211 protein-coding genes, 6 tRNA genes and 1 pseudogene (1 of these 218 cut by a window edge) are annotated in these 224,656 nt (G+C 65.7%); 133 read left to right on the top strand and 85 right to left on the bottom strand.

Translation table 11 applies throughout. From position 1 onward, the window contains the following. From JQX08_RS04305 to JQX08_RS04295, 3 genes are all read left to right on the top strand, one after another. Nucleotides 1–351, top strand: the end of a protein-coding gene (locus JQX08_RS04305) for an NUDIX hydrolase (RefSeq protein ID WP_204914999.1). 441 nt of this gene lie to the left of the window's left edge; 351 of the gene's 792 nt are visible here — the last part of the coding sequence; its start codon lies off the left edge, out of view; its stop codon occupies nt 349–351. 93 nt (nt 352–444) lie between these two features. Then, nucleotides 445–1,254, top strand: coding sequence for an SDR family oxidoreductase (locus JQX08_RS04300; RefSeq protein WP_204914997.1), 810 nt, complete (start codon nt 445–447; stop codon nt 1,252–1,254). Nucleotides 1,255–1,401: 147 nt separating this feature from the next. Next, nucleotides 1,402–2,778, top strand: coding sequence for a choice-of-anchor Q domain-containing protein (locus tag JQX08_RS04295; protein ID WP_204914996.1), 1,377 nt, complete (start codon nt 1,402–1,404; stop codon nt 2,776–2,778). A gap of 56 nt (nt 2,779–2,834) precedes the next feature. Here the strand turns inward: JQX08_RS04295 and JQX08_RS04290 are convergent, their stop codons facing one another. The 8 genes from JQX08_RS04290 to JQX08_RS04255 all read right to left on the bottom strand — a co-directional run bounded on the left by JQX08_RS04290 (nt 2,835) and on the right by JQX08_RS04255 (nt 11,781). Then, on the bottom strand, nt 2,835–3,308 hold the full coding sequence (locus JQX08_RS04290) for an ester cyclase (RefSeq protein ID WP_204914994.1): 474 nt from the start codon (nt 3,306–3,308) through the stop codon (nt 2,835–2,837). A 163-nt stretch (nt 3,309–3,471) separates the two neighbouring features. Beyond that, nucleotides 3,472–4,896, bottom strand: a complete 1,425-nt coding sequence (locus tag JQX08_RS04285; RefSeq protein WP_204914992.1) for a gamma-aminobutyraldehyde dehydrogenase — start codon at nt 4,894–4,896, stop codon at nt 3,472–3,474. A 227-nt stretch (nt 4,897–5,123) separates the two neighbouring features. Next, nucleotides 5,124–5,948 carry an ABC transporter permease gene (locus JQX08_RS04280; RefSeq protein ID WP_204914990.1) on the bottom strand — a complete coding sequence of 275 codons (825 nt, stop codon included), beginning with the start codon at nt 5,946–5,948 and terminating at the stop codon, nt 5,124–5,126. Next, a complete protein-coding gene (locus JQX08_RS04275; protein ID WP_204914988.1) occupies nt 5,938–6,888 on the bottom strand; it encodes an ABC transporter permease in 951 nt (316 codons plus the stop codon). The genes JQX08_RS04280 and JQX08_RS04275 overlap by 11 nt, the downstream gene beginning before the upstream one ends. 1 nt (nt 6,889) lies before the next feature. Then, nucleotides 6,890–7,927: an ABC transporter ATP-binding protein gene (locus tag JQX08_RS04270; protein ID WP_204914986.1), complete on the bottom strand. Its 1,038-nt coding sequence runs from the start codon at nt 7,925–7,927 to the stop codon at nt 6,890–6,892. A 123-nt stretch (nt 7,928–8,050) separates the two neighbouring features. After that, complete coding sequence (gene ydcS / locus JQX08_RS04265; RefSeq protein WP_204914984.1) at nt 8,051–9,211, bottom strand: putative ABC transporter substrate-binding protein YdcS; 1,161 nt, start codon at nt 9,209–9,211, stop codon at nt 8,051–8,053. A gap of 72 nt (nt 9,212–9,283) precedes the next feature. Continuing rightward, nucleotides 9,284–10,741, bottom strand: coding sequence for a gamma-aminobutyraldehyde dehydrogenase (locus JQX08_RS04260; RefSeq protein WP_204914982.1), 1,458 nt, complete (start codon nt 10,739–10,741; stop codon nt 9,284–9,286). Nucleotides 10,742–10,869: 128 nt separating this feature from the next. After that, nucleotides 10,870–11,781 carry a LysR family transcriptional regulator gene (locus JQX08_RS04255; RefSeq protein ID WP_204914980.1) on the bottom strand — a complete coding sequence of 304 codons (912 nt, stop codon included), beginning with the start codon at nt 11,779–11,781 and terminating at the stop codon, nt 10,870–10,872. Between the two features lie 159 nt (nt 11,782–11,940). On the opposite strand from JQX08_RS04255, the gene JQX08_RS04250 reads away from it, so the two are divergent. From JQX08_RS04250 to JQX08_RS04200, 11 genes are all read left to right on the top strand, one after another. Continuing rightward, the gene (locus tag JQX08_RS04250) at nt 11,941–12,624 is read left to right on the top strand and encodes a tellurite resistance TerB family protein (protein WP_204914978.1); all 684 of its coding nucleotides are present in this window, start codon (nt 11,941–11,943) and stop codon (nt 12,622–12,624) included. A gap of 78 nt (nt 12,625–12,702) precedes the next feature. After that, the gene (locus JQX08_RS04245) at nt 12,703–14,367 is read left to right on the top strand and encodes a GMC family oxidoreductase (protein WP_204914976.1); all 1,665 of its coding nucleotides are present in this window, start codon (nt 12,703–12,705) and stop codon (nt 14,365–14,367) included. Nucleotides 14,368–14,452: 85 nt separating this feature from the next. Continuing rightward, nucleotides 14,453–15,232, top strand: a complete 780-nt coding sequence (locus JQX08_RS04240) for a tellurite resistance TerB family protein (protein ID WP_204914974.1) — start codon at nt 14,453–14,455, stop codon at nt 15,230–15,232. After that, nucleotides 15,219–16,208, top strand: a complete 990-nt coding sequence (locus JQX08_RS04235; RefSeq protein WP_204914972.1) for an autotransporter outer membrane beta-barrel domain-containing protein — start codon at nt 15,219–15,221, stop codon at nt 16,206–16,208. The genes JQX08_RS04240 and JQX08_RS04235 overlap by 14 nt, the downstream gene beginning before the upstream one ends. A gap of 95 nt (nt 16,209–16,303) precedes the next feature. Next, a protein-coding gene (gene prfB, locus JQX08_RS04230; RefSeq protein ID WP_204914970.1) for a peptide chain release factor 2 occupies nt 16,304–17,399 on the top strand; the annotation gives its coding sequence in 2 pieces (ribosomal slippage) (nt 16,304–16,375 and nt 16,377–17,399; 1,095 coding nt in all). 137 nt (nt 17,400–17,536) lie between these two features. Beyond that, entirely contained in the window at nt 17,537–19,039 is a 1,503-nt protein-coding gene (gene lysS / locus JQX08_RS04225; protein ID WP_204914969.1) for a lysine--tRNA ligase, read from the top strand. 120 nt (nt 19,040–19,159) lie between these two features. Then, nucleotides 19,160–19,870 (top strand): TetR/AcrR family transcriptional regulator, encoded by a 711-nt coding sequence (locus JQX08_RS04220; RefSeq protein ID WP_204914967.1) that lies wholly within the window; start codon nt 19,160–19,162, stop codon nt 19,868–19,870. Between the two features lie 188 nt (nt 19,871–20,058). Then, a complete protein-coding gene (locus JQX08_RS04215; protein WP_204914965.1) occupies nt 20,059–20,610 on the top strand; it encodes a hypothetical protein in 552 nt (183 codons plus the stop codon). A 21-nt stretch (nt 20,611–20,631) separates the two neighbouring features. Beyond that, nucleotides 20,632–21,921 carry a flavohemoglobin expression-modulating QEGLA motif protein gene (locus JQX08_RS04210; protein WP_204914963.1) on the top strand — a complete coding sequence of 430 codons (1,290 nt, stop codon included), beginning with the start codon at nt 20,632–20,634 and terminating at the stop codon, nt 21,919–21,921. A 51-nt stretch (nt 21,922–21,972) separates the two neighbouring features. Further along, nucleotides 21,973–22,851: an alpha/beta hydrolase gene (locus tag JQX08_RS04205; protein WP_204915330.1), complete on the top strand. Its 879-nt coding sequence runs from the start codon at nt 21,973–21,975 to the stop codon at nt 22,849–22,851. Further along, nucleotides 22,848–23,174, top strand: coding sequence for a PA3694 family proteiin (locus JQX08_RS04200; RefSeq protein ID WP_204914961.1), 327 nt, complete (start codon nt 22,848–22,850; stop codon nt 23,172–23,174). Before JQX08_RS04205 ends, JQX08_RS04200 begins: the two co-directional genes overlap by 4 nt. Nucleotides 23,175–23,208: 34 nt before the next feature. Here the strand turns inward: JQX08_RS04200 and lptF are convergent, their stop codons facing one another. The 3 genes from lptF to JQX08_RS04185 all read right to left on the bottom strand — a co-directional run bounded on the left by lptF (nt 23,209) and on the right by JQX08_RS04185 (nt 25,130). Next, nucleotides 23,209–23,994 (bottom strand): lipotoxin F family OmpA-related lipoprotein LptF, encoded by a 786-nt coding sequence (gene lptF / locus JQX08_RS04195; RefSeq protein WP_204914959.1) that lies wholly within the window; start codon nt 23,992–23,994, stop codon nt 23,209–23,211. Nucleotides 23,995–24,026: 32 nt separating this feature from the next. Beyond that, nucleotides 24,027–24,479 (bottom strand): DUF4398 domain-containing protein, encoded by a 453-nt coding sequence (locus tag JQX08_RS04190; protein WP_204914957.1) that lies wholly within the window; start codon nt 24,477–24,479, stop codon nt 24,027–24,029. Between the two features lie 306 nt (nt 24,480–24,785). Further along, on the bottom strand, nt 24,786–25,130 hold the full coding sequence (locus JQX08_RS04185; RefSeq protein ID WP_204914955.1) for a pilin assembly protein: 345 nt from the start codon (nt 25,128–25,130) through the stop codon (nt 24,786–24,788). A gap of 219 nt (nt 25,131–25,349) precedes the next feature. On the opposite strand from JQX08_RS04185, the gene ppc reads away from it, so the two are divergent. The 7 genes from ppc to JQX08_RS04150 all read left to right on the top strand — a co-directional run bounded on the left by ppc (nt 25,350) and on the right by JQX08_RS04150 (nt 32,455). Beyond that, the gene (gene ppc / locus JQX08_RS04180) at nt 25,350–27,986 is read left to right on the top strand and encodes a phosphoenolpyruvate carboxylase (protein ID WP_204914952.1); all 2,637 of its coding nucleotides are present in this window, start codon (nt 25,350–25,352) and stop codon (nt 27,984–27,986) included. A gap of 155 nt (nt 27,987–28,141) precedes the next feature. Continuing rightward, on the top strand, nt 28,142–28,789 hold the full coding sequence (gene adk / locus JQX08_RS04175; RefSeq protein ID WP_204914949.1) for an adenylate kinase: 648 nt from the start codon (nt 28,142–28,144) through the stop codon (nt 28,787–28,789). An 85-nt stretch (nt 28,790–28,874) separates the two neighbouring features. After that, entirely contained in the window at nt 28,875–29,552 is a 678-nt protein-coding gene (tsaB, locus tag JQX08_RS04170; protein ID WP_204914948.1) for a tRNA (adenosine(37)-N6)-threonylcarbamoyltransferase complex dimerization subunit type 1 TsaB, read from the top strand. Between the two features lie 104 nt (nt 29,553–29,656). After that, nucleotides 29,657–29,968, top strand: coding sequence for a hypothetical protein (locus JQX08_RS04165; protein ID WP_204914946.1), 312 nt, complete (start codon nt 29,657–29,659; stop codon nt 29,966–29,968). A gap of 11 nt (nt 29,969–29,979) precedes the next feature. Beyond that, a complete protein-coding gene (locus JQX08_RS04160; RefSeq protein WP_204914944.1) occupies nt 29,980–30,837 on the top strand; it encodes a DUF72 domain-containing protein in 858 nt (285 codons plus the stop codon). An 81-nt stretch (nt 30,838–30,918) separates the two neighbouring features. Continuing rightward, nucleotides 30,919–31,608 carry an extensin family protein gene (locus tag JQX08_RS04155; RefSeq protein ID WP_204914942.1) on the top strand — a complete coding sequence of 230 codons (690 nt, stop codon included), beginning with the start codon at nt 30,919–30,921 and terminating at the stop codon, nt 31,606–31,608. A gap of 67 nt (nt 31,609–31,675) precedes the next feature. Further along, nucleotides 31,676–32,455 carry a class I SAM-dependent methyltransferase gene (locus tag JQX08_RS04150; RefSeq protein ID WP_204915329.1) on the top strand — a complete coding sequence of 260 codons (780 nt, stop codon included), beginning with the start codon at nt 31,676–31,678 and terminating at the stop codon, nt 32,453–32,455. A 28-nt stretch (nt 32,456–32,483) separates the two neighbouring features. Here JQX08_RS04150 and JQX08_RS04145 read toward each other — a convergent pair whose 3' ends face one another. After that, on the bottom strand, nt 32,484–33,119 hold the full coding sequence (locus JQX08_RS04145) for a TetR/AcrR family transcriptional regulator (protein WP_204914940.1): 636 nt from the start codon (nt 33,117–33,119) through the stop codon (nt 32,484–32,486). 104 nt (nt 33,120–33,223) lie between these two features. Here JQX08_RS04145 and JQX08_RS04140 point away from each other — a divergent pair, with 104 nt between their 5' ends. From JQX08_RS04140 to JQX08_RS04115, 6 genes are all read left to right on the top strand, one after another. Continuing rightward, the gene (locus JQX08_RS04140) at nt 33,224–34,327 is read left to right on the top strand and encodes an efflux RND transporter periplasmic adaptor subunit (RefSeq protein WP_204914938.1); all 1,104 of its coding nucleotides are present in this window, start codon (nt 33,224–33,226) and stop codon (nt 34,325–34,327) included. Between the two features lie 6 nt (nt 34,328–34,333). Beyond that, complete coding sequence (locus tag JQX08_RS04135; RefSeq protein WP_204914936.1) at nt 34,334–37,399, top strand: efflux RND transporter permease subunit; 3,066 nt, start codon at nt 34,334–34,336, stop codon at nt 37,397–37,399. A gap of 158 nt (nt 37,400–37,557) precedes the next feature. Then, complete coding sequence (wecB, locus tag JQX08_RS04130; protein ID WP_204914934.1) at nt 37,558–38,709, top strand: non-hydrolyzing UDP-N-acetylglucosamine 2-epimerase; 1,152 nt, start codon at nt 37,558–37,560, stop codon at nt 38,707–38,709. Continuing rightward, the gene (nfrB, locus tag JQX08_RS04125; RefSeq protein WP_204914932.1) at nt 38,706–40,880 is read left to right on the top strand and encodes a cyclic di-3',5'-guanylate-activated glycosyltransferase NfrB; all 2,175 of its coding nucleotides are present in this window, start codon (nt 38,706–38,708) and stop codon (nt 40,878–40,880) included. The genes wecB and nfrB overlap by 4 nt, the downstream gene beginning before the upstream one ends. After that, nucleotides 40,877–44,044 carry an NfrA family protein gene (locus JQX08_RS04120; RefSeq protein WP_204914930.1) on the top strand — a complete coding sequence of 1,056 codons (3,168 nt, stop codon included), beginning with the start codon at nt 40,877–40,879 and terminating at the stop codon, nt 44,042–44,044. The genes nfrB and JQX08_RS04120 overlap by 4 nt, the downstream gene beginning before the upstream one ends. Further along, the gene (locus JQX08_RS04115) at nt 44,044–44,883 is read left to right on the top strand and encodes a DUF4434 family protein (protein WP_204914928.1); all 840 of its coding nucleotides are present in this window, start codon (nt 44,044–44,046) and stop codon (nt 44,881–44,883) included. Before JQX08_RS04120 ends, JQX08_RS04115 begins: the two co-directional genes overlap by 1 nt. Nucleotides 44,884–44,976: 93 nt before the next feature. On the opposite strand, the gene JQX08_RS04110 is transcribed toward JQX08_RS04115, so the two are convergent. Together JQX08_RS04110 and JQX08_RS04105 are read right to left on the bottom strand one after the other, a co-directional pair. Continuing rightward, a complete protein-coding gene (locus JQX08_RS04110) occupies nt 44,977–46,752 on the bottom strand; it encodes an AMP-dependent synthetase/ligase (protein ID WP_204914926.1) in 1,776 nt (591 codons plus the stop codon). A 182-nt stretch (nt 46,753–46,934) separates the two neighbouring features. Then, a complete protein-coding gene (locus JQX08_RS04105; RefSeq protein WP_204914924.1) occupies nt 46,935–47,768 on the bottom strand; it encodes a crotonase/enoyl-CoA hydratase family protein in 834 nt (277 codons plus the stop codon). A gap of 102 nt (nt 47,769–47,870) precedes the next feature. Here JQX08_RS04105 and JQX08_RS04100 point away from each other — a divergent pair, with 102 nt between their 5' ends. The 7 genes from JQX08_RS04100 to JQX08_RS04070 all read left to right on the top strand — a co-directional run bounded on the left by JQX08_RS04100 (nt 47,871) and on the right by JQX08_RS04070 (nt 54,456). Further along, the gene (locus tag JQX08_RS04100) at nt 47,871–48,464 is read left to right on the top strand and encodes a TetR/AcrR family transcriptional regulator (protein WP_204914922.1); all 594 of its coding nucleotides are present in this window, start codon (nt 47,871–47,873) and stop codon (nt 48,462–48,464) included. A 31-nt stretch (nt 48,465–48,495) separates the two neighbouring features. Continuing rightward, nucleotides 48,496–49,650: an aromatic ring-hydroxylating oxygenase subunit alpha gene (locus JQX08_RS04095; RefSeq protein ID WP_204914920.1), complete on the top strand. Its 1,155-nt coding sequence runs from the start codon at nt 48,496–48,498 to the stop codon at nt 49,648–49,650. A gap of 58 nt (nt 49,651–49,708) precedes the next feature. After that, nucleotides 49,709–50,179 (top strand): RNA methyltransferase, encoded by a 471-nt coding sequence (locus tag JQX08_RS04090; protein WP_204914918.1) that lies wholly within the window; start codon nt 49,709–49,711, stop codon nt 50,177–50,179. Nucleotides 50,180–50,356: 177 nt separating this feature from the next. Beyond that, nucleotides 50,357–51,010, top strand: a complete 654-nt coding sequence (locus JQX08_RS04085; protein WP_204914916.1) for a 7-cyano-7-deazaguanine/7-aminomethyl-7-deazaguanine transporter — start codon at nt 50,357–50,359, stop codon at nt 51,008–51,010. 215 nt (nt 51,011–51,225) lie between these two features. Continuing rightward, a complete protein-coding gene (locus JQX08_RS04080; RefSeq protein ID WP_204914914.1) occupies nt 51,226–52,290 on the top strand; it encodes an extracellular solute-binding protein in 1,065 nt (354 codons plus the stop codon). A gap of 18 nt (nt 52,291–52,308) precedes the next feature. Next, nucleotides 52,309–53,091, top strand: coding sequence for an MBL fold metallo-hydrolase (locus JQX08_RS04075; RefSeq protein WP_346727574.1), 783 nt, complete (start codon nt 52,309–52,311; stop codon nt 53,089–53,091). 279 nt (nt 53,092–53,370) lie between these two features. Then, nucleotides 53,371–54,456 (top strand): HPP family protein, encoded by a 1,086-nt coding sequence (locus JQX08_RS04070; RefSeq protein ID WP_346727573.1) that lies wholly within the window; start codon nt 53,371–53,373, stop codon nt 54,454–54,456. Nucleotides 54,457–54,481: 25 nt separating this feature from the next. On the opposite strand, the gene JQX08_RS04065 is transcribed toward JQX08_RS04070, so the two are convergent. The 3 genes from JQX08_RS04065 to plsB all read right to left on the bottom strand — a co-directional run bounded on the left by JQX08_RS04065 (nt 54,482) and on the right by plsB (nt 58,675). Then, entirely contained in the window at nt 54,482–55,345 is an 864-nt protein-coding gene (locus tag JQX08_RS04065) for a LysR family transcriptional regulator (RefSeq protein WP_204914910.1), read from the bottom strand. A gap of 7 nt (nt 55,346–55,352) precedes the next feature. Then, nucleotides 55,353–56,030: a DUF4197 domain-containing protein gene (locus JQX08_RS04060; protein WP_204914908.1), complete on the bottom strand. Its 678-nt coding sequence runs from the start codon at nt 56,028–56,030 to the stop codon at nt 55,353–55,355. Between the two features lie 161 nt (nt 56,031–56,191). Continuing rightward, nucleotides 56,192–58,675 (bottom strand): glycerol-3-phosphate 1-O-acyltransferase PlsB, encoded by a 2,484-nt coding sequence (gene plsB / locus JQX08_RS04055; RefSeq protein ID WP_204914906.1) that lies wholly within the window; start codon nt 58,673–58,675, stop codon nt 56,192–56,194. A 162-nt stretch (nt 58,676–58,837) separates the two neighbouring features. Between plsB and JQX08_RS04050 the strand changes: the two genes are divergently transcribed. The 6 genes from JQX08_RS04050 to JQX08_RS04025 all read left to right on the top strand — a co-directional run bounded on the left by JQX08_RS04050 (nt 58,838) and on the right by JQX08_RS04025 (nt 64,441). Continuing rightward, nucleotides 58,838–59,293 carry a YMGG-like glycine zipper-containing protein gene (locus JQX08_RS04050; protein ID WP_204914904.1) on the top strand — a complete coding sequence of 152 codons (456 nt, stop codon included), beginning with the start codon at nt 58,838–58,840 and terminating at the stop codon, nt 59,291–59,293. Nucleotides 59,294–59,528: 235 nt separating this feature from the next. Next, complete coding sequence (locus JQX08_RS04045; protein ID WP_204914902.1) at nt 59,529–60,452, top strand: ABC transporter ATP-binding protein; 924 nt, start codon at nt 59,529–59,531, stop codon at nt 60,450–60,452. Beyond that, nucleotides 60,449–61,180, top strand: coding sequence for an ABC transporter permease subunit (locus tag JQX08_RS04040; RefSeq protein WP_204914900.1), 732 nt, complete (start codon nt 60,449–60,451; stop codon nt 61,178–61,180). The genes JQX08_RS04045 and JQX08_RS04040 overlap by 4 nt, the downstream gene beginning before the upstream one ends. Before the next feature lie 10 nt (nt 61,181–61,190). Next, nucleotides 61,191–63,029 (top strand): GldG family protein, encoded by a 1,839-nt coding sequence (locus JQX08_RS04035; protein ID WP_204914899.1) that lies wholly within the window; start codon nt 61,191–61,193, stop codon nt 63,027–63,029. A gap of 10 nt (nt 63,030–63,039) precedes the next feature. Further along, nucleotides 63,040–64,020, top strand: a complete 981-nt coding sequence (locus JQX08_RS04030; RefSeq protein ID WP_204914897.1) for a DUF4340 domain-containing protein — start codon at nt 63,040–63,042, stop codon at nt 64,018–64,020. Between the two features lie 211 nt (nt 64,021–64,231). Continuing rightward, nucleotides 64,232–64,441 carry a cold shock domain-containing protein gene (locus tag JQX08_RS04025; protein WP_204914895.1) on the top strand — a complete coding sequence of 70 codons (210 nt, stop codon included), beginning with the start codon at nt 64,232–64,234 and terminating at the stop codon, nt 64,439–64,441. 62 nt (nt 64,442–64,503) lie between these two features. Here JQX08_RS04025 and JQX08_RS04020 read toward each other — a convergent pair whose 3' ends face one another. From JQX08_RS04020 to JQX08_RS04005, 4 genes are all read right to left on the bottom strand, one after another. Beyond that, complete coding sequence (locus tag JQX08_RS04020; protein WP_204914893.1) at nt 64,504–64,887, bottom strand: hypothetical protein; 384 nt, start codon at nt 64,885–64,887, stop codon at nt 64,504–64,506. Nucleotides 64,888–64,903: 16 nt separating this feature from the next. Then, a complete protein-coding gene (locus tag JQX08_RS04015) occupies nt 64,904–65,707 on the bottom strand; it encodes a putative RNA methyltransferase (RefSeq protein ID WP_204914891.1) in 804 nt (267 codons plus the stop codon). After that, nucleotides 65,707–66,846 carry a succinyl-diaminopimelate desuccinylase gene (dapE, locus tag JQX08_RS04010; protein ID WP_204914889.1) on the bottom strand — a complete coding sequence of 380 codons (1,140 nt, stop codon included), beginning with the start codon at nt 66,844–66,846 and terminating at the stop codon, nt 65,707–65,709. Before dapE ends, JQX08_RS04015 begins: the two co-directional genes overlap by 1 nt. A gap of 97 nt (nt 66,847–66,943) precedes the next feature. Continuing rightward, complete coding sequence (locus JQX08_RS04005) at nt 66,944–69,538, bottom strand: glycosyltransferase (RefSeq protein ID WP_204914887.1); 2,595 nt, start codon at nt 69,536–69,538, stop codon at nt 66,944–66,946. 255 nt (nt 69,539–69,793) lie between these two features. Here JQX08_RS04005 and tcdA point away from each other — a divergent pair, with 255 nt between their 5' ends. Then, nucleotides 69,794–70,597, top strand: a complete 804-nt coding sequence (gene tcdA / locus JQX08_RS04000) for a tRNA cyclic N6-threonylcarbamoyladenosine(37) synthase TcdA (RefSeq protein ID WP_204914885.1) — start codon at nt 69,794–69,796, stop codon at nt 70,595–70,597. 32 nt (nt 70,598–70,629) lie between these two features. On the opposite strand, the gene JQX08_RS03995 is transcribed toward tcdA, so the two are convergent. The 7 genes from JQX08_RS03995 to map form a co-directional block, all read right to left on the bottom strand. Next, the gene (locus tag JQX08_RS03995; RefSeq protein ID WP_204914883.1) at nt 70,630–71,043 is read right to left on the bottom strand and encodes a SufE family protein; all 414 of its coding nucleotides are present in this window, start codon (nt 71,041–71,043) and stop codon (nt 70,630–70,632) included. Further along, the gene (locus JQX08_RS03990) at nt 71,040–72,245 is read right to left on the bottom strand and encodes an aminotransferase class V-fold PLP-dependent enzyme (RefSeq protein ID WP_204914881.1); all 1,206 of its coding nucleotides are present in this window, start codon (nt 72,243–72,245) and stop codon (nt 71,040–71,042) included. The genes JQX08_RS03995 and JQX08_RS03990 overlap by 4 nt, the downstream gene beginning before the upstream one ends. Nucleotides 72,246–72,338: 93 nt before the next feature. Then, entirely contained in the window at nt 72,339–73,373 is a 1,035-nt protein-coding gene (dapD, locus tag JQX08_RS03985; RefSeq protein WP_204914879.1) for a 2,3,4,5-tetrahydropyridine-2,6-dicarboxylate N-succinyltransferase, read from the bottom strand. Between the two features lie 49 nt (nt 73,374–73,422). After that, nucleotides 73,423–73,770, bottom strand: coding sequence for an ArsC family reductase (locus JQX08_RS03980; protein WP_204914877.1), 348 nt, complete (start codon nt 73,768–73,770; stop codon nt 73,423–73,425). Nucleotides 73,771–73,772: 2 nt separating this feature from the next. After that, a complete protein-coding gene (gene dapC / locus JQX08_RS03975; protein WP_204914876.1) occupies nt 73,773–74,969 on the bottom strand; it encodes a succinyldiaminopimelate transaminase in 1,197 nt (398 codons plus the stop codon). A gap of 52 nt (nt 74,970–75,021) precedes the next feature. Then, nucleotides 75,022–77,724 carry a [protein-PII] uridylyltransferase gene (locus JQX08_RS03970; protein WP_204914875.1) on the bottom strand — a complete coding sequence of 901 codons (2,703 nt, stop codon included), beginning with the start codon at nt 77,722–77,724 and terminating at the stop codon, nt 75,022–75,024. 33 nt (nt 77,725–77,757) lie between these two features. Continuing rightward, complete coding sequence (gene map, locus JQX08_RS03965) at nt 77,758–78,543, bottom strand: type I methionyl aminopeptidase (RefSeq protein ID WP_204914874.1); 786 nt, start codon at nt 78,541–78,543, stop codon at nt 77,758–77,760. A 263-nt stretch (nt 78,544–78,806) separates the two neighbouring features. On the opposite strand from map, the gene rpsB reads away from it, so the two are divergent. From rpsB to ispD, 24 genes are all read left to right on the top strand, one after another. Beyond that, nucleotides 78,807–79,547 (top strand): 30S ribosomal protein S2, encoded by a 741-nt coding sequence (gene rpsB / locus JQX08_RS03960; protein ID WP_204914873.1) that lies wholly within the window; start codon nt 78,807–78,809, stop codon nt 79,545–79,547. Between the two features lie 122 nt (nt 79,548–79,669). Continuing rightward, nucleotides 79,670–80,533: a translation elongation factor Ts gene (gene tsf, locus JQX08_RS03955; protein ID WP_204914872.1), complete on the top strand. Its 864-nt coding sequence runs from the start codon at nt 79,670–79,672 to the stop codon at nt 80,531–80,533. Between the two features lie 175 nt (nt 80,534–80,708). Beyond that, nucleotides 80,709–81,452, top strand: a complete 744-nt coding sequence (gene pyrH, locus JQX08_RS03950) for a UMP kinase (RefSeq protein WP_204914871.1) — start codon at nt 80,709–80,711, stop codon at nt 81,450–81,452. Further along, entirely contained in the window at nt 81,449–82,006 is a 558-nt protein-coding gene (gene frr / locus JQX08_RS03945) for a ribosome recycling factor (protein ID WP_204914870.1), read from the top strand. Before pyrH ends, frr begins: the two co-directional genes overlap by 4 nt. A 15-nt stretch (nt 82,007–82,021) precedes the next feature. Next, a complete protein-coding gene (gene uppS / locus JQX08_RS03940; RefSeq protein WP_204914869.1) occupies nt 82,022–82,783 on the top strand; it encodes a polyprenyl diphosphate synthase in 762 nt (253 codons plus the stop codon). Beyond that, nucleotides 82,777–83,604, top strand: coding sequence for a phosphatidate cytidylyltransferase (locus JQX08_RS03935; protein ID WP_204914868.1), 828 nt, complete (start codon nt 82,777–82,779; stop codon nt 83,602–83,604). The genes uppS and JQX08_RS03935 overlap by 7 nt, the downstream gene beginning before the upstream one ends. Continuing rightward, the gene (ispC, locus tag JQX08_RS03930) at nt 83,601–84,791 is read left to right on the top strand and encodes a 1-deoxy-D-xylulose-5-phosphate reductoisomerase (RefSeq protein ID WP_204914867.1); all 1,191 of its coding nucleotides are present in this window, start codon (nt 83,601–83,603) and stop codon (nt 84,789–84,791) included. Before JQX08_RS03935 ends, ispC begins: the two co-directional genes overlap by 4 nt. Before the next feature lie 15 nt (nt 84,792–84,806). Beyond that, nucleotides 84,807–86,159: a sigma E protease regulator RseP gene (gene rseP, locus JQX08_RS03925; protein ID WP_204914866.1), complete on the top strand. Its 1,353-nt coding sequence runs from the start codon at nt 84,807–84,809 to the stop codon at nt 86,157–86,159. Between the two features lie 74 nt (nt 86,160–86,233). Then, nucleotides 86,234–88,642 (top strand): outer membrane protein assembly factor BamA, encoded by a 2,409-nt coding sequence (gene bamA / locus JQX08_RS03920; protein WP_204914865.1) that lies wholly within the window; start codon nt 86,234–86,236, stop codon nt 88,640–88,642. A gap of 38 nt (nt 88,643–88,680) precedes the next feature. Continuing rightward, the gene (locus JQX08_RS03915) at nt 88,681–89,184 is read left to right on the top strand and encodes an OmpH family outer membrane protein (protein WP_204914864.1); all 504 of its coding nucleotides are present in this window, start codon (nt 88,681–88,683) and stop codon (nt 89,182–89,184) included. Nucleotides 89,185–89,186: 2 nt separating this feature from the next. Further along, a complete protein-coding gene (gene lpxD, locus JQX08_RS03910; protein WP_239481957.1) occupies nt 89,187–90,248 on the top strand; it encodes a UDP-3-O-(3-hydroxymyristoyl)glucosamine N-acyltransferase in 1,062 nt (353 codons plus the stop codon). 48 nt (nt 90,249–90,296) lie between these two features. Then, the gene (fabZ, locus tag JQX08_RS03905; RefSeq protein WP_204914863.1) at nt 90,297–90,740 is read left to right on the top strand and encodes a 3-hydroxyacyl-ACP dehydratase FabZ; all 444 of its coding nucleotides are present in this window, start codon (nt 90,297–90,299) and stop codon (nt 90,738–90,740) included. Further along, entirely contained in the window at nt 90,737–91,513 is a 777-nt protein-coding gene (gene lpxA / locus JQX08_RS03900) for an acyl-ACP--UDP-N-acetylglucosamine O-acyltransferase (protein WP_204914862.1), read from the top strand. Before fabZ ends, lpxA begins: the two co-directional genes overlap by 4 nt. Before the next feature lie 4 nt (nt 91,514–91,517). After that, nucleotides 91,518–92,651: a lipid-A-disaccharide synthase gene (lpxB, locus tag JQX08_RS03895; protein WP_204914861.1), complete on the top strand. Its 1,134-nt coding sequence runs from the start codon at nt 91,518–91,520 to the stop codon at nt 92,649–92,651. Continuing rightward, nucleotides 92,651–93,253: a ribonuclease HII gene (gene rnhB, locus JQX08_RS03890; RefSeq protein WP_204914859.1), complete on the top strand. Its 603-nt coding sequence runs from the start codon at nt 92,651–92,653 to the stop codon at nt 93,251–93,253. Before lpxB ends, rnhB begins: the two co-directional genes overlap by 1 nt. Nucleotides 93,254–93,419: 166 nt before the next feature. Then, nucleotides 93,420–94,835, top strand: coding sequence for an amino acid carrier protein (locus tag JQX08_RS03885; protein WP_204914858.1), 1,416 nt, complete (start codon nt 93,420–93,422; stop codon nt 94,833–94,835). Nucleotides 94,836–94,903: 68 nt separating this feature from the next. Further along, nucleotides 94,904–98,428, top strand: a complete 3,525-nt coding sequence (gene dnaE, locus JQX08_RS03880) for a DNA polymerase III subunit alpha (protein WP_204914856.1) — start codon at nt 94,904–94,906, stop codon at nt 98,426–98,428. Between the two features lie 168 nt (nt 98,429–98,596). Then, nucleotides 98,597–99,547 (top strand): acetyl-CoA carboxylase carboxyltransferase subunit alpha, encoded by a 951-nt coding sequence (locus JQX08_RS03875; protein ID WP_204914854.1) that lies wholly within the window; start codon nt 98,597–98,599, stop codon nt 99,545–99,547. A gap of 60 nt (nt 99,548–99,607) precedes the next feature. Then, nucleotides 99,608–100,924, top strand: a complete 1,317-nt coding sequence (gene tilS / locus JQX08_RS03870) for a tRNA lysidine(34) synthetase TilS (protein WP_204914852.1) — start codon at nt 99,608–99,610, stop codon at nt 100,922–100,924. A 160-nt stretch (nt 100,925–101,084) separates the two neighbouring features. Beyond that, nucleotides 101,085–102,716: a CTP synthase gene (pyrG, locus tag JQX08_RS03865; protein WP_204914850.1), complete on the top strand. Its 1,632-nt coding sequence runs from the start codon at nt 101,085–101,087 to the stop codon at nt 102,714–102,716. Between the two features lie 4 nt (nt 102,717–102,720). Next, nucleotides 102,721–103,566 (top strand): 3-deoxy-8-phosphooctulonate synthase, encoded by an 846-nt coding sequence (kdsA, locus tag JQX08_RS03860; protein WP_204914848.1) that lies wholly within the window; start codon nt 102,721–102,723, stop codon nt 103,564–103,566. A gap of 112 nt (nt 103,567–103,678) precedes the next feature. Then, nucleotides 103,679–104,968, top strand: a complete 1,290-nt coding sequence (gene eno / locus JQX08_RS03855) for a phosphopyruvate hydratase (protein WP_204914846.1) — start codon at nt 103,679–103,681, stop codon at nt 104,966–104,968. Nucleotides 104,969–105,027: 59 nt separating this feature from the next. Beyond that, nucleotides 105,028–105,306, top strand: a complete 279-nt coding sequence (ftsB, locus tag JQX08_RS03850) for a cell division protein FtsB (RefSeq protein ID WP_430472498.1) — start codon at nt 105,028–105,030, stop codon at nt 105,304–105,306. After that, nucleotides 105,303–106,013, top strand: a complete 711-nt coding sequence (ispD, locus tag JQX08_RS03845) for a 2-C-methyl-D-erythritol 4-phosphate cytidylyltransferase (RefSeq protein ID WP_204914844.1) — start codon at nt 105,303–105,305, stop codon at nt 106,011–106,013. Before ftsB ends, ispD begins: the two co-directional genes overlap by 4 nt. A 4-nt stretch (nt 106,014–106,017) precedes the next feature. Here ispD and JQX08_RS03840 read toward each other — a convergent pair whose 3' ends face one another. Then, entirely contained in the window at nt 106,018–106,905 is an 888-nt protein-coding gene (locus tag JQX08_RS03840; protein ID WP_204914842.1) for a LysR family transcriptional regulator, read from the bottom strand. Nucleotides 106,906–107,014: 109 nt separating this feature from the next. On the opposite strand from JQX08_RS03840, the gene JQX08_RS03835 reads away from it, so the two are divergent. The 8 genes from JQX08_RS03835 to rpoS all read left to right on the top strand — a co-directional run bounded on the left by JQX08_RS03835 (nt 107,015) and on the right by rpoS (nt 114,130). Further along, nucleotides 107,015–108,127, top strand: coding sequence for an S-(hydroxymethyl)glutathione dehydrogenase/class III alcohol dehydrogenase (locus JQX08_RS03835; protein ID WP_204914840.1), 1,113 nt, complete (start codon nt 107,015–107,017; stop codon nt 108,125–108,127). A gap of 53 nt (nt 108,128–108,180) precedes the next feature. Beyond that, nucleotides 108,181–109,023 (top strand): S-formylglutathione hydrolase, encoded by an 843-nt coding sequence (gene fghA, locus JQX08_RS03830; RefSeq protein WP_204914839.1) that lies wholly within the window; start codon nt 108,181–108,183, stop codon nt 109,021–109,023. A gap of 63 nt (nt 109,024–109,086) precedes the next feature. Further along, entirely contained in the window at nt 109,087–109,560 is a 474-nt protein-coding gene (gene ispF / locus JQX08_RS03825; protein WP_204914837.1) for a 2-C-methyl-D-erythritol 2,4-cyclodiphosphate synthase, read from the top strand. Beyond that, complete coding sequence (truD, locus tag JQX08_RS03820; protein ID WP_204914835.1) at nt 109,557–110,615, top strand: tRNA pseudouridine(13) synthase TruD; 1,059 nt, start codon at nt 109,557–109,559, stop codon at nt 110,613–110,615. The genes ispF and truD overlap by 4 nt, the downstream gene beginning before the upstream one ends. Continuing rightward, nucleotides 110,603–111,352, top strand: a complete 750-nt coding sequence (gene surE, locus JQX08_RS03815) for a 5'/3'-nucleotidase SurE (RefSeq protein WP_204914833.1) — start codon at nt 110,603–110,605, stop codon at nt 111,350–111,352. Before truD ends, surE begins: the two co-directional genes overlap by 13 nt. Next, the gene (locus JQX08_RS03810) at nt 111,352–112,023 is read left to right on the top strand and encodes a protein-L-isoaspartate(D-aspartate) O-methyltransferase (RefSeq protein WP_430472497.1); all 672 of its coding nucleotides are present in this window, start codon (nt 111,352–111,354) and stop codon (nt 112,021–112,023) included. Before surE ends, JQX08_RS03810 begins: the two co-directional genes overlap by 1 nt. A 179-nt stretch (nt 112,024–112,202) precedes the next feature. Continuing rightward, nucleotides 112,203–113,024, top strand: coding sequence for a peptidoglycan DD-metalloendopeptidase family protein (locus JQX08_RS03805; RefSeq protein WP_204914831.1), 822 nt, complete (start codon nt 112,203–112,205; stop codon nt 113,022–113,024). A gap of 101 nt (nt 113,025–113,125) precedes the next feature. After that, nucleotides 113,126–114,130, top strand: a complete 1,005-nt coding sequence (gene rpoS, locus JQX08_RS03800; RefSeq protein ID WP_204914830.1) for an RNA polymerase sigma factor RpoS — start codon at nt 113,126–113,128, stop codon at nt 114,128–114,130. Nucleotides 114,131–114,564: 434 nt separating this feature from the next. On the opposite strand, the gene fdxA is transcribed toward rpoS, so the two are convergent. Next, entirely contained in the window at nt 114,565–114,888 is a 324-nt protein-coding gene (gene fdxA, locus JQX08_RS03795) for a ferredoxin FdxA (protein WP_204914827.1), read from the bottom strand. A gap of 139 nt (nt 114,889–115,027) precedes the next feature. Continuing rightward, nucleotides 115,028–117,607, bottom strand: a complete 2,580-nt coding sequence (mutS, locus tag JQX08_RS03790; protein ID WP_204914825.1) for a DNA mismatch repair protein MutS — start codon at nt 117,605–117,607, stop codon at nt 115,028–115,030. Between the two features lie 163 nt (nt 117,608–117,770). On the opposite strand from mutS, the gene JQX08_RS03785 reads away from it, so the two are divergent. The 3 genes from JQX08_RS03785 (at nt 117,771) to recX (ending at nt 119,890) form a co-directional block, all read left to right on the top strand. Continuing rightward, a complete protein-coding gene (locus JQX08_RS03785; protein WP_204914823.1) occupies nt 117,771–118,271 on the top strand; it encodes a nicotinamide-nucleotide amidohydrolase family protein in 501 nt (166 codons plus the stop codon). Nucleotides 118,272–118,358: 87 nt separating this feature from the next. Continuing rightward, nucleotides 118,359–119,414 (top strand): recombinase RecA, encoded by a 1,056-nt coding sequence (gene recA, locus JQX08_RS03780; protein WP_204914822.1) that lies wholly within the window; start codon nt 118,359–118,361, stop codon nt 119,412–119,414. 8 nt (nt 119,415–119,422) lie between these two features. Continuing rightward, the gene (gene recX / locus JQX08_RS03775; RefSeq protein WP_204914820.1) at nt 119,423–119,890 is read left to right on the top strand and encodes a recombination regulator RecX; all 468 of its coding nucleotides are present in this window, start codon (nt 119,423–119,425) and stop codon (nt 119,888–119,890) included. Between the two features lie 30 nt (nt 119,891–119,920). Here recX and JQX08_RS03770 read toward each other — a convergent pair whose 3' ends face one another. Beyond that, nucleotides 119,921–120,991: an LOG family protein gene (locus JQX08_RS03770; protein ID WP_204914819.1), complete on the bottom strand. Its 1,071-nt coding sequence runs from the start codon at nt 120,989–120,991 to the stop codon at nt 119,921–119,923. A 226-nt stretch (nt 120,992–121,217) separates the two neighbouring features. Then, nucleotides 121,218–121,622, bottom strand: coding sequence for a quorum-sensing-regulated virulence factor family protein (locus JQX08_RS03765; RefSeq protein WP_204914818.1), 405 nt, complete (start codon nt 121,620–121,622; stop codon nt 121,218–121,220). 330 nt (nt 121,623–121,952) lie between these two features. On the opposite strand from JQX08_RS03765, the gene JQX08_RS03760 reads away from it, so the two are divergent. Both JQX08_RS03760 and JQX08_RS03755 read left to right on the top strand, forming a co-directional pair. Continuing rightward, on the top strand, nt 121,953–123,647 hold the full coding sequence (locus JQX08_RS03760) for an OmpP1/FadL family transporter (RefSeq protein WP_204914817.1): 1,695 nt from the start codon (nt 121,953–121,955) through the stop codon (nt 123,645–123,647). Nucleotides 123,648–123,733: 86 nt separating this feature from the next. After that, entirely contained in the window at nt 123,734–124,474 is a 741-nt protein-coding gene (locus JQX08_RS03755) for a tRNA-uridine aminocarboxypropyltransferase (RefSeq protein WP_204914816.1), read from the top strand. Between the two features lie 10 nt (nt 124,475–124,484). Here the strand turns inward: JQX08_RS03755 and JQX08_RS03750 are convergent, their stop codons facing one another. Further along, nucleotides 124,485–125,378: a DMT family transporter gene (locus tag JQX08_RS03750; RefSeq protein ID WP_204914815.1), complete on the bottom strand. Its 894-nt coding sequence runs from the start codon at nt 125,376–125,378 to the stop codon at nt 124,485–124,487. Nucleotides 125,379–125,502: 124 nt separating this feature from the next. Here JQX08_RS03750 and erdR point away from each other — a divergent pair, with 124 nt between their 5' ends. Together erdR and JQX08_RS03740 are read left to right on the top strand one after the other, a co-directional pair. Further along, complete coding sequence (gene erdR, locus JQX08_RS03745) at nt 125,503–126,153, top strand: response regulator transcription factor ErdR (RefSeq protein WP_204914814.1); 651 nt, start codon at nt 125,503–125,505, stop codon at nt 126,151–126,153. A 76-nt stretch (nt 126,154–126,229) separates the two neighbouring features. Further along, nucleotides 126,230–126,595 carry a diacylglycerol kinase gene (locus tag JQX08_RS03740; protein WP_204914813.1) on the top strand — a complete coding sequence of 122 codons (366 nt, stop codon included), beginning with the start codon at nt 126,230–126,232 and terminating at the stop codon, nt 126,593–126,595. Nucleotide 126,596: 1 nt separating this feature from the next. On the opposite strand, the gene JQX08_RS03735 is transcribed toward JQX08_RS03740, so the two are convergent. Beyond that, nucleotides 126,597–127,523: a LysR family transcriptional regulator gene (locus JQX08_RS03735; protein WP_204914811.1), complete on the bottom strand. Its 927-nt coding sequence runs from the start codon at nt 127,521–127,523 to the stop codon at nt 126,597–126,599. 118 nt (nt 127,524–127,641) lie between these two features. Between JQX08_RS03735 and fpr the strand changes: the two genes are divergently transcribed. Continuing rightward, on the top strand, nt 127,642–128,421 hold the full coding sequence (gene fpr / locus JQX08_RS03730) for a ferredoxin-NADP reductase (RefSeq protein WP_204914810.1): 780 nt from the start codon (nt 127,642–127,644) through the stop codon (nt 128,419–128,421). 59 nt (nt 128,422–128,480) lie between these two features. On the opposite strand, the gene JQX08_RS03725 is transcribed toward fpr, so the two are convergent. Beyond that, nucleotides 128,481–128,894, bottom strand: coding sequence for a VOC family protein (locus JQX08_RS03725; protein ID WP_204914809.1), 414 nt, complete (start codon nt 128,892–128,894; stop codon nt 128,481–128,483). Nucleotides 128,895–128,952: 58 nt separating this feature from the next. On the opposite strand from JQX08_RS03725, the gene JQX08_RS03720 reads away from it, so the two are divergent. Beyond that, the gene (locus JQX08_RS03720) at nt 128,953–129,255 is read left to right on the top strand and encodes an antibiotic biosynthesis monooxygenase (RefSeq protein ID WP_204914808.1); all 303 of its coding nucleotides are present in this window, start codon (nt 128,953–128,955) and stop codon (nt 129,253–129,255) included. 3 nt (nt 129,256–129,258) lie between these two features. On the opposite strand, the gene tsaA is transcribed toward JQX08_RS03720, so the two are convergent. The 9 genes from tsaA to rimO form a co-directional block, all read right to left on the bottom strand. After that, entirely contained in the window at nt 129,259–129,951 is a 693-nt protein-coding gene (tsaA, locus tag JQX08_RS03715) for a tRNA (N6-threonylcarbamoyladenosine(37)-N6)-methyltransferase TrmO (RefSeq protein ID WP_204914807.1), read from the bottom strand. 112 nt (nt 129,952–130,063) lie between these two features. Further along, on the bottom strand, nt 130,064–130,834 hold the full coding sequence (locus JQX08_RS03710; protein WP_204914806.1) for an SDR family oxidoreductase: 771 nt from the start codon (nt 130,832–130,834) through the stop codon (nt 130,064–130,066). A gap of 111 nt (nt 130,835–130,945) precedes the next feature. Beyond that, nucleotides 130,946–131,407, bottom strand: coding sequence for a YehS family protein (locus JQX08_RS03705; protein ID WP_204914805.1), 462 nt, complete (start codon nt 131,405–131,407; stop codon nt 130,946–130,948). Between the two features lie 58 nt (nt 131,408–131,465). Then, entirely contained in the window at nt 131,466–132,173 is a 708-nt protein-coding gene (locus JQX08_RS03700; RefSeq protein ID WP_204914804.1) for an rRNA pseudouridine synthase, read from the bottom strand. 98 nt (nt 132,174–132,271) lie between these two features. Beyond that, a complete protein-coding gene (locus JQX08_RS03695; protein WP_204914802.1) occupies nt 132,272–132,667 on the bottom strand; it encodes a YciI family protein in 396 nt (131 codons plus the stop codon). 73 nt (nt 132,668–132,740) lie between these two features. Continuing rightward, entirely contained in the window at nt 132,741–133,238 is a 498-nt protein-coding gene (locus JQX08_RS03690; RefSeq protein ID WP_204914801.1) for a thioesterase family protein, read from the bottom strand. A gap of 140 nt (nt 133,239–133,378) precedes the next feature. Further along, complete coding sequence (locus tag JQX08_RS03685; RefSeq protein WP_204914800.1) at nt 133,379–133,810, bottom strand: VOC family protein; 432 nt, start codon at nt 133,808–133,810, stop codon at nt 133,379–133,381. Nucleotides 133,811–133,954: 144 nt separating this feature from the next. Next, on the bottom strand, nt 133,955–134,554 hold the full coding sequence (locus tag JQX08_RS03680; RefSeq protein ID WP_204914799.1) for an HD domain-containing protein: 600 nt from the start codon (nt 134,552–134,554) through the stop codon (nt 133,955–133,957). Nucleotides 134,555–134,802: 248 nt separating this feature from the next. Further along, a complete protein-coding gene (gene rimO / locus JQX08_RS03675; protein ID WP_204914798.1) occupies nt 134,803–136,128 on the bottom strand; it encodes a 30S ribosomal protein S12 methylthiotransferase RimO in 1,326 nt (441 codons plus the stop codon). A 234-nt stretch (nt 136,129–136,362) separates the two neighbouring features. Between rimO and JQX08_RS03670 the strand changes: the two genes are divergently transcribed. Next, the gene (locus tag JQX08_RS03670; protein ID WP_204914797.1) at nt 136,363–138,267 is read left to right on the top strand and encodes a potassium transporter Kup; all 1,905 of its coding nucleotides are present in this window, start codon (nt 136,363–136,365) and stop codon (nt 138,265–138,267) included. A 111-nt stretch (nt 138,268–138,378) separates the two neighbouring features. Here JQX08_RS03670 and JQX08_RS03665 read toward each other — a convergent pair whose 3' ends face one another. The 5 genes from JQX08_RS03665 to JQX08_RS03645 all read right to left on the bottom strand — a co-directional run bounded on the left by JQX08_RS03665 (nt 138,379) and on the right by JQX08_RS03645 (nt 143,397). After that, complete coding sequence (locus tag JQX08_RS03665; RefSeq protein WP_204914796.1) at nt 138,379–138,927, bottom strand: cytochrome b; 549 nt, start codon at nt 138,925–138,927, stop codon at nt 138,379–138,381. Between the two features lie 85 nt (nt 138,928–139,012). Further along, on the bottom strand, nt 139,013–140,281 hold the full coding sequence (locus tag JQX08_RS03660) for a virulence factor family protein (protein ID WP_204914795.1): 1,269 nt from the start codon (nt 140,279–140,281) through the stop codon (nt 139,013–139,015). Next, nucleotides 140,281–142,923: a bifunctional lysylphosphatidylglycerol flippase/synthetase MprF gene (gene mprF, locus JQX08_RS03655; RefSeq protein ID WP_204914790.1), complete on the bottom strand. Its 2,643-nt coding sequence runs from the start codon at nt 142,921–142,923 to the stop codon at nt 140,281–140,283. Before mprF ends, JQX08_RS03660 begins: the two co-directional genes overlap by 1 nt. Nucleotides 142,924–143,126: 203 nt before the next feature. Beyond that, nucleotides 143,127–143,203: transfer RNA gene (locus tag JQX08_RS03650), tRNA-Met, on the bottom strand. A gap of 117 nt (nt 143,204–143,320) precedes the next feature. Next, nucleotides 143,321–143,397 (bottom strand) — tRNA-Met (locus tag JQX08_RS03645). Nucleotides 143,398–143,581: 184 nt separating this feature from the next. On the opposite strand from JQX08_RS03645, the gene dinB reads away from it, so the two are divergent. Further along, complete coding sequence (gene dinB, locus JQX08_RS03640) at nt 143,582–144,637, top strand: DNA polymerase IV (RefSeq protein ID WP_204914789.1); 1,056 nt, start codon at nt 143,582–143,584, stop codon at nt 144,635–144,637. Nucleotides 144,638–144,662: 25 nt separating this feature from the next. On the opposite strand, the gene JQX08_RS03635 is transcribed toward dinB, so the two are convergent. The 4 genes from JQX08_RS03635 to JQX08_RS03620 are packed head-to-tail and all read right to left on the bottom strand — an operon-like array spanning nt 144,663 to nt 149,295. Next, nucleotides 144,663–145,067 carry an META domain-containing protein gene (locus JQX08_RS03635; protein WP_204914788.1) on the bottom strand — a complete coding sequence of 135 codons (405 nt, stop codon included), beginning with the start codon at nt 145,065–145,067 and terminating at the stop codon, nt 144,663–144,665. Beyond that, on the bottom strand, nt 145,064–145,501 hold the full coding sequence (locus JQX08_RS03630) for a hypothetical protein (protein WP_204914786.1): 438 nt from the start codon (nt 145,499–145,501) through the stop codon (nt 145,064–145,066). The genes JQX08_RS03635 and JQX08_RS03630 overlap by 4 nt, the downstream gene beginning before the upstream one ends. Nucleotides 145,502–145,539: 38 nt before the next feature. Beyond that, the gene (locus tag JQX08_RS03625; protein WP_204914785.1) at nt 145,540–146,538 is read right to left on the bottom strand and encodes a 2-hydroxyacid dehydrogenase; all 999 of its coding nucleotides are present in this window, start codon (nt 146,536–146,538) and stop codon (nt 145,540–145,542) included. Nucleotides 146,539–146,547: 9 nt separating this feature from the next. Then, nucleotides 146,548–149,295, bottom strand: a complete 2,748-nt coding sequence (locus tag JQX08_RS03620) for a response regulator (protein ID WP_204914783.1) — start codon at nt 149,293–149,295, stop codon at nt 146,548–146,550. A gap of 115 nt (nt 149,296–149,410) precedes the next feature. Between JQX08_RS03620 and JQX08_RS03615 the strand changes: the two genes are divergently transcribed. Together JQX08_RS03615 and JQX08_RS03610 are read left to right on the top strand one after the other, a co-directional pair. Continuing rightward, nucleotides 149,411–150,124: a response regulator transcription factor gene (locus JQX08_RS03615; RefSeq protein WP_204914781.1), complete on the top strand. Its 714-nt coding sequence runs from the start codon at nt 149,411–149,413 to the stop codon at nt 150,122–150,124. Beyond that, nucleotides 150,121–151,521, top strand: a complete 1,401-nt coding sequence (locus tag JQX08_RS03610) for a histidine kinase sensor domain-containing protein (protein WP_204914779.1) — start codon at nt 150,121–150,123, stop codon at nt 151,519–151,521. The genes JQX08_RS03615 and JQX08_RS03610 overlap by 4 nt, the downstream gene beginning before the upstream one ends. On the opposite strand, the gene JQX08_RS03605 is transcribed toward JQX08_RS03610, so the two are convergent. Together JQX08_RS03605 and JQX08_RS03600 are read right to left on the bottom strand one after the other, a co-directional pair. Next, complete coding sequence (locus JQX08_RS03605) at nt 151,518–152,306, bottom strand: tetratricopeptide repeat protein (protein WP_204914777.1); 789 nt, start codon at nt 152,304–152,306, stop codon at nt 151,518–151,520. The genes JQX08_RS03610 and JQX08_RS03605 overlap by 4 nt on opposite strands. A 2-nt stretch (nt 152,307–152,308) precedes the next feature. Beyond that, nucleotides 152,309–152,989: a Fe2+-dependent dioxygenase gene (locus JQX08_RS03600; RefSeq protein ID WP_204914776.1), complete on the bottom strand. Its 681-nt coding sequence runs from the start codon at nt 152,987–152,989 to the stop codon at nt 152,309–152,311. A 155-nt stretch (nt 152,990–153,144) separates the two neighbouring features. On the opposite strand from JQX08_RS03600, the gene JQX08_RS03595 reads away from it, so the two are divergent. The 6 genes from JQX08_RS03595 (at nt 153,145) to JQX08_RS03570 (ending at nt 161,847) form a co-directional block, all read left to right on the top strand. After that, nucleotides 153,145–155,487: a TonB-dependent siderophore receptor gene (locus tag JQX08_RS03595; RefSeq protein WP_204914774.1), complete on the top strand. Its 2,343-nt coding sequence runs from the start codon at nt 153,145–153,147 to the stop codon at nt 155,485–155,487. A gap of 185 nt (nt 155,488–155,672) precedes the next feature. Further along, nucleotides 155,673–156,575 (top strand): cysteine synthase CysM, encoded by a 903-nt coding sequence (cysM, locus tag JQX08_RS03590; RefSeq protein ID WP_204914772.1) that lies wholly within the window; start codon nt 155,673–155,675, stop codon nt 156,573–156,575. 2 nt (nt 156,576–156,577) lie between these two features. After that, nucleotides 156,578–157,933, top strand: a complete 1,356-nt coding sequence (rlmD, locus tag JQX08_RS03585; protein ID WP_204914771.1) for a 23S rRNA (uracil(1939)-C(5))-methyltransferase RlmD — start codon at nt 156,578–156,580, stop codon at nt 157,931–157,933. Between the two features lie 80 nt (nt 157,934–158,013). Continuing rightward, nucleotides 158,014–160,260 carry a GTP diphosphokinase gene (gene relA, locus JQX08_RS03580; RefSeq protein WP_204914769.1) on the top strand — a complete coding sequence of 749 codons (2,247 nt, stop codon included), beginning with the start codon at nt 158,014–158,016 and terminating at the stop codon, nt 160,258–160,260. Between the two features lie 7 nt (nt 160,261–160,267). Further along, on the top strand, nt 160,268–161,101 hold the full coding sequence (gene mazG / locus JQX08_RS03575) for a nucleoside triphosphate pyrophosphohydrolase (RefSeq protein WP_204914768.1): 834 nt from the start codon (nt 160,268–160,270) through the stop codon (nt 161,099–161,101). A 206-nt stretch (nt 161,102–161,307) separates the two neighbouring features. Beyond that, nucleotides 161,308–161,847 (top strand): DUF2058 domain-containing protein, encoded by a 540-nt coding sequence (locus JQX08_RS03570; protein WP_204914767.1) that lies wholly within the window; start codon nt 161,308–161,310, stop codon nt 161,845–161,847. A gap of 57 nt (nt 161,848–161,904) precedes the next feature. Here the strand turns inward: JQX08_RS03570 and JQX08_RS03565 are convergent, their stop codons facing one another. Genes JQX08_RS03565 through purM form a run of 3 tightly spaced genes read right to left on the bottom strand, consistent with a single transcriptional unit; the run spans nt 161,905 to nt 164,335 of the window. Further along, a complete protein-coding gene (locus JQX08_RS03565) occupies nt 161,905–162,618 on the bottom strand; it encodes a DUF3108 domain-containing protein (protein WP_204914766.1) in 714 nt (237 codons plus the stop codon). Between the two features lie 8 nt (nt 162,619–162,626). Continuing rightward, nucleotides 162,627–163,277, bottom strand: a complete 651-nt coding sequence (gene purN, locus JQX08_RS03560) for a phosphoribosylglycinamide formyltransferase (protein ID WP_204914765.1) — start codon at nt 163,275–163,277, stop codon at nt 162,627–162,629. Beyond that, a complete protein-coding gene (gene purM / locus JQX08_RS03555; protein ID WP_204914764.1) occupies nt 163,277–164,335 on the bottom strand; it encodes a phosphoribosylformylglycinamidine cyclo-ligase in 1,059 nt (352 codons plus the stop codon). Before purM ends, purN begins: the two co-directional genes overlap by 1 nt. Before the next feature lie 253 nt (nt 164,336–164,588). On the opposite strand from purM, the gene JQX08_RS03550 reads away from it, so the two are divergent. Then, nucleotides 164,589–165,644 carry a DUF2066 domain-containing protein gene (locus tag JQX08_RS03550; protein WP_204914763.1) on the top strand — a complete coding sequence of 352 codons (1,056 nt, stop codon included), beginning with the start codon at nt 164,589–164,591 and terminating at the stop codon, nt 165,642–165,644. 90 nt (nt 165,645–165,734) lie between these two features. Beyond that, nucleotides 165,735–166,439: a DnaA regulatory inactivator Hda gene (hda, locus tag JQX08_RS03545; protein ID WP_204914761.1), complete on the top strand. Its 705-nt coding sequence runs from the start codon at nt 165,735–165,737 to the stop codon at nt 166,437–166,439. A gap of 39 nt (nt 166,440–166,478) precedes the next feature. On the opposite strand, the gene JQX08_RS03540 is transcribed toward hda, so the two are convergent. Genes JQX08_RS03540 through arsC form a run of 3 tightly spaced genes read right to left on the bottom strand, consistent with a single transcriptional unit; the run spans nt 166,479 to nt 167,834 of the window. Then, nucleotides 166,479–166,886 carry a DUF2069 domain-containing protein gene (locus tag JQX08_RS03540; protein ID WP_204914759.1) on the bottom strand — a complete coding sequence of 136 codons (408 nt, stop codon included), beginning with the start codon at nt 166,884–166,886 and terminating at the stop codon, nt 166,479–166,481. Then, a complete protein-coding gene (gene wrbA, locus JQX08_RS03535; RefSeq protein ID WP_204914757.1) occupies nt 166,879–167,484 on the bottom strand; it encodes an NAD(P)H:quinone oxidoreductase in 606 nt (201 codons plus the stop codon). Before wrbA ends, JQX08_RS03540 begins: the two co-directional genes overlap by 8 nt. Continuing rightward, nucleotides 167,481–167,834, bottom strand: a complete 354-nt coding sequence (arsC, locus tag JQX08_RS03530; RefSeq protein ID WP_204914755.1) for an arsenate reductase (glutaredoxin) — start codon at nt 167,832–167,834, stop codon at nt 167,481–167,483. Before arsC ends, wrbA begins: the two co-directional genes overlap by 4 nt. 217 nt (nt 167,835–168,051) lie before the next feature. On the opposite strand from arsC, the gene JQX08_RS03525 reads away from it, so the two are divergent. Together JQX08_RS03525 and JQX08_RS03520 are read left to right on the top strand one after the other, a co-directional pair. Then, the gene (locus tag JQX08_RS03525; protein ID WP_204914753.1) at nt 168,052–169,305 is read left to right on the top strand and encodes a YihY family inner membrane protein; all 1,254 of its coding nucleotides are present in this window, start codon (nt 168,052–168,054) and stop codon (nt 169,303–169,305) included. 143 nt (nt 169,306–169,448) lie between these two features. Beyond that, entirely contained in the window at nt 169,449–169,643 is a 195-nt protein-coding gene (locus JQX08_RS03520) for a hypothetical protein (RefSeq protein WP_204914751.1), read from the top strand. Between the two features lie 9 nt (nt 169,644–169,652). On the opposite strand, the gene JQX08_RS03515 is transcribed toward JQX08_RS03520, so the two are convergent. Then, nucleotides 169,653–170,045, bottom strand: a complete 393-nt coding sequence (locus tag JQX08_RS03515) for a hypothetical protein (protein ID WP_204914750.1) — start codon at nt 170,043–170,045, stop codon at nt 169,653–169,655. A gap of 115 nt (nt 170,046–170,160) precedes the next feature. Further along, nucleotides 170,161–171,567: a PilZ domain-containing protein gene (locus tag JQX08_RS03510; RefSeq protein ID WP_204914748.1), complete on the bottom strand. Its 1,407-nt coding sequence runs from the start codon at nt 171,565–171,567 to the stop codon at nt 170,161–170,163. 69 nt (nt 171,568–171,636) lie between these two features. On the opposite strand from JQX08_RS03510, the gene JQX08_RS03505 reads away from it, so the two are divergent. Both JQX08_RS03505 and JQX08_RS03500 read left to right on the top strand, forming a co-directional pair. Continuing rightward, entirely contained in the window at nt 171,637–172,080 is a 444-nt protein-coding gene (locus JQX08_RS03505) for a TlpA disulfide reductase family protein (protein WP_239481956.1), read from the top strand. Nucleotides 172,081–172,094: 14 nt separating this feature from the next. Further along, entirely contained in the window at nt 172,095–172,370 is a 276-nt protein-coding gene (locus tag JQX08_RS03500) for an acylphosphatase (protein WP_204914743.1), read from the top strand. A gap of 12 nt (nt 172,371–172,382) precedes the next feature. Here the strand turns inward: JQX08_RS03500 and JQX08_RS03495 are convergent, their stop codons facing one another. The 3 genes from JQX08_RS03495 to JQX08_RS03485 all read right to left on the bottom strand — a co-directional run bounded on the left by JQX08_RS03495 (nt 172,383) and on the right by JQX08_RS03485 (nt 176,499). Beyond that, complete coding sequence (locus JQX08_RS03495) at nt 172,383–173,336, bottom strand: hypothetical protein (RefSeq protein ID WP_204914742.1); 954 nt, start codon at nt 173,334–173,336, stop codon at nt 172,383–172,385. Between the two features lie 13 nt (nt 173,337–173,349). Beyond that, a complete protein-coding gene (locus tag JQX08_RS03490; RefSeq protein WP_204914740.1) occupies nt 173,350–175,065 on the bottom strand; it encodes a proline--tRNA ligase in 1,716 nt (571 codons plus the stop codon). 168 nt (nt 175,066–175,233) lie between these two features. Next, nucleotides 175,234–176,499 carry an OprD family porin gene (locus JQX08_RS03485; protein WP_204914738.1) on the bottom strand — a complete coding sequence of 422 codons (1,266 nt, stop codon included), beginning with the start codon at nt 176,497–176,499 and terminating at the stop codon, nt 175,234–175,236. Nucleotides 176,500–177,120: 621 nt separating this feature from the next. On the opposite strand from JQX08_RS03485, the gene JQX08_RS03480 reads away from it, so the two are divergent. Next, a complete protein-coding gene (locus JQX08_RS03480) occupies nt 177,121–177,546 on the top strand; it encodes an HIT family protein (RefSeq protein ID WP_204914736.1) in 426 nt (141 codons plus the stop codon). A gap of 6 nt (nt 177,547–177,552) precedes the next feature. Then, nucleotides 177,553–177,759: a SlyX family protein gene (locus tag JQX08_RS03475; protein ID WP_204914734.1), complete on the top strand. Its 207-nt coding sequence runs from the start codon at nt 177,553–177,555 to the stop codon at nt 177,757–177,759. Nucleotides 177,760–177,827: 68 nt separating this feature from the next. On the opposite strand, the gene JQX08_RS22340 is transcribed toward JQX08_RS03475, so the two are convergent. The 3 genes from JQX08_RS22340 to JQX08_RS03460 all read right to left on the bottom strand — a co-directional run bounded on the left by JQX08_RS22340 (nt 177,828) and on the right by JQX08_RS03460 (nt 180,253). Next, the gene (locus tag JQX08_RS22340) at nt 177,828–178,430 is read right to left on the bottom strand and encodes a cold-shock protein (RefSeq protein WP_204914732.1); all 603 of its coding nucleotides are present in this window, start codon (nt 178,428–178,430) and stop codon (nt 177,828–177,830) included. 175 nt (nt 178,431–178,605) lie between these two features. Next, nucleotides 178,606–179,673 (bottom strand): GGDEF domain-containing protein, encoded by a 1,068-nt coding sequence (locus JQX08_RS03465; RefSeq protein WP_204914730.1) that lies wholly within the window; start codon nt 179,671–179,673, stop codon nt 178,606–178,608. A 109-nt stretch (nt 179,674–179,782) separates the two neighbouring features. Beyond that, nucleotides 179,783–180,253: a Dps family protein gene (locus tag JQX08_RS03460; protein ID WP_204914728.1), complete on the bottom strand. Its 471-nt coding sequence runs from the start codon at nt 180,251–180,253 to the stop codon at nt 179,783–179,785. 303 nt (nt 180,254–180,556) lie between these two features. On the opposite strand from JQX08_RS03460, the gene JQX08_RS03455 reads away from it, so the two are divergent. The 16 genes from JQX08_RS03455 (at nt 180,557) to nadA (ending at nt 193,279) form a co-directional block, all read left to right on the top strand. Next, nucleotides 180,557–180,820 carry an FmdB family zinc ribbon protein gene (locus JQX08_RS03455; protein ID WP_204914727.1) on the top strand — a complete coding sequence of 88 codons (264 nt, stop codon included), beginning with the start codon at nt 180,557–180,559 and terminating at the stop codon, nt 180,818–180,820. A 46-nt stretch (nt 180,821–180,866) separates the two neighbouring features. Beyond that, nucleotides 180,867–182,642 carry an aspartate--tRNA ligase gene (gene aspS / locus JQX08_RS03450; protein ID WP_204914726.1) on the top strand — a complete coding sequence of 592 codons (1,776 nt, stop codon included), beginning with the start codon at nt 180,867–180,869 and terminating at the stop codon, nt 182,640–182,642. A 61-nt stretch (nt 182,643–182,703) separates the two neighbouring features. After that, nucleotides 182,704–183,450 carry a YebC/PmpR family DNA-binding transcriptional regulator gene (locus tag JQX08_RS03445; protein WP_204914725.1) on the top strand — a complete coding sequence of 249 codons (747 nt, stop codon included), beginning with the start codon at nt 182,704–182,706 and terminating at the stop codon, nt 183,448–183,450. Nucleotides 183,451–183,608: 158 nt separating this feature from the next. Next, nucleotides 183,609–184,133 carry a crossover junction endodeoxyribonuclease RuvC gene (ruvC, locus tag JQX08_RS03440; protein WP_204914724.1) on the top strand — a complete coding sequence of 175 codons (525 nt, stop codon included), beginning with the start codon at nt 183,609–183,611 and terminating at the stop codon, nt 184,131–184,133. Between the two features lie 14 nt (nt 184,134–184,147). Then, complete coding sequence (gene ruvA / locus JQX08_RS03435) at nt 184,148–184,753, top strand: Holliday junction branch migration protein RuvA (protein WP_204915324.1); 606 nt, start codon at nt 184,148–184,150, stop codon at nt 184,751–184,753. A 20-nt stretch (nt 184,754–184,773) separates the two neighbouring features. Then, the gene (gene ruvB / locus JQX08_RS03430; protein ID WP_204914723.1) at nt 184,774–185,820 is read left to right on the top strand and encodes a Holliday junction branch migration DNA helicase RuvB; all 1,047 of its coding nucleotides are present in this window, start codon (nt 184,774–184,776) and stop codon (nt 185,818–185,820) included. A 102-nt stretch (nt 185,821–185,922) separates the two neighbouring features. Further along, on the top strand, nt 185,923–186,369 hold the full coding sequence (ybgC, locus tag JQX08_RS03425; protein WP_204914722.1) for a tol-pal system-associated acyl-CoA thioesterase: 447 nt from the start codon (nt 185,923–185,925) through the stop codon (nt 186,367–186,369). 2 nt (nt 186,370–186,371) lie between these two features. Beyond that, the gene (gene tolQ, locus JQX08_RS03420) at nt 186,372–187,067 is read left to right on the top strand and encodes a protein TolQ (RefSeq protein WP_204914721.1); all 696 of its coding nucleotides are present in this window, start codon (nt 186,372–186,374) and stop codon (nt 187,065–187,067) included. Nucleotides 187,068–187,078: 11 nt separating this feature from the next. After that, nucleotides 187,079–187,537: a protein TolR gene (tolR, locus tag JQX08_RS03415; RefSeq protein WP_204914719.1), complete on the top strand. Its 459-nt coding sequence runs from the start codon at nt 187,079–187,081 to the stop codon at nt 187,535–187,537. Then, nucleotides 187,534–188,499, top strand: coding sequence for a cell envelope integrity protein TolA (tolA, locus tag JQX08_RS03410; protein ID WP_204915323.1), 966 nt, complete (start codon nt 187,534–187,536; stop codon nt 188,497–188,499). The genes tolR and tolA overlap by 4 nt, the downstream gene beginning before the upstream one ends. Beyond that, a complete protein-coding gene (gene tolB, locus JQX08_RS03405; protein ID WP_204914717.1) occupies nt 188,496–189,794 on the top strand; it encodes a Tol-Pal system beta propeller repeat protein TolB in 1,299 nt (432 codons plus the stop codon). Before tolA ends, tolB begins: the two co-directional genes overlap by 4 nt. Nucleotides 189,795–189,849: 55 nt before the next feature. Further along, nucleotides 189,850–190,347 carry a peptidoglycan-associated lipoprotein Pal gene (pal, locus tag JQX08_RS03400; protein WP_204914716.1) on the top strand — a complete coding sequence of 166 codons (498 nt, stop codon included), beginning with the start codon at nt 189,850–189,852 and terminating at the stop codon, nt 190,345–190,347. A gap of 6 nt (nt 190,348–190,353) precedes the next feature. Beyond that, entirely contained in the window at nt 190,354–191,169 is an 816-nt protein-coding gene (ybgF, locus tag JQX08_RS03395; protein WP_204914715.1) for a tol-pal system protein YbgF, read from the top strand. Nucleotides 191,170–191,314: 145 nt separating this feature from the next. Further along, complete coding sequence (gene queC / locus JQX08_RS03390) at nt 191,315–191,989, top strand: 7-cyano-7-deazaguanine synthase QueC (protein ID WP_204914714.1); 675 nt, start codon at nt 191,315–191,317, stop codon at nt 191,987–191,989. Between the two features lie 56 nt (nt 191,990–192,045). Continuing rightward, nucleotides 192,046–192,121 (top strand) — tRNA-Lys (locus JQX08_RS03385). A 99-nt stretch (nt 192,122–192,220) separates the two neighbouring features. Then, nucleotides 192,221–193,279: a quinolinate synthase NadA gene (nadA, locus tag JQX08_RS03380; protein WP_204914709.1), complete on the top strand. Its 1,059-nt coding sequence runs from the start codon at nt 192,221–192,223 to the stop codon at nt 193,277–193,279. A gap of 60 nt (nt 193,280–193,339) precedes the next feature. Here the strand turns inward: nadA and JQX08_RS03375 are convergent, their stop codons facing one another. Next, nucleotides 193,340–194,773 carry a M48 family metalloprotease gene (locus JQX08_RS03375; protein WP_204914707.1) on the bottom strand — a complete coding sequence of 478 codons (1,434 nt, stop codon included), beginning with the start codon at nt 194,771–194,773 and terminating at the stop codon, nt 193,340–193,342. A gap of 99 nt (nt 194,774–194,872) precedes the next feature. Here JQX08_RS03375 and JQX08_RS03370 point away from each other — a divergent pair, with 99 nt between their 5' ends. Next, on the top strand, nt 194,873–195,124 hold the full coding sequence (locus JQX08_RS03370; protein ID WP_204914706.1) for a sulfurtransferase TusA family protein: 252 nt from the start codon (nt 194,873–194,875) through the stop codon (nt 195,122–195,124). A gap of 25 nt (nt 195,125–195,149) precedes the next feature. Further along, the gene (locus JQX08_RS03365) at nt 195,150–196,229 is read left to right on the top strand and encodes an AI-2E family transporter (RefSeq protein ID WP_204914704.1); all 1,080 of its coding nucleotides are present in this window, start codon (nt 195,150–195,152) and stop codon (nt 196,227–196,229) included. A gap of 40 nt (nt 196,230–196,269) precedes the next feature. On the opposite strand, the gene JQX08_RS03360 is transcribed toward JQX08_RS03365, so the two are convergent. Further along, nucleotides 196,270–196,743, bottom strand: coding sequence for a peroxiredoxin (locus JQX08_RS03360; protein ID WP_204914702.1), 474 nt, complete (start codon nt 196,741–196,743; stop codon nt 196,270–196,272). 17 nt (nt 196,744–196,760) lie between these two features. Next, a complete protein-coding gene (locus tag JQX08_RS03355) occupies nt 196,761–197,321 on the bottom strand; it encodes a glycine cleavage system transcriptional repressor (protein ID WP_204914700.1) in 561 nt (186 codons plus the stop codon). A gap of 168 nt (nt 197,322–197,489) precedes the next feature. Between JQX08_RS03355 and dapA the strand changes: the two genes are divergently transcribed. The 4 genes from dapA to JQX08_RS03335 all read left to right on the top strand — a co-directional run bounded on the left by dapA (nt 197,490) and on the right by JQX08_RS03335 (nt 200,705). Further along, nucleotides 197,490–198,368, top strand: coding sequence for a 4-hydroxy-tetrahydrodipicolinate synthase (gene dapA / locus JQX08_RS03350; RefSeq protein ID WP_204914698.1), 879 nt, complete (start codon nt 197,490–197,492; stop codon nt 198,366–198,368). A 19-nt stretch (nt 198,369–198,387) separates the two neighbouring features. Then, nucleotides 198,388–199,509, top strand: a complete 1,122-nt coding sequence (gene bamC, locus JQX08_RS03345; protein WP_204914696.1) for an NlpB/DapX family lipoprotein — start codon at nt 198,388–198,390, stop codon at nt 199,507–199,509. Nucleotides 199,510–199,606: 97 nt separating this feature from the next. Beyond that, complete coding sequence (locus tag JQX08_RS03340; protein ID WP_204914695.1) at nt 199,607–200,476, top strand: phosphoribosylaminoimidazolesuccinocarboxamide synthase; 870 nt, start codon at nt 199,607–199,609, stop codon at nt 200,474–200,476. Between the two features lie 139 nt (nt 200,477–200,615). Then, nucleotides 200,616–200,705 (top strand) — tRNA-Ser (locus JQX08_RS03335). A 65-nt stretch (nt 200,706–200,770) separates the two neighbouring features. On the opposite strand, the gene JQX08_RS03330 is transcribed toward JQX08_RS03335, so the two are convergent. From JQX08_RS03330 to JQX08_RS03320, 3 genes are all read right to left on the bottom strand, one after another. Beyond that, nucleotides 200,771–201,949 (bottom strand): acetyl-CoA C-acetyltransferase, encoded by a 1,179-nt coding sequence (locus JQX08_RS03330; RefSeq protein ID WP_204914694.1) that lies wholly within the window; start codon nt 201,947–201,949, stop codon nt 200,771–200,773. Nucleotides 201,950–202,034: 85 nt separating this feature from the next. After that, a complete protein-coding gene (locus JQX08_RS03325; RefSeq protein ID WP_204914693.1) occupies nt 202,035–202,691 on the bottom strand; it encodes a CoA transferase subunit B in 657 nt (218 codons plus the stop codon). Nucleotides 202,692–202,720: 29 nt separating this feature from the next. Then, on the bottom strand, nt 202,721–203,419 hold the full coding sequence (locus JQX08_RS03320; protein ID WP_204914692.1) for a CoA transferase subunit A: 699 nt from the start codon (nt 203,417–203,419) through the stop codon (nt 202,721–202,723). A gap of 119 nt (nt 203,420–203,538) precedes the next feature. Between JQX08_RS03320 and JQX08_RS03315 the strand changes: the two genes are divergently transcribed. Continuing rightward, nucleotides 203,539–204,429 carry a LysR family transcriptional regulator gene (locus JQX08_RS03315; protein ID WP_204914691.1) on the top strand — a complete coding sequence of 297 codons (891 nt, stop codon included), beginning with the start codon at nt 203,539–203,541 and terminating at the stop codon, nt 204,427–204,429. A gap of 13 nt (nt 204,430–204,442) precedes the next feature. Here JQX08_RS03315 and JQX08_RS03310 read toward each other — a convergent pair whose 3' ends face one another. The 3 genes and pseudogenes from JQX08_RS03310 to JQX08_RS22335 form a co-directional block, all read right to left on the bottom strand. Beyond that, nucleotides 204,443–205,216 (bottom strand): ABC transporter ATP-binding protein, encoded by a 774-nt coding sequence (locus JQX08_RS03310; protein WP_204915322.1) that lies wholly within the window; start codon nt 205,214–205,216, stop codon nt 204,443–204,445. 54 nt (nt 205,217–205,270) lie between these two features. Further along, nucleotides 205,271–205,759: pseudogene (locus JQX08_RS03305) on the bottom strand (PaaI family thioesterase); the annotation flags it as partial. 119 nt (nt 205,760–205,878) lie between these two features. Further along, nucleotides 205,879–206,010, bottom strand: coding sequence for a hypothetical protein (locus JQX08_RS22335; RefSeq protein WP_283246501.1), 132 nt, complete (start codon nt 206,008–206,010; stop codon nt 205,879–205,881). A gap of 516 nt (nt 206,011–206,526) precedes the next feature. Between JQX08_RS22335 and JQX08_RS03300 the strand changes: the two genes are divergently transcribed. Beyond that, entirely contained in the window at nt 206,527–208,005 is a 1,479-nt protein-coding gene (locus JQX08_RS03300) for a DNA recombination protein RmuC (RefSeq protein ID WP_430472496.1), read from the top strand. Nucleotides 208,006–208,103: 98 nt separating this feature from the next. Here the strand turns inward: JQX08_RS03300 and JQX08_RS03295 are convergent, their stop codons facing one another. Both JQX08_RS03295 and JQX08_RS03290 read right to left on the bottom strand, forming a co-directional pair. Next, nucleotides 208,104–208,991, bottom strand: a complete 888-nt coding sequence (locus JQX08_RS03295) for a metal-dependent hydrolase (RefSeq protein ID WP_204914689.1) — start codon at nt 208,989–208,991, stop codon at nt 208,104–208,106. Beyond that, complete coding sequence (locus JQX08_RS03290) at nt 208,988–209,920, bottom strand: alpha/beta fold hydrolase (RefSeq protein ID WP_204914688.1); 933 nt, start codon at nt 209,918–209,920, stop codon at nt 208,988–208,990. Before JQX08_RS03290 ends, JQX08_RS03295 begins: the two co-directional genes overlap by 4 nt. A gap of 234 nt (nt 209,921–210,154) precedes the next feature. On the opposite strand from JQX08_RS03290, the gene JQX08_RS03285 reads away from it, so the two are divergent. Next, nucleotides 210,155–210,967 carry a MerR family transcriptional regulator gene (locus JQX08_RS03285; protein WP_204914687.1) on the top strand — a complete coding sequence of 271 codons (813 nt, stop codon included), beginning with the start codon at nt 210,155–210,157 and terminating at the stop codon, nt 210,965–210,967. Here the strand turns inward: JQX08_RS03285 and JQX08_RS03280 are convergent. Together JQX08_RS03280 and JQX08_RS03275 are read right to left on the bottom strand one after the other, a co-directional pair. Then, a complete protein-coding gene (locus tag JQX08_RS03280) occupies nt 210,913–212,139 on the bottom strand; it encodes a GGDEF domain-containing protein (RefSeq protein ID WP_204914686.1) in 1,227 nt (408 codons plus the stop codon). The genes JQX08_RS03285 and JQX08_RS03280 overlap by 55 nt on opposite strands. A gap of 128 nt (nt 212,140–212,267) precedes the next feature. Then, nucleotides 212,268–215,744, bottom strand: a complete 3,477-nt coding sequence (locus JQX08_RS03275; RefSeq protein ID WP_204914685.1) for a hybrid sensor histidine kinase/response regulator — start codon at nt 215,742–215,744, stop codon at nt 212,268–212,270. A 234-nt stretch (nt 215,745–215,978) separates the two neighbouring features. Between JQX08_RS03275 and JQX08_RS03270 the strand changes: the two genes are divergently transcribed. The 6 genes from JQX08_RS03270 (at nt 215,979) to JQX08_RS03245 (ending at nt 222,806) form a co-directional block, all read left to right on the top strand. Then, a complete protein-coding gene (locus JQX08_RS03270) occupies nt 215,979–216,548 on the top strand; it encodes a GNAT family N-acetyltransferase (RefSeq protein ID WP_204914684.1) in 570 nt (189 codons plus the stop codon). Nucleotides 216,549–216,550: 2 nt separating this feature from the next. Beyond that, nucleotides 216,551–217,378 (top strand): helix-turn-helix transcriptional regulator, encoded by an 828-nt coding sequence (locus tag JQX08_RS03265; protein WP_204914683.1) that lies wholly within the window; start codon nt 216,551–216,553, stop codon nt 217,376–217,378. Between the two features lie 96 nt (nt 217,379–217,474). Further along, nucleotides 217,475–218,188 carry an AzlC family ABC transporter permease gene (locus JQX08_RS03260; RefSeq protein WP_204914681.1) on the top strand — a complete coding sequence of 238 codons (714 nt, stop codon included), beginning with the start codon at nt 217,475–217,477 and terminating at the stop codon, nt 218,186–218,188. Then, nucleotides 218,188–218,517 carry an AzlD domain-containing protein gene (locus tag JQX08_RS03255; protein WP_204914679.1) on the top strand — a complete coding sequence of 110 codons (330 nt, stop codon included), beginning with the start codon at nt 218,188–218,190 and terminating at the stop codon, nt 218,515–218,517. Before JQX08_RS03260 ends, JQX08_RS03255 begins: the two co-directional genes overlap by 1 nt. Before the next feature lie 132 nt (nt 218,518–218,649). Continuing rightward, the gene (locus tag JQX08_RS03250) at nt 218,650–220,767 is read left to right on the top strand and encodes a TonB-dependent receptor family protein (RefSeq protein WP_430472495.1); all 2,118 of its coding nucleotides are present in this window, start codon (nt 218,650–218,652) and stop codon (nt 220,765–220,767) included. Between the two features lie 164 nt (nt 220,768–220,931). Next, nucleotides 220,932–222,806: an MFS transporter gene (locus JQX08_RS03245; protein WP_204914676.1), complete on the top strand. Its 1,875-nt coding sequence runs from the start codon at nt 220,932–220,934 to the stop codon at nt 222,804–222,806. A gap of 48 nt (nt 222,807–222,854) precedes the next feature. Here JQX08_RS03245 and sugE read toward each other — a convergent pair whose 3' ends face one another. Continuing rightward, nucleotides 222,855–223,169, bottom strand: coding sequence for a quaternary ammonium compound efflux SMR transporter SugE (gene sugE, locus JQX08_RS03240; RefSeq protein ID WP_204914675.1), 315 nt, complete (start codon nt 223,167–223,169; stop codon nt 222,855–222,857). 124 nt (nt 223,170–223,293) lie between these two features. Beyond that, nucleotides 223,294–224,214 carry a recombination-associated protein RdgC gene (gene rdgC, locus JQX08_RS03235; protein WP_204914674.1) on the bottom strand — a complete coding sequence of 307 codons (921 nt, stop codon included), beginning with the start codon at nt 224,212–224,214 and terminating at the stop codon, nt 223,294–223,296. A 161-nt stretch (nt 224,215–224,375) separates the two neighbouring features. Here rdgC and JQX08_RS03230 point away from each other — a divergent pair. Both JQX08_RS03230 and JQX08_RS03225 read left to right on the top strand, forming a co-directional pair. Then, nucleotides 224,376–224,451: transfer RNA gene (locus JQX08_RS03230), tRNA-Val, on the top strand. Nucleotides 224,452–224,471: 20 nt separating this feature from the next. Beyond that, nucleotides 224,472–224,548 (top strand) — tRNA-Asp (locus JQX08_RS03225). The last annotated feature ends 108 nt before the right edge of the window (nt 224,549–224,656 follow it).

The following is a 224,656-nucleotide window of genomic DNA, read 5'->3' as shown; positions in this document are numbered from 1 at the left end:
ATCACCCCGGATTTCGTGCCGAAGCGCTTCGACACCTGGTTCTTCGCCGCGCTGGCGCCGGCCGACCAGCTGGCCCTGCACGACGGTTCGGAGTCGGTCGCCTCGCTGTGGGTGGCGCCGCAGCAGGCGCTCAGCGATGCCGCGGCGGGGCGGCACACCCTGGTGTTCGCCACCGAGCAGAACCTGCGCCTGCTCGCCGAGGCCGACAGCGCGGCGCAGGTGCTGGCGGTGGCCCGCCAGCGGCGCATCGTCGCCGTGCAGCCGTGGCTGGAGGACGTCGACGGCGTGCGCCACCTGCGTATTCCGGCGGACGCCGGCTACGCACCGCAGGCGAGCTGGCGGCTGGGTTGAGTTCAGCCGATTTTGATCCTTTCGATCTACAGGCTTCACTGATAGAGGGCGGCACACTGGCTGCCTCGTCACTGCGCTGAGAGAGGATTTCCCATGGACGCGTTCAAGGATCGGGTACTGGCCGGCAAGGTGGCGTTCGTCGCCGGCGGCTCGAGTGGAATCAACCTCGGCATCGCCGAGTATTTCTCCCACCACGGCGCGCGCGTGGCGTTGCTCAGCCGCAGCCAGGACAAGCTCGACCTGGCGGTCGCCGGCATCCAGGCCGCCGGCGGCGAGGCGCTGGGCATTGCCGCCGACGTGCGCGACTACGCCGCGGTCGAGGCCGCCATTGCCCAGGTGCAGCGCCAGTGGGGCAATCTCGACGTGGTGGTCTCGGGCGCCGCCGGCAACTTCGTCGCCGCCGCGAAGGACATGTCGGCCAACGCCTTCAAGACCGTGGTCGACATCGACCTGCTCGGCACCTTCAACGTGCTGCGTGCGTCCTACGCCTACCTGAATAAACCCGGCGCCTCGCTGATCTCCATCACCGCGCCGCAGGCGGTCAAGCCGCGGGTCTACCAAGCGCATGTGTGCGCCGCGAAGGCCGGTATCAACATGCTCACCCAGTGCCTGGCGATGGAGTGGGGCGTCGACGGCATCCGCGTCAACGCCATCTCGCCGGGGCCGATCAGCGGCACCGAGGGCATGGCGCGACTGGCGCCGACGCCGGAGGCCGAGCACGCGGTGAAGGCGCACCTGGCGCTGCGCGACTACGGCGAGAAGCGCGATATCGCCGACCTGGCGCTGTTCCTCGCCTCGGACAATTCACGCTACATCACCGGCACCATCATCGACTGCGACGGTGGCAGCAAGCTCGGTGACGCCGACCTGCCGCCGCTGCCGCCGCTGCCGCCACGCGGCTGAGCGCGACCGGACGAACGGCGGAAAAACGCCTTGAACCGCCCGGCCTAGCACCAGTCCACTACGAAGATCGCCGGCCCGGCCGGCGATGGTCGCGGAAGGATGTCGGCTGTCTCCCGCTTCAGCCCGCTCTGAACGAGGGACAGCGCCATGCGCACCGCCTCTTCGCACCACCTGCTGCGCTTCCTCCTGCTCGCCCTGTGCGGCGCCCTGTTGCTGGTGCTGGCCGACCGCGCCGGCGCCCGCGATTTCCGGGTCACCCGCGCCGACGACCAGTCCGATGGCGTCTGCAACAGCCAGTGCACCCTGCGCGACGCGGTGATCAGCGCCAACCGCCTGGGCGGCAGCAACCGCATCCTGCTCGCCGCCGGCACCTACACGCTGCAGTTGCCGCCCCCGGGCGGCGAGGACGGGCAGATCTTCGACGAGGACCAGAACGCCAATGGTGACCTCGACATCACCGCCGGCAGCCTCAGCCTGATCGGCGTCGGGACGGCTCAGACGCTGATCGACGGCGGCGGCATCGACCGCATCCTCGAAGTGCTCGGCGGCGCCAGCCTGACCGTGCAGGACCTGACCCTGCGCAACGGCCGTACCTCCACCAACGGCGGCGCCATCGAGAACCTCGGCAGCCTGCTGGTGCGCCGCGTGCTGTTGCAGGACAACCTGGCCTTCGACTCGTTTGGCCGCGGCGAGGGCGGGGCGATCGCCAACAACGGCACGCTCGAGGTGTACAACTCGACGTTCGAGCGCAACCGCGCCGACTTCGGCGACTCGGGGCATGCCTGGGGCGGGGCGATCTTCAATTCGGGCACGCTGCTGGTGCGTGACAGCCTGTTCCGCAACAACATCACCAACGGCGACGACGTGGTCGCCCTCGGCGGGGCGATCTTCAACACCGGCAACGCCGACGTGGCGCGCTGCGCCTTCTTGCTGCACCGCTCGGACGGCCCGGGCATCGTCATCCGCAACGACGGCAACGGCGTGTTCAAGCTGACCAACGTGACGATTTCCGGCAAGAACGCCATCGGCGAGCGCGACAACGATTCCGTGGTCGCCAACGGTTCGTACTTCCCGATGTTCGGCGGCACGCCGAGCATGACCCTGATCAACGTCACCATCGCCGACAACCTGGCGCTCGGCGTGCTCAACTACGGCAACCTGCTGGTGCGCAACAGCCTGATCGCCGGCAATGGCAACGAGTCGATCGGCGTCAGCAACTGCCTGAACGGCCCCGGCGCCACCTACCAGGCGCGCGGCCTGCTGCTCGGCACCGACACCGGCAACTGCACGGCGGACATCCTCACCAACGATGCGGAAACCTTCACCAAGGTGCTCTACCCACTGGCCGACAACAACTCGACCCTGCCGACCCATGCCTTGCGCCCGGCCAGTCCGGCGGTCGACAGCGGCGTGGGTTCCTGCACCAGCCATGATCAGCGCGGCTCCATGCGTCCGCGCGACGGCAACAACGACGGCGTGGCGGCCTGCGACCTCGGTGCCTACGAGCGGCCGGCCAAGCGTTGAGGGGCGGGTTGTCGCGGCCCGCAGCCGCGACAACTTCCGTTAACCGCGAGGGTGGCTTACCAGCCGAGCTGCTTGTTGAAACCGAGGGCGTCGTAGTAGTCGCCCTGGTAGCTGATCTTGCCGTTCTTGATGCGCACGAAGCTGACGCCCTCGAACTTCAGCGGCTTGCCGGTGGCCTTGGTCTCGGCGCTCCAGTCGCCGCTGTTGGTGCCGGCGAACTCCCACTGGAAGGCGATGCCGTCGGCGCTGACGATCGGCTCGCTGGTCATCTTCCAGGTCAGGTCCGGCACCGCGCCGATGAACACCTTGATCACGTTGTCGCGGGCGGCCGCCTTGCCGTTCTGCGGGGTGCCGACGGTGGCGTCGAAATACACCGCGTCGTCGGCCAGGAAGCTGGCGGCCTTGTCGACGTCGTGGGCGTTCCAGGCGGCCATGTAGCCGTCGACGATGGCTTTGGCGTCGGCCGCCTGGGCCAGGCCGGCGAAGGCGCAGAGCAGGATGAAGCTGAGATTACGCACGGTGTTACGCATCGCTTGTTCTCCTGATGATTGAGATCGGTACCGCATTGGCGCAGGACGTTGTAGGAGCGACTTCAGTCGCGATGGCGCGATGCGACAGCACCGAGCCCAGGCCGGGCCTTATGGCCCGGATCGCGAATGAATTCGCTCCTACGCACGACTTCGGGGTTATTGCTCAGTGCTTGATCATCACGTGGCGGATCGCCGTGTAATCCTCCAGGCCGTACATCGACAGGTCCTTGCCGTAGCCGGACAGCTTCATGCCGCCGTGCGGCATCTCGCTGACCAGCATGAAGTGCGTGTTGACCCAGGTGCAGCCGTACTGCAGGCGCGCCGACAGGCGATGGGCGCGGCCGACGTCGCCGGTCCACACCGAGGAGGCCAGGCCGTAGTCGGAGTCGTTGGCCCAGGTCAGTGCCTGTTCCTCGTCATCGAAGCGGGTCACCGAGACCACCGGGGCGAACACCTCGCGGCGGACGATCTCGTCATCCTGCTGGGCGCCGGCCAGCACCGTCGGCTCGAAGAAGAAACCGGCGCCGCTGCCGGCGTTGCCGCCGGTGACCACCTCGATGTGCGACTGCGCCTTGGCGCGTTCGACGAAGCCGGCCACGCGGTCGCGGTGCTGCTGGGTGATCAGCGGGCCGAGCTCGGTGCTCGGGTCGTCCTGCAGGCCGGACTTGAGGCTGCCGACCGCGGCGCCGAGTTCGGCGACGAACTTCTCGTAGATGCCTTTCTGCGCGTAGATGCGGCAGGCGGCGGTGCAGTCCTGCCCGGCGTTGTAGAAGCCGAAGGTGCGGATGCCCTCGACCGCAGCTTCCAGGTCGGCGTCGTCGAAGATGATCACCGGCGCCTTGCCGCCGAGCTCCATGTGCGTGCGCTTCACGCTCGCCGCGGTGCTGGAGATGATGTGCGAGCCGGTCGCCACCGAGCCGGTCAGCGAGACCATGCGCACCTTGCTGTGGGTGACCAGCGGGTTGCCGACGCTGGCGCCGCGACCGAAGACGATGTTGACCACCCCGGCGGGGAACAGCTCGGCGAGGAATTCGGCGAGTTTCAGCGCGCTCAGCGGGGTCTGCTCGGACGGCTTGAGCACCACGGTGTTGCCGGCGGCCAGGGCCGGGGCGAGCTTCCAGGCGGCCATCATCAGCGGGTAGTTCCACGGCGCGATGGAGGCGACCACGCCAATCGGGTCGCGGCGGATCATCGAGGTGTGGCCGGGCAGGTACTCGCCGGCGGCGGAACCGGTCAGGCAGCGGCTGGCGCCGGCGAAGTAGCGGAACACGTCGGCGATCGCCGGGATCTCGTCGTTCAGCGCCGCGGCGTAGGGTTTGCCGCAGTTCTGCGACTCGAGCTTGGCCAGCTCCTCACCGTGCGCCTCAATCTTGTCGGCCAGGCGCAGCAACAGCATGGCGCGGTCCTTCGGCGCGGTCTGCGCCCAGGCCGGGAAGGCCGCCTCGGCGGCGCGCACCGCGGCATCCACCTGCGCTTCGCTGGCCTCGGGAATCTGGATCAGCGCCGCGCCCAGTGCCGGGTTGAGCACCGGTTGCGCGGGGCCTTCACCGGCGACCAGTTGGCCATTGATCAGCAGTTTGGTTTGCATGGCGGGACCTCGTGTTGACGTGTGATGGGTGAGAGGGGGAGGGCTCAGCCCCTCACCCCAGCCCTCTCCCGGAGGGAGAGGGGGTTGATCCGTACGGGGCGCCAGCGACGGCGCCCGAATGAGCGTCCGTAGGATGGATGGGACCGCCCAGATTGAGCTGGGCGAAACCCACGCGTCGCCGATGGGTATCGCTGCGCTCAACCCATCCTACGGTTCTGGCATTGCACTCACTTGCCGCTCCCGGCCACGCCCTCGCCACCCTTGGTCAGGTAGTAGGCGCCGAGGATCGGCAGCATGGTCACCAGCATCACCAGCATGGCCACCACGTTGGTCACCGGCACGTCGCGCGGGCGCGACAGCTGGTTGAGCAGCCACAACGGCAGGGTGCGTTCGTGGCCGGCGGTGAAGGTGGTGACGATGATCTCGTCGAACGACAGGGCGAACGCCAGCATGCCGCCGGCCAGCAGCGCCGAGCCGAGGTTGGGCAGGATGATGTAGCGGAAGGTCTGCCAGCCGTCGGCGCCGAGGTCCATGCTCGCTTCGATCAGGCTGTAGCTGGTGCGGCGGAAGCGGGCGATGACGTTGTTGTAGACGATCACCACGCAGAAGGTCGCGTGGCCGATGACGATGGTCAGCACCCCCGGTTCGATGCCGAGGGTCTTGAACGCTGAGAGCAGGGCGATGCCGGTGATGATGCCGGGCAGGGCGATCGGCAGGATCAGCATCAGCGAGATGCTCTCCTTGCCGAAGAAGTCGCGGCGGTACAGCGCGGCGGCAGCCAGAGTGCCGAGGACCATGGCGATCAGCGTGGCCAGGCAGGCGATCTGCACCGACAGCTCGATGGCCTCGAGCACGTCGGCGCGGGCGAAGGCGACGCTGAACCAGTGCAGGGTGAAGCCCTGCGGCGGGAAGCTGAATGCCGCGTCTTCGGTGTTGAAGGCATAGACGAAGATGATCAGGATCGGGAAGTGCAGGAACACCAGCCCACCCCAGGCCGCCAGCTTGAGGCCCCAGGAAGCGCGCTCCCCCTGATTGTCAGCATTAGAGTGCATCGAAGGCCCCCAGTCGTTTGACGATGGACAGGTAGATGGCGATCAGCACGATCGGCACCAGGGTGAAGGCGGCGGCCATCGGCATGTTGCCGATCGAGCCCTGCTGGGAATACACCATGCTGCCGATGAAGAAGCCGGGCGGACCGATCAGCTGCGGCACGATGAAGTCGCCCAAGGTCAGCGAAAACGTGAAGATCGAGCCGGCGGCGATGCCCGGAATCGACAGCGGCAGAATCACCTGGGTGAAGGTCTGCCGCGGCTTGGCGCCGAGGTCCGCCGAGGCCTGCAGCAGTGACGGCGGCAGGCGCTCCAGCGAGGCCTGGATCGGCAGGATCATGAACGGCAGCCAGATGTAGACGAACACCAGGAAGCGCCCGAGGTGCGAGGTCGACAGGGTGCTGCCGCCGACCCCGGGAATACCGAGGATGAACTGCAGCAGCGGCATCAGGCCGAGGCTGTCGACGAACCACTGCGCCACCCCGCCCTTGGCCAGCAGCAGCGTCCAGGCGTAGGCCTTGACGATGTAGCTGGCCCACATCGGCAGCATCACCGCGATGTAGAAGAACGCCTTGGTCTTGCCGGTGGTGTAGCGCGCCATGTAGTAGGCGATCGGGAAGGCGAGGATGGCGCTGGCGATCGACACCGCCACGGCCATGGTCAGGGTACGCAGGATGATGTCGAAGTTGGCGGCCTGGAACAGCGCGGCGAAGTTGGCCAGCGTCAGGTCCGGGGTCACCGCCATGGTGAAGTCGTCGAAGGTGTAGAAGCCCTGCCAGAGCAGGGTCAGCAGCGAGCCGAGGTAGATCGCGCCGAACCACAGCAGCGGCGGAATCAGCAGCAGCGCCAGGTACAGGTTGGGCTTGCGATACAGCAGGCTGGACAGACGGCGCAGCGGGCCGCCGGTCAGGCTGTCGGCGCTGGCGAGCGAGGTGGACGACATGTCAGGCGCCCTCGGCCGGCGTGTCGCGCAGCGCCACCATGGCTTCGCGCGGCCAGTGGGCGATCACCTGCTGGCCGGTCTCGAACTGGTTGGCGCTGCCGTGCTGCCACTGGTTGTTGGCCTGGCTGACGGCGAGGGTCTGGCCGTTGTCCAGGCGAATCTCGTAGCGGGTCGCGGCGCCCTGGTACTGGATGTCGTGGAGCAGGCCGGCGATTTGCACGTGGTCGCCCTGCGCGCCATCGCCGAAGCGGATGTGCTCGGGGCGGATCGAGAACGGCGCGCTGCTGCCGGCGATGCGCTGCGCCAGCTCGCCGCGCAGCACGTTGGAGGTGCCGACGAACTCGGCGACGAAGGCGGTGGCCGGCTGCATGTACAGATTGCGCGGGGTGTCGACCTGCTCGATGCGGCCCTTGTTGAACACCGCCACGCGGTCGGACATCGACAGCGCCTCGGTCTGGTCGTGGGTGACGAAGATGAAGGTGATGCCCAGTTGGCGCTGCAGCTTCTTCAGCTCGCTCTGCATCTGCTCGCGCAGCTTGAGGTCGAGGGCGCCGAGCGGTTCGTCGAGCAGCAGCACCCGTGGCCGGTTGACCAGCGCCCGGGCCAGGGCCACGCGCTGGCGCTGACCGCCGGACAGCTGTGCCGGCTTGCGCTCGCCGTAGCCACCGAGGGCGACCATGGCCAGCGCTTCCTCGGCGCGCTGGTGGCGTTCGTCCTTGCCGACGCCCTTGACCTTTAGGCCATAGGCGACGTTGTCGCGCACGTTCATGTGCGGGAACAGTGCGTAATCCTGGAATACGGTGTTGACGTCGCGCTGGTAGGGCGCGAGGCCGACGGCTTCGGCGCCGTGGATGCGGATCGAGCCGGCGCTGGGCTGCTCGAAGCCGGCGATCAGGCGCAGGCAGGTGGTCTTGCCCGAGCCGGACGGGCCGAGCATGGAAAAGAACTCACCGTCCTCGATGGCCAGCGACACCCGGTCGACGGCTTTCACGTCGCCAAAGACGCGGGATACCTCGGTGAATTCAACGGCGATGGTCATGTGGAGCTCCGGAAGAACAGTGTGCGGCGGATTGCGTCGGTGGCTGGCGCGTGTTCCCTCGCCCTCTCCCCAGTGGGAGAGGAGAGGGGAGGGAAGGCCCGCGCCGGTTCGCCCGGGTGAGCGTCAGCGCCCGCCCATGATGGCGATGAAGTCCTGCGTCCAGCGGCTGTACGGCACACAGGTGCCCTGGCTCGCGCACTTGGCCTGCGGGGTTTTCCAGAAGGCGATGCGGTCGAACTGTTCGTAGCCGTTGGTGGCGCAGCCGGCCGCGCCGAGCAGCTCGCTGGCCTTGCAGCCCGTCGGCACCGCCGGCACCGAGCCGAACCAGGCGGCCAGGTCGCCCTGCACCTTGGGTTGCAGCGACCAGTCCATCCACTTGTAGGCGCAGTTCGGGTGCTTGGCGTCGGTGTGCAGCATGGTGGTGTCGGCCCAGCCGGTGGCCCCTTCTTTCGGGAACACGGTGGCGATCGGCTGACCTTCGGCCTTCAGTGCGTTGGCCTGGTACGGCCAGGCGCTGGACGCGGCGACGCCTTCGTTCTTGAAGTCGCTCATCTGCACCGTGGTGTCGTGCCAGTAGCGGTGGATCAGGCCGTGCTGCTTGCGCAGCAGGTCGAGCACCGCGGCGTACTGTTTCTCGTTGAGTTCGTAGGGGTCGGTGATGCCCAGGTCAGGCTGGGTGGTCTTCAGGTACAGCGCAGCGTCAGCGACGTAGATCGGCCCGTCATAGGCCTGCACGCGGCCCTTGTTGGGCTTGCCGTCCGGCAGGTTCTGCGCGTCGAACACCACGCTCCAGCTGTCCGGCGCGCTGGGGAACACCTTGGTGTTGTACATCAGCAGGTTCGGCCCCCACTGGTAGGGCGTGCCGTAGGTCTTGCCGTCGACGGTGTACCAGGCGCCGCCCTGCAGGCGCGGGTCGATGGTTTTCCAGTTGGGGATCAAGTCGGGGTTGATCGGCTGCACGCGCTTGCCGTAGATCAGGCGCAGCGACGCGTCGCCGGAGGCGGTGACCAGGTCGTAGCCGCCCTTGGTCATCAGGCTGACCATCTCGTCGGAGGTGGCGGCGGTCTTGACGTTGACCTTGCAGCCGCTGTCCTTCTCGAACTGGGTGACCCAGTCGTAGTTCTTGTCGGTTTCGCCGCGTTCGATGTAGCCGGGCCAGGCGACGATATCCAGGCGACCTTCGCCGGCGCCCACGGCCTTCAGGGGTTCAGCGGCCTGCAGGCCGGCACTGGCAAACAGGCCGGTGGCGAGCGCGCCTAGCAATGCGGTTCTGTGCGCGAACATGGAATTTCCCTCTTCTTTGAGTTGTGGTCGGGGCAGTCAACGTCGTGGTGCTACATCTACTTCTTGTATTGATTAAAGCTCGTTGGCGTGGCGAGCCATGATGTGGCGCACCACGCTGTAGTCCTGCAGCGAATCGCTGGACAGGTCCTTGCCGTAGCCGGAGCGCTTGAGACCGCCGTGCGGCATCTCGCTGACCAGCATGAAATGGCTGTTGATCCAGGTGCAGCCGTACTGCAGGCGCGCGGCGACCTGCATGGCCTTGTCGAGGTTCTGCGTCCACACCGAGGAGGCCAGGCCGTATTCCGAGTCGTTGGCCCAGTCCAGTGCCTGCACCACGCTGTCGCAGCGGGTCACCGTGACCACCGGGCCGAACACCTCGCGTTGGACGATCTCGTCGCTCTGCCGGCAGCCGGCGAGAAGGGTCGGCTGGTAATAGAAGCCCGGCCCGGAATGCACCGCGGCACCGGTGACCCGCTCGATGTGCGGCTGGCCGAGGGCGCGTTCGACGAAGCTGGCCACGCGGTCGCGCTGGCGCTGGCTGATCAGCGGGCCGATCTCGTTGTCGGCGTCGCGCTTGCGGGCGAAGCGCAGGCTGGCCACCGCGTCACCCAGTTCGGCGACCAGGCGATCATGGATGCCTTTTTCGGCGTAGATGCGGCAGGCGGCGGTGCAGTCCTGGCCGGCGTTGTAGTAGCCGTAGCTGCGCACGCCCTCGACCACCGCGGCGAGGTCGGCGTCGTTGCAGACGATCACCGGCGCCTTGCCGCCGAGTTCCAGGTGGGTGCGTTTGAGGGTGCGCGCGGCGGCCTGGAGGATCTTCTGACCGGTGACGATATCGCCGGTCAGCGACACCATGCGCACCTTGGCGTGGCCGACCAGGTGGCTGCCGACCCCGTCACCGCCGCCGCAGAGGATGTTCACCACGCCGGCCGGCAGCAGGTCGGCGAACACCGGGGCGAGGGCGAGGATCGACAGCGGGGTGTGCTCGGACGGCTTGAACACCAGGGTGTTGCCGGCGGCCAGGGCCGGGGCGATCTTCCACGCGGCCATCATCAGCGGGTAGTTCCACGGCGCGATCGAGGCGACCACGCCGACCGGGTCGCGGCGCACCATGCTGGTGTAGCCGGGCAGGTATTCGCCGGCCAACTGGCCGGTCTGGCAGCGCACCGCGCCGGCGAAGAAGCGGAACACGTCGATGGTCGCCGTCAGGTCGTCCTGGCGCGCCAGGTGCAGCGGCTTGCCGCAATTCAGGGCTTCCAGGGCGGCGAGCTGGTCGGCGCGCTGGGCGATGGCATCGGCAATCGCCAGCAGGCGGTCGGCGCGCTGAGCCGGGGTGGTGCGCGACCAGGCCGGGAAGGCGCGGTGCGAGGCGAGGATGGCGCTTTCGATCTGTTCGGCGGAGGCCTCGGCGACCTGGGTCAGGGCTTCGCCGCTGGCCGGGTTGAGGATGGTTTCCGCGGCGCCGGCACCGCTCAGTAGCTGGCCGTCGATCAGCAGGTCGGTTGCGAATTGCAGTGCGGTGCCATCCATCCTGGAGCTCTCACGCAGAGGTGGGCGGTCGGCGGGCCGCAAGGCCGCGGGGCAGGCCGCTGGAGTTCCTGAAGACTAGAGGCGGGTCTGGAGGTCGACAAATTCTAAATTCTGAATGTGCCGTTCGATTAAATAGATGGTCTGCGTCCGTTCGGCTGTTCGCGCGCCACGGTGAGGAACGGGTCGACCAGCGCCGGCCGCGCCGTGCCACGGCGCCAGGCCAGGCCGACGTCGAGGGTCTGGGTCAGGTCGACCAGCGCGCGCGCCTCGATGATGTCGCCCTCCAGCGACCACGGCCGGTAGGTCATGTCCGGCTGGATCGACACGCCGAGCCCGGCCGCAACCAGGCTGCGCACCGCCTCGGTGGAGCCGGTGCGCAGGGTCACCTGCGGTTGCAGGCCGGCGCCGGTCCAGATGCGCTGGGCGTTGAGGCCCATCTCGTCGACGTTGAGCTGGATCAGCGGTTCGCCGGCGACGTCCGCCAGGGCGATGCTGTCCAGTTCCAGCAGTGGGTGCTGCGCCGGCAGCCACAGGCGGTGCGGCGAGTGGGTGAGCACCTCGGTCTGCAGCGCGTGGCGGTCCTCGAGGTTGGAGAGGATCAGCACGCCGACGTCGATCTCGCCGCTGATCAGCAGGTGCTCGATGTACGGCCGCTCGTCCTCCATCACGCGCAGCTCGACGTTCGGGTAGGCGCGCTGGAAGCGGGTCAGCAGGTCGGCCAGGTAGTAGCCGGCGACCAGGCTGGTCACCCCGATGGTCAACTGGCCGGCGACCTGGTCGGTGCTCTGCTGCAGGCTGCGCTTGGCGTTGTCGACAGTGGCGAGGATCAGGTGCGCCTGGCGCAGGAACTGGTGGCCCTGGTGGGTCAGGCTCATGCCCTTGGCGTGGCGGTTGAACAGGCTGACGCCGATGTCCCCTTCGAGCTGCTGGATCGCCAGGGTCAGGCTCGACTGCGAGATGAACACCGCTTGGGCGGCCGCCGAGATCGAACCGCTTTCGGCCACGGCGATGAAGTGGCGGATCTGGCGCAGGGTCATCATGGGTGCGGTTCTTTAGAAGGTGGTTAGAAGGTTTCGTTTTTATAGAACGAAATGCGACCCAGCCGCCACCGCAATATCCGGAAGCACTCTCGACCGGCACCTCGGGGCGTTGCCCGGCTAGAGTCGGGAACGACTTTTCGGCGATCCCAGGAGCGCGACATGAATACCCGAGGCCTGCTCGATCAACTGCTCAAATCCGGCCAGGAGCTGCTGCAGAACAATGCCACCGGCCAGTCCGGCAAGAGCGCCGGCAATCCGCTCGGCGGCTTGCTCGGCGGTGCGGCGGGCGGCGCGCTGGGCGCCGGCGCCATCGGCCTGTTGCTGGGCAGCAAGAAGGCCCGCAAGGTCGGCGGCCAGGTGCTCACCTACGGCGGCCTGGCGGCACTCGGCGTGGTCGCCTACAAGGCCTACAGCAACTGGCAGCAGCAACAGGCCGGCCAGGTGCAGGCGCCGCCGCGCACCGTCGACCGTCTACCGGCGCCGGAAGCCGAGATTCACAGCCACGCGATCCTTCGCGCGCTGGTGGCGGCGGCCAAGGCCGACGGTCACATCGATGATCGCGAACGCCAGTTGATCGACGGCGAAGTGCTCAAGCTGACCCCCGACCGCGAGCTGCAGCGCTGGATCGACAGCGAGCTGCACAAGCCGCTCGACCCGGCGGAAGTCGCGCGCGCCGCACAGACCCCGGAGATGGCTGCGGAGATGTACCTGGCCAGCCTGCTGATGGTCGATCAGGAGCACTTCATGGAGCGCGCGTACCTCGACGAACTGGCGCGCCAGCTGGACCTCGCGCCGGCGCTGAAGACCGAACTGGAGCAGCAGGCCCGACAATCGTTGGGCTGAGGTGCGCGGCGGTTTCGTTGCGCGGCCGGCGGGGTTAGGCTCTGGCGAGCATAACTATAAGAACCGCGCGAGGTGGCCATGCCCGAAACTGCTGCTGACTACGACTACCTGATCGTGGGCGCCGGCCCTGCCGGCTGCCTGCTGGCCAACCGGCTCTCCGCCGACCCGGCCAACCGCGTGCTGCTGCTCGAAGCCGGCGGCCCGGACAACTACCCGTGGATTCACATTCCGGTCGGCTACCTCTATTGCATCGGCAATCCGCGCACCGACTGGTGTTTCGACACCGAGGCGGTGCCCGGTCTGCACGGCCGCGCGCTGAAGTACCCGCGCGGCCGGGTGCTCGGCGGCAGCTCGTCGATCAACGGGATGATCTACATGCGCGGCCAGGCCGGCGACTACGACGGCTGGGCCGCGGCCGGCAACCCGGGCTGGGCCTGGCGGGACCTGCTGCCGCTGTTTCGCCGCATGGAAGACCACTACGCCGGCGACAGCGAGCTGCACGGCGCCGGCGGCGAATGGCGGGTCGAGCGCCAGCGGCTGTCCTGGGCGATCCTCGATGCGTTCCGCGACGCCGCGGCGCAGAGCGGGATTCCCAGCGTCGAAGACTTCAACGGCGGCGACAACGCCGGCTGCGGCTACTTCCAGGTCAACCAGCAGCGCGGCGTGCGCTGGAACGCCTCGAAAGCCTTCCTGCGACCGATCATGGGCCGCACCAACCTCACCGTGCTGACCGGCGTCGAGGCGCAGCGCCTGCTGCTCGAGGACGGTCGCGCCGCCGGCCTGCTGGTTGACTGGCAGGGCGCGCGCCGCGAGCTGCGCGCCCGTCGCGAAGTGATTCTGTGTGCCGGCTCGATCGGCTCGCCGACCCTGCTGCAGCGCTCCGGGATCGGCCCGCGCGCGCTGCTCGAGCGCCTCGGCATCGGCGTGCGGCACGCCCTGCCGGGCGTGGGTGGCAACCTGCAGGACCACCTGCAACTGCGCATGATCTACCGGATCAGCGGCGCGCCGACCTTGAACCATATCGCCAACAGCCTGTGGGGCAAGCTGGGCATGGGCGCCGAGTATCTGCTGCGGCGCAGCGGCCCGCTGTCGATGGCGCCCAGTCAGCTCGGCGCCTTCGCCAAGTCCGACCCCGGCCAGGCCCGCGCCAACCTGCAGTACCACGTGCAGCCGCTGTCGCTGGAGCGCTTCGGCGAGCCGCTGCACCGCTTCCCGGCGTTCACCGCGTCGGTCTGTGACCTGCGCCCGCACAGCCGCGGCAGCGTGACCATCCGCTCCGCCGAGGCGCGCGACAAGCCGCTGATCCAGCCCAACTACCTGAGCGACCCACGCGACCTGCAGGTCGCCGCCGACGCCATCCGCCTGACCCGGCGCATCGTCACCGCGCCGGCGCTGGCGCGCTTCCAGCCGCAGGAGTTCAAGCCGGGGCCGGATTACCAGAGCGAGGCCGACCTGCAGCGCGCCGCCGGCGAGATCGGCACCACCATCTTTCACCCCGCAGGCACCTGCCGCATGGGCACTGACGGGGACGCGGTGGTCGACAGCCGCCTGCGCGTGCACGGCATCCTCGGCCTGCGCATCGCCGATGCGTCGATCATGCCGAGCCTGACCTCCGGCAACAGCTGCTCACCGGTGCTGGTGATCGCCGAGAGGGCCGCGCAGATGATCCTCGCCGATGCGGCCCGGCGTGCCGAACTGAGCGCCGTCGAGCAGCCGCACGCGGCGCCGGCCGGCACCGCGTGACCGTCCGGCAGTAGCCCCCGGCAGAGCGTCATCGCGGGACTATCGTTTCTAGCCTGACTGCACAATCAGGCGGGAGGTGGACGTGATGAATACCAGCGACTTGCTGGAACAACTGCTCGGTGCCGGGCTTGCCCAGCAGGGTGGCGCGGGGCGCAGCGGTGCGCGCGCCGGCGGTGGGCTCGACGAAATGCTCGGCGGCATGCTGGGCGGCGGTGGTGCTTCCGCCGGCGGCGGTCTGGGCGGGCTGGGTAGCCTGCTCGGCGGGGCGTCGGGCGGCGGTGGGCAGGGCGGCCTGGGTGGTTTGGGCGGCCTGCTCGGTGGCCTGCTCGGTGGCGGCGGTGCGCCGCAGGGCGGGCAGGCGCGGGGTGGCGGCGGGATTGGCTACGGTGGCCTGGCGACCATCGGCATGCTGGCGTTCCAGGCGTTCCAGGCCTGGCAATCCCAGCAGGCGCAGCAGACCTCGGCGCAGGCGGCGCTGCAGCCGCAGACCGTCGATCAGCTCGCCGGCCCGGAAGTCGAGGCGCACAGCCATGCGATACTCCGCGCGCTGATCGCCGCCTCCAAGGCTGATGGGCGCATCGACGAGCAGGAGAAGAAATTGATCTACGCCGAGATCGGCAAGCTGACCCAGGACGCCGAGCTGCAGGACTGGCTGGACCAGGAAGTGCAGCGCCCGCTCGATCCCGCCGAGGTCGCCGAGGCGGCGCAGACTCCGGAAATGGCCGCGGAAATGTACCTGGCCAGCGCGCTGCTGATCGGCAGCCAGCAGGGCGGCGAGCGCGACTACCTGGATCAGCTGGCCTACCAGATGCGCCTCGATCCGCAATTGCAGGCGCACTTGGAAGCGCAGATTGGCCAACGCTAGACCCTGCTGGTGCGCGGCGCTGGCGCTGATCGGCGGCCTGCTCGGCTCGTCGGCCGGCGCCACCCAGGAAGGCGAGCTGGCCGCCTCCAGCCAGAGCCTGTTGCTGGATGACAGCCGCTTCGTGCGCGAAGCGGCGCTGGACCGTCTGCAGCAGATCCGCTTCGCCTTCCGCGAACCGAAGGCCGAAGCCGACGAGCAGCCGGTGTGGCTGCGCGGCTACGGCCATCGCGGCTCGCTGGACGGCGAGGGGCCGGCAGGGCGGGTGGAAGAACAGGGCGGCGGAGCGTTCGTCGGTCTCGATCGGGCGTTCGGCGACACCTGGGTGGCCGGCGTGTTGGCCGGCTACTCGCAGCTCGATGTCGATCTGGACGGCGCGGCCGCGGATGTCGACATCGACAGCTACCACCTCGGCGCCTACGCCGCGATGCGCTACTACAACCAGCTCGGCCTCAAACTCGGCGCGGCGTTCAGCGATGACCGCCTGGACAGCCGCAGCGGTGATGACGATGGACGACGCTGGCAGGCCTTCGCCGAGGGCGTCTACGCCATGGACTTCGAAACCGCGACCCTGGAGGCCTTCGCCAACCTGGCCTACGTCGCGCTGCACAGCGATGGCCTCGACGGCGCTGCCTGGGTGGTCGACAGCGAAGAGCGCCAGGTGACCTTCTCGACCCTCGGCTGGCGCTACGCCACGCGCTTCGACCTGAGCGCCGAGCAACGCCTGATCGCCCGCGCCAGCCTGGGCTGGCGGCATGCCTTCGGTGACACCGAGGCGCGCACCGACGGCGTGCTGCTGGCGGACGGCAGCCGCTTCCACAGTCGCGGCGTGGCGCTCAGCGAGGACAGCCTGCGCCTCGACCTCGGCGCCGACTACGGGGTGACCCCGACCAGCTACATCGGCCTGTTCTACCTCGGTCAGTACGCCGACGCTGCGCGCGACAACGGCTTGAGTGCCCGCCTGAGCCTGCGTTTCTGAGCGGGACAGCCGCCAGACGGCCTGCTGCGGGGGGCGGGCAACTGGGGTATACTCCGCGGCTTTTCACAAGTTCCGCCTGCGAGTGCTGCCCTGCCATGGAAATCAACCCGATCCTCAACAGCATCAAGGACCTGTCCGAGCGCACCCTGACTATTCGGGGGTATCTTTGACTACGATCAAAAGCATGATCGTCTAGTCGAAGTAAACCGCGAGCTCGAAGACCCGAACGTCTGGAATAATCCGGAATATGCGCAGAACCTGGGCCGCGAACGCGCTCAGCTGGCGCTGATCGTCGAAACCCTGGATGACCTGCACGGCAGCCTCGCCGACTCCCGCGACCTGCTCGACATGGCCGTGGAAGAGAACGACGAAGGTGCGGTGGACGACGTCGCCAGCGAAGTCGAACGGCTGCGCGTTATCCTCGAGAAGCTGGAATTCCGCCGCATGTTCAGCGGCGAGATGGACCCCAACAACGCCTACCTGGACATCCAGGCCGGCTCTGGCGGCACCGAGGCCCAGGACTGGGCCAACATGCTGTTGCGCATGTACCTGCGCTGGGCCGACAAGCGCGGCTTCAGTGCCGAGATCGTCGAGCTGTCCGAGGGCGAAGTCGCCGGCATCAAGGGCGCCACCGTGCACATCAAGGGCGAATACGCCTTCGGCTGGCTGCGCACCGAGATCGGCGTACACCGCCTGGTGCGCAAGAGCCCGTTCGACTCCGGCAACCGTCGTCACACCTCGTTCACCGCGGTGTTCGTGTCGCCGGAAATCGACGACAACATCGAGATCGAGATCAACCCGGCCGACCTGCGCATCGACACCTACCGCTCCTCCGGCGCGGGCGGTCAGCACGTCAACACCACTGACTCGGCGGTGCGGATCACCCACGTGCCGACCAACACCGTGGTGGCGTGCCAGAACGAACGCTCCCAGCACGCCAACAAGGACACCGCCATGAAGATGCTGCGGGCCCGGTTGTACGAGCAGGAGATGCAGAAACGCAACGCCGCCTCGCAGGCGCTGGAAGACACCAAGTCGGACATCGGCTGGGGCCACCAGATTCGCTCCTACGTGCTCGACCAGTCTCGGATCAAGGACCTGCGCACCGGCGTCGAGCGCAGCGACTGCGACAAGGTGCTGGACGGCGATCTCGACGAGTACCTCGAGGCGAGCCTGAAGCAGGGGCTGTAACGCCGACCTGCTGTGACACCCTCTCCCCTGGGAGAGGGCGGGGGTGAGGGGCTAGTGCCCGCCCCCTCACCCTACGCGGGCCGCCCTGACCTTGTTCCGGCGGCGTAGCGACGAACCAATGACGGAAACCGATGACCATGAGCGACCAACAACTCGACCAGCAAGACCTGCAGCAGGAAGAAAACAAGCTGATTGCCCAGCGCAAGGAAAAGCTTGCTGCCGCCCGCGAACAGGGCAATGCCTTCCCGAACGACTATCGCCGCGACAACTATTGCGCGGACCTGCAGAAGCAGTACGTCGACAAGAGCAAGGAAGAGCTGGAAGCCGCAGCGATTCCGGTCAAGGTCGCCGGGCGCATCATGCTTAACCGCGGGTCGTTCATGGTGATCCAGGACATGACCGGGCGCATCCAGGTCTACGTCAACCGCAAGACCCTCTCGGAAGAAACCCTGGCCGCGGTGAAAACCTGGGACATGGGCGACATCATCGCCGCCGAAGGCACCCTGGCGCGTTCCGGCAAGGGCGACCTGTACGTCGAGATGACCAATGTGCGCCTGCTGACCAAGTCGCTGCGCCCGCTGCCGGACAAGCACCACGGCCTCACCGACACCGAGCAGCGCTACCGTCAGCGCTACGTCGACCTGATCGTCAACGAAGAAGTGCGTCAGACCTTCCGTGTGCGTTCGCAGGTGATCGCCCACATCCGCCAGTTCCTCATGCAGCGCGACTTCCTCGAAGTGGAAACGCCGATGCTGCAGACCATCCCCGGCGGTGCAGCGGCCAAGCCGTTCGAGACCCACCACAACGCGCTGGACATGGCGATGTTCCTGCGCATCGCGCCGGAGCTGTACCTCAAGCGTCTGGTGGTCGGTGGCTTCGAGAAGGTATTCGAGATCAACCGCAACTTCCGTAACGAAGGCGTTTCGACCCGGCACAACCCTGAGTTCACCATGCTCGAGTTCTACCAGGCCTACGCCGACTACGAAGACAACATGGACCTGACCGAGGAGCTGTTCCGCGAGCTGGCCCAGCTGGTCCTCGGCAGCACCGACGTGCCCTATCAGGGCAAGGTGTTCCACTTCGGCGAGCCGTTCGTGCGCCTGTCGGTGTTCGACTCGATCCTCAAGTACAACCCGGAAATCAGTGCCGCCGACCTGCAGGACATCGACAAGGCCCGCGAGATCGCCAAGAAGGCCGGCGCCAAGGTGCTCGGCTTCGAAGGCCTGGGCAAACTCCAGGTGATGATTTTCGAGGAGCTGGTCGAGCACAAGCTGGAGCAGCCGCACTTCATCACCCGCTATCCGTTCGAAGTCTCGCCGCTGGCCCGCCGCAGCGACGACGATCCGAGCGTCACCGACCGCTTCGAGCTGTTCATCGGCGGCCGCGAGATCGCCAACGCTTACTCCGAGTTGAACGACGCGGAAGACCAGGCCGACCGCTTCATGCAGCAGGTGGCCGACAAGGACGCCGGTGACGACGAGGCCATGCATTACGACGCCGACTTCGTCCGCGCCCTGGAATACGGCATGCCGCCGACCGCTGGTGAAGGCATCGGTATCGACCGCCTTGTGATGTTGCTGACCGACTCGCCGTCTATCAGGGACGTCATCCTGTTCCCGCACATGCGTCCGCAGGCCTGAGGCCGCACGTAAAAGCCGCCTTCGGGCGGCTTTTTGTTTTGCCAAGGTCGCATTGATTCCGCGTGGGAACCTTCCACAATTGATCTCAGGAATTTTCAACTGAGGGACATACCTATCGTGATGCCAAGCCCCGTTCCCGAGCGTGCCACTACCGTCGCCAGCGCGGTTGCCGAAAGTGTCCAGTACCAGGGTCGCAAGGCCAGCCGCCAAGGCAGCGAGCAGCGCCGTCAGGCGATTCTCGATGCCGCCATGCGCATCATCGTCCGCGAGGGCGTGCGCGCGGTGCGCCACCGTGCGGTGGCCGCCGAAGCCGAGGTGCCGCTGTCGGCGACCACCTACTACTTCAAGGACATCAACGACCTGATCACCGACACCTTCGCTCAATTCGTCGAGCGCAGTGCCGAGGCCATGGGGCATTTCTGGTCGTCCACCGAAGGCTTGCTGCTCGACAAGGTCGGCCTTCTCGATGGCGGCGCCGATGCGCGCCGCACGCTCGCCGACGAGATCGCCGCGCTGGCGGTGGAGTATGTGCGCCACCAGTTGCTCACCCGTCGCGAACACCTGCTCGCCGAACAGGCCTTCCAGCAGGAAGCGCTGCTCAATCCGCGCCTGCACGGACTGGTGCGTTCGCACCGGCAAATCCTCCAGCACGGCGTCACGCATTTCTTCGAAGTGCTCGGTTCTAGACAGCCTGAGCAGGATGCCAAGGTCTTGACCGGTATCATCGAGCGGATGGAATATCAGGGCCTGATCGATGGGGTCGATCACCTCGACGACGAGGACATGCTGGCGATCCTCAAACGCTACATGTACCTGGTCCTCGGCCTCTGATCTGCCTTTGAACCCCGCTGTCGCGGGGTTTTCACATTAATGGACTAAGCTGCGTCGCCCCGCCCGGGGCTGCGCGGGTGGGGAGCTGCGGTGCAACCTTTGCTAGGGTTATCAGATCGGGCGCGTCAGACCCGGCGTGCCGTCGTGCCAACACCGCAGTCGACCCTGACCTCCACAAGGAGCGCGTAATGAAAGCCTGGCGTTGGCTGTTCGCCTTGTCCTTCCTGCTGTTGAACGGTTGCCTGGTCACCCTCAAAGACCCGATTCCGGCCAATGAGGCGGCACCGATTCCGCTGCTCGGCGAATGGACCCGCAAGAACGAGTGGGGCGAGCAGCAGTACCTGGAAGTCAGCCGTGCCGGCTCGAATGTCTACAAGGCGGTGACCTACGTCAGCAGCCCGGACGACGTCGAGAGCCTCAAGGAATACGGTTTCACCGTGGCCCACCATGGCAATCGCTGGTACCTCTCGGTCGGCCTGCCGAAGAACCTGGGCGCCAACTTCGCCCTGGCCGGCTTCGAGCTGAACAAGGACAACGAACTGGTGCTGTACAACCTCGACGTCGATCGCATCCACCAGGAGATGGACGAAGGTGTGCTCAAGGGCAGCACCTTCGAGACACCGGAGGGCGATGGCGCGCTGCTCAGCAGCCCGCTGGAGCAGGTGTTCGCCTACCTGGACGACCCGGCCAACTCCGATGTGTTCATCGAGGTGGCGCGGTTCCAGCGCAGCGGCCAGTGAGCCCGGTAGCGAGGCAGGACGATGAATAACCACACCGTGTTCGACGAATACCAACTGACCATTCGCGCGCTGTCCGACCGCATCGTCGAGGCGCAGGCGCCGATCCGCGTGCTGGATGCGGTGAAGTGGGAAGAGAGCATCCGCCTGGAGTTCCTCAAGCACAAAGGCAAGCAGGCGCCGGCGGTTGATCGCGCTTACTACGACGGACGTCCGCTGTCGTTCGACGCTTCGGCGAAGAAACTCGAATTCCAGAACATCGAGCGCGACATCACCCGCCAGCTCGGCCAGTTCAACCCGGTCGGGCAGATCATGCGGCGCATGTGCAAGGAGTACCGCATGGTGATCCGCATGCTCGAAGCGCGCGGCACCGCGGATTTCGGCCTGATTTCCCAGGAGCTCTACGGCGCGGCGTCCGACGCCTTCCACGCCGGTGATCCGACCCTCGCCGACCTCGGCCTGATGCTTTCCGACTACCTGAACAACATCGCCGCGCGCGGTGACCTGGAGGACGAGCCGAAGACGCTCACCGCCAAGGAAGCCGTGGGCATGCTGCAAAGCCGGCTCAGCGCGGTGTTCGGCGACGACACTATCCGCGTCTTCGAGTCCGACGGCATCGTCGCCGACGCGGCAGCCGGCGCCGACTACATCAAGGTGCGCGCCGATGCGCTGTTCAACGAGCGCGACGTGCGCGCGCTGGAAGTGCACGAAGGTCTGGTGCATGTCGGCACCACGTTGAACGGCCTCAATCAGCCGATCTGCACCTTCCTGGCCAAGGGGCCACCGTCCTCGACGGTGACCCAGGAAGGCCTGGCGATCCTCATGGAGGTGATCGCCTTCGCCTCGTACCCGACGCGCCTGCGCAAGCTAACCAACCGCACCCGCGCCATCCACATGGCCGAGGAGGGCGCCGACTTCATGCAGGTGTTCCAGTTCTACCGCGAGCAGGGCTACGGCATGGCCGAAAGCTATGGCAGCGCCAGCCGGGTGTTCCGCGGCTCGACGCCGAACGGCCTGCCGTTCACCAAGGATCTGTCGTACCTGAAGGGCTTCATCCTCATCTACAACTACATCCAGCTCGCGGTGCGCAAAGGCAAGCTGGAGCAGATTCCGCTGCTGTTCTGCGGCAAGACCACCCTGGAAGACATGCGCACCCTGCGCCAGCTGGTCGACGAGGGGCTGGTCAGCCCGCCGACCTACCTGCCGCCGCAGTTCCGCGATCTGAACGCCTTGTCGGCCTGGATGTGCTTCTCCAACTTCCTCAACCACCTGAGCCTGGACCGGATCGAGGCGGACTACGCCAATATCCTCTGACGGCGCGAGGCGGACTATGGAGCAGGGGAGCGAGGCATGATCGGGCACGCGTTGCGCACCCTGGCGCTCCTGTTGAACTTCGGCCTGGCTGGCTGCAGCTCGCTGCTGTTCTACCCGGAACATGGCCTGCCGTTCACCCCGGAGCGCGCCAAGCTCGCCTATCGCGACGTCGAACTCACCGCTGCCGATGGCACGCGCCTGCACGCCTGGTGGCTGCCGGCCAAGCCGGGAGTGGCGGTCAAGGGCACCGTACTGCACCTGCATGGCAACGGCGGCAACATCGCCACCCACCTCGGCGGCAGCTGGTGGCTGCCGGCCCAGGGCTATCAGGTGCTGCTGCTCGACTACCGCGGCTACGGCCTGTCGGCTGGCAAGCCGGCGCTGCCCGAGCTGTACCAGGACATCGATGCGGCGTTCAGCTGGCTCGCCTGGGCGCCGGAGACCCAGGGCCAGCCGCTGGTGCTGCTCGGCCAGAGCATCGGCGGCGCGTTGGCGGTGCATTACCTGGCACAGCATCCGCAGCGCTATCACGCGCTCAAGGCGTTGGTGCTCGATGGCGCGCCAGCCAGTTACCGCGATGTGGCCCAGTTCGCCCTCTCCAATGCCTGGCTGACCTGGCCGCTGCAGGTGCCGTTGAGCTGGCTGGTTCCCGACGGCGTCAGCGCGATTCACGCCATCGGCCGCCTGCAGGGCGTGCCGCTGCTGATCTACCAGAGCATCGACGATCCGGTCGTGCCTCTTTCCAACGGCGTGCGCTTGTATCAAGCTGCGCGCCCGCCGCGGGTGTTCCAGCCGACCCGTGGTGATCATGTGCAGACGTTCGCCGAGCCGGTATGGCGCGAAGTGATGCAGCGCTTTCTCGATGATCCACACGGTTTCACCGGGTTGCGCCGACTGGCTGAAGTCCCCAATCCCGAGAACCCGCAATGACCGCAGAACGCAACGCCATTCCCCTGATCCTCACCGCCATCGGCAGTGTCGTGCTGACAGTGGGCGCGCTCTGGTACTACGGCTACCTGCACTTCGCCAAGCCCGAGGATTCGCGCCTGCTCGCCGAGTTCACCATGCTCAAGACCGTCGCCGGCGAAGACATTCGCCTGTCGCTGGAGCCGGCGAAGCAGGTCGCGCAGTGCGTGGATGGCGTGTTGGTGCTGTTCGATACCGAGCAGAAGGGCCTGGCCGGCGTGCTGGTCGACGAGCGCAAGCACGCGGTGCGTTGCGCCGGCGAGCAGACTCCGCAAGTCACCCAGTAAGCCGACGCGGCCCCGGCCGGGGCCGCGCCGCGACTCAGTAGCGACTCAGCGTGCCGCGCGGTGCAACCGGGTTGGCATCGTTGGAGATGGTGACCTCCACCCGGCGGTTCATCGCCCGCCCGGAGGTGTCGCCGTTGCTCGCCACCGGGTATTCCTGGCCATAGCCCTGGGCGACGATGCGCTCGGGCGCCACGCCCATCTTCACCAGCGCCATGCGCACCGAGTTGGCGCGCCGCTCCGACAGGCTCTGGTTGTGGTCGGCGGTGCCGGTGCTGTCGGTGTAACCCTCGATGATCACTTTGCGCTCGGGGTTTTCCTGCAGGAAGCCCGACAGCTTGGCGACGTTGGCCACGCCGTTGGGCTTGAGCTCGGCGCGGTCGACGTCGAATAGCACGTCACCGAAGGTCACCAGCGTGCCGCGCGTGGTCTGCTTCGCCTGCAGCTCCATCTGCAGCTTGCGGATCTGCTGGTCACGCGCATCCAGGCGCGCCTCGGCCCGTTGCGCCGAGGTCTGCTCCAGCTGCTGCTCGGCGCTGCGCAGGACGATGGTCTGCTTGGCCACCTCGACGCGCTGGTTGGTCAGGTAGGCGAGCTGATCGACCTGGCGCTGCTCGCCATTCTTCTCGGCGGCTTCCGCGCGGCCGAGCATGTCGCTGGCGTCCTTGGTTTCCAGGGCGGCGAGCTTGCTTGCCTGCGGGTCGGCCTGCAGTGCCGAGTAATTGCTGCGCGCCTGCTCCAGGTTGACGTTGGGCTGCGACGAACAGGCCGCAAGCCCGACGCTCAGGGCCAGCAGGGCGGGAATCATCAGTTGAGTTCGCATAATGGTCATCCTTTATCGGTTGGCGAGCGGCCTCACAAGCGCGGCGCGGCGGGCACCACAGGCGCTGCCGGGGCGGCGGGCTGGGTGCTGCGCAGGCTTTCTTCGCGCAGGTCCTGCACCCCTTGCTGCGCTTCGTTCAAGGCCTTCTGCGCCTTGGCCGCCTGGGCCTTGCGCTCGGCGACGCGGGCATCCCACTCGGCCTGTTCGGCCAGCAGGCGGGCTTCCTCGAACTGCTTGTCGGTTACTTGCAGCTCGGCGGCCTTGAGCTTGTCCTGCGCGGCGCGCATCTCCACGGCGGCGTATTCGGTGCCGCCGGCGCTGACTGCGTCGTTCACCGCTGACTGGGTGACGGCCATCTGTTCGGTGGGCGGGTTGCCCGCGCAGCCCGCAAGCAGGCCGCTACCGAGGATCAGGGCGGCCAGCGAGAGGCCGCGCAGGGTCGAAGGGTTCTTGCCGGTGTTGGTAATCATGGCGTTCAACTCCATTGCTGATTTTCCTGGGAACTACCGGGGTCCATGACGGACAACGCCTGCGCCCGGCCGTGGCCGGCAATGGCCAACGGCTAGCGCATGGCTTGCTTGTGTGAGTCGCGGAGTTTTCCAATCGTTCAGCAAAATTTGCCGCGGATCGCCGAGGAACGCGCTTCTACGCCGGAAATGGCTACAGACATGAACGAAGTGACTGGCGCAGCAGTCTTAGCGGCCGGCGGCGCGAGCAGGCCGGCGAGGGGCGGGAGTCACGCGCCGGTCCGCCCGGCACGCAGGCGCCGGGGCAGGACCGTGGAGTGGCGCTCAGTGGGTGGTGGCGTCCTGCTGCTTGGTGAGCTGGTGCAGGTACTTGCGCGACAGGGCGAGGAAACGCGGTGTCGGGCCGATGTCCTCGTACAGCGGGTCGCCCATCTCGTCGGTGGCGACCACCTGGCTGCCTTTCACGTAGGGGAGGCTGGTTTCCAGCTCTTCGAGCGCCGAGGACACCAGTTCGCTGAGCAGTTCATCGACATTGCGCTTGGGGTACATCTCCGACAGTGCGGCGAGGCGCGCGGCGGATTCCAGGTCGAGATGCACCTGGTACGAGCTGCGTGTCAGGCGCCCCTTGGCGTTCTGCTCCCAATGGCCAATCAGTTCGCGGATTTTCATAGCAACCTCTTCCTTCGGCCCATGTGTGGGCTCGTGATGAGCAAGTCTCCGTTCCTTCCGAACGGTGGCCTGTCCTTGTGGGACCTGCCTGTATTCAGCCTAGTTCGCCATGCCTCGCGCGGCGGCCATTCTGTCGCGCGCTTGTAAGAACTTGGCGCGCTGGGCCACTCTAAAACGGGACCCCGCCCGGGGCATGCGGTCAGCGGTCGGAGAAAATGCATGACGGAGATCGATGCGCGCCTGCGCGAAGAGGTGCACCTGCTCGGCGAATTGCTCGGCGAGACCATTCGTGCCCAGCACGGCGAAGTCTTTCTCGCCAAGATTGAGCGCATCCGCAAGGGCGCTAAGACCGCCCGGCGCGGCTCGGCGGCCGGTGCCGAGCAGCTCGCCAGCACCCTCGACGGTCTCGCCGAGGACGAGCTGCTGCCGGTAGCGCGGGCCTTCAACCAGTTCCTCAACCTGGCCAACATCGCCGAGCAGTACCACCACATCCGCCGGCGCCGCCCGGACGAGGCGGTGCCCTTCGAGTCGCGGGTGCTGCCCGAGCTGCTGGAGCGCCTGCTCGCCGACGGGCACGCCCCCGAGGCGCTGGCCCGCCAGTTGGGCCGCCTGGACATCGAACTGGTGCTCACCGCGCACCCGACCGAGGTGGCTCGGCGCACCCTGATCCAGAAGTACGACGCGATCGCCGCGCAGCTCGCCGCGCTGGACCACGCCGACCTCAGCCCGGCCGAGCGCGAGCGGGTCCGTGAACGCCTGCAGCGGCTGATCGCCGAGGCTTGGCACACCGAAGAAATTCGCCGTAGCCGGCCGACCCCGGTGGACGAGGCCAAGTGGGGCTTCGCAGTAATCGAGCATTCGCTGTGGCAGGCGGTGCCGAACTTCCTGCGCAGTGTCGACGCCGCCCTGCAGGCCGCCAGCGGCCTGCGCCTGCCGCTGCAGGCGGCGCCGGTACGCTTCGCCTCGTGGATGGGCGGCGACCGCGACGGCAACCCCAATGTCACCGCGCGGGTGACCCGCGAGGTGCTGCTGCTGGCGCGCTGGATGGCCGCCGACCTGTACCTGCGCGACGTCGACGAACTGGCGGCGGCGCTGTCGATGCAGGAGGCCAGCGAGGAGCTGCGCGTGGTGGTCGGCGTGCATCCGGAACCGTACCGCGCGCTGCTCAAGCAGTTGCGCGAGCGCCTGCGCGCCACCCGCGCCTGGGCCCACGCGGCGCTGGACGCTGAGGTAGCGCCAGGCGCCGAGGTGCTCAGCGACAACCGCGAGCTGCTCGAGCCGCTGGAGCTCTGCTACCACTCGCTGCATGCCTGCGGCATGGGCATGATCGCCGACGGCGCGCTGCTCGACTGCCTGCGCCGCGCGGCAACCTTCGGCCTGTTCCTGGCGCGCCTGGACATCCGTCAGGACGCCGCCCGGCACGCCGCCGCGCTCAGCGAAATCACCGATTACCTGGGGCTCGGCGATTACGCCGAGTGGGACGAGGACACCCGCATCGCCTTTCTGCTGCGCGAGCTGGACAACCGCCGGCCGCTACTGCCGGCGCATTTCCGCACCTCGGCAGACACCGCCGAGGTGCTCGCCACCTGCCGCGTGGTGGCTGCGGCGCCGGCTGCGGCGCTGGGTTCCTACGTGATCTCCATGGCCGGCGCGCCGTCCGACGTGCTCGCCGTGCAGTTGCTGCTCAAGGAAGCCGGCCTGCAGCGGCCGATCCGTGTGGTGCCGCTGTTCGAGACGCTCGACGACCTCGACAACGCCGGCCCGGCGATCGACCGGCTGCTCGGCCTGCCTGGCTACCGCGCACGCCTGCACGGTCCGCAGGAGGTGATGATCGGCTATTCCGACTCGGCCAAGGACGCCGGCACCACGGCCTCGGCCTGGGCGCAGTACCGCGCCCAGGAAGCGCTGGTCGACATCTGCCGCAGCCATCAGGTCGAGCTGCTGCTGTTCCACGGTCGCGGCGGCACGGTCGGTCGCGGCGGCGGCCCGGCGCACGCGGCGATCCTCTCGCAGCCGCCGGGCTCGGTGGCCGGGCGCTTCCGTACCACCGAGCAGGGCGAGATGATCCGTTTCAAGTTCGGCCTGCCGCACCTCGCCGAGCAGAACCTCAAGCTGTACCTCGCCGCCGTACTGGAGGCGACCCTGCTGCCACCGCCGGCGCCGGCGCCGGAGTGGCGCGCGCTGATGGACCGTCTGGCCAGCGATGGCGTGCAGGGTTATCGCGCCGTGGTGCGCGAGCATCCGCAGTTCGTCGCCTACTTCCGCCAGGCCACCCCGGAGCAGGAGCTGGCGCGCCTGCCACTCGGCAGCCGGCCGGCCAAGCGCGGGCAGGGCGGGGTGGAGAGCCTGCGGGCTATCCCCTGGATCTTCGCCTGGACCCAGACGCGCCTGATGCTGCCGGCCTGGCTGGGCTGGGAGCGGGCGCTCGGCAATGCCCTGCAGCGCGGCGAGCAGGCGCTGCTGGCGCAGATGCGCGAGGACTGGCCGTTCTTCCGCACGCGCATCGACATGCTGGAGATGGTCCTCACCAAAGCCGACGCGGAAATCGCCGTCCTCTATGACCTGCGCCTGGTCGAAAAGGACCTGCAACCGCTGGGTGCACATTTGCGCGACCTATTGTCGCAGGCCTGCTCGGTGGTGCTGGGTCTGACCGGGCAAACGCAGTTGCTCGCGCACAGTCCCGAGACCCTCGAATCGATCAGCGTGCGCAACACCTACCTGGACCCGCTGCACCTGCTCCAGGTGGAGCTTCTGGCCCGTTCTAGACAGTCTGCAAGCCCATCTGACGGCCCCTTGGAACAGGCCCTGCTGGTCAGCGTGGCGGGCATTGCCGCGGGGTTGCGCAACACCGGCTGAGGGGCCCGCCCCACCGACTTTAGGTGGCTTGTGTGGCTAGGGGGCGCTGTGTATCTTGATCAGCCTTTTGCCACGCCAGGCGTGGCCAATAACTATTTTGAGATGGGCCCCATGAGGCGCGTCCGACCGAATAATTACTCTTGAGGAGCACATCAATGCGCGTAATTCTGTTGGGGGCTCCCGGCGCCGGGAAAGGCACTCAGGCTGGCTTCATCACCCAGAAGTTCGGCATCCCGCAAATCTCCACCGGCGACATGCTGCGCGCCGCGGTCAAGGCCGGCACCGAGCTGGGCCTGAAAGCCAAGAGCGTGATGGAGAGCGGTGGTCTGGTCTCCGATGACCTGATCATCAATCTGGTCAAAGAGCGCATCGCCCAAGCGGACTGCGCCAATGGCTTCCTGTTCGACGGCTTCCCGCGCACCATTCCGCAGGCCGAAGCGCTGAAGCAGGCCGGCGTGACCATCGATCACGTGGTCGAGATCGCTGTGGACGACGAGGAAATCGTCGGTCGCATCGCCGGTCGTCGTGTGCACCCGGCTTCCGGCCGCGTCTACCACACCGAGCACAACCCGCCGAAAGTTGCCGGCAAGGACGACGTCACCGGCGAGGAGCTGATCCAGCGCGACGACGACAAGGAAGAGACCGTGCGTCACCGCCTGTCGGTCTACCACTCGCAAACCAAGCCGCTGGTCGATTTCTACCAGCAGCTGGCCGCCAGCGAAGGCACCCCGAAGTACAGCGCCATCGCCGGCGTCGGTTCGGTGGAAGCGATTACCGGCAAGGTCCTGGCTGCGCTCAGCTAAGCCGCGTCTTGCTCGATGTCCAACGGCCCGCTTGCGGGCCGTTGGCGTTTATAATGCCCGCCCGTTTTTCCGCCTGGATCGCCCGATGACCACTCTGCTGGCCCTGGATACCGCCACCGAAGCCTGCTCCGTCGCCCTGCTGCACGACGGTCGCGTGCTCAGTCACTACGAGGTGATCCCGCGCCTGCACGCCCAGCGTCTGCTGCCGATGGTGCAAACCCTGCTGGCCGAGGCGGGCGTGGCGCTGTCAGCGCTCGACGCCATCGCCTTCGGTCGCGGTCCGGGGGCCTTCACCGGGGTGCGCATCGCCATCGGCGTGGTGCAGGGCCTGGCCTTCGGCCTCGACCGCCCGGTGCTGCCGGTGTCCAACCTGGCTGCGCTGGCCCAGCGCGTGCTGCGCGAGCGCGGCGTGCAGCAGGCCGCGGCGGCCATAGACGCGCGCATGGACGAGGTGTACTGGGGTTGCTACCGCGCCGAGCAGGGCGAAATGCGCCTGGCCGGCCTCGAAGCGGTGTTGCCGCCGGAACGTGCCGCCTTGCCGCGCGATGCCAGCGGCGAGTGGTTCGGCGTCGGCACCGGTTGGGGCACCTTCGCCGACCGCCTGCCGGTCGCCGTGAGCGGCCAGGACGGCAGTCTGCTGCCGCATGCCGAGGATGTTCTCAGCCTGGCAAGCTTCGCCTGGGCACGCGGCGAGGCGCTGCCGGCCGACCAGGCGCAGCCGGTGTACCTGCGCGATCAGGTGGCGACGCCCAAGGCCGGCTGACCGTCAGTCGCTTCGCCAGATGATTGCCTTGCATCAATACGCTGAGTAGATTGTCGAGCGATTATCATCGCAGTGTCGTTTCAGACTGGTTGCCCAGGTCCCCCATGCGCATCAATGGTTATTCCTCCTCCTATCCGCTGGATCGCAGCGCCCGCCCGGGCACCGCGGTCGTGCCGTATCAGGATGTGCAGAAGGATGCTGAATTGCGCCGTGAAGCCCCGGCGCGCGTGCCCACGCAGCCGAGCCAGGCCGGCCAGCTCGATGAGGACCGCCTGCCGGTCGCCGCGCAGCCGATCACCTATCAGCGTGGCTTGAGCAACCAGGCCGCCCAGGCGCTGGCGAGCTACTCGAACACCGCCAGCTATTCCTACGACGCCGACGCCGCGGAAGTGCTCGGTCTCGACCTCTACGCCTGATCCACACCTCCGTGTTGCCCTATTACCTCGGTTGCCCGTCGTGGAACGAGCCGGCCTGGCGCGGCAGTTTCTATCCCCCCGACCTGCGCCCCGCCGACAGCCTCGAGCACTACGTGCGGGTGTTCAACGCCGTGGAGGGCAACACCACCTTCTATGCACGGCCCTCGGCCGCCACCGTGCAGCGCTGGGCGACGCTGATGCCGGCGGCGTTCCGCTTCTGCGCCAAGCTGCCGCGCGACATCAGCCATGCCGCCGACCTGCGTGAGCAGCTGGATGCCACCCAGACCTTCCTCGACCTGCTCGCGCCGCTCGGTACGCGGGTCGCGCCGCTGTGGCTGCAACTGCCGGCGAGCTTCGGCCCGGCACGGCTGGGCGAGCTGGCAGTGTGGCTGGACGCAGTGGCACCGCGCGGGGTGGCCGTCGAGGTCCGCCATCCGGCGTTCTTTGCCAAGGGCGAGGAGGAGCGGGCGCTGAATCGCCTGTTGCACGGCTGCGAGGTCGAGCGCATCTGCCTGGATGCTCGGGCGCTGTTCAGCTGCACCTCGGCTGATCCGGCGGTGTTGCATGCCCAGGCGAAGAAGCCGCGCCTGCCGATTCGCCCCACTGCCTTCAGTACCAGCCCGCAACTGCGCTTCATCGGTGGCCCCGATCTGGAGGCCAACCAGGCGTTTCTCGTTCCCTGGCTGGACAAGGTCGCCGCCTGGATCGAGCAGGGTCTGAGCCCCTACGTGTTCCTGCACACGCCCGACAATCACCTGGCGGCGGCGCAAGCCCGGCGTTTCCACGACGCGCTCAGTACCCGGCTACCCGGTTTGCCGGCGCTGGCGTGGCCGGCGCAAGAGCCATTGGCGCAACTCGGCCTGCTCTAGCGCGGTCTGTATTGCGTACCCGGGCGCTTTTCCGGCCTTCACCCATCCCGTTTCGCGCCCACCCAGACCGACGAGGCCGCCGTGCGCCGATTGCTAGGTTGGTTGCTGCTTCTGCTCCTTGTCGGCGTCCCGCTGGCGATCCATCAGCACTGGCTGAAGCTGCCATCGCGCTGGGACCCCTGGGCGCCCCTGGATGTCCGCGACCCGCGCAACCTGCTGACCAGTTTCAAACTGATGCGTCTACAGGCCGATCCGGCGTTGTGTCGCCAGGCGCTGGCCAGTTCGTCGCTGCGCTTCACCGAGCTGCCGGATAGCCAGCCGAGCGCCGGCTGTCCGCTGCAGAACAGCGTGCGCATCACTGCCGCCGGCGTCGCTCTGAGCAGCAGCTTCGTCGCCACCTGCAAGCTCGCGGTGGCCTTCGCGCTGTTCGAGCACCACGGTCTGCAGCCGGCCGCGCAGCAGGTGTTCGGGCAGCCGGTGGTGCGCATCGAGCACCTTGGCAGCTTCGCCTGTCGCAACGTCGGCAACAGCCAGCGGCGCAGCCAGCATGCCTCGGCCAATGCGCTGGATATCGCCGGCTTCCGGCTGCGCGACGGCCGGCGCATCAGTCTGGCCCGCGACTGGCGCGGCACTGACCGCGAGGCACTGTTCCTGCGCCAGGTGCGTGACGCCGCCTGCGGACACTTCAACACCACCCTCAGCCCGGACTACAACGCCGCGCACCGCGACCATTTCCACCTCGACATGGGCCTGATGCGCATGTGCCGCTAGCGCGCGGCGAGAAGCGCGGCGCGCGCTCTGGCAGAATGCCGGGCTGATGCAACGGGAATGGATCGGCATGAGCGACGAGCAGCAACAGGTCAGGGTACGGGTCGAGGCGCTGGCGCCGGGGTTTGCCGCGCAGGCGGCGGAGTGGGCGGCGCGTCTTGGCCTGCCGCTGGCCGGTGAGGCGGAGTTCGCCCTGCAGCTGGGTGACGCCGGCCTGCAGCTAGTTGACCTCGGCCCGCAGGCACCGGGCCCGGTACGTGTCGACCTGGTCGAAGGCGCGGCCGCGCACCGGCGCAAGTTCGGCGGCGGCAGTGGGCAGATGATCGCCAAGGCGGTCGGTGTGCAGGGCGGCATCCGCCCACGGGTGCTGGACGCCACCGCCGGCCTGGGTCGCGACGCCTTCGTGCTGGCCAGCCTGGGCTGCAGCATGACCCTGATCGAGCGGCAGCCGCTGGTCGCCGCCTTGCTCGAGGACGGCCTGGCGCGTGCGCAGGGGGACTTCGAGGTGGCGCCGATCATCGCGCGCATGCGTCTGCTGACCGGCAACGCCATCGCGCTGATGAGCGAGTGGCAGGGCGAGGCGCCGCAAGTGGTGTATCTCGATCCGATGTTTCCGCACCGCGACAAGAGCGCGCTGGTGAAAAAGGAGATGCGCCTGTTCCGCCCGCTGGTCGGCGACGACCTCGACGCCCCGGCGCTGCTCAAGGCCGCGCTGGGCCTGGCCAGCCACCGGGTGGTGGTGAAACGGCCACGCAAGGCGCCGATCATCGAAGGTGCCAAGCCCAGCTACAGCCTGGAAGGCAAGTCCAGCCGTTACGACATATATCCGCTGAAGAAGCTCGAGGCCTGAGGCGCCCCGGGCTGCTAATCAGGCCGCGTCAGGGCCGAAAGGCACGCACGAACAGCGCCACCACTTCGCGCACGTGCGCTTCGGCGTCCGGCTCGGCCAGCGGCTCGCCGCAACCGCACATCAGGCGGAAGTTGTGGCCGCCCTTGATCAGGCAGAAGAAGTGCTCGGCGGCGTTCAGCGGGTTGTCGATGGCCAGCAGGCCGCCGCGCTGCACCTGATCGAGCAGGTGGGTCATCTCGTCGAGCACGCGCTGTGGCCCGGCGGAGAAGAAGATGTCCGCCAGCTTGGGGTCCTGGGCGGCCGACGCGATCATCACCCGGTGCAGCTCGATCGATTCACGGCTGCTGATCAGCGCGTGGAAACCGCGGCCGATGTTGAACAGCACGGTTTCGATCGGCACGTCGTCGGTCAGCTCGAACAGCAGTTCGGGCAGTTGCTCCTCGCACTTGGCCTTCACCGCGGCGGAGAACAGCGTCTCCTTGTCGGTGAAGTGGCTGTACACGGTGAGCTTGGAGACCCCGGCCTCGGCGGCGATCGCGTCCATGCTGCTGCCGTCGTAGCCGTTGCGCAGGAACAGGGTTTTCGCCGCTTCGAGGATCGCCAGGCGCTTGGCCGGGTCCTTCGGGCGACCGGGGCCGCTTGTAGGCAATAACTTGTCAGACATTTCGCAAAATTTTCCCGCTGGTAATACTGGACTGGGTAGTTCGGTATTTTTACTATACCAGCCAGTATAAGTATTCCAATTCTTCTCGCGGAAGGTCAGTCACCATGTTGCGCCACGCCTTGCCTCGCATCCTGCCGTTAACCCTCGCCGTGCTACTGGCCGCCTGCGGCAACGGTGAACAGGCCCAAACTTCCATTCGTCCGGCCATGGTCGTGCAGCCGCAACCGGCCGCCGATTCGGTCGAAGCCTACCCGGGCGAAGTGCGCGCGCGGCTCGAGTCGGAGCTGGCCTTCCGCATCGGCGGCAAGATCAGCAAGCGCCTGGTCGACAGCGGCGCACGGGTGAAGAAGGACCAGGCCCTGGCCGAACTCGATCCCGAGGATGTGCGTCTGCAACTGGAGGCGGCGCGTGCCCAGGTCGGTGCCGCGGAGGCCAACCTCAAGCTGGTCCGCGCCGAGCGTGATCGCTACCAGACCCTGCTGCAGCGCCAGATGATCAGCCGGTCGCAGTACGACACGGTGGAAAACCAGTACCGCGCCGGCGAAGCGCGGGTGAAGCAGATTCGTGCCGAGTTCAACGTCGCCAACAACCAGGCCGGCTACGCCGTGCTGCGTTCGCAGGCCGACGGGGTGATCGCCAGTCGCCGCGTCGAGGTCGGTCAGGTGGTGGCCGCCGGGCAAACCGTGTTCACCCTGGCCGCCGACGGCGAGCGCGAAGTGCTGATCAGCCTGCCGGAGCAGTCCATCGACCGCTTCAAGATCGGTCAGACCGTCGCGGTGGAGCTCTGGTCGCAGCCGGACAAACGCTTCCCCGGGCGCATCCGCGAGCTGTCGCCGGCTGCCGATCCGCAGTCGCGCACCTATGCGGCGCGGGTCTCCTTCGCCGACGGCAAGGTGCCGGCCGAGCTCGGCCAGAGCGCGCGGGTATTCGTGCAGTTGAACGGTGAGGTGCCGCTCTCGGTGCCGCTTTCCGCGCTGACCGCGGAAGCCGGCGCACCCTATGTCTGGGTGGTCGATCCCAAGGATTCCACGGTCAAGCGCCGGCCAGTGCGCATTGGCGCCTATGGCGAAGACCGCGTGCCGGTGCTCGAAGGCCTGAGTGCCGACGATTGGGTGGTCGCCGCCGGCGTCCAGGTGTTGCGCGAAGGCCAGGCGGTGCACCCGGTGGACCGCTCCAACCGTACGGTGAAGCTGGTTGCCAAGGAGTAAGGCGCAGTGAATTTCAACCTATCCGCCTGGGCGCTGAAGAACCGTCAGATCGTCCTGTACATCATGTTGCTGCTCGGCATTGCCGGGGCGATCTCCTATACCAAGCTGGGGCAGAGCGAAGACCCGCCGTTCACGTTCAAGGCCATGGTGATCAACACCCGCTGGCCCGGCGCCACCGCCGAAGAGGTGTCGCGCCAGGTCACCGAGCGCATCGAAAAGAAGCTCATGGAGACCGGCGAGTACGACAAGATCATCTCGTTCTCGCGTCCCGGTGAATCGCAGGTCACCTTCCTGGCCCGCGACTCGATGCGCTCGGCGGAAATCCCCGAGCTCTGGTACCAGGTGCGCAAGAAGGTCGGCGATATTCGCCACACCTTGCCGCAGGGCATCCAGGGGCCGTTCTTCAACGACGAATTCGGCACCACCTTCGGCAACATCTACGCGCTGACCGGCGAGGGCTTCGACTACGCGGTGCTCAAGGACTACGCCGACCGCATCCAGCTGCAGCTGCAGCGGGTCAAGGACGTCGGCAAGGTCGAACTGCTCGGCCTGCAGGACGAGAAGATCTGGATCGAACTGTCCAACACCAAGCTGGCCACCCTCGGCCTGCCGCTGGCTGCCGTGCAGAAGGCGCTGGAGGAGCAGAACGCGGTGGCCGCCGCCGGCTTCTTCGAAACCGCCACCGACCGCGTGCAGCTGCGCGTTTCCGGCAAGTTCGACTCGGTGAAGGAAATCCGCGACTTCCCGATCCGCGTCGGCGACCGCACCTTCCGCATCGGCGATGTCGCCGAAGTGCGCCGTGGCTTCAACGATCCACCCGCGCCGCGCATGCGCTTCATGGGCGAGGACGCCATCGGCCTGGCCGTGTCGATGAAGTCGGGCGGCGACATCCTGGTCCTCGGCGAGGCGCTGGAGGGCGAGTTCGCCCGCCTGCAGGAAACCCTGCCGGCCGGCATGCAGCTGCGCAAGGTGTCCGACCAGCCGGCTGCGGTGAAGATGGGCGTCGGCGAGTTCGTCCGCGTGCTCACCGAGGCACTGATCATCGTCCTGCTGGTGAGCTTCTTCTCGCTCGGCCTGCGCACCGGTCTGGTGGTGGCGCTGTCGATCCCGCTGGTGCTGGCGATGACCTTCGCCGCCATGCACTACTTCGGCATCGGCCTGCACAAGATTTCCCTCGGCGCGCTGGTGCTGGCGCTGGGCCTGCTGGTCGACGACGCGATCATTGCCGTGGAGATGATGGCGATCAAGATGGAGCAGGGCTACGACCGACTCAAGGCGGCGAGCTACGCCTGGACCAGCACGGCCTTCCCGATGCTCACCGGCACGCTGATCACCGCCGCCGGCTTCCTGCCGATTGCCACCGCGCAGTCCGGCACCGGCGAGTACACCCGCTCGATCTTCGGCGTGGTGACCATCGCCCTGGTGGTCTCGTGGATCGCCGCGGTGGTGTTCGTGCCGTACCTCGGCGACCGCCTGCTGCCGGACCTGGCCAAGCGTCACGCGGCCAAGCATGGCGGCAGCGACAAGGGTCACGATCCCTACTCGACGCCGTTCTACAAGCGCGTGCGCGGTGTGGTGGAGTGGTGCGTGCGGCGGCGCAAGACGGTGATCCTGCTGACCGTGGCGGCGTTCATCGCCTCGATCGTGATGTTCCGCTTCGTGCCGCAGCAGTTCTTCCCGTCCTCCGGGCGCATGGAGCTGATGGTCGACCTCAAGCTCGGTGAAGGCTCGTCGCTAAGCAACACGGAGGCCGAGGTCAAGCGCCTCGAGCAGCTGCTCAAGGACCATCCGGGCATCGACAACTACGTGGCTTACGTCGGCAACGGCTCGCCGCGGTTCTACCTGCCGCTCGACCAGCAACTGCCGGCGGCCAGCTTCGCCCAGTTCGTGGTACTGGCGAAGAACATCGAGGCGCGCGAGGAAATCCGCACCTGGCTGATCAAGACCCTCAACGATGAGTTCCCCACCGTACGTTCGCGCATCTCGCGCCTGGAGAACGGCCCGCCGGTCGGCTATCCGGTGCAGTTCCGCGTCTCCGGCGAGCACATCGACGAGGTGCGCGCGCTGGCCCGCAAGGTCGCCGACAAGGTGCGCGAGAACCCGCACGTGGTGAACGTCCACCTCGACTGGCAGGAGCCGAGCAAGGTGGTGCGCCTGCACATCGACCAGGAGCGTGCGCGCGCCCTCGGGGTGAGCACCGCCGAGCTGTCGCGCTTCCTGCAGAGCTCGCTGACCGGTTCGCTGGTCAGTCAGTACCGCGAGGACAACGAGCTGATCGACATCATGCTGCGCGGCACCGTGCGTGAGCGCCAGGATCTGGCCCTGCTGCCGAGCCTGGCGGTGCCGACCAGCAGCGGCAAGAGCGTGCCGCTGTCGCAGCTCGCTACCCTCGAGTACGGCTTCGAGGAAGGCATTATCTGGCACCGCAACCGCCTGCCGACCGTCACCGTGCGCGGCGACATCTACGACAAGTCGCTGCCGGCCAGCCTGATCAAGGAGATCATGCCGACCCTCGACCCGATCCGTGCCGAACTGCCGTCCGGTTACCTGCTGGACGTCGGCGGCACCGTGGAAGACTCGGCGCGTGGGCAGAAGTCGGTGAACGCCGGGGTGCCGCTGTTCATCGTGGTGGTGCTGACCTTGCTGATGCTGCAGCTGAAGAGCTTCTCGCGCACCGCCATGGTGTTCCTAACCGCGCCGCTCGGGCTGATCGGTGTGACGCTGTTCCTGCTGGTGTTCCAGAAGCCGTTCGGTTTCGTGGCGATGCTCGGCACCATCGCCCTGGCCGGGATGATCATGCGCAACTCGGTGATCCTGGTTGACCAGATCGAGCAGGACATCGCCGCCGGCCTGGACCGCTGGCACGCGATCATCGAGGCCACCGTGCGGCGCTTCCGCCCCATCGTGCTGACCGCCCTGGCGGCGGTGCTGGCGATGATCCCGCTGTCGCGGAGCATCTTCTTCGGGCCGATGGCGGTGGCGATCATGGGCGGCCTGATCGTCGCAACGGCGCTGACCCTGCTGTTCCTGCCGGCGCTGTACGCCGCTTGGTTCCGGGTCAAGCGCGTCTAGCCTGCGGATTGCGGCACCCGATAACCCGGCCCTGGTGGCCGGGTTTTTTCATTTCCGCTGCTACGCTTTGAGTTGGGGGTGGTGCAGGCGACGAGCGGAACGATCGACGCAGCGGTCGGGTCTTCATCACTGAATCCCTCACGGAGGCAGTGGTTCCCATGACCTATCGCGTAATGATGGTATTCGGCACCCGGCCCGAAGCGATCAAGATGGCGCCATTGGCGCGCACGCTACGGCAGACCGAGGGGATCGAGCTGTACATCTGCGTTACCGGCCAGCACCGGGAAATGCTCCAGCAGGTGCTCGATGCCTTCGAACTCAGCATCGACCAGAACCTGCAGCTGATGACCGAAGGGCAGAGCCTCAACGGCCTGACCCAGCAGATGCTCAGTGCGCTGGACCAGGTCTACGCCGAACGCCAACCCGAAGTGGTACTGGTCCACGGCGACACCACCACCAGCTTCGTTGCTGCCCTGGCGGCGTTCCACCGACACATCCCGGTGGCGCATGTCGAGGCCGGGTTGCGCACCAACGACATCCAATCGCCGTGGCCCGAGGAAGCCAACCGCCACCTCACTGCGGTAATCGCCGAGCTGCACTTTCCGCCGACCCGTGCGGCGCGCGACAACCTGCTGCGTGAATGGGTGCCGCTTGAGCACATGGAGGTCACCGGCAATACGGTGATCGATGCGCTGCTGTGGATGCGCCAGCACCTTGAGGAGGTCAACTGGCAACCGCCGGCCGATTCGCCGCTCGCCGCGTTGCCGGCGGAGGGGCGCATGGTGCTGATCACCGGACACCGCCGGGAGAACTTCGGCAAGGGCTTCGAGCACATCTGCCAGGCCATCGCCGAGCTGGCCGACAAATACCCCGACGTGCAGTTCGTCTATCCGGTGCACCTCAATCCACAGGTCCAGCAGCCGGTGTATTCGCTGCTCGGCAGCCACCCCAACGTGCGCCTGATCCCGCCGCAGGACTATCCGTCGTTCGTCTGGCTGATGGCGCGGTCCTACCTGATCCTCACCGATTCGGGCGGCATTCAGGAGGAGGCGCCGTCGCTCGGCAAACCGGTGCTGGTGATGCGCAAGACCACCGAGCGGCCGTCGGCGGTCGCGGCCGGCACGGTGATGCTGGTCGGCACCGTGGTGCGGCGCATCGTCGAGGAGACCAGCCGCCTGCTCGATGACGCCGAGGCCTACGCGGCGATGACCCACATCAGCAATCCCTATGGCGATGGACATGCCAGCGAGCGCATCACCCACCGCCTGCTTGACTGGCTGCACGAGCGCAAGCACGGCGAGGGGCAATGAATTACGCGCTGGTCGATTACATCAGCTACCTGCTGTTCGGCCTCAAATGGCTGGCCCTCGGGCTGGCCTGGCTGATGCTGCTGCTCGGCCTGGATGACCTGTTCATCGACCTGGTGTACTGGGGCCGCCAGCTGATCCGCCGCTTTCGCGTCTATCGGCGTTATGATCGAGCCGACGAGGAGCGCCTGTTCAGCGTCGCCGAGAAGCCCCTGGCGATCATGGTGCCGGCCTGGCAGGAGGTCGGCGTGGTCGGCGAGATGGCGCGCCTGGCCGCGTCGACCCTGGACTACGAGAACTACCAGATCTTCGTCGGCACCTACCCGAACGATCCGGACACCCAGGCCGATGTCGATGCGGTGTGCCTGCATTACCCCAACGTGCACAAGATCGTCTGCGCGCGGCCGGGGCCGACCAGCAAGGCCGACTGCCTGAACAACGTGATCGACGCGATCCTGCGCTTCGAGGCCGAGGCGCGCATCCAGTTCGCCGGCTTCATCCTGCACGACGCCGAGGACGTCATCTCGCCGCTGGAATTGCGTCTGTTCAACTACCTGCTGCCGGCCAAGGACCTGATCCAGATTCCGGTCTATCCCTACGCGCCGGAGTGGTCGGGCTTCACCGCCGGCCACTATGTCGACGAGTTCGCCGAGAACCACGGCAAGGACGTGATCGTCCGCGAGGCGCTGACCGGCCAGGTGCCCAGCGCCGGGGTGGGTACCTGCTTCAGCCGCCGGGCGATCGCCGCCTTGCTGGAGGAGGGCGACGGCATTGCCTTCGACGTACAGAGCCTCACCGAGGACTACGACATCGGCTTTCGCCTCAAGGCCAAGGGCATGACCTGCATCTTCGCCCGCTACTCGGTGCGCGACCCGCAGCTGGCGCTCCAGGCGCCGTACCGCCTGGGCATGAACCGGCGCTTCGCCCAGGTGATCTGCGTGCGCGAGCACTTCCCGCGCACCTGGCAGCACGCCATCCGGCAGAAGTCGCGGTGGATCACCGGCATCGTCTTCCAGGGCACCAAGAACCTCGGCTGGAGCAAGCAGCTGGGGCTCAACTACTTCCTCTGGCGCGACCGACGCGGCCTGTTTGGCTATCTGGTGAGCTTCACCGTCAACCTGCTGTTCCTGGTGCTGCTCGCCATGTGGCTGATCACCTTGATCTTCCCCAACACCTGGCACTTTCCGTCTATTCTCGCGGACAGCCCGACCCTGAGCCTGCTGCTCGCCGCCAACGGCGTGCTGCTGCTCAATCGGCTGTTCCAGCGCTTCTGGTTCGTCACCCGCTTCTACGGCGTGGGCGAGGGCCTGCTGTCGGCGCCACGGATGATGTGGAGCAACTTCGTCAACTTCTTCGCCAACCTGCGCGCGCTCCGCCAGGTGCTGGAAATGGGTGATTCGCGGCGCGTGGCGTGGGACAAGACCACCCACGAATTCCCGCGCCTCGGCCAACCGCAGCGCACCCCGCTGGGTCAGCGCCTGCTGGCCCGCGGGCTGATCGATGAGGCGCAACTGCAGGCTGCGGTGACCAGCCCGGTGCGCCGCGCACTGGGCCGCGAGCTGTTGCTGCGCGGGCTGATCGACAGCCAACAATTGGCCGCAGCGCTGGCCGAGCAACTCGACCTCGAGTGGCTGCCGCTCGACCCCTTCGCCCTCGACCCGCAGCTGATCGCCGCCTTGCCGCGCCAACTGGCGCTGCGCTATGCGGTGCTGCCGGTGGCGGAGGAGGGCAAGACGCTGATCCTCGCCAGCGAGCGACGGGTCAGTCAGGTGTCGCTGGGCGCCATCGCCCGCCAGCTCAAGCGCCCGGTGCAGTGCCGCCTGGCCCCGCAGGGGCGGGTCACGCTCGGCTTGCGCCACTGGTACGGCGGGCGCCAACAGAACGACGAAGCGCGTCTGGTGCTCGAGGTAATGGCCCGGCGGCACACCGACGCGGCGCTGATGGAGCGCATCTGCCGCCATCAGGTGCTGTTCGGCGATCTGCTGCAGGCCCGCGGCATGGTGCCGCCGAGCCTGTTCAACCAGGCGCTGATCGATTACGACCCGGAGCATGAGTCGCTCGGCAAGCACCTGGTCGAACGCGGCCTGATCAGCGAGGAGCTGCTGCAGCAGGCGCTGCGCGAACAGACCGCCGAGCAGCACGAGGCTTATCTGATTGCCCGGGAGGTCGCGTGAGACGCCACTCCTGGCTGCTCGCCGCGCTGCTGCTGGCCGGCGTCGGTCAGGCGTTGCCGGCCGAGGCGCCGCTCAGCGACTTCCAGCGCTTTCGCAGCTATCCGTTTCTCGAACGCGCCTACCGCGAGGCCAAGCAGGACAACTGGGGCGAAGTCGAACGCCTGATGCGCCACCTGCTCGACCAGGTACCGGACAATCACGAGGCGCGTCGCCTGCTGATCCAGGCGCTGGCCCGCCAAGGCCGCTACGAGGACGCACTGGCCGCCAGCGCGGCGTTGCCGGACGGTCCCGAAGCCAGGCGCAGTCTGCTCGAGCTGCGCCTGGCCTGGCTTGAGCAGGGCGCGCCGGCGCAGGCCCAGGTGCAGGGCTGGCTGGCCCACAGTCAGGGTGGTGAGCGGGTGCGCCTGTGGCAGGCCTACAGCCAGAGCCTCGGCAAGCGTCAGGGCGCCCGCGCCGCGCTGGATTGGCTGGCGGCGCTGGAGCCGCGTGGCGACGAACGCGAGCTGCGCCAGGCGCTCGCCAACTGGGCCGAACGGGCCGGCGCTTGGCCGCAGGTGATCGCCCAGCTGGCGCCGCTGGCCACCGCACAGCAACTGGATGGCGGCGACTGGCAACGGTTGGCGCAGGCCTACCTGCACACTGAAGATGATCAGGCGTTGCACCAACTGCTCGCCCAGGCGCCGAGCCCGGCCTTGGCGCAACGCCTGCGCGAGCAGGCCGCCCAGCGCGCCATCGCCAGCGGCCGGACGGAGCAGGCCCAGGCCTGGCTGCAGGCGCTGCCACCGGCGCAGCAGGAGACCCAGCGCGAAACCCTCTGGGAGCTGGCGCGGCAGACCGGCAACAGCGCACGGGTCCGTGAGCTGGCCAACCAGCTCGGCCGGCCGTGCCTGGAAACCGCCGAGTGGCTGTCGCGCCGCGCTGCGCAGGCCGCCCTCGAACAACTGCGCGAGTGCCGCGCGGCCGATGATCCGCAGGCCTGGCTGGTGCTCGCCGAGCGCCTCGAGGCCGAGGACCTGCTGCTCAGCCAGACCCTCCCGGTACCCTGGGACAACCGCCGCCGCGACGCGCTGCTGGGACTTTGGCAGCGTCGTGGGCAGAGCGAACGCGCGCTGGCCTGGCTGAGCCGCCAGCCGCCGAGCAACGCAGTGGTCAAGCAGCGCGCCGAGCTGCTGCAGGCCGCCGGGCGCAGCGAGGCGGCGGCCGGCGAATGGCTGCGCTACTACCGCGCCAGCGGCGATCTGCGCGCCCTCGATCAGGCCAGCTTCCTGGCCCTCGCCGGCGGCCGTCGCGAGCAGGCCCAGCAGCTGCTGGAGGACGCCTACGACCGCCGCCACGGCCGTTTGCCGGCGCCTTTGCTGGCGCGCCTCGGCGGACTCTATGCGCAGCCAGCGACGGCGCTACCGCCGCAGCGCGTCGCGCCGCTGCTCGATCAGGTCGACGCAGCGACGCGCGCCCAACTGCTCGGCCGCCTGGCCGAAGCCGGCCATTGCGATCTGGTGCGCGGCAACGCCGGTGCGCAGCCGCGCGAAGTCGGGCAGTGGCGCGCGCTGGGCCGCTGCGCGATGCCCGATCGACCGGGCGAGGCGGTGGTCTATTACCGCCAGGCGCAGCAGGCGGGCGACCCATCGGTGGGGCCGGCGCTGGCCTACGCGCTGGCTGCCGCCGGCGAACCCGAGCAGGCCTGGCCGATCTGGCGCGCTCAGCCGCTGGCCACGCTGGATGACAGCGCGCGCCTGGCGGCCAGCCGCGCGGCCCTCTCTGCCGGCGACCATGACGCCGCCGAACGCTATTGGCAGTTGGCGCAGCGGCGTTCGGCCGACGACTGGGCGCTCGGCGCGCAGATCGCCGCCGCTCGCGGCGACGCGCAGTTGGCGCTGCAGCGCCAGCGCGAGGCACTGCGCCAGGCGCCGGATGCCGGCCACTACTACGCGGCGGCGGCCAGTGCCGAGCGCGCCGGCGAGCGTGCGCAGAGCACCGCCTGGCTCGCCGAGGCGGTGCGCCTGGCACCCAACGATCCGCGCTTTCGCGCCGACTACGGCATGCGCCTGGCCGGCGCCGCGGACCAGGCCGAGCGGCACCGGGCGATTCCTTATCTGCAGCAGGCGAGCCGCGATTTCCCCGAGGACTACCGCATCGCCGAAACGCTTGCCTGGCGCTATGACGAGGCCGAAGACAGCGCCGTCGCGCGTCGCGAGCTGGAGCGCGCCATCGACCTCGAGCAGCAGCCGGTGCTCGACGACGACGAGGAGAGCCTTGAGGCACGGCGCTTCCGCCAGCGCCGTGCGCATCAAGTGCTGTCGCAGCGCGATAACCTGACCCTGGCCAGCGTCTGGTCGCCGGCCGGTATCGCCACCTACAGCGTGCCGGTGTCGGCGACGCAGACCGGCGAGCAGCGCCGCGCCAGTTCGCAGAATGTGCAGATCGCCATCTGGGACCACGCCCTGGGCGAGGAGCCGACCCGTAACGGCAGCAGCCTCTCGGTGTACGGCCGGGTGCTGGCCGGCAACGCCGGGCGCAAGCGCTACACCCAGTACATCGGCACCGGCGTCGGCCTGCGCTACAAGCCATTCGGCCAGCTCAACCTCAACCTCTACGGGGAAATCTACAAACAGAACCAGGACCCCACCGAGGGCAACCCGGACGAGGTGTTCCCCGGCCTGCGCCTGCACAAGATCGGCACGCCGAAGAAATTCGAGCGCTATGTGCGCGAGCGCGACCGTTACGCGCAGACTTCCACCGACTACCTGTTGCGCGCCACCGCGTCGTTCCTCGACCAGGGTGACTACCGCAACGATTGGCGGGTCGACGAGGAGCAGTGGAACGAGCGCTTCCTCTACCTCGACGCGGCGTGGTGGACCAAGGCCGGCGACCACCAGTGGCTGTCGCGCTTTCAGCAGGGGCATGTCTGGAAGCTGCCGGTCGACAGCCCGCAGACCCTGATGGCCTACGGCTTCGGCGAGTTCGCCACACAGGACCCGGACAACGACTGGCGCCAGGACCTGCGCAGCGGGGTCGGCCTGCGCTGGCAGTACTGGTATGGCGACGACCGCTACAACGCCTACCGCGCCCACGTCACGCTACGCACCGAGTACCAGCTGGGGCTGGGCGGCAACCTGTTCGAGCAGGCCAATGGCTGGCTGGTCGGGCTGGAGGTGAATTTCTGATGCGCGCGCTGTTGCTGGTGCTCTGTCTGCTGCTCGGTGCCACAGCGGCGACGGCCGAGGAGCGACTGTTCTTCCAGCCGCAGAATGCCGACGCGGTAGTCTCCCCGGCGCAGTGGCGCAGCCTCTGGCAGGCCAGTGCGCGACACGGCGTGCGCACGCTGATCGTGCAGTGGACGGCGTATGGCGACAGCACGTTCGGCGGCGCCGAGGGCTGGCTGGCTCAGGCGCTGCGCGAGGCGCAGGCACAGGGGCTGCGGCTGGTGGTCGGCCTGTACTTCGACGCGGCCTACTCCCAGCGCCTCAACGAGCTCGACGGGCCGGGCCTGGCGACCTATTGGGAGTATCAGCTTGGCCGGTCGCTGGCTCAGCAGCGGCTGTTGCGTCAGGACTGGCGGCTGACGGTGGACGGCTGGTACTTGCCGATGGAACTGGACGATCTGCACTTCCAGGCGCCGGAACGCCGCGAGACGCTGCAGCGCCAGCTGAAAGGCTTCGCCGCGCGTCTCGACGCGCCGCTGCACCTCAGCGCGTTCAGCGCCGCGCGCCTGTCGCCCAAGGCGCATGGCGACTGGCTGGGCGCGCTGGCCGGGCTTGGTGTGCAGGTGTGGTGGCAGGACGGCGCGGGCACCGGCAGCCTGGCACCGCTGGTGCGCCAGGCCTACGAGCAAGCCTTGCCCTGTTCGGTCGGCGTGGTGCGTGAGGCGTTCCGCCAGACCAGCAGCGCCGACCAGCTGTTCACGGCCGAGGCTGCCGAGCCGCTGTCGCTGCGCGCCGGCTGTCATGCGGTGGCGGTGTTCGCTTTGCGCTACCGGCCTTGGGGGGCGGTGTTGCGGCGCTGAGCGCGTCGGCCTGGGAGCGGGTTCATCCGCGATGGGGCGGACGGCCATCGCGAATGAATTCGCTCCTACGCAGGTGAGTGGCCGGCTTGCCCGTCAGCCGTGGCGGCGCTGCTCCTCAGCCGGGTACAGGCTTTCCAGCAACTCGGCGAAATGCCGCTCGATCATTGGGCGCTTGAGCTTCTGGGTTGGCGTCAGCTCATCTTGGTCCTGACTGAGCAGGCGCGGCAGCAACGCCCAGGCCTTGATCCGCTCGACCTGGGCCAGCTCGGCGTTGACCTTGTCGACATGCGCCTGCAGCTCGGCCAGCAGCGCCGGGGCCTGCAGCCAGGTCGCGTAGTCGCCGCCCAGGCCCTGCTGGCGGGCCCACAGGGCGAGCCGCTCGGGATCGAGGGCGAGCAGGGCGACCAGGTATTTGCGGCGGTCGCCATGCACCAGCGCCTGCTCGACCAGCGGTTGCTGCTTGAGCTGGGCCTCGATGGCGGTCGGTGCGATGTTCTTGCCGCCGGCGGTGATGATCAGTTCCTTCTTGCGCCCGGTCAGCCACAGGTAGCCGTCGGCATCCAGGCGGCCGAGGTCGCCGGTGCGCAGCCAGCCGTCCTCGCTGAACGTCTCGGCGGTCTTCTCCGGCTGGCCGAAGTAGCCCTGGAACACCAGCGGCCCGCGGGCCAGCACCTCGCCGTCGGCGGCGATGCGCAGCTCGGTACCGGGCAGCGCCTTGCCCACCGAACCGGCCTTGGCGATCCCTGCCTCGTTGCTGGTGAGGAAGGCGGTCGATTCGGACAGCCCCCAGCCTTCATAGAGCGGCAGGCCGAGCGCGGCGTAGAACTCCACCAGTGCGGCGTCGAGCGGCGCGCCTCCGCCGACCAGGGTACGGATGCGCCGGCCGAACAGCTTGGTGCGCAGCTTGTCGAGCACCAGCCGCCGCGCCAGCCAGCCGCTCAGCGGGTTGCCCTGGCCGCGCGCGCGTTGCAAACCGGTGCGCAGCGCCCAGTCGAGCAGGCGCTGCTTTCCGGGTGGCAGCCCGGCGCGCTGGGCGAGCACGGCGGCATGCAGCTTCTCGAACAGCCGCGGCACGCTGCCGAAGTAGTCCGGCTGCACTTCGGCCAGGGCGCGGGGGATGTCGCTGAGCTCCGGCACATAGGCGGCCTGGGCGCCGGCCCAGAGGCGCTGGTAGTGGCCGATCACCCGTTCGCCGACATGCGCCAGCGGCAGGAACGACAGGCTGGTGTAACGCCCGGGGGCGACCCGGTACTCGCTGATGAAAGCCAGCAGGTTGCCGTGGCTGAGCATCGCCGCCTTCGGCTCGCCGGTGGTACCGGAGGTGAACACCAGGTTGGCCAGTGCTGCCGGGCCCAGCGCCTGCCAGCGCTGTTCCAGCTGGCGGGCGCTGATCGGCGCGGCGCCGGCCAGGAAGGTCTCCAGGTGCAGGTGGCCGCTGCCTGCCGGCGCCTCGTCCAGGCACACCACGCTGAGGCCCTCGACCTGCAATGGCAGCGCCTGGCTGGAATGTTCGACGAACAGTAGGCGGCAGCCGGCGCGCTGCAGCTGCTGGGTAGCCTGGCTGGCGCTGAGGCTGGGATACAGGCCGACGCTGACCGCGCCGGCGTTGAGGATGGCAAAGTCGAGCAGGCTCCACTCGACCCGCGTGCGACTCCAGATCGCTACCCGGTCGCCGGGCTGCACGCCGTGGGCGAGCAGGGCGCGGCCCAGCTGTTCGGCACGGCGGGCGATCTCGCCCCAGTTCAGGCTGTGCCACTGGCCGTCGCGCAGCTCCTGCGCGGCGGGCCAGTCCGGGGTGGTCGCGGCGCGCCAGGCGAGCAGGGCGGGGATGCTGGGCAGCGCGTGGGGTGGTTGCGGTAACGAACTCATCGAACACTCCTTGTGTTTCTTGTCGTTCTAACGGGCGCAACGGTGGTGCTGGTTGATTGGCCCCCCCGCCTGCGCGGGGACGACGGTGTCTGATCCTCTGTGCGCCGACGGCAGCCTCGGCAGCGTGCGCAACCCCGTCATTCCCGCGCAGGCGGGAATCCGGTCGTGGCTACGTCTGACCGCTAGGGAATCGGTTGCCCCGAGTCGCGCTCGCGCACCGCCTGATTGAAGCCGACTTCCTCGCAGCGCGCCTTGAAACGCACGCCTTCCGGGCTGTGGCGGGTGATGCCGTCGAACAGTGTGGCGAACATCTGCGTGGTTTCCAGGCCCATGTTGTGGAAGGCCTGGTTGATCATCAGCTTCTGCATCATCAGCTGGTTCTTGGGGATGCCCTGCATTCGCGCGGTGAGCGCATCGACCGCGGCGTCCAGCTCGGCGAGCGGCACGCACTGGTAGACCAGGCCGAGGCGCTCGGCCTCGCGGCCGTCGATCAGGTCGCCGGTGAGCAACATGCGCTTGGCCTTCTCGGCACCCAGGCGGTACACCCACATGGCGGTGGTCGGGCAGCCCCACACCCGCGCCGGCGGGTAGCCGATCACCGCTTCCTCGGCCATCACGATCAGGTCGCAGCACAGCGCGATGTCGCTGCCGCCGGCCACCGCCGGGCCGTTGATCTTGGCGATCACCGGCTTGTAGCTGCGGAACAGGCTCATGAACTGCTCGGTGTTCCGCTTCATCAGCGCGTAGTCGACCATCGGGTCCCAGGGCATTTCCTGGCTGCCATAGATGCCGCGCGGGTTCTCGGCGAAGAACTTCAGGTCGTAGCCGCTGCAGAAGCCGCGCCCGGCGCCGGTGAGGACGATGACATGGACCGCGTCGTCGGCATTGGCGCGCGCCACCGCGGCGGCGAGGTCGTCGGGCAGGCGGTCGTCGATGGCGTTGAGACGTTCGGGGCGATTGAGGGTGAGGGTGGCGACGCGCCCTTCGACGCTGTAGAGCACACAGGATTCCGACATGGCGACAGGCTCCGGCAGATTATTTTTATGGGATGACTTGGCAGCGCCGAGCAAATAAGTAAACTGAGTTCACTTTTCTTGTCCAGCAATTTGTGACCCGCCATGGCCGATCTCTCCCCCAAAGCCCTGAAAACCCGCGCCAGCCTGCTCGAAGCGGCGCGCAGCGAACTGCTCGAGCAGGGCGGCGGCCTGGAAGTCTCCCGCGTCGCCGAGCGCGCCGGGGTGTCGGTCGGGCTGATCTACCGCTACTTCAATTCCCGCGCCGGGCTGCTGGCGGCGGTCGCCGAGGATTACTACGACCGCTACCAGGCACAGGTGATGGCCGCCGATCCGCTGCCCGAGAGCAATGATTGGCTGCGTCGCGAGGAGCAGCGCACCCACCTGGTCGTCGAGTTCGTCTACGCCGAGCCGCTGGCGCCGCTGCTGCTGGTCAGCCTGGCCCGCGAGCCGGAGGTCGCGGCGATGGAGGCCCAGCGAATCGCCGAGAACGTCCGCCAGGGTGCCGACAACATCCGCCGCGGCCAGGCCGCCGGGCAACTGAGCGCGCAGCTCGACCCGGAGCTGGTCTCGGCGATGACCCTCGGCGGCATGCACCAGGCGCTGCTCGAAGCGCTGGCGCGCACTCCGCGGCCGGCCGCCGAGCACCTGGCGCAGCAGCTCTGGCAGTACGTCCGCGGCGTGCTGGCCTCGCAGTAACCCGTCTTTCGCCCGTTCACAGGAGACCCCCATGCAGCACGCCACCCAGGTCGAACTGCTCAAACGCACCCTGGCCCTGGTCGAGAAGGGCCAGAGCGATTGCGCGCCGGCGCCGTCGGCGCTGCCGGTCAGCGCCTATCTGGACGAGACCCGCTACCGCCGCGAGCGTGACGAAATCCTGCGGCGCGAGCCGGTGCTGGTGGCGCGTTCCAGCGAGATCGCCGCCGGGCATTTCCTGACCCGCGACCTGCTCGCGCCGCTGCTCCTGACCCGCGACGAGCAGGGCTGCCTGCGCGGTTTTTTGAATGTCTGCAAGCACCGCGGCACTCAGCTGGTCGGCGACGCCAGCGGCAAGAACCGGGTGTTCGTCTGCCCCTATCACGCCTGGGCCTACAACCCCGACGGCCAGCTGCGCGGCATTCCGCACGGCTACGGCTTCGAGGGCATCGACCGGGCCTGCCTGAACCTCACCGAGGTGCCAGTCGCCGAGCGCTTCGGCGCGGTGTGGGCGCGCCTGTCGCCGGGCCCAGCGCTGGACATGGATGCGTTCTTCGGCCCGCAGATCGTCGCCGACTTCGAGAGCTTCGCTATCGACGACCACGTGATCTTCGACCCGCAGGACATCCGCCGGCCGGTGAACTGGAAGCTGACCATCGACACCTTCCTCGAGAACTACCACGTGCAGAAGGCCCATCAGGCCACCATCGACGCGATGTTCTGGCCCAACCTCGGGCTGTTCGAGCGCTTCGGTCGGCATATCCGCAACTACTACGTGAAGCGCAACCTCAAGGAGATCCTCGACCAGCCGGAACGCGACTGGGACCTGCGCCGCCATGGCAACCTGGTGTACTTCCTGTGGCCCAACACACTGGTGCTGGTCGAGCCCGACCACATCGACTTCTCCAGCGTGTTCCCCGACGGCCCGCTGGCCACCCGCGTGCTCGGCCACACCCTGCTCAGCGAGGAGCCGGCCAGCGACAAGGCGCGGCGCTACTTCGAGAAGAACAACACGATTCTCTACGCGGCGCTGGAGGAGGACTTCGAGATGGCCAAGCGGGTCCAGAACGGCATCCAGGCCGGCGCCAGCGACCGCCTCTGGCACGGGCGCTTCGAGCCGGCGCTGAAGTGGTTCCACGACAACCTCGACGTGGCGCTGGACGACCGCCAGGTGATCACGTTGCCCTGAGTCCGGCGGCGCGGCGGCCGGCCGCGTATACTCGCGCTTTTTCGCGAGCCCGCCGTTCATGAGTAACAAGCGCTACAGCTGCATCGGCCTGTGCAATCCCAAGTCGCCGACCAACGTCGGCTCGATCATGCGCGCCGCCGGCTGCTACGGGGTCAGCTCGGTGTTCTACACCGGCACCCGCTACGACCGCGCCAAGGACTTCGTCACCGACACCAAGAAGGTCCACCAGGACATTCCGCTGATCAACATCGACGACCTGCGCAAGATCCTGCCGCTCGGCTGCACGCCGGTCGCCGTGGAACTGGTCGAAGGCGCCCGCGCGCTGCCGGACTACACCCATCCGGACCGCGCGCTGTACATCTTCGGCTCGGAAGACGGCTCGCTGAGCAAGGAAATCCTCGAGTGGTGCGGCGATGAGGTCATCTACATCCCCACCAACGGCTGCATGAACCTCGCCGCGACGGTCAACGTGGTGCTCTACGACCGCCTGGCCAAGGGCAACAACACCCGCTCGGGGCCGCAGTTCTAGCCAGCCATGCCCTGCGCCGGGAGCGGCGAGTGGGCTGGATTGGTCTTTTTTTGCACAAAACTGACTCGTGAGGCAGATCGCGCTACTCGACCGCCGCATTAGCGGTTAGAATGCGCGCCGCCGTTAACTCCGACGGCAATGGGTTCCCTAACCCCATCCACCAAAAAGGTATGGACCATGCCGCTACTCTCCCAGCCACGCCAACGTCTGGCGCTGGCGATCCTGATCGCCTTCCACATCCTCATCATCATCGCCAGCAACTACCTGGTGCAGCTGCCGATCACCCTGTTCGGCTGGCATACCACCTGGGGCGCGTTCAGTTTCCCGTTCATCTTCCTCGCCACCGACCTGACCGTGCGCCTGCTCGGCAAGGGCCCTGCGCGCCAGGTGATCGGCCGCGTGATGATCCCGGCGCTGATCGCCTCCTACGTGGTCTCGGTACTGTTCCAGGACGGCGCCTTCGGCGGCCTGACGGCGCTCGGCCAGTTCAACGAATTCGTCCTGCGCATCTCGGTGGCCAGCTTCGCCGCCTACGTGTTCGGCCAGATCCTCGACATCCAGGTCTTCGACCGCCTGCGCAAGCTGCCGCAGTGGTGGATCGCGCCTACCGTGTCGACCATCTTCGGCAACCTGCTGGACACCTTCGTGTTCTTCTCGGTGGCGTTCTGGCACAGCACCAACCCGTTCATGGCCGAGCACTGGGTGGAAATCGCCACGGTCGACTACGGCGTCAAACTGACCATCAGCCTGGTGCTGTTCGTGCCGCTCTACGGCATGCTGCTCAATGCACTGCTGCGCGCCCTCGGCGGCCAGCGCGTAGCCACCGCCTGATCGCGCCGGCGTCATCGCAAGGGCTGCCGAGAGGCGGCCCTTTTTGTTGCCCGCGCGGAAAGCGTGCGCCACGGCATGTGTTGCTCCGATTCGGTGCGAGGGTAGGAAAACATCGACGAACTGCGATGTTAGGGTGGCGGCTTTGGCATATTTGCCACCGGGGAATCCCCGCATGATCGAGCCATCCGCAACCGGGAGGATCGCTCGTGAAGCCCATGCTGCCGTTACTGCTGTGCCTGGCGCTGCCACTGCACGCCGAAGAGAAAGTGCTGAACATCTATGGCTGGAATGAATACGTCGGCAAGCAGGCGCTGAAGGATTTCCAGGCCGAGACCGGCATCCAGGTCCACTACGACGTGTTCGACAGCATCGACCTGCTGGAAAGCAAGGTGCTCACCGGGCGTAGTGGCTACGACGTGATCTTCCCCGGCATCGCGATGGTCGGTCGCTTCATCCCGGCCAAGGCGCTGCAGCCGATTGACCCGCAGCAGCTCAAGGGCTTCGCCAACCTCGACCCGCAGGTGCTGACGGCCATGCAGGGCGCCGATCCTGGCAACCGCTATGCAGTGCCGTACACCTGGGGTACCACCGGCCTGGCGCTGAACCGCGAGGCAGTGCTGCAGCGCATTCCCGATGCGCCGCTGGACAGCCTCGACCTGCTGTTCAAGCCCGAGTACGCCAGCAAACTGAAGGACTGCGGCATCTCCGTGGTGGATGCGCCGCAGGAAGTGCTGAGCATCGCCTTGCACTACCTGGGCAAGCCGCCGTACAGCAAGGAGCCGGCCGACCTGAAGGCGGCGGGCGAGCTGCTCGCCCAGCTCAAGCCGAACTTGCGCTACATCGGCTTCGGCACCCAGACCAGCGATCTGGCCAACGGCAACCTGTGCCTGGCGCTGACCTACAGTGGCGACGCCAGCATGGCCCAGGCGCAGGCGGCGGATGCCAAGAAGCCGTTCGAGATCATCTACCGCATCCCCCGCGAAGGCACGCTGATGTGGGTCGATACCCTGGCCGTGCCGGTCGATGCGCCGCACCCGGAGGCGGCCAAAGCCTTCATCGAGTTCATGCTGCGCCCGGCGTCGGTGGCCGAGCTGACCAACACGACCTTCTTCGCCAACGCCAACCAGGCGGCCACGCCGATGGTCGACAAGGCGATCAGCGCGGACCCGAACATTTACCCGTCGGCGCAGATGCGCGCCAAGCTGTTCGGCGAGGAATTGATCGCGCCGAAGCTGCTGCGCGAGCGGACCCGCCTGTGGGCGAACTTCCGTACCCACTGACCGGCTGAGGAGGGTAGGGTGAGCCTGAAAATTGCCGAGCGCTGGTTCGAGCGCAAGACCTTGGCCGATGGCGTCACCCTGCTGTGGGAGCCGCACGTGCACCCGCTGCTGCGCTGCAACATCTGGCACGTGCAGGGCCGTGAGCGCGACCTGCTAATCGATACCGGCATGGGCATCGCCAGCCTGCGCGAGGCGGCGCGCGATCTGTTCGGCAAGCCGCTGCTGACCGTGGTCACCCACAGCCATCTCGATCACATGGGCGGCGCGCACGAGTTCGACTGCTGCCTGTGTCACCCGGCGGAGGCCGCCAGCTTCCGGCAGCCGGACCAAGAGGTGGGTTTGGTGCTCAGCAGCGAGCACTGGTTGGCGGCGTACTGCGACGACCTAGACGCGCCGCGGCTGATGATCGATGCCGTGCCGCACGCCGGCTTCGATCCCGCCGCCTGGCGCCTGCAGCCGGCCAGTCCGACCGGCCTGCTGGAAGAAGGCGCGGTTATCGACCTCGGCGACCGGGTCTTCGAGGTGCTGCACCTTCCCGGCCATTCGCCGGGCAGCATCGGCCTGCTGGAGCGGCGCAGCGGCACGCTGTTCTCCGGCGATGCGGTGTACGACGACATCCTCCTCGACCACATCCCCGGCGCCGATCTGCCGGACTATGTGCGTACGCTGGAGCGCCTGCGCGAGCTGCCGCTGACCACGGTGCATGGCGGTCACGAACCGAGCTTCGGCCGCCAGCGCCTGCGCGAGATTGCCGACCACTATTTGGCCCGCTGGCGCGCGGAGCTGCAGTCCGCCGGTTGAGTGGTATAGCTCAACACCTCAGCCGGTTGCCGGGAGCTGCCGGTGGACGGGCTTTGGATCAAAAATAATGAACTGACAGTGCATTATTATTAGTTTGTTGCCTTGAAAATCGGCCGGCACAATGCCGGTCCCGGACGCGGAGCATGTTGCGACTCCACCATTGACCGTCCCCAGGTTGCGCCGGGCCAACCCGCTGTCCTTCATTGCCTACTGCCCCGAGCCATGACCCCGTTCAGTTCTCCGCTAGCCAACTGGTTGCACAGTTTCCTCCCGCATTCCATGAACACCCGCCCGCGCGAATGGTTGCGCGCAGGACTTGGCGCCGCCGTGGGCGTGCTGCTGAGCACCTGGGCCTGCCATTGGCTGTTCGGCGCTGGCGTCGCCAGCCATCTGGTCGGCCCCTTGGCGGCCTCGGCGGTGCTGCTGTTTGCCGTGTCGTCCGGTGCGCTGGCGCAGCCCTGGTCGATTGTCGGCAGCTATCTGGTGGCGACAATCGTCGCGCTGGCGGTGCTGCAGGTCGGCGGGGCGTCGTTGCTCAGCGCCAGCGTGGCGGTCGGCCTGGCCTTGGCGCTGATGTGCCCGCTGCGCTGCCTGCATCCGCCGGGTGGCGCGGTGGCGTTCTGTGTGGTGACCGGCGGGCCGGATGTCGCCGGCCTCGGCGTAGGCGTGCTGACGCCGGTGCTGCTTAATGCGCTGGTCCTGCTGGGCTGCGCGCTGCTGTACAACAACCTGACCCGCGTACGTTACCCCAAGGCGCACGCGCAGCCAGCGGCGGAGCTGCACCACACCCAGGATGTCGCGCCGCAGCAGCGGGTCGGCTTCACCGCGGCCGACCTCGACCACGCGCTGGAGGACCTCGGCGAGTTTGTCGACGTGACCCGCGAGGACCTCGAGCAGATCATCCGCGCCACCGAGAAGCACGCGCTACGGCGCAGCATGGGCGATATCCGTGCCGGGCAGATCATGTCGCGCGACGTGCAGTGTGCGACGCCCGACACCACCCTCGAGCAGGCCCTGCGTCTGCTCGAATACCACCACCTGAAGGCGCTGCCGGTGCTCGACGAGACACGTCGGCTGGTTGGCGTTGTCAGTCTGATCGACTTGCTCGGGCATTCGCGCCGCGCGCCGCGCTCGGACTTCCTGGCGCGCTTCGGCCTGCGCCGTGACGTGCCGCTGAGCAAGGTGATGAGCCATCCGGTGACCTGCGTGGACAGCAACGCGCATGTGGTCGAGCTGATTCCGCTGCTGTCCGAGCAGGGCCTGCACTGCCTGCCGGTGCTAGAGGCCGGCGAGCTGGTCGGCATCATCACGCAGACCGACCTGATCGCCGCGCTGCACCGCGACCTTATCGTGCACCTGGGCTGAGCTGCAGGCGCAGCGCGGCGCGTGCCTAGATCGCCGGGTCCCAGCGCTGCGACCAGTCGCTGTCGGCGCGCACCACTTCGCGGAGCAGGACGAAGGCCTGCTGCAGCACTTCCGAGTCGCGTTCGCGGGAGTACACCAGGTAGGTCGGGTAGCTGAACTCGGGGGCCTTGTCGACGCGCTCGAGCACGCCGCTGTCGAGGTAGCTCTGCACCACGCGGCTGCGGAAGTAGCCGGTGCCGCCGTGTTCGAGGATGTACTGCAGGGCCAGTGGGCCCAGGTTGAAACTCAGCGCGGCCTTGGCCTTGTCCGGAAGCGCGGCGTCGTGCTGGCGGCGGAAGCCGTCGCCCCAGTCGATGTAGACATAGGGCTCGGCGAGGCCCGGCGCGCGGATCTGGATGAGCTTCTCCTCGAGTAGCTCCTCGACCTGCATGCCCGGCCAGTAGGCCGGCTGGTAGACCAGCGCGGCGTCCAGCACGCCGAGTTCGACCTGGCGCAGCAGGCGCTGCGCATCGCCGACTTCGGCGCGGATCGCGTGGCTGGGGATGCCCTCGCGCAGGCGCCGCACCCAGCTGAGCATCAGCGGGTTGCACAGACTGACCTCGCCACCGACGTGCAGCACGTTGCGGTAGCCCTCGAGCAGCGGCAGGTCGCGCTGCGCCGCCTCCCAGGTCTGCACCAGCTGGTTGGCATAGACCACGAAGGCTTCGCCGTCGGCGGTCAGCCGCGCGCCGGCGCGGTTGCGCACGAACAGCTTGCAGCCGAGCTGGCCTTCGAGGTTCTGCACCCGCGCGGTGATCGCCGTCTGGGTGACGTGCAGGCGCTCGGCGGCGGCGATGAAGCTGCCGCAGCGGGCGATCTCCAGGAAGGTGCGCGCGAGGTCGAGGTCCATGGCCGGCTCAGAGTGCGCCGAACACCTTCTTCGCCAGGCTGGTCGCGGCGCCGGCCGGGTTCTCGCGGATGCCGGCTTCCTGCACGGCGATCATCTTGAACAGGCCGTCGAGCGCCTCTTCGGTCACGTAGTTCTCGATGCTCGCCGACTTGGCGTTGCCCACGCCGTAGGCGGCGGCCTGGCCGGCGAAGGCGTTGTACTGCTTGGCCAGGCCAACCTGATCGGTGGCCTGCTTGACGATCGGCAGGAACTTGGCGCGAATCTGCTCGCGGCTAGTCTTGTTCAGGTACTGGGTGGCGGCGTCGTCCGGGCCGCTGAGGATGCCCTTGGCGTCCTGCACGGTCATCTTCTTCACCGCGTCGACCAGCAGCGCCTGGGCCTGCGGTACCGCGGCCTCGGCGGCCTTGTTCATGCTGCTTTCCAGCTGCTCGACCTGCGCGCCCATGCCCATCAGCTTCATGGTCTTGGCGGCCTTGCCGAGGTTGCCCGGCAGCTCGATGCGCACGTCCGGGTTGTCGTTGAAGCCACCCGGCTTGCCGAGCTGCTGCACGGCGACCTTGGCGCCCTGGGTCAGCGCATCCTTGAGGCCGCCGCTGGCGTCGCTCTGGCTGAGGTCGCTGAGCGACAGGGCCAGGGCGTTGGCGGACAGGGCGAGGGCGGAGCAGAGCACGAGCAGTCGGGACATGGTGGCTTCCTTGGATGAGCGATGCGGCCGAGCTTAGCAGGCGTGCCGGGTGCTGGGTCTATTGGGTCCCCGCCTGCGCGGGGGCGACGGCTGAAACACCGCCGCATTTCACCCCGTCATTCCCGCGAAGGCGGGAATCCAATGACTCACCCGGCTGGCAGCTACACCGCCGCCGGCTCGTCCTCGGCACGTTCCAGCGCGACCTGACGGATCGACAGGCGAATTTCCGCCGGCAGCACGCGCTTGGCCACGCCTTCGACCACTTCGGCGAGCTGCGGGTGGTGGCTGAGCTTGCCGGCCTCGTCGCGGCGCAGCACGCCTTCGTCGAGCAGGGTCTGGATGAAGTGGCGGAACAGCGTCTTGTCGAAGAACTCCGGGGCGTTGAGGCCATGCAGGATCGACAGGCGCTGGGCCATGACCACCGACAGGTCTTCCAGCTCCTCGGCCGACAGCGCGCTCTGGCCGGCGTTGAGCAGCAGCGCGGTGGCCATGTAGAAGCGCTGCAGGGTCGGGGTGATCGCCCGCGACAGCAGGGTCAGCAGGACGAACTGCCGCGAGCTCGGCGCCGGGCGCACGTAGACGTCGGCCTCGATCTTCAGCAGGCCCTGCTCGACCAGCGCGGCGAGCCACTGATCGACCACCGCGTCCAGCTCGTCCAGCGACCAGCGGATGAACAGTTCGGACTGCAGGTAGGGGTACAGCGCGCGCACGAAGCGCAGGATCTGTTCGCGGCCGATCCGCGCGCTGCTCTGGAAGAAGCTGGCGAGCAGCGCCGGCAGGGCGAAGATGTGCAGCACGTTGTTGCGGTAGTAGGTCATCAGGATGGCGTTCTGCTCGTCCAGATAGCAGATCTTGCCGAGGGCATCCTTCTGCTCGGCGACCAGCTGCATGCCCTTGACGAACTCCAGCAGCGCGCGGCCGTCGCCGTCCGGCAGGGTGGTGCAGGGCGAGTAGGGCACCTGGCGCAGCAGGGTCAGGTAGAGGTCGAGCACGCGCACCAGGGCGCTCTCGTCGAGCGCCAGCTTGGGGGTGGAGAGCAGCGCCAGCGCCACCAGGTTGACCGGGTTGATCGCCGCCGCCTCGTTGAGGTGCTGAGCGACGCGCTCAGCCAGGCGGTTGGTGGTGTCGTTGAGCCAGGCCGGGCGGAATTGCGGGCCGAGCTCCTCGTCGCGCCAGCCGGGCTGCTCGTGGTCAAGGAACTCGGCGAGCTTGATCGGCTCGCCGAAGTTGACCCAGACCTGGCCGAAGCGCTGCTTGAGCGCGCCGACCACCTTGAACAGGTCGAAGATCGATTCCTTCTTCTTGGTCGCACCGCGCAGCTCGCCGAGGTAGGTGCGGCCTTCCAGCACGCGCTCGTAGCCGATGTACACCGGCACGAAAACGATCGGCAGGCGGTTGGAGCGCAGGAAGCTGCGCAGGGTGATGGCCAGCATGCCGGTCTTCGGCTGCAGCATGCGCCCGGTACGCGAGCGGCCGCCCTCGACGAAGTACTCGACCGGGAAGCCTTTGCTGAACAGGGTGTGCAGGTATTCGTTGAACACCGCGGTGTACAGCGGGTTGCCCTTGAACGTGCGGCGCATGAAGAAGGCGCCGCCGCGGCGCAGCAGGCTGCCGATCACCGGCATGTTGAGGTTGATCCCGGCGGCGATGTGCGGCGGGGTCAGGCCGTTGCGGAACAGCAGGTAGGAGAGCAGCAGGTAGTCGATGTGGCTGCGGTGGCAGGGCACGTAGATCACCTCGTGGCCCTGGGCGATCTGCTGCACGCTGTCGATGCGGTTGACGCGGATGCCGTCGTAGATCTTGTTCCAGAACCACGACAACACCACCTCGAGGAAGCGCACCGCGGTGTACACGTAGTCCGAGGCGATCTCGTTGCCGTAGCGCAGCGCGGTGGCTTCGGCCTTGGCCAGGGTGACCTTCTCGCGCTCGGCCTCTTCGGCGATCGCCTGACGCACCAGCGGCGCATGCACCAGGCCTTTGACCAGGTTGCGGCGGTGCGACAGGTCGGGGCCGATCACCGCGGTCTTCTGGTTGCGGAAGTGCACGCGGAGGATGCGGTGGACCATGCGCAGCGTGCGCTCGTGGCCCTTGTCCTGGGCGACCAGCTCGCGCAGGTGGATCGGCGCGGAGAACTGCACGCGGGTCTTGCGGCCGAGGATGAGGATGTTGATCAGCTTGCGCAGACGCCCGGTGACCGCCCAGCTGTCGGCGAACAGCAGCTTCCACGGGCTGGTCTCGCGATCCGGCGAGAGGCCCCAGAACACGCTGACCGGAATGATCTGCGCGTCGTCCACGGCGTGCTGGCCGAGCGCGTTGACCAGACGAACCAGGGTCGGCGAGGCGCCGCGCTTGTCCTGACCGCCCAGCCAGCCCGGTTCTGGCGTCAGGTAGAAGAACCCGGCCGGCTCCTGCTGGTCGCCCACCGCGACCGGTAGCACCGGACGCGGCAGGCCGGCCTTGGTGCACTCATGGTCGACCACCGCGAGGTCGCTGACGGACGGCTGCTGCATCACGTAGAACACCGGCTTGCTGCGGTCGAGGCGCAGGCTGAACGCCGATTGATTGATGGTCTCGGAACGGACCCAGAGATACAGCAGGCGGCGCAAGGCGCCGAAGGCGAGGCGGTGCAGTGGGGAGCGGGTCATACGGGGTCTGCGGTGCTATGTGGAACGAGCGTGCGCTCGGGGTCGCTAGTGTGCCGGATTCAGGCCCCTGCGGCAAAAGTCCGGCAGGTGGTCGGGCGGCGGATTGAGCGGCCCGGGGCGGGTCTATTCTTGTCGCCACGGTCCTACGTGTGGAGGTGCGTCATGAAACGGCTTTCCGCAGTCTGTCTGCTGGCCCTGCTGCCGAGTAGCGCGTTGCTCGCACAAACGGTGGTGCCGCTCAACGGCCAGAGCAGCCAACAGGTCCAGCAGGACATGGACTACTGCCAGGGCGTGGCCAGCAACGCGGCGAGCAGCGCCGGCACCAGCGACCCGCATGTCGGCGGGCGGGCGCGCGGCGCCGCGGCAGGCGCGGCGGCCGGCGCCACGGTCGGCGCGGTGCGCAGCAATCGCTACGACAACGTCGACGACGACGTGAAGCGCGAGTACCGGCAGAACCGTGCCGGGGAGGCCGCCGCGGCCGGTGCGGTGGTTGGCGGCATGCGCCAGCGTCAGGAACGCCGCCAGGACCGGCGCAGCGACGCCGAGGCGCAGAGCTCGGCGAGCAGCACCGCCTACAGCAGCTGCCTGCAGGGCCGCGGCTACCAGATTTCGCCCTGAGAGTCGGGCCACCGTCTGGCGCGAGGTGCGCCCCGGCACCTCGCGCGACGTCCTTTGCCGGCCCGATCAGCCGCCTGGCGCGCAAGAAAATCCCGCCTGTTTTGCAACTTTCCGAAACTTTGGCTGTCTTGCTTAGCCGCCAAGGGACTCCTTATAGTCCCGCCGGCTTTTCAGCGACCCATCTTGCTGTGCGTGCGGGTGGCGGGGTGGGTCTTCATCGTGATGGTGAGAGACCATGATCGAAATAAAAAATCTAACGAAGCGATTCGCTCAGCACACCGCGGTGGACAACCTGTCCTTCCGCGTTCAAGAGGGGGAGGTGTTGGGATTCCTGGGCCCGAACGGCGCCGGTAAATCCACCACCATGAAGATGCTCACCGGGTTCCTCGCGCCGACTTCCGGCACCGCGAGCGTGCTCGGTTTCGATATCCAGACCCAGACGCTCAAGGCCCAGCGGCAGATCGGCTACCTGCCGGAAGGCGCGCCGTGCTACGGCGACATGACCGTGCGCGGGTTCCTCGAATTCATCGCCGAAGTGCGCGGCTTCCGCGGCGCCGCCAAGCGCCAGCGGGTCGAGCACGCGGTGGCCCAGGTCGAGCTCGACAACGTGCTCGGCCAATCCATCGAAACCCTGTCCAAGGGCTTCAAGCGCCGCGTCGGCCTGGCCCAGGCGATCCTCCACGATCCCAAGGTGCTGATTCTCGACGAGCCCACCGACGGCCTCGACCCGAACCAGAAGCACCAGGTGCGCGGCCTGATCCAGAGCCTGTCGAAGGACAAGATCGTGATCATCTCCACCCACATCCTCGAGGAAGTCAGCGCGGTGTGCAGCCGCGCGGTGGTGATCGCCCAGGGCCGCCTGCTCGCCGACGGCACGCCGTTCGAGCTGGAAAGCCGCTCGCGCTATCACCAGGCGGTCACCCTGGTCGGCGCCGAAGCGCTGGATCAGGCGGCGCTGGCTGCTCTGCCGGGCGTCAGCGGGGTCGAGGTCAACGAGCTGGAACACAGCCTGACCGTGCTGGCGCAGCCGGGCCAGGTGATCTTCCCGCAGGTCAATGCGCTGCTCGCCCAGCGCGGCTGGTCGGTGAAGGAAGTCAATGTGGAGCGCGGCCGCCTCGATGAGGTGTTCCGCAGTTTGACCCGGGGAGAGGTGGTATGAAGCAGTTGCCGGTAGTCTTCAAGCGCGAGCTGGCGAGCTACTTCGCCACCCCGTTGGCCTATGTGTTCATCCTCATCTTCCTGGTGCTGTCCGGGGTGTTCACCTTCTATCTCGGTGGTTTCTACGAGAGTAACCAGGCCGATCTGGCGCCGTTCTTCAACTTCCACCCCTGGCTGTACCTGTTCCTGGTGCCGGCCGTGGCGATGCGCCTGTGGGCCGAGGAGCGCAAGTCCGGCTCCATCGAGCTGCTGATGACCCTGCCGATCACCCGCGCCGAAGCGGTGCTGGGCAAGTTCCTCGCCGCCTGGGTGTTCGCCGGTATTGCCCTGCTGCTGACCTTCCCTATGGTGATCACCGTCAACTACCTGGGCGAGCCGGACAACGGCGCGATCTTCACCGGCTACTTCGGCAGCTGGCTGCTAGCCGGCTCCTACCTGGCGATCGGCTCGTGCATGTCGGCGCTGGCGAAGAACCAGGTGATCGCCTTCATCCTCGCCGTGAGCATGTGCTTCCTGTTCATCGTCAGCGGCTTCCCGATGGTCCTCGACAGCCTGGATTGGGCCCCGCAGTGGTTGATCGACGCGGTGTCGTCGCTGTCCTTCCTGACCCGTTTCGACGCGATCAGCAAGGGCGTGATCGACCTGCGCGACCTGCTGTATTTCGTCAGCCTGATCGCCGCCTGGCTGGCTGCCACCGCCGTGGTGGTCGACCTGAAGAAAGCCGACTGAGGATGCCCGCATGAAGAAGTTGATGTATTCCAGCGCCGGGCTGCTGCTCATCGCCCTGGCGTTTCTCGCGTTCAACATGTTCTCCAGCCTGGCGCTCACCGATGCGCGCCTGGACCTGACCGAACAGAAGCTCTACACCATCTCCGACGGCACCAAGAAGATCCTTGGCAGCATCGACGAGCCGATCAACCTGTACTTCTTCTACTCGAACAAGGCCACCAAGGACATCGTCCAGCTGCGCAACTACGCGCGGCGCGTCGAGGAGCTGCTCAAGGCCTACGAGCGCGAGGCGGACGGCAAGATCAAGCTGCACATCGTCGACCCGGAACCGTTCTCCGAGGACGAGGACCGCGCCGCCGGCTTCGGCCTGCAGGCGGTGCCGCTGAACCAGAGCGGCGACCAGGTGTACTTCGGCCTGGCCGGCACCAACGGCGTCGACCAGACCCAGGTGATCCCGTTCTTCCCGCTCGATCACGAGGAGTTCCTCGAGTACGACGTCAGCCGCCTGGTGCAGAGCCTGGCCAAGCCGGAACTGCCGGTGGTCGGCCTGCTGTCCAGCCTGCAGATCAACGGTGGCTTTGACATGGCCGCGCGCCAGCCGACTTCGCCGTGGATGCTGATGGAAGACGTGCGTCAGCAGTTCAAGGTGGAGAGCCTGCAGCCCAAGCTCGACAAGATTCCCGACGCGGTTTCCGTGCTGCTGCTGGTGCACCCCAAGGACCTGCCGCAGCAGACCCTGTACGCCATCGACCAGTTTGTCCTGCGCGGCGGCAAGCTGCTGGTGTTCGTCGACCCGCTCAGCGAGGCCGACCACAGCACGCCGGTGCCGGGCGACATGGGCGGCGCCGACAAGTCGTCGAACCTCGAGCCGCTGTTCAAGGCCTGGGGCCTGCGCCTGGTGCCGGACAAGGTGCTCGGCGACGGTTCCTACGCGATGGCGGTGAGCATGGGCCAGGGCCAGCGCTCGGTGCGCCATCCGGCCTGGCTGAGCCTGCCGAAGAACGCCATCAACCAGGATGACGTCAGCACTGCCGGTCTGGAGAGCATCACCGTGGCCACCGCCGGCATTCTCGAATCGGTGGAGGGCGCGAAGACCAGCTTCACCCCGCTGATCCAGAGCTCGCAGTACGCCATGCCGTTCGATGCGCAGCGCTTCGCCATGCTGCAAAACCCCGAGCCGCTGATTCGCGAGCTGCAGCCGACCGGCGAGCGCTATGCCATTGCCGCACGCATCAGCGGGCCGGCACAGAGCGCCTTCCCCGAGGGCATCGAGGGCCACAAGGACGGCCTCAAGGAGGCGGCCAACATCAACGTGATCGCCGTCGCCGACACCGACATGCTCACCGACCGTATGTGGGTGCAGGTGCAGGAAATGTTCGGCCAGCGCGTACCGCAGCCGTGGGCCGACAACGGCAGTTTCGCGATCAACGCGCTAGACAACCTGGCCGGCTCCGATGCGCTGATCAGCGTGCGTTCGCGTGGCCGCTTCAGCCGCCCGTTCACCGTGGTCGAGGCGCTGCAGCGCGACGCCGAAGTGCAGTTCCGCGAGAAGGAAGAAACCCTGCAGACCCAGCTCAGCCAGACCGAGCAGAAGCTCGCCGAACTGCAGCAGAAGCAGGACCCGAGCAAGGTGCAGGAACTGACTCCGGAGCAACAGGCCGCGGTGCAGCAGTTCATCCAGCAGAAGCTCACTCTGCGCAAGGAACTGCGCGAGGTGCGCTACCAGCTCAACGCCAATATCGAGGCGCTGGGTCGCACCCTGAAGATGGCCAACATCGTGCTGGTGCCGGTGCTGCTGACCCTCGGCGCGCTGGCGCTGGTGCTCTGGCGCCGGCGTCGGCAGTCCTGAGGAGGCGCGTATGGGACGCAAATCTTTAGTCGTGCTGGCGCTGATCGCGGCGCTGCTCGCGGCAGGCTACTTCTGGCTGCAGCGCACGCCCGAGGCACCGCCAGCGGCCAGCGCACGGGCGCCGCTGCTGCCGAGCCTGCAAGGGCGGGTCGCCGAGGTCAGCGCGATCGAGGTCGACAGTCCGACGCAGCCGGCGGTCAAGCTGGAGCGCCAAGGGGCGAACTGGGTAGTGCCGGCCAAGGCCGGCTATCCGGCCGCGCCGAGTGCGGTCGGCGCGCTGCTGCGTGCGCTGGTCGAGGCGCGCCAAGTCGAGGCCAAGACCAGCAACCCGCAGCTGCATGCGCAGCTCGGTCTGGCGGAGCAGGGCGAGCAGCGCGCTACGCGGATCAGCCTGGCGCTGCCGGACAACCCGGCGCTGGCGCTGCTGGTCGGCAAGCCGGCGCAGCAGGGCGGCGGTCAGCTGGTGCGGCTGCTGGGCGACAATCAGGTGTGGCTGATCGACAAGCCGATCAGCCTGCCGCTGGAGGAGCTGCAATGGCTCGACCGGCGCGTCGCGGCGATCGATTTCGCCAGCATCCAGCAGATCGAGCTGCGCTACGCCAACGGCCAGACGCTGACGGTGTACCGCGACAAGGCCGAGGAGCCGAACTTCCGCGTCAAGCAGCTGCCGGCCGACACCAAGGTGCAGTTCGAGGCGGCGGCCAACGGCATGGCCAATCTGTTCGGGCGTCTCGACTTCGCCGACGCCGCGCCGCTGGCGCAAATCCGCTTCGGCGAAGCACCGCTGCTCAGCTTCGAGCTGCGCACCTTTGCCGGTGGGCAGGCCAAGGGCGCGCTGTACGGGCAGGGCGAGCAAGTCTGGCTGACTCTGCCGCAGCGTGACGGACTGAGCGCCGAGGTGTTGCCGGGCAAGCCCGACTGGGCCTACCGCATCGAGACGCAGCAGGCCGATGCGCTGACTCAGGCAGCGAAAAAACTGCTCGGAAAATAGCCGGTCGAACCGCTGTAATGCCCGTACGGCGGGCATTACAGCCAATTCTGAAAAAGTCCTTTGCAGCTTTCCTGCTTGCTTTATACTCCGATGGCGGTGGTTCTTTGGGACGTTATGCGATTTCAGCCTTGCTGTGATCGAGGCGCGTCGCCACAGGCCAGGCGATACCTCGTCAGAGGCAATAATAAAATGCGAGTTGGAGAGAGTTGTAATGGCTGATCGTGAGATTGGAACCGTCAAATGGTTCAATGACGCCAAGGGCTATGGCTTCATTCAGCGCGAGAGCGGCGCCGATGTGTTCGTACACTATCGGGCCATCCGTGGTGAAGGTCACCGCAGTCTGAACGAAGGCGAGCGCGTCGAGTTTTCCGTGATTGATGGCCAGAAAGGCCCTCAGGCGGAAGACGTCTCCCGGGCCTGATCGCCCGGAAAATGCAAAAGGCCCGTCACTGACGGGCCTTTTGTTTTGGGGCGCGGCAATTTTCAGCCGGTGCGCCAGGTGATCTCTTCCTCGCCGTCGGCGCTGATACGAATCCAGCGGTCGGCGTCTTCCTCACCTTCCTCTTCCAGCCAGCCACCCGGTGCGCAGCGTACTTCCACGCCCAGTGCGGTGAAGGCCGCTCGTGCGCAAGCCAGGTCGTCGGCCCACGGCGTGCTCGGGCTGTCCAGGTACAGGCTGTGCCAGCTGCCCACCGCTTTCGGCAGCCAGGTCAGCGGGATCAGGCCCGCCGCGCTGTCAATCTCGCACTTGTAGGTCTGGCCTTTCTTGCGCCATTCGGTCGCCGGGCCGAGGGTCTGGCTGAGCCAGCGGATCACGGCGTCGTGGTCGGCGTCCTTGAGGTAGATCTCGATGTCCGGTTGGCGCATGGCGGGGTTCCAGGATTCAGGTGAGTTGCAGCCAATCGTAGCGTACCGCCACGGTGACCTCTAATGGCTGATCGATCACCGCGGCGCGGCGCTCGGCGCTGGCGCGCCAGCCGTGCGGGGTCATCGCCAGCAGGTCGGCGCGGGCCTGCGGCTCGCTCAGGTTGAGGGTGAAGCTGAGCGTTTCGCTGTGCGCCAGCTGCACGCCGGCAGGCAGGTTGCTCAGGTGTTTCTCGTCGTCGTAGTCGCGCACTTCGTCGTAGAGCCGCTCGCGCAGTTCGATCAGGTGCGTGCGGGTCGGGCCGACGCGCAGCAAGCCGCCGCCCGGGGCCAGCAGGCGCAGCGCCTCGCCCCAGTCCAGCGGGCTGAACACGCTGGCCAGCAGCTGACAGCTGGCGTCGGCCAGCGGCACGCGGGCCATGCTGGCGACCATCCAGGTCAGTTGTGGCGCGCGCTTGCAGGCACGCTTGACCGCTTCCCGGGAGATGTCCAGAGCATAGCCGGCGGCCTGCGGCAGCGCCTCGGCGAGCTGCGCGGTGTAATAGCCTTCGCCGCAGCCGATATCCAGCCAGGTCTGCGGCGCACGTTCGGCGGCCAGCGCGGCGAGGCGCTGGGCGATCGGTGCGTAGTGGCCGCCATCGAGGAAACGCCGACGCGCCTCGACCATTGCCTGGTTGTCGCCGGGGTCGCGGCTCTTCTTGTGCTGTACCGGCAGCAGGTTGAAGTAGCCCTGGCGCGCCCGATCGAAGCGATGGTTGGCCGGGCACGCCGCGCCGTTGTCGATCAGGCTCAGCGGCTCGCGGCACAGCGGGCAGGTAAGCATCAGGCGAGCAGCCGCTGCAGGGTGTGCTGGTAGATGTCGGTCAGCAGGTCCAGATCGCTGGCCAGCACGCGCTCGTCGACCTGGTGGATGGTCGCGTTGACCGGGCCGAGTTCGACCACCTGGGTGCCCAGGGTGGCGATGAAACGGCCGTCCGAGGTGCCGCCGGAGGTCGACGGGGTGGTCTCGCGGCCGGTCACCGTGCGGATGCTGGCGGCCACTGCGTCGAGCAGCTCGCCCGGTTCGGTGAGGAACGGCAGGCCGGAAAGCGCCCAGTTCAGCTGGTAGTCCAGACCGTGTTTGTCGAGGATCGCTGCGACGCGCTGCTGCAGGCCCTCGACCGTCGATTCGGTGGAGAAGCGGAAGTTGAACACCGCGACCAGGTCGCCGGGGATGACGTTGGTCGCGCCGGTGCCGGCGTTGAGGTTGGAGACCTGGAAGCTGGTCGGCGGGAAGAACGCGTTGCCGTCGTCCCAGTGCTCGGCGGCCAGCTCGGCCAGCGCCGGCGCAGCCAGGTGGATCGGGTTGCGCGCCAGGTGCGGGTAGGCCACGTGGCCCTGCTTGCCGCGCACGGTCAGGGTGCAGCCCAGCGAACCCCGCCGACCGTTCTTGACGATGTCGCCGACCAGGCTGGTGCTCGACGGTTCGCCGACGATGCACCAGTCGAGGCGCTCGCCGCGCGCGCGCAGGCGCTCGACCACCGCCTTGGTGCCGTGCTGGGCCGGGCCTTCCTCGTCGCTGGTGATCAGAAAGGCGATGCGCCCTTTGTGGTCGGGGTGCGCGGCGACGAAGCGCTCGACGGCGATGATCATCGCCGCCAGGCTGCCCTTCATGTCCGCGGCACCACGGCCGCAGAGCATGCCGTCGGCGTCGATCAGCGCCTCGAACGGCTGATGCTGCCAGGCCGCGCTTGGGCCGGTCGGCACCACGTCGGTATGCCCGGCGAAGCACAGCACCGGGCCTTCGCCACCGCGCACCGCCCAGAAATTGTCCACCTCCTCGATGCGCATGGCTTCGACCTGAAAGCCGAGGGCCGCCAGGCGGCGCATCATCAGCTCCTGGCAACCTTCGTCCAGCGGGGTGACCGATGGGCGGCGAATCAGGTCGCAGGCGAGCTCGAGGGTAGGGGAGAGGGCGGTCATTGCGGCTCCAGAACAACAGTCGACGACGGGAAAAGGCCGCCATCTTAAAGCAAAACGGCGGCCATTAGGCCGCCGTTTGGGTGCGCGTGACGCGCTGTCAGGTCGCCGGGACCTCGCTGTTGGCGGGCGCCTCCAGCGGTTTCGGCATCGACGACAGCAGCGCCATGATCAGCGCCGCCAGGTACGGCAGCGACTGCACCAGCAGCATGGCCACCCAGAACTTCACGTCGTTGCTGGGGAAGCCCTGCACGAGGGCGATGCCCAGTGCCGCGCCCCACAGCAGGAGCATGATGAACACCTCTTCGCGGGCCTCCGCCAGCGCCACCAGGAAGCCGTGGTTGCTGGCCATCTTTGGCGTACGGAAGAACGGAATGGTCTTGGTGAAGGTGCCGTACAGCACCGCCTTGGCGATGGTGTGCGACAGCGCCAGTCCGGCCACCGCAGCCTGGAACGAGCGCTTCAGGTCGACGCCCACGGCCTTCTGGTAGAGGAACATGATCTTGCCGAACTTGAAGAAGAACAGCGCCAGCGGCGGGATGGCGAAGATCAGCAGCGGCGGGTCGACCCGCTGCGGCACGATGATCATCGCCGCCGACCAGAGCAGCGCACCGATGGTGAAGAAGATGTTCAGGCCGTCGGCGATCCACGGTAGCCAGCCGGCGATGAAGTGGTAGCGCTGGCCGGTCTTCAATTCCGAGGCTTTGCCGAACAGCTCGCGGGCGTGCCCCTTCATGATCTGGATAGCGCCATAGGCCCAGCGGAAGCGCTGCTTCTTGTAGTCGATGAAGGTGTCCGGCATCAGCCCGCGGCCGAAGCTGTCGTGGGCGTAGGCGGCGGCGTAGCCCTTCTCGAACACGCGCAGGCCGAGCTCGGCATCCTCGCAGATGGTCCAGTCGGCCCACTGCAGTTCGTCCATCACGGTGCGGCGGATCATGGTCATGGTGCCGTGCTGGATGATCGCGTTGCGGTCGTTGCGGGTCACCATGCCGATGTGGAAGAAGCCCTTGTACTCCGCGTAGCAGAGCTTCTTGAAGGAGTTCTCCTCACCGTCGCGGTAGTCCTGCGGCGATTGCACCACGGCGATCTTCGGATCGGCGAAGTGCGGCACCATGTACTTCAGCCAGTTACGATCGACGCAGTAGTCCGAGTCGATCACCGCGATCACTTCGACGTCCGGCGCGGTGTGCGGCAGGATGTAGTTCAGCGCGCCGCCTTTGAAGCCGGCCAGCGGCGCGACGTGGAAGAACTTGAAGCGCGGGCCGAGCTGCTCGCAGTAGTCGCGCACCGGTTCCCAGACCGCCGGGTCCTTGGTGTTGTTGTCGATGATCAGGACTTCGAAGTCCGGGTAATCGAGGTTGGCCAGGGCGTCGAGGGTTTGTTTGACCATCTCCGGCGGCTCGTTGTAGCAGGGTACGTGCACCGAGACCTTGGGCCGGTAGGCGCTGTCGGCCAGCACCGGCAGGAACGGCCGGCGGCGCTTGCGCACCCACACGGTCTCGGCCAGTTCGTGGGCCTCGGTGAGCAGTACGATGAATACGCCGATCGCGCCGACGCCGAGCAGGCCGCCGACCATCAGGCTGAACCAGGTGCTGTACTGCTGGCTGTAGTCGTAGGCGATCCACACCAGCACCGAGCCGCCGAGGAACGCGACGAAGGTCAGGAAGGTACGGCCGCGCTGGCGCAGCGAGCTGCCGTCGATCATCAGCAGGGTCAGGGCGAGCAGGGCGAGGACCACCGACAGTACCGCCAGTACGCGCCACTGCGGGATCGCCACCACCGGGCCGTCGAAGTTGAACTTGGTCTGCCGTGCGGCGTTGTACACGCCCCAGTAGGCGCCCACCGAACCTTCTTCGGAGGCCTTCCACGGCTGGTCGAAGGCTTCGATGACGAAATAGTTGTAGCCCTTGGCGTTCAGCTCATGCAGCAGGGTGCGCAGGTAGATGGCCTGATCGGCCTGCGACGCGTCGGCGCCGCCGCGCATGCGGCCGTTGCTCGGCCAGCCCACTTCGGAGAGCAGCAGCGGCTTTTTCGGGAACAGCTTGCGCAGGTCGCGCGCGCGATCGAGGACGAACTGCGTGGAGTCCTCCATCGGGATGAATTCCCAGTACGGCAGCACGTGGGCGGCAACCAGGTCGACGTGCTCGGCCAGTTCCGGGTGTTCCTGCCAGATGTGCCACTGCTCGGAGGTGGTCACCGGCACCTTGACCGCGGCGCGCACCCGGTCGAGGTATTCGATGAGCTTCTTGGTGGTCACTTCGCGGCGGAACAGCGCCTCGTTACCCACGGTCACCCGCACCACGCTGCGCGAGCTGTTGGCCAGTTCGATGGCCTTGGCGATCTCGCGCTCGTTGCGCTCCTCGTCCGGGCTGATCCAGATGCCCAGCGTCACGCGGATACCGAACTCCTCAGCCAGGCGCGGAATGTCGGCCAGGCTGTTTTCCACCGAGTAGGTGCGGATGTTGTCGGTCTGCTTGCTGACCAGCTCCAGGTCGGAACGGATTTGGTCATCGTTGGGGTAGGTGTTCTTCTGCGGGTTCTGATCGAGCTGGAACGGCGAGAAGGAGAAGCCGGAAATCTGCTCCGGCCAGTCGGGGGCGGTGACCGGGCGGTTGATGAGGGCCCAGAAACCGGTGAACAACGCGGCAATTGCCACGAAGACCACGAGATTGAGTCCGAATTTACGCGATGACATAGGGGTATCAGGTTCCGATGCGTGGAACGGGGACGGAGGTGCCAGCCGCAGGGCCGATCGGCGCGCATGCTACTCCGGCCCCCGATGGCTGTACAGATTGGCCCTGAGGCCTCCAGACTTTGTCCATACCGGCGTGGAGAAGTTCGCCACCCACCGGTCGTCCGCCAGCTGGCGCCGGGCGCGCCGCGCATGGCTCGCGCCGCGCTACGCCTCTTATAATGCGCGCCCGTTTGTCCCTACAGGGAGCCCTGCAGCATGCCAATCGACGAACAGCGTTTCGGCGGTATCGCCCGTCTCTACGGCCGTGACGGTGCCGAACGGCTGGCCGCCGCGCACGTCGCCGTAGTCGGTATCGGTGGCGTCGGCTCCTGGGCGGCGGAAGCGCTGGCGCGCAGCGGAGTGGGCGAGATCTCGCTGTTCGACCTCGACGACGTGTGCATCACCAACACCAACCGCCAGGTTCACGCGCTCGACGGTGCGGTCGGCCAGGCCAAGGTCGACGCCATGGCCGCGCGGCTGCGTGCCATCAACCCGGCCTGCGTGGTACATGCGGTGGCCGACTTCGTGACCCGCGAGACCATGGCCGAGTACATCACCGAGCAGCTCGATGCGGTGATCGACTGCATCGACAGCGTCGCCGCCAAGGCCGCGCTGATCGCCTGGTGCAAGCGGCGCAAGATCCAGATCGTCACCACCGGCGGCGCCGGCGGCCAGGTCGATCCGACGCAGATCCAGATCGCCGACCTCAACAAGACCTTCAACGACCCGCTGGCCGCCAAGGTGCGCTCGACCCTGCGCCGCGACTACAACTTTTCGCGCACCCCGGGGCGCACCTACAGCGTGCCCTGCGTGTTCTCCACCGAGCAGCTGCGCTACCCCAAGCCGGACGGCACGGTGTGCCAGGCCAAGGGTTTCGTCGGCGAGGGGGTCAAGCTCGACTGCGCCGGCGGCTTCGGCGCGGTGATGATGGTCACCGCCAGCTTCGGCATGGCCGCGGCGGCAAAGATTGTCGACAAGCTGGTCGCCGGCGCGCGGCGGCCAGCGGAACGCCAGGCCTGAGCAGCTAAGCAGTCTCGATTTGGGAGCGAGCGCTAAGCCTGGCCGGTGGCCAGCGCGCGCATGCGCTGCAACACGGCGTGCAGGCCGTTGCTGCGCGAAGGAGAGAGCTGGCGGCCGAGGCCGAGCTGGGCGAACCAGGCGTCCAGATCGAGTTGCAGCAGCTCCGCGCTGCTGAGGCCCTCGACCCGCGCCAGCAGCACCGCCAGCAGGCCGCGGATCACCCGCGCATCGCTGGCCGCGCGAAACCGCCAGTGCTCGCCGCTGTGCTCGCCGATCAGCCAGACCTGGCTTTCGCAGCCGTGCACCCGGTTGGTCTCGTTGCATTCGGCGCTGCTCAAGGCCTCCAGTTGCTCGCCCCAGTGCATCAGCAGGCGTGCGCGCTGCTCCCAGCCGCTGGCCTGGGTGAACGCCGTCAATGCCGCTTCGGCGCGCGCCGGCAGGCTCATTGCAGCAGCTCCAGGGACAGGTCGAGGGCGGCGAAGAAGCGCTCCAGGTCGCTGGCGTCGTTGTACAGGCCGAGCGACACGCGTACCGCGCCGCTGAGGCCGAGCTGCTTGTACAGCGGCATCGCGCAGTGGTGGCCGGCGCGCACGGCGATGCCCTGTTCGCCGAGCAGGTGGGCGAGGTCGGCGTTGTGCACGCCGTCGACGACGAAGCTGGCCAGCGCCACCTGCGGCGCACCGACTATCCGCACGCCGCTGCGTTGGCGCAGGCCATCGAGCAGCAAGCCATGCAACTCGGCTTCATGGGTGGCGACTGCACGCGGGTCGAGGCCGGCCAGGTAGTCGAGGCTGGCGTCGAGGCCGATCACCGCGCCGATCGCCGGGGTGCCGGCCTCAAAGCCGAGCGGCGCGGGGCGGAAGGTGGCGTGCTGGTAGTCGGCGACCTGCACCATCTCGCCGCCGAACTGCCAGTGATTGAGGCGTTGCAGCGCGTCTTCGCGGCCATACAGCACGCCGACGCCTTCCGGGCCGTAGAGCTTGTGCGCCGAGCAGGCATAGAAGTCGCAGTCCAGCGCTTGGATGTCGGGGCGTTGATGCACTGCAGCCTGCGCGCCGTCGATCACCGTCAGCGCGCCGCTGGCGCGGGCCAGCGCGAACAACTCGGGCAACGGCTGCCAGCGGCCGAGGACATTGGACAATTGGCCGACGGCGAGCAGCCGGCATTTCGGCCCGATCAGCTGCGCCGCCTGGGTCAGGTCGATCTCGCCGTCGGCGTTCAACGGCAGCACCACCAGCTCCAGGCCGCGGCGCTGGGCCAGCTGTTGCCAGGGCAGCAGGTTGGCATGGTGCTCGGCGGCGCCGACCACCAGCTGCTCGCCGGCATGGAATTGCGCCTCCAGGCCATAGGCCAGCAGGTTGATCGCCTCGGTGCAGCCGCGGGTGAAGATGATCTGCCCGGGGCTCTCCGCGTTCAGCCAGCGCGCCGCGGTGGTGCGACTGGCCTCGAAGGCACGGGTCACCCGTTCGCCGAGCAGGTGCTGGGCACGGTGCACGTTGGCGGTGCCGCCGAGGTAATAGCCGTGCAGCGCATCGAGCAACGCGCGTGGCTTCTGACTGGTGGCGGCGCTGTCGAGGTAGGTCTGACCCTCTGCCTCGAGGGCAGCGAGGGCCGGAAAGTCGGCGCGCCAGGGGGAATTCAGGGGCATTGCAGGCTCCCAGCGTAGGGCGTAGCCGCCCGGCCGGGCGGTACGCCGTGGCGGGCCGCCGCGCTGCGGCGAGCCCGCCCTACGACTATAGGATCAGTTGTGCGCGTGCAGCGCCTCGTTCAGCTCGATGGCGGTCTTGTTGGTCTTGCACTCGACCGCACCGGTTTGCGAGTTGCGGCGGAACAGCAGGTCGGCCTGGCCGGCCAGGTCGCGGCCCTTGACCACCTTGACCAGCTGGTTCTGCTCGTCGAGCAGGGCGATCTTGGTGCCGGCGGTGACGTACAGCCCGGCCTCGACGATGTTGCGGTCGCCCAGCGGGATACCGATGCCGGCATTGGCGCCGATCAGGCAGCCTTCGCCGACCGAGATGACGATGTTGCCGCCGCCGGACAGGGTACCCATGGTCGAGCAGCCGCCGCCGAGGTCCGAGCCCTTGCCGACGAACACTCCGGCGGAGACGCGGCCTTCGATCATGCCCGGGCCTTCGGTGCCGCCGTTGAAGTTGACGAAGCCTTCGTGCATCACCGTGGTGCCTTCACCGACGTAGGCGCCCAGGCGGATGCGCGCGCTGTCGGCCAGGCGTACGCCGCTCGGCACCACGTAGTCGGTCATCTTCGGGAACTTGTCCACCGAGAAGACTTCCAGCAGCTCGCCCTTCAGGCGCGCTTCCAGTTGGCGCTCGGCCAGCTCGGCGAGGTCGATGGCGCCCTGGCTGGTCCAGGCCACGTTTGGCAGCAGCGGGAAGATGCCGGTGAGGTTCTGCCCGTGCGGCTTGACCAGGCGGTGCGAGAGCAGGTGCAGCTTGAGGTAGGCCTCCGGGGTGGAGCTCAGCGCGGCGTCGTCGGCCAGCAGGGTGGCGACCAGTGGACGCTGGCTCTCGGCCAGGCGCGTGAGCAGCGCGGCCTGGGTGGCGTCGACGCCTTTCAGCGCCTCGGCCAACTCGCTGGCCTGGTTGCTGGTGAAGGCGATGGCCTGGTTGCCGCCACTGTAACCCAGTACGGCGGCGGTCTTGGCGACCAGCTCGGCGGCCGGATTGAGCAGCGGTTGGGCGTAGAAGACTTCCAGCCAGTTGCCCTGGCGGTTCTGGGTGCCGACGCCGAAGGCCAGGCTGTAGAGCGAGTTGGACATGATGATTCCTCTTGCGAATTCAGATGATTTGTTCGGGGGCCTGCGTCTGTCAGGCGAAAGCGGTGGCGTACTGCTCGGGCTTGAAGCCGACTAGCGTACTGGCGCCGAGATCGAGCACCGGGCGCTTGATCATCGACGGCTGGGCGAGCATCAGTTCGATGGCCTTGGCCTGGTCGAGATCAGTCTTCTGCGCTTCGTCGAGCTTGCGGAACGTGGTGCCGGCGCGGTTCAGCACGGTCTGCCAGCCGTGCTCGGCGCACCACTTCTCCAGGTTGCCGCGGTCGATACCGACCGCCTTGTAGTCGTGAAAGGCATAGCTGACGCCGTGCTCGTCGAGCCAGGTGCGTGCCTTCTTCATGGTGTCGCAGGCCTTGATGCCGTACAGGGTGATGCTCATGGTCACAGCCCCTGGATGAAGTGGCGGATGCGCTGCGCGGCTTCGACGCATTCGGCCAGTGGCGCGACGAGGGCCATGCGCACGCGCCCGGCGCCCGGGTTGAAGCCATCGACCTCGCGTGACAGGTAGGAGCCCGGCACCACGGTGACGTGCTCGTGGGCGAACAGCTCGCGGGTGAAAGTGGCGTCGTCGGTCGGCGACTTCGCCCACAGGTAGAAGCCGCCATCCGGGCGCTGCACGTCCATCACCGGGGCGAGGATGTCGAGCACCGCGTCGAACTTCTCGCGATACAGCACGCGGTTGGCGCGCACATGGACTTCATCGTTCCACGCGGCGACGCTGGCCAGCTGGGTCTGCACCGGCATCGCACAGCCGTGGTAGGTGCGGTAGAGCAGGAACGCCTTGAGGATATCGGCATCGCCGGCCACGAAGCCGGAGCGCAGGCCCGGCAGGTTGGAGCGCTTGGACAGGCTGTGGAACACCACGCAGCGCTTGAAGTCGCGGCGGCCCAGCGCTGCGCAGGCGCTGAGCAGGCCGGCCGGCGGATTCTGTTCGTCGAAGTACAGCTCGCTGTAGCACTCGTCGGCGGCGATCACGAAGTCGTACTGGTCGGCCAGGGCGATCAGGCGCTTGAGGGTGTCCAGCGGAATCAGCGCGCCGGTCGGGTTGCCGGGCGAGCAGAGGAAGAGGATCTGGGTGCGCTGCCAGGTCTCGGCGCTGACCGCGTCGAAGTCCGGGTTGAAGCCGTTTTCCGCCAGGCACGGCAGGTAGTGCGGCTCGGCGCCGGCGAGCAGGGCGGCACCTTCGTAGATCTGATAGAACGGGTTGGGGCTGACCACCAGGCCCTTATGCTCGCGATCGACCACGGTCTGGGTGAAGGCGAACAGTGCCTCGCGGGTGCCGTTGACCGGCAGCACGTGGCGCGCCGGGTCGAGCCACTCGGCCGGCACCTGGAAGCGCCGCTCGCACCAGTGGGCGATGGCTTCACGCAGGGCGGGAATGCCCAGGGTGGTCGGGTACACCGCCAGCTGCTCGAGATTGGCAGTCAGCGCTTCGCCGACAAAGCTCGGCGAGCGGTGCTTGGGCTCGCCGATGGACAGGGCGATGGCCGACTTGCCGGCTGGCGGCTGAACGCCGCCAAGCAGGGCGCGCAGTTTCTCGAAGGGGTAGGGCTGCAGGTGGGCGAGTGCTGGGTTCATGGCTTTCTCTTGCGTAATCCGGCCGCGCCCCGCAGGGCGTGGTCTGTGAGGCTCAAATACTGATGCGGCTGAGGTCGCTGGTGGCGTCGCGGGTCGGCGACAGCTGTTCGATGATCGCCTGCTGCAGACGCGCGCACAGCTGCGGGTCGGACAGCGGCTGGTTGTGCGCGTCGGTGACGAAGAACACGTCCTCGATGCGCTCGCCCAGGGTGGCAATCTTGGCGTTCTGCAGTGACAGATCGAAGTCGAGGAAAATCTTGCCGATCCGCGCGAGCAGGCCGGGGCGGTCGGGTGCGGTGATCTCGAGCATGGTCACCGGGCGCTGGGCATCGTTGGAGATGTTGACCTGCGGGGCGAAGGTGAAGTGCTTGAGTTGGCGCGGCACGCGGCGCTGGATGATCGCCGGGTAGTTGTCGGGGTTCTTCAGTGCATCGACCAGGCCCTGGCGAATCTGCTTGATCCGCGCGGGATTGTCGCCGATCTGCCCGCCATCGGCGTCGAGCACTATGTAGGTGTCGAGGGTGAACTGGCTGGTCGAGGTGATCACTCGGGCGTCGTGGATGTTCAGGTTGAGCTGGTCCATGGCCGCCACGGTCACGGCGAAGAAGTCGTGCTGGTCCGGGGCGTAGATGAAGATCTGCGTGCCGCCCTCGAACTCCCGCTGCGAGGTTTCCTTGATCAGCACCAGCGGCTCGTCGCGCCTGGCGTGACGGAGGATCGCGTCGGTGTGCCAGGCCACGTCGCCGGCGGTATGGCGCAGGAAGTAGTCGTCGCCGAGCTGCGACCACAGCTGTTCGGCGTCGTCCGGATCGGTGCCTTCGCGCACCAGGATGTCCAGCGCGGCGCTCTGCGTCTGACGAATCTGCTCCTCGCGGTCCAGCGGGTTCTCCAGGCCACGGCGCAGGGCGCGCTTGGTTTCGGTGTAGAGCTGGCGCAGTAGGCTGGCGCGCCAGGAGTTCCACAGGCTGGGGTTGGTCGCGTTGATGTCGGCGATGGTCAGCACGTAGAGGTAGTCGAGGTGTGTCTGGTCGCCGACCTGCTGGGCGAAATCGTGGATCACCTGTGGGTCGGAGAGGTCCTTGCGCTGCGCGGTGGTCGACATCACCAGGTGGTTCTTGACCAGCCAGACGATCAGCCGGCTGTCCCAGATGGGCAACTGGTGGCGCGCGCAGAACACTTCGGCGTCTACCGCGCCGACTTCGGAATGGTCGCCGCCGCGGCCCTTGCCGATGTCATGGTAGAGGCCGGCGAGGTAGATCAGCTCGGGTTTCGGCAGTTTGTCGATGACCTTGCTGGCCAGCGGGAATTTCTCCGCCAGCTCCGGCCACTTCAGTTTGCGCAGGTGCTTGATCAGGTTCAGCGTGTGCGCGTCGACCGTGTAGATGTGGAACAGGTCGTGCTGCATCTGCCCGACGATATGGCCGAACTCCGGCAGGTAGCGGCCGAGGATGCCGTAGCGGTTCATGCGCCGCAGGTTGCGGTGGATGCCTTGCTCGGACTTGAACAGCTCGATGAACAGGCTGGTGTTGCGGATGTCGTGGCGGAACTCGTCGTCGATCAGGTAGCGGTGGTCGCGCAGCAGGCGGATGGTGTCGGCGCGCACGCCCTTGATCTCCGGGTGCTGGGCCATCAGCACGAAGATTTCCATGATGGCGAACGGGGTACGCTTGAACACGTTGAGGTGCGCTACTTCGATGTAGTCGTTGCGCACCTGGAAGCGGCTGTTGAGCGGGCGCACCTGGTCGGTTTCGTCGGCACCGAGGATGGCTTCTTCGAAGTGCAGGACGATCAGCTCGCTCAGCTCGGCGATGCTCATCACCGTGCGGTAGTACTTCTGCATGAAGCGTTCGATGGCCAGCTTGGCGTCGTTGTCCTCGAAGCCGAGCAGGCCGGCGATGCTGCGTTGGTAGTCGAACAGCAGGCGGTCTTCGGCGCGGCCGGCGAGCATGTGCAGGGCGTAGCGCACGGTCCAGAGGAACTCCTGGGCCGAGGCGAGCATGGCGTATTCGCTTTCCAGGAGGAAACCCTGGCCGACCATGGCGTGCAGGTTGAGCGTGCCGAAATGGCGGCGCGCCACCCAGAGGATGGTCTGGATGTCGCGCAGGCCGCCGGGCGAGCCTTTGACGTTGGGCTCGAGGTTGTACTCGGTGTCGTTGTACTTGGCGTGGCGGTTGCGCTGTTCCTTGCGCTTGGCCAGGTAGAAGTGCTTGCTCGGCCACATCTGATCGGTGCCGGTGACGCCGATCATGCGTTGGCGCAGGCGTTCCGGGCCGGCGATGGTGCGACTTTCCATCAGGTTGGTGATCACTGTCAGGTCGGCGCGCGCCTCTTCGGCGCATTCGTCGACCGAGCGCACGCTCTGGCCCACTTCCAGGCCGATGTCCCAGAGGAGGGTCAGAAAGCGCTCGATCGGGTCGCGGAACGTCTCGTGATCGGCGTTATCCAGCAGGATCAGCAGGTCGATATCGGAATAAGGATGCAGCTCGCCGCGGCCGTAGCCGCCGACCGCCAGCAGGGCGATGTCGGCGTCTTCGCTCCAGTCGAAGCGCGCCCAAGCCTCACGCAGGATCTGGTCGGTGAACCACGCACGGTCCTCGACCAGACGGCGGATGTCGCGGCCCTTGCGAAAGCGCGCGTCGAGCACCTCGTGCGCGGCGCGAATGGCCTTCTTGAAGGCGGCGATGGGGCTGGACTTCAAGGCCAGTTCCGCCTGGAACTGTCCGCGGTCGAACAACTCGGGATCCACCTGCGGCATGCGGCCTTCCTTATTTATAAGAAGCGAAGCGTCTCAACGGGGCGAGGTGCGGGCGATGGTGTCGTCGCTGCGCAGGGTGAAGATCTCGTAGCCGTCGGCGGTGACCGCCAGAGTGTGTTCCCACTGCGCCGACAACTTGCGGTCCTTGGTGATGGCGGTCCAGCCATCGCCGAGCAGACGGGTTTCCGGGCGGCCCTGGTTGATCATCGGCTCGATGGTGAAGGTCATGCCTTCCTTGAGCTCCATGCCGGTACCGGCGCGGCCGTAGTGCAGCACCTGCGGCTCTTCATGGAACACCGCGCCGATGCCGTGCCCGCAGTATTCGCGGACCACGGAGAAACCGTTCTTCTCGGCGTGCTTCTGGATCACTTCGCCGATGTCGCCAAGGCGGACGCCTGGGCGCACCATCTCGATGCCCATATAGAGACATTCCTGGGTGACCTTGGCGAGACGCTGGGCCCATTCGGGTACCTTGCCGACCATGAACATCTTGCTGGTGTCGCCGTGGTAGCCGTCCTTGATCACCGTGACGTCGATGTTGATCACGTCACCGTCCTTCAGCGGCTTGTCATTGGGAATGCCGTGGCAGACCACATGGTTGATCGAGGTGCAGATCGATTTGGGGAAGCCGTTGTAGTTGAGCGGCGCCGGGATGGCCTGCTGCACGTTGACGATGTAGTCGTGGCAGATGCGGTCCAGTTCGTCGGTGGTCACGCCGGGTTTGACGTGGTCGCCGATCATCTCCAGCACTTCGGCGGCCAGACGGCCGGCGACGCGCATTTTTTCGATTTCCTCGGGCGTCTTGATAGTGACGGTCATGATGGCTCTCGGGCGCAGAGGGAAAGGGCGTATGGTAACAGCTTGCGGCGGAATGCTTGAAGTCGGGGTGCACGCACGACAGCAAGGTTATGGCTTCCAGCTTGCGGCGCTTTGTGCTATAAAATGCGCCGCTTTCGGGGACGTCTACCCGGAAAGCCTAAACCCACACACGTATCGACACGTTGACCTGGGTGCCTGTGACACAGTCGCGGGTTGGTCATCGGGATGCGTGGAGGCCTAACCCGACTTACTAAGGAACGATCATGTCCCAAGTCAATATGCGCGATATGCTGAAGGCCGGTGTGCACTTCGGCCACCAGACCCGTTACTGGAACCCGAAAATGGGCAAGTTCATTTTCGGCGCGCGCAACAAGATTCACATCATCAACCTCGAGCAAACCCTGCCGATGTTCAACGAAGCCCTGAGCTTTGTTGAGAAGCTGGCGGCCGGCAAGAACAAGATCCTGTTCGTTGGTACCAAGCGTTCCGCCAGCAAAATCGTCGCCGAAGAAGCTGCTCGTTGCGGCATGCCGTACGTCGACCACCGCTGGTTGGGCGGCATGCTGACCAACTACAAGACCATCCGTGCTTCGATCAAGCGCCTGCGCGAGCTGGAAACCCAGTCCCAGGACGGCACCTTTGCCAAGCTGACCAAGAAAGAAGCCCTGATGCGTTCGCGCGATCTGGAAAAACTGGACCGCAGCCTGGGTGGTATCAAGGACATGGGCGGCCTGCCGGACGCGCTGTTCGTCATCGACGTCGATCATGAGCGCATCGCCATCTCCGAAGCCAACAAACTGGGCATCCCGGTAATCGGCGTTGTCGATACCAACAGCAGCCCGGAAGGCGTTGACTACATCATCCCGGGCAACGATGACGCCATCCGCGCCATCCAGCTGTACATGGGCGCGATGTCCGAAGCCGTGGCTCGCGGCCGTGGCAACAGCGTGGGCGGCGCCGACGAGTTCGTCGAAGAAGCTGCCTCCGAGGCCAGCGAAGGCTGATAGCGGGCGACCAACGTCACCCGTTGCGCAAGAAGGGGGCTAGGCCCCCTTTTTGCCACTTTGGAATTTGTACCCGGTATCCGGGTTGAATGGTTGACCACCGATTCAAGAGGATTAAGAACATGGCAGAAGTTACTGCAGCCCTGGTTAAAGAACTGCGCGAGCGCACCGGCCAAGGCATGATGGAGTGCAAGAAAGCACTGGTTGCCGCTGGCGGCGACATCGAAAAAGCCATTGACGACATGCGTGCCTCCGGCGCCATCAAGGCTGCTAAGAAAGCCGGCAACATCGCTGCTGAAGGTTCGATCGCCGTTCGCGTCGAAGGTCAGCGTGGCCTGATCATCGAAGTCAACTCGCAGACCGACTTCCTGGCCCTGCAGGACGACTTCAAGGCGTTCGTCAAAGACAGCCTGAACGAAGCCTTCGAGCAGAACCTGACCGACGCCGCGCCGCTGATCGCTTCCCGCGAATCCGCCCGCGAAGCGCTGGTTGCCAAGTGTGGCGAGAACGTCAACATCCGTCGCCTGGCTCGCGCCGAAGGTGACGTGGTCGGTGCGTACCTGCACGGCCACCGCATCGGTGTGCTGGTCACCCTGAAAGGCGGCGACGCCGAGCTGGCCAAAGACATCGCCATGCACATTGCGGCCAGCAACCCGCAGTTCGTCACCCCGTCGCAGGTTTCCGAAGAAGCCATCGCCAAGGAAAAAGAAATCTTCCTGGCGCTGAACGCCGAAAAGATCGCTGGCAAGCCGGAAAACATCGTCGAGAACATGGTCAAAGGCCGTATCAACAAGTTCCTCGCCGAAGCCAGCCTGGTCGAGCAGCCGTTCGTCAAGGATCCGGAAGTCAAGGTCGGTGATCTGGCCAAGAAAGCCGGCGCCGAAGTCGTTTCCTTCATTCGCTACGAAGTGGGCGAAGGCATCGAGAAGGCAGAAGTCGATTTCGCTGCCGAGGTTGCTGCACAGGTTGCCGCTTCCAAGCAGTAAGACGGTTTTATACTGTCGCCCCGAAGAGGCTGCCCGCTCACGCGCGCAGCCTCTTTTTCAACGTGCAGCGATAAGGCTTGCGCGATGCAATGAATGTTCCCGGGCGCTGTCTTAGCGCTCGACAAGTCTGGAGTCGCAGTGGCTCCGGTTCCCTAGCGCCGCAGGAGAGATACGCATGGCTCAGCAGGTGAGTGGTCGCCAACCTCGCTACAAACGCATTCTGCTCAAACTTAGCGGCGAGGCCCTGATGGGCTCGGAAGAATTCGGCATCGATCCCAAGGTGCTCGATCGCATGGCTCTGGAAGTCGGCCAACTGGTCGGCATCGGCGTGCAGGTCGGTCTGGTGATCGGCGGTGGCAACCTGTTCCGCGGCGCGGCGCTGAGCGCGGCCGGCATGGATCGGGTCACCGGTGACCACATGGGCATGCTGGCCACCGTGATGAACGCGCTGGCGATGCGCGATGCGCTGGAGCGCTCGAACATACCGGCAATCGTCATGTCGGCTATTTCCATGGTGGGCGTCACCGATCACTACGATCGCCGCAAGGCCATGCGCCACCTGAAGACCGGTGAAGTGGTGATTTTCGCCGCCGGCACCGGCAATCCGTTCTTTACCACCGACTCCGCGGCCTGTCTGCGGGCGATCGAGATCGATGCGGATGTCGTATTGAAAGCCACCAAGGTCGATGGCGTATACACTGCCGATCCGTTCAAGGATCCGCATGCGGAGAAATTCGAGCGTCTGACCTATGACGAAGTGCTCGACCGCAAGCTGGGCGTGATGGATTTGACGGCAATCTGCCTGTGCCGCGATCACGCGATGCCGCTGCGGGTCTTCAATATGAATAAACCCGGCGCCCTGCTGAATGTTGTGGTGGGTGGCGCTGAAGGAACACTGATCGAGGAGGGCGAACAATGATCAACGAGATCAAGCAAGACGCGCAGGAGCGCATGAAGAAATCCCTGGAATCGCTGAATCATGCCTTCGCGAAGATCCGCACCGGCCGCGCGCACCCGAGCATTCTGGATAGCGTGATGGTGTCCTACTACGGTACCGATACCCCGCTGCGTCAGATCGCCAACGTGATCGCCGAGGATTCCCGCACGCTGGCGCTGACCGTATTCGATCGCGGCATGATCCAGGCTGTCGAGAAGGCGATCATGACCTCCGACCTGGGCCTGAACCCGGCCACGGCTGGCACCACTATTCGCGTGCCGATGCCGGCGCTGACCGAGGAAACCCGCAAGGGCTTCACCAAGCAGGCGCGTTCCGAGGCCGAAGGCGCGCGCGTCGCAGTGCGCAACATTCGTCGCGATGCCCTCGCGCAGCTGAAAGACCTGGTCAAGGACAAGGCAATCAGCGAGGACGAAGAGCGCCGCGCCGCCGACGAAGTCCAGAAACTGACCGACAAATTCGTGGCTGACATCGAGAAGTCCCTCGAGGCCAAAGAAGCCGATCTTCTGGCTGTCTGACGGACAGTGCCGCGAATGGAAAAGCTGCAAGCTGCACGCCTGGCCAATGTGCCGCGCCATGTGGCGATCATCATGGATGGCAACAATCGCTGGGCGAAGAAACGCCTGCTGCCCGGTGTCGCCGGGCACAAGGCTGGCGTGGATGCGGTGCGCGCGGTCATCGAAGTGTGTGCCGAGGCAGGGGTCGAGGTACTGACCCTGTTCGCCTTCTCCAGTGAGAACTGGCAGCGACCGGCCGAAGAAGTCAGCGCGCTGATGGAGCTGTTCCTCACTGCGCTGCGCCGTGAAGTGCGGCGGCTGAGCGCCAACGGCATTCGCTTGCGCATCATTGGCGATAGATCGCGCTTCCATCCGGAGCTGCAGGCCGCCATGGTCAAGGCTGAAGCGGCGACCGCCGAGCATTCGCGCTTCACGCTGCAGATCGCCGCCAATTACGGTGGCCAGTGGGACATCACCCAGGCTGCGCGTCGCTTGGCGGAAGGTGTCCAGGAAGGGCGTCTGCGCCCGGACGATATTACCCCTGAGGCGCTGCAGGGGCAGCTGGTAACCGCTGGCCTGCCGTTGCCCGATCTGTGCATTCGCACCGGTGGCGAGCACCGCATCAGCAACTTCCTGCTCTGGCAGTTGGCGTATTCCGAATTGTATTTCTCCGATCTGCTGTGGCCGGACTTCAAGCAGGAGGCCATGCAGAAAGCCTTGGCCTCCTTCGCGACCCGGCAACGCCGCTTCGGCAAGACCAGTGAACAGGTGGAAGCCGAGGCCCGCGCCCAATGCTGAAGCAGCGCATCATTACCGCTCTCATTCTGCTGCCCATTGCCTTGGGTGGCTTCTTTTGGCTCGACGGGGCGGCGTTCGCTCTGTTCATCGCCGGTGTGGTCTCGCTGGGTGCCTGGGAGTGGGCGCGACTGGCGGGTGTATCCGCGCAGGTCGGGCGCGTCGGTTATGCGGCGCTGGTCGCCGGTCTGATTCTGGTGCTCTTTGCGTTGCGCGATAGCGCGCCGTGGGTCGCCGGTGCTGTATTGCTGCTCGCGGTGCTGTGGTGGTTGCTCGCCGTCTTCCTGGTGCTGGGGTACCCGGCGACCAGTCGCTTCTGGGGCGATGCAGTCGTCAAGCTGGGGATCGGCTTGTTGATCCTGCTGCCCGCCTGGCAGGGGCTGGTGTTGCTCAAGGAGTGGCCACTGGCCAACTGGCTGATTGTGGCGGTCATGGTGCTGGTGTGGGCGGCCGATGTCGGTGCCTATTTTTCCGGCAAGGCCTTTGGCCGTCGCAAGCTCGCCCCGCAAGTCAGTCCGGGCAAGAGTTGGGAGGGATTGATCGGTGGTCTGCTGCTCAGCCTGTTCATCGTGGTTGCTGTGGGGCTGTACCGTGACTGGGTGCTCGGCGATTTCCTCTATGGGCTCCTGGGCGCTGCTGCGGTGGTGCTGATCTCCGTGGTAGGTGATCTGACCGAAAGCATGTTCAAACGCCAGTCGGGCATCAAGGACAGCAGCAATCTGCTTCCGGGGCATGGCGGGGTGCTTGATCGCATTGACAGCCTCACCGCTGCCATCCCGGTCTTCACCGTGCTGTTGTGGAGTGCGGGCTGGGGTTCATTGTGAGTAGTCCGCAGCTGATCACGGTCCTTGGTGCCACTGGCTCCATCGGTCTCAGTACGCTCGATGTGGTAGCGCGGCATCCGCAGCGCTATCAGGTGTATGCCCTGAGTGGCTATTCGCGTCTGGCTGAGTTGAAGACGCTGTGTCTGCGTCATTGCCCGCGTTACGCGGTGGTTCCGGATGAACGCTCCGCTCAGCGCTTGCAGGACGAGTTGCGTGCCGCCGGTCTCGCCACCGAGGTGCTGGCCGGCGAGACCGGGCTGTGTGCCGTCGCCTCTGCTGCCGAAGTGGATGCGGTGATGGCGGCAATTGTCGGTGCGGCCGGACTCAAGCCCACCCTCGCCGCCGTGCAGGCAGGGAAGAAAGTGCTACTGGCGAACAAGGAGGCGCTGGTCATGTCCGGCGCCCTGTTCATGCAGGCGGTGCGTGAGAGCGGCGCGGTGCTGCTGCCGATCGATAGCGAGCACAATGCCATCTTTCAGTGCCTGCCAAGTGACTACTCGCGTGGCCTGCAGGTGACTGGGGTGCGGCGTATTCTTCTGACCGCTTCGGGCGGCCCGTTCCGCGAAACGCCATTGGCGGCGCTGGCGGCGGTGTCTCCGGAGCAGGCCTGTGCCCATCCCAACTGGTCGATGGGTCGGAAAATCTCGGTCGATTCGGCCAGCATGATGAACAAGGGGCTCGAACTTATCGAGGCGTGCTGGCTGTTCGATGCCCGGCCCGAGCAGGTGGAGGTGGTGATTCACCCGCAGAGCGTGATTCATTCGCTGGTCGACTATGTCGACGGCTCGGTGCTCGCGCAGCTGGGTAATCCGGACATGCGCACGCCGATCGCCCACGCGCTGGCTTGGCCCGAGCGCATCGATTCTGGGGTCGCGCCGCTGGATCTATTTGCGGTCGGGCGCCTGGACTTCACGCCGCCGGATATACAGCGCTTTCCGTGCCTGCGTCTGGCGCGGCAGGCAGCCGAGGCGGGCGGTACCGCTCCGGCCATGCTCAATGCCGCCAATGAAGTGGCGGTGTCTGCGTTTCTCGAGCGGCGCATCCGGTTCCCGGAGATCGCGAGTATCATCGACGAAGTGCTGAATCTGGAAACAGTGGCCGACGCCGCCACGCTGGATTGCATTCTGCAGGCCGATGCCCGGGCGCGTTGCGCGGCCGAAGGCTGGCTCAAACACCATGATCGCTAAGGCAGGAGGGCGGTAATGAGCACTCTGTACATGGTTCTAGGGTTACTAGTCGCGCTGGGTGTGCTGGTGACCTTCCACGAGTTTGGCCATTTCTGGGTCGCACGCCGCTGTGGTGTCAAAGTTTTGCGTTTTTCCGTGGGCTTCGGTACGCCGCTGTTTCGCTGGCATGACCGGCAGGGCACCGAGTTCGTGGTGGCTGCCATCCCCTTGGGTGGCTACGTGAAAATGCTCGACGAGCGCGAGAGTGAGGTCGCGCCTGAACTGCTCGATCAGGCATTCAATCGCAAGTCGGTACTTCAGCGCATTGCCATCGTTTCGGCGGGGCCGATTGCCAACTTCCTGCTCGCGCTGCTGTTCTTCTGGATTTTGGCAATGCTCGGCAGCCAGCAGGTGCGCCCGGTCATCGGTGATGTCGAGGCCGAGAGCCTGGCGGCACAGGCGGGGTTGCTTGCCGGGCAGGAGATTGTCGCGGTGGATGGTGAGCGTACGCCGGGTTGGGCTGCGGTCAGCCTGCAGCTGGTGCGGCGTCTGGGCGAAAGCGGCGCACTGGCGGTGACCGTGCGCGACAGCGGCGCCAGCACGGAAAGCACCTATCAGCTGCGGCTGCAGGATTGGCTGCGCGGTGCGGAGGATCCCGATCCGATTGCCTCGATCGGGATTCGTCCGTGGCGTCCACAGCTGCCGCCGGTGCTTGCTCAGCTTGATCCGAAAGGGCCGGCCCAGGCGGCTGGCCTGCAAATGGGTGATCGGCTGGTGAGTGTCGATGGCGTCGTGCTGGGCGACTGGCAGCAGCTGGTCGACTACGTGCGCAGGCGGCCGGGGGAAGCCATCTCGCTGCGCGTCAGCCGCAATGGCGCGGAGCAGGATGTGCGTCTGACGCTGATGGCGCGCGGGGAGGGCAAGGCGCGCAGTGGTTATCTCGGTGCCGGCGTTGAGGGTGTCGACTGGCCGGCGGAAATGCTCCGCGAAGTCAGCTTCGGACCGCTGGAGTCGGTGGGTGAAAGCTTCCGTCGCACCTGGGCTATGAGTGCCTTGACCCTTGATTCGCTGAAGAAAATGCTGTTTGGCGAGCTCTCGGTAAAAAACTTGAGCGGGCCGATAACCATTGCTAAAGTGGCGGGCGCTTCAGCCCAGTCAGGCGTGGTGGATTTTCTCAACTTCCTCGCCTATCTGAGCATCAGTTTGGGGGTTTTGAATCTCTTGCCAATCCCGGTTCTAGACGGGGGGCATCTGCTGTTTTACCTGATCGAATGGGCAAGGGGTAAGCCCTTGTCGGAGCGGGTACAAGGTTGGGGGATGCAGATCGGTATCAGCTTGGTCGTCGGGGTGATGTTGCTTGCCTTGGTCAATGATCTGAGCCGTCTGTAACGACTTATCGAATGACAAATCTGCTGCCTAGGCGGCAGATTTTTTTATCGCCAGTTGGAATAAGAAAGGACTTCATGAAACGTCTGCTGCTACCTGTGGCGCTTGCCATGTTGATGATCGCCGAAGTTCACGCTGAGTCCTTCACCATTTCCGATATCCGCGTTAACGGCCTGCAGCGAGTTTCCGCGGGCAGCGTGTTCGGCGCGCTGCCGCTCAATGTCGGCGACCAAGCTGACGACCGCGAGTTGGTCGAGGCGACACGCTCGCTGTTCAAGACCGGTTTCTTTCAGGACATCCAGCTGGGCCGCGAGGGCAACGTTCTCGTGATCAACGTAGTCGAGCGCCCGTCGATTTCCAGCATCGAGATCGAAGGCAACAAGGCGATCACGACTGAAGACCTGATGAAAGGGCTGAATCAGTCCGGTCTGTCTGAAGGCGAAATCTTCCAGCGTGCGACCCTCGAAGGCGTACGCAACGAGCTGCAGCGCCAGTACGTCGCGCAAGGCCGCTACTCGGCGCAGATCGAAACTGAAGTAGTGCCGCAGCCGCGCAACCGCGTGGCGCTGAAGATCACCATCAACGAAGGCACCGTGGCGGCCATTCAGCACATCAACGTGGTCGGCAATACGGTGTTTCCGGAGCAGGATCTGGTCGATCTGTTCGAGCTGAAGACCACCAACTGGCTGTCGTTCTTCAAGAACGACGACAAGTACGCTCGCGAAAAGCTGTCCGGTGACTTGGAGCGCCTGCGCTCTTACTACCTCGATCGCGGCTACATCAACATGGATATCTCCTCGACCCAGGTATCCATTACCCCCGACAAAAAGCACGTGTACATCACCGTCAACGTCGACGAGGGGCAGAAGTACACGGTGCGTGACGTCAAGCTGTCCGGTGACCTGAAGGTGCCGGAAGAGGAAGTCAAGAAACTGCTGCTGGTCCAGCAGGGTCAGGTTTTCTCGCGCAAGGTCATGACCACCACCTCCGAGTTGATCACTCGTCGCCTGGGTAACGAGGGCTACACCTTCGCTAACGTCAACGGCGTGCCGGAAGCGCACGACGATGACCACACCGTGTCCATTACCTTCGTCGTCGATCCGGGCAAGCGCGCCTACGTCAATCGCATCAATTTCCGTGGCAACACCAAGACGGAAGACGAAGTCCTGCGTCGTGAGATGCGCCAGATGGAAGGTGGCTGGGCCTCGACCTACCTGATCGACCAGTCCAAAACGCGCCTGGAGCGCCTGGGCTACTTCAAGGAAGTCAATGTCGAAACCCCGCAAGTGGCCGGCACCGACGACCAGGTGGATGTGAACTACACGGTGGAAGAGCAGCCGTCTGGCTCGATCACCGCCAGCGTCGGCTTTGCGCAGAACGCCGGTCTGATCCTTGGTGGCTCGATCAGCCAGAACAACTTCCTCGGTACTGGTAACAAGGTCAGCATCGGTCTGACCCGCAGTGAGTACCAGAGTCGCTACAGCTTCGGTTTCGTGGACCCCTACTGGACCGTCGACGGCGTCAGCCTCGGCTACAACGCCTTCTTCCGCACCACTGACTACGACGAGCTGGACGTCGACGTATCCAGCTACGCGGTGGACAGCTACGGTTTCGGCATGAGCATCGGTTATCCGATCAGCGAGACCTCGCGCCTGACCTTCGGCCTGACTGCGCAGCAGGACGACATCAATACCGGTGTCTACACCGTCGACGAGATCATGGATTTCATTGATCAGGAAGGCGACAGCTACCTGAACTTCAAAGCGTCGGTCGGCTGGTCGGAGTCCACCCTGAACAAGGGTGTGTTGGCGAACCGCGGGCATTCGCAAAGCCTGGTGCTGGAATCGACCATCCCGGGTAGCGACCTGTCGTTCTACAAGCTCGATTACCGCGGTCAGGTCTTCAAGCCGCTGACTCAGCAAACGGCGCTGCGTTTCCATACCGAGCTTGGCTATGGCGACAGCTATGGTTCGACCTCCGAGCTGCCGTTCTACGAGCACTACTACGCCGGTGGTTTCAACTCGGTACGTGGTTTCGAAGACAGCAGTCTTGGCCCGCGCAGTACCCCGAGCGTGGCGACCACCTCCACCGGTGCAATCATTACCGACGGCACCGTGGGCGCGGATGGGCGCTTTACCGATCCGGATCAGGACCCGCTGCCATTCGGTGGTAACGTGATGATCCAGGGTGGGGTGGAGTACCTGTTCCCGCTGCCATTCGTGAAGGACCAGCGTCAGCTGCGCACCGTGTTGTTCTGGGACGTCGGCAACGTGTTTGACACCAGCTGCTCGTCCAGCCAGAAAAAGAATCCGGTCAACGACTCGGCCTGCGATATCGATTTCAACAACCTGGCCAGCTCCGTGGGTGTCGGCCTGACCTGGATCACTGCACTGGGCCCGTTGAGCTTCAGCTTGGGTATGCCGATCAAGAAACCGGAAGATGCCGATACCCAGGTCTTCCAGTTCTCCCTCGGTCAGACTTTCTGATTATTTGATAACGACATAAGTGTCTGCAGGAGTGCATCGTGCGTAAGTTGACTCAACTGATTTTGCTGGCAGCGGTCTGCGTGGCGTCGCCCGCTTTCGCGGATATGAAGATTGCCGTGCTCAATTATCAAATGGCGCTGCTCGAGTCGGACGCCGCCAAACGTTACGCCGTGGATGCCGAGAAGAAGTTCGGCCCGCAGTTGAGCAAGCTGAAGACCCTGGAAAGCGACGCCAAGAGCATCCAGGATCGTCTGGTGAAGGGCGGCGACAAGATGGCCCAGGCAGAACGCGAGCGCCTTGAGCTCGAATTCAAGCAAAAGGCCCGCGACTTTCAGTTCCAGTCCAAGGAGCTGAACGAAGCCAAAGCCGTGGCTGACCGTGACATGCTGAAGAAGCTCAAGCCGAACCTGGACAAGGCCGTCGAGGAAGTCATCAAGAGCGGCGGTTTTGATCTGGTGCTCGAGCGCGGCGCGGTGGTCGATGTCAAACCTCAGTTCGACATCACTCGCCAAGTCATCGAGCGCATGAACAAGCTGCGCTGATCATGACGGCTCCTGCGTTGACCCTCGGTCAGTTGGCCGAGCGTCTCGGCGCTACGCTACGTGGCGCCGAGAACAAGCGGATCACCGGCTTGGCGACCCTGCACGAAGCCGGTCCGGAGCAACTCAGTTTTCTGGCCAATCCGCAGTACCGTCGCTTTCTCGCCACCACGCAGGCCGGCGCGGTGCTGTTAACGGCCAAGGATGCGGAAGGCTACGCCGGCGATGCGCTGCTGGTGGCCGACCCGTATCTGGCCTATGCACGTATCTCCCATCTCTTCGATCCCAAACCGCAAGCGGTCGCCGGTCAGGTGCACCCCACTGCGGTGATTGCCGCCGACGCGCTGCTGGATCCGACCGCGAGTGTCGGGCCCCATGCGGTCATCGAAAGTGGTGCGCGGATTGGCGCCGGGGTGACCATCGGAGCACAGTGCTTCATCGGCGCGCGCACGGTGATCGGCGATGGCGGCTGGCTGGCCCCGCGGGTGACCCTATACCACGACGTTACCATCGGCCAGCGGGTGTCCATTCAGTCCGGCGCGGTGATCGGTGGCGAGGGCTTCGGCTTCGCCAACGAGAGAGGTGTCTGGCAGAAGATCGCGCAGATCGGTGGGGTCACCATTGGCGATGACGTCGAAATCGGCTCGAACACCACCATTGATCGCGGGGCGCTGGCCGACACCGTGATCGGCAATGGCGTCAAGCTGGACAACCAGATCATGATCGCACACAACGTGCAGGTCGGTGATCACACGGCCATGGCCGGCTGCGTCGGCATTTCCGGCAGCGCCAAGATCGGCAAGCACTGCATGCTGGCCGGTGGTGTCGGTCTGGTCGGTCATATCGAAATCTGCGATGGCGTCTTCGTCACCGGCATGACCATGGTCACTCGCTCGATCACCGAACCGGGCGCCTACTCTTCCGGGACTGCCATGCAGACCGCGGGGGAGTGGAAGAAGAGCGCGGCACGCTTCCGTCAGCTGGACGATATGGCGCGTCGCCTGCAAACACTGGAAAAGCGCCTAGCCGCCGTGACCTCGGCCGGGGATGCTTCATCTGATGCCTGACACGCGGCTCGCGCGTGTCTTTTTTCTCGACTACAGGCTTCCCCGAACATGATGGACATTAACGAAATCCGCGAATATCTGCCGCACCGCTACCCGTTCCTGCTGGTGGATCGCGTCGTCGAGCTGGATGTCGCTGAAGGCAAGACCATTCGCGCGTATAAGAATGTCAGCATCAACGAGCCCTTCTTCAACGGCCACTTCCCTGAGCATCCGATCATGCCGGGCGTGCTGATTATTGAAGCGATGGCGCAGGCAGCCGGTATCCTCGGTTTCAAGATGCTCGACGTGAAGCCGGCCGATGGCACCCTGTACTACTTCGTCGGCTCCGACAAGCTGCGCTTCCGCCAGCCGGTACTGCCGGGTGACCAGCTGATCCTTGAGGCCCGTTTCCTGAGCAGCAAGCGCAGCATCTGGAAGTTCGAGTGCCGCGCCAGTGTCGATGGCAAGGAAGTCTGCTCGGCGGAAATCACCTGTGCGGAACGCAAACTATGAGTTTGATTGACCCTCGCGCGATCATCGATCCATCAGCGAAGCTGGCGGATGACGTCGAAGTCGGCCCCTGGTCGATCATTGGCGCTGATGTGGAAATAGGCGAGGGTACGGTGATCGGCCCGCACGTGGTGCTCAAGGGGCCGACGCGGATTGGCAAGCACAACCGCATTTTCCAGTTTTCCTCGGTCGGCGAAGATACGCCGGACCTGAAGTACAAGGGTGAAGCCACGCGCCTGGTGATCGGCGATCACAACGTCATTCGCGAGGGTGTCACCATCCATCGCGGCACCGTGCAGGACCGTGCGGAAACCACCCTCGGCGATCACAACCTGATCATGGCCTACGCGCATATCGGCCACGACAGCGTGATCGGCAATCACTGCATCCTGGTGAACAACACCGCGCTGGCCGGTCATGTGCACGTCGATGACTGGGCGATTCTTTCTGGCTACACCCTGGTGCATCAGTTCTGCCGCATCGGTGCGCACAGTTTCTCCGGCATGGGCACCGCTATCGGCAAGGACGTGCCGGCGTACGTCACCGTGTTCGGCAACCCCGCAGAAGCGCGCAGCATGAACTTCGAAGGCATGCGTCGGCGCGGCTTCAGCGAAGAAGCCATTCAAGCGCTGCGCCGCGCCTACAAGGTGGTATACCGCCAGGGCCTGACCGTCGACAAGGCGCTCGCCGAACTCGCCGAGTCGGCCGCGCAGTACCCTGAAGTTGCGGTGTTCATCGAGTCCATCCAGGCCTCTTCGCGCGGCATCACGCGCTGAGCCCATGACTCGTCCCCAACGTATTGCCCTGGTTGCCGGCGAAGCGTCCGGTGACATCCTGGGCGCCGGCCTGATGCAGGCCCTCAAGCAGCAGCGCCCTGACATCGAGTTCATCGGGGTCGGCGGGCCGTTGATGCAGGCTGAAGGCCTGCAGCCCTACTTTCCGATGGAGCGCCTGGCGGTCATGGGGTTGGTCGAAGTGCTCGGCCGATTGCCCGAGCTGCTGTCCCGGCGCAAGCGCCTGGTACAGACGCTGATCGCCGCGCAGCCGGATGTGTTCATCGGCATCGACGCGCCGGATTTCAACCTGGGCCTTGAGTTCAAACTGCGCCGTGCCGGGATCAAGACGGTGCACTACGTCAGTCCCTCGGTCTGGGCCTGGCGGCAGAAACGCGTGCTGAAGATTCGCGACGCCTGCGACCTGATGCTCACGCTGTTTCCCTTCGAGGCACAGTTCTACACCGAGCATGGCGTGCCGGTGCGCTTTGTCGGCCACTCGCTGGCGGACACCATCCCGCTCGAAGCCGATCGCGCGGCGGCGCGCGCCGAGCTTGATCTGCCCCCGGTAGGGCCGGTGGTCGCCTTGATGCCCGGCAGTCGCGGGGGCGAGGTCGCCAAGCTCGGCAGCCTGTTTCTCGACGCCGCGCAGCGCCTGCGCGAATTGCGCCCAGGCATCCGTTTCGTGCTGCCGTGCGCCAGTGCCGAGCGGCGTGCGCAGCTGGAGGCGTTGCTGGCCGGACGCGACCTGCCGTTGAGCCTGCTCGACGGTCGCTCGCACACCGCCCTGGCCGCCTGTGACGCGGTGCTGATCGCCTCGGGTACCGCGACGCTCGAGGCGCTGCTGTACAAGCGGCCGATGGTCGTCGCCTACAAGCTGGCGCCGCTGACCTACCGCATCCTGCGCCGGCTGGTGAAGAGTCCCTACATTTCCCTGCCGAACCTGCTGGCTCAGCGCCTGTTGGTGCCCGAGCTGATTCAGGACGCCGCGACCCCTGAGGCCCTGGCACAGACCCTGCTGCCGCTGCTCGACAACGGCGTGGCGCAGACCGAAGGCTTCGATGCGATCCACCGCACCCTGCGCCAGGGCGCTTCGCAAAGCGCGGCGACCGGCGTGCTCGCTCTGCTGGAGCGCAACTGATGCAGCTGGGTCTGGATTTCAGTTTGGTCGAAGAGCTGGTCGCTGGTGTCGATGAGGTCGGGCGCGGGCCATTGTGTGGTGCGGTGGTTACCGCCGCGGTGATCCTCGATCCGTTGCGGCCGATCCGTGGTCTCAACGATTCGAAGAAACTCAGCGAAGCTCGCCGCGACAGCCTGTTCGACGAGATCCAGGAGAAGGCTCTGGCCTGGTGCATCGCCCGCGCCGAGGTCGAAGAGATCGACCAGCTGAACATCCTCCACGCCACCATGCTCGCCATGCAGCGTGCCGTGGAGGGCTTGCAGGTCACTCCCAGGCTGGCGTTGATCGATGGCAATCGCTGCCCCAAGCTCAAGGTGCCGAGCGCGCCAGTGGTGCAGGGCGATGCCCGAGTGCCGGCGATTGCTGCCGCGTCGATTCTCGCCAAGGTCAGCCGCGACCGCGAAATGCAGGCGCTGGATGTTCTCTATCCCGGCTACGGCCTGGCTGTGCACAAGGGCTATCCCACGCCGATGCACCTCGAGGCGCTGCAGCGCCTCGGTCCCACGCCGATCCATCGGCGCTCCTTTGCGCCGGTCCGGCGTCTGCTCGAAGACCAGGCCTGAGCCACAGTCCGCCTTGCGCCAGATCAATTCGGGGCGCGGCGGGCTGATCGACAATTCGTCCGTCACGTTTGCCTACACTCACTGGGGTCAGCCTTGTGCGGCGCCGGGTTCCTGCGCTCTGCGTCTGGACTGAGCCGTTCACCTGCTAACGCGACAGGGAGTCCTCGTGAGCAACTTCGCTACGTCAATTGTCGACCTGCTCAATGGCCTGATCTGGGGCAAGATCCTGATCTGGCTGCTGGTTGGGGCCGGTTTGTACTTCACCCTGCGCCTGGGCGCGATCCAGTTGCGCCATTTCGGCCACACCTTCAGCGTGCTGAAGGGCAGCCGGCAGTCCGACGCGTCCGGCATTTCCTCGTTCCAGGCGCTGTGTACCTCGCTGGCGGCGCGGGTCGGCACCGGCAACGTGGCCGGTGTGGCGGTGGCGATCACCCTGGGCGGGCCCGGGGCAATTTTCTGGATGTGGGTGATCGCGCTGGTCGGCATGGCCACCGGCTTCGTCGAGGCGACCCTGGCGCAGCTGTTCAAGGTCCGCGATGACAAGGGCCAGTACCGCGGCGGCCCGGCCTACTACATGGAAAAGGGCTTGGGCGCGCGCTGGCTGGGCGTGTTGTTTTGCCTGTTCCTGATTCTCGCGTTCGGCTTCGTGTTCAACTCGGTACAGGCCAACACCATCAGCGGCGCGCTGCTCGGGGCGTTCGACGTGCCGTTGTGGCTGTCTGGCATTGCCCTGGTGATCATTACCGCGCTGATCATCTTCGGTGGACTGCGTTCGATCGCGCGCTTCTCCGAGCTGGCGGTGCCGTTCATGGCCGTCGCCTACCTGCTGGTGGCGCTCGGGTTGATCGTCGCCAACTTCAGCGCGCTGCCCGGCGTCCTCGCCCTGATCGTCAAGAGCGCGTTCGGTTGGCACGAGGCGGCGGCCGGCGGCGTCGCCGCGGCGATCATGAACGGCTTCAAGCGTGGCCTGTTCTCCAACGAGGCGGGCATGGGCTCGGCGCCCAACGCCGCGGCCTCGGCCACTCCCTATCCGCCGCACCCGGCCTCGCAGGGCTATGTGCAGATGGCCGGGGTGTTCATTGACACGCTGCTGATCTGCACCGCCTCGGCGGCGATCATCCTGCTCGCCGGGCCGCAGCCGGGCGAGGGCATCCTGCTGGTGCAGAACGCCCTGACCAGCCAGGTCGGTGACTGGGGCAAGTATTTCCTCGCGGTGATCATCCTGTTCTTTGCCTTCACCTCGATCGTCGCCAACTACTTCTATGCCGAGAACTGCCTGGTGTTCCTCGAGCACAACCATCCGGCCGGCCTGCTGATCTTCCGCCTCGTGGTGCTGGCGATGGTGATGTTCGGCGCGATGGCGTCGCTGCCATTCGTGTGGAACCTCGCCGACGTGTCGATGGGTCTGATGGCGATCACCAACCTGATCGCGATCCTGCTGCTGTCCAATCTGGCGATCAAGCTGGCCAAGGACTACAACGCCCAGCGCCGCGCCGGCAAGCTGCCGACCTTCGATGCCAGTCAGTACCCGGAGGTGCAGGCCAAGCTCGAGCCGGGAATCTGGGACGATAAGACGCGCTGAGCTGTCGTTTCGATCAGGGCCCGGTACAATCCGGGCCTTGTCGTTTTTGCGTCTCGCATAGGATCACCATGGCCGTTTCCTTCGTTCACCTGCGTCTGCACACCGAGTTCTCCCTGGTCGACGGCCTGGTGCGGGTCAAACCGCTGGTCAAGTCGGTGGCCGCGGCGGGGATGCCGGCGGTGGCGGTGACCGACCAGAGCAACATGTGCTCGCTGGTGAAGTTCTACAAGACCGCCATGGGCGGCGGCATCAAGCCGATCTGTGGCGCCGACATCTGGCTGGCCAGCGAAGACGAGGATGGCCCGCTGAGCCGCCTGACTCTGCTGGCGATGAATGCCCAGGGCTACCGCAACCTCACCGAACTGATCTCGCGCGGCTGGACCGATGGCCAGCGCAATGACCTGGTGATCATCGAGCGCGCCTGGGTCAAACAGGCCGCCGACGGCCTGATCGCGCTGTCCGGCTCCAAGGAAGGCGAGATCGGCCATGCCCTGCTCAGCGGCGATGCGGCCGCCGCCGAGGCGCTGCTGGCCGAGTGGCAAGCGGTGTTCCCTGGGCGCTTCTACCTCGAGGTGCAGCGCACCAGTCGGCCGGGCGACGAAGAGCACCTGCACGCCGCCGTGGCGCTGGCCGGTCGTTGTGGCGGCGCGCTGGTGGCGACCAACGACGTGCGCTTCCTCAAGCAGGGCGACTTCGAGGCCCACGAGACGCGCGTGTGCATCGGCGAAGGGCGCGCCCTCGATGACCCGCGGCGTCCGCGCAACTATTCCGACCAGCAGTACCTGAAGAGCCCCGAGGAAATGTGGGAGCTGTTCAGTGACCTGCCCGAGGCGCTGGAAAACACCGTCGAGATCGCCAAGCGCTGCAACATCGAAGTGCAGCTGGGTAAATACTTCCTGCCTGACTTCCCCACGCCGAATGGCATGGGCATCGACGACTACCTGCGCCACGTGTCCTTCGAAGGCCTGGAAGAGCGCCTGGCGGTACTCTGGCCGCAGGACACCACGCCCAACTACGAAGAGAAGCGGCAGATCTACATCGATCGCCTCAACTTCGAACTCGACATCATCATCCAGATGGGCTTCCCCGGTTACTTCCTCATCGTGATGGACTTCATCAAATGGGCGAAGAACAACGGCGTGCCGGTCGGCCCCGGCCGGGGGTCGGGCGCCGGCTCGCTGGTCGCCTACGTGCTGAAGATCACCGACCTCGACCCGCTGGCCTACGACCTGCTGTTCGAACGTTTCCTCAACCCGGAACGGATCTCCATGCCCGACTTCGACGTCGACTTCTGCATGGACGGCCGCGACCGGGTGATCGACTACGTGGCCGAGGCCTACGGGCGCAATGCGGTGAGCCAGATCATCACCTTCGGCACCATGGCGGCCAAGGCGGTGGTGCGCGACGTGGCGCGGGTGCAGGGCAAGTCCTACGGCCTGGCCGACCGTCTGTCAAAGATGATCCCCTTCGAGGTCGGCATGACCCTGGAGAAGGCCTTCGAGATGGAGGAACCGCTGCGCGACTTCCTCAAGACCGACGAAGAGGCCGCGGAAATCTGGGAAATGTCGCTCAAGCTCGAGGGCATCACCCGCGGTACCGGCAAGCACGCGGGGGGCGTGGTGATCGCGCCGACCAAGCTCACCGACTTCTCGCCGATCGCCTGCGATGAAGAGGGTGCCGGCCTGGTCACCCAGTTCGACAAGGATGACGTCGAGGCGGCGGGCCTGGTCAAGTTCGACTTCCTCGGCCTCCGCACCCTGACCATCATCAAGTGGGCGATGGAGACCATCAACCGCGAGCAGGCCAAGCAGGGCCTGCCGGACCTGAACATCGACTTCATCCCGCTGGACGACAAGCCGACCTACCAGCTGCTGCAGAAGGCCGAGACCACTGCGGTGTTCCAGCTTGAATCGCGCGGCATGAAGGAGCTGATCAAGAAGCTCAAGCCGGACTGCCTGGAAGACCTCATCGCCCTGGTGGCGCTGTTCCGTCCCGGCCCGCTGCAGTCGGGCATGGTCGACGACTTCATCAACCGCAAGCACGGCCGCGCCGAGCTGGCTTATCCGCACCCCGACTACCAGTACGAAGGCCTCAAGCCGGTGCTGGCGCCGACCTACGGGATCATCCTGTACCAGGAACAGGTGATGCAGATCGCCCAGGTGATGGCCGGCTACACCCTGGGCGGCGCCGACATGCTGCGTCGCGCCATGGGTAAGAAGAAGCCCGAGGAAATGGCCAAGCAACGCGGCGGCTTCATTGAAGGCTGCGCCAGCAACGGCATCGATGGCGACCTCGCCGGCAACATCTTCGACCTGGTGGAAAAGTTCGCCGGCTACGGCTTCAACAAGTCGCACTCGGCCGCCTACGGCCTGGTCTCCTACCAGACCGCCTGGCTGAAGACCCACTTCCCGTCGCCGTTCATGGCCGCCGTGCTGTCGGCGGATATGCACAACACCGAGAAGGTCGTGACGCTGATCGAGGAGTGCCGCAGCATGAAGCTGCGCATCCTCGCGCCGGACGTGAACAACTCCGAGTTCAAGTTCACCGTCGATGCCGACGGGCGCATCGTCTATGGCCTCGGCGCGATCAAGGGCGTCGGCGAGGGGCCGGTGGAGGCCATCGTCGAGTGCCGCAGCGAAGGCGGTCCGTTCAAGGACCTGTTCGACTTCTGCAATCGCGTCGATCTCAAACGCATCAACAAGCGCACCCTCGAGGCGCTGATCCGCGGCGGCGCGCTGGATCGCCTGGGGCCGTACTTTCACGATGAGGTCAAGGCTTACCAGGCCAACGTCGACCGCAACCGCGCCGTGCTGTTGGCGGCGATGGAGGAGGCGGTGCAGGCCGCCGAGCAGACCGCGCGCAGCCACGACAGCGGTCACATGGACCTGTTCGGCGGGCTGTTCGCCGAGCCTGAGGCCGACGTCTACGCCAACCACCGCAACGCCCGCGAGCTGTCGCTGAAAGAGCGCCTGAAAGGCGAGAAGGACACCCTTGGCCTGTACCTCACCGGTCACCCGATCGACGAGTACGAGGGCGAGGTGCGCCGCTTCGCCCGGCAGCGCATCGTCGAGCTGAAGCCGGCGCGCGACACCCAGACGGTCGCCGGGCTGATCGTCAACCTGCGGGTGATGAAGAACAAGAAGGGCGACAAGATGGGCTTCATCACCCTCGACGACCGTTCCGGGCGCATCGAGGCGTCGCTGTTCGCCGAGGCGTTCGCCAGCAACCAGGCGTTGCTGCAGAACGACGCAATGGTGGTGGTCGAAGGCGAGGTCAGCAACGACGACTTCTCCGGCGGCCTGCGCCTGCGCGCCAAGCGCGTGATGAGCCTGGAAGAGGCGCGCACCGGCCTGGCCGAAAGCCTGCGCCTGCGGGTGCGAGCCGACGCGCTGAAAGGCGATCGTCTGCGCTGGCTGGGCGAGCTGTGCAGCCGTCATCGCGGCGCCTGCCCGCTGACCTTGGACTACACCGGCTGCGAAGCCAAGGCCGTGCTGCAGTTCGGCGAGGCCTGGCGCATCGATCCGGCCGACACTTTGATTCAAGCGCTGCGTGACCAGTTCGGGCGAGACAACGTCTTTCTCCACTACCGCTGATAACGGACGGCCAACGTTCCGCTATCGGATGCGAAATTCCGGCGGCTGGCGGCGAAAATCGCCAGTTGCCCGATTGAGTCTCGACCTGAATGCGCCTGTCCCGTAAGGTAAGGCGCTCAACGGAATCAGCCGCCCGGCCGCCTGGCCGTCGACGCAAGACGGATGCCTATGAACCCGAACTTCCTCGATTTCGAACAGCCGATCGCCGACCTGCAAGCCAAGATCGAAGAGTTGCGCCTGGTCGGCAACGACAACTCTCTGAACATCAGCGACGAGATCTCTCGTCTGCAGGACAAGAGCAAGTCGCTCACCGAGAGCATCTTCGGCAATCTCACCAGTTGGCAGATCGCCAAGTTGGCCCGCCATCCGCGCCGGCCGTACACCCTCGACTACCTGCAGCACATCTTCACCGAGTTCGAAGAGCTGCACGGTGACCGGCATTTCTCCGACGATGCCGCGATCGTCGGTGGCGTCGCCCGTCTGGATGGCCAGCCGGTGATGGTCATCGGTCACCAGAAGGGCCGCGAAGTGCGCGAGAAGGTGCGTCGCAACTTCGGCATGCCGCGTCCGGAAGGCTACCGCAAGGCCTGCCGCCTGATGGAAATGGCCGAACGCTTCAAGCTGCCGATCCTCACCTTCATCGACACCCCGGGTGCCTACCCGGGTATCGATGCCGAGGAGCGTAACCAGAGCGAGGCGATTGCCTGGAACCTGCGGGTGATGGCGCGCCTGAAGACCCCGATCATCGCCACGGTGATCGGCGAGGGCGGCTCTGGCGGCGCACTGGCCATCGGTGTCTGCGACCAGCTGAACATGCTGCAGTACTCGACCTACGCGGTGATCTCGCCGGAAGGCTGTGCCTCGATCCTCTGGCGCACTTCCGACAAGGCTCCGGAGGCCGCCGAGGCGATGGGCATCACCGCCGAGCGCCTGAAGGACCTCGGTATCGTCGACCAGGTGATCGGCGAGCCGCTGGGTGGCGCGCACAGCGACCACGCGGCGATGGCGGCCTCGGTGCGCGAAGCGCTGATCAGCCAGCTGGCCGGCCTGCGCAAGCTGGATGCCGACAAGCTGCTGGCGCGCCGCTACGAGCGCCTGATGAGCTATGGCGTGGCCTGATCCACGTCTGCGCTACAAGACAACGGGCCTGCGGGCCCGTTGTTGTTTTAAGCTTGGCCGATGAACGACCTCTCAACCCGCCTGCTGCAAGCCCTGGCGCCCTGGCATGACGCGCCGGCGTGGCGCGTCGCGCTGTCCGGCGGTCTCGACTCCACGGTGCTTCTGCACCTGCTGGCCGGCCTGGCCCGTGAGCATGCGCTTCCGCCGCTCAGCGCCCTGCATGTCCATCACGGCCTGCAGGCCGCCGCCGATTCCTGGCCGGCGCATTGCCAGAATCTGTGCGACGCCCTCGGCGTGCCGTTGCAGGTGCTCCGGGTGCGCGTCGAGGCCGGCGCCAGCCTGGAGCGCGCCGCGCGCGAGGCACGTTATGCCGCCTTGGCGGCGTGCCTGGCCCGCGAGGAGGTGCTGTTGACCGGGCAGCATCGCGATGATCAGGCGGAAACCCTGCTGTTTCGTCTGCTGCGCGGCGCCGGCGTGCGCGGCCTGGCGGGCATGGCGGTGCAGCGCCCGCTGCAGCTCGGCAGCCTGGTGCGGCCTTTGTTGGGCTGCTCGCGCATCGAACTGGAGCGCTATGCACGCGAGGCGGGGTTGGAGTGGGTCGAGGACCCGTCCAATCGCGATACCCGCTTGGCCCGCAACTACCTGCGCCACGAGGTCGTGCCGCGCCTGCAAGCGCACTGGCCGCAGGTACAGGCCAATCTGGCGCGCGCCGCCGACCACCTGCGTGAGGCGCAGGGCCTGCTCGATGAGTTGGCGGAAAGTGATCTTGCCGCCGCGCAAGGCCCTGCCGGGCTGGACTGGCTGACGCTGCCGTCGCTGGCCCTCGCGCCGCTGACGCAGCTGTCACCGGCGCGCCAGCGCAATGCGTTGCGGCACTGGCTGGCCGGGCGCACCTTGCTGCCGGACAGCGCGCACTGGGCCGGCTGGGAGGCGTTGCGTGACGCCGGTGCGGATGCCCGGCCGCTGTGGCGCCTGGCGCAGGGCGAACTGCACCGTGCCGCTGGTCGGTTGTGGTGGCTGAGTGGTGACTGGTTGCAGGCGCCGGCTACGCCGCCCGTCTGGACGCAGCCCGCCGAAACCTTGCCGCTGCCGGGCAACGGCCGTCTGCATCTCCTTGGCGAGGTGCCGCCTGGCGCGTTGCAGGTGCGCTATCGGCAGGGCGGCGAGGCGCTGACACTAGCCGGGCGCGGCACGCGCGACCTCAAGCGCCTGCTCAACGAAGCGGCGGTACCGGCATTCCTGCGCGGGCATCTGCCGCTGCTCTACCGCGGTGATCAGCTGCTCGCCGTGGCCAACCTACCGCAGCTCAAGCAGGCCGGGGAGGGCGACTATCGACTGCTCTGGCAGGTACCGACGAATGACCAAGGTTTGAGCTGAAAGCGCCTTTGCCGTAGACTACGCTCCCGTCTAACAAAGCCTTCGCTGATTCCCTCGGAATCGGCGGTGCTTGCATTTTCAAAGGTAGTGGGCAGGCTCTGGCCTTCCTTCGCATCTCCGGCGGCGCCGACCGCCTAAACGCTGACTTCTAGGGTTCTTCATGACGCGCTATATCTTCGTCACGGGCGGTGTTGTTTCTTCATTGGGGAAAGGCATCGCCTCGGCTTCTTTGGCGGCCATCCTGGAGGCGCGGGGCCTGAAGGTCACGATGCTCAAGCTCGACCCCTACATCAACGTCGATCCGGGCACCATGAGCCCGTTCCAGCATGGCGAAGTCTTCGTCACCAAGGACGGCGCTGAGACCGACCTCGACCTGGGGCACTACGAGCGCTTCATCCGCACCACCATGACCCAGGACAACAACTTCACCACCGGCCGCGTCTACGCCGACGTGCTGCGCAAGGAGCGCCGTGGTGACTACCTGGGCGCGACCATCCAGGTCATTCCGCACATCACCGACGAGATCAAGCGTCGCATCATCAAGGGCGCCGGCGATGCCGACGTGGCCCTGGTGGAGATCGGCGGCACGGTCGGTGACATCGAGTCGCAACCCTTCCTCGAGGCGATCCGTCAGCTGCGGGTGGAAGTCGGCGCCAAGCGCGCCATGCTGATGCACCTGACCCTGGTGCCGTACATCGCCACCGCTGGCGAGACCAAGACCAAGCCGACCCAACACTCGGTGAAGGAGCTACGCTCCATCGGTCTGCAGCCGGACGTGCTGATCTGCCGTTCCGACCACGAGGTCGACCTGTCCTCGCGCCGTAAGATCGCCCTGTTCACCAACGTTGAAGAGCGCGCGGTGATCGGTCTGGAAGACGTCGACACCATCTACAAGATTCCGTCGGTGCTGCACGCCCAAGGCCTGGACGATTTCGTCGTCGAGCGCTTTGGTCTGGAATGCGGCCCGGCCGATCTCTCCGAATGGGATCGCGTGGTCGATGCCAAGCTCAACCCGGAGAAAGAAATCACCATCGCCATGGTCGGCAAGTACATGGAGCTGCTGGACGCCTACAAATCGCTGATCGAAGCGATGAGTCACGCCGGTATCCAGAACCGCACCAAGGTGAGCATCCGCTACATCGATTCGGAAGACATCGAGAACCAGGGCACCGCGCTGCTGGAAGGCGTCGACGCGATTCTGGTACCCGGCGGCTTCGGTCTGCGCGGCGTGGAAGGCAAGATCAAGACCGTGCAGTACGCCCGTGAGAACAAGATTCCCTACCTGGGCATCTGCCTGGGCATGCAGGTGGCGGTCATCGAGTACGCACGCAATGTGCTCGGCTGGTCCGCGGCCAACTCCACCGAGTTCGACCTGCACAGCGATCACCCGGTCATCGGCCTGATCACCGAGTGGCAGGATGCCGCCGGCACCACCGAAGTGCGTACCGAGACCTCCGATCTGGGCGGCACCATGCGCCTGGGTGCGCAGGAGTGCCAGCTGGAAGCCGGTTCGCTGGTGCACGACTGCTACGGCAAGGACGTGATCGTCGAGCGCCACCGCCATCGCTACGAGGTTAACAACAACCTGCTGCCGGAACTGAAGGCCGCTGGCCTGAAGGTCACCGGTCGCTCCGGTGACGGCGCGCTGGTGGAAGTGGTCGAGGCGCCGGATCACCCGTGGTTCGTGGCTTGCCAGTTCCACCCCGAGTTCACTTCGACCCCGCGTGACGGCCACCCGCTGTTCAGTGGCTTCGTCAACGCCGCCCTGGCGCAGAAAGCGAAGAAGGCCTAAGCGCATGGCACAGAAGATCATCCGCGTTGGCGACATCGAGATCGCCAACGACAAGCCGTTCGTGCTGTTTGGCGGCATGAATGTGCTGGAGTCGCGTGACCTGGCGCTGAAAGTCTGCGAAGAGTACGTGCGGGTCACCGAGAAACTCGGCATCCCCTACGTGTTCAAGGCCAGCTTCGACAAGGCCAACCGCTCCTCGATCACCTCGTTCCGTGGCCCGGGCCTGGACGAGGGCATGAAGATTTTCGAGGAAGTGAAGAAGACCTTCGGCGTACCGGTGATCACCGACGTGCACGAGCCGTATCAGGCTGCGCCGGTCGCCGAAGTCTGCGACATCATCCAGCTGCCGGCATTCCTCTCGCGGCAGACCGACCTGGTCGTGGCGATGGCCAAGACCGGTGCGGTGATCAACATCAAGAAGGCCCAGTTCCTCGCGCCGCAGGAGATGAAGCACATCCTGACCAAGTGCGAGGAGGCTGGTAACGATCAGCTGATCCTCTGCGAACGCGGCTCATCGTTCGGCTACAACAACCTGGTCGTCGACATGCTGGGCTTCGGCATCCTCAAGCAGTTCGAGTACCCGGTGTTCTTCGACGTCACCCATGCCCTGCAGATGCCAGGCGGGCGTGCCGACTCCGCTGGCGGCCGTCGCGCCCAGGTCACCGATCTGGCCAAGGCCGGCATGAGCCAGGGCCTCGCCGGACTGTTCCTCGAAGCGCATCCGGACCCGGATAACGCCAAGTGCGACGGCCCGTGCGCGCTGCGTCTGGACAAGCTGGAGCCGTTCCTCGCCCAGCTCAAACAGCTGGACGAACTGGTCAAGAGTTTTCCGCCGATTGAGACTGCCTGAGCAGGCATTTCTCCGGTAAAGTGCCGCACGGACACGAATTGACTGCCTGGTCAGAATCCGTGCGCCCGCCTAGGGCTGCTGCTTTTTCGTCAACTTTGGAGTGCTAACAACAATGGCAAAGATCGTCGACATCAAGGGCCGTGAGGTTCTCGACTCCCGTGGTAACCCCACTGTAGAAGCCGATGTAATCCTCGAAAACGGCATCATCGGCAGCGCCTGTGCGCCGTCCGGTGCTTCCACCGGTTCGCGCGAAGCGCTGGAACTGCGTGATGGCGACAAGAGCCGTTACCTGGGCAAGGGCGTCCTGAAGGCCGTGGCCAACATCAACGGCCCGATCCGTGACCTGCTGCTGGGCAAAGATGCCTGCGAGCAAAAGTCCCTCGACCTGGCGATGATCGACCTGGACGGCACCGAGAACAAAGGCAAACTGGGCGCCAACGCCATCCTCGCCGTGTCCCTGGCCGCCGCCAAGGCCGCTGCGCAGGCCAAGGGTGTGCCGCTGTACGCGCACATCGCCGACCTGAACGGCACTCCGGGCCAGTACTCCATGCCGGTGCCGATGATGAACATCATCAACGGCGGCGAGCACGCCGATAACAACGTCGACATCCAAGAGTTCATGGTTCAGCCGGTTGGCGCCAAGACCTTCTCCGATGCGCTTCGCATGGGCACCGAGATCTTCCATCACCTGAAAGCCGTGCTGAAGGCTCGTGGCCTGAGCACCTCGGTCGGTGACGAAGGCGGCTTCGCGCCGAACCTGGCCTCCAACGAAGACGCCCTGGCTGCCATCGCCGAAGCCGTGGCCAACGCCGGTTACAAGCTGGGCAGCGACGTGACCCTGGCGCTGGACTGCGCTTCCTCCGAATTCTTCGAAGACGGCCAGTACGACCTGGCCGGCGAAGGCAAAGTGTTCAGCGCCGAAGGTTTCGCCGACTACCTGGCCGGTCTGACCCAGCGCTACCCGATCATCTCCATCGAAGACGGCATGGACGAGTCCGACTGGGCGGGCTGGAAAGTGCTCACCGACAAGATCGGCGAGAAGGTCCAGCTGGTCGGTGACGACCTGTTCGTCACCAACACCAAGATCCTCAAGCGCGGCATCGACGAGTCGATCGGCAACTCGATCCTGATCAAGTTCAACCAGATCGGCTCGCTGACCGAGACTCTGGAAGCCATCCAGATGGCCAAGGCCGCTGGCTACACCGCGGTGATTTCGCACCGTTCCGGTGAAACCGAAGACAGCACCATCGCCGACCTGGCGGTGGGTACCGCTGCTGGGCAGATCAAGACCGGTTCGCTGTGCCGCTCCGACCGCGTGTCCAAGTACAACCAACTGCTGCGTATCGAAGAGCAATTGGGCGGAAAGGCACCCTATCGTGGCCGTGCCGAGTTCCGCGGCTAAGCCGGGAATGGTAAAAGGGCAGCGCAAGCTGCCCTTTTTCTATGGATATGTCCGTCTCCATGCGTAGTCCTTACTGGTTGTTCGTCGTGCTGATCCTGGCCTTGGCCGGATTGCAGTACCGTCTCTGGGTGGGCGATGGCAGCCTGGCCCAGGTCGGCAGCCTGAAGCGGCAGATCGCCGAACAGCAGGGCGAGAATGAGCGCCTGCTGGAACGCAACCGCATTCTCGAAGCGGAAGTCATGGAGCTGAAAAAGGGTACCGAAACCGTCGAAGAGCGCGCCCGCCACGAACTGGGCATGGTCAAGGACGGCGAGACCCTGTACCAGATCACCGAATGAGTACGCTCTCCCTGCCCGAATTTTGGGCGGTGATTCCCGCCGCTGGTGTGGGCTCGCGCATGCGCGCTGACCGACCCAAACAGTACCTGGAGCTTTCCGGGCGGACCATTCTCGAACACACCCTCGATTGCTTTCTCGATCACCCACGACTCAAGCGCTTGGTGGTCAGCCTGGCAGTCGATGATCCCTTCTGGCCGACTCTCGCGTGTGCCGGCGACATCCGCATCGAACGCGTGGACGGCGGCCGCGAGCGCGCCGACTCGGTGCTCAATGCCTTGCTGCGCCTGGAAGAGTTGGGCGCGCAAAGCCACGATTGGGTGCTGGTGCACGACGCGGCGCGGCCCAACCTGTCGTCCTTCGACCTCGACCGCCTGCTCAGCGAGCTGGCTAACGACCCGGTTGGTGGACTCCTCGCGGTGCCGGCGAAAGACACCCTGAAGCGCGCCCGCGCCGATGGCCGGGTGGCCGAGACCGTCGATCGCAGCGTGATCTGGCAGGCCTACACGCCGCAGATGTTCCGCTTCGGCGCCTTGTACCGGGCGCTCGCCGATGCCTTGGTGGCGGACGTGGCGATCACCGACGAGGCCTCCGCACTGGAGTGGGCCGGCCAGGCGCCGCGCCTGATCGAGGGGCGTGCCGACAACCTCAAGGTCACCCGCCCGGAGGACCTCGACTGGCTGCGCCAGCGCTGGTCCGCCAAGCGCTGAGCCGCTAGCGGTACTCCGGCCGTTCGGCGAGGCCGGCCTTCAGACAATCCACCAGCTGCCTGACCTTTGGCGACAGATGGCGTTGCTGCGGATACAGCGCCCAGACCGCGGTGTTCGGCGGCTGATGCTGTTCCAGTAGCGACACCAGCGCGCCGCTGCGCAGATGTTCCAGTACGTAGTAGTCCGGCAACTGGCACAGGCCGAAGCCACGCAGCGCGGCGTCCAGCACTGCCTCGCCGCTGTTGCAGCGCCAATTGCCCTGGACCCGTTGCGACACCTCGCGACCTTCCTGCTGAAACGCCCACTGATCGGAGCTGCCCACCAGGCAGTTGTGCCGGCTGAGTTCCGACAGGCTGTGCGGCCGGCCGTAGCGTTCCAGGTAGCCGGGCGCCGCGCACAGGTACATCACCCGTGGTGCCAGGCGGCTGGCGATCAGTCGCGAATCCTGCAGGCGGCCGAGACGAATGGCCAGATCCAGGCCCTCGTGGACCAGGTCGAGCGGGCGGTTGCTCAGTTCGATGTCCACCCGCAGTTGCGGGTGGCGGGCCATGAACTGATTTACCAGCGGCACGATGAAGCGCTCGCCGTAGGCCACCGCGCAGGTCATGCGCAGTAGACCCTTGGGTTCACCGGCCAGGTCGCTGATCGCGCGCAGCGCCTCCTCGCGGGCATCGAGCAAGCGTTGGCAATGCTGCAGGAAGGTCTGCCCGGCCTCGGTCAGCGCCACCTTGCGCGTGCTGCGGTAGAACAGGCGGGTCTGCAGCCGCTCTTCCAGGCGTGCCACCTGGCGGCTGACCTGCGATGACGACAGGCCGAGGCGCTCGGCGCCGGCGGTGAACTGGCCGGTCTCGGCCACCGCGACGAACTCGTCGAGACCTTCCCACTGGTTCATTGATTATCCCTGCATGGCAATAATGTTTTGCTTTGCGGCTGATTATTTACCAGAAGTCCGGGAACTACACTCTGCGCAGCATTTTTCCATCCGCACACCGGAGATGAACATGATCAAGTCCCGCGCCGCCGTGGCCTTTGCGCCGAACCAGCCGTTGCAGATTGTCGAAGTGGACGTCGCGCCGCCCCAGGCCGGCGAAGTGCTGGTGCGCATCGTCGCCACCGGGGTGTGCCACACCGACGCCTACACCTTGTCCGGTGCCGATTCCGAGGGCGTGTTCCCGTCGATCCTCGGTCACGAAGGCGGCGGTATCGTCGAGGCGGTGGGTGAGGGCGTGACCTCGGTGGCGGTCGGCGACCACGTGATTCCGCTGTACACGGCCGAATGTCGCGAGTGCAAGTTCTGCAAGTCGGGCAAGACCAACCTCTGCCAGAAAGTCCGCGCCACCCAGGGCAAAGGCCTGATGCCGGACGGCACCACGCGCTTCTCCTACAATGGCCAGCCGATCTACCACTACATGGGCTGCTCGACGTTCTCCGAGTACACCGTGCTGCCGGAAATCTCCCTGGCCAAGATTCCCAAGGACGCGCCGCTGGAGAAGGTCTGCCTGCTCGGCTGTGGCGTCACCACCGGCATCGGTGCGGTGCTGAACACCGCCAAAGTGGAAGAGGGCGCCACGGTGGCGATCTTCGGCCTCGGCGGGATCGGCCTGGCGGCAATCATCGGCGCCAAGATGGCCAAGGCTTCGCGGATCATCGCCATCGACATCAACCCGGCGAAGTTCGACGTGGCCCGCGAGCTGGGCGCCACCGACTTCGTCAACCCGCAGGACTTCGACAAGCCGATTCAGGAGGTCATCGTCGAGATGACCGACGGCGGCGTCGACTACAGCTTCGAGTGCGTCGGCAATGTGAAGCTGATGCGTGCGGCGCTGGAATGCGCGCACAAGGGCTGGGGCGAGTCGGTGATCATCGGCGTCGCCGGCGCCGGCGAAGAAATCAGCACCCGGCCGTTCCAGCTGGTCACCGGGCGCGTCTGGCGTGGCAGTGCCTTCGGCGGCGTGCGCGGGCGCACCGAGTTGCCGAGCTATGTGGAAAAGGCGCAGAAGGGCGAGATCCCGCTGGACACCTTCATCACCCACAACCTGCCGCTGGACGCGATCAACGAGGCGTTCGAGCTGATGCACGAAGGCAAGAGCATCCGGACTGTCATTCACTACTGAGCCGTCGGGTGGCGAGCGCTGCGCTGGCCACCCCGACTCGCCGCGGAGGCTGTATGTCCCTCGAAATAGTTTCCAGCAACAAGAGTTTCGGCGGCTGGCACAAGCGCTACCGCCATCGTTCCGCGACGCTCGGCTGCGACATGGTGTTCGCCATCTACCTGCCGCCGCAGATCGAGCAGGGCGCCAAGCTGCCGGTGCTGTACTGGCTATCCGGGCTGACCTGCAGCGACGAGAATTTCATGCAGAAGGCTGGCGCGCAGCGCCTGGCGGCCGAGCTCGGCCTGGTCATCGTCGCCCCCGACACCAGCCCGCGCGGCGCCGAGGTGCCTGGTGATCCGGACGGCGCCTGGGACTTCGGTCTCGGTGCCGGCTTCTACCTGAACGCCACCGAGCAGCCTTGGGCGCGTCACTACCGCATGCACGACTACGTGGTCGAAGAGCTGCCGGCGTTGGTCGAGGCGAATTTCCCGGTGTCCGAGCGCCGCGGCATCAGCGGCCATTCGATGGGCGGCCATGGCGCGCTGGTCTGCGCATTGCGCAACCCCGGACGCTATCTGTCGGTGTCGGCACTGGCGCCGATCAGCCATCCCACTCAGTGCCCCTGGGGCGAGAAGGCCTTTTCGCGCTTCCTTGGCGAGGATCGCAGCAAATGGCGCGAATGGGATGCCAGCCTGCTGCTCGCCGAGGCGAGTGAGCGGCTGCCGATGCTGGTCGACCAGGGTGACCGCGACGACTTCCTCGCCACCCAGCTCAAGCCCGAAGCGCTGCAGGCCGCGGCCAAGGCGAGCGGGCATCCGCTGACCCTGCGTCTGCAGCCCGGTTACGACCACAGCTACTACTTCATCGCCAGCTTCATCGACGATCACCTGCGCCATCACGCGGCGGCGCTGTCATAAGTCGCCCTGGCGCCGCCCTCGCCATGTAAAATCACGCCCTGACTTTTGCAGGGCGTTTTTACTATGCGTATCGGCCACGGCTACGACGTGCACCGCTTCGGCGACGGTGATTTCATCACCCTCGGTGGCGTGCAGATTCCCCACAAGTTCGGTTTGGTCGCGCATTCCGACGGTGACGTGCTGCTGCATGCGCTGAGCGATGCGCTGCTCGGCGCGGCGGCGCTGGGCGACATCGGCAAGCATTTTCCCGATACCGATCCGCGCTTCAAGGGCGCCGACAGCCGCGCGCTGCTGCGCCATGTGCTCGACCTGGTGCAGGCCAAAGGCTGGCGAGTGGGCAACGTCGACGCCACCATCGTCGCCCAGGCGCCGAAGATGGCCCCGCATATCGAGAGCATGCGCGCGCGGATCGCCGCCGACCTGCAGGTCGAGCTGGATGCGGTCAACGTCAAGGCCACCACTACCGAGAAGCTGGGCTTCACCGGACGAGAGGAAGGTATTGCGGTGCACGCCATAGCCTTGTTGCTCAGCGCATGAACGAACTCGAACTGTTGGGCCCGCGCGCCCATGGCGAGCCTTGCGGGCGCGCCGTGCTCAAGGCCACCGCCGAGGACTTCCAGGTCGACGAAGTGCTCGACATTCCTCTCGCTGGTGAGGGCGAGCACCTCTGGCTGTGGGTGGAGAAGCGCGGCCTGAATACCGAGGAAGCGGCGCGCCGCCTGGCCCGCGCCGCCGGCGTGCCACAGCGGGCGATCAGCTACGCCGGCCTGAAGGACCGTCAGGCGCTGACCCGCCAGTGGTTCAGCCTGCACCTGCCGGGCAAGGCCGATCCCGACCTCGCGGCTGCCGAGGGGCCGACCCTGGCGATCCTCAAGGCGGTGCGCCACAAGCGCAAACTGCAGCGCGGCGCACACGCCGCCAACGGCTTCACCCTGCGCCTGACCCAGCTGCAGGCCGACAAGGAGTTGCTGGAGGCGCGTCTGCAGCGCATTCGCGAGCAGGGCATCCCCAACTACTACGGCCTGCAGCGTTTCGGGCATGGCGGCGGCAACGTGGTCGAGGCGCGCCAGTTCGCTGAACGCCGTGAGCTGCCGGAGCAGCGCAATCTGCGCTCGCGACTGCTGTCGGCGGCACGCAGCTACCTGTTCAACCGCGCGCTTGCCGAGCGGGTCGCGGCGGGCAGCTGGAACCAGGCGCAGCCCGGCGACCTGCTGGCGTTCACCGACAGCCGCAGCTTCTTCCCGGCCGGCGAGGCGGAGTGCAGCGATCCGCGCTTGGCGATCCTCGACCTGCATCCTACCGGCCCGCTGTGGGGTGCCGGTGCCTCGCCGGCGGCGCAGCGCAGCGCCGAGCGAGAGCAGGCGGTGGCGGACAGTGAACCGGCATTGCGCGACTGGCTGGTCGAAGCGGGCATGACGCACGAACGGCGCATCCTGCGCCTCCCCATCGGCGGTTTGACGTGGCATTATCCCGACCCTGACGTGTTGCAACTGGAATTCGTCCTGCCGGCCGGATGCTTCGCCACCGCACTGGTGCGCGAGCTCGTCGATCTGCCGTCGGCGGGGCAGACGGATAATTCATGCGTATTCTGATTTCCAACGATGACGGGGTGAACGCTCCCGGCCTCGCCGCTTTACATGCTGCGCTTGTGGATTATGCCGAGTGTGTGGTCGTCGCTCCCGATCAGGACAAGAGCGGCGCCAGCAGTTCCCTGACCCTCGATCGCCCGCTGCATCCGCAGCGCCTGAGCAATGGGTTCATCAGCCTCAACGGCACGCCGACCGACTGCGTGCACCTTGGGCTGAACGGCTTGTTCGAGCAGACCCCCGACATGGTGGTGTCCGGTATCAATCTGGGGGCCAACCTGGGCGATGACGTGCTGTACTCAGGTACGGTGGCGGCAGCGGTGGAGGGGCGCTTCCTCGGTCATACCGCTTTCGCTTTCTCATTGTTGTCGCGTCAGCCGGACAACCTGGCGACTGCGGCACATTTTGCCCGGCTGCTGGTGGAGTCGCATGAGCGCCTCGACTTGCCGCCGCGCACCGTGCTCAACGTGAACGTGCCCAACCTGCCGCTCGAGCATATCCGAGGCATCCAGCTGACCCGCCTGGGCCATCGCGCGCGCGCGGCGGCACCGGTCAAATCGGTGAACCCGCGGGGTAAGGAAGGCTACTGGATTTCGGTGGCCGGCGACGCCGAGGACGGCGGCCCCGGGACCGACTTCCATGCGGTGATGCAGGGCTACGTGTCGATCACCCCGATTCAGCTCGATCGCACCTGCAGCGACGCGCTGCCCAGCCTCGAGTCCTGGCTCGGAGGTTTGCGCTGATGGGCCAGGACGATCTGCAGCGCCGGGGCATCGGCATGACCTCGCAGCGCACCCGCGAGCGCTTGATCCAGCGTCTGTACGAAGAAGGCCTGTCGAATGCGCGGGTGCTCGAGGTGATTCGCCGTACGCCGCGTCACCTGTTTGTCGACGAAGCGCTGGCGCACCGGGCCTACGAGGACACCGCGCTGCCCATCGGCCACAACCAGACGATCTCGCAGCCCTACATGGTCGGGCGCATGACCGAGCTGCTGCTGGCGGCGGGGCCGCTGGACAAGGTGCTGGAGATCGGCACCGGTTCCGGATATCAGACCGCAGTGCTGGCGCAGCTGGTCGAGCGGGTGTTCTCCGTGGAGCGCATCCAGGTGCTGCAGGACCGCGCCAAGGAGCGCCTGATCGAGCTCAAGCTGCGCAACGTGGTGTTCCGCTGGGGCGACGGCTGGGAAGGTTGGAACGCGCTGGGGCCGTACAACGGCATCATCGTCACGGCCGCTGCGGCGGAGGTGCCGCAGGCGCTGCTCGATCAGTTGGCGCTCGGAGGTCGTCTGGTGATCCCGGTGGGTGCCGGCGACGTCCAGGAGCTGCAGCTGATCGTCCGTGAAGAGCAAGGTTTCTCGCGCCATGTACTCGATGCAGTGCGCTTCGTACCGCTGTTGCAAGGCCCGACCGTTTGATTGGTCGGGTGACTTTTCATCTTCCAGCTTGTCCGATGCGTGAGCGCTTCGCCGCTTCGCTGTGGTGCACATGCCGCAGTCGGTTGTATCTGATATTTTCTGCGTGATTTGCCACCAGCCTTGGGGCACCTAAAAGGGAGAGAGGGGTGAGGCGCATAGCCATTCAGCAGTGGAGTCGCATGGGCAGCGTACGGGTTCTTCTCGCCGGCTTTCTCGTGAGCGCCGTGCTGGCCGGGTGCACCACGCCATCGAGCAAGGTGCAGGTGGTCGACCGCAACAACCAGGCGGCGCCGGCTCGTGTGCCGGTCACTAGTGGCCAGTACCGTGTTCAGCGCGGCGATACCCTGTATTCGATCGCCTTCCGCTATGGCTGGGACTGGAAGGCACTGGCAGCGCGTAACAACATCGCGGCGCCGTACACCATCCGCGTCGGCCAGATCATCCGTTTCGATCAGCAGGTCAAACCAGGCCAGAACGTCGCCAAGACGGCGCCCGTGGTGACCACTCCGGCGACCGCCAAACCAAATGGTTCGTCGCCACCGGTGGTCGTCGCGCCACCCGCATCGGGAACCGCTGCGCCGGCACCGGTCACCCAGGCGCAAACCCCCATTCAACCCGTGACCCGCTCTACGACGGGCTGGGCGTGGCCGGCGAACGGTCCGTTGATCGGTAAATTTTCCTCAAACGGTAGTTTGAATAAAGGAATTGATATCGCTGGGGAATTAGGCCAGCCTGTTTTGGCTGCGTCTGATGGTTCTGTGGTGTACGCCGGGAGTGGTTTACGGGGCTACGGTGAGTTGGTAATCATCAAACATAGCGATACCTACGTGAGCGCCTACGGCCACAACCGCAGGCTGTTGGTACGGGAGGGACAGCAGGTCAAAGCCGGGCAGACCATTGCCGAAATGGGATCGACAGGGGCGGACCGGGTGAAACTCCATTTCGAGATTCGCCGCCAAGGTAAGCCTGTAGATCCTCTGCAATACCTGCCTAATCGTTGACTTGCTGACTGTCCGTCCGACCACGTTGGAGGACGGACTCTGGTGTTGCCAAGGAGGCGCCGCCCGAGTTCGCTGTTGAACTCAGCAAGGGACCTACAACAATGGCACTCAACAAAGAAGCGCCGGAGTTTGACTTTGACGACGAAGTTCTCCTAATGGAGCCAGCTTTCGTCCTAGAAGAAGTGTTGACCGAGGAGCCAGAAGCTCCGACTAAGCGCGCCAAACCCAAAGCCGCGACAGCACTGAAGCAACACAAGTACATCGACTACACCCGAGCGCTGGATGCCACCCAGCTCTATTTGAACGAAATTGGTTTCTCCCCGCTGCTGACTCCGGAGGAGGAAGTGCACTTTGCGCGCCTCGCCCAGAAAGGCGATCCCGCTGGGCGCAAACGCATGATCGAAAGCAACCTTCGCCTAGTGGTGAAGATTGCGCGCCGCTATGTCAATCGAGGGCTCTCCCTGCTCGACCTGATCGAGGAGGGCAACTTGGGCCTGATCCGTGCCGTCGAGAAGTTCGATCCCGAGCGCGGTTTCCGTTTCTCGACTTATGCCACCTGGTGGATTCGGCAGACCATCGAACGGGCGATCATGAATCAGACCCGGACCATTCGCTTGCCGATCCATGTAGTCAAGGAACTCAACGTCTACCTGCGGGCCGCTCGCGAGCTGACCCAGAAGCTGGACCACGAGCCATCCGCCGAAGAAATTGCCAACCTGTTGGAGAAGCCGGTCGCCGAGGTCAAGCGCATGCTCGGCCTGAACGAGCGCGTGTCCTCCGTCGATGTGTCGCTCGGTCCGGACTCCGACAAGACCCTGCTCGATACCCTTACCGACGACCGCCCGACCGATCCTTGCGAACTGCTGCAGGACGACGACCTTTCGCAAAGCATTGATCAGTGGCTGTCCGAGCTCACCGACAAGCAGCGCGAGGTGGTGGTGCGTCGCTTTGGTCTGCGCGGCCACGAGAGCAGTACGCTGGAAGAGGTGGGCCAGGAAATTGGCCTGACTCGCGAGCGCGTGCGGCAGATTCAGGTCGAGGCGTTGAAACGCTTGCGGGAAATTCTGGAGAAAAACGGCTTGTCGAGTGATGCCTTGTTTCAATAGTGGCACCCGTTAAAAGAAACCGGCTTAGGCCGGTTTTTTTACGTCTCATGTAAGCCATTGCTTACACGTTGCGTAAGCCGATGGCGTTTTGATTCGCCAGAAAATCGACACTATGAATTTTTAGCTTATTTATCGCTATGATTTTAAAAGGAATTAGTGTTTTTTCTTTGAGTCGCTTCGGCGCCGCTAGCTAGGATGGGCGCGTTGTGTTGCGCCGCTGAAGCGCTACCATTACAACCGTGTCGAAGGATAGACACAGGCCACCAAGGACGGCGGTCAGGAAATCGCAGGACGGCGATGCATCAGGAAGATGAGTCCGGAAATAAAGGGACTATGGACAAAAGAGTGGGCGGGTCAAACCGCCCCTTTTTTTTGTCCGCCGAAAATGAAAAGGCCCGCAATGTGCGGGCCTTTTGCGTTTCCGGGCGTAGCGATCAACGCTCCAGATGCTGCAGCTTGTCCTTCACGCCGTCCCACTCTTCGGCGTCCGGCAGCGAGTCCTTCTTCTCGGTGATGTTCGGCCAGACTTCTGCAAGATCGGCGTTCAGCGCGATATATTCCTGCATGTCTTCCGGGACTTCATCTTCGGAGAAAATCGCCTGGGCCGGGCACTCAGGCTCGCACAGTGCGCAGTCGATGCATTCGTCCGGGTGAATCACCAGGAAGTTCGGGCCTTCGTAGAAGCAGTCCACCGGACAGACTTCCACGCAGTCGGTGTACTTGCATTTGATGCAGTTGTCGGTGACGACGAAGGTCATTTTAGATTCTCTCCTCAGGCGGCTGGGGGCTCGGTTACGGAAGGAGCCCCTCTGCTCGGGAAATCATGTTTACGGCCCGGCTAATAGACCGTCGCTTCCCGGAGCGCGCGGGATTCTACCAGCTTGTGCGCGCTGCGGGTTAGCTTCGTGCTTTCCATGCGTATAGCAGCTCCAGTGCCTGGCGTGGAGTTACCTCGTCCGGGTTGACGCGCTGCAGCTCCTCCAGCAGCGGATGCGGCAGGGTGGCGAACAAGTCGTTCTGCACCGGCGCGCTGGGCTGCCCCGTCTCGTTGCACGGCACATCGTGGGGCAGGCTGGTGGTCTCCAGGCGCGACAAATGCTGGCGAGCGCGCTGAATCACCTCGCCCGGCACCCCCGCCAGCTGCGCGACGGCCAGGCCGTAGCTCTGGCTGGCCGGCCCCGGCAGAACGTGGTGCAGGAAGACGATCCGCTCGTTGTGCTCGGTGGCATTCAGGTGCACGTTGGCGATGCCCGGCTCGCTGTCCGGCAGCACGGTGAGCTCAAAGTAGTGGGTGGCGAACAGCGTATAGGCCTGCAGCTTGGCCAGCTGCTCGGCGGCAGCCCAGGCCAGCGACAGGCCGTCGAAGGTGCTGGTGCCGCGGCCCACCTCGTCCATCAATACCAGGCTGCGCTCGGTGGCGTTGTGCAGGATGTTGGCGGTTTCGCTCATTTCCACCATAAAGGTCGAGCGACCGCCGGCCAGGTCGTCGGACGAGCCGATGCGGGTGAAGATGCGGTCGACCAGTGACAGCTCGCAGCTGGCGGCCGGAACGAAGCTGCCGATATGCGCGAGCAGCACGATCAGCGCGGTCTGGCGCATGTAGGTGGATTTACCGCCCATGTTGGGGCCGGTGATGATCAGCATGCGGCGACTGTCGTCGAGCTGCAGGTCATTGGCCACGAACGGCGTGGTCAGTACCTGTTCGACCACTGGATGGCGACCTTGCGCGATACGGATGCACGGCTCATCGACGAAGCGTGGTCGATTCAGGTCGAGGGCGAGTGCGCGCTCGGCGAGGTTGCTCAGCACATCCAGTTCGGCCAGCGCTGCGGCGGTGTCCTGCAGCGGGGCGAGTTCGCCGATCAGGCGCTCAAGCAACTCTTCATAGAGCAGTTTCTCGCGGGCCAGGGCGCGGCTCTGGGCCGACAGCGCCTTGTCCTCGAAGACCTTGAGTTCCGGGGTGATGAAGCGCTCAGCGCCTTTCAGTGTCTGACGGCGCTGATAGTCGGCTGGCGCCTGTTCGGCCTGCACACGCGGCAGTTCGATGTAGTAGCCGTGAATGCGGTTGTAGCCGACCTTGAGGTTGGGCAGGCCGGTGCGCGCCTTTTCGCGGGCTTCCAGATCCATCAGGTATTGGCCGGCGTTCTCGGACAGCGACAGCAGCTCGTCCAGCTCGGCATCGTAGCCACGCTTGAGGACGCCGCCGTCGCGGATCACTGCCGGCGGATTGTCGATGATCGCCTTGGCCAGCAGCTCGGCCAGCTCCGGATAGGTCTGGATGTTCCGCGCAAGCTCCTGCAAGTGCGGCACCTCCAGCTCGAGCATGGCCTGCTGCAACTCCGGCAGCGCAGCCAGCGCATCGCGCAGGCGCGCCAAGTCGCGTGGGCGGGCATTGCGCAGACCGATCCGCGCAAGGATCCGCTCGATGTCGCCAATTTCCTTGAGCTGCGGCTGCAGGCGCTCGAAGCGGTAGCGGTCGAGCAGGCAGGTGATCGAATCCTGGCGCGCTTCCAGTACCTCGCGCTGGCGCAGCGGACGGTTCAGCCAGCGGGTCAGCAGGCGACTGCCCATGGCGGTCTGGCAACGGTCGACCACCGATTGCAGGGTGTTGTCGCGACCGCCGGCAAGATTGGTGTCGAGCTCTAGGTTGCGGCGACTGGCGCCGTCGAGGATCACCGTGTCGTCGATGCGCTCATGGAGCAGGCTGCGCAGGTGCGGCAGCGCGGTGCGCTGGGTTTCCTTGGCATAGGCGAGTAGGCAGCCGGCCGCACCGATGGCCAGGGTCAGCCCTTCGCAGCCGAAGCCTTTCAGGTCCTGGGTGCCGAACTGCTGGCACAGGCTCTTGCGCGCGCTGTCGCGATCGAAATCCCAGGGCGCGCGGCGATGTGAACCGCGACGCTTCTCGGCCGGCAGATCCTGCGGCCAGTCATCCGGAATCAGCAGTTCCGCCGGGTTCATGCGCTCCAGTTCGGCGAGCAGGTTCTCCCAGCCATGCAGTTCCTGGACGCTGAAGCGGCCGCTGGTGATGTCGAGCACCGCCAGGCCAAACAGCTTTTCATCACCCAGTACGGCCGCCAGCAGGTTGTCGCGGCGCTCGTCGAGCAGCGCCTCGTCGCTCACTGTGCCGGGGGTGAGGATGCGCACCACCTGGCGTTCCACTGGGCCCTTGCTGGTCGCCGGATCGCCGATCTGCTCACAGATCACCACCGACTCGCCGAGCTTGACCAGCTTGGCCAGGTAGCCTTCTGCCGAGTGGAAGGGAATGCCGGCCATGGGAATGCTCTGCCCGGCCGACTGGCCGCGTGCCGTCAGCGTGATGTCGAGCAGCTTGGCCGCCTTCTTGGCGTCCTCGTAGAACAACTCGTAGAAGTCGCCCATGCGGTAGAACATTAACTGGGCCGGGTGCTGGTTCTTGAGGCGCCAGTATTGCTGCATCATCGGCGTGTGAGCGGAGAAATCTTGGGTGGCAATGTTCATCGAATGATCGGCTGAAAATGGCTCTGGAATGGGTGTTGGTCAGCAAAAGCCGGTCGGGACGCTGACTCGAATAGCCGGCAAGGTTACCACGGGAAGCGCTGCCGGCAGGCCGGCCTTTATCTGGTGTAGGGTAGGGTCCTCGTATGCCTGACGGAGTGCGTTCGTGGACGACATTAGCCAACTTGCCGCCCAGCTCGGTGCGGGTTTGCTCAAACTCAAGGCGCAGGTGACCACCGCCGAATCCTGCACCGGTGGCGGCATCGCCGAGGCGATCACGCGGATCGCCGGCAGCTCGGGCTGGTTCGAGGCCGGTTACGTCACCTACTCGAATAAACAGAAGACTGCCCAGTTGCAGGTGCCGAGTGAATTGTTCGGCCAGGTCGGCGCGGTCAGCCGTGAAGTGGTGGAGGCCATGGTGCGCGGCGCCCAGGCGCACAGCGCGGCCCGCTTCGCGGTGGCGGTCAGTGGCGTCGCCGGGCCGGATGGCGGCTCGCCGGACAAGCCGGTCGGCACGGTTTGGCTTGCCTGGGGCGCCGGCGAACAGCTGTACAGCCAGCGGCGTCTGTTCGCCGGCGATCGCCAGGCGGTCCGCCGACAAACGGTCGAAGCCGCTCTGCAAGGGCTCATTCGTCTGCTCGGTGGAGAAAATCCGGCGCAGGGGTAGGCGGGGGACTTGCCCTGTGGAATAATACTGTCTACTTATACAGTTGTTGGCGGCTAGCGAGCCCCCTTAGATCACGTGAGGATTCCAATGGACGAGAATAAGAAGCGCGCGTTGGCTGCTGCTCTGGGCCAGATCGAGAAGCAATTCGGCAAGGGTGCCGTCATGCGCATGGGCGACCATGAGCGTTCGGCGATTCCGGCCATTTCCACCGGCTCCCTTGGCCTGGACATCGCGCTTGGCATTGGCGGCCTGCCGAAAGGCCGTATCGTCGAAATCTACGGTCCGGAATCCTCCGGTAAGACCACGCTGACCCTGTCGGTGATTGCCGAGGCGCAGAAGCAAGGTGCGACCTGTGCCTTCGTCGACGCCGAACACGCGCTCGACCCGGACTACGCCGCCAAGCTGGGCGTGCGCGTCGATGATCTGCTGGTGTCGCAGCCGGATACCGGTGAGCAGGCGCTGGAAATCACCGACATGCTGGTGCGTTCCAATGCCGTCGACGTGATCATCGTCGACTCGGTGGCCGCGCTGGTGCCGAAGGCCGAAATCGAAGGCGAGATGGGCGACTCCCACGTCGGTCTGCAAGCGCGCCTGATGTCGCAGGCCCTGCGTAAAGTCACCGGCAACATCAAGAACGCCAACTGCCTGGTCATCTTCATCAACCAGATCCGCATGAAGATCGGCGTGATGTTCGGCAGCCCGGAGACCACCACCGGCGGTAACGCCCTGAAGTTCTACGCCTCGGTGCGTCTGGACATCCGTCGCATCGGTTCGGTGAAGGACGGCGAAGAGGTGGTCGGTAGCGAAACCCGCGTCAAAGTGGTGAAGAACAAGGTCTCCCCGCCATTCCGCCAGGCCGAGTTCCAGATTCTCTATGGCAAGGGCATCTACCGCAGCGGCGAGGTTATCGACCTGGGCGTGCAGCACGGTCTGCTGGAGAAATCCGGCGCCTGGTACAGCTACCAGGGCAACAAGATCGGTCAGGGCAAGGCGAATGCGGCCAAGTACCTGGAAGACAACCCAGAAGTCGGCAGCACCGTCGAGCGCCTGATCCGCGAGAAGCTGCTCAACAACGGCAGCGCCGCGGCTGCAGCGGCTGCGGCCAGCAATACCGCCGACGACCTGGCTGATATCGACGCCTGATCCTGCGCATGACCGCCGTACTCGACACCCCAACCGCAGTACGGCGGTCGGCCATGGACCTGCTGGCGCGCCGTGAACACGGGCGCGTCGAACTGACCCGCAAGTTGCGCCAACGTGGCGCCCCCTCCGAACTCATCGAAGCAGCCCTCGACCGCCTGGCGGAAGAAGGTTTGCTCTGCGAAGCGCGTTACCTGGAAAGCTTCATCGCCTCCCGCGCCCGGTCCGGCTACGGTCCGCTGCGCATTCGCGAAGAACTCGCACAGCGCGGTCTGCCGCGTGCGGACATCGAGGCCGCCCTGCGTGACTGCGGACTAGCCTGGCGGGAGCTTCTGGCCGAGACCTGGCGCCGCAAGTTTGCCGGGAACCTGCCCGCCGATGCCCGTGAACGCGCCAAGCACATGCGCTTTCTGGCCCAGCGCGGCTACCCCAACGAATGGGTCAGCCGCCTGTTGCGCGGCGGTTCGTTCGACGACTGACGTCGCCCTTCGCACCCTAGCGGCTGCTGCTTACAGCCAGTTGTCCGGCAAATTGACGAAGTTGAGCAGCTCGCGCAGGCGCCCGTGGTCACGGCCGTTGAAGGCGAAGGTCAGGCGCGGCATGGCGCACAGCTCGGGGTCGTCGTTACCCTCGGTGCATGAAAGCTGCTGGCTGTAGCCATCGGACTTGCACAGGTCGGCGAAGCTCTTGTTCAGCGTCAGCAGGCAGCCGTCGCTCAGCGCATGGTTGAGGCGTACCACGAAGATGTCCTTGAGCCAGCGACTGGAGTGGTAGTTGCGATAGAACTGGGCGATTTCCTCGGCCGCGTCCTCGGCGCTGTAGACCAGGCGCATCAGGTGCATGTCGCTGGGCATGATGTAGCGGTTGCCTTCCAGCTGGCGGCGGACGAAGTCCACCACCTCCTGCCAGTAGCTGCCCCCTGGCTCGTCGAGCAGCACCACCGGCACCAGCGGGCTCTTGCCGGTCTGGATCAGAGTCAGCACTTCCAGTGCTTCATCGAGGGTGCCGAAGCCGCCGGGGCATAGCACCAAGGCGTCGGCTTCCTTGACGAAGAACAGCTTGCGCAGGAAGAAGAAGTGGAACGACAGCAGGTGGTCGCTGCCCTGAATGGTGGCGTTGGCGCCCTGCTCGAACGGCAGGGTGATGTTGAAGCCCAGGCTGTTCTCCCGTCCCGCGCCCTCATGGGCGGCGGCCATGATCCCGCCACCGGCCCCGGTGATCACCATCAGGTCGTAGCGCGCCAGCGTGCTGCCGAGATCGCGAGCCAGCGTATACAGCGAGTGGCTGGCCGGGGTTCGCGCGGAGCCGAACACGGTGACTTTGCGGCGCCGTTTGAACTGCTCGAGGGTGCTGAAGGCGCGCTCCATTTCGCGCAGGGTCTGCAGCATGATCTTGGCGTCCCAGCGGTTGCGGTCGGCCTGGGCCATGCGAATCACCGTCACCAGCATCTCGCGGTAGAGCTGCAAGTTGGCGCTGGTGCTGGGGGTGCTGAGCTGGATGAGTTCGTCGACCTTGCTGGCGAGGTCGATGCCGCTGGTCTGGAAGTGCCGGGCCAGATAGTCGTCCGGTTCGTAAGGCATGTGACAACTCCTTGTGCAACGGAACCTGGATGCTCGTTTTGTTGCGCGAGCATCGATAACGCGGCCGGCACACGGTGGCGCCGGTGAAAGGCGCTGAATCTCAGGCGGTGATCGATTTCCCCCGTTAACGGATGTGGCGGGGCGCCGGGTGACCGCTGCAGCGGCCTGGCCGATCGCCCTTTCTATCAGTAAAGCTCAGCGCGCCAGCGGCGGCGCGCTCGGGCGGTTACTTCAGGCCGCAGTCGCCTTTCTTGAAGCGCTCGGTGGTCACCGGCCGGTTGGTCTTGTACTCGCTGAACTCGTAGCGCAGCACGGCGCCACGGGCGAGCAGCTGACGGTAACCGTTGTTGCGGCACACGCTGCCGGCCAGTTGCGCGCGCACCGTGTCGGGGTTGGCGCGCATCTGCTGGGCATGCGCCGGCAGCACGCTGAGGTGGTTGATCAGCTCGTTGCCTTCCACCGTGTAGCCCTGGTCAAGGATGTCTTCGTTGATCGCGCGCGGGGTGCCGACGCTGCTTTCCTTGGCGACCTTGTCGAGCATCTTGCTCAGTTCGTAGTCCTGCAGGCTCGCCGCATGAGCTCCGGGGATGGCGAGGCACAGGGCAAGGGTCGGGGCGATGAAACGCAGCATTGGGTTCTCCTGAACGGGCAATGAAGGGCGACGGCTGGTCATTGTGCGTCGCTCGGCAGGCGCTGTCGCCTGTCAAGGCGACCCGCCAGCTGTCAGACCGGCAATTGGGCCAAGTGTTACCCGGCGACTCGAAATTGCTCGCGCCACCTGCGCCCAGCCTCGACTAAAGGTTGGGGAATCCTGCTTTGCAACAGACAGTCACAAAAACAGGTCCGGGATTCCGGGCCGCGACCTCGGGTCGCGCGGGCTTGGCACGGAGGCCAAGGGGACCCACAGCGCGCCGTGCCTGAAGTCGCTTCTGTCCCTGTTTGTTGTAGGAGTTGCCCAACAATGACAAGAACGCTCCAGCCCCGGCATCTGGCCGTGGGCGCCACTTGCCTGCTTGCCCTCAGCCCCGCCGTGCAGGCCTCGGGCTATCACTTCGGCTCGCAATCGGTGTCCGCGCAGGGCACTGCGCACGCCAACGGCGCCGAGGCGGCCGATCCCTCGACGATCTTCTACAACCCCGCCGGCCTGGCCCGCTTGCCTGGCACCCAGGTGACCGGTGGGCTGTCGATGCTGATCCCCAAGGGCGAGTACGAAGACCAGGGCTCGACCGACGTGTTCGGCAACCCGACCAGCTCAGGCGATGGCCATGCCGGTTCATTCCTGCCGGACGCCGCGGCGGCGCCGAACTTCTATTTTTCCCGGCAGATCAACGAGCAGGTCACCGTCGGCCTGGGTATCTTCACGCCGTTCGGCGCCAAGCTCGATTACAACGAGGACTGGAGCGGCCGTTATGGCATCCAGTCGGCGAGCTTGGAGACGGTCAACTTCAACCCGAGCATCGCCTACCGCTTCAACGAACATCACAGCATTGGCTTCGGCCTTTCCGCGCAGTACATCAAGTCGGTGCAGCGCGGCGCTGCGGATGTGAAGGGCGCATCACGGCAGCTGGCTGGGCAGTTCGTCCGCGCCAACCAGGACCTCACCGAGCTGTCCGCCTCGCCGCTGGGGCAGTTCGCCATTCCCCTGCTGTACGGCCTGCAGGTGCCCGAGGAAATCAGCAGCTGCAACGGCCAGAGCGGCGATGCCTTCGTCGATTGCGTGGCGAGCAACTTCGCCGACAACGTGCAGGGCGACGGCTATTTCCGTCTCAAGGGCGACGACTGGGGCTTCGGCTGGAACATTGGCTATCTGTGGGAACCGACCGAGCACACGCGCTTCGGCATTGCCTACCGCTCGCACATCAAGCACACCTTGGAAGGCGACACCAAGTGGAGCTTTGCCGACGTGCAGGGTGCGGTGCCGTCGCCGACCACCGACCTCAGCGGCGGCCTCGACCTCGGCATCATCACCTTGCCGCCGCGCGACGCCCTGGCGCAGGTGCTCGACCCGGACAACTGGATCGATCCCGGCGAATTCGCCGCCACCCGCCTGCACCCCAATTCCCACGCCAGCACCAGCATCGATACCCCGGAATCGCTGTCGATCAACGGCTTCCACCAGCTCACCCGCGAGGTCGCGCTGATGGCGGACGTGACCTGGACCCGCCATTCGCGCCTCGACGAGGCGCGCATCGGCATCGATCAGGTGGCCGGCTATCCGTACTTCAATGGCGTGACCGAAGGCGACCTGACGGTGCGCCAGGACTGGAAGGACACCTACAAGGTCTCGCTGGGCATGAACTACCAGTTCAACGACGACCTGCTGCTGCGCACCGGCATCGCCTACGACAAATCGCCGGTCAACGGCTCGCAGATGCGCCATCCGGCGTTTCCCGATGCCGACCGCAAGTGGCTGTCGTTCGGCGCCAACTACAAGGTCAGCGCGGACACTTCGGTGGACCTGGCCTACAGCTTCGTCAAGTTCGACAGCGGCAAGATGGACTACACCGACAACTGCTCGCCGGCCGGCTGGGTGCCGGGGCAGGGTGGGCTGTACGTCGACAGCGGGGTGCGCTGCACCGGCAATGGCGGCAACTACAAGGGCGAGTACAAGACGCAGATCCACTTCCTCGGCCTGGCCCTCAATCACAGCTTCTGAGCGGCGCCGCGCCTGGTCGGGACGCCCTCACGGCGCCCCGGCGGGCTCTGCTAGACTGCGCGCCCGCCTGTTAGTGCTGCCCCGCCATGCTCGACTCCCGTCCGCCCATCCACGCCGTCGCCCGTCTGCGCGAGGAGCGTCTGGCCCGCGCCACCAAGCCCTTCGTCGCACGTGGTTCGCGTGGTGAGCGCTGCCCGCAGTGCCGGGTGCAGGTCGACTATTGCCTGTGCGCCTGGCGGCCGCAGGTGCCTTCCCGCGCCGGCGTGTGCCTGGTAATGCATGACGTCGAGGCGTTGAAACCGAGCAATACCGGTTGGCTGATCGCCGACGTGGTGCCGCGCACCAGCGCGTTCGGCTGGTCGCGCACCACGGTCGATCCGCGTCTGCTGGCGCTGCTCGCCGACCCGCAGTGGCAGCCCTATGTGGTGTTCCCCGGCGAATACGCCGCGCCGAGCCGGGTGGTCGACGAGGTGCGGGTGGAGGAGGGGCGGCGCCCGCTGTTCATCCTCCTCGATGCCACCTGGACCGAGGCGCGCAAGATGTTCCGCAAGAGTCCGTACCTGGATGGCCTGCCGGTGCTCAGCCTGCAACCGGAGCAACTGTCACGCTACCGCCTGCGGCGCTCCAAGCGCGACGAGCACCTGTGCACCGCCGAAGTCGCCGCGCTGTGCCTGGAGCTGGGTGGCGATGCTGAGGCGGCGGCGGCGCTGGATGCCTACCTCGACGTGTTCAGCCTGCATTACCTGAGCGCCAAGCGGCGCCTGCCGCTCGACCTGCAGGACGCGCCGCATGCGGCGCTGCGTCCGTACCTGGCAGACGCGCCCTAAGCGGCGTTGATCAGGTCGCCACGTTCGTCGCGCTCTTCTTCTGTGGCCACAGCTGCGCCACCAGCATGCCGGCGAACATCAGCGCGCACCCCAGGTAACCGCGGGTGTGCAGCGACTCGCCGAGGAACAGCGCGCCGGCGATCGCGGCGAACACCGCTTCCAGGGACAGGATGATCGCCGCGTGCGAGGCGATCGCATGCTGCTGGGCGACCACCTGCAGGGTGTAGCCGATGCCGGCGGAGATCAGCCCGCCGTAGAGAATCGACGGGCCGGCCTGGACGATCATGTCCCAGCGAATTTCCTCGAACATCCCGGCCAGCGCCAGGCTGATCACCGCGCAGACCACGAACTGCAGGATGGTCAGGCGGATCGGGTCATAGCGGCTGGCAAAGTGCCCGACCAGCAGCACGTGCGCACCCCAGATAAAGGCACCGGCCAGCTGCAGCCAGTCACCGGAAGCGACCTGGAAGTTCTCGCCGACGCTGAGCAGGAACATGCCGACCACCGCCAGGCAGGCGCCCATCCAGGTGCCCAGACCGGTGCGGTGACCGAGGAACAGGCCGAGCAGCGGCACGACGATCACATACAGGCCGGTGATGAAGCCGGAGTTGGTCACGCTGGTGAACAGCAGGCCGACCTGCTGCAGGTTGACGCCGAGCGCCAGGGCCAGGCCCATCAAGCCGCCGCCGACCCATAGGCCGCGATTCAGCGGCTGCGCGCCGGTCTGCTGGCGGCGCAGCAGCAACAGCGGCAGCAGCGCCAGTGCGCCCAGACCCATGCGCAGCCCGGAGAACAGAAACGGGCCGATATGGTCCATGCCCACGCGCTGGGCGACGAAGGCCGAACCCCAGATCATCGCGGTGACTAACATCAGCAGATCGGCGCGCAGGGCTTGGCGTTTCATGGGGCGGTCTCGAGCGGAAAAGCCGCAAACTGTGCCGCAAAGCACGGAACTTGACCACCCCAGCCGCGCTCGGCATGCTGGGCGCCGCCTCCGGCCCCACTACTAGAAGAACAGGATCCGCCCCATGGCCGCCTACGAAATCCTGATTGCCGATGACCACCCCCTGTTTCGCAGCGCCCTGCACCAAGCCCTGACCCTCGGGCTCGGCCCAGAAGTGCGCCTGGTGGAGGCGGCGAGCATCGCCGAACTGGAAGGCCGGCTGGGCGAGAAGGCCGATTGGGACCTGGTGCTGCTGGACCTGAACATGCCCGGCGCCTATGGCTTCTCCGGCCTGGTGCTGCTGCGCGGGCAGTACCCGCAGATTCCCGTGGTGATGATCTCCGCGCAGGAAGAGGCGGCGGTCGTCGCGCGCGCCCGCGAGTTCGGTGCCAGCGGCTTCATCCCCAAGTCCAGCCCGCTGGAGACCATCCAGCAGGCGGTGCGCTTGGTCCTCGACGGCGACACCTGGTGGCCGCCGCAGCTGCAGGACGTGGCCAGCGTCTCCGCCGAAGCCAAGGCCGCCAGCGCCGGTCTGGCCAGCCTCACGCCGCAGCAGTTCCGCGTGCTGACCATGGTCTGCGAGGGCCTGCTGAACAAGCAGATCGCCTACGAGCTGAACGTCTCCGAGGCGACCATCAAGGCCCACGTCACCGCGATCTTCCGCAAGCTCGGCGTGCGCACGCGCACCCAGGCGGCGCTGCTGCTGCAACATATGGAATCCATTCCCGGCAGCTAAGTGCCGGAAATTCATGCTTTTTTGACGCCGGACAGGCTAGCCTGCGGCGAATTCTTCGACTGAGTAGTTGCGTGCTATGTCGCCCTTCAAAGGCCAGACCGGCCTCAAACGTATCCTTAATGCTGGCGGTTACTCGATGGCCGGCCTGCGCGCCGCGTTCACCGGCGAAGCCGCCTTTCGCCAGCTGGTGCTGCTGAACATCGTGCTGATCCCGCTGGCTTTCTACTTCCCGGTGAGTCGCGGCGAGCGCGCGGTGATGATCGGCGTGTGCCTGCTGGCGCTGATCGTCGAGCTGCTCAACTCGGCCATCGAGGCGGCCATCGACCGGATTTCCCTGGATCGCCATCCGCTGTCGAAGAACGCCAAGGACATGGGCAGCGCCGCGCAGTTCGTCGCCCTCAGCCTGATCGTCGCGGTGTGGGCGACCATCCTGCTCGGCTGAGTCAGGCGATGGGCGGCAGCACGATGTCGTCGCTACGCTGCACGCCGCCGGTGAGTTCGCGGCACAGCTCGAGGAACTCGCGCATGGCGGCGGTCTGGTACTTCTGTTTGTGCCAGATGAAGTAGAACTGCCGGGTCAGGTCCAGCTCCGGGGTTTCCACGGCCACCAGGCTGCCGCGGCGGAACGCGTCGCGCAGCGCCAGGCGCGAGATGCAGCCGATGCCGAGGCCCGACTCCACGGCGCGCTTGATTGCCTCGGTGTGCTCCAGCTCGAGGCGGATGTTCAGCGCGGTGCGGTGGTGGCGCATGGCGTGGTCGAAGGTCAGTCGCGTACCGGAGCCCTGTTCGCGGAGAATCCACGCCTCGCGGGTCAGCTCGTCGAGCGTCGCGCCGCCACGCTGTGCCAGCGGGTGCTGCGGGGCGCAGAACACCACCAGCTCGTCCTCGACCCACGGCTGCACTTCGATTTCCGGGTGCTGGCAATCGCCTTCGATTAGACCCAGATCAAGTTCGTAGTGGGCGATCTGTTGGACGATATTCGCGGTGTTCTGCACATGCAGGCGCACCCGGCATTCCGGGTGACGCTGCATGAAACTGCCGATCAGCAGGGTGGCGAGGTAGTTGCCAACGGTCAGCGTGGCGCCGACCGCCAACGAGCCGAAACCGCTCTTGCCGATCAGCAGGCGTTCGATCTCCTTGGCCTGATCGAGCAGGGCGACCGCCTGCGGCAGCAGCTGATGGCCGAGCGAGTTGAGGCTCAGGCGCTTGCCGGCGCGGTCGAATAGCAGGCAGTCGGACTGCCGCTCCAGTTCGGTCAACGAGGTGCTGGCGGCCGACTGGGAGAGCGACAAGGATTCGGCGGCACGCGACACGCTGCCCTGCTGGGCGACCGCGACGAACACCTGAAGCTGTCTGAGTGTAAATCGCATATCGATATAACCGATAACCTATATCTTAATAATCCACTTAACAGATATTGTGCCTGCCACTAGAATCCCGCGCCATTACCCTTAGCGGGTGCAGGTCTTTATTTCTGAGGAAGCCAGCATGAGCAACATGAACGTCGAGCGCGTGCTCAGCGTCCACCACTGGAACGATACCCTGTTCAGCTTCAAGTGCACCCGCGACCCGGGCCTGCGCTTCGAGAACGGGCAGTTCGTGATGATCGGCCTGCAGCAGCCCAACGGTCGCCCGCTGATGCGCGCCTACTCGATCGCCAGCCCGAACTGGGAAGAGAACCTGGAGTTCTTCAGCATCAAGGTGCCGGACGGTCCGCTGACCTCGCAGTTGCAGCACCTCAAGGAAGGCGACGAGATCCTCATCAGCAAGAAGCCTACCGGCACCCTGGTGCTTGATGACCTCAACCCCGGCAAGCACCTGTACCTGCTCAGCACCGGTACTGGCCTGGCGCCGTTCATGAGCGTCATTCAGGACCCGGAAACCTACGAGCGCTTCGAAAAGGTGATTCTGGTCCACGGCGTGCGCTACGTGAACGAAGTCGCCTACCGCGAATTCATCACCGAGCACCTGCCGCAGAACGAATTCTTCGGCGAAGAGCTGAAGAACAAGCTGATCTACTACCCGACCGTGACCCGCGAGCCGTTCGAGAATCAGGGTCGTCTCACCGACCTGATGCGCAGCGGCAAGCTGTTCGAGGACATCGGCCTGCCGCCGATCAACCCGCAGGACGACCGCGCGATGATCTGCGGCAGCCCGAGCATGCTCGACGAGACCAGCGAAGTGCTCGACAGCTTCGGCCTGAAGATATCCGCGCGCATGCGCGAGCCGGGTGACTACCTGATCGAGCGGGCCTTCGTCGAGAAGTAAGCCGCCGAGCTGTATACAAAAAAGCCCGCCTCCTGGCGGGCTTTTTCGTTTCCGCTTGCCTAGGCCGGCATACTGAAGCGCTGGCCGGAAATCGCCGGGTGGTACAGCGGCTGGATCTTGTTGCCGGCCGGATCGAGCAAGTGGAAGCTCCAGGCGCCGTCGCCATGGGCGAAGGGGCGGTCGAGGAGGGTCACCCCGCGCTCGCTCAGATACGCGTACCAGGCGTGCAGCTCGTCCACGCTGTCCACCACGAAGCCGTAGTGATCGACCACCGGCACGCCGCTGCTCTCGACGAACGCGCGCCCCAGCGAGAGGTTGTCGTTGCCGCAGGTCAGGTACACCAGGTCCTCGTTGGCGCGGTTGAGCACCTGCATGCCGAGCACCTCGGTGTAGAAGCGCTCGCAGGCCTCCAGATTAGGGACCAGCAGGGCGAGGTGGCGCAGGCCATTGAGCCGGGCAGGGCGTTCGAGCATGATGCGCACTCCAGTTTGTATACAATATTTCACGAATATAGGACAAAAGGAGCTTTCCGTGTACTGCTTGCTGCTCAAGACCCGTCTGCACCCCGGCAGCCGCGAGGCCTTTCTCGACGCGATGCGTGTCAACGCCGCGGCTTCGGTGCGCGACGAGCCGGGCTGTCTGGTGTTCGACGTGCTGCAGGACCGCAGCGACCCGCTGCTGATCTGGCTGTACGAGGTGTATGTCGACGAGGCGGCGTTCGAGGCGCATATGCGCACTGCGCATTTCCTCGCCAGTCGGCCGCTGGTCGAGCCGCTGATCCTCGCCCAGGACGCCATCGAGGCCGACGGCCTGCTGTTCAACCCGGCGCGCTGAGGTTCAGGCGGCGACTACCTCGAGTACGCGGATGCGGCTCGGCTCGGGGTAATGCCAGCGCACCTCGACGTCCCACAGGCGCACGCCGTACTGACGCGTGGCGCCCGGCTGCTGGTAGGCGGGGCGCGGGTCCTGCGCCAGGCATTGGTCGATCAGCGCCACCAGCGGTTCGCCGAGGCGCGCGGCGTGCTCGGTGGCCTGTGCCAGCGCCGGGTCGCTCCAGTCCACGGCAATCAGCGGCGGGGCGTCCTCGGCGATGCTGTTGCGCGCCGCGCTGACGCTGTCGGCGTAGGGCACGTAGGGTTTGATATCCAGCACCGGGGTGCCGTCGAGCAGGTCAATGCCGGACAGCCACAGGCGCCCGGGTTCGACCTTGTCGAGTCGCACCACCGACTGACCAATGCCGTTGGGGCGGTGCGTCGCGCGGGTGGCGAACACGCCCATGGATTGGTTGCCGCCCAGGCGTGGCGGGCGCACCTTCAGGCGCGGCTTGTCTTCCAGAGCCTGGTGGAAGAGAAACAGCAGCCAGACGTGGCTGACTTGCTCCAGACCCTCGATGGCTTCTGCACGGTCGAACGGCGCGACCAGTTCCAGCACGCCACGCGCGGCCGGAGCCAGTTGCGGCTGGCGCGGGATGGCGAACTTCTCCTTGAAGCAGGAGCGGACGAAACCGATGGGCGTGACACTGTAGGACATGGGGCGGGCCGGCGCAGGAAAGGCGCCCATGATAGCCGACCTGCCGCGACTGGCGGAGGGCGTCCACCCCGGCGGGCCAGCCGCCGGGGCGCCACGCGGGCCGCGCAGGGGGTCAGGCGGCGAAGCCGCCGTCGATCGGGATCACCGCGCCGGTCATGTAGGCGCCGGCGGTGCTGGCCAGGCTGATCGCCAGGGCCGACATCTCGTCCTCACGTCCCCAGCGGCGCAGTGGGATGTGCGCGCAGTCCTCGGCCATCGCCGCGGCATCCTCGGTGATATGCCGGGTCATCTTGCTCGGGAAGCGTCCCGGGGCGATGACGTTGACGTTGATGTGCTGGCTGGCCAGCTCGCGGGCGAGGCCGCGCGACAGGTGATGCAGCGCCGCCTTGCTCGGCCCGTAGGCATAGGCTTCCTCGCCGAGCGAGGAAATCCCCGCGACCGAGCCGATGTTGATGATGCGCGCCGGGCTGTCGGCGTTGCCGGCCTTGCGCAGTAGCGGCAGCAGTTGCTGGATGCAGCTGAACACCGAGGTGACGTTGAGCTGCATGCACTTCTCCCAGCCGGCGACCGGGTAGCTTTCCAGCGGCGCGCCCCAGGTGGTGCCGGCGTTGTTGACCAGGATGTCGAGCTGGCCGATCTCGCCGCTCAGCTGTGCGGCGAGCGCCTGCACGCCGGCTTCGCTGGCCAGGTTGGCGGCGATGCCGTGGCATTCGCCCAGCGCGCTCAGCTCGGCCGCGGTGGCGGCGCAGGCCTCGGCATCGCGGGCGCAGACGTACACCCGCGCGCCGGCCTCGACGAAGCCCTTGGCGATCATCTTGCCGATGCCGCGGGTGCCGCCGGTGACCAGGGCGGTGCGGCCCTGAAGGGAGAAGTAGGGGTGCATGGCGAGTCCTCGTGACGTTGGGATGGCGATACCCTAAACGTCTGTCGGTCTCGCGGGTCGCATTATCGCGTTGCGGAATGCCCGATCATGCGGCGCCGTGACGTGTGTGGTTCAGCCGCGCACGCGCTGGGTCAGGCCCTTGAGGAAGTTGCGCAGCAGCTGGTCGCCGCACACGCGGTAGTTGTGGTGGCCGGGCTTGCGGAACAGCGCGCTCAGCTCCGGGCGCGACACCGGCAGATCGACCGCCTGGAGCAGGCCGAGGATGTCGTCCTCCTTCAGCTCGAAGGCGACACGCAGCTTCTTCAGCACCAGGTTGTTGGTCAGCGGCAGCTCGATCGCCGGTGCCGGGCGGCTCTCATCCTTGCCGCGCAGGTGGAGGATCAGGCCGTCGAGGAAGTGCGCCAGCGCCTCGTCGTCGCACGGCGCGAAACCGGCTTCGTCGTCCTTCTTCAGGTAGGCGGTGATCTCCGCCGGGGTGACTTCGTAATTGGTCAGCTGGAGGATTTCGCCGAGCTTGGCGTCGCTGATGTCGAGCATGTAGCGCACGCTGCGCAGTACATCGTTGTTGAGCATGGTGGTGTCCTGAAAGAAAAGGGGCGGCGGGATGGCCGGCGTGAGGGGGCGGCGGTCGTCAGAAGCGCTCGCCGGCGGCCAGGTAGCGCCACTGCCCGGCGGGCAGCTTGCCCATCGGCACGCCACCGATGCGAATGCGCTTCATGCTGAGCACCTTGAGGCCGACCGCTTCGCACATGGCGACGATCTGCACCGGCTGCGGGTTCTTCAGCGGGAAGCGCAGGTGGGTTTCGTTCTGCCAGCTGACCTTGGCCGGCGGTAGCTCCTGGCCCTTGATACGCAGGCCGCGACGCATGCGTTCCAGGCCATCGGCGGCAATGGTGCCCGCCACCTCGACCACGTACTCCTGCTCCAGCTTGGCGGCGTCGTCGGTCAGCTTGCGCCGGGTGCGCCAGTCCTGGGTGAACACCAGCAGGCCACTGGCCTGGCGCTGTAGCGGCAGGGCGCTGCTCAGGTGGGTGAAATGGCCTTTGAGCGGGCGGATATCGGTCTGGTCGTCGGCCCAGCGGCTGGCCGCGCTGAGCAGGGTCACCGCATTGGCCTCCATGTCGGCTGGCAGGTTGAGCAGCAGGGTTACCGAGGCCAGCGGGGCAGGGCTGGCATTCGGCAGCAGCGCCACCTTGTGCTCCAGCACCTTGAACTGCGGCTCGTCGATCACCACGCCGTTGACCGTCACCCAGCCGCCTTCGATGTACAGCTCGGCCTCGCGGCGCGAGCAACCGGTGAGTTCGATGACGCGCTTGGACAGGCGGATGGGCTCGGACATGGGGACACCGGACAGGGTAAGGGCTGCCATTGTAACCCCAGGCGGGTAGCGGGCCGGGGAAGAAACGCGGCGCGGTGTGGCGAAGTCGCGACGAGCGCTCAGGCGTGGGGCTGCGGCGTCTCGTTGTTCGGCGTGAATGCGCTGGCGCGCTGCGCCTCGAGCGGGCGGATTTCGTAGCTCAGCCCGCAGGCCAGGCAGGGGTTCTCCGCCGCCAGCGCCGCGGCGTCTGCCAGGCTGGCGGCGCGGATGAACCAGTAGCCGCCGATGATTTCCTTGGTCTCGGCGAACGGTCCGTCGGTGATGCTGTGCCGCGACACCAGCTTGCCCTCGCGTGCCAGACGCTGCCCGGCCCGCATCCGCCCGGCGTCGACCAGGCGGTCGTGCCAGACGTAGAACGCATCGATGGCCTGCTGGATCTCCTCGAGGGTCTTGTCCCTGTCCCACTGGCCGCGGGAGATCACCAGGTATTCCGAGAGGGTGTGCGGCTGGGTCATGGTTACCTCCGGCGGCGCGGCAAACGGGCGAATGGACTGTCAGGGTAGGCCCGATTGGCGCGGCGCACCGCGATTAGCGCGCCTGCAACGCCGGCTCCCAGTTGCGCACCTGGGGCGGCATCTCGGCGAAGGCGACGTCCAGGAAGGTCGTCGGCGCCAGGGTGCGCGCGCCATGCTTGAACTTCATCTTGACCAGCACCTCGGCGGCTGTGCTGCCGCGCACCTGCAGGGTATGGGCGAAATACGCGCACTTGGCGTCGGCGTAGAGCAGGCGCGTCTCAACGCGCACCCGGCTGAACAGCGGCACCGGCCGCAGAAATCGGACCTGCTGGGCGACGTTGACGAAGCCCGCACCGCTGCGCAGCACGGCGAAGAACTGGCCGACCTTGAGCAGGTAGTCGATTTGCGCGGTCTCGGCGAACTGCAGGTACTTGTCGCTCTTCAGCACGCGGATGCCCGCGTCGAACGGGGTGACCCAGAAACGCGTCAGCACCGCCTGATCAGCGGTCTGACTGCCATAACGAAGCAGGCCGAGGACAAAGGCGAGAAGGTTGCGCAGCAGTCCGGACATTGGCGATTCCTTTCGTGAGATGCGCAACGTTCACACTGAAGGGGCGGTGAAGGCAAATCGGGCGCCAAACCGGGATGGCCGCTGCGCGCTTGCCGTCCTGCAGGTGGCCGGACACGCAGCGCTTGTCCGGGCCCGCCGACTTAGAAGGTAATGCGCACCGACGCGGCGCTGCGCCTGGCCTCGCCGTGGTACACCGCTTCGATATTGTTGCCGTTCGGATCGAGCACGAAGGCCGCGTAGTAGCCGGGGTGATACTGCGCGCGCTCTCCCGGTGCGCCGTTGTCCCGTCCGCCGCTGGCCAATGCGGCCTTGTAGAACGACTCGACCATCGCCCGGCTCTCCGCCTGGAACGCGAGATGCTGGCGACCGGTCAGCTCTCCCTGCGCGGCTTCGCTTGCGGAGGTAGAGACAAACAATTCGTCGGCCCAGAAGTAGTCGTCGGCAGTGCCGCCGATGGGAATGTTCAGGCTGGTAAAGATGCCGGTGTAGAAGCGTCGTGCGGCGGCCAGGTCGCGTACCACCAGTTGAATGTGGTCGATCAGGCGGCCGCGGTGCAGTTCCTGCGTTTCCATTCCGTCCTCCTTTGGCTTAGGTAGCTACGAAATCAGGGGTGTCGGTGGGTGGACGGCTGCAGGCGTGGCAGAGTTCCATCGGTTTGACGCAGACACGGCCGGCGGCGTCCAGGCGAGGGTTGGCCGTTTACGTGGATGACCTGCTCAGTTGGGCGTCGAGCCGCCTCGCTCGGCGAAATGTTGTGCCAGCCACTGCTCGCAGATGGCCCACAGACGCGGCGCGCCATTCCGGATCGCCGGGCCGTAGCGCTGAATGACCTGCTCGTACGACACGCCGCTTTCAACCCATGTGCCGCCGCCGGTGAACACATTGACCAGGAGCGGCTGAAAGCGATCAAGCGCCTTGGCGAACTGCGCATCGGCGCTTTCTGCGTGCTCGAATTCGAGCCACAACGCCATGAAGTCGTCACGCTGGGCATCCGGCAGCAGGCCGAACAGACGCGCCGCGGCTTGGGTTTCCAACGCGGACTGTTCCGCGTGCGAACCGCCACTGTGCAGCGGCGTGTCGCCGACGTCGATTTCGACTACGTCATGCAGCAACAGCATCTGGATGACTCGGCCGGCGTTCACTTGCTCCGCCGCATACGCCGACAGCAGCCAGGCGTACATCGCCAAATGCCAGGAGTGCTCGGCTGAGTTCTCCTTGCGGCTTCGATCGAGCAAAGGCGATTGGCGGACTACTCCCTTGAGCCGGTCAATCTCCCTGAGAAACAGCAACTGCTGAGACAAATCGTCTCGTTCCATGGTCTTTCTGCCTAACGATTGAGCTAAAGGGCGGCGGCGCACGGTGTTGACGAGGCTTGCGCGATGGCCGCTGCCAGACGGTTGAGTGACTTTATCAGCCTGCAGCTGCTTGGCATTGCCGTTTGCCGAGCTGGCATCCAGGCCTGCGAAGCATGTCGGGGAGGCAGGGCGGTGGAAATCGGCATAAAAAAGCCCTGCACGTGGGCAGGGCTTTTTGTTTTCTGGGTTCCAGCGGACTGGGGGCTAGGTCAGACCGGCTCGGCCCACAGGTCGTATTCGTCGGCGTCGGTGATGCGCACGCGGATCTTGTCGCCGGGCTTCACATCGGTGGCGTCGACGAACACGCTGCCGTCGATTTCCGGGGCGTCGGCCCAGGAGCGGGCGACCGCGCCTTGCTCGTCGACTTCGTCGATCAGCACTTCGAGTTCCTGGCCGATCTTGCGCTGCAGGCGGGCGGCGCTGATCGCTTGCTGGTGGGCCATGAAGCGCTCCCAGCGTTCCTGCTTGACGTCATCCGGCACTTCCTCGAGGCCCAGATCGTTGGCCGGGGCGCCTTCCACCGGGCTGTACTGGAAGCAGCCGACGCGGTCGAGTTGGGCTTCGGTCAGCCAGTCGAGCAGGTAGAGGAAGTCTTCTTCGGTCTCGCCGGGGAAGCCGACGATGAAGGTCGAGCGGATGGTCAGCTCGGGGCAGATTTCGCGCCAGGCCTTGATGCGCGCCAGGGTCTTGTCTTCGAAGGCCGGGCGTTTCATGGCCTTGAGGACTTTCGGGCTGGCGTGCTGGAAGGGGATGTCGAGGTACGGCAGCAGCTTGCCGGCGGCCATCAGCGGGATCACGTCGTCGACGTTCGGGTATGGGTAGACATAGTGCAGGCGCACCCATACGCCCATGCTCGACAGCGCTTCGCACAGCTCTTTCATACGCGTCTTGACCGGCTGGCCGTTCCAGAAGTCGGTCTTGTACTTGAGGTCGACGCCGTAGGCGCTGGTGTCCTGGGAGATCACCAGCAATTCCTTGACGCCGGCCTTGACCAGGCGCTCGGCCTCGCCGAGCACGTCGCCGACCGGGCGGCTGACCAGCTTGCCGCGCATGGACGGGATGATGCAGAAGCTGCAGCTGTGGTTGCAGCCTTCGGAAATCTTCAGGTAGGCGTAGTGGCGCGGGGTCAGCTTGACGCCCTGCGGCGGCACCAGGTCGATCAGCGGATTGTGCTCGGTCTTCGGCGGCACCACTTCGTGCACCGCATTGACCACCTGCTCGTACTGCTGCGGGCCGGTGACGGCCAGCACGCTGGGGTGCACGTTGCGGATGTTGCCTTCTTCCACGCCCATGCAGCCGGTGACGATGACCTTGCCGTTCTCGGCGATCGCTTCACCGATCACGTCCAGCGATTCGGCCTTGGCGCTGTCGATAAAGCCGCAGGTGTTGACCACCACGACGTCGGCGTCCTGGTAGGTGCCGACGACTTCGTACCCCTCCATGCGCAGTTGGGTGAGGATACGTTCGGAGTCGACCAGGGCTTTCGGGCATCCGAGGCTGACGAAACCGACTTTCGGCGTGGCGGGAGTGGACATGGCGGCTAACCTCGAAGGGCGCTCACGAGGCGCCTCTGATCAAAAAGTGCGCAATTCTAGCGGCAGGTCGCGACCTTGACCAGCCTCTTTCTGGCGCCGTGCAGGCCACCCTGCGGCGAAGGGTAATTGTAGGTAAGAGCTTCTATATTGACTCAGGCCAAGCCGTGTTCACTCTTGTCTTGTTGATCGGAGCGGAGCAGGATGCGCCCACTTTTTTCCGAGGGATGCCCGCATATGTCCGATGCTGCTGCAGGGAACGCTGACCACCACGACACGCATTCACGCTCGGCGATGGGAATGCTCGTGGCGGCCGTCGGGGTGGTCTACGGCGACATCGGCACCAGCCCGCTGTACACCCTCAAGGAAGTGTTCATGGGTGGCTACGGTGTGTCGATCAACCACGACGGCGTGCTCGGCGTGCTGTCGCTGATCTTCTGGTCGCTGCTCTGGGTGGTGTCGCTCAAGTACGTGATCTTCGTCCTGCGCGCCGACAACGGCGGCGAGGGCGGGGTGATGGCACTGACCACCCTGGCGCTGCGCGCGGCCTTGCCGCATCCCAAACTGCGCGCTGTGCTGGTGATCTTTGGCCTGATCGGCGCAGCGCTGTTCTATGGCGACAGCATGATTACCCCGGCGATTTCCGTGCTGTCGGCCGTCGAGGGCCTGGAGATCGCCTTCGACGGCCTGGAGCACTGGGTGGTGCCGCTGGCGCTGATCGTGCTGGTGGCCCTGTTCCTTATCCAAAAACACGGCACGGCGCGGATCGGCACGCTGTTCGGCCCGGTGATGGTGGTCTGGTTCCTGGTCCTTGGCGCGCTCGGCCTGTATGGCATCTGGCAGCACCCGGAAGTGCTCAAGGCGATGAACCCGGCGTGGGCGGTCAACTTCTTCATCGCCCATCCGGGCATCGGCGTGGCGATTCTCGGCGCGGTGGTGCTGGCGCTGACCGGCGCCGAGGCGCTGTATGCCGACATGGGCCACTTCGGCCGCCAGCCGATTGCCCGTGCCTGGTTCATCCTGGTCCTGCCGGCGCTGGTGCTGAACTACTTTGGCCAGGGCGCGATGATCCTCTTCAACCCCGAAGCGGCGCGCAACCCGTTCTACCTGCTGGCGCCGGGCTGGGCGCTGCTGCCGCTGGTCGGGCTGGCCACGCTGGCCACGGTGATCGCCTCGCAGGCGGTGATTTCCGGGGCGTTCTCGCTGACCCAGCAAGCCATCCAGCTCGGCTATGTGCCGCGCATGTTCATCCAGCACACCTCGAGCCATGAGCAGGGGCAGATCTACATCGCCGGGGTCAACTGGGCGCTGATGGTCGCCGTGGTGCTGCTGGTGCTCGGTTTCGAATCCTCCGGCGCGCTGGCCTCGGCCTATGGCGTGGCGGTGACCGGCACCATGCTGTGCACCACGGTGCTGCTCAGCGTGGTGATGCTGCTGCTGTGGCGCTGGTCGCCGTGGCTGGCGATACCGCTGATGCTCAGTTTCCTCGCGGTGGACAGCCTGTTCTTCGCCGCCAACCTGCCCAAGGTGGTGCAGGGTGGGGCCTTCCCGGTGCTGGCCGGCGCGGCGTTGTTCGTGCTGATGACTACCTGGAAGCGCGGTCGGCAGTTGCTGGTCGACCGCCTCGACGAGAGCGCGCTGCCCCTCTCGCTGTTCATCGCCAGCCTGCGCTCTGATCCGCCGCACCGGGTGCGCGGCACCGCGGTGTTCCTCTCCGCGCGGCCCGACGTGGTGCCCCACGCGCTGTTGCACAACCTGCTGCACAACCAGGTGCTGCATGAGCAGGTGGTGCTGCTCACGGTGATCAGCGAGGACACGCCGCGCATTGCCCCGGATCGGCGTTTCGAGGTGGAGGCCTACGGCGACGGGTTCTTCCGCGTGCTGCTGCACTTCGGCTTCGTCGAGGAACCGGACGTCCCCGGCGCCTTGAAGCTGTGCCACCTCAACGAGCTGGATTTCAGCCCGATGCGCACCACCTACTTCCTCAGCCGCGAGACGGTGATTCCGTCCAAGCGCATCGGCATGGCGCGCTGGCGCGAGAACCTGTTCGCCTTCCTGCTGAAGAACGCCAACGGCAACCTGCGCTACTTCAACCTCCCCTTGAATCGGGTGATCGAGCTGGGTACCCAGGTCGAGATCTGACCCGGCGGTGCCGGCATCGCGGATAAATCCGCTCCTACCAAAGCGGCCTCCCAGGCCCTTGGAGGAGCGAATTTATTCGCGATCGGAGCGGGGCGAGAAGCTCCCTTGTTACTAACCGCGTCCCGGCAACATCCGCGTCAGGGTGTTGTCGTGGCTGACGAAATGATGGAACAGCGCCGCGCCCGCATGCAGGCCGATCAGCCAATAGCCGACGGTGCCGGCGGTTTCGTGGATTTCCTTGATCTGCTTGGCCAGGTCGGGGTTCTTGCCGATCAGCGCCGGCAGCTCCAGACCCCAGAACGGAATCGGCTTGCCGGCCGCGCTGAGGATCAGCCAGCCGGCGAGCGGCGCGCCGATCATCAGGCCGTACAGGGCCAGGTGCATCAGCTTGGCGAGCAGGTTCTGCCAGGCCGGAATGGCCGGCTCGATGCGCGGCGTGGGGCTGAGCAGGCGGCCGAGAATGCGCAGCCAGACCAGCGCGAACACCGACAGGCCGAGCATGAAGTGCCACTGCTTGAGCAACTCACGGGTTTCGCTGCCCTTGGGGAAGTTGCCCTTGAGCTCGATGCAGGCGTACAGCCCGGCAATCAGCACCAGCATCAGCCAGTGCAGGGCAATCGAAAGACGTCCGTAGCGGGACGGGGAAGTGGTCAGGCTCATCACGGCTCCTTGCGGTAGTCCCGCTCGACATGGCGGGTTGGAAAGGCGACGTGATCAGCTTAACCGCTCGTGGCGCTGGCGTGTCCTACGGTGCGGCACCCTGACGCTGCTGCACGGCTTTCAGCAGGCGCTCGGCGAGGGCCGGGTAATTCTCGTCGAAATGATGGCCGCCGGGCAGCTCCAGGCGTTCGCCCACCGCGCCGGGCTGTGTGCAGCCGCTTTCCGCAGCCTCTTCCTTGCCGTACACGCAGAGCACCTTGGCGGCAGGCAGCTTGGCCAATTCCGGGCCTGTGGCGGCTTCCGCGCCGGCCTTGCCCAGCCAGCCCTCGACCTCGATCTCGAAGCTGCCGCTGCGCGCCAGGGCGATCAGCAGCAGCGCATCGACCTGCTGCTGGTCCTTGGCCTGCAGGTGGTTGTAGATCGCCGGCAGCACATCGGCGCCGAAGGAGTAGCCGGTCAGCACGAAGCGCTTGGCGCCCCACTGGTCGCGGTACCGCTGCATCAGCTTGGCCAGGTCCTGGGCGCTCTGCTCCGGGCTCTTGTGCTGCCAGTAGTAGCGCAGCGCATCGATGCCGACCACCGGATAGCCGCGCTTGGCCATCTGCTCGGCGACGTCGCGGTCCAGGTCGCGCCAGCCGCCGTCGCCGGAGTAGAACAGGGTGACCGTCTCACTGGCCTGCGCCGCGGGCACCTCGACCACCGGCATGCTGTCGTCGTCGCCCTGCAGCAGGTGGCGCAGCTGGGCGTAGAGTACTTCGGTGAGCGGCGTGTCGTAGTCGCTGATGATGGTTTCCGCGTTGCTCTGCTCGCGGGCGAAGCGCGCGCTGGCGTCGGTCGGGTTGTCGTTCCAGGCCGCCAGCCAGTGGCCATGCGCGGCCTTGTTCGGCAGCGGCGTGGCGCACTTGTCGGCGTCGAGGTCGAACGCCACCGACAGCGCGTGAGCCTTGTCGTCGTTCTGCCCGGCCAGCCAGCGCCAGGCCAGGTTGGCACCCGAGCCGATCCCGGCGAGCGCCGTGGGCGCCGCGCCGAGCTGTTCCAGCACCGCGTGCAGGCGCGCCTGCTGCGCAGCGCAGTCGGCGTCGGCGACTAGGAAGAACTGCACCAGGCGCGCCTGGCCGTCCTGGCTCAGCGCCAACAGCTGCGCATCGCTCAGCGATTGCTCATCCGGTACCGCGATGACCACCTGATGGCGCGCCTGGCCCTTCGGGGTGACCAGGGTCAACGGGCTGCCATCGGCCAGCTGCCGGTGCTCAACCCGCGGCTGGCCGGGGCTGCGGCTCCACAGCAGCAGGGCGATGCCGATCAGCAGCAGCGCGGCGGTGGCCAGGGTATGGCGCCAGTAACGTTTCAACATCAGCGTTTCACCAGTCCGGTCAGGCCGCCGGCGATCAGCGCGGCGGTATCGGCGAGGGCCACCAGCGGGTCGAGGCCCGCCGGCACGGCCATGTAGCGCGGCTCCCAGTCCGGCTGGAACTTGTCCTTGAAGCGACGCAGGCCCTGGAAGTTGTAGAGCTGCTCGCCGCGGCGGAACACCAGCGAGCCGAGGCGCTGAGTCAGCGGCGCGCCGCGTCGCGGCTGCAGGCCGGACAGCGGCACCATGCCGAGACTGAAGCGCTTATAGCCCTCGCCCTTGAAGTGCAGGATCAGGCCGAGCATGAGGAACTCCATGGTCAGCTTCGGCGCGTCCGGCGCGGAGCGCATCAGGTCGAGGCTGGCCAATTCCTGGCTGCCGGTTTCCAGCAGGTTGGCGAAGGCCACCACGCGGCCCTGGAAGCGCACCACGGCAATGCGGAAGTGGCGCAGGTAGTCAGGGCTGAAGCGGCCGAGGGAGAAGCCTTTCTCGCGCACGTTCTTGCCCAGCAGCCAGGCGTCGGAGATTGGCTGCAGTTCGTCCAGCGGTGCTTCGCCGGCCGGGTAGATGTGCATTTCGAGACCATCGCGCTGGCCGCGGTTCCAGGTGTAGCGCAGGTCCTTCATCTCCTTGCCCTTGGCCTCGAGGTCGAAGCGCGGCAGGTCGACGCGCGCCTCTTCGCCGAGCTTGATCGCGGTCAGGCCGATGTCCATGTAGAACGGCAGGCTTTCCGCGCGCACCTGGTAGAACACCGGGCGGGCGTGGTGCAGGTCGCAGAGGTCGCGGAACTGCCAGATCAGCTCGGCGCGCTGGCGGGGCGGGCCGATCGGGTCGAACAGCGCGACCATGCTGCGTCCGCGCCGTGCATACATCAGGTAGGCGTCGTCACCCTGCTCGCCGGGGTGGAACAGCAGCGCCTTGTCGCCGGTCAGGGCCAGGCCGCCGTCCGGTTGGTCGGAGCTTTTCAGGATGCCGGCGGCGCGCGCCAGTTCGCTGTCATCCGGCTGGCGAATCACCGGCGGTGCGGTGCGCAGCAACCAGGCCAGCGCCAGCACGGCGAGCAGTAGCGCGCTGCCGAGGGCGGCACGCAGGGCGCGCGGTGCCTCGGCATCCAGCGCGAACTGCCACCACAGTTCGTGCTCGTAGGGCACGTCCTGGTAGGCGAATAGCAGCAACCATATCGACGCGGCGACCACCGAGGCGCTGGCGACCAGGTACAGCCAGGAGAACGGCAGCTCGAGCAGGCGGCTGGGCCGGTAGAAAGAGCGACGGAACAGCGCGAGTAGGCTGGCGGTGAGGGTCAGCAGGCTGGCTTCTTCCCAGTCGAACCCCTTGAGCAGCGAGAGCAGGGCACCGATCAAGAGCAGCACCAGGGTCAGCGCCCAGGCGGCGGAGAGGCGGCGGCGCAGGCCTTGGGCGAGCAGCAGGCAGAGCACGCCGATCAGGCTGGCGCCGAGGTGCGAGGCGTCGATCAACCGGTGCGGAATCAGAAAGCCCATGTGTTCGAGGCGCGTGTCGATCTCCGGGGTCGCCCCGGAGAACAGCAGCACCACCCCGGAAATGAACACCAGCAGGGCCAGCACTGGCGCGCCGAGGCCAGAGGCGGCGCGCACCGTCTGGCTGGACACCAGGCGACGGGCTTCCACACCGAGCAGCACCAGGCAGGCGACCAGCAGTGGCAACACCACGTAGATCAGCCGATACAGCAGCAGCGCAGCGGCCAGTGGCGCGGCATCAATCTGTCCGCTGAAGGCAGCGAGGATCACCGCCTCGAACACCCCGACGCCGCCGGGCACGTGGCTGAGCACGCCGGCCGCCAGGGCCAACAGGTAGACCAGCAGGAAGGCCGCGAATGGTGGCGCTTCCGGCAGCAACAGGTAGAGCACGGTGGCCGCCGCGCAGACATCCAGCGCGGTGATCAGCAACTGCAGCGCGGTCAGACGCCAGCCTGGCAGGCGCAGCGTGCTGCGGCCGAACTGCACCAGCAGGTTCTGCGCCATCGGCTGCTCGGGCAGGCGGTGGCGCTGGATCAGCACGGCCAGCGCGGCATAACCGAGCAGCACGGCGCCGGCCACTCCGGCCAGCAGCGTGGACGACAGGTGCAGCGCGGCTGCGGCGCCGGAGAGGTTGCTGAGCAAGGCCAGGGCGGCGAGCAAGGGCAGCGCGCAGCCCAGTGACAGGCTGGCGAACAGCGACATCTGCGCCACCTCGCCGGCGCCCAGGCCACTGCGGCTGTACAGGCGATAGCGCACCGAGCCGCCAGAGAGCAGCGACAGGCCGACTGCGTTGCCGATCGCGAAGGCGCTGAAGCCACCAAGCGCCAGGGCGCCAGGACGCAGCTGCACATCGGCGTAGCGGCTGGCCGACCATTCGTAGCCGAGCAGCACAATAAAGCCGACCACGGTCGCCGCCAGGGCGCCGAACAGCGCACTCAGCGGTACGGCGAGCAACGCTTCGCGCAGCGCCGCGGGGTCGAGCTCATCGAGCAGGTGGCGACAGGCGACCAAGGCCATGACGAACAGCAGCAGGCCGAGTGCCAGGCTGAGCGGCTGTCGATAGGCGCTGATACGGTCGAGCCAGCGCAGGCGGCTGGGGTGAACGGGGGAAGCTGGAGCCTGGTGCGGAGCGGGCGAAGGGGCGCGCATGGGAACCCTCATTGGTAGTGCGCCACTGAGTGGGGGCGAGGCGCTAGGTTACCAAGGGGCGGCACGATATTTCTTTGATTTGCCGGTGGCCTCGGCAGCGCTCCGTGAGAAGGCTAGCCGAGGCGGCCGCGGGCGTCCCGTTGTGGAGTGAAAAGCCCAGAACGCAAAAAGCCCCGATTGCGTAAGCAATCGGGGCTTTAAATTGGTTGCGGGAGCTGGATTTGAACCAACGACCTTCGGGTTATGAGCCCGACGAGCTACCAGACTGCTCCATCCCGCGCCGGCCATTCTACTCAGCAAAGCGAGCCTGTCAATCGCTGATTTGTTTTTCTGATCAAAGGCTTAACGCGAGCCAAAACAAAAAGGCCACTCCGAAGAGTGGCCTTTTTGATGAAGGTGGTTGCGGGAGCTGGATTTGAACCAACGACCTTCGGGTTATGAGCCCGACGAGCTACCAGACTGCTCCATCCCGCGCCGGCCATTCTACGCCAGAGCGTTGCTCTGTCAACCTAATTCTGGAAAAAAGTGTTTTAGGCTCAGATATTTAGCGCATTTCGGGTGCTACACTTTCGGGCTTCAGGCCGTGCCGCGCGGGGCTTTCGCCGCCGCTGAAGCGGCCTCTGCCGTGCGTTCCCATCAGCCAGTCGACGGACTTTCAGTGCGCAAGATCATTCATATCGACGCGGATTGCTTCTATGCCGCCATCGAGATGCGCGACGACCCGAGTCTGGCCAATCGGCCGATGGCGGTTGGCGGCGCCGCGGACCGTCGTGGGGTGATCGCCACCTGCAACTATGAGGCGCGCGCTTGGGGCGTGCGCTCGGCAATGCCGTCGGGGCAGGCGCTGAAACTGTGCCCGGACCTGCTCATCGTGCGCCCGCGCATGGAGGTCTATAAGGAAGTGTCGCGGGAAATCCACGGCATCTTCCGCGAGTACACCGAGCTGATTGAACCCCTGTCGCTCGACGAGGCTTACCTCGACGTATCCGACAGCCCGCATTTCTCCGGTAGCGCCACGCGCATCGCGCAGGACATCCGCCGGCGCGTGGCGATGCAGTTGCACATCACCGTGTCGGCCGGCGTCGCGCCGAACAAGTTCCTGGCCAAGATCGCCAGTGACTGGCGCAAGCCCGACGGCCTGTTCGTCATCACCCCAAACCAGGTCGAGGAATTCGTCGCCGCGCTGCCGGTGAGCAAGTTGCACGGCGTCGGCAAGGTCACCGCCGACAAGCTCGCGCGCCTCGGCATTCGCACCTGTCTGGAATTGCGCGACTGGGAGCGGCTGGCGCTGGCGCGCGAGTTCGGCAGTTTCGGCGAACGCCTGTGGAACCTGGCGCGTGGCATCGACGAGCGCCGCGTGCAGGTGGACAGTCGGCGCCAGTCGGTCAGCGTGGAGACCACTTACGATCAGGACCTGCCCGATCTCGGTGCGTGCCTGGAGCGCCTGCCTGAGCTGCTCGAGCAGCTCAGCGTGCGCATGGCGCGGCTGGACAGCAGTTACCGGCCGGACAAGCCGTTCGTGAAGATCAAGTTCCACGACTTCACTCAGACCACCCTGGAGCAGGCCGGCGCGTCGCGCGATCTGGACAGCTACCGGCTGCTGCTCGGGCAGGCCTACGCGCGCGGCGAGAAGCCGGTGCGCCTGCTTGGTGTGGGAGTGCGGCTGACCGATCTGCGCGGGGTCAGCGAGCAGCTCGAGCTGTTTGCGCACTAGGCCGTGCGGCGGGCTGAGAGCCGGCTCAGCCTTTCTCGGGCCACAGGCGCATCGGCTTGCCGGTTTCCGGCCACAGGCGCAGCTGGTCGGTCGCCGACATATCCCAGCGCTGCACCTTGCCGAGCAGCTCGAGGAAGCGCTGTTCCTGCTCCATCAGCGCCGGGGCGCACATCTTGCGGGTACTGCCGGCCTGGCTGAAGCTGATCTTCTCGCCGTCCAGCTGATAGCTGGCGAACCAGTGATTGCAGCCGGCGTTGCCGTAGGCGCGACCGTCCTTGCCGAGGGTCACGGTGAGGTGGCTGCGATCGATCAACGGGCGCTCGCCCAGCCACTCCACCTGGTAGGCGGTGTCCTGCTCGAGGGTGATCGCATCGCTGGCGCAGCCGCTCAGGCCTGCGGCCAGGGCAACGAGGATGACGCTGTGTTTCATGAGGCCTCCTTCTGGCAGGTCGGGCACAGGTGATGACCGTTGTGCGATTGCCATTTCAGTTCGCGAATACGGGCTTCGGCGGCCGGCGCGCGTGCCGCTTCACCGAGGCTGGGGTCGACGGCGAATTCGAAATCCAGCTGCTTGGCGCAACTGTCGCAGTGGACCTGCCAATTGAGGATCGACAGCTCGCGGAAGTTCGGTCCGGCTGCGGTGGCCGTCCATTGTCCGGGCGGGCTGATCAGGTGGCGGACCTTGTCCACGGTCAGGGTCATGCTCAGCTCGCGGCTGCCCTTGAGGGTCACCAGCAGGGTGTCGCCGGCGCGGATCGCGCCGCCATTGCCCGTCACCTGGAAGCGGCCGGGCGTCAGCGAACGGCACTCGATCAGGGTGTGCTCGGGACGCAGCAGGGTGTAGCGGAAATCATGTTCGGCCATGGCAGCGGGCTCGGTCGGAAAAAAGGGGCGCCATCCTACTACGCCTGACCGGCTTCGACCCGATTCTGCGGGCTGCCGCTGCGCCAGGCGGCGATGTTCGCCAGGGTCGTCGCGGCAATCGCCGCCAGCGCCTCGCGGGTCAGGAAGGCCTGGTGCGCGGTGACGATGACGTTGGGGAAGGTCAGCAGGCGGGCCAGCACGTCGTCCTGCAGCGGCAGGTCGGAGCGGTCCTCGAAGAAAAGGGTAGCTTCCTCTTCGTAGACATCGAGGCCGAGGTAGCCGAGCTGGCCGCTCTTCAGCGCCTCGACCAGCGCCGGGGTATCGACCAGCGCGCCGCGCCCGGTGTTGATCAGCATGGCGCCAGGCTGCATGCGCTGCAGGCTGGCGGGATTGATCAGGTGACGAGTGGCCGGGGTCAGCGGGCAGTGCAGGCTGACGATCTGCGCCTGCTCGAGCAGTGCGTCGAGGGGCAGGTAACGGGCGCCGAGGGCGCTCACCGCCGGATTGGGATACGGGTCGTAGGCCAGCAGCTCGCAACCGAAGCCGGCCATGATGCGCGCGAAGGTCTCGCCGATCTGCCCGGTGCCGATCACCCCGACGCGCTTGCCGTGCAGGTCGAAGCCGGTTAGCCCGTGCAGGGTGAAGTCGCCTTCGCGGGTACGGTTGTAGGCGCGGTGCAGACGTCGGTTGAGGGCCAGGATCAGCGCCACCGCATGCTCGGCGACGGCGTGCGGCGAGTAGGCGGGCACGCGTACCACGGTGAGGCCGAGGCGTTCGGCGGTCGGCAGGTCGACATGGTTGTAGCCGGCCGAGCGCAGCGCGATCAGCCGCGTGCCGCCGGCGGCCAGGCGCTCCAGCACCGGGGCGGACAGGTCATCGTTGATAAACGCGCAGACCACCTCGCAGCCCTGCGCCAGTGCGGCGGTATCGGGTTCGAGGCGCACCTGGCGGAACAGCAGGTCGAGGTCCTGCGGCCGCGCTTCGGCGAGAAAGCTGTCGCGGTCGTAGGTCTGGCTGCTGAACAGGATGATGCGCATCGGGAATCCTCAGGCGTCGACCTTGGCTTCGGCGGCCAGGCGTTCGATCGCCGCGTCCAGTTCGTCGAGGGCCTCGGCGGCCGTCGGATCATTCTGCTTGAGCAGGGTTTCACTGCGGTTGCACGCCGCGCGCAGCTGCGGCACACCGCAATAGCGGGTCGCGCCGTGCAGACGATGCACGCGCTCGATCAGTGCCGCGCGGTCGCCGCTGTCGCGGGCCTGGCGAATCGCCTGGCGGTCGCCCGGCAGGCCGGCGAGCAGCATGCTGAGCATGTCGGCGGCCAGGTCGACCTTGCCGGCCGCCAGGCGCAGGCCTTCCTCGGCATCGAGGATGCCGAGGCTGACCGCGACCGGTTCCGGCGCGCGCTCCGGGCCGTGATTGCGCAGCGCCAGGCCGGTCCACTTGAGCACCACCTGGGCCAGCTGGCGCTCGCGGATCGGCTTGGTCAGGTAGTCGTCCATGCCGGCCTGCAGCAGCGCGCGTTTTTCGTTGGCCAGCGCATGGGCGGTGAGGGCGATGATCGGCAGGGCCACACGCTCCTGATCGCTTTCCCACTGGCGGATCGCTTCGGTGGTCTGGCGGCCGTCCATGCCGGGCATTTGCACGTCCATGAACACCAGGTCGAAGGCCGTGTGTTTGACGCAGTCGAGCGCTGCCTGGCCGCTATCGACCGCCTGCACTTCGGCGCCGAGGTCTTCCAGCAGGGTCTTCACCAGCAGCAGGTTGGCCGGGTTGTCGTCGACGCAGAGCAGACGCGGGGCGCGGCTGGCCAGCGGCGCCGGCGCTTCGGCACGGGCCACGCGCGGGGCGAACAGCTGCAGCAGGGTCTGCTGGATCTTGCGCGCGCAGGCCGGCTTGGCCTGCACCTGGCTGGTGGTCTCCGGCAGCAGCTCCTGGTACAGCGCCTGCTCAGTGGTCGGGCACAGCACCAGGCTCTTGCAGTCCAGCCGCTCGAGGTCCCAGATGTGCTGGCGCAGGCGCTCCGGCGGCAGATCCTGGGCATTCACCCCGAGCACGGCGATGTCGATCGGCTGGCCGCTGTGGCGCTGCGCCGCGACGTGCTCGAGCAGCGCGTCGAGGCTGGCGCAGTGCTGCACCTGCAGACCGTGGTCTTCCAGCTGGTGGTGTAGCGCCTGGCGGGCTAGGTCGTGGCGCTCCAGCAGCACCGCGCGGCGGCCCTGCAGGGCGCTGCGCGAGAGGCTGTCGGCGTCGTCGCGGGCCTTCGGCAGGCTGAGGCTGATCCAGAACTCCGAGCCCTCGTCCGGCATGCTGGTGACGCCGATCTCGCCGCCCATCTGCTCGACCAGGCGCTTGGAAATTACCAGGCCGAGGCCGGTGCCACCGGTCTGCCGGGTCAGCGAGTTGTCGGCCTGGCTGAACGCCTGGAACAGGTTGCGCAGCTCCTCTTCGGCGAGGCCGATGCCGGTGTCCTGCACGCTGATGCGCAGCTGGGCGCGCTCGGCGCTTTCCGCCTCGACCATGGCACGGATGGCGATGGTGCCGTTGTGGGTGAACTTGATCGCGTTGCTGATCAGGTTGGTGAGGATCTGCTTGAGCCGCTGCGGGTCGCCGACCAGCGCCAGCGGGGTGTCGCGGTAGATCAGGCTGACCAGCTCGAGCTGCTTGGCGTGGGCGGTGGGGGCAAGCAGGGTGAGGGCGTCCTGGATCAGGTCGCGGAGGTTGAACGGGATGTGCTCGAGCACCAGCTTGCCGGCCTCGATCTTCGAGAAATCCAGCACCTCGTTGATGATGCCGAGCAGGCTGTCGGCGGACTTCTCGATGGTGCCCAGGTAGTCCTGCTGGCGCGGGGTCAGCTCGCTTTTCTGCAGCAGCCGGGTGAAACCGAGGATGCCGTTGAGCGGGGTGCGGATCTCGTGGCTCATGTTGGCGAGGAACTCGGACTTGATGCGGCTCGCTTCCAGGGCCTCCTTGCGCGCGAAGTCCAGCTCGATGTTCTGGATCTCGATGGTCTCGAGGTTCTGCCGCACGTCTTCGGTGGCCTGTTCGACGCTGTGCTGCAGTTCTTCTTGGGCGTTCTGCAGCGACTCGGCCATGCGATTGATGCCCGAGGCGACTTCGTCCATCTCCTGGCTGCCGAGTGCCGGCAGGCGGGTTTCCAGGCGGCCTTCCTTGAGCAGCGCGACGCCCTGCTTGATCTGCCGTAGCGGCTCACCGATGGCGCGGCTCATGCGGATCGCCAGCAGCGCGGTGATGATCAGACCGGCGGCGACCAGCAGCAGGCTGGTGAATAGGCCGCGGTAGCCGCGCAGCAAGGTGCTGTGGTGGGAGATTTCCAGCTCGACCCAGCCGAGCAGGCGTTCGCCGTCTTCCGGCAGCTGCTCGTCGCTGAGGCTGTTGTGGCGGCCGAACACCGGCAGCAGGAAGCGCGTCGCGTCGTTGCCGCTGCGCAGCGCCAGGTGGTTGCCGTCGCTGCTCGGCAGCTGGTTGAGCATGCTCGGCCCGGCGCTGGCCAGCAGCGCGTGTTCGGCGCTGAGGAAGCTGACGCTGCGCATGTCCGCCTGCTCAAGGGTCTGCCGGGCGATCCGGTCGAGCTGCTGGGCGTCGCTGCGTGCCAGGGCGGGCGCGGCCAGCGGGGCGAGGTGTTCGGCGATCATGCGGCCGCGTTGCAGCAACTGGCCTTCCAGCTCTTCCAGCTGAATCCAGGTGAAGTAGCTGCCCAGGCCCAACGCCATCAGGCTGGTGGGCAGCAGGCTGAGCAGCAGTACGCGGCCCTTGAGGCCCAGATCCTTGAACACGCCAGCGCTTCCTTATGGTTTTTCGGCAGTGTAGCGATTCGTCGGATGGGAATCTGCCTGTGCTTTTGTCAGAATACGCAAAGCAGATTTATTCTCATTCGCGTGGTTATCGCCTATGCAAGCCCATTGCCGCCCCACGGCGCGGATTCTCGCCGTCGAGGACGACCCGTTGCTCGCCGCCCACCTGCATGAGCATCTGTGCCAGCGTGGCTTCGACGTAACGCTGCGGCACTCCGGCGACGAAGTGCTCGATCTGGCCAGCCAGCAGGATTTCGACCTGATCCTCATGGACATCCTGCTGCCCGGCAGCAACGGCCTCGACGTGCTGGGCACGCTGCGCAAGCAGTGCAAGGTGCCGGTGATCCTGATGTCGGCACTGGGTGCCGAGCAGGACCGCATCCTCGGCTTCAGCCAGGGCGCCGACGACTACCTGCCGAAGCCGTTCAGCATGGGCGAGATGGCGGTGCGTATTGACGCGGTGCTGCGCCGCGTCGCCTACGAGCGCAAGGAATCGCCGCCGACCACGCAGCTCGATCCGCAGCTGCACTTCGATGAAGGCCGCTCCGACGTGCGTCTGGATGGCCAGTGGGCGGCGCTCACGCCCAGCGAGTACCGCCTGCTGACCTTCCTCGCACGGCATGCCGAGGAGGTGCTGAGCAAGGCCTTCCTTTATCAGCAGGTGCTGCATCGGCCGTTCGCGCTGCACGACCGCAGCCTGGACATGCACGTCAGCCATATCCGCCGCAAATTGCAGACCATCGGCTACAGCGCCGGACGGGTGGAGACGGTGTGGGGCAAGGGCTACATGCTGACGCGGATGGCCCCATGAGGCTGCCCGGGCGGCATTCGTTGTTCTGGAAGCTGGCGGTGCTGCTGGTCGGCTTCTGCCTGCTGGTGATCACCCTCAGCCTGGCCTGGGGCCGGCTGATCGGCGAGCAGACCTCGCACCTGTCCGAGTCGGCCCGCGATGTCCTGCGCGGTTATGCGGCGCAGGCGCATGCGGCGTGGCGCGAGGAGGGCGCGGACGGTCTGGAGCGTTATCTGCTGCAACTGCGCGAGCAGGAGCAGGTGTGGGCGGTGGCGGTGGACGACGAGCTGCATTCGCTGGGCAACACCGAGTTGGCCCCGCGCGAACGCGAGCGCCTCGGTTTCGTGCGCCAGCTCGACTGGTCGATGGGCCGCGAAACGCCCTCGCCGCGGGTGCTCAGCATCCCCTTCGCCGATCAGTCCGGGCGTCTGGTGATGGAACTGCCGCCGCGCTTCAGTCCGTGGGGGCCGCGCCCGCTGCTGTTCTTCGTGTTCCAGAAGCTGGTCCCGGGGCTGCTCGCGCTGCTGCTGTGCGTCGGCCTGTACTGGCTGTTCATCGTGCCGTTGCGCGGCCTGCGCGAGCAGGCCAACGCGCTGAGCCGCGACGACCTGTCGGCGCGGGTCGGCGAACCGATTACCCTGCGCAAGGACGAACTGGGCGAGCTCGGCCGCGCCTTCGATCACATGGCCGATCGCCTGCAGGGCACTGTGCGCTATCAGCGTCGCTTGCTCAGCGACCTGTCCCATGAGCTGCGCACCCCGTTGAGTCGCCTGCAGGTCGCCTATGAGCGCGAGGGCGATGTGGCGGCGCTGCGTCAGCGCCTGCAGCGCGAGGTGGAGATCATGCAGCGGCTGGTCGCCAATACCCTCGAGCTGGCCTGGATGGACGCCGAGCGCCCGCATTTGCCGGCCGAGACCGTCGCCCTGGTGCGGCTGTGGGACATGCTCGCCGACGATGCCTGCTTCGAAACCGCCTGGCCGGCGGCGCAATTGCAATGCAGCCTGGATGAGCGCTGCCTGCTGCGCGTCAACCTCAATAGCTTGGCGCAGGCGTTGGAGAACCTGCTGCGCAACGCCATCCGCCACTCGCCGGCCGACGGCGTGTTGCGTCTGGACGGGCAGCGCGAGGGCGACATGTGGCACCTGCGCCTGCAGGATCAGGGCCCGGGTGTGCCGGAGGCGCATCTGGAGCGCATCTTCGAACCCTTCGTGCGCCTCGACAGCGCGCGGCCCGGCGACGGCGGTTTCGGTCTGGGGATGAGCATCGCCCGCAATGCCATCGCCCTGCAGGGCGGCAAGGTGTGGGCCGAGCGCTTGGAACCGGGTTTGTGCATCCACATCTGCCTGCCGGCGGCGGATGCACCGGCCGATGTCGGCCCGCCGGTCGAGAACGGCGTGGCTCGGGCGCCACTGCTCTAGCGCAGCAGCTCGGACTGGGCGAGGCGGTCCGTGTCATCGCCGAGCTCGGCGGCACGCGCGTAGTAGGCTGGGGCGAGCGCACGAATCTCCGCCTGCGGCGCGGCGAGCAGGCCACTGCGACAGACGCGCAGGAAGTTGAGGTTGCCGCCGGCCAGGGCCTGTTCCAGCCAGGTCACCGCTTCCGCGACCTGGCCCTGCTGCGCCAGCACCGAGGCATAGCTGAACTGGCCGCGAAAATCACCGGCCTCGGCCGAGCGCCGGTACCAGTCCACGGCGACGCGGGCGTCACGCTCGACGGCGAGGCCTTCCTCGTAATAGCGGCCGACCAGGTTCATCGCCTTGGCATGCCCAAGCTCGGCGGCCCGGAGGTACCAGGCGAAGGCCGCCTGCTGATCCTCTTCCACGCCATGCCCGCGGGCCAGCAGGCCGGCCAGGTTGTACATCGCCCAGTCCAGCCCGGCCGCGGCGGCGCGGCGGTACTGCTGCGCCGCCGCAGGCGAGTCGACCGCGCCGCCCCAGCCATGCTCCAGGCAGCGGCCGAGCATGTTGCAGGCCATGGCGTCGCCACTGGCCGCGGCGATGCCGAACCAGCGGCGCGCGAGGGACGGGTCGCGCTCGATGCCGCGGCCGTCCAGGAGAATCTGGCCGAGCAGAAGCTGCGCCTCCGGCAATCCTTCGCCGGCGGCGCTGACGATGACCCGCGCCGCCTGGCGCGGGTCGTCGGCCAGGCGCTGGCGCAGTTCGTCGGCGGTGAGGATTTCGTCGCGTTTGCGCAGGGTCGTCATGCTCAGGTATCCGCCCAGCGGCGCAGCAGGTTGTGGTAGCTGCCGGTCAGCTGCAGCAGCGCCGGATGCTCGGGGACATCGCGAGTCAGGCTCTGGATGGCCTGGTCCATCTCGAACAGCAGGGCGCGCTGACTGTCTTCGCGGACCATGCTCTGGATCCAGAAGAACGAGGCCAGGCGCACACCGCGGGTGACCGGCTCGACCCGGTGCAGGCTGCTCGCCGGGTAGATCACCAGTTCGCCGGCGGGCAGTTTCACCCGGTGGGTACCGAAGGTGTCCTGAATCACCAGTTCGCCGCCGTCGTAGCTGTCCGGGTCGCTGAGGAACAGGGTGGCGGAGATGTCGGTGCGGACCTGTTCCGGGCTGCCCTTGATTGGGCGAATAGCGTTGTCGATGTGGTAGCCAAAGGCACCGCCATCGCTGTAGCGGTTAAATAGCGGCGGGTAGACCTTGAGCGGCAGGGCAGCGGAGATGAACTGCGGGTGGCGCCATAGGCGCTGCAGCAGCGCGCCGCCGATTTCCTTGGCCAGCGGGTGGCCTTCCTCGAGTTGCTGGTTGTGCTTGCTCTTCGCCGACTGATAACCCGCGGTGAGCTTGCCGTCCGCCCATTCGGCCTGTTCCAGGGCCTCGCGAATACGGCTGACCTCGTCCGCGCTGAAGAGGTCCTGGATGTGCAGAAGCATGGGCAATACCCGTCAATTCCGAGAGGCGTGAATAGTATTTATTTTCATTCAGGCCGGGGTCGTTACAGTTTGTAAATATTGTAAAAGAAATCTGAATGCGAATTTTTATCAATTAAATTCCGCGGCCTCTGAAACCCTGTGGGGAGGGAAGCAAGGTGTCGCGTCAGCCAGAATTTGCGGGTTCCAATCAGCGTTTGTTGGCTTCGGCCATTGGGGTGGCCATCTCGGCTCTGTCGGCTTCGCCGGTGCTGCACGCCGCCGAACCGGAGAAGAACGGGAAGAGCGTGGTGTCGCTGGATGCCACCAGCGTGGTGGGCGAGAAGGCGGATGAGACCAGCTATCAGGTCGAGAAAGCCCAGTCGCAGAAGTACACCGCGCCGCTGGTCGATACGCCGCGCGCGGTGACCGTGGTGCCGCAGCAGGTGATCAAGGACACCGCGGCGCTGTCCCTGCAGGACGCCCTGCGCACTGTGCCAGGCATCACCATGGGCGCCGGTGAAGGCGGCAACCCGCAAGGCGATCGTCCGTTCATCCGTGGTTTCGACGCGCAGAGCGACACCTACCTCGACGGCGTGCGCGACACCGGCGCGCAGACCCGCGAAATCTTCGACATCGAATCCATCGAAGTCAGCAAGGGCCCGAACTCGTCGTTCGGTGGTCGCGGCTCGGCCGGCGGCAGCCTCAACCTGGTCACCAAGAAAGCCCACCTCGGCAATTCCTTCGACGGCGGCTTCACCTGGGGCTCCGACCAGACCCAGCGCTACACCCTGGATGGCAACTACCAGTTCACCGACACCGCGGCCGGCCGCCTCAACCTGATGAGCCACGAGAGCAACGTGGCCGGGCGTGACGCGATCAACTACGACCGCTGGGGCATCGCGCCGTCGCTGGCCTTCGGCCTGGGCACGCCGACCCGCGTCAACCTCGATTTCTACCACATGGAAAGCAACGACCTGCCGGACTCCGGCATTCCGTACGGCTATTCCGTGGGCACCACGCACACCGCGGCCAACCCCGACAAACCGACCGATGGCGGCGACAGCAGCAACTTCTATGGTCTGACCAATCGCGACTTCCGCAAGACCCGCGCGGACATCGCCACCTTCACCATCGAGCATGACCTCAACGACGCGCTGACCATCAAGAACACCCTGCGCCACGGCAACAGCATGCAGGATTACATCCTCACCCAGCCGGACGACAGTAAGGGCAACGTGCGCAACGGTAGTGTGTGGCGTCGCGTCAACACGCGGGTCGGCAACACCGCCACGACCACCAATCAGACCGACTTGTTCGGTGAATTCCAGCTGGCCGGCTTCAAGAACAGCTTCTCCACCGGCATCGAGCTCAGTCGCGAAGAGTCGGACCGTTCCAGTTACACGGTGAACACCGACAGCACCCCGGGTACGCCGGTGACCACTGCCGATCCGGGCACGCAATGCCGTCCGGCTACTATTGGTGCGCCGAGCGGCTACAACTGCACCTCGCTAAGCAATCCCAATCCGGATGATCCGTGGGCCGGCGCCATCTCGCGCAACTACGCGAGCACCGAATCTACCGGCGACACCCGCGCCATCTACGCGTTCGATACCATCGAGCTGGACCCGCAATGGCTGCTCAACCTCGGCCTGCGCTACGACAACTTCCAGACCGACTCGAAGAGCAAGTCGGCGGCCGGGGCGACTACCTTCAAGACCTCGGACACCAGCGAATTCGTCAACGGCCAGATTGGCCTGGTGTGGAAGCCAGCCGAAAACGGCAGCGTCTACGCCTCGTACGCCACCTCGGCGACGCCGCCGGGCGCCATGCTCGGTGAGGGCACCGATGGCAACCCGCTGCCGAGCTCCGTCGGCACGCCGACCAGCATCGTCAGCGACCTGGAGCCGGAAGAGACCACCAACTACGAGCTGGGTACCAAGTGGGACCTGTTCGCCAACCGCCTGTCCCTCACCGCGGCGATCTTCCGCACCGAGAAGGACAACACCCGCGTGCTGGTCAGCAACTATACCTACGAGAACGCCGGCAAGACTCGGGTCGACGGTATCGAGCTGACCGCCAGCGGCAAGCTGACCGACAAGTGGCAGGTGTTCGCCGGCTACAGCTACCTGGACAGCGAGCTGGTCGATCCGGGCGCCGTAGGCAACCGCAATGGCCAGGTCACCAGTACGGTCAACCCCGCCAAGGGCAACGAACTGCCCAACACGCCGAAGAACAGCTTCAGCCTGTGGACCACCTACGAGCTGATGCCGAAGCTGACCATCGGTGGCGGCGCCTTCTATGTGGACGACGTGTTCGGCGACACCAACAACGCCCTGTATGTGCCGTCCTACTGGCGCTACGACGCGATGGCCAGCTACAAGCTGACCAACAACGTCGACCTGCAGCTGAACGTGCAGAACCTCACCGACGAGGTTTACTACGACAAGGCCTACGCCAGCCACTTCGCCAACCAGGCGGCCGGCCGTACTGCGCTGTTCAGCACCAGCGTGCATTTCTAAGCGCAGCCGCGCTGCTCCAGAGCAAGCCCTGCCGGCGATCCCGGCGGGGCTTTGTCATTTAAAGAAACGGTGCAAAGGGATAGCGGCGCGGCCCCGGGCATAAGCTTGCAACGTTCTCGCGATATGGCCGTTGCCGGTTTGCCGCTATCATAGGCAACCCCGTCGTCTGTCTTGCGAACGAGATCATGACCCAGCAGTACCCCACCATCGCCGATTGCGTCGGCAACACCCCGTTGGTCCGCTTGCAGCGTCTGCCCGGAGAAACCAGCAACACCCTGCTGGTCAAGCTCGAGGGCAACAACCCGGCCGGTTCGGTGAAGGATCGCCCGGCGCTGTCGATGATCACCCGCGCCGAGCTGAGTGGTGCGGTTAAGCCCGGCGACACGCTGATCGAGGCGACCTCGGGCAACACCGGCATCGCCCTGGCGATGGTGGCGGCGATCAAGGGTTACAAGATGATCCTGATCATGCCGGACAACATGACCGAAGAGCGCAAGGCGGCGATGACCGCGTACGGCGCCGAGCTGGTGCTGGTCAGCAAGGAAGAGGGCATGGAAGGCGCCCGCGACCTGGCCGAGAGTCTGCAGCGCGGCGGTCGTGGCATAGTCCTCGACCAGTTCGCCAACGGCGACAATCCGCTCGCTCACTACCACGGCACCGGCCCGGAAATCTGGCGGCAGACTGGCGGCAGCGTCACCCACTTCATCAGTTCGATGGGCACCACCGGCACCATCATGGGCTGCTCGCGTTACCTCAAGGAGCAGAACCCGGCGATCGAGATCGTCGGCCTGCAGCCGATGGAAGGTTCGTCGATTCCCGGCATCCGCCGCTGGCCGCAGGAATACCTGCCGAAGATCTACGACGCCGAGCGCGTCGACCGCATCGTCGACATGCAGCAGAGCGAGGCCGAGGACGTAATGCGTCGTCTGGCCCGCGAGGAAGGCATCTTCTGCGGCGTGTCCTCGGGCGGCGCGGTGGCGGCAGCGCTGCGCCTGTCGCGCGAAGTGGAGAACGCGGTGATCGTGGCGATCATCTGCGACCGCGGCGACCGTTACCTGTCGACCGGCATCTATGACACCCCGAACTGATCATGGCCAAGCGTAGCTCCGGCGGCCTGCGCTTCCAGCCGGCCGGCGGCGCCCGCGCGAGCGGCGTCCCGGTGGGCAAGAAGCAGCGCCTGCAGATCGAACGCCTGGCCAACGACGGCCGTGGCATTGCTTTCCTCGAAGGCCGCACCTGGTTCGTCGATGGTGCGCTGGCTGGCGAGACTGTCGAGGCCCGCGTGCTGGCCGCCCGCAGTCAGGTGGTCGAGGCCCGCAGCGAGCGGGTGTTGAGCGCCGTCGACGCGCGCCGCACGGAACCCTGTCGGTTTGCGACACGCTGCGGCGGCTGTTCGCTGCAGCACATGGCGCATAGCGATCAGCTGGCGCTCAAGCAGCAGGCGCTGCAGGAACAACTGAGTCGCGTCGCCGGTCTCGAACCGGAAGAGTGGGCCACGCCGCTGACCGGCCCGGAGTTCGGCTACCGGCGCCGCGCACGGATTGCGGTGCGCTGGGATGCCAAGGCGCGGCGGCTGGACGTCGGATTCCGCGCGGCGGCCAGCCAGGACATCGTGTCGATCGACGAATGCCTGGTATTGGTCCAACCCTTGCAGCCGATTCTGCGTGAGTTGCCGGCGGTGCTGCGTGGTCTGGACAAGCCGCAGGCGCTGGGCCACGTGGAGCTGTTTAGCGGTGTGGTGCCCGGCGTGCTGGTCCGCCATATCCAGCCGTTGGGCGACGGCGACCTGGCGCACTTGAGCACCTTCTGCGAGCAACACGGGGCGCAGCTGTGGTTGCACGGCACTGACGAGCCGCAACCGTACCGCCCGACCGACCGCCTGGGTTACCGACTGGCGCAGTGGTCTTTGGAATTGGATTACCGCCCCGGTGACTTCGTGCAGGTCAACGCACCGGTCAACGAGGCGATGGTGGTGCAGGCACTAGACTGGTTGTCAGTGCGTGGCGACGAACGCGTGCTGGACCTGTTCTGCGGCCTGGGCAATTTCGCCCTGCCGCTGGCCCAGCAGGCGCGCGAAGTGGTCGGCGTGGAAGGCGATGCGGCGATGACCGCGCGGGCGGCGGAGAATGCCGCCGCCAATAGCCTGGGCAACGTGCACTTTTTTAGGGCCGACTTGTCGAATCCGCTGATTGATGCGGCGTGGGTCGGTGAAGGCTTCCCGGCCGTGTTGCTCGATCCGCCGCGTGATGGTGCCTGGGAAGTGGTGCGTCAACTCGGCGCCCTGGGCGCCCGGCGAGTGGTTTATGTGTCCTGCAATCCTGCGACCCTGGCGCGTGACGCCGCGGAGCTGGCCAGGCAGGGTTACCGGCTGAAACGGGCCGGAATTCTCGACATGTTTCCGCAGACGGCGCATGTCGAGGCGATGGCGTTATTCGAGGCGGGCTAGGATGTCCGCGCAATCCGACTAGCCCACAAGCAGGCTGGCGATATTCGACGCGTTTCTGACGCGTCGTAGGAAGGTAAGAGATGGTACAGGTTAGAGCGCACCAGCCGATCAACACCGACGGCAGCATCAACCTAGACGCCTGGCTCGATCACGTGGTGAGTGTCGACCAGGCGCTGGACCGCGCGGCCTTGCGCGAGGCCTGCGAGTTCGCCCGCGAGGCCGAGCAACAGGCCAACGCGGCGCAGAATCTGTGGGCCGAAGGTACGTCCAGCTTTCAAACCGGACTGGAAATCGCCGAAATCCTTGCCGACCTCAAGCTCGACCAGGAATCGCTGGTCGCCGCGCTGATCTACCGTGGCGTGCGCGAAGGCAAGGTCAGTCTCGACGCGGTGCAGAAACGCTTCGGCACGGTGGTCGCCAAGCTGATCGAAGGCGTACTGCGCATGGCGGCGATCAGCGCCAGCCTGAATCCGCGCGAATCCCTGGTGCTCGGCTCCCAGGCGCAGGTGGAGAACCTGCGGCGCATGCTGGTGGCGATGGTCGACGACGTGCGCGTCGCGCTGATCAAGCTGGCCGAGCGCACTTGTGCGATCCGCGCGATCAAGAACGCCGACGACGAGAAACGCCACCGCGTGGCCCGCGAGGTGTTCGACATCTACGCGCCGCTCGCCCATCGGCTCGGCATCGGGCACATCAAGTGGGAGCTCGAGGACCTGTCCTTCCGTTACCTGGAACCCGAGCAGTACAAGAAGATCGCCAAGCTGCTGCATGAACGGCGCCTCGACCGCGAGCGCTTCATCAGCGACGTGATGGCGCAGCTGAAGAGCGAACTGGCCGCCACCGGCATCCAGGCCGACATCAGCGGGCGTGCCAAGCACATCTATTCGATCTGGCGGAAGATGCAGCGCAAGGGGCTGGATTTCAGCCAGATCTACGACGTCCGTGCAGTGCGCGTGCTGGTCCCGCAGGTGCGCGACTGCTACACCGCGCTGGGCATCGTGCACACCCTGTGGCGGCACATCCCGCGCGAGTTCGACGACTACATCGCCAACCCCAAGGAGAACGGCTACCGCTCGCTGCACACCGCGGTGATCGGTCCGGAAGGCAAGGTGCTCGAGGTGCAGATCCGCACCCACGCCATGCACGAGGAAGCCGAGCTGGGCGTGTGCGCGCACTGGCGCTACAAGGGCACCGACGTCAAATCTGGCTCCAACCACTACGAAGAGAAGATCTCCTGGCTGCGTCAGGTCATCGAGTGGCATGAGGAACTCGGCGACATCGGCGGCCTGGCCGAGCAGCTGCGCGTCGATATCGAGCACGACCGGGTCTACGTGTTCACCCCGGACGGCCATGCCATCGACCTGCCCAAGGGTTCCACACCGCTCGATTTCGCCTATCGCGTGCACACCGAGATCGGTCACAACTGCCGCGGGGCGAAGATCAACGGACGCATCGTGCCGCTCAACTACAGCCTGCAGACCGGCGAGCAGGTGGAGATCATCACCAGCAAGCAGGGCACGCCGAGCCGTGACTGGCTGAACAGCAACCTCGGCTACGTCACCACCTCGCGGGCGCGGGCGAAGATCGTCCACTGGTTCAAGATGCAGGCGCGCGACCAGAACGTCGCCGCCGGCAAGGTCATGCTCGAGCGCGAACTGGCGCGCCTGGCGCTGCCGCAGGTGGACTTCGAGCGTTTGGCCGAGAAGAGCAACGTGCGGACCGCCGAAGACATGTTCGCCGCGCTCGGCGCTGGCGACCTGCGCCTGGCGCACCTGGTTAATTGCGCCCAGCAGCTGGTCGAGCCGGAGCGTGGCAGCGAGCAGCTCGAGCTGATTCCACGGCGCGCCACCCATTACCGCCCAGGCAAGCGCGGCGACGTGCAGATCCAGGGTGTCGGCAACCTGCTGACGCAGATGGCCGGCTGCTGCCAGCCGCTGCCGGGCGATGCGATCGTCGGCTACATCACCCTCGGCCGCGGCGTCAGCATTCACCGTCAGGATTGCGCCTCGGTGCTGCAGCTCGGCGGCCGCGAGCCGGAGCGGATCATTCAGGTCAGCTGGGGTCCGGCGCCGGTGCAGACCTATCCGGTGGATATCCTGATCCGCGCCTACGACCGCTCCGGTCTGCTGCGCGACGTCACCCAGGTGCTGCTCAACGAGAAGATCAACGTGCTGGCGGTGAACACCCGCTCGAACAAGGAAGACAACACCGCGCTGATGTCGCTGACCATCGAAATCCCCGGCCTCGACGCGCTCGGCCGGCTGCTCGGGCGCATCGCCCAGTTGCCGAACGTGATCGAGGCGCGGCGCAACCGCACCAACAGCTGAGCGGACCATGTACACCGTCGATGACCTGCTGCACCTCATGGCGCGCCTGCGCGATCCGCAACACGGCTGCCCGTGGGATCTCAAGCAGAGCTACGCGACCATCGTGCCGTACACCCTGGAAGAGGCCTACGAAGTGGCCGACACCATCGAGCGTGGCGACTTCGAGCACCTGGCGGGCGAGCTCGGCGACCTGCTGTTCCAGGTCGTCTACTACAGCCAGCTGGCCAGGGAAGAGGGGCGCTTCGCGTTCGATACGGTGGTCGACGGCATCACCCGCAAGCTGATCCGCCGCCACCCCCACGTGTTTCCCGATGCTGACCTGTATGGCGCGCCGGACCTGGCGCGCCTCGAAGAGGCGGCGGTCAAGCAGCGCTGGGAAGAGCTCAAGGCCGAGGAACGCGCGGCCAAGGCGGCCGAGCCGGAGCAGTTGTCGCTGCTCGATGACGTGCCCACGGCACTGCCGGCGCTGAGCCGCGCGGCCAAGCTGCAGAAGCGTGCCGCTCAGGTCGGTTTCGACTGGCCGGAGCCGCTGGCGGTACTCGACAAGGTGCGCGAGGAGCTCGACGAAGTGCTGGAAGCCATGAGCGAGAATGACGCCGAGGCGGTGAGCGAGGAGATCGGCGATCTGTTGTTCGCCGTCACCAACCTCGCCCGGCACCTGAAGGTCGACCCGGAAACCGCGCTGCGCAGCGCCAACGGCAAGTTCGAGCGGCGGTTCCGCTACATGGAACAGTTGCTCCGCGAGCGCGATCAGCGTCCGGAAGACTGCAGCCTGGAAGAGCTCGACAGCCTGTGGAATCTGGCCAAGCGTGAAGAGCAGGCCGGCCCGGCCTGTGGCTAAGCGGCCGGCAATCCAGCGCTAACGCACAGGGCAAGCAGCGGTTTGCACAGTCGAGCAGGTCAACGGGCTGCGCTGCTTGGCACGCTTGATCTGCGGCGTCGCATTGGCGCTTGCACTGCGCGTGCGCAAACCGGAGGATTAGCCCGCGAGATTTCCTTTCCACCCATGCGCCCGGTTTCTCGGGGTAGTTGGATGATTGTCATACGATGAGCATGTCATTGCGCGACCAGTTGCTGAAAGCCGGCCTGGTCAACGAAAAGCAGGCCAAGCAGGCCGGCAAGCAGAAGCAGAAGCAGCAGCGGCTGGAGAAGAAAGGCCAGGTTGAGGTCGACGATTCGCAGAAGCAGGCGGCGTTGCAGGCCAAGGCGGACAAGGCTGCGCGCGACCAGGAGCTGAATCGCGAGCTGCAGGAAAAGGCGCAGAAGAAGGCCGAGGCGGCGCAGGTCAAGCAGCTGATCGAGCGCAGCCGGCTGCCCAAGCTGAACAGCGAGGACTACTACAACTTCGTCGACGACAAGAAGGTCAAGCGCCTGTCGGTCAACGACCTGATGCGCGACAAGCTGAGCCGCGGCTCGCTGGCCATCGTCCGCCATGGCGGCGGCTACGAGGTCATCCCGCGCGAGGCGGCGCTGAAGATTCAGGAACGTGATGCGCAGCGCATCGTCCTGCTCAATACGCCGACCGAGGCCCCGGATGCCGACGATCCGTACGCGGCCTACCAGATCCCCGACGATCTGATGTGGTAATTCGCGGGCAAGAAAAAGCCGGGTCAATGCCCGGCTTTTTCTTGGCTGGCGTTTGGCTTAGTGACGGCCGGTGACCTGTTTGTCGCCGACCGTGCCGTCCTGCAGCATGATCTGGTACTCCTTGCCGTCCTTCTCTACCTGCTGCAGGCGCACTAGCAGGTATTCCCAATCCTTGGCGAACCACAGCACGGTCTTGCGGTTGCTCTGGGTCGGATCGCGCACGCGCTCGACCTTGATGGCGTCGATCTGCCCGACCTTGGTGTCCACCACTTCTTCGCCGAGCACGCGGAAGTCGTAGGTCTCCACTTCGTCGCCGTCGATCACCTGGTAGGTCATGCTTTTCTTGCCGGCGGCGACGTCGTGCTGCAGGGCGATCTGGTAGGTCGATTTATCCTGCAGACCGCGGTTCAGTGGGACACGGACCTGTTCGCCACGCTCACTGCCGATGACCTGCTTGGCGGTCCAGTCGAAGTCCAGCTCCACCTGCTTGCCCTTGCCCAGGCCGCTGCGGTTGAAGCGGTAGGTCTGCGGCAGGAATGTATCCTTGTCGAGGCGGAAGGTGCTTTGCTCGCTCAGTCCGGCGACCAGCATCGACGCTTCAAAGTCCAGGGTCCAGCGGCCATCCCCTTCAGCCTTCAAGCTGCGAGTGGCGCTGCCGCCGACCGGCAGTTGCTTCCAGTCGGCGGTATAGCTGGCGGAGAACGGCTTGAGTTCCAGGGCCTGTACCGGCAGGGCGAGTGCGGCAAGGACGAGCAACAGGGCGCGCAGCATAAAATCTCCTAAGTCCGAATCAAATGGCCAGTGGCCGGTAGCGGCTCGCTGTCCAGAATTGCGCCTGCGTCGCCAAGTTGCAAGCGACCGGCTGCAAACCAGCGCACGGCGAGCGGATAGATGCGGTGCTCCTGCACGTGCACACGCTGCGCCAGGCTCTCGGCGGTGTCGTTAACGTTTACCGGCACCACCGCTTGTACGACCAGGGGGCCACCATCGAGTTCCTCGGTGACGAAGTGCACGCTGCAACCGTGCTCGGCGTCACCAGCCTCCAGCGCGCGCTGGTGGGTGTGCAGGCCCTTGTATTTGGGCAGCAGCGAGGGATGGATGTTGAGCAGGCGGCCCTGGTAGTGGCGGACGAAACCAGGGGTGAGGATGCGCATGAAGCCGGCGAGCACCACCAGGTCGGGCTGATGGGCATCGATGCGGGCGATCAGTGCCGCGTCGAAGGCCTCGCGATCGGCGAAGGCCTTGTGGTCGAGCAGTTCGGTGGCGATCCCGGCGGCCTTGGCGCGCTCGAGGCCGTAGGCGTCGGCGCGGTTGGACAGCACCGCCTGGATGCGCGCCGGCGAATCGCCGGCGCCAAGATCATCGATCAGCGCCTGCAGGTTGCTGCCGGAGCCCGAGATCAGCACCACGACATTGCAGTGCGCCGACATTAATGGGCCTTGAGGTTGTTCAGGACCACTTGTTCGCTACCGGCGGCGGCCGTGGCGATGCGGCCGATCACCCACGGGCTTTCGCCGGCGTCACGCAGCACTTGCAGGGCGCTGTCGACCTGCTCCTGGGCGATGCAGATGACCATGCCGACGCCGCAGTTGAGCACACGGTGCATCTCGTGCTCGTCGACGTTGCCCTTGGCTTGCAGCCAGTCGAACACCGCCGGACGCTGCCAGCTGGCCACGTCGATCACCGCCTGGGCGCCTTTCGGCAGCACGCGCGGGATGTTGTCGAGCAGACCGCCGCCGGTGATGTGGGCCATGGCCTTCACCGCGCCGGTGTCCTTGATCAGTTTCAGCAGCGGCTTGACGTAGATGCGCGTCGGCGCCATCAGCAGCTGGGCGAGCGGCTTGCCGTCGACCTGTTCGCTGGCGATGTCGGTGCCGGCGACTTCGAGGATCTTGCGGATCAGCGAGTAGCCGTTGGAGTGCGGGCCGGACGAGGGCAGGGCGATCAGGGCGTCGCCGGCGACTACTTTGGAGCCGTCGATGATCTCGCTCTTTTCCACCACGCCGACGCAGAAGCCGGCCAGGTCGTAGTCTTCGCCTTCGTACATGCCCGGCATCTCGGCGGTTTCCCCACCGACCAGCGAGCAGCCGGCCAGTTCGCAACCGGCGCCGATGCCGGTGACCACAGTGGCGGCGACATCGACATTGAGCTTGCCGGTGGCGTAGTAGTCGAGGAAGAACAGCGGCTCGGCACCGCACACGACCAAGTCGTTGACGCACATGGCGACCAGATCCTGGCCGATGCTGTCGTGCTGGTTGAGGTTCAGCGCCAGGCGCAGCTTGGTGCCGACGCCGTCGGTGCCGGAGACCAGCACCGGCTGCTTGTAACCGGCCGGGATTTCGCACAGCGCGCCAAAACCGCCCAGGCCGCCCATGACTTCCGGACGCGCGGTGCGCTTGGCAACACCCTTGATGCGTTCGACCAGGGCTTCGCCTGCGTCGATGTCGACTCCGGCGTCCTTGTAGCTGATGGAGGGTTGCTTGCTCATAGATCCAGGCCTTTGAGGGAGTTCTGAAGGGCGACCGCTTGCCGGTCCGCGAAGGCGCGCGATTTTAACAGGCTTGCCGGTCAGCGGCCATCGACCCGGAGGCCGTCGGCCGACGATTCGGCGCAAATCGCCGCGCCGCAGGCCGCCGTTGTGCGGCTCAGGCGCGCCCCGCAGGCTGGGAAGATCGCGGTTGCCCGCTCTGGGGCGCCTGTTTAAGGTATAACCTTTCTTCTCTTTTCCCTGTGAGAACCCCATGCGCGTCCTTGCCCGCCTGCTTTGCCTCTGCCTGGCCCTGTTCAGCGTGCCGTGCTTCGCGGCGATGGTTGCCGACCTCTATCAGGTGCGCGAGCCGGTCACCAGCCAGACGCCGGAGGAGCGTAATGCCGGTCTGACCCGCGCGTTCGATACCCTGGTGACGCGCCTCACTGGCGACAGCAAGGCAGCGCAGCATCCGGCATTGGCAGCGCTGCGTAGCGATCCGCAGCAGATCGTCAGCCAGTACGGCTACGAGAACGGTCCACCCACGGTGCTGATGGTCGACTTCGATCCGGTCAGCACCGAGCGCAGCCTGCGCCAGGCTGGCCTGCCCCTGTGGGGCGCCAATCGGCCGACCCTGCTGGCCTGGTGGCTGAACAGCAGCAGCGAAGGTAACAGCCTGGTCGGCGATGGCCAGGCCAGCGCGGCGCCGCTGCAGCGCGCGGCACAGCATCGCGGACTGCCGGTACGCCTGCCGCTCGCCGACCTCAACGAGCAGCTGGTGGGTACCCCGGAAAACCTCACCGCAGACAGCCCCGATGCGCTGCGCCAGGCCTCCGAACGTTACGCCTCCGACGCGCTGCTGGCGGTCGATGCCCATGAAGACGCTGGCCAATGGCAGGCGCAATGGCGTTTGTGGGTGGGCGACAGCCGCGAGCAGGGCAGTGCCCAGGCCGCCGATGCCGACAGCCTGGCCGATGCGGTGATGCTGGCGGTCAGCGAGCGTCTGGCGCCGCGCTATGTGGCCGCCCCGGGGGCCGCCTCCGGGCAGTTGACCCTGCAGGTGCAGGGCGCCGATCTGACGCGCTATGCCGAACTGAGCCGGCTGCTCGAACCCTTCGATGCGCGCTTGCAGGAGGTCGCCGGCGATCGCCTGACCTATCAGGTCAATGCCAATGCCCAGCAGCTGCGCGCGCAGTTGGGCCTGGCGCATCTGCAGGAAGTGTCGGCGCCGGCGCCTGAGGCGGCTGCGCCCGCCGCTGCTGGTGCCGAGGGCGCGCCGGTGGCGACGGTGCCGGCGCCGCGCAGCGACGTCCTGTACTTCCGCTGGTGAGCCGGCGCTGCTGCGCCATCCCGCTGATTTCTATACAATTTCGTTTTTCAGCGAACTGACCGGCGACGCTCCGACGTCGCCCGAACCGGTATGAAACCAATCCAGTTGCCCTTGGGCGTGCGTCTGCGCGACGACGCCACCTTCGCCAATTACTACCCCGGCGCCAATGCCGCGGCGCTCGGTTATGTCGAGCGTCTCTGCGAAGCGGATGCCGGGTGGACGGAAAGCCTGATCTACCTGTGGGGCGCCGACGGCGTCGGCCGCAGCCACCTGCTGCAGGCGGCCTGTCTGCGCTTCGAGCAGCGTGACGAGCAGGCGGTGTACCTGCCGTTGGCGGAAGTGGTCGATTACGGCCCTGGGTTGCTGGATAACCTTGAGCAGTGCGAGTTGGTCTGCCTCGACGATCTGGATGCGGTAGCCGGCCGCGAGGATTGGGAGGTCGCGCTGTTTCACCTGTTCAATCGCCTGCGCGACAGCGGCCGGCGTCTGCTGCTGGCGGCTTCGGCGTCGCCGCGCGAGCTGGACATCCGCTTGCCCGACTTGCAGTCGCGCCTGACCCTGGCGCTGGTCTTCCAGCTGCAGCCGCTGTCCGACGAGGACAAGCTGCGCGCCCTGCAGCTGCGCGCCTCGCGCCGTGGCCTGCACCTCACCGACGAAGTCGGCCGCTTCATCCTCACCCGCGGTGCGCGCAGCATGAGTGCGCTGTTCGAGTTGCTCGATCAGCTCGACCAGGCCTCGCTGCAGGCACAGCGCAAGCTGACCATTCCGTTCCTCAAGGAAGTGCTGGGCTGGTAACGACGGGGCAGCGTCCGTGCTGCCCGCTGCGCGACAGGACTACTCGCCGGCCAGCTTGCGGTCGTACTGGAAGCGCCAGCGCACATACAGCAAGGCCACGCAGAACAGCACGAAGCTAAGCACTGCCTCGGTCCAGCCGAGCAGGCTGCGCTGCGGATCGAACGCGGCCAGCACGCCCTTGATGAAGTACAGGTTGACCACGAAGCACAGCCAGGCATGCGCTCGCGCCGAGCCGAGCAGCACGCCCGGGGCGAGGATCAGCAGCGGCACCAATTCGATCAGCAAGATCACCCAGGTGCGCGCGCCGTGCAGGTCGGCGAACACCAGGTTCCACACCAGCAGCAACAGCAGCAGGGCGACGAAGCACGCCAGGCTGAGACCGCGGCTGAGGTTCAGGCGCGGTTGCAGCCAGTCGAGGGACGGTAAGGGTTTTGCTTTCTTAGCCACGGCCACGCTCCAACTGCAGGGCGGTTTGTGCCAGTCGCTGGCCGAGGGCGCGACACAGCGTGATTTCGTGCTCGTCGAGGGCACGCTTGCCGTCGGCGCCGGCGTAGTGGCTGGCCCCGTAGGGTGTGCCACCGCCTCGGGTTTCCAGCAGTGCGGCTTCGCTGTAGGGCAGGCCGGTGATCAGCATGCCGTGGTGCAGCAGCGGCAGCAGCATCGACAGCAGGGTGCTTTCCTGGCCGCCGTGCAGGCTGGCGGTGGTGGTGAACACCCCGGCCGGTTTGCCGACCAGTTCACCGGTCAGCCACAGGTTGCTGGTGCCATCGAGGAAGTACTTCAGCGCCGCGGCCATGTTGCCGAAGCGCGTCGGGCTGCCGAGGGCCAGGCCCGAGCAATGCTTGAGGTCATCCAGGCTGGCGTACAGCGCGCCTTCGTCGGGGATCGCCGGCGCCACGGCCTCGCATTCGGTGGACACCGCTGGCACGGTGCGCAGGCGCGCCTCCAGGCCGCCCAGTTCGACGCCGCGGGCGATCTGCCGGGCCATCTCGGCCGTGGCGCCATGCCGGCTGTAGTAGAGCACCAGGATGTACGGCGCACTCATGGCAGCAGCTCCAGTACCTTCTCCGGCGGACGGCCGACCACCGCTTGGTCGCCGACCACCAGGATCGGTCGCTCGATGAGTTTGGGGTGCGCCACCATGGCATCGATCAGCTGCGCGTCGCTGAGGCTGCCATCCGCCAGGTTGAGGGTCTTGTATTCGTCCTCGCAGGTGCGCAGCAGCTGTCGCGGCGTCATGCCGAGGCGCTTGAGCAGGCCGCGCAATTCATCCGCGCTCGGTGGTGTTTCCAGGTAGCGCACGATGCTGGGGTGCAGGCCGCGCGCTTCGAGCAGCTCCAGCGCGCCGCGGGATTTCGAACAGCGCGGGTTGTGGTAGAGGATCAAATCGGTCATGGGCGAGTCATATCGGCTAGGAGAGTGGCGGCTATTCTAACCGCGTCACCGCTCCGTCTGTATCCGGCGCGGCTGTGGCATGCGGCTGGGGTGGCCCGCAAGCATTGGCCGCCGGTCGCCTGCTGCTTGTAAACTCGCGCCTTTACTTGGGTATCCGGCCCATTCGGTCCTACACGCCGCGACTCGCGGGCTACTGAATCGGCTCTAAGGAGAGGGCATGCGCCAGCGCTACGACGATGCGATAGAGTTTTGGCGATTCCTGTGGCAGCGTTTTCTCGACGATCGCGCGCCCAACAGCGCCGCAGCGCTGACCTACACCACGCTGTTTGCCGTGGTGCCGATGATGACCGTGACCTTCGCCATGCTCTCGGCGATCCCGACGTTCGGCGGCGTGGGCGAGCAGATCCAGAGCTTCATCCTGCGCAACTTCCTGCCCGCTTCCGGCGAGACGGTGCGCGAATACCTGATGGGCTTCACTACCCAGGCGCGCCAGCTGACCTGGCTCGGCGTACTGTTCCTGGCGATTACCGCATTCACCATGCTGGTCACGGTGGAGAAGGCGTTCAACACCATCTGGCGAGTGCGCCAGCCACGCCGCGGGGTGTCTAGCTTCCTGCTGTACTGGGCGATTCTCAGCCTCGGGCCGCTGCTGCTCGGCACCGGCTTCGTGGTCAGCACCTACATCACCTCGCTGTCACTGATCTCCGGTCCGGACGCGATCATCGGGGTGAAGACCCTGCTGCGTTACATGCCGCTGCTGTCCAGTGTGGCGGCATTCACCCTGATCTACGCGACGGTGCCGAACACCCGGGTGCCGGTGAAGCACGCCTTGATCGGCGGCGCCTTGGCCGCGCTGTTGTTCGAAGTGGCGAAGATGCTGTTCGGCCTGTACGTGCGGCTGTTCCCTGGCTACCAGCTGATTTACGGCGCCTTCGCGACGGTGCCGCTGTTCCTGTTGTGGGTCTACCTGTCCTGGCTGATCGTGCTGTTCGGGGCGGAGTTGGTGTGCAACCTGTCCAGCTCGCGTATCTGGCGGCGCCGCGGGGTGCCGCGCTTGCTGGTGCTGCTCGGGGTCCTGCGGGTGTTCCATGACCGTCAGCTCCTCGGCGAGAGCGTCGCGCTGCGCGATGTGCACCGGCAGGGCTGGCGCTTACCGGAGGATGAGTGGGACGAGGTGCTGGATTTCCTCGAACGCGAACAACTGATCTGCCGCGCCACCGGCGGTGGTTGGGTGCTGTGCCGCGACTTGGCGCATTACAGCCTGCACCGTCTGATCAGCCGCAATCCCTGGCCGATCCCGCGCCCCGAGCAATTGCCGGCCTCCCTGGATGAAGCCTGGTATCCACCGTTCCGCAAGGCCCTGGAGCAGTTCCAGCAGCATCAGCAGGCGCTGTTTGGGGCGAGCCTGGCGGTGTGGTTGCAGAGTCATGATCAAGTGCCCGTGGTGAAAGGGCCTGATTCCGTCGAGTGACGAAAAAGGTCAGTTTGCGGCGCGTTTTCCGGGCCCCTGACTGCTCTGTCAGGCCCGCGGCGTGTGGCCAGGTGTGCTGGTGTGCTGGCACGCTTCTGGCAATCGGCCATTATCGGTCGACGTGAAACGGATGGATGCGCGGGATGGGCAGCAAGCAGTGCAAAAAGGTCATTCAGCTTCGGCAGTGGGATGCCGAGCGCGCCCTGGCTGACCTGAACCGGATTACCGGCCTGCAGTTTGCGAGTTGGCCGGAATCCCTGGTCGAGGAACGACCGGGCGAGACCCACGAAACTGATGAGGGAGTGGTGCGGGAGGCGGTGCTGCCGTGTGCGCGCTAGCGCAGCGGCTCAAGCCAGGACGCGTTGCGCTTCGCTGGCGCGCTGCTCGACGGCCTGGGCGAACAGCTCCTCGACGATCAGGCTGCGTACTGTCACCGCGGCGCGCAGGTGGATTTGCATCTCGCGGACCTGCTGCTTGACCGGCAAACGGGCGATGCCGGACAGCAGAATCTTGTGCTGAGCGTTGACCTTGCCATGGTCGACCATTACTTCGCGGCGCACGCCGCCATCCTGGTAGACCACCATCAGCGTCACCGGCAGATTGGCCAGCCCAGGCAGCTGCAACCAGGTGGCGACGTTGAATTCGGCGATTCGCCCTTCGTAGGGCGTGACCAGCGTGGCGGCGTTCTCGCTGATGCGCGAGGGCACGTTACCGATCAGCTTGTCGTGGGCTTGGGTCATGGCGATTCCCGGCTGATTCTAGGGGTGGCGAATGGGCCGGATTATAGGCACGCCCGTACCGATGAAACTGTGCGCTTGGCCGCCAGGCGGCGTGACTGCGCTCGCAGTTCTCGCGCTACGCCAGCTTGAGCGGGTAGCGGCTTACCAAGGGGGTGACCAGGTTGGCCGCGGCCAGCGGGACGACGGCCTGGTTGTGCAGACTCGCCAGCTGCAGCCAGAGGTTCTCGCCTTCGACGAACTGGCCATGCGGCAGCCATAGGCCGTGATGCCAGGCGTTGCCCTGCACCGGTGTGCTTTGCAGAACGCCGGCGTGGGTTTGCGAGTTGGGTGCGCGACGCAGCCAGACTGGCCGCGGCAGGCCTTTGAGGTAGCGCAGGCCGAGGTGCAGGCCCTCGTCGTTGCGATGGCGCCAGCGGATCAGGGCGAGCACCGGGGTGGTGTTGCCCAGCAGCAACAACAGCTGGCCGACCGGCAGCTGGGCGCCCAGGTCGGCATTGCACAGCAGTCGGGCGCCGCCTGGGCTGACGTCGAGCACCTGCGCCGTGCACTGAGTGGGGCGCTGTTCCAAGAGTTGGGCATGGATCGCCGGTAGACCGATGACCAGCGCGCACTCGCTGCTGTGATCGGTGCGCACGTGACGGCGTTGCTGGCGTCCCAGCCAGTGCTGACGCACCCGCTCGAGCAGTTGCCGTTCGCGCCCGCTCTGCAGGGGCGCGGGCTCGTGCAGGGCAATCAGCAGGGCGCCTAGTTCGAAGCGCCGCAGGTAGGCGACCTCGCCGTCGGGCGCTTGCTCGAGCGCCAGGCACGGCTGGGCATCGCTGAGATCGACAGTGGGCCCTTCGCTTTCGTCTTCGTCGTCCCAGGGTTGCAGGCGTGGCAGTGCCGCAAGGGGCGCCAGCGCGCCGAACAGCAGCGGCGCTTCGCCTTCGGCGAGATGGAATGGATTGCTCAATGCAAGCAGCAGTTGCTGCTGGTACAGGCCGCGCAAGGTGTTGGCCGACTGCGGTTGGAAAGCTGCCGCGACGGGCTCGTCCAGGCATTCCTGACGCTCGCCGATCCAGTACAGCAGATGGCTGTCGCGCCACAGGCTGGCGGGCGGCTCATGGTAGAGCTGGTAATGACGCAGCAGGGTCTGGGCCAGGAAGTGCTGGGCCATGTACAGGCACCAGGCAAGGTGCGGGCGCGATGGCTGGCGACCTTGCAGGATCTGCAGCAGCAGGCGCTTGAAGCCGGCCGCCATCTCGCCGCACAGGCGCACGAACAGCGTCGGCGGCGCGTGGTGCCCGTTGTAGCCGGCGGCGTAGTGCCGGTACTCCTCGGCAAAGCTTTGCAGGGCCCGCTGCCTTTCGAGTAAGGTCATGGCGCAGCGATTCAGCCGAAACAGCAGACTCAGCGCTTGTTGCAGCCCGTGCTCGTGGGGGAGCGCGCGCGCACTGGCAAGCTGCTGATGGAGGTCGCTCAAGGAATCCGCAAGCTCTTCGCGGATGTCAGGCACTTCGAGGCGCAAGGCATCCAGCGTCATATCAACCCTGCATAGTTGAGGATCGATTGCATGGGAATGCGACTCCAGAGGTCGATGGGGCGGTTCGTCATGACTGTGATTGCCGGGCTTCTTCTGGCCGGTTGTGCCGAAGACGCAGGTGTCGATCAGCATGGACGAAAGGTAGCGGTTGAGCGGTTGGAAGACCAGTGGTTAGTGATTAATTACTGGGCCGAATGGTGTGGCCCCTGCCGAACCGAAATCCCCGAACTCAACCATCTGGCCAAGGAGCTCAAGGGGCAGCAGGTCGAGGTGTTCGGGGTCAATTTCGATGGCCTGCAGGGCGCCGAGTTGGCGAAGAGCAGCGAGGCGCTCGGCATCGAGTTCACCGTGCTGGCCACCGACCCGGCCACGCGCTTCAGCTTGCCGCGGAGCGAAGCACTGCCTGTCACGTACCTGGTGGATAAATCCGGCAAGGTGCGCGATCGCTTGATGGGGGAGCAGACCGCGGCCGGGCTGCGCAAGCGTCTGCTCGAGCTGCAGGCGAGCGACTAACGAGGAGAGGCGCGATGACACGCAAATGCATGCACGGCTACATCAATGGTCGGGTTCAGGGCGTCGGTTTTCGTCAACATACCGCCGAACAGGCCGAGCGTCTGGACCTCGATGGCTGGGTGCGCAATCTCGCCGATGGGCGCGTCGAGGTGTTGTTCGAGGGCGGGGAGGGTGCCGTTGCCGAGCTGATCGACTGGTTGGCTGAAGGGCCGGCGAGCGCCAGCGTGAGCGAGGTGGAGCTGGAGGAGCAGCCCGTGCAAGGGATCACGGGCTTCATCGTTCGCCGCTGACGGCGCCTGGCTTCAGTTGTTCTGACCGGGGTCCGCGGCAATCCGGCCGGCGTCCTTCATCAGCGACTTGAGAAAGTCCTGCTGAAGCTCCGGATCATTGCGGGTCAGTTCGATCAGGCTCTGCTCGAGCTCGTTGGCTTCTTCTTCGAGGCCGAGATCGGAGAGACGCTTCACGCGGTGCACCCACTGCGGCACTTCATCATCTTCCAGGTCGTCGTAGATCAGCGCGTGGGCTTCTAGCAGTTTGCCGCGCAGTGTGCGGCTGACCATCAGCGAAGCATCGGCGCGCACATTGTCCTGCGGGTCTTCGACACTCAGCAGCAAGGTGCCGACACGGCTGAGGTCCTGCTCGGCAAACGGCTCGTCGAGCAGGTTCAAGCGCAACATGCCGTTGCGGTCGGTGGTCAGCTCATGGCTGTCTTTGCCGGCCTTGACCAGCACGGGGCGCTCGGCCCAGGGCAGACTGGAATACTCCATGCGCTTGTCCAGCTGCTTTTCGTCGATGCTGGCGAGGTTCTGCTGGGAGCGCCCGTTGGACTGCACGTTCATGGCTGGGTTGAGTCCGGCGAAGCCGTAACTGATCCAGCCCTTGGTGGCACTGTCCGGCAGGCTGCCGAGCGCCACTACGTTCACCACGTTGGCGCCGATCCCGGCGACCACCGCCAGCGCGCCGAGCGGTACTTCATACAGCTCGCGCCAGGGCTGGTAGGGCGTGTAGCGGTCATAGCGGCGGGTCACTTCGAACTCAGTGACTTCGAAGGTCTTCTGCTCGCTGATGCGCATGCGGCGCTGCGGCAACTCCAGCACGCGCGGCTCGCCGGTTTCGATCTGCAGGCTGTGGTTCAGCAATTTGCGCTCGACGCGCTCCTCATGCTCGCTGCGCTGCGGCAGGTGGTTGGCGCAGGCGCTCAGGAGGAGGGCGCCGCACAGGGCGGCGCCGGGACGGATAAAACTACGTACGAACATGGGGTCTCGCGGATCAGCGCGCTATTCGGGCCTGAATGAACGGCAGGATGTCGGTGAGCGCAAGGGTCTGCGCTTCGGTTTCGCGGCGGCTCTTGTACTCGACCTTGCCGTCGGCCAGGCCGCGGTCGCTGACCACGATGCGGTGGGGAATGCCGATCAGCTCCATATCGGCGAACTTGATGCCGGGGCTGGTCTTCTTGTCGCGGTCGTCGAGCAGCACTTCGTAGCCGGCTGCGGTCAGCTCCGCATACAGTTTGTCGGTAGTGTCGCGGACTTCTTCGTTCTCGTAGCGCAGCGGCACCAGGGCGATCTGGAAGGGCGTCAGCACATCGTTCCAGATGATCCCGCGGTCGTCGTAGTTCTGCTCGATGGCGGCCGCCACCACGCGGGACACGCCGATTCCATAGCAGCCCATGGTGAGTACGACGGGTTTGCCGTTCTCGCCCATCACGGTGCAGTTCATCGCCTGGCTGTACTTCTGGCCCAGCTGGAAGATGTGGCCCACTTCGATGCCGCGACGAATCACCAGGGTGCCCTGGCCATCCGGGCTCGGGTCGCCGGCTACCACGTTGCGCAGGTCGGCGACGCTCGGCAGCGGCAGGTCGCGCTCCCAGTTCACGCCGAAGTAGTGTTTGTCGTCGACGTTGGCGCCGGCGGCGAAGTCGCTCAGCAGTGCCACCGAACGGTCGATGATGCAGGGGATGGGCAGGTTGACCGGGCCCAGCGAGCCGGCGCCCGCACCGATGGCGGTGCGAATTTCGGCTTCCGAGGCGAACTCCAACGGGCTGGCGACTTGTTCGAGATTGGCGGCCTTGATCTCGTTCAGTTCGTGATCGCCACGCACCACCAAGGCGATCAGAGTGCCGGGCTCGGCACCATGGACAACCAGGGTCTTGATGGTCTTCTCGATCGCCATGCTGAAGCCGTCCACCAGTTCGGCGATGGTCTTGGCGTTCGGTGTATCGATCAGGCGCAATGTTTCGGTCGCGACGCCACGGGCGCTTTCACGCGGAATGGCTTCGGCCTTCTCGATGTTGGCGGCGTAGTCGGAGCTGTCGCTGAAGGCGATGGCGTCTTCGCCGGACTCGGCGAGGACATGGAATTCATGCGAGCCGGTGCCGCCGATGGAGCCGGTGTCAGCCTGCACCGGGCGGAAGTCGAGGCCCAGACGCGCGAAGATATTGCTGTAGGCAAGGTGCATGCGGTCGTAGGTGACTTGCAGCGAGGCCTGGTCGGAGTGGAAGGAGTAGGCGTCCTTCATGATGAATTCGCGACCACGCATCAGGCCGAAGCGCGGGCGGATCTCATCACGGAATTTGGTCTGGATCTGATACAGGTTGATCGGCAGCTGCTTGTAGCTGCTCAGTTCATTGCGCGCGAGGTCGGTAATGACTTCCTCGTGAGTGGGGCCGGCGCAGAAATCGCGATCGTGGCGGTCCTTGATGCGCAGCAGTTCAGGGCCGTACTGCTCCCAGCGACCGGATTCCTGCCACAGCTCGGCGGGCTGGATGCCAGGCATCAGCACCTCGAGCGCGCCGGCGGCATTCATCTCTTCGCGGACGATCTTCTCGACCTTGCGCAGCACCCGCAGACCCATGGGCAGCCAGGTGTACAGGCCCGATGCCAGTTTGCGGATCAGGCCAGCACGCAGCATCAGCTGATGGCTGATGACCACTGCGTCGGAGGGAGTTTCTTTAAGGGTCGAGAGCAGGTATTGGCTGGTGCGCATGATGGGCCGCTGTGTCGAGTGCGAATTGGGAAGCAGGGCCGCATTGTACGGCGCTTGTACAGTGGCGTACAGGCGCGGCAGGGCGTGCATCTGGCTGATTGCGTCGCCCACAAAAAAGCCCGGCAATTGCTTGCCGGGCTCTTGGGCTTTACGCGAGTAGCGTGGAAATTACAGGATTTCCAGCGGGTACTCGACGAACAGGCGCCACTCGTTCAGGTCTGGGCTCCAGTCGCTATTGTCGCTGCGATAGATCGAGTTACGGGCCTTGAACGCTAGATCTTTAGCTGGGCCGCTCTGGATCACGTATTTGACTTGATTGAAGAACTCGCGCTCTTTGGCGTCGTCAGCGCCGACGATGCCAGTGTCGATGTCCTTGCCGTAAACGTAGGCGGATTTCCAGCTCAGACCCGGCGCGCCAAAGGTGGCGAAGTCAAGCTCGTAGCTGGCTTGCAGGGATTTCTCATCTTTGTTGTTGAAGTCGGAATAGTACGAGTTGGAAAGGAATATAGCGCTGCCGCCGTCACCCAAGTCGTAGGCGTAACCCACGTCACCGCTGTTCTGCTGATAGGCCAGAATGAAGGCGTGCGCGCCGGTAGTGAATTTGCTTGCCAGGCTCCAGATGGTGTTGTTGTCACCCAGGATGCCGGTGCCGAAGAAGCTGTCGGCAACTTCGTCGTTGTCGTACTTGGTTTTGTAGATATTGAAATCGAAGTTCAGCGCTTGGTCGTCGGAGAACGGAATGGTGTAGTTCACATTCGCGTATTGTTTGCGGTAGACATTGTCAATGTCGGACCAGTACAGCGCCGCAGACAGGTTGTCCGTAAATTGGTAGCTAGCACCGGCGACGTCAGTGCTTTCCAGTTCTGCACCGTCGCGGCTCGGGTCAGCCATTGGGCTCTCGGCGGTGAAGTGGCCCAAGTTCACTTCAAGGCCTTCAATTTCTTTGCTGGTGAGTAGTGTGCCAGAGAACGACTGCGGCAGCAGGCGGGAGTCGTCATAGGCTAGGACCGGCATGTTCGGCATTTGGTCGCCGTACTTCAGTACGGTGTTGGACAGCTGAACTTTGACGGCCGCGCCGCCCTGAGACAGGTCATCTGTCCAGTCTTCATGGTCGTCGCGGGGGTCGCGATCTTTGAACATGTCGGTTTGGCCGCCATCGAGCTTCAGGCCCAGAAGACCAAACGCGTCAACGCCGAAGCCTACGGTGCCTTGAGTGAAGCCGGACTCGAAGGTGCCGATGAAGCCTTGGCCCCAAGTTTCCCGATCACGTTCACCGTCTTTGTAATCACGGTTCCAGTAGGTATTGCGCAGCAGCAGAGTTGCGCTGGCGTCATCGACAAAACCTTTCGAATCGGACTGCGCGCTTGCGAAGGCCAGTTGGGTGCTGCCAGCGGCTACGGCTGCGGCAATTAGGCTCCACTTCATCACTTGCATCGTGATTGCTCCTTTGGTTTGAAGAGTTGTGCTACCCGTCATAGTAGTTGTCTGGGTGGCTCTTTCTTTTTGTGACCGCGCTAACCGTATAGCACGCGGACAATGTTGGCGATAGTTGCTTTCGGTTCCTGGCTTACTCTTTATCTGGTTGTCGCAAAAACAGATGAGGCGTGTCGCAATTTCATATTTTTATCGTTTCTTGGCCTTGCGCATGCTTGTGTTTTTCTTGGCTTTTCAATGCGTAAGGGTCAGTTAAGGTGAGTTGACGTAGAAGTCCACTTTATGTGGGCGAGGGCTCCTTGGAAAGTTTGTCCTTTACCCGCTTGAGTGGGACCTTTTTGCGTGCCTTTCCGCTCATCCATTAACTGGTTAAATCCTCTCTAGCAACAAGCGTGCACAAATTGGCGGGCTGCTTCGAGAATTTGTTGGGGGTTGGCGAATGGGCTGCTTGGGAGCAGTGCCTCCGCAGTTTCTCCTGCGGCAATGGCGAGCCTTTGTCGCGGGCGGTTGCAGCCCGTCTGGCGTTGTCTGCTCCATTTCGGTGCGTCTCATCCGGATGAATATAGACGACGGTGCGCGTATTCTGTCCAGCCAGAGGTGCAGCTTTTTATTGGAGGTTTGATGTTCGCGCTAGATCCCCGCCTGCAGCAGGACACGCAGCTTGTCGGCGACTTTCCGTTGTGCAGTTTGTTGCTGATGAATGAGTCGCGTTATCCCTGGTTCATTCTGGTGCCGCGCCGGGCAGAGGTCAGTGAGCTGTTCCAGCTGGATGGGGAAGATCAGCAGCAGTTGTGGCGGGAAACCACGGCGCTGGCCGAAACCCTGAAAGATGCGTTTTCGGCCGATAAGATGAATGTTGCGACGCTAGGCAACGTGGTCGGTCAGTTGCACATGCATGTGATCGTCCGGCGTCGCGAGGATGCGGCGTGGCCGGCGCCGGTTTGGGGCAAGTTTGCTCCGGAGCCCTACAGCGCAGAGCAGGTCGAGGCGATTCGCTCGCGCTTGGGTCTGGTGTTGGGCAATGACTTTCGTTTTGCTGAGGAGTGATGCGGCATGAGTACGGAAAATCGCCTCACTGAGCTCGAGAGTCGCCTGGCGTTTCAGGACGATACCATTCAGGCCCTAAGTGATGAGCTGCTGGCCCAGCAGCGCATTGTTGAACGGCTGCAGTTGCAGTTGGCTGCCCTGGCGAAGCGTCAGGACGAGCTGCAGGGTCGCTTTGAAATTGCCCAGGATGATGGTCCGCCGCCGCATTACTGATGGCGGGGTGTGTAATAAAAAAGGCGGCAGGATGATCCTGCCGCCTTTTTTATTGAGTGTTGTGTCGTTTAACGGCGTTGCGCCAACAGTGAAACGACATCTTCCGCCTGCAGGCCTTTGTCGCGCTGCATGACCGAGAACTCCACGCGCTGACCTTCTACCAGGATGCGGTGGCCTTCGCCGCGAATGGCGCGGAAGTGAACGAAGATATCGTCGCCGGCATCGCGAGAAATGAAGCCGAACCCCTTGGAGGTATTGAACCACTTCACGGTGCCGGTTTCGCGGTTGCCGAGCGGGTGGTCAGTGGCAGTGGGGCGGGACTTCAGGCGCAGATTGATTGCCAGGTGCAGTACGGTGGCGCCGAGCACTATGAGCACGCTCAGCAATACCGCAGGCTGATCGGCGATCACTTGCAGCGGGGCGAGCAAGATCAGGCTTTGCAAGATCACCGCAAATACCAGCATTGCCGATACCAGGCCTTGCAGCTGGTGGCGGATGCCGGCGTGCCAAATGGGTTGCAGCGGGGCAAGCAGCAGATTCGCCAAGCCAAACAGGGCCAGGTAGATCGCATCAGGTTGTTGCAAGTAGGGCAGCGCTTCGGGGTGCAAGGTTGGAACGAAGGACAGCAGCAGGGCGGCGGCGCCCGTAAGCAGATGGACGAACTTCAACATGGGTAATGAACTCGCTTGATTAAGACTTAAAACAGATAAAAGCGAGCATGGCGCCTACGCCTGTAACGAGAGGAGTGTGCGCGTGACGCGCGTGGTGTCATGCCCGATCGCCGCCGGCAGGCTGTATTGCAAGGCGGCAGTGGGTATTTAACAGGAAAGCCGGAGGGCGCTCAAATCAAGCGGTTAGCGGGCTTTGAGGGGTGGCGAGGAAAACCTGGTTACGGCCATTGCGCTTGGCTTGATACAGCGCATCGTCGGCGCGGGTCAGCAGGCTTTCCAGATTGTCGCCGGGCTGGGCCATGGCCAGGCCAAAGCTCGCGGTGATGGTGTCCAGCAGTTGATCGGTGCGGCGCACCTTGACGCGCAGCGCCTGGATCTTCAGGCGCAATTGCTCGGCGAAGCCTCGCATGCTGTGGGTGCCGTCGCAGTCGCGCAAGATGATGCAGAACTCTTCGCCGCCGTAACGCGCAGCCATGGCGCGGGTAGGGAGGAGGTCGCGCAGCAGTTGGCCGACGTGCTGCAGGACGCGATCGCCGAGCGGGTGGCCGTACTGGTCGTTGAACTGCTTGAAGTGGTCGATATCCAGGATCACCAGGCCAACGCCTTCGTGGCCGCTGGCGAGGGTTTGCTCGAGCAGGCGGGTGAAGGCGTGGCGGTTGAAGACCTGGGTAAGGCTGTCCAGGTTGGCTGCCAGGTGCGCGCGCTGCAGTTGGCTGCGCAAGTGCAGGATTTCATCCTGTGCCGCATGCAGTCGCTGGAGGAAACGCTCCTGCTCCGCCTGCATCTGCTGGGTGCTGAGTTGCAGGTCGCTGAGGACGTTCGGCAGGTCGTCGATGATTGGCTCGTGGAGTGCGGCCAGGCCCTGATTCAGGCTCTGCTGATAGGCCTGGTTGTGGACGATATTGCCCGATACGTCACCTTCCATGTTGTCGACCAGGTCGATGACCTGTTGCTGGCCGGCGCGGGCTTCTTCCAGTTCGCCGCGAATGACGAACTCGCGAAACAGTTTGACCGCGGTCTCCGGTGGAAAGGTGTTGAAGTCGTTGACCGTCTTGTCCATTCGCCGGTTCAGTTCGGCATGCTGGCCCTGGCTGTAGGTGTACCAGAGCGCGTAGTGAACCGGATTGGGTGGGATGTCATGGCGAACCATGAGGGGAACGGCTTGTTTGAGTAGCGTCGCCGCCTCGCGGGTTTGTTCCGGATAGAGTTCCAGGATGCTCGGGCTTTTGGGCGGCGGATTCATTCACGTCACTGTGGAAAGGCGGTAGATGGTGCAGAGCATAGAACAGGCGATTTGCTGCCGCCTAGTGCAGGGCCCGGTTGGGTAACCGGGCCTGTCGGGCGCTCGAAGGTCAGGCGGCCAGCAAGCTGCGCAGCATCCAGGCAGTCTTCTCGTGCACTTGCATGCGCTGGGTGAGCAGGTCGGCGGTGGGTTCGTCGCTGACTTTGTCGAGCAGGGGGAAGATGCCGCGTGCGGTGCGCACTACGGCTTCCTGGCCCTGAACCAGCAGCTTGATCATGTCATTGGCGGCGGGCACGCCTTCTTCTTCTTTAATGGAGGAGAGGCGGGCGTAGGCGGCATACGTTCCGGGAGCCGGGAAGCCCAGGGCTCGAATGCGCTCGGCGATGGCGTCAACCGCCAGGGCCAGTTCGGTGTACTGCGCCTCGAACATCAGGTGCAGGGTGTTGAACATCGGGCCAGTGACGTTCCAGTGGAAGTTGTGGGTCTTCAGGTACAGCGTGTAGGTGTCTGCAAGCAGGCGCGACAGACCGTCGGCGATAGCAGCGCGATCCTGTTCAGCGATGCCGATGTTGATTTCCATACCGTTTCTCCTTTGCTAAGCGGGTGGTGAGCCCCTTGATGGACACAGCCTAGCATGGCCGTTTGCGGCGTCCTCTTGGCTTGTGTCAATCAAACCTATGATTGCTGGCTATCGATCGCAGTGCGCTGCTGCTGTCCCGTATCGCCCGTGGACGGGCTGCGAGCTCAGTCCAAATGAGCGCCTTGCGCCTCTCCTGTAGAGCTGCCTGCCTTGGCTGCACGGGTTGCATGAACCATATATAATCCCGCTCTTTGCTGCGGCCAGTGGTCTGCGGCAAGCATGTTCGATGATCGGAAACACACGATGCCTATTTATGAGTATCAGTGCGCGTCCTGTGGCCATCAGCTGGAAGCCCTGCAGAAATTCAGCGATGCGCCGCTGGTCGATTGCCCGACCTGCCTCGCGCCCGAATTGACCAAAATGCTGTCTGTTCCTGGCTTTCGCCTCAAGGGCGCCGGCTGGTATGAAACCGATTTCAAGACCGGCGCGAAGAAGAATCTCGCCGGCGACAATGCCCCGGCGTGCCAGGCCGGCGGATGCGGCGCCGGTGCCTGTGCGGCCGATTGACGGCCCTGAACGATTTCCCGACTTTTAGAGAGAAGAAGCCCCCATCATGATGCGCAGCCATTATTGCGGCCAGTTGAACGAGAGCCTGGACGGCCAGGAAATCACCCTTTGCGGTTGGGTCCACCGTCGTCGTGACCATGGCGGCGTGATCTTCCTCGATATCCGTGACCGCGAAGGCCTGGCTCAGGTGGTGTTCGATCCGGATCGTGCGGAGACCTTCGCTAAGGCCGACCGTGTGCGCAGCGAGTACGTGGTCAAGATCACCGGTAAGGTGCGTCTGCGTCCGGCCGGTGCGGTCAATACCAACATGGCTTCCGGCGCCATCGAGGTGCTGGGCTATGAGCTGGAAGTGCTCAACGAAGCGGAAACCCCGCCGTTCCCGCTCAACGAGTACACCGACGTCGGCGAGGAAACCCGCCTGCGTTACCGCTTCATCGACCTGCGTCGTCCGGAGATGGCGGAGAAGCTCAAGCTGCGTTCGCGCATCACCTCGAGCATCCGTCGCTACCTCGACGAAAACGGCTTCCTCGACGTCGAAACGCCGATCCTGACCCGCGCAACTCCGGAAGGCGCGCGCGACTATCTGGTGCCGAGTCGCACCCACGCCGGCAGCTTCTTTGCCTTGCCTCAGTCGCCGCAGCTGTTCAAGCAGCTGCTGATGGTGGCCGGCTTCGACCGCTACTACCAGATCGCCAAGTGCTTCCGTGACGAAGACCTGCGTGCCGACCGCCAGCCGGAATTCACCCAGATCGACATCGAGACCAGCTTCCTCGACGAGAGCGACATCATCGCCATCACCGAGAAGATGATTCGCCAGCTGTTCAAGGAAGTGCTGGACCTGGAGTTCGGCGAGTTCCCGCACATGCCGTTCGAGGAAGCCATGCGCCGCTATGGCTCCGACAAGCCGGACCTGCGTATTCCGCTGGAGCTGGTGGACGTCGCCGATCAGCTCCAGGCCGTCGAGTTCAAGGTGTTTTCCGGCCCGGCCAACGATCCGAAAGGTCGCGTCGCCGCGTTGCGCGTACCGGGTGCGGCGAACATGCCGCGCAGCCAGATCGACGATTATACCAAGTTCGTCGGCAACTACGGCGCCAAGGGCCTGGCGTACATCAAGGTCAACGAGCGCGCCAAGGGTGTTGACGGCCTGCAATCGCCGATCGTCAAGTTCATCCCCGAGGCCAACCTCAACGTGATCCTCGATCGCGTTGGTGCGCAGGATGGCGACCTGGTGTTCTTCGGTGCCGACCGCTTCAAGGTGGTCTGCGACGCGCTGGGCGCGCTGCGCATCAAGGTCGGTCATGACCTCAAGCTGCTCACCTGCGAGTGGGCGCCGATGTGGGTGGTCGACTTCCCGATGTTTGAAGAGAACGACGATGGCAGCCTGACCTCGCTGCACCACCCGTTCACCTCGCCGAAGTGCACCCCGGCGGAGCTGGAGGCCAATCCGGCCGCCGCGCTGTCGCGGGCTTACGACATGGTGCTGAACGGTACCGAGCTGGGCGGTGGTTCGATCCGTATCCACGACAAGGCCATGCAGCAAACCGTGTTCCGCGTGCTTGGCATCAACGAAGAAGAACAGCAGGAGAAGTTCGGCTTCCTCCTTGATGCGCTGAAGTTCGGTGCGCCGCCGCATGGTGGCCTGGCCTTCGGTCTCGATCGCCTGGTGATGCTGATGACCGGCGCGCAATCGATTCGCGAAGTGATCGCCTTCCCGAAAACCCAGAGCGCCGCCTGCGTGATGACCCAGGCGCCAGGTGTGGTCGATGCCAAGGCACTGCGCGAACTGCACATTCGCCTGCGCGAGCAGCAGAAGGCCGAGTAAGGCTGTGCCCCTCCCTTGCTGCCGGGGGAGGGGACTTTCGAATTGAAGTACGGAGTGAGTTATGGCCGGGCATTCCAAGTGGGCCAACATCAAACACCGCAAGGGACGTCAGGACGCCAAGCGCGGCAAGATATTCACCAAGCTGATTCGTGAGTTGACCGTGGCCGCCAAGAGCGGCGGCAATCCGGCGGACAACCCGCGTCTGCGCCTCGCAGTCGACAAGGCGCTGACCGCCAACATGACCCGCGACACCATCGATCGTGCCATCGCTCGCGGCGCCGGCTCGAGCGAGGCGGACAACATGGTCGAGCTGAGCTACGAGGGTTACGCACCGAGTGGCGTGGCGATCATCGTCGAGGCCATGACCGACAACCGCAATCGCACCGCGGCCGATGTTCGTCATGCGTTCACCAAATGCGGTGGCAACCTCGGCACCGATGGTTCGGTGTCCTACATGTTCGAGCGCAAGGGGCAGATAAGCTTCGCGCCTGGCGTCAGCGAAGATGCCCTGATGGAGGCGGCGTTGGAGGCTGGTGCTGATGACGTGGTGGCGCAGGACGACGGCTCGGTCGAGGTGTTTACCTCGTTTGCCGATTTTCTTTCGGTCAATGAGGCGCTGACCGCGGCCGGTTTCAAGGGCGACGAAGCCGAAGTGGCGATGATCCCGTCGATCAGTGCGCCGGTCACCGATCTGGAAACTGCGCAGAAGGTCCTCAAGCTGATCGACATGCTGGAAGACCTGGACGACGTGCAAAACGTCTACCACAACGCCGAGATTCCGGACGAGCTCATGGAACAGCTGGGCTGATCCGCTTGCGCCACAATCTGCCGGAAGTCGTTCGGGTCATGTGGTCCGAGGCTTCCGGTTTTTTATTGGCGGATTTCGGTGACGTCGCGTTAGGCTACCCATATACTCGCGAACTGGATAAATAGACAGTGAGGCCGCCGCAGCCGGCGTAACCACCCATGACGCTGATTCTTGGCATCGACCCCGGCTCGCGAATCACCGGCTACGGCCTGGTGCGTGCGGGCGCCCGTGGGTGTGAGTACGTGGCGTCGGGCTGCATTCGCACGGGCAGTGGCGCCTTACCAGAGCGCCTGCGCGCAGTGTTTCGTGGGGTTGCCGAGGTGATTCAGACCTACGGGCCGGTAACCATGGGAATCGAGCAGGTGTTCATGGCCCGCAATGCTGACTCGGCACTGAAGCTCGGGCAGGCGCGCGGCGCGGCGATTGTCGCGGCGGCGGAGGCAGGGCTGGAAATCGCCGAATACACCGCCACCCAGGTCAAGCAGGCGGTCGTTGGCACTGGCGCGGCGGATAAGCAGCAGGTGCAGATGATGGTCATGCACCTGCTGGGGTTGGTGCAGAAGCCGCAGATCGACGCCTCGGACGCGCTGGCGATCGCCCTGTGCCATGCCCATACCCGTTCCAGTTTGATCCCCCACGGCCTGTCCAGCGCCAAGCGGCGCGGCGGCCGTCTGCGTCTTTGAAGTAAGGAATGACTGTGATCGGACGATTGCGCGGCACCTTGGCGGAGAAACAGCCGCCGTCTTTGATTCTGGATGTGAATGGCGTCGGTTATGAGCTGGAAGTACCGATGACCACCCTATATCGTCTGCCGGGCGTGGGTGAGCCGGTGACCCTGCACACGCATCTGGTCGTCCGCGAAGATGCGCATTTGCTGTATGGCTTCTATGAAAAGCGCGACCGCGAGCTGTTTCGCGAGCTGATCCGGCTAAATGGCGTGGGACCGAAGTTGGCCCTGGCGCTGATGTCAGGATTGGAAGTGGACGAGTTGGTGCGCTGCGTGCAGGCCCAGGATACTTCCGCGCTGATCAAGGTTCCGGGCGTCGGCAAGAAGACCGCTGAGCGCCTGCTGGTGGAATTGAAGGACCGTTTCAAGGCCTGGGAAACCATGCCGGCGATTGCTCCGTTGGTCGCGGAACCCCGCGGCGGCGCCGCAGTCTCAAGCGCGGAGAATGATGCGGTCAGCGCATTGATTACCCTCGGATTCAAACCGCAGGAGGCCAGCCGCGCCGTGGCGGCCATCCAGGAACCGGGCTTGAGTAGCGAAGAATTGATCCGGCGTGCCCTCAAGGGCATGGCCTGAACCTAAGTGGAAAACGCCTGATGATCGAAGCCGACCGCCTGATTACCGCCACCGGACGCGACCGCGAAGAGCAGCTCGATCGCGCGATTCGCCCGCTGCGCCTGGCCGAGTACATCGGTCAGCCGAGTGTGCGCGAGCAGATGGAGCTGTTCATCCAGGCGGCCAAGGGGCGCAGTGAAGCCTTGGATCACACGCTGATCTTCGGGCCGCCCGGGCTCGGCAAGACCACCTTGGCGAACATCATTGCCCAGGAAATGGGCGTGTCGATCAAGAGCACGTCCGGGCCGGTGCTCGAGCGTCCCGGCGACCTGGCGGCAATGTTGACCAATCTCGAAGCCGGCGACGTCCTGTTTATCGACGAGATTCATCGCCTGTCGCCGATTGTCGAGGAAGTCCTGTATCCCGCGATGGAGGATTTCCAGCTCGACATCATGATCGGTGAGGGGCCGGCAGCCCGCTCGATCAAGCTCGACCTGCCGCCGTTCACCCTGATTGGTGCCACCACGCGCGCTGGCATGCTGACCAATCCGCTGCGTGACCGTTTCGGTATCGTGCAGCGTCTGGAGTTCTACGGCACCGATGACCTGGCGACCATCATTCGCCGCTCGGCGGGAATTCTCGGTCTGGGTCTCGAGGCTCAGGGTGCATTGGAGATCGCCCGCCGTGCGCGTGGCACGCCGCGCATCGCCAACCGCTTGCTGCGCCGAGTGCGCGATTACGCCGAAGTGCGTGCGCCGGGACAGATCACCCGTTCAACGGCTGATCTGGCGCTGAACTTGCTGGATGTCGACGAGCGCGGCTTCGATCATCAGGATCGTCGCCTGCTGCTGACCATGATCGAGAAGTTCGACGGTGGGCCGGTCGGGGTGGACAGCCTGGCGGCGGCGATCAGCGAGGAGCGGCATACCATTGAGGACGTGCTGGAGCCGTACCTGATTCAGCAGGGTTACATCATGCGCACCCCGCGTGGGCGGGTCGTGACCCGCCATGCCTACCTGCACTTCGGGCTCAATGTGCCCAAGCGCATGGGCGAATTACCCACGGCTGATTTGTTCACCGGCGAGTGAAGGGCCTGTCCGATGGTGCTTGCGGCGCTGATGGTGGTATTCGGAATTCATGAAAAACAGTTGCCAAGCGTGATTGGCAACGCAGGGAGTAAGCACTAGAGTATGCGCGCGCAAAATGAGGCTGGTTCGTACGCACATCGTTGTCGCGTCTACTACGAAGACACTGATGCCGGCGGCATCGTCTACTACGTCAATTACCTCAAGTTTATGGAGCGGGCTCGTACCGAGCGGCTGCGGCAGTTGGGTTTTTCCCAGTCGGAGCTGGTGGGCGACAACCTGTTGTTCGTGGTCCATTCCAGTGAGGCGCGTTATCACGCACCGGCGCGGCTGGACGATGAGCTGGGTATTACCGCCGAAGTAATCGAATTGAACCGTGCCAGCCTGCGCTTTCGTCAACAGGTGCGGCGGGTTGCGGATAATGCGCTGCTCTGCGAAGGGCAGTTCCTGGTGGCCTGCGTGCGCGCCGACAGTTTGAAACCCCGGGCCCTCCCCGAAGCGCTGCGTTCAGCCTTCGCCAGTGGCCAGGGTCTATCCCCTGCAGGAGATTAAGCGTGGAAGCTAACGTCGTCGACCATACCTCCATGTGGAGCCTGATCAGTAACGCCAGTCTGGTGGTCCAGTTGGTGATGCTGACCCTGGTGGCCGCCTCGGTCACTTCCTGGATCATGATTTTCCAGCGCAGCACCATGCTGCGTGCCGCCAAGCGCGCACTGGACGTGTTCGAGGAGCGCTTCTGGTCGGGCATCGACCTGTCCAAGTTGTATCGCCAGGCCGGCAGCAATCCCGACCCGGACTCCGGCGTCGAGCAGATCTTCCGCGCGGGCTTCAAGGAGTTTTCGCGTTTGCGCCAGCAGTCCGGCGTTGACCCGGATGCGGTGATGGACGGTGTGGCGCGCGCCATGCGCGTAGCCATTTCCCGCGAGGAAGAGAAGCTTGAGCAGAGCTTGCCGTTCCTGGCCACTGTCGGCTCGACCAGCCCGTACATCGGCCTGTTTGGTACCGTCTGGGGGATCATGAACTCCTTCCGCGGCCTGGCGGCCGTACAGCAGGCCACCCTCGCCACCGTGGCGCCGGGCATTGCCGAGGCGCTGATCGCCACGGCCATCGGTCTGTTCGCGGCGATTCCGGCGGTGATTGCCTACAACCGTTTCGCTGCTCGCGGCGAAATGCTGATCGGGCGCTACTACACCTTCGCTGACGAATTCCAGGCGATCCTGCACCGCAAAGTGCACACCAGCGAAGATTGAGGCCGTCGTCCATGGCAAGAATTCGCAACCGGCGCAAACCCGTCGCCGAAATGAACGTGGTGCCGTACATCGACGTGATGTTGGTGCTGCTGGTGATCTTCATGGTCACCGCGCCGATGCTCAACCAGGGCGTCAAGGTCGATCTGCCCAAGGTCAGCAGTGAGGCGCTGCCGCAGGACAATAACTCGCGGGTGCTGACCATCTCGATCAAGGCCGACCAGAGCTACTACTGGAATATGGGTGAAGAGGTCGAGCCGGATCAGAGCAAGCAGAGCGAAACCGCCACTGAGCTGCCCAAGCTGGTCGGGGTAGTGGGCGGCATCATGGCGGAGAACAGCCGCCAGGGTAAAAAAGTGCAGGTGTTCGTGCGCGGCGACAAAAAGGTCCCGTACGAGGCTGTGATGAAGGTCATGGGTGGCCTGCAGCAAGCCGGCGTCTCGAATGTCGGGCTGATCACCGAGGCGCCCTGATGCAGCAGAGCGAACGCTCCTCCTCGGAAAGCTATTTCTGGCCGGCCATTTGGGCGGTGACGCTGCATGCGTTGTTGTTCGGCACGCTGTTCGTCAGCTTTGCCTTTACCCCTGAGCTGCCGCCGGCTCGCCCGGTGATCCAGACTACCCTGTATCAGCTGAAGTCGCAGAGCCAGGCTACCACCCAGACCAATCAGAAGATCGCTGGCGAGGCGAAGAAGACGGCGTCCCGTCAGTACGAAGTCGAGCAGCTCGAGCAGAAGAAGGTCGAGCAGCAGAAACAGGAGGCTGCCAAGGCCGCGGAACAAAAGAAAGTCGAAGAGGCTCGAAAGGCAGAAGCGACTAAGCAGGCCGAAGCGCAGAAGCAAGCGGAAGCCAAGAAGGCGGAAGAGAAGCAGAAAGCTGATTTCGCCAAGAAGAAGGCCGAAGACGAGGCGAAGAAGAAAGCCGCGGAAGAAGCCAAGAAAAAGGCGGCGGCTGAAGCAGCGAAGAAAAAGGCCGCTGACGACGCGAAAAAGAAAGCCGCAGCCGATGCCGCGAAGAAAAAAGCTGCACAGGAAGCTGCACGTAAGTCCGCCGAGGACAAGAAGGCCCAGGCCCTCGCCGAGTTGCTGTCCGACACCACCGAGCGCCAGCAGGCGCTGGCCGACACCCAGGGTGACCAGGTGGCGGGCAGTCTAGATGACTTGATCATCAAGCTGGTGAGCGAGCAGTGGCAGCGCCCGCCATCGGCGCGCAACGGCATGAGCGTCGAGGTGGTGATCTCGATGCTGCCAGACGGCACCATCACCAACGCCAGCATCAGCCGTTCCAGTGGCGATGCCCCGTTCGACAATTCCGCCGTGGCCGCAGTGCGTAACGTCGGGCGTATACCTGAGATGCAACAGCTGGACCGCGCGACCTTTGACCGCATGTATCGGCAGCGCAGCATCATCTTCAAACCGGAGGATTTGGACCTGTGAACACCCTGATTCGTATCGCGTTGCTCGGCTTGGCATTGCTGGCCGGCAGCGTTCAGGCGGCTGACCCGCTATTGGTCACCACGGGCACCGATCGCGCTACGCCGATTGCCGTAGTGCCATTTGGTTGGCAGGGCGGCACCGTGCTGCCTGAGGACATGTCCACCATCATTGGCAACGACCTGCGCAATTCGGGCTTCTTCGAGCCGATTCCGCGGCAGAACATGATCAGTTTGCCGACTCAGGCCAGCGAAGTGATCTATCGCGATTGGAAGGCCTTGGGTGCGCAGTACCTGATGGTCGGCAGCATCGTGCCGGCCGGTGGGCGCCTGCAGATTCAGTTCGCGGTGTTCAACGTCACCACCGAGCAACAGGTGATGTCCGGCAGCGTCAGTGGCTCGGTCGATCAGCTGCGCGACATGGCGCACTACGTGGCCGACCAGTCGTTCCAGAAACTGACCGGCATCAAGGGCGCGTTCTCCACGCGGATGCTCTACGTGACCGCCGAGCGTTTCTCGACCAACAACACCCGCTACACCCTGCAGCGCGCCGACTACGATGGCGCGCGCGCGGTGACCTTGCTGCAGTCGCGTGAGCCGATTCTGTCGCCGCGCTACGCGCCGGATGGCCGTCGTATTGCCTATGTGTCGTTCGAGCAGCGTCGCCCGCGCATCTTCATCCAGCACATCGATACCGGGCGCCGCGAGCAGATCACCAATTTCGAAGGCCTGAACGGCGCGCCGGCGTTTTCCCCGGACGGCAATCGCCTGGCGTTCGTGCTTTCCAAGGATGGCAACCCGGAAATCTACGTGATGGATCTCGGTTCGCGGCAGCTGCAGCGCGTCACCAACCACTTCGCTATCGACACCGAACCGTTCTGGGGTGCTGACGGGCAAACCCTGTACTTCACTTCCGACCGTGCCGGCAAACCGCAGATCTACAAAGCGCGCATCGGTGGCGGTGAGCCGCAGCGCGTGACCTTCGTCGGTAACTACAACGCCAACCCGAAACTGTCGGCTGACGAGAAGACCCTGGTGATGATCCATCGCCAGGACGGTTACACCAACTTCAAAGTGGCTGCCCAGGACCTGCAGCGGGGGAGTGTGCGCATCCTCTCCGAGACCAGCCTGGATGACTCGCCCACTGTCGCGCCTAACGGCACCATGTTAATCTACGCCACCCGCCAGCAGGGCCGGGGAGTCTTGATGCTCGTGTCCACCAATGGACGCGTGAGGCTCCCGATTCCAACCGCTCAAGGCGATGTCCGAGAGCCTTCCTGGTCCCCTTACCTGAACTGATGCGGCGTATAACTGATTTGCTTTTACACACCTGGGGTTCATTAGGAGTTTCACAATGGAAATGCTGAAGTTTGGTAAGTTTGCTGCGCTGAGCCTGGCTCTGGCCGTGGCTGTGGGTTGCTCCTCCAAAGGCGGCGACACCGCTGGCGAAGGCGCTGTTGATCCGAACGCTGGCTACAACGCCAACGGTAGCGGTGTTGACGGCAGCCTGAGCGAAGAGGCCGCTCTGCGCGCTATTACCACCTTCTACTTCGAGTACGACAGCTCCGACCTGAAGCCGGAAGCCATGCGCGCTCTGGACGTTCACGCCAAGGACCTGAAAGCCAACGGCGCTCGCGTCGCTCTGGAAGGCCACACCGACGAGCGCGGTACCCGCGAGTACAACATGGCTCTGGGCGAGCGTCGTGCCAAGGCTGTTCAGCGCTACCTGGTTCTGCAGGGCGTTTCCCCGGCTCAGCTGGAAGTCGTTTCCTACGGCGAAGAGCGTCCGGTTGCTACCGGCAACGACGAGCAGTCCTGGGCTCAGAACCGTCGCGTCGAACTGCGCAAGTAATTCGTCATGCGCTTTAGCCATCGTGCTTTGACCGTTCTGGCGCTCAGCTTGCCTCTGGCGAGCTGGGCGGAAGTTCCTGTAGTCGATAGCAATGCCGGATATGCCGGCAGCACCTATCCGCCTGCGGGTTATGGCACGAATGGCGCCTACGCTGGAGGCGGGGTCACTACCCCGTCTTCCGCGCAAGGCGAGCTGTTCATGCAGCTGCAACAGATGCAAGAAGAAGTCGCGCGTTTGCGCGGCATGGTTGAAGAGCAGCAGAACGAGATTCAGCGTCTCAAACAGGAAAGCCTGGAGCGCTATCAGGATCTCGACAGTCGGTTGGCCAGTGGTGCCGCCGGAGCTGGTGCTGCCCAACAGAATTCCGCTGCCGGCGCTGCGAGCGCCGGCACTTCCCCGGCGGCGCCCGCCAATCAGCAGGCCGCAGCCGGTGCCGAGCCGGGCGACCCTGCGAAGGAAAAGCTGTATTACGACGCGGCGTTCGACCTGATCAAGGCCAAGGATTTCGACAAGGCCAGTCAGGCCTTCACCGCTTTCCTGCGCAAATACCCGAACAGTCAGTACGCCGGCAACGCGCAGTACTGGTTGGGTGAAGTGAATCTGGCCAAGGGCGATCTGCAGGCGGCGGGGCAGGCGTTTGCCCGTGTAAGTCAGGCGTATCCGCAGCATCCCAAGGTGCCGGATTCGCTGTACAAGCTTGCCGACGTCGAGCAACGCCTCGGGCGTGCCGACAAGGCCAAGGGCATCCTGCAGCAGATCATTGCGCAGTATCCCGGTACCTCGGCCGCACAGTTGGCGCAGCGCGATTTGCAGCGCTTGTAAGCCAGTGATTGAGAAAAAAGCCCGCGTCTATCGCGGGCTTTTTCATTGATGGGTGCCACTCGCTGATTATCGGCAGAGTTCAGCCGCGCCGCGCTACCGATGACTACAGTTGATAGGTGCCGCCACGGCGCCATGAGGTACAGAGATGGCTGACAAACCTGGGGTGATTCTGCTGTCTGGTGGGCTGGACTCGGCGACCGTGCTGGCCATCGCCCGTGCCCAAGGCTATGTCTGCTACACCATGAGCTTCGACTACGGGCAGCGGCATCGGGCAGAGCTGCGCGCGGCCGAGCGTGTGGCGGCGAGTCTGGGTGCCATCGAGCACAAGGTCATCGGCTTGAGTCTGAATGGCATCGGCGGGTCAGCACTCACCGATACCACCATTGCCGTGCCAGAGGGGGAAGGCGAGGGCATTCCGGTGACCTACGTGCCGGCGCGCAACACGGTCTTTCTGGCGTTGGCCTTGGGTTGGGCCGAGGTGCTGGGCGCTCGTGACATCTTCATTGGCGTCAACGCGGTCGACTATTCCGGCTACCCCGACTGTCGCCCCGAGTTCGTTGCTGCATTTGAGCGTATGGCCAATCTGGCGACCAAGGCCGGGGTCGAAGGGCAGGGCTTTGCGATTCGTGCGCCATTACAGCACCTGAGCAAGGCCGATATCATCCAGGCCGGGCTTCGTCATGGCGTCGACTATGCTGCGACCGTGTCGTGCTATCAGGCGGATGAGGACGGGCGTGCGTGCGGTAAGTGCGATAGCTGTCGCTTGCGGCGCGAAGGGTTCCTTGCTGCCGGTGTTGCGGATCCGACCCGCTACGCCTAAAAATTTTTCACATGGTATTGAATTTATGAATTAAATCAGTATCATGCACAGCCGTTGGGTCGTTAGCTCAGTTGGTAGAGCAGTTGGCTTTTAACCAATTGGTCGTAGGTTCGAATCCTACACGACCCACCACTCCTTCCTCGCTTCACCTCCCGTCGTTTTCTCCTTGCGCACCTAGCCGCTGTTTAGCGGATGGTATAATCGTATTCCTCGCAAGCAGGTTCAGCGAACATGACGCATATTCCAGAGCGACTTCTAGTTAAGGCCCACCTCGACGCCAAGCAGCCCAAGCCGCTAACGGCTGAAGAAGAGGCGCAGCTGCGCGTGGCCATTGCCACCGAGCTCAAGGCGCAGGATGCGGTGCTGGTCGCGCACTACTACTGCGACCCAGTGTTACAGTCGCTGGCCGAAGAGACCGGTGGTTGCGTGTCCGATTCGCTGGAAATGGCCCGCTTCGGCAACCAGCATTCGGCGAAGACTGTGCTGGTCGCTGGCGTCAAATTCATGGGCGAGACCGCGAAGATCCTCAATCCGGAAAAGCGCGTGCTGATGCCGACTCTCGAGGCGACCTGCTCGCTGGATCTTGGCTGCCCCATCGACGAGTTTTCCGCGTTCTGCGACGAGCATCCGGACCGCACGGTGGTGGTCTATGCCAATACCTCGGCAGCAGTCAAAGCGCGCGCTGATTGGGTGGTGACCTCCAGCTGCGCGTTGGAGATCGTCGAAAGCCTGATGGACAACGGCGAGAAGATCATCTGGGCGCCGGACAAGCACCTGGGTAACTACATCCAGCGTGAGACCGGCGCGGACATGCTGCTGTGGGACGGTGCCTGTATCGTCCACGAAGAGTTCAAGGCCAAGCAGCTCGAGGACATGAAGGCGCTCTACCCGGACGCTGCGGTGCTGGTCCATCCAGAGTCGCCGGAGGCGGTAGTAGCGCTGGCTGACGCGGTGGGTTCCACCAGTCAGCTGATCAAGGCCGCGCAGACGCTGCCGAACCAGACCTTCATCGTCGCTACCGATCGCGGCATCTTCTACAAAATGCAGCAGCTGTGCCCGGACAAAACCTTCGTCGAGGCGCCCACCGCCGGCAATGGTGCGGCCTGCCGCAGCTGCGCGCACTGCCCGTGGATGGCGATGAACACCCTGGAGCGCACCCTGCAGTGCCTTCGCGAGGGCAGCAATGAAATCTTCGTCGATCCCGCGCTGGTGCCGCGAGCGATGCGTCCGCTGCGCCGTATGCTCGACTTCACCCAGGCTGCGCGCTTGAAGCTGGCTGGCAACGCCTGACTTCACCCACCCACAAAAAAGCCCGGTCGCTGCCGGGCTTTTTTGTGGGCGCTGCAAACCTCAGCGCAACATCTGTTTGACCAGCTTCTGCTGCTCGAGAATTTCCTTCTGGCGCGCGTCGATGCGGGAGGCGAGCTGGAAGTTGTTGGCCGCCCGGCGCTTGGCGAAGCCGAGTTGCTCGACAGCCTGGTCGAAGTCGCCGACCAGGGCGAAGTACTCGGCGCGTGCCTGGTGCAGGCCGATGATGTTCCCGGATTGACCGCGCGTTTCAGCGACCTGGTACCAGACATCTGGATCGTGCGGGCGGGTTTTTAGCAGCGCGTCGAGAGCCTTCTCCGCTTCGGCAGGGCGCCCCTGTTTGAGCAGCAGGTCGATGCGCGATTGCTGCAGGGGATAGACGTTGGGGAACTGGCCGAGCAGGCGCTGCACGCGCTGCTGAGCGTCGTCGAGGCGGTTGGCGGTGACGTCGATGTCGACCTGTGCGAGGTTGTAATAGACGTTGTTCGGTGCCTTATCCAGCAGCTCTTTCAGGGTGTCGCGGGCGTCGTTGAGCCGGCCACTCTTGACCAGTGCCAGGGCTAGCCCGTAGCGCGCGGAGTCGTTCTTCGGATCTTCGTCGAGCATGGCGCGAAAGCGCTTGGCCGAGACGCCCGGGGTTTCTTCGTAGGTCAGCATGATCCGCGCGCGCAGCAGTTCGTAGCTGAGGCTGTCTTCCGTACCGCCGCTGCGGAACTGTTCGGCGCGGTTGCGCGTATCGGCGATCCGCGACTCGGTGACCGGGTGGGTCAGGAGGAATTCCGGCGGTTTGGCATCGTAGCGGTACTGGCGCATCAAGCGCTCGAACATGCTCGGCATCGCCCGTGGGTCGTAGCCGGCCTTCTCCAGGTTGAGCAAGCCGATGCGGTCGGCCTCCTGTTCGTTCTGCCGGGAGAAGCGGCGCTGCTCCTGGATCGCCGCTGCCTGGGTTGACGCGATGGCGGCCATGCCGGCGTCGCCGGCACCGGCGGCGGCGGCGATGATACCGGCAAGCATGGCGGCCATGATCGGGATCTGCATGCGCTGCTGCGCTTCGATGCCGCGGGCGAAGTGGCGTTGCGAAAGGTGCGCCAGTTCGTGCGCCAGCACCGAGGCGTATTCGGCTTCGCTCTGCGCGTAGAGAAAGATGCCGCCGTTGACCCCGACGATACCGCCGGGGGCGGCGAAGGCGTTGAGCTGTGGGCTGTTGATGTAGACGAATTCCAGGCGCCGATCCTGCACCTGGCTGGATTCGGCCAGGCGGTAGACGCTGGTTTCGACGAAATCCTTGAGGAGGGGGTCGTGCAGCTGATCGACCTGGCCGCGCAGTAGGCTGAGCCAGGCGCGCCCGAGTTGATGCTCCTGCTCCGGCGAGACGATGGACGAGCTGGAGTCGCCGAGCGACGGCAGGTCGTCAGCCAGGGAAAACGGGGCGAGCAGGCAGGCGAGCGTCAAGAGAGTGGGGCGCAATAGATTCATGCACAGGGCTCATGGCGGCAAAGCCACTACTGTAGCTGTCGGCTTGGTCAACTGGCCAGGGTTGTACGTTATCCTAGAGCCTTCTTCCGGAGACCCACGATGACCGACGCAGTAGAGCGGGCCGAGGCCTGCGACGCCGAGCTGGATGCCAGCGGCCTGAATTGTCCCTTGCCATTGCTCAAGGCCAAGCTGGAGCTGAATCGTTTGCCCAGCGGCGCGGTGCTGAAGGTCATCGCCACTGATGCCGGTTCGCAGCGCGATTTCCGGGCGTTCGCCAGCCTGGCCGGACACACGCTGCTGCGCGAAGAGTGCGAGGCGGGCGTTTACCGCTATTGGTTACGCAAAGCCTGACGGGCGGGTTGCTGGGAGCTGTCGGATGTACAAGGTGTTTCGCGATTGGATGCAGCGCTACTTCTCTGATGAAGAGGCGGTGGTGCTGGCTGTGCTGTTGGTCCTGGGTTTTACCGCGATCCTCACCCTGGGTGGCATGTTGGCGCCAGTACTGGCCGGCATGGTGCTGGCGTTCCTGATGCAGGGGCTGGTGCGCCAGCTGCAGCAGTGGCGGATGCCGCGCATGCTGGCGGTGTGGTCGGTGTATGCGCTGTTCATCGGCTTGCTGGCGGTGTTTCTGATGGTCCTGGTGCCGCTGCTGTGGAAGCAGGTGATTGCCTTGTTCAACGAGCTGCCTGGCATGCTCGGCAAGGGTCAGTCGCTGCTGCTGGTGCTGCCGGATCGCTATCCGCATCTGGTCAGTGATGTGCAGGTGCTGGAGGCGATTGAGGCGGTGCGCGGCGAGTTGGCCAAGTTCGGTCAGATGCTGTTGACCTTCTCGCTGTCCAGCCTGTGGCTGCTGGTCAATGCGCTGATCTATCTGGTGCTGGTGCCGATCCTGGTGTTCTTCTTCCTCAAAGATCACCAATTGATGGGTCGCTGGTTCCGCGGCTATCTGCCGCGGGAGCGCACGCTGATCACCCACGTGGCGCAGGAGATGAACCAGCAGATCGCCAACTACATCCGTGGCAAGGCGGTGGAGATCGTCATCTGCGGCGGTGCGACCTACGCGGCATTCGCTGCCCTGGGACTGAACTACGCGGCGTTGCTGGCGCTGCTGGTCGGCGTGTCGGTGGTGGTGCCCTATGTCGGCGCCGTGGTCGTCACCGTGCCGGTGGCGTTGATTGCGCTGTTCCAGTGGGGCTGGAGCGACCAGTTCATTACCCTGATGGTGATCTACGCGGTGATCCAGGCGCTCGACGGCAACGTGCTGGTCCCGCTGCTGTTCTCCGAGGCGGTGAACCTGCATCCGGTGGCGATCATCTGTGCCGTGCTGCTGTTCGGCGGTTTGTGGGGCTTCTGGGGAGTGTTCTTTGCCATCCCGCTGGCGACCCTGTTCAAGGCAGTGCTGGATGCCTGGCCGCAGCAACCGTCGGTGCCGCCGCTGGTAGCGGCTGAGGGATGAAAAAAGGCCGCAGTTGCGGCCTTTTTTCATGGGGCCGGGATCAGGCCTGGTGCAGCGCCTGGGCCGCGGCAAGCACCGCCTCGACATGGCCGGGCACCTTCACGCCGCGCCATTCCCGGCGCAGCACGCCGTGGCTGTCGATCAGGAAGGTGCTGCGGTCGACGCCGAGGTACTCGCGGCCATAGAGCTTCTTCAACTTGATCACATCGAACAGTTTGCAGATGGCTTCATCCGCGTCGCTGATCAGCTCGAAGGGGAACTCCTGCTTGCAGCGAAAGTTCTCGTGCGACTTCAGGCTGTCGCGCGATACACCGAACACCAGGGTGTTGGCGGCCTGGAACTCGGAGTAACGGTTGCGAAAGTCCTGGCCTTCGGTGGTGCAGCCCGGGGTGTTGTCCTTCGGGTAGAAGTACAGCACCACCTGCTGGCCCTGGAGCTCCGCCAGAGAAATCTGCTTGCCACTGGTGGCCTGAGCCTGGAAGGCGGGAACGGCGGCATCGAGGGTAACGGCCATGACGGTCTCCTTGTGGCTCAGGCGGGCGTCTGTGGACGCCACGGCTCGATCAGGGCGTCCAGATTCAGCGCGTCGGCGAAATCGAGGAACTGATCACGTAGCCAGCTGATCTGGGTGCCGGAGGGCAGGGTGACGGTCAGGGTGGCGTTGAGCATGGTGCCGCCGGTCTGGGGCGCCTGGTAGGTGTCACAGGTGAGGTTCTCCAGCTCGACGTTGTGGTCGATGAAGAACTGGCACAGCTCGGTGAGGATGTCTGGACGGTACGCCGCGCTGACGTAGGCGACATAGGGCAGCGCTTCCGGGCGGCTTTCCGAGACCGAGCTGCGCACCACGCTGACGTTAAACGCGTGGCGCTTGGCCAATGCCGGCAAACCGGCTTCGAGGCGTGCCAGCGCATCCCAGCTGCCGGATACCTGCAGCACCAGTGCGCTCAGCTCGCCGTGCCGAGTCAGGCGGGTGGTGGTGATCGCGCAACGGTTTTCGGTGCAGGTACGGGACAGTACGTTGGTCAACGCCATCGGCTGGGCGCCGAGCGCGCTAATGACAAGGAACTGTTCGCGAACGGGGGGGGTGGACATGCAGCATTCCTAAAGCGATGGGTGCTCGGCAGGATCACTGCCGAGCAAAGCCGGAAGGGTAGCGAAAACTGCCGCTCAGGGGAATGCTTGCCACTCGGCGCCTCGCTTGTACAAGGCAGGTGGCGCCAGTACCATTACGGCTCTCTTTTTTCCGGCAGGAGTGGTTGCATGATTGCGGGCAGTATGGTGGCGCTGGTCACGCCTATGGATGCACAGGGACGGCTCGACTGGGACGCCCTGAGCAAGCTGGTGGACTTCCACCTGCAAGAAGGCACCAATGCCATCGTCGCGGTCGGAACCACCGGCGAATCGGCCACGCTGGACGTGCAGGAACACATCGAAGTCATTCGTCGGGTAGTCGACCAGGTTGCCGGACGCATTCCTGTGATCGCCGGCACCGGCGCCAATTCGACCCGCGAGGCCGTCGAACTGACCGAGAACGCCAAGACCGCCGGTGCCGACGCCTGCCTGTTGGTTACCCCGTACTACAACAAGCCGACCCAGGAAGGGCTGTACCAGCACTTCCGGCATATCGCCGAAGCGGTGGCGATTCCGCAGATCCTCTACAACGTGCCGGGGCGTACCGCCTGCGACATGCTGCCGGAGACTGTCGAGCGTCTGTCGAAGGTGGCTAACATCATCGGCATCAAGGAAGCCACCGGCGACCTGCAGCGTGGCAAGGAAATCCTCGATCGGGTCAGCCAGGACTTCCTGGTCTACTCCGGTGACGATCCGACCGCGGTCGAGTTGATGCTCATGGGCGGCAAAGGCAACATCTCGGTGACCGCCAACGTCGCACCGCGCGCCATGAGCGACCTGTGCGCCGCGGCGATGGCCGGTGACGCCGCCACCGCGCGAGCGATCAACGACCGCCTGATGCCACTGCACAAGAACCTGTTCATCGAATCCAATCCGATTCCGGTGAAGTGGGCGCTGGTCGAGATGGGCCTGATGCAAGAAGGCATCCGTCTACCCCTGACCTGGCTCAGCCCGCGTTGCCACGAACCGCTGCGCCAAGCGCTGCGCCAGAGCGCCGTCCTGGCCTAATCCCGAGGAAGAATTACGCATGAAGCGACTGGCCGGACTCTCCGCGCTTGCCCTGATTATCTCCAGCACCAGCGGTTGCGGTTGGCTTTGGGGCGATGATGGTTATTTCCGCGATCGCGGCAGCGACTACCTGAGCGATCGGCAGACCGCACCGATGCAGATGCCGCAGGATATCGCGCAACCCAAGAAGCTCGACCCGCTGCTGCCGATCCCGCGCAACGTCGCCGACTCAACCGCCAGCGGCGAGTACGAAGTGCCGCGTCCGCAGTCGCTGCCGGCGCAAGCCGACTCGCGCGAATTCAGCCTGCAGAAGAGCGGCGAGTCGCGCTGGCTGGTGGCGCAGCGCGCCCCGGCCGAAGTCTGGCCGATGGCTCGCCAGTTCTTCGAAGACAACGGCTTCCAGATCACCGGCGAGCGTCCGCAGACCGGCGAGTTCAGCACCGCCTGGCAGCGTTTCGACCAGCTCTCCGCGAGCATGGCGCGCCGCCTGAGCAGCCGCGTCAGCGGCGTCGCCCCGGACAGCGAGACCCGCGTGCGGGTGCGCATCGAACCGGGCGTGCAGCGCAACACCAGCGAGATTTTCGTGGTCAGCGCCGAGCGTCCGGCCGGTAGCACCGCCGATGTCGAGTTCCCGAGCAAATCCACCAATGCCAGCCTCGACGGCGCGCTGCTCGACGAGATGCTCGCCAGCATGTCGCGTGGTGTCGAGCAGGGCGGTTCGGTGTCGCTGCTCGCGGCCCGCGACTACGACGCGCCGAACCGCGTCAGCCTGTCGGAAGACGGCAGCGGCAACCCGGTGCTGACCCTGGGCACTGATTTCGATCGCGCCTGGTCCAGCGTCGGCCGTTCGCTCGACAGCGGTAACGTGCGGGTCGACGACCTCAACCGCTCGCTCGGCTTGTACTACGTGAACCTCGCCGAAGACGCGAAGAAAGAGGACGAGAAGCCGGGCTTCTGGACGCGCATGTGGGGCAGCTCGCCCAGCGATGAAGAGCTGGAGAAGCGTGCCGAGCGCTATCAGGTACGCCTGACCACCGTGGGCGACAGCGTTCAGGTCACCGTGGAGAAGGATCTCAACACCGTGGCGCCGGCCGATGTGGCCCGTCGCGTGCTGAGCATCATTCAGGAACATCTCGGCTGATCGGCGGCCTGCGGGCCGCGAGCGAGATGTCCACATCAATGGGCGAAACCCGACAGGGTTTCGCCTGTTTCTTTTTGCCAGAGGCGGATATTCCGAAATGAGCACTCCCAGCAGCCTGAGCCTGAAGAAAATCTATTCGGGCAAAGTTCGCGACCTCTATGAAATCGACGCCAAACGCATGCTGATGGTCGCCACCGATCGTCTGTCGGCGTTCGACGTGATTCTCAACGAGCCGATTCCGGACAAGGGCAAGATCCTCACCGCCATCTCCAATTTCTGGTTCGACCAGCTGGCCGGGATCGTCCCCAACCACTTCACCGGCGATCGCGTCGAGGACGTGGTGCCGGCCGCCGAGCTACCGTTGGTGGAAGGGCGTGCGGTGGTGGCCAAGCGCCTCAAGCCGGTGCCGGTGGAAGCCATCGTGCGCGGCTACATCGTCGGTTCGGGCTGGAAGGAATATCAGAAGAGCGGCACCGTCTGCGGCATCCAGCTGCCGGCCGGATTGCAGGAAGCGGCCAAGCTGCCGCAGCCGATCTTCACCCCGTCGACCAAGGCGGCGGTCGGCGACCACGACGAGAACATCTCCTTCGCCCAGTGCGAGGCGCTGCTCGGTGGGGAGCTGGCGGCCAAGGTGCGTGACACGGCGATTGCCCTGTACAGCGCGGCAGTCGAGTACGCGGCGACCCGCGGGATCATCATCGCCGACACCAAGTTCGAGTTCGGCCTGGACGAAGACGGCACCCTGACCCTCATGGACGAGGCGCTGACCCCCGACTCCAGCCGCTTCTGGCCGGCCGACAGCTACGCCGAAGGGCAGAACCCGCCGAGCTTCGACAAGCAGTTTGTGCGCGACTGGCTGGAGTCGACCGGCTGGAACAAGCAGCCGCCGGCCCCGGCAGTTCCCGCCGAGGTGGCGCAGAAGACTGCCGACAAGTACCGCGAGGCGCTGACGCGTCTGACCCGCTGATTCGTCGGCGGTATCGAGAAGGGGCGCCATGGCGCCCCTTTTTGTTGGCCAGCCGACCGCAAGCATCTGAAAGCAGACAAAAAATTTACGACAGGGGTTCGACTTGGCGCCGCGAACTGTTATGATGCGCGCCGACTTGGGGGAGATGCCGGAGTGGTCGAACGGGACGGATTCGAAATCCGTTGTGTCAGCAATGGCACCTAGGGTTCGAATCCCTATCTCCCCGCCAAATTGAAAAGCCCCCGAAACGCGAGTTTCGGGGGCTTTTTGTTTGCGGTGCGGAAAGCGCTGGGATTAGCGCTCGATGGCCAGGGCCACGCCTTGACCGCCGCCGATGCACAGGGTGGCCAGGCCTTTCTTGGCGTCACGCTTGAGCATCTCGTGTAGCAGGGTCACCAGCACGCGGCAGCCCGAGCCGCCGAGCGGGTGGCCGAGGGCGATGGCGCCGCCGTTGACGTTGACCTTGCTGGCATCCCAACCGAGTTCCTTGCCGACCGACAGCGCCTGGGCGGCGAAGGCTTCGTTGGCTTCGATCAGGTCGAGGTCGGCCAGCTGCCAGCCAGCTTTTGCCAGGCAGCGCTGGGTCGCCGAGACCGGGCCGATGCCCATGATCGCCGGGTCGACGCCGGCGTTGGCGTAGCCGGCGATCTTCGCCAGCACCGGCAGGCCGAGCGCCTGGGCTTTCGCCGCACTCATCAGCAGCACCGCGGCGGCGCCGTCGTTGAGCGTCGAGGCGTTACCGGCGGTCACGGTGCCGTCTTTCTTGAATGCCGGCTTGAGCTTGGCCAGCGCCTCGGCGCTGGTGCCGGCGCGCGGCTGCTCGTCGGTGGCGAAGCTGACCGGCTCGCCTTTGCGCGACGGGATCAGGATCGGGGTGATTTCATCCTTGAAGCGCCCGCCTTCGATGGCGGCCACGGCTTTCTGCTGCGAGGCGGCGGCGAAGGCGTCCTGCGCTTCACGGCTGATGCCGTATTTTTCCACCAGGTTCTCGGCGGTGATGCCCATGTGGTAGTCGTTGAAGGCGTCCCACAGACCGTCCTGGATCATGCTGTCGACCAGCTTGGCGTGGCCCATGCGCAGGCCGGTGCGGGCGCCGGGCATGACGTAGGGCGCCAGGCTCATGTTCTCCATGCCGCCGGCGATCACCACCTCGGCGTCGCCGCAGCGGATCGCCTGGGTGGCCAGGTGCAGGGCTTTCAGGCCCGAGCCGCAGACCTTGTTGAGGGTCAGCGCAGGCACCGCGTGCGGCAGGCCGGCCTTGATCGCTGCCTGGCGCGCCGGGTTCTGCCCGGAGCCGGCGGTGAGCACCTGGCCGAGGATCACTTCGTCGACTTCGGCGCCGTCCAGGCCGGTCTGCTCGAGCAGGCGGCGGATCACCGCGGCGCCGAGCTCGGGCGCGGGAATGTTGGCCAACGTGCCCTGGAAGCTGCCGATGGCGGTGCGGGTGGCGGCGACGATCACGACGTCTTGCATGGTGGGTCTCCTGCGGGCGGCGACGCCCGGCCTGGGAATAAAAAAGCCCCGCGCTCCGAGGGGGGAGGTGCGACGGGGCAAGGGATTAGAAAGTCATTTCCGGCACGTGCTCGGGCACCTGCAGGCGGCCGGCGGTCTTCGCCACGATCTCCTCGACGCTCACCCCCGGCGCGCGCTCGCGCAGGATGAAGGTGCCGTTGTCGATCTCCAGGTAGGCGAGGTCGGTGAGCACCTTGCGGATGCAGCCGGCGCCGGTCAGCGGCAGGCTGCAGTGGTTTAGCAACTTGGACTCACCGTCCTTGGAGGCGTGGGTCATGGTGACGATGATGTTGTCGGCGCCGGCCACCAGGTCCATCGCGCCGCCCATGCCCTTGACCAGCTTGCCGGGGATCATCCATGAGGCGATGTTGCCGCGCACATCGACCTCGAAGGCGCCGAGCACGGTCAGGTCGACATGCCCGCCACGGATCATCGCGAAGGATTCCGCGGAAGAGAAAATCGATGCGCCCTTGACCGCGGTGACGGTCTGCTTGCCGGCGTTGATCATGTCGGCATCGACTTCGTCTTCGGTGGGGAAGGCGCCCATGCCGAGCAGGCCGTTCTCCGACTGCAGCATCACCTGCATGCCTTCGGGTACGTAGTTGGCGACCAGGGTCGGAATGCCGATGCCCAGGTTCACGTAGTAGCCGTCCTGCAGTTCGCGGGCCACGCGCTGGGCCATTTGTTCGCGGGTCAGTGCCATGTCGGTTTCCTCGAATTCTTCTGGTCGGGTTAGGCGCGCACGGTGCGCTTTTCGATGCGCTTCTCGAAGCTGCCGCAAATCACACGGTCGACGTAGATGCCCGGGGTGTGGATCTGTGTCGGGTCGAGTTCACCCGGCTCGACAATCTCTTCGACCTCGACCACGGTGATGCGCCCGGCGGTGGCCACCACCGGGTTGAAGTTCTGCGCGGTGTGGCGGTACACCACGTTGCCGAAGTGGTCGGCCTTCCAGCCTTTGACGATGGCGAAGTCGCCGGTGATGGCCGGCTCGAGGATGTAGTGACGGCCGTTGATCTCGCGCGCTTCCTTACCCTCTGCGACCGGCGTGCCGTAGCCGGTGGCGGTGAAGAACGCCGGAATCCCCGCGCCACCGGCGCGCAGCTTCTCGGCCAGGGTGCCCTGCGGGGTCAGTTCGACTTCCAGTTCGCCGCTCAGCAGTTGCTGCTCGAACAGCGCGTTCTCGCCGACGTAGGAGGCGATCATCTTGCGGATCTGCCGGTCTTCCAGCAGCACGCCGAGGCCGAAGCCATCGATGCCGCAGTTGTTGGACACCACGGTCAGGCCGCTGACCCCGCGCCGGCGAATCTCGCCGATCAGGTTCTCCGGAATGCCACACAGGCCGAAGCCACCGGAGAGCACGGTCATGCCGTCCTGCAGGCCGGCCAAGGCGGCTTCGTAGCTGTATACACGTTTGTCGAGTCCACTCATGGCGCTGCCCCTCGGGTTCGGGTCGTCGGCACTGGCTGCCGGGGTTGGGGCAAGCTTCCGGTGTGTGGGTTGATTTGTTAAGTTTGTTTTTCCTGTCCATTAATAATGAAAACAGATCAATGACCGTCAAACAGCTGCGTGCTTTTCTCGCCGTGGCGCAGAGCCTGAGCTTCGCCCAGGCCTGCGAGCGCCTGCACCTGTCGCAGCCGGCGCTGAGCCTGGCGATCAAGAACCTCGAGGAGTCGCTAGGCGGACCCTTGCTGCTGCGCACCACGCGCAGCGTGGCGTTGACCGCGGAGGGCGAGCTACTGCTGCCCATCGCCCGGCGCCTGCTGGCGGACTGGGACAACACCGAGGAACTGCTGCGCCAGCACTTCACCCTGCAGCTCGGCCAGGTGGCCATCGCGGCGATGCCGTCGTTCGCCGGCAACCTGCTGCCGGTGGCGCTGAAGGGGTTTCGCGAACGCCACCCGAAGGTGAACGTCGCGGTGCACGACGTGATCAACGAGCAGGTGGTGGAGATGGTGCGCAACCGGCGCGTCGAACTGGGCGTCGCGTTCGAGCCAGGCAATCTCGACGGCATCGATTTCCAGCCGCTGTATACCGACCGTTTCGTTGCCGTGGTCCCTGCCGACAGCCCGCTAGCGGCGCGTAACGAAGTGGACTGGGCGCAGCTGCTCGAGGAGCACTTCATCGCTCTGCAGCGCCCCTCGGCGGTGCGCCTGCTGCTCGAAGAAAGCATCGCCGCGCAGCACGGCAAGCTGCGCGTGGCGTTCGAGAGTCATCAACTGGTGACGGTCGGGCGGATGGTCGCCCAGGGCCTGGGGGTCAGCGCGGTGCCGAGTCTGTGCATCCAGCAGATGCAGGAGCTCGGCGCACGCTGCGTGGCGCTGAGCGCGCCGGTGGTCGAGCAGCGCGTCGGGCTGCTAAGCCTGCAGGGGCACCGGTTGTCGGCCGCGGCACAGGCGCTGGCCGAGACGCTGCGGGCGCTGGTCGACCGTCAGCCGTAAGCGCTCGCGCGCTTCAGCCGTGCCAGCAGCGGTACCAGCCGTTCTGCTCGCTGACCTGCAGGTCGGTCTGGTACAGCGCCGACAGGCGCGCGCTGGTGAGGATTTCCGCCTTGGGACCGTCGGCGATCACCTGGCCCTGGCTGAGCAGCACCACGCGGTCGATCTCCGGAATGATCTCGTCGATGTGGTGGGTGGTGATGATCATCGCCCGGCCGGCGCCACAGAAGCTGCGCAGCAGGCTCAGCAGGCCAAGGCTGGCGCCCATGTCGAGGCCGCTGGTGGGTTCGTCGAGGATCAGCGCCTGCGGCTGGTGGACCAGCGCACGGGCGAGCAGCAGACGGCGTTTCTGCCCGGTGGACAGGCGCTGGAACATGCGCTGCTCGTCGCCGGGCAGGCCCAGCTCGACGAGCAGTGCGCGGGCCCGGTCTACCTGCTCGGCGCTGGGCTGCAGGTGGCCGTGCGCGCCGATCGCGCCGAAGAACCCGGAGATCACCACGTCCAGCGCCGAGGTGTAGGGCGTGTAGTCCTCCTGCAGGTCGTGCGAGACGAAGCCGATCTTGCTGCGCAGGTCCCACAGGTTGACCGTCGCGTTGCCGAACAGCTTGAGCGAGCTGTCCGGCTGATCGACCGGGTACAGCTCGCGGCTGATCAGCTTGAGTAGCGTGCTCTTGCCCGCGCCGTTGGGGCCGAGAATCGCGACGCGCTCGTGGTAGCCGATGTGCAGCGACAGGCGGTCGAACACGCGGGTCTGCTGTTGGTAGGCGGTGACTTGCTTCAGTTCGATCATCGGGCGGCATTCATGGGCGGTGGGGCGCTGATGATAGCGCGGTGCGCCACAGGCCTCGCGACCATGGGCGGCGGCGGCCAGTTGTCCGGTGTCGACCCGGACAAACATCGAATCGCCCACCGCGGTGAGCACGCCCGCGGCGTACACCTCGCAGATCACCCGGGTCTTGCGGCCGACCTCGCCCTCGACCTTGGCACTCAGGGTCAGCGGCACGCCCAGCGGGGTCGGTTTGATGTACTTGATGCCGAGGCTGCCGGTGACGCAGTCGATGCGCGGCAGGCTGCCCACCTCGCGCTGCTCGGCGCGGTAGTGGTAGGCCATGGCCGTCCAGTTGGAATGGCAATCGACCAGCATGGCGATCAATCCGCCATACACCAGGTCCGGCCAGCCGCAATACTTGGCCTCCGGCAGATGCTCGGCGATGACATGCACGCCGTCCGCGTGCCAGCGGCTCTTGACGTGCAGCCCGTGAGGATTGCGGCCGCCACAGCCGTAACAGACGCCGTCCGGGGCGGCGAGATCTTGCAGGGGAAGGTCGTGCATGGTGCTGTCCTTGTCGATGAAAACCTGGCCTCCGATCGATCGCCGCGCGGCGGCACGATCGATCGGCATTTGCCCTATTAGGCCGGACCTAAGGCGCCGCGCGCCAGCCGCATCTGTCCTCAGTAACCGCCGCCACCTCCGCCTTGCTGGGTGGCGCCGTCATCGGAGTGGCTGCTGTGATCGTTGCAGGACGAGCCGCCGAGGACGATGACCAGGGTGAGCATGGCCAGCGGGATGAGTTGCTTGAACATGAGCGTTCTCCCGGTGCGTGACCCCCTTGCTATTGGACGCCGTTGGCGGCGAGCCAGGTCGAAAAACGACGCGCGGTCGCGGGCGGGTTGCACCTGCAGCGCGCGACGGCCCAGGCGCACCGGGCGCCACCGGGAAAACGCCCAGATTCGGGGCGCGCGGCCGAGGCGGCGAGCACAGTTGTGCACAATAGCGATGCATCTTGGCAAGTCGCTCGCACAGTGCGACGTAACTGCTTGATTCTTTGTAGGCAATTTATAAGTCAATGAAAAATATGAACTTTTTTTCTGGTGAAAAAAGCGTCAATCTGAGCGGAAGCCCCAACTGGCAAGGCGTGGCGATCCTTGCTCCCAAGTTGTCCACGGAGTTATCCACAGCTTTTGTGGATTGTCTGCGGCAACCCGCATGGCTGCTGACTCGGCGCTCCAGCGAGGCGGTTTTCCCCTGCATTTGCGCGCCGCGACAACCACGCCGGTGGCGCTGGTTATACTGCCCGGCAGTCTTGCCTGGAGCCTCTTATGCCTATCGATTTGCCCAACCTGCTTGTGGGGTTGTCCGTGGCGGCGCTGCCGTTGCTGGCGCTGAGCTGGCAGTTGCAGCAGCGCCTTGCGCGCCTGCGCACTGACGCGGCGTTGCTCGAGGAGCGGCTGAGTCATGCGCAGCTGGCTCAGGACGGTTTGAGCGCGCAGCTGGACGACTACCGCCGCGAGGCCGGCGTCCTGGCCACCGAGAAGGCCGCGCAACAGGCCGAGCTGGCTGCCTTGCGCCGCGAGGCCGAACTGGGGCGCGGCGAGCTGCAGCGCTTCCGTGGCCATGAACTGGCCTGGCAGCAGGAGCGCGAGCAGCAGGAAAACGAGCTGCGTCGCCTGAGCGCCGAGCGCGCGGCGCTGCACGCCGAACTGCGCGAGCAGCAGGACAGCCATCAGCAGCGCCTTACCGATCTGCAGGGCGCGCGCGACGAGCTGCGTGCGCAGTTCGCCGAGCTGGCCGGGAAGATCTTCGACGAACGCGAGCAGCGCTTCGCCGAGACCAGCCAGCAGCGCCTCGGCCAGTTGCTCGACCCGCTCAAGGAGCGCATCCAGGCGTTCGAGAAGCGTGTCGAGGACAGCTACCAGCAGGAGGCGCGCGAGCGCTTCTCGCTGGGCAAGGAACTCGAGCGCCTGCAACTGCTCAACCAGCGCCTCAGCGACGAGGCGACCACCCTCAGCCAAGCGCTGAAAGGCCAGAAGACCCAGGGCAACTGGGGCGAGCTGGTGCTCGAGCGGGTCCTCGAGCACGCCGGCCTGGAGAAGGGCCGCGAGTACCACACCCAGGTCAGCTTGCGCGCTGCCGACGGCGAGCGCTTCCAGCCCGACGTGCTGATCCAGCTGCCCGGCGACAAGCAGGTGGTGGTGGATGCCAAGGTCAGCCTCACTGCCTATCAGCAGCTGGTTGCCGCCGAGGACGAGCAGGTCCGCCAGGTTGCGCTGAAGCAGCACGTGCTGTCGCTGCGCAGCCACCTCAAGGGCCTCTCGGTGAAGGACTACCAGCGCCTGGAAGGGCTGCACAGCCTCGACTTCGTGCTGCTCTTCGTGCCCATCGAGGCGGCCTTCGCCGCCGCGCTGCAGGCCGATCCGGGGCTGTTCCAGGAGGCTTACGACCAGCACATCGTGATCGTCAGCCCGACCACGCTGCTGGCCACCTTGCGGGTCATCGATAGCCTGTGGCGCCAGGAGCGGCAGAGCCAGAACGCCCGCGAGATCGCCGAACGCGCCGGCGCGCTGTACGACAAGTTCGTCGCCTTCATCCAGGACCTCGACGAGGTCGGCAGCCGCCTGCAGCAGCTCGACAAGGCCTACGCCGCGGCGCGCAACAAGCTGGTCGACGGGCGCGGCAACATCGTCGGCCGGGTCGAGAACCTCAAGCTGCTCGGCGCGCGGGCCAGCAAGAGCCTGTCTCCTGAGCTGCTGGAACGCGCCGCGGTGCCGTTGCTGGATGAGGTGGATGCCGCTGAGTGATCAGCGACCACGCGAGAGCCTGTAGGAGCGGCCCATGGCCGCGACGGGTGTTCGACAGACCACTTCGCGGCCATGGGCCGCTCCTACGAGGGACTACTTCACCCCGCTGCCGCGGCCTCGGCGGCGCGCCGCGCGGCGGGGGAGTGGGCCAGGTAATCCAATGCCACCTGCACGTCGCCTTCCACCACCGGGTGATAGCTCGGCTTGAAATAGCGCGCCACCGCGCGGCCGATGCTGCCCATGGTCGGCAGCAGGCCGCGCCCGCCGAGATCGCGCCACAGCGGCAGGAAGCCGCGCACGCGGCGGATCGCCGGGTCCTGACGCATCATCAGCCGCGAGCCGGCATGGAATAGGAAGGTCAGCGCCGCCGAGGCGACCAGCATGTACAGCCAGCGCATCAGCAGGCTGCCGCCGAGGTGCACGTGCAGGTCGTGGGCCACGCAGCGGTGCTCGACTTCCTCGGCGCCGTGCCAGCGCAGCAGGTCGAGCATCACCGGGTCGGCGTGATCGAGCTGGCGGGTGGTGATGATCCAGTCGCCGAGCACGCAGGTGAAATGCTCGACGGCGGCGATCAGGCCGACCCGCTGCAATAGCCACCAGTGCTGCAGGCGCCGGCCGAGCCAGCCGCTGCCGACCGGCAAGTCGCCGAGCGGTTTCTCGAACAGCCAGCTCAGGCGCCGGGTGAACGGCGTCGGGTCGATGCCGTGGCGCACCAGATAGGGCGTCAGCGCGCTGTCGTGGGCGCGCGCGTGCTGCGCTTCCTGCTTGATGAAACCGCGCACGTCGTCGCGCAGGCGCGCCTCGGTGACCAGCGGCAGGGCCTTGTTGTAGACCCGGCAGAACCAGAACTCGCCGGCCGGCAGGAGGATGTGAAGGGTGTTCATCACATGCGAGGCTTCCGGCTCGCCGGGCACCCAGTGCAGCGGGGTGTCGGTGAAGTCGAAGCTGACCTTGCGCTGCTCCAGGCGATGGTGGGGGGCGCTCATGCGGTGTGCTCTCCTGCGGGGCGGGCAGCCGCGCTGCCATGCCGATCGACGAATTCGCGAATCCAGCGGGCCAGTTGCAGCGGCTCGGCGAGCAGCTGCCAGTGCCCGGCGCGCACTTCGCGGCGGGCCAGGTCGGGCGCCCAGTGCTGCAGCTGCTCGAACAGCTGGGGACGCACGAAGCGATCCTGGGTCGGCACGATCAGCTGCACCGGCACCTGGGTGTAGCGCAGGCGCGGCTTGAACATGGCACCGATGAAGTTGGCGCGGTACAGCTTGACGCCGTGCTGGCCGTCGGAGACCTGGGTGCTGTTGTGCTGCGCCTCGCGCACGCCTTCCAGGCGCTCCAGCAGGGTCGGCCACAGGCGGCCGAGGCCGTTGCGCCAGAGCAGCTCGGGCAGCCAGGGGGTGTGGAAGAAGGCGATGTACCAGGAGCTGAGCAATTGGCCGAAGACCTTCAGCCAGGCGCCCAGACGTTTCTCTTGCAGGCGTGCGCGCATCCAGTGGCCGACATGGTCCAGGCACGGCCCGGAGATGGTGGTGTAGGAGGCGAGCAGCGGCTGGATGCGCGGCTCGGTCACCGCCTCCCAGGTCTGGATCGAACCCCAGTCGTGGGCCACCAGGTGCACCGGACGCTCTGGACTGAGCGCCTTGATCACCGCCTCGAGGTCATTGGCCAGCAGCGGCAGGCGGTAGTCACGGGTGCGCCGGGGAATCTGCGAAGCACCGAAGCCGCGCACGTCGTAGGCGATGATCTGGTAGTCGGCAGCCAGGTGCTGGACCAGCGGCAGCCAGACCTCGTGGCTGTCCGGGTAACCGTGCACCAGCAGCAAGGTCGGCCCCTCGGCGTTGCCCCAGCGGTAGGCGGCCAACTCGACGCCATCGCCCTGCACGCGCAGGCGCTGCGATTCAGTGCGGATCGGTGCGTTCATCGGCGCACCGGGTGGGACGAGTGCGGGGCAGGTGTGGACAGGGCGGCAGGCATCACGATCTCCTTATCAATCGTTACAGCGAACGATGGCAAAGTCGTGACGCACTGGGCACCCACCGAATGGCCAGTCGCGCGGCGGCTGCGGGTCGGTGGTTGTTACTGCGCTACTCAGGCCGTGCGCAGGCCGTGCCGGGTGTGTTGTTGGCGCCGCCGCGCGGCGGCTATGATCGGCGCCATGAATGAATCCAGCTCTTTCCTGCAGCGCCTGCTGGCGCGTACACCGCGCGTGGCGGATGCGCCGAGCAGCGCCGAATACAGCGTCGATGAACTGGCCAACGCCGGCGGCACCACGGTGCGCAATCTACGCGCCTATCAGGACCGCGGCCTGCTGCCGCCACCGGAGCGGCGTGGACGTATCGGCGTGTACAACGATGGCCACCTGGCGCGGCTGCAGCTGATCGGCCAGCTGCTCGAACGCGGCTACAGCATCGCCAGCATCCGTGAGCTGCTCGAGGCCTGGGAACAGGGCCAGGGCCTGTCCCATGTGCTGGGCCTGGAGCAGGCGATTGTTGGCGCATGGCATCAGGTCGAGCCGACCCGCCTGGAGTTCGCCGAGCTGCAGGCGCTGTTCGGCGACGGGCTGACCGACGCCAACCTCGACCTGGCCCAGAGCCTGGGGCTGGTGGAGTTCGCCGGTGACCACCTGCGCGTGCTCAACCCGCGAGTGTTCGCCGCCGGCGTCGAGCTGTACCGCGCCGGCATTCCGTTGGCGTCTCTGCTCGAGCTATTCGCCTCGATCCGTCGCCAGGTGCAGCCGATGGCGGCCGGCATCGTGCAGCTGATCGTTCAGCATCTGGTCAATCCGCTGCTGAGCACCAGCCTGCCGCACGTCGATGAGCTGCAGCGCCTCAATCAGCAACTGCTGGGGTTGCGGCCGCTGGTCGAGCAGGTGGTCGACAGCGAGCTGGCCAGCGCGCTGCACGACTCGGCGAATCAGGAACTGGGTGAGAGGGTCGGCGTGTTGCTGAGGGGCTTCCTCAAGTCCTGAATGTCGGCCGCTGCGACGCGGTTGCGCCCGGCGTGCTTGGCGGCATACAGGGCGACGTCGGCGTGGCCGACCAGCGCTTCGGCGTTGGCCATCTCGCCCTGCGCCGTGGAGGCCACCCCGATGCTCACGGTCAGTTGGCCGCGCTCGACGGCTTCGTGACGTAGGCGTAATGCCTCGACCGCCGCACGAATGCGTTCGGCGATGACCAGCGCCGTGTCCAGCCCGGCACCGGGCATCACCACGGTGAACTCCTCGCCACCGAAGCGGGCGACAAAGTCGCAGTGTTCGCGAATGCTGCCGCGCATGGCCTCGGCCACCTGGCGGATGCAGGTGTCGCCGGCGAGGTGGCCGTAGGTGTCGTTGAAGCGCTTGAAGTGGTCGATATCCAGCATCAGCACGCCGAGCGGCTCGCCGTTGCGCAGGCAGCGATGCCACTCGCGGCTGAGGGTCTCGTCGAGGTGGCGCTTGTTGGCGATGCGCGTGAGGTCGTCGGTGCGGCTGAGCACCGCCAGTTCCTGCGCGGCCAGCGCGTACTTGTGCGCCAGCACCTGGTGCTCCCAGGCCAGCTTGAGCGCGGCGTTGAAGCGCATCTGCAGGCGCCGGCCCATCTCGGCGATGAACGGGCAGACCACCCAGGCGCCGATCGCGAGGAAGTGCGACACCGGCTCCGGGTCGAGGAAATAGGCGATGCCGAGGAAGAAGAACATTGGCACGTGGAATGACAGGTGCGCCGGCCAGTAGGAGACGTTGCTCATCGCCACCATCACCGAGGTCAGCGCGACGCAGCCGTAGACCACGTCCTCGAACGGCGTGCCGTAGTGCATCAGCCAGATCGCGCCGATGCCCCAGGTCAGGCCGACGCTGGCGCACTGCACGCTGGTCAGTCGCGCCCAGGTGCGCGGCGCTACGCGCCGCGGATTGCGGCGGTAGGCGCGGACCAGGCCGAGGCGTACGCACATCAGCACCAGCAGCAGGCACCACCAGACGATCAGGCCGCCCAGCGGCACGCTGCTGTGATAGACGCCGAAGATCAGCGACGCCGAGAACAGATTGCCGACGGCAGTCGAGGGGCTGGTGGAGAACAGCGTGGCGACGCGCTCGGCGAAATAGTCCTCGTCCGGACGCTCGGGCAGGTGGACCGGCAGCGGCGCCGCTCCACTGGAAAGATTCATCGTGACTACTCCTGAACAACGGTCACCGCGGCCGTGCGTGCCGCTGAATCTTTATATCAGTTCCCCGTTCAGCACAGCCAGCCTGCCGCCAGGCTGGTGAGGACGTTTGGGGGTTGGCGCGGAGCCGCTCAGCGCAGCGGCAGGTGACGGCTCAGCAGGGCGCGCAGGGCGGCCGGCTTGACTGGTTTGGCCAGGTAGTCGAGACCGGCGGCATGCACCTGGGCGATCAGCTCGGGGCGGCCATCGGCGCTGATCACCACGCCGGGCACCGGTTCGCCGAGCTTGGTGCGCAGCCAGGCCATCAGTTCGGTGCCGGTCTCGCCCTCGTCGAGGTGGTAATCGACCAGCGCCACTTGCGGGCGCACTTCCTCGTCGATCAGGTGTTCGCATTCCAGGCGGTTGCGCGCCGTCCACACCTGGCAGCCCCAGCGCGACAGCAGGCTGTGCATGCCGGTGAGGATGCTGTCCTCGTTGTCGATGCACAGCACCTGGGTGCCCTGCAGGGCGTTGCCGTTGACCTCGCCGACCGCGTGCTTGAGCAGCGGCGCGGGGGCTTTGGCAAGCGGCACGTCAACGCTGAACACGCTGCCCTTGCCCGGCCAGGAGCGTACTTCCAGCGAGTGGCCGAGCACCCGGCAGAGGCCGTCGGCGATCGCCAGGCCGAGGCCCAGGCCCTTCTCGGCGCGGGTCTGGTGGCTGTCGAGGCGCTTGAACTCCTCGAAGATTTCCTTGCGCTTGTCGGCCGGAATCCCCGGTCCGCGGTCCCAGACTTCCAGGCGCAGGCCGCCGGCCACGCGGCGCACGCCGAGCAGCACGTCGCCCTTGGCGTAGCGGAAGGCGTTGGTCAGGAAGTTCTGCAGCACGCGGCGCAGCAGCTTGATGTCACTGTCCACGCGCAGGCGGCTGCCGTGCAGGCGGAAGTTGACCCCATGTTCCTGGGCCAGCGCCTTGAACTCCGCGCCCAGCGCGTTGAACAGCTCGTCGAGCGGGAAGGGCGTGCGCTCCGGGGTGATGCGGCCGTTCTCCAGGCGCGAGATGTCGAGCAGATCGCTGATCAGGTCTTCCGCCGAACGCAGCGAGCTGTCCAGGTGGCTGACCAGCTCACGGGCGTCGCGCGGCAGCTGTTCCGGCTGGTGACCGAGCGCAGCGGAGAACAGCCGCGCGGCGTTCAGCGGCTGCATCAGGTCGTGGCTGACGGCGGCGAGGAAACGCGTTTTCGACTGGTTGGCGGACTCCGCCACGGCCTTCGCCTGGCCGAGTTCCTGGTTGAGTTCGGAGAGCTCGCGGGTGCGTTCCTCGACGCGCTGTTCGAGGCCCTCGTTGGCTTCCTTTAAGGCCTGTTCGGCCTCGCGGAACGCGGTGATGTCGGTGAAGCTCATGACGAAGCCGCCGCCCGGCATCGGGTTGCCGATCAGCTCGATCACCCGGCCGTTGGGGAACAGCCGCTCGGAGGTGTGCGCGGTGCCTTCACGCATCCAGTACAGGCGCTTCTCCACGTGCGATTCGACGTCGCCCGGCCCACACAGTCCGCGTTCGGCGTTGTGGCGGATGATGTCGGCGATCGGCCGGCCGACGCTGATCAGGTCGTCCGGGTACTGGAACAGTTCCAGGTAGCGGCGGTTCCAGGCCACCAGGCGCAGCGACTGGTCGACCACGCTGATGCCCTGGGTGATGTTCTCGATCGCACCCTGCAGCAGCGCGCGGTTGAACTGCAGCACCTCGGAGGCTTCGTCGACGATGCGCACCACGTCTTCGACCTGCATCTCGCGGCCTTCGATGGCGGCCTTCACCACCGCGCGCGCCGACGAGGCGCCGAGCACCCCGGCGAGCAGGCGTTCGGTGTGGGCGATCCATTCGCCGTTGGCCGGCTGGTTGGGGTTGAAGCTGCGCCCCAGGCGGTAGGCGAAGCGCAGGAAGCTCTGCCGCGAGCGTTCCTCGCCGACGAAGCGGCTGGCCAGCACCAGCAGGTCTTCCACCTGCACCGCCAGCAGGCTGCGGCTGCTCGGTTTGTGGCCGAAGTCCTGGCCGATGAAGCGCCCGGCCTGCCAGTGCTCGGAGACGCGAGTGCGCGAGAAGTAGGAGACCCAGACGAACAGCAGGAAGTTGCTGGCTAGCGACAGCACCACGCCGCGGGTCAGCGGTTCGACATGCACGCCGATCGGCTGATGCAGCAGCGGTTCGAGCAGCGGGAAACTGCTCAGCGACCAGCCCAGGCTGCGCGCCACCACGGGCAGCACCAGCAGGTAGAACCACACTGCGGCGCCGGCGGCCAGGCCGGCAAACACGCCACGGCGGTTGGCCTGTTTCCACAGCAGGGCGCCGAACATCGCCGGCGCCAGCTGGGTCACCGCGGCGAAGGAGATCTGCCCGATGGTCGCCAGGCTGGCGTTGGAGCCGAGCAGGCGGTAGCTGACGTAGGCCAGCAGGATGATCAGCACGATGCTCACCCGGCGCACCGAGAGCATCCAGTGGCGGAACAGCTCGAACGGCCGCTCGGCGTTCTTGCGGCGCAGCAGCAGCGGCAACAGCATGTCGTTGGAGACCATGGTCGACAGCGCCACCGCTTCGACGATGACCATCCCGGTGGCCGCCGAGGCGCCGCCGATGAATGCCAGCAGCGCCAGCGCCGGGTGCGCCTCGGCGAGCGGCAGGCTGATCACGAAGGAATCGGGCATCACCCCGGACGGCAGCAGCATCTGCCCGGCCAGGGCGATCGGCACCACAAACAGCGCGGCCAGCGCCAGGTAGGCGGGGAACACCCAGCGCGCCAGGCGCAGGTCCTTGGGCTCGATGTTCTCCACCACGCCGACGTGGAACTGCCGCGGCAGGCAGATGATCGCCATCATCGCCACGCCGATCTGCACGAACATCGACGGCCAGTTCACCGTCTCGTCCCAGAAGTCGGCGAGCGCCGGGGTATTGCGCGCCTGCAGGAGCAGGTCGTCGAAGCCGTTGTACAGGCCGTACGTGACGTAGGCACCGACCGCGAGGAAGGCCAGCAGCTTGACCAGCGACTCGAAGGCGATGGCCATGACCATGCCGCGGTGGTGCTCGGTGACGTCGAGGTTGCGGGTGCCGAACAGGATGGTGAACAGGGCAAGGATCAGCGAAACGATCAGCGCGGTGTCCTGCGCGCGGGTGCCGGTGGAGTCGGCTCCGGCGCCGGTCAGCAGGTTGACGCCGAGGACGATTCCCTTGAGCTGCAGGGCGATGTAGGGCAGCACGCCGACCAGACAGATCAGTGCCACCACCACCGCCAGGGTCTGCGACTTGCCGTAGCGCGCGGCAATGAAGTCGGCGATCGAGGTGATGTTCTCCTGCTTGCTGATCAGCACCATCTTCTGCAGCACCCAGGGGGCGAACAGCATCAGCAGCATCGGCCCGAGGTAGATCGGCAGGAACGACCAGAGCTGCTCGGCCGACTGGCCGACCGCGCCGAAGAACGTCCAGCTGGTGCAGTACACCGCCAGCGACAGGCTGTAGACCAGCGCGCGCACCGGCACCGGCAAGGGCGCACGGCGGCGGTCGCCATAGAAGGCGATGGCGAACAGGATGGCCATGTAGGAGAGGGCGACTGCTGCGATCAGCCCACCGGACAGCGACATGTGAACTCCAGATCAACGGGCGCGGCGCCGCGACATAGACCGGGCGAGCGATACACTCAAGTCCCGTTCAGTGTCGCACCAAAGTACAATTCAGTCAGTCGCGACTATGGTCGCAAGCACGCCGGTCGGGCCGCACTGTTCAAGCTGCGGCGCACGGCGTCGAATGGCAGCTGTTGCAGCTGGCCTGCGCCCGCAGTACCTGGCGCCGCTGCCACCTTTAGTGAGGACGTGTTCATGTTCAAGCCGCAACTGGTCGCGCTGCAGCGCGGCGCCCTGCGCCTGGAGCCGCTGCTCGAAGCGGACATCCCCGCCCTGGTTGACCTGGCCGAGGCCAACCGCGACGAGCTGGTCTACCTGAACGGCCCGCTGCGCCTGGATTGGTACCGCAGCGCGTTGAGCGATCAGCGCGAAGGCCTGGCCGTGGTGTTCGTCATCCGCCTCGGCGATCGGCTGGTCGGTACCACGCGCTTCGCCGACTTCATGAACATCCTGCCGGCCGCGGAAATCGGCTGGACCTGGCTGGACCGCGGCCAGCACGGCACCGGCCTGAATGACAGCATCAAGTACCTGATGCTGCGTCATGCCTTCGAGAACTGGCGGATGGTCCGCGTGCAGCTGAAGACCGCCGCCAGCAACCTGCGTTCGCAGCGTGCCATCGAGAAGCTCGGTGCGCAGCGCGAAGGGCTGCTGCGTAATCATCGGCGCCTGGCCGATGGGCGCCTCGACGACACGGTGATGTACAGCATCACCGACGGCGACTGGCCGCAGGTCAAGGCTGGCCTGGAGGCGCGCTTCGGCGCCTGAGGATGAGCGCGGTGCGTGAGCAGACCCACTTCTGGCAGGCGGATGCCTTGCCGGGCGTCGAGTTGCTGCACGCGCATTACGTCGAGCAGCGCTTCGCCCCGCATGTACACGAGGGCTACGTGTTCACCGTGATCGAGCACGGCGCGCAGCGTTTCCGTCACCGTGGCAGCGATCACCTGGCGCCGGTCGGCAGCATGGTGCTGATCAACCCGGACGAAGTGCACACCGGCTCCAAGGCGCATGAACTGGGCTGGCGCTACCGGGCCTTCTATCCCGACAGCGCCCAGGTCGGCGGGGTGCTCGGCGAGCTGGGCCTGGCCCGCGGCGGCTTGCCGTCGTTCGCCAGCAGCGTGCTGCAGGACCCGCAATTGCACAGCGCCTTCGCCGCGCTGCACCGCCTGCTGGATGGCGGCGCCAGCGCGCTGCAGCAGCAGACCGCCTGGCGCGAAGCGATTCTGCTGCTGTTCCAGCGCCATGCGCGGCTGCCGCTGGCGCTCGAGCCGGGCCGCGAGCCGCGCGCGGTGGTGCAGGCCAAGGAACTGCTGAACAGCCAGCTGGCCGAGCCGCCGTCGCTGGAAGAGTTGGCGGCGGCGGTGAATCTGTCGCCGTTCCATTTCGCCCGGGTATTCCGCGCCGCGACCGGGCTGCCGCCGCACGCCTGGCTCAAGCAGCGCCGCCTGGAGCAGGCGCGCCTGTTGCTCAAGGCCGGTTGCGCGCCGATCGGCGTGGCCGCGCAGCTGGGCTTCGCCGACCAGAGCCACCTCAATCGCCAGTTCAAGCAGGCCTACGGCGTGGCGCCGGGCGAGTACCGCAAGGCCTGCGCCCGCTAGCCGGCGCACGCCGCACGGCAGGCATCCGGCGAGTAGCAAGATCGTTCAAGACGCTCTGCGACCCGCACGCTAACCTCAGCCGTTCAAGGAGGTGGCATGTCCCGTCAACACGAGTTTCTGCAAGGCGCCCGCGACGTTCTCCCATTGGTGATGGGCGGCATTCCGTTCGGCATCATCTTCGGCTCGCTGGCCGGCGCCTACGGGCTGTCGATCTGGCAGGCCCTGGCCATGTCGCTGCTGGTGTTCGCCGGCTCGGCGCAGTTCATCGCCATCACCCTGATCGGCGGCGGCGCCGGGGTGGTCGTGGTGCTGCTCACCACCTTCGTGGTCAACCTGCGCCACGCGCTGTACAGCGCCACGCTGCAACCCTTCGTGCGCCATCTGCCGAAACGCTGGCGCATGCCGCTGGCGTTCATGCTGACCGACGAAGCCTTCGCCGTGGTCCAGCATCGTTACGCCGAGCCGGATGCCTCGCCGCACAAGCATTGGTACTTCTGCGGTGCGGCGCTGACCATGTATGTCGACTGGCAGTTGGCCACGGTGGTCGGCGTGCTGTTCGGCCAGACGGTGCCCAACCTGGCGGCCTGGGGCCTGGATTTCGCCATGTTGGCGACTTTCATCGGCATCGTCGTGCCGATGCTCAAGAACCGCCCACAGGTCGCGGCGGCGCTGGTCGCCGGCGCGGCCGCGCTGCTGTGTAACGACTGGCCGTACAAGCTCGGCCTGATGGCCGCGGCCTTGTCGGGTATCGCCGTGGGCACCGTGCTGGAGCGCCGTGCCGCCTGGCAGCTGGACGAGGAGGGCGTGTGATGCAGACCTGGTGGCTGATTCTCGGCATGGCGGCGATCACTTTCGCGATCCGCTACAGCCTGTTCGCCTGGCCGGACCTGCGCTTCCCGTCGGTGGTGCGCCAGGGCCTGCACTATGTGCCGACCGCGGTGCTCACGGCGATCGTGGTGCCGGGCATGTTCATGCCCGATGGCCAGCACCTGCAGCTGGCGCTGGACAATGCCTTCCTGCTGGCCGGTCTGGCGACCATCCTCATCGCCGCGCTGAGTCGCCATCTGCTGGGGACCATCCTCGGTGGCCTGCTGATCTTCTTCCTGCTGCGCTGGACCTTCGGGCAACTGCCCGTCTGAAAGTCGCGAAAGTAGTTCTATTTGGTAATTCATCGTATTTACGCCCGAAATCCTTTCGCGTAATTTGCGCCCCTTTTTAACGGCCCGCTCTGGGCCGCGGATTGGGGAAGACACGTTATGCAGTCTGTCGGAATGCCATCACGCCTGGCTCTGGGCGTCGCGCTGGCGCTGGGTACCATCACGTCGGTCGCGGCCGAGGAGCTCGAACTGGGTAACGTCGAGGTGGTCGGTGACTGGCTGGGCGAGGCGACCGACGAGGACGTCAAGAACCACCCCGGCGCACGCAGCGTGGTCGACCAGCAGACCATCGAGGAGAGCGGCGCCAAGCAGGTCCGCGAACTGCTGCGCAAGGTTCCCGGCCTGCAGGTGCAGGAAAGCAACGGCACTGGCGGCAGCGACCTGTCCCTCAACGTCGGCACCCGCGGCCTCACCGCGCGCCTGTCGCCGCGTTCGACCATCCTCATCGACGGCGTGCCGATGGCCTTCGCGCCGTACGGCCAGCCGCAGCTGTCGCTGGCCCCCGTGGCGGTCGGCAACCTGGAGAAGATCGACGTGGTGCGCGGCGGCGGCGCGGTGCGCTACGGCCCGCAGAACGTCGGCGGCATCATCAACTTCGTGACCCGCGAGATTCCCGAGACCCAGGCCGGCAATATCAACGTCGGCACCGAAGTGGCCGGCCACGGCGGTTTCAAGACGCAGACCAGCGCCTTCCTCGGCGGCACCGCCGACAACGGCATGGGCGCGGCGCTGCTGTATTCCGGGATTCGCGGCGCCGGCTACCGGAATGACAACGACGGCACGCTGGTCGACGATTTCATGCTGAAGAACAAGTTCGCCCTCAGCGAGATCGACGAGCTGGCGACCAGCTTGCACTACTACCGCGCCGACGCCGACATGCCCGGCGGCCTGAACGCTGCGCAGTTCGACGCCGACCCCTACCAGTCGGTGCGCCCGTACGACAGCTTCGAAGGCGAGCGCAAGGATTTCTCTTTCAAGTACACCCGCACTCCGGACGCCAACCGCACCTTCGAGCTGGGTTCGTACTATTACGAGAGCTACCGCGGCAGCAACATCGTCACCGAGCGCAGCGCGGTTAACGACCAGCTGATGTCCTACCCGCGCAACTACCACGTGTTCGGCATCGAGCCGCGCTACTCGCAGCTGTTCCTGTGGGGCGAAGTCGCCCATGAAGTCGGCGTCGGCTACCGCTACGTCGACGAAGGCATGCACGAGCAGACCAAGAGCAGCGCGGTGTACAACCGCGCCAGCGGCACGCCATACACCACGCCGTTCACCGAGACCGCCGACAACACCGGCGGCACCGAGGCGCACTCGGTGTACATCGACGACCGCATCGACGTCGGCAGATGGACGCTCACTCCGGGGCTGCGCTACGAGCGCGTACGCACCACCTGGCACAACCGCCTGAAAGGCTACGAGCGCGAGGTCAACTACCTCGAGCCGCTGCCGTCGCTGAACGTCATGTACCACCTCTCCGATGAGTGGAAGCTGTACGCCAACTACAACACCTCGTTCGGCAGCCTGCAGTACTTCCAGCTCGGTCAGGACCCCGGCGCGCCGCTGACGTCCTACGGCAACGAGGTCGGCCCCGGCCTGGAGCCGGAGAAGGCGCACACCTACGAGCTCGGCACGCGCTACGACAACGGCGCCTGGCGCGGCGAGGTGACACTGTTCCGCATCGAGTTCGACAGCCAGCTGCAGTACGCCAAGCAGGACGGCTGGACGCAGCTCGGCGCGACCACCCACGAAGGCATCGAGACCGCGCTGAGCTACGACCTCGGCAGCCTTGATCCGGCCCTCGACGGGCTGTCCACCTACGCCAGCTTCACCTACACCAAGGCCACCGCCGACAAGGGTGTGTTCGCCGACAAGGACCTCAACTTCTATTCGCGCATCACCTCCATCCTCGGCCTGCGCTACACGCGCAACCGCTGGACCTGGAATCTCGATGGCTTCGCCCAGTCGCAGCAGTACGTCGCTGACGTCGCCAACGGCATCTACTACCGCAACGAGACCGCCGACGGCCGCTACGGCGACATCCCCGGCTACGCGATCTGGAACGCCCGCGGCGAGTACGCGTTCGGTCCGCAGCTGTCGAACCTGACGCTCGGCGTCGGGGTGAAGAACCTGCTCGGCCACGAGTACTTCACCCGTTCGCTGGACAACAACTACGGCAAGTACCTCGGTCAGCCGCGCACGCTGTTCGTCCAGGCCGGGGTCAGCTTCTGATCTGCAGCGGTTAAAAAAGGGCGCCACTGGCGCCCTTTTTTCATGCGTCGGTCATTCGCCTGGGAAAAACTGTGGCTTGTGGTGTGCCATTTGCCGTCCTATCTGCGCTGGACGGTTTTGCCGCGCACGCGGCTTCCCCACGACCCTTCAAGGTGACAAGGACGATGACCCAACACTCGCAATTCGCCCTGCTTGGCAAACGACGCTTCCTGCCGTTTTTCCTCACCCAGCTGCTCGGCGCCTTCAACGACAACATCTTCAAGCAGTCGCTGATCCTCGCCATCCTGTTCAAGCTCAGCGTCAGCGGCGACCGCACGGTGCTGGTCAACCTCTGCGCGCTGCTGTTCATCCTGCCGTTCTTCCTGTTCTCCGCGCTCGGCGGCCAGTTCGGGGAGAAGTTCGCCAAGCACGCGCTGATCCGCGCGATCAAGCTGGCCGAGATCGTGATCATGGCGGTCGGTGCGGCGGGCTTCCTGTTCAACAACCTGCCGCTGATGTTCCTCGCCCTGTTCGGCATGGGCACCCACTCGGCGCTGTTCGGTCCGGTGAAGTATTCGATCCTGCCGGCGGCGCTGCGCGAGGACGAGCTGGTCGGCGGCAATGCATTGGTGGAGATGGGCACCTTCCTGGCGATTCTCGCCGGCACCATCGGCGCCGGGATCATGATGTCCACGAGCGGCTACGCGCCGCTGGTGGCCGGCGCGGTGGTACTGGTGGCCTGCTGCGGCTACCTCAGCAGCCGCTTCATTCCGCACGCCGCCGCCGCGCTGCCGAGCCTGGCGGTGGACTGGAACATCTTCCGCCAGTCCTGGGCGATCCTGCGCCTGGGCCTCGGGCAGACGCCGGCGGTATCGCGTTCGCTGGTCGGCAGCTCGTGGTTCTGGTTCCTCGGTGCGGTGTACCTGACGCAGATCCCGGCGTACGCCAAGGAATGGATGCACGGCGACGAAACCGTGGTGACGCTGATCCTCACGGTGTTCTCGGTGGGCATCGCGCTCGGTTCGATGCTTTGCGAGCGGTTGTCCGGGCGCAAGGTGGAGATCGGCCTGGTGCCGCTCGGCTCGGTGGGCCTGACGGTGTTCGGCCTGCTGCTGTGGTGGAACTCCGGCGGCTTTCCCGCGCAGGCCGACCCGCAGAGCTGGCTGGCGGTGCTCGGCCATGGCCAGGCCTGGTGGGCGCTGGGCTCGATCCTCGGCATCGGCGTGTTCGGCGGCTTCTATATCGTGCCGCTGTATGCGCTGATGCAGTCGCGCACCGCGGAGAACGAGCGGGCGCGGGTGATCGCCGCCAACAACATCCTCAACGCGCTGTTCATGGTGGTCTCGGCGATCGCCTCGATCCTGTTCCTCAGCACCGCCGGGCTGAGCATTCCGCAGCTGTTCCTGGTGGTGTCGCTGATGAACATCGCGGTGAACAGCTACATCTTCAAGATCGTCCCCGAGTTCACCATGCGCTTCCTGGTCTGGCTGCTTGGCCACTCCATGTACCGCGTCGAACACCGCGACCTGGATCGCATCCCGGAGGAGGGCGCCGCGTTGCTGGTGTGCAACCACGTGTCGTTCGTCGATGCGCTGCTGATCGCCGGGGCGGTGCGCCGGCCGGTGCGCTTCGTCATGTACTACAAGATCTACGACCTGCCGGTGCTCAACTTCGTGTTCCGCACCGCCGGTGCGGTGCCGATCGCCGGGCGCAGTGAAGACCTGCTGGTGTATGACGCGGCGTTCAAGCGCATCGGCGACTACCTGCGCGAAGGTGAGCTGGTGTGCATCTTCCCCGAGGGCAAGCTGACCGGCGATGGCGAGATCGACGAGTTCAAGAACGGAGTAGCGCGGATTCTCGAGGAAAACCCGGTGCCGGTGATCCCGATGGCGCTGCAGGGCCTGTGGGGCAGCTTCTTCAGCCGCGATCCGCGCAAGGGCTTCTTCAAACGCCTGTGGTCGCGCATCACCCTGGTGGCCGGCACGCCGCTGGCGCCGGAGCTGGCCAGTCCGCAGACCCTGCAGGCGCAGGTGGCGGAGTTGCGGGGCGGGCTGCGCTGAACGCGTGATGCAGGATGAAAAAAGCCGCCCGAGGGCGGCTTTTTTTATTCAGTGACTGATCTTCAAGCCGATCAGCCCGCAGATGATCAAGGCCACGCTGGCCACGCGGATCAGCGCCATGGATTCTCCGAACAGGATGATCCCGGCGATCACCGTGCCGACCGCGCCGACCCCGGTCCATACCGCGTAGGCGGTGCCGAGCGGCAGTTCCTTCATGGCCAGGCCGAGCAGGCCGAGGCTGACTGCCATCGCGGCGATGGTGAGGGCGGTGGGTAGCGGGCGGGTAAAGCCGTCGGTGTACTTCAGACCGACGGCCCAGCCGACCTCGAACAGGCCGGCGAAGAACAGAATGATCCAGGACATGATGACCTCCAGTGTGTACCGGGGTCGTCCCCAAAATCAGGCTAGCCGCCGAGGTCGTCCTCGACGGCTGTACATTTTGGCAATTCCTGACTGCATGGGCAAGTTCGCCTGCCCAGCGGACGCCTCAAATGCCCTGCGGGATCTCTTCGCCGCCGAGCGCTTCGAACAGCGCCGGGAGGAACTCGCTGAAGGTCAGCATCATCAGAGTGAAGCTGGCGTCCTGTTGCGCCAGGGCGTCGTCGCCACCGTCCTGTTCGGCTTGCTCGGTGAGCAGGTCCTCGAAGCGCAGGCGCTTGATGATGGTCTTGTCGTCGAGCACGAAGGACAGCTTGTCCTGCCAGGCCAGCGACAGCTGAGTGACCGCCTTGCCGGCGGACAGGTGCAGCTGAATCTCCTCGCTGGTCAGGTCCTGGCGCTTGCAGCGCACTACGCCACCGTCTTCGTGGGTGTCACGCAGCTCGCATTCGTCGAGCACGGTGAAGTCCGCGGCGGCCTGCTGGGTCTTCACCCACTCGGTGAGCGTGGCGGTCGGCGCGACCTTCACGGTCAGCGGGCGCACCGGCAGCGAGCCGATGGCTTCGCGCAGGGTCGACAGCAGGTCTTCGGCGCGGCGTGCGCTGGCGCTGTTGACCAGGATCAGGCCGAGCTTCGGCGCGATCGCAGCAACTGTCTGCGAGCGGCGGATGAACGCACGCGGCAGGAAGGCCTGGATGATCTCGTCCTTGAGCTGGTCGCGTTCCTTCTTATAGACCTTGCGCATCTGCGCGGCCTCGATCTCTTCGACCTTGTCCTTTAGGGCATCTTTCACCACGCTGCCGGGTAGGATGCGTTCTTCTTTACGCGCGGCGATCAGCAGGAAGTCCTGGCTGACATGCACCAGCGGAGCGTCTTCGCCTTTGCCGAACGGCGCGACGAAGCCATAAGTAGTCACTTCCTGGCTGGCGCACGGACGGGCAGGTTTGGTGGCCAGCGCAGCCTCCAGGGCTTCGGCATCGAACGGCGTATCCTGGGTGAGGCGGTAGACGAGCAGGTTGCGGAACCACATGACGAGGGACTCTCCAAATAACGCAAAGCGCGCATTATTCTCCCCTCGCCTGAATAGGCCAACCCTGCGCTAAGCCTTTGGCGCATCAGCGAAAATTATTTTAAAAAGGGCTTGCCAGGGTGGCAGGTGCTCCGTAGAATGCGCGCCACACCGAGAGTGAAGGGTGATTAGCTCAGCCGGGAGAGCATCTGCCTTACAAGCAGAGGGTCGGCGGTTCGATCCCGTCATCACCCACCAATTCCTTCTTAGTGTTACGCGCAGCGGTAGTTCAGTCGGTTAGAATACCGGCCTGTCACGCCGGGGGTCGCGGGTTCGAGTCCCGTCCGCTGCGCCATTTTCTCTCCTCGCTTCACCTCGCAAAATCCCACTTTTTAAGTCTCCCAAATACCTGAGCTTATTCAGGTTTTCCTGTTCATATCGCCATAGCCAGTGATCCTCGCAG

Origin of the sequence: Zestomonas insulae (genome assembly GCF_016901015.1) — a bacterium.
Lineage (GTDB): Bacteria > Pseudomonadota > Gammaproteobacteria > Pseudomonadales > Pseudomonadaceae > Aquipseudomonas > Aquipseudomonas insulae.
This window is presented reverse-complemented; position numbering and strand designations above follow the sequence as displayed.

Bases quoted from the DNA above. Each gene is read 5' to 3' on its own strand.
- JQX08_RS03980 (WP_204914877.1), bottom strand. From the start codon at position 73,770: ATGAGCATCACCCTGTACGGCATCAAGGCCTGCGACACCATGAAGAAG.
- JQX08_RS04165 (WP_204914946.1), top strand. From the start codon at position 29,657: ATGCGCATCAATGGTTATTCCTCCTCCTATCCGCTGGATCGCAGCGCC.
- ispD (WP_204914844.1), top strand. From the start codon at position 105,303: ATGAGTACGCTCTCCCTGCCCGAATTTTGGGCGGTGATTCCCGCCGCT.
- queC (WP_204914714.1), top strand. From the start codon at position 191,315: ATGGCTGACAAACCTGGGGTGATTCTGCTGTCTGGTGGGCTGGACTCG.
- JQX08_RS03320 (WP_204914692.1), bottom strand. From the start codon at position 203,419: ATGAGTGGACTCGACAAACGTGTATACAGCTACGAAGCCGCCTTGGCC.
- JQX08_RS03810 (WP_430472497.1), top strand. From the start codon at position 111,352: ATGGGCCAGGACGATCTGCAGCGCCGGGGCATCGGCATGACCTCGCAG.
- eno (WP_204914846.1), top strand. From the start codon at position 103,679: ATGGCAAAGATCGTCGACATCAAGGGCCGTGAGGTTCTCGACTCCCGT.
- JQX08_RS04145 (WP_204914940.1), bottom strand. From the start codon at position 33,119: ATGTCTGACAAGTTATTGCCTACAAGCGGCCCCGGTCGCCCGAAGGAC.
- JQX08_RS04250 (WP_204914978.1), top strand. From the start codon at position 11,941: ATGAATACCCGAGGCCTGCTCGATCAACTGCTCAAATCCGGCCAGGAG.
- dapA (WP_204914698.1), top strand. From the start codon at position 197,490: ATGATTGCGGGCAGTATGGTGGCGCTGGTCACGCCTATGGATGCACAG.
- JQX08_RS03340 (WP_204914695.1), top strand. From the start codon at position 199,607: ATGAGCACTCCCAGCAGCCTGAGCCTGAAGAAAATCTATTCGGGCAAA.
- JQX08_RS03270 (WP_204914684.1), top strand. From the start codon at position 215,979: ATGTTCAAGCCGCAACTGGTCGCGCTGCAGCGCGGCGCCCTGCGCCTG.
- tilS (WP_204914852.1), top strand. From the start codon at position 99,608: ATGAACGACCTCTCAACCCGCCTGCTGCAAGCCCTGGCGCCCTGGCAT.
- tsaB (WP_204914948.1), top strand. From the start codon at position 28,875: ATGACCACTCTGCTGGCCCTGGATACCGCCACCGAAGCCTGCTCCGTC.
- JQX08_RS03695 (WP_204914802.1), bottom strand. From the start codon at position 132,667: ATGACCCAGCCGCACACCCTCTCGGAATACCTGGTGATCTCCCGCGGC.
- lpxB (WP_204914861.1), top strand. From the start codon at position 91,518: ATGACTCGTCCCCAACGTATTGCCCTGGTTGCCGGCGAAGCGTCCGGT.
- JQX08_RS03605 (WP_204914777.1), bottom strand. From the start codon at position 152,306: ATGACGACCCTGCGCAAACGCGACGAAATCCTCACCGCCGACGAACTG.
- relA (WP_204914769.1), top strand. From the start codon at position 158,014: ATGGTACAGGTTAGAGCGCACCAGCCGATCAACACCGACGGCAGCATC.
- JQX08_RS03295 (WP_204914689.1), bottom strand. From the start codon at position 208,991: ATGAGCGCCCCCCACCATCGCCTGGAGCAGCGCAAGGTCAGCTTCGAC.
- JQX08_RS03505 (WP_239481956.1), top strand. From the start codon at position 171,637: ATGACTGTGATTGCCGGGCTTCTTCTGGCCGGTTGTGCCGAAGACGCA.
- JQX08_RS03765 (WP_204914818.1), bottom strand. From the start codon at position 121,622: ATGCTGCGTTTCATCGCCCCGACCCTTGCCCTGTGCCTCGCCATCCCC.
- purM (WP_204914764.1), bottom strand. From the start codon at position 164,335: ATGAGCAAGCAACCCTCCATCAGCTACAAGGACGCCGGAGTCGACATC.
- JQX08_RS03365 (WP_204914704.1), top strand. From the start codon at position 195,150: ATGTACAAGGTGTTTCGCGATTGGATGCAGCGCTACTTCTCTGATGAA.
- JQX08_RS04025 (WP_204914895.1), top strand. From the start codon at position 64,232: ATGGCTGATCGTGAGATTGGAACCGTCAAATGGTTCAATGACGCCAAG.
- JQX08_RS04220 (WP_204914967.1), top strand. From the start codon at position 19,160: ATGCCAAGCCCCGTTCCCGAGCGTGCCACTACCGTCGCCAGCGCGGTT.
- lpxD (WP_239481957.1), top strand. From the start codon at position 89,187: ATGACGGCTCCTGCGTTGACCCTCGGTCAGTTGGCCGAGCGTCTCGGC.
- JQX08_RS04015 (WP_204914891.1), bottom strand. From the start codon at position 65,707: ATGCTTACCTGCCCGCTGTGCCGCGAGCCGCTGAGCCTGATCGACAAC.
- dnaE (WP_204914856.1), top strand. From the start codon at position 94,904: ATGGCCGTTTCCTTCGTTCACCTGCGTCTGCACACCGAGTTCTCCCTG.
- rlmD (WP_204914771.1), top strand. From the start codon at position 156,578: ATGGCCAAGCGTAGCTCCGGCGGCCTGCGCTTCCAGCCGGCCGGCGGC.
- JQX08_RS03520 (WP_204914751.1), top strand. From the start codon at position 169,449: ATGGGCAGCAAGCAGTGCAAAAAGGTCATTCAGCTTCGGCAGTGGGAT.
- JQX08_RS04190 (WP_204914957.1), bottom strand. From the start codon at position 24,479: ATGGAGTTGAACGCCATGATTACCAACACCGGCAAGAACCCTTCGACC.
- tolR (WP_204914719.1), top strand. From the start codon at position 187,079: ATGGCAAGAATTCGCAACCGGCGCAAACCCGTCGCCGAAATGAACGTG.
- JQX08_RS03515 (WP_204914750.1), bottom strand. From the start codon at position 170,045: ATGACCCAAGCCCACGACAAGCTGATCGGTAACGTGCCCTCGCGCATC.
- mprF (WP_204914790.1), bottom strand. From the start codon at position 142,923: ATGCGCGCCCCTTCGCCCGCTCCGCACCAGGCTCCAGCTTCCCCCGTT.
- pyrH (WP_204914871.1), top strand. From the start codon at position 80,709: ATGGCTCAGCAGGTGAGTGGTCGCCAACCTCGCTACAAACGCATTCTG.
- JQX08_RS03370 (WP_204914706.1), top strand. From the start codon at position 194,873: ATGACCGACGCAGTAGAGCGGGCCGAGGCCTGCGACGCCGAGCTGGAT.
- JQX08_RS03285 (WP_204914687.1), top strand. From the start codon at position 210,155: ATGAATGAATCCAGCTCTTTCCTGCAGCGCCTGCTGGCGCGTACACCG.
- JQX08_RS03445 (WP_204914725.1), top strand. From the start codon at position 182,704: ATGGCCGGGCATTCCAAGTGGGCCAACATCAAACACCGCAAGGGACGT.
- JQX08_RS03835 (WP_204914840.1), top strand. From the start codon at position 107,015: ATGATCAAGTCCCGCGCCGCCGTGGCCTTTGCGCCGAACCAGCCGTTG.
- ftsB (WP_430472498.1), top strand. From the start codon at position 105,028: ATGCGTAGTCCTTACTGGTTGTTCGTCGTGCTGATCCTGGCCTTGGCC.
- plsB (WP_204914906.1), bottom strand. From the start codon at position 58,675: ATGACCCGCTCCCCACTGCACCGCCTCGCCTTCGGCGCCTTGCGCCGC.
- fpr (WP_204914810.1), top strand. From the start codon at position 127,642: ATGAGCAACATGAACGTCGAGCGCGTGCTCAGCGTCCACCACTGGAAC.
- rpoS (WP_204914830.1), top strand. From the start codon at position 113,126: ATGGCACTCAACAAAGAAGCGCCGGAGTTTGACTTTGACGACGAAGTT.
- JQX08_RS04140 (WP_204914938.1), top strand. From the start codon at position 33,224: ATGTTGCGCCACGCCTTGCCTCGCATCCTGCCGTTAACCCTCGCCGTG.
- bamC (WP_204914696.1), top strand. From the start codon at position 198,388: ATGAAGCGACTGGCCGGACTCTCCGCGCTTGCCCTGATTATCTCCAGC.
- JQX08_RS03275 (WP_204914685.1), bottom strand. From the start codon at position 215,744: ATGTCGCTGTCCGGTGGGCTGATCGCAGCAGTCGCCCTCTCCTACATG.
- wrbA (WP_204914757.1), bottom strand. From the start codon at position 167,484: ATGAGTGCGCCGTACATCCTGGTGCTCTACTACAGCCGGCATGGCGCC.
- JQX08_RS03770 (WP_204914819.1), bottom strand. From the start codon at position 120,991: ATGCCTTACGAACCGGACGACTATCTGGCCCGGCACTTCCAGACCAGC.
- fghA (WP_204914839.1), top strand. From the start codon at position 108,181: ATGTCCCTCGAAATAGTTTCCAGCAACAAGAGTTTCGGCGGCTGGCAC.
- ppc (WP_204914952.1), top strand. From the start codon at position 25,350: ATGACGGAGATCGATGCGCGCCTGCGCGAAGAGGTGCACCTGCTCGGC.
- fabZ (WP_204914863.1), top strand. From the start codon at position 90,297: ATGATGGACATTAACGAAATCCGCGAATATCTGCCGCACCGCTACCCG.
- JQX08_RS03995 (WP_204914883.1), bottom strand. From the start codon at position 71,043: ATGAGCCTGCCGGCGCGCGCCGAAGCGGCATTGACGGCGTTCACCCAG.
- rdgC (WP_204914674.1), bottom strand. From the start codon at position 224,214: ATGTGGTTCCGCAACCTGCTCGTCTACCGCCTCACCCAGGATACGCCG.
- JQX08_RS03480 (WP_204914736.1), top strand. From the start codon at position 177,121: ATGTTCGCGCTAGATCCCCGCCTGCAGCAGGACACGCAGCTTGTCGGC.
- ybgF (WP_204914715.1), top strand. From the start codon at position 190,354: ATGCGCTTTAGCCATCGTGCTTTGACCGTTCTGGCGCTCAGCTTGCCT.
- JQX08_RS03990 (WP_204914881.1), bottom strand. From the start codon at position 72,245: ATGCCCCTGAATTCCCCCTGGCGCGCCGACTTTCCGGCCCTCGCTGCC.
- JQX08_RS03735 (WP_204914811.1), bottom strand. From the start codon at position 127,523: ATGCGATTTACACTCAGACAGCTTCAGGTGTTCGTCGCGGTCGCCCAG.
- JQX08_RS04210 (WP_204914963.1), top strand. From the start codon at position 20,632: ATGAATAACCACACCGTGTTCGACGAATACCAACTGACCATTCGCGCG.
- JQX08_RS03465 (WP_204914730.1), bottom strand. From the start codon at position 179,673: ATGAATCCGCCGCCCAAAAGCCCGAGCATCCTGGAACTCTATCCGGAA.
- JQX08_RS04185 (WP_204914955.1), bottom strand. From the start codon at position 25,130: ATGAAAATCCGCGAACTGATTGGCCATTGGGAGCAGAACGCCAAGGGG.
- JQX08_RS03725 (WP_204914809.1), bottom strand. From the start codon at position 128,894: ATGCTCGAACGCCCTGCCCGGCTCAATGGCCTGCGCCACCTCGCCCTG.
- JQX08_RS22335 (WP_283246501.1), bottom strand. From the start codon at position 206,010: ATGTTCAAGCAACTCATCCCGCTGGCCATGCTCACCCTGGTCATCGTC.
- aspS (WP_204914726.1), top strand. From the start codon at position 180,867: ATGATGCGCAGCCATTATTGCGGCCAGTTGAACGAGAGCCTGGACGGC.
- JQX08_RS04110 (WP_204914926.1), bottom strand. From the start codon at position 46,752: ATGAGTTCGTTACCGCAACCACCCCACGCGCTGCCCAGCATCCCCGCC.
- JQX08_RS04105 (WP_204914924.1), bottom strand. From the start codon at position 47,768: ATGTCGGAATCCTGTGTGCTCTACAGCGTCGAAGGGCGCGTCGCCACC.
- JQX08_RS03315 (WP_204914691.1), top strand. From the start codon at position 203,539: ATGACCGTCAAACAGCTGCGTGCTTTTCTCGCCGTGGCGCAGAGCCTG.
- recX (WP_204914820.1), top strand. From the start codon at position 119,423: ATGACCGCCGTACTCGACACCCCAACCGCAGTACGGCGGTCGGCCATG.
- JQX08_RS03525 (WP_204914753.1), top strand. From the start codon at position 168,052: ATGCGCCAGCGCTACGACGATGCGATAGAGTTTTGGCGATTCCTGTGG.
- JQX08_RS03325 (WP_204914693.1), bottom strand. From the start codon at position 202,691: ATGGCACTGACCCGCGAACAAATGGCCCAGCGCGTGGCCCGCGAACTG.
- JQX08_RS03600 (WP_204914776.1), bottom strand. From the start codon at position 152,989: ATGCTTCTGCACATCCAGGACCTCTTCAGCGCGGACGAGGTCAGCCGT.
- JQX08_RS04240 (WP_204914974.1), top strand. From the start codon at position 14,453: ATGAATACCAGCGACTTGCTGGAACAACTGCTCGGTGCCGGGCTTGCC.
- JQX08_RS03455 (WP_204914727.1), top strand. From the start codon at position 180,557: ATGCCTATTTATGAGTATCAGTGCGCGTCCTGTGGCCATCAGCTGGAA.
- JQX08_RS03840 (WP_204914842.1), bottom strand. From the start codon at position 106,905: ATGAACCAGTGGGAAGGTCTCGACGAGTTCGTCGCGGTGGCCGAGACC.
- ispF (WP_204914837.1), top strand. From the start codon at position 109,087: ATGCGTATCGGCCACGGCTACGACGTGCACCGCTTCGGCGACGGTGAT.
- cysM (WP_204914772.1), top strand. From the start codon at position 155,673: ATGACCCAGCAGTACCCCACCATCGCCGATTGCGTCGGCAACACCCCG.
- truD (WP_204914835.1), top strand. From the start codon at position 109,557: ATGAACGAACTCGAACTGTTGGGCCCGCGCGCCCATGGCGAGCCTTGC.
- JQX08_RS03685 (WP_204914800.1), bottom strand. From the start codon at position 133,810: ATGGAAACGCAGGAACTGCACCGCGGCCGCCTGATCGACCACATTCAA.
- JQX08_RS04245 (WP_204914976.1), top strand. From the start codon at position 12,703: ATGCCCGAAACTGCTGCTGACTACGACTACCTGATCGTGGGCGCCGGC.
- JQX08_RS03260 (WP_204914681.1), top strand. From the start codon at position 217,475: ATGTCCCGTCAACACGAGTTTCTGCAAGGCGCCCGCGACGTTCTCCCA.
- sugE (WP_204914675.1), bottom strand. From the start codon at position 223,169: ATGTCCTGGATCATTCTGTTCTTCGCCGGCCTGTTCGAGGTCGGCTGG.
- JQX08_RS04095 (WP_204914920.1), top strand. From the start codon at position 48,496: ATGCAGCACGCCACCCAGGTCGAACTGCTCAAACGCACCCTGGCCCTG.
- JQX08_RS03710 (WP_204914806.1), bottom strand. From the start codon at position 130,834: ATGCACCCCTACTTCTCCCTTCAGGGCCGCACCGCCCTGGTCACCGGC.
- JQX08_RS03510 (WP_204914748.1), bottom strand. From the start codon at position 171,567: ATGACGCTGGATGCCTTGCGCCTCGAAGTGCCTGACATCCGCGAAGAG.
- nadA (WP_204914709.1), top strand. From the start codon at position 192,221: ATGACGCATATTCCAGAGCGACTTCTAGTTAAGGCCCACCTCGACGCC.
- JQX08_RS04070 (WP_346727573.1), top strand. From the start codon at position 53,371: ATGAACACCCGCCCGCGCGAATGGTTGCGCGCAGGACTTGGCGCCGCC.
- JQX08_RS04100 (WP_204914922.1), top strand. From the start codon at position 47,871: ATGGCCGATCTCTCCCCCAAAGCCCTGAAAACCCGCGCCAGCCTGCTC.
- purN (WP_204914765.1), bottom strand. From the start codon at position 163,277: ATGTCGGCGCACTGCAATGTCGTGGTGCTGATCTCGGGCTCCGGCAGC.
- JQX08_RS03680 (WP_204914799.1), bottom strand. From the start codon at position 134,554: ATGGAACGAGACGATTTGTCTCAGCAGTTGCTGTTTCTCAGGGAGATT.
- lptF (WP_204914959.1), bottom strand. From the start codon at position 23,994: ATGCGAACTCAACTGATGATTCCCGCCCTGCTGGCCCTGAGCGTCGGG.
- nfrB (WP_204914932.1), top strand. From the start codon at position 38,706: ATGAATTACGCGCTGGTCGATTACATCAGCTACCTGCTGTTCGGCCTC.
- JQX08_RS04270 (WP_204914986.1), bottom strand. From the start codon at position 7,927: ATGACCATCGCCGTTGAATTCACCGAGGTATCCCGCGTCTTTGGCGAC.
- JQX08_RS03500 (WP_204914743.1), top strand. From the start codon at position 172,095: ATGACACGCAAATGCATGCACGGCTACATCAATGGTCGGGTTCAGGGC.
- JQX08_RS03475 (WP_204914734.1), top strand. From the start codon at position 177,553: ATGAGTACGGAAAATCGCCTCACTGAGCTCGAGAGTCGCCTGGCGTTT.
- JQX08_RS04285 (WP_204914992.1), bottom strand. From the start codon at position 4,896: ATGCAAACCAAACTGCTGATCAATGGCCAACTGGTCGCCGGTGAAGGC.
- JQX08_RS04275 (WP_204914988.1), bottom strand. From the start codon at position 6,888: ATGTCGTCCACCTCGCTCGCCAGCGCCGACAGCCTGACCGGCGGCCCG.
- surE (WP_204914833.1), top strand. From the start codon at position 110,603: ATGCGTATTCTGATTTCCAACGATGACGGGGTGAACGCTCCCGGCCTC.
- JQX08_RS04200 (WP_204914961.1), top strand. From the start codon at position 22,848: ATGACCGCAGAACGCAACGCCATTCCCCTGATCCTCACCGCCATCGGC.
- JQX08_RS03665 (WP_204914796.1), bottom strand. From the start codon at position 138,927: ATGAGCCTGACCACTTCCCCGTCCCGCTACGGACGTCTTTCGATTGCC.
- hda (WP_204914761.1), top strand. From the start codon at position 165,735: ATGAAACCAATCCAGTTGCCCTTGGGCGTGCGTCTGCGCGACGACGCC.
- JQX08_RS03300 (WP_430472496.1), top strand. From the start codon at position 206,527: ATGCCTATCGATTTGCCCAACCTGCTTGTGGGGTTGTCCGTGGCGGCG.
- erdR (WP_204914814.1), top strand. From the start codon at position 125,503: ATGGCCGCCTACGAAATCCTGATTGCCGATGACCACCCCCTGTTTCGC.
- JQX08_RS03460 (WP_204914728.1), bottom strand. From the start codon at position 180,253: ATGGAAATCAACATCGGCATCGCTGAACAGGATCGCGCTGCTATCGCC.
- JQX08_RS03625 (WP_204914785.1), bottom strand. From the start codon at position 146,538: ATGCGCATCATCCTGTTCAGCAGCCAGACCTACGACCGCGACAGCTTT.
- JQX08_RS03690 (WP_204914801.1), bottom strand. From the start codon at position 133,238: ATGTCCGGACTGCTGCGCAACCTTCTCGCCTTTGTCCTCGGCCTGCTT.
- JQX08_RS03280 (WP_204914686.1), bottom strand. From the start codon at position 212,139: ATGAATCTTTCCAGTGGAGCGGCGCCGCTGCCGGTCCACCTGCCCGAG.
- JQX08_RS03290 (WP_204914688.1), bottom strand. From the start codon at position 209,920: ATGAACGCACCGATCCGCACTGAATCGCAGCGCCTGCGCGTGCAGGGC.
- kdsA (WP_204914848.1), top strand. From the start codon at position 102,721: ATGGCACAGAAGATCATCCGCGTTGGCGACATCGAGATCGCCAACGAC.
- lysS (WP_204914969.1), top strand. From the start codon at position 17,537: ATGAGCGACCAACAACTCGACCAGCAAGACCTGCAGCAGGAAGAAAAC.
- tsf (WP_204914872.1), top strand. From the start codon at position 79,670: ATGGCAGAAGTTACTGCAGCCCTGGTTAAAGAACTGCGCGAGCGCACC.
- map (WP_204914874.1), bottom strand. From the start codon at position 78,543: ATGACCGTCACTATCAAGACGCCCGAGGAAATCGAAAAAATGCGCGTC.
- JQX08_RS04045 (WP_204914902.1), top strand. From the start codon at position 59,529: ATGATCGAAATAAAAAATCTAACGAAGCGATTCGCTCAGCACACCGCG.
- JQX08_RS03610 (WP_204914779.1), top strand. From the start codon at position 150,121: ATGAGGCTGCCCGGGCGGCATTCGTTGTTCTGGAAGCTGGCGGTGCTG.
- JQX08_RS03250 (WP_430472495.1), top strand. From the start codon at position 218,650: ATGCCATCACGCCTGGCTCTGGGCGTCGCGCTGGCGCTGGGTACCATC.
- JQX08_RS03970 (WP_204914875.1), bottom strand. From the start codon at position 77,724: ATGCCGCAGGTGGATCCCGAGTTGTTCGACCGCGGACAGTTCCAGGCG.
- mazG (WP_204914768.1), top strand. From the start codon at position 160,268: ATGTACACCGTCGATGACCTGCTGCACCTCATGGCGCGCCTGCGCGAT.
- JQX08_RS04260 (WP_204914982.1), bottom strand. From the start codon at position 10,741: ATGGATGGCACCGCACTGCAATTCGCAACCGACCTGCTGATCGACGGC.
- rimO (WP_204914798.1), bottom strand. From the start codon at position 136,128: ATGTCCACTCCCGCCACGCCGAAAGTCGGTTTCGTCAGCCTCGGATGC.
- ybgC (WP_204914722.1), top strand. From the start codon at position 185,923: ATGCGCGCGCAAAATGAGGCTGGTTCGTACGCACATCGTTGTCGCGTC.
- tsaA (WP_204914807.1), bottom strand. From the start codon at position 129,951: ATGTCCTACAGTGTCACGCCCATCGGTTTCGTCCGCTCCTGCTTCAAG.
- JQX08_RS04290 (WP_204914994.1), bottom strand. From the start codon at position 3,308: ATGCGTAACACCGTGCGTAATCTCAGCTTCATCCTGCTCTGCGCCTTC.
- JQX08_RS04065 (WP_204914910.1), bottom strand. From the start codon at position 55,345: ATGGACCTCGACCTCGCGCGCACCTTCCTGGAGATCGCCCGCTGCGGC.
- JQX08_RS03740 (WP_204914813.1), top strand. From the start codon at position 126,230: ATGTCGCCCTTCAAAGGCCAGACCGGCCTCAAACGTATCCTTAATGCT.
- JQX08_RS04030 (WP_204914897.1), top strand. From the start codon at position 63,040: ATGGGACGCAAATCTTTAGTCGTGCTGGCGCTGATCGCGGCGCTGCTC.
- mutS (WP_204914825.1), bottom strand. From the start codon at position 117,607: ATGAACATTGCCACCCAAGATTTCTCCGCTCACACGCCGATGATGCAG.
- pal (WP_204914716.1), top strand. From the start codon at position 189,850: ATGGAAATGCTGAAGTTTGGTAAGTTTGCTGCGCTGAGCCTGGCTCTG.
- JQX08_RS03570 (WP_204914767.1), top strand. From the start codon at position 161,308: ATGAGCATGTCATTGCGCGACCAGTTGCTGAAAGCCGGCCTGGTCAAC.
- ruvC (WP_204914724.1), top strand. From the start codon at position 183,609: ATGACGCTGATTCTTGGCATCGACCCCGGCTCGCGAATCACCGGCTAC.
- JQX08_RS04215 (WP_204914965.1), top strand. From the start codon at position 20,059: ATGAAAGCCTGGCGTTGGCTGTTCGCCTTGTCCTTCCTGCTGTTGAAC.
- JQX08_RS03705 (WP_204914805.1), bottom strand. From the start codon at position 131,407: ATGCTCAACAACGATGTACTGCGCAGCGTGCGCTACATGCTCGACATC.
- JQX08_RS04080 (WP_204914914.1), top strand. From the start codon at position 51,226: ATGCTGCCGTTACTGCTGTGCCTGGCGCTGCCACTGCACGCCGAAGAG.
- JQX08_RS03375 (WP_204914707.1), bottom strand. From the start codon at position 194,773: ATGAATCTATTGCGCCCCACTCTCTTGACGCTCGCCTGCCTGCTCGCC.
- JQX08_RS04280 (WP_204914990.1), bottom strand. From the start codon at position 5,948: ATGCACTCTAATGCTGACAATCAGGGGGAGCGCGCTTCCTGGGGCCTC.
- JQX08_RS03355 (WP_204914700.1), bottom strand. From the start codon at position 197,321: ATGTCCACCCCCCCCGTTCGCGAACAGTTCCTTGTCATTAGCGCGCTC.
- JQX08_RS03635 (WP_204914788.1), bottom strand. From the start codon at position 145,067: ATGAAACACAGCGTCATCCTCGTTGCCCTGGCCGCAGGCCTGAGCGGC.
- JQX08_RS04020 (WP_204914893.1), bottom strand. From the start codon at position 64,887: ATGCGCCAACCGGACATCGAGATCTACCTCAAGGACGCCGACCACGAC.
- JQX08_RS03660 (WP_204914795.1), bottom strand. From the start codon at position 140,281: ATGTTGAAACGTTACTGGCGCCATACCCTGGCCACCGCCGCGCTGCTG.
- JQX08_RS03330 (WP_204914694.1), bottom strand. From the start codon at position 201,949: ATGCAAGACGTCGTGATCGTCGCCGCCACCCGCACCGCCATCGGCAGC.
- JQX08_RS03245 (WP_204914676.1), top strand. From the start codon at position 220,932: ATGACCCAACACTCGCAATTCGCCCTGCTTGGCAAACGACGCTTCCTG.
- ruvB (WP_204914723.1), top strand. From the start codon at position 184,774: ATGATCGAAGCCGACCGCCTGATTACCGCCACCGGACGCGACCGCGAA.
- JQX08_RS03615 (WP_204914781.1), top strand. From the start codon at position 149,411: ATGCAAGCCCATTGCCGCCCCACGGCGCGGATTCTCGCCGTCGAGGAC.
- JQX08_RS03565 (WP_204914766.1), bottom strand. From the start codon at position 162,618: ATGCTGCGCGCCCTGTTGCTCGTCCTTGCCGCACTCGCCCTGCCGGTA.
- JQX08_RS04060 (WP_204914908.1), bottom strand. From the start codon at position 56,030: ATGTCCCGACTGCTCGTGCTCTGCTCCGCCCTCGCCCTGTCCGCCAAC.
- uppS (WP_204914869.1), top strand. From the start codon at position 82,022: ATGGAAAAGCTGCAAGCTGCACGCCTGGCCAATGTGCCGCGCCATGTG.
- lpxA (WP_204914862.1), top strand. From the start codon at position 90,737: ATGAGTTTGATTGACCCTCGCGCGATCATCGATCCATCAGCGAAGCTG.
- ydcS (WP_204914984.1), bottom strand. From the start codon at position 9,211: ATGTTCGCGCACAGAACCGCATTGCTAGGCGCGCTCGCCACCGGCCTG.
- wecB (WP_204914934.1), top strand. From the start codon at position 37,558: ATGACCTATCGCGTAATGATGGTATTCGGCACCCGGCCCGAAGCGATC.
- JQX08_RS03495 (WP_204914742.1), bottom strand. From the start codon at position 173,336: ATGTTCGTACGTAGTTTTATCCGTCCCGGCGCCGCCCTGTGCGGCGCC.
- JQX08_RS03360 (WP_204914702.1), bottom strand. From the start codon at position 196,743: ATGGCCGTTACCCTCGATGCCGCCGTTCCCGCCTTCCAGGCTCAGGCC.
- pyrG (WP_204914850.1), top strand. From the start codon at position 101,085: ATGACGCGCTATATCTTCGTCACGGGCGGTGTTGTTTCTTCATTGGGG.
- JQX08_RS04050 (WP_204914904.1), top strand. From the start codon at position 58,838: ATGAAACGGCTTTCCGCAGTCTGTCTGCTGGCCCTGCTGCCGAGTAGC.
- rseP (WP_204914866.1), top strand. From the start codon at position 84,807: ATGAGCACTCTGTACATGGTTCTAGGGTTACTAGTCGCGCTGGGTGTG.
- frr (WP_204914870.1), top strand. From the start codon at position 81,449: ATGATCAACGAGATCAAGCAAGACGCGCAGGAGCGCATGAAGAAATCC.
- JQX08_RS03490 (WP_204914740.1), bottom strand. From the start codon at position 175,065: ATGCGCACCAGCCAATACCTGCTCTCGACCCTTAAAGAAACTCCCTCC.
- JQX08_RS04115 (WP_204914928.1), top strand. From the start codon at position 44,044: ATGCGCGCGCTGTTGCTGGTGCTCTGTCTGCTGCTCGGTGCCACAGCG.
- JQX08_RS04255 (WP_204914980.1), bottom strand. From the start codon at position 11,781: ATGATGACCCTGCGCCAGATCCGCCACTTCATCGCCGTGGCCGAAAGC.
- JQX08_RS03935 (WP_204914868.1), top strand. From the start codon at position 82,777: ATGCTGAAGCAGCGCATCATTACCGCTCTCATTCTGCTGCCCATTGCC.
- JQX08_RS03670 (WP_204914797.1), top strand. From the start codon at position 136,363: ATGTCCGATGCTGCTGCAGGGAACGCTGACCACCACGACACGCATTCA.
- JQX08_RS04040 (WP_204914900.1), top strand. From the start codon at position 60,449: ATGAAGCAGTTGCCGGTAGTCTTCAAGCGCGAGCTGGCGAGCTACTTC.
- JQX08_RS03755 (WP_204914816.1), top strand. From the start codon at position 123,734: ATGCTCGACTCCCGTCCGCCCATCCACGCCGTCGCCCGTCTGCGCGAG.
- JQX08_RS03700 (WP_204914804.1), bottom strand. From the start codon at position 132,173: ATGTCCGAGCCCATCCGCCTGTCCAAGCGCGTCATCGAACTCACCGGT.
- JQX08_RS04090 (WP_204914918.1), top strand. From the start codon at position 49,709: ATGAGTAACAAGCGCTACAGCTGCATCGGCCTGTGCAATCCCAAGTCG.
- arsC (WP_204914755.1), bottom strand. From the start codon at position 167,834: ATGACCGATTTGATCCTCTACCACAACCCGCGCTGTTCGAAATCCCGC.
- JQX08_RS03255 (WP_204914679.1), top strand. From the start codon at position 218,188: ATGCAGACCTGGTGGCTGATTCTCGGCATGGCGGCGATCACTTTCGCG.
- JQX08_RS04150 (WP_204915329.1), top strand. From the start codon at position 31,676: ATGAGCGACGAGCAGCAACAGGTCAGGGTACGGGTCGAGGCGCTGGCG.
- JQX08_RS03875 (WP_204914854.1), top strand. From the start codon at position 98,597: ATGAACCCGAACTTCCTCGATTTCGAACAGCCGATCGCCGACCTGCAA.
- rnhB (WP_204914859.1), top strand. From the start codon at position 92,651: ATGCAGCTGGGTCTGGATTTCAGTTTGGTCGAAGAGCTGGTCGCTGGT.
- rpsB (WP_204914873.1), top strand. From the start codon at position 78,807: ATGTCCCAAGTCAATATGCGCGATATGCTGAAGGCCGGTGTGCACTTC.
- JQX08_RS03485 (WP_204914738.1), bottom strand. From the start codon at position 176,499: ATGCAAGTGATGAAGTGGAGCCTAATTGCCGCAGCCGTAGCCGCTGGC.
- JQX08_RS03310 (WP_204915322.1), bottom strand. From the start codon at position 205,216: ATGATCGAACTGAAGCAAGTCACCGCCTACCAACAGCAGACCCGCGTG.
- tcdA (WP_204914885.1), top strand. From the start codon at position 69,794: ATGCCAATCGACGAACAGCGTTTCGGCGGTATCGCCCGTCTCTACGGC.
- JQX08_RS04300 (WP_204914997.1), top strand. From the start codon at position 445: ATGGACGCGTTCAAGGATCGGGTACTGGCCGGCAAGGTGGCGTTCGTC.
- JQX08_RS03265 (WP_204914683.1), top strand. From the start codon at position 216,551: ATGAGCGCGGTGCGTGAGCAGACCCACTTCTGGCAGGCGGATGCCTTG.
- dapE (WP_204914889.1), bottom strand. From the start codon at position 66,846: ATGACCGCCCTCTCCCCTACCCTCGAGCTCGCCTGCGACCTGATTCGC.
- JQX08_RS03750 (WP_204914815.1), bottom strand. From the start codon at position 125,378: ATGAAACGCCAAGCCCTGCGCGCCGATCTGCTGATGTTAGTCACCGCG.
- adk (WP_204914949.1), top strand. From the start codon at position 28,142: ATGCGCGTAATTCTGTTGGGGGCTCCCGGCGCCGGGAAAGGCACTCAG.
- dapC (WP_204914876.1), bottom strand. From the start codon at position 74,969: ATGAACCCAGCACTCGCCCACCTGCAGCCCTACCCCTTCGAGAAACTG.
- bamA (WP_204914865.1), top strand. From the start codon at position 86,234: ATGAAACGTCTGCTGCTACCTGTGGCGCTTGCCATGTTGATGATCGCC.
- fdxA (WP_204914827.1), bottom strand. From the start codon at position 114,888: ATGACCTTCGTCGTCACCGACAACTGCATCAAATGCAAGTACACCGAC.
- recA (WP_204914822.1), top strand. From the start codon at position 118,359: ATGGACGAGAATAAGAAGCGCGCGTTGGCTGCTGCTCTGGGCCAGATC.
- JQX08_RS03760 (WP_204914817.1), top strand. From the start codon at position 121,953: ATGACAAGAACGCTCCAGCCCCGGCATCTGGCCGTGGGCGCCACTTGC.
- JQX08_RS22340 (WP_204914732.1), bottom strand. From the start codon at position 178,430: ATGTTGAAGTTCGTCCATCTGCTTACGGGCGCCGCCGCCCTGCTGCTG.
- JQX08_RS03805 (WP_204914831.1), top strand. From the start codon at position 112,203: ATGGGCAGCGTACGGGTTCTTCTCGCCGGCTTTCTCGTGAGCGCCGTG.
- JQX08_RS03550 (WP_204914763.1), top strand. From the start codon at position 164,589: ATGCGCGTCCTTGCCCGCCTGCTTTGCCTCTGCCTGGCCCTGTTCAGC.
- dapD (WP_204914879.1), bottom strand. From the start codon at position 73,373: ATGTCCAACTCGCTCTACAGCCTGGCCTTCGGCGTCGGCACCCAGAAC.
- JQX08_RS04085 (WP_204914916.1), top strand. From the start codon at position 50,357: ATGCCGCTACTCTCCCAGCCACGCCAACGTCTGGCGCTGGCGATCCTG.
- JQX08_RS04295 (WP_204914996.1), top strand. From the start codon at position 1,402: ATGCGCACCGCCTCTTCGCACCACCTGCTGCGCTTCCTCCTGCTCGCC.
- JQX08_RS03630 (WP_204914786.1), bottom strand. From the start codon at position 145,501: ATGGCCGAACATGATTTCCGCTACACCCTGCTGCGTCCCGAGCACACC.
- JQX08_RS04035 (WP_204914899.1), top strand. From the start codon at position 61,191: ATGAAGAAGTTGATGTATTCCAGCGCCGGGCTGCTGCTCATCGCCCTG.
- JQX08_RS04005 (WP_204914887.1), bottom strand. From the start codon at position 69,538: ATGTCATCGCGTAAATTCGGACTCAATCTCGTGGTCTTCGTGGCAATT.